The sequence below is a fragment of the Treponema denticola ATCC 35405 genome (genome assembly GCF_000008185.1).
Classification (GTDB): Bacteria; Spirochaetota; Spirochaetia; order Treponematales; family Treponemataceae; genus Treponema_B; species Treponema_B denticola.
In genome coordinates this window covers 576,313-806,998 of the sequence record NC_002967.9, presented here as the reverse complement: position 1 = coordinate 806,998, position 230,686 = coordinate 576,313, and the positions used below count along the sequence as shown (strand labels likewise).

Below are 230,686 nucleotides of genomic sequence, written 5' to 3'. Positions count from 1 at the left end.
GGTAACCTTGTCAAAACCCATCCTTCCGGGCATTGTCGTATTTTTAAAAGACCGACCCGGAGTTGTACAGTGTCCCGTCGAACCTGCTTCACGGTGGAACTTAGAACCATGGCTTGCTCTACCGCCTCCATAGCCCCATCGCTTCATAACACCCTGAAAACCTTTACCTTTTGAAATTGCCGTAATGTCTAAATACGAAACTTTTTCAAAAGCCTCTACACCGAGCTTATCACCTACTGCGACTTCTTTGTCAAAATCACGGAATTCCTTTAAAAGTTTTAAAGGCTTGATATCTCCGCTGAACTGTCCTGCATAGGGTTTGCTGGTGTGCTTTTCTTTGAGTTCACCCAAACCGAGCACTACTGAAGAGTATCCGAACTTTTCCTTGTCCTTTAGTGCAACAACGGTATTGGGTTCTACCTGAATAACCGTAACCGGCATAAGATGGCCGACTTCATTGAAGATTTGGGTCATGCCGATTTTTTTTCCAATCAGTCCAATCATTTAAATTCTCCTAAGGTACGCACCCCTGATTAAAGGCCGTCTACCATTGATTTGATTAAATCTTATTGTTTAATTTCTACATCAACACCGGCTGAAAGCTCCAATGCCAATAACGCATTCATAACTTCTGCCGAAGGTTCAATAATATCGATTAACCTTTTGTGTGTCCGCATTTCAAACTGCTCACGCGACTTTTTATTTACGTGAGGTGAGCGAAGCACCGTAAACTTGTTAATCCGAGTGGGAAGCGGAATAGGACCGCAAACCTTTGCACCTGCTTTTTGAACAGCCTGTACAATAGCCTTTGAACTCTGATCAACCAACTCTACATCGAATCCGCGAAGCTTTACGCGAATCTTTTCCTTTGTCATCATTTCCTCCGAAAAAATGCAAACGGCACTTACAAAAAGCGCAAGCGCCGTTTTTTTGCATCATTTATTCGATAATGTTAGTTACCTGACCCGAAGCAATAGTTCGTCCGCCTTCGCGAATAGCGAGTTTAAGACCTTGATCCATAGCTATAGGGTGAATAAGTTCACCGATAATCTTTGTATTATCACCGGGCTTAACCATGTCTGTTCCTTCAGGAAGGTTTACAGTTCCGGTAATATCGGTTGTTCTAAAATAGAACTGAGGTCTGTAACCTGAGAAGAAGGGACTGTGTCGTCCGCCTTCCTCTTTTGAAAGAACGTAAATCTGAGCTTCAAATTTGGTGTGGGGATGAATTGAACCGGGCTTGGCAAGAACCTGTCCGCGTTCAACTTCTTTCTTTTCAATACCTCGCAAGAGAAGACCTACGTTGTCTCCTGCTTCACCTTCATCAAGAAGCTTGTTGAACATTTCGATACCGGTAACAACGGTTTTCTTTGTGGGCTTAATACCTACAATTTCAACTTCTTCGTTCATCTTGATAACACCGCGTTCGATTCTTCCCGTAACAACGGTACCGCGTCCCTGAATTGTGAAGATATCTTCAATGGGAAGAAGGAAGGGCTTATCCGAATCGCGGACGGGATCCTTAAAGTATTCATCCATTGTTTTAAGAAGCTCCTCAATGCAAGCCGTATCTTCAGCAGTTGCACCCTCTTGAAGAGCCTTAAAAGCAGAACCCTTGATAATGGGTGTGTCTTCGGGGAAACCGTAAGATGTCAAGGTCTCTCTAACTTCTTCTTCTACCAATTCTACAAGTTCGGGATCATCAACAAGGTCAACCTTATTAAGGAAGACGATGATTGAAGGTACACCTACCTGACGGGCAAGAAGCAAGTGTTCTTTTGTCTGGGGCATAACCGAGTCCGGAGCAGAAACTACAAGAATAGCACCGTCCATCTGAGCAGCACCGGTGATCATGTTTTTAACATAGTCAGCGTGGCCGGGGCAGTCGATGTGTGCATAGTGTCTCTTATCGGACTGATATTCCAAGTGTCGGGTATTGATAGTAATACCGCGCTCTTTTTCTTCCGGAGCATTGTCGATCTCGTCATATTTTAGAAGCTTATCACCATACTTCTTTGCACAATACGTAGTGATCGCTGCCGAAAGAGTGGTCTTACCATGGTCAACGTGACCGATGGTACCAACATTCATGTGAACTTTCGTTCTGTTAAATTTTTCCTTTGCCATGAGATCCTCCTAAAAGACGTAGGCAAGTCTAATATTTCCCGCATTAAAAATGACGAGATTAAAAAGTTAACCGGTCTTTCGTAACCGAAAAACAAGCTTAACAAAGAAACAAACCGGAGAAACATAAGACAGTGATTAAAATCAGATAAGATTTAAGCATTTTCTTTATTTAAAGAAAAAAGCTTTTTATCCACCGCCCATAGGTTTTCGGACAGCATTCGGACCCACCTGATCACCTGTAAACCGTAACTCCGATGACTGGTTTGGCATCCTGCGAAGTTTTAAAGATTTCTTTCCTTATTTGCTTAAATAAGGACGGCATCCGCCTGCCTAAAAGGCTTTACGGCAATGCAAAACTTCTAAAGAATACCGATTTAAAGCCCTTTTTAGGCCATAAATCATAATTTCAATATCAGCGTTCCTTATACCATAAAGAATAAAAAATGTCAATAGGAAAATTTGTTTTATTTATCAAAAAAAAGAGCGGCGAACCTAAAAAGTGCGCCGCCCTAATTACCCATATTAACGTTTACGGATATTCTACATAGAACCAATCCAAGTCAACATTATTGCTTCCGATAGGGTGAGCGACGAGATTGCAGCCCTTTGTCTGCCCCCATGCATTGCCTTTTACTTTTGCAAAGGCGGGAGTGTCGTCGTCCTCATGGCTGTCGTTCGTTGAAGCATTGTTGGGACTTCTTGCCGTATCGTCGATATTTACACCGTTAGAATTGAGGGGTGTCCTGTCGATTTTTAAGGCATAGTTGCCGCCTTGGAAAACACCCCCTTTCATAAAGCCGGTAATCAGCACATAGTATTTTGCGCCTGTCTCGGCCTCAAAACAGGTGGTATCAAGCAGATCTTGGTCATAGTCCACAATGGACTGTGCGGTGTTAAGATCCAAATTGCCGCTTGCATCCGCTTTATAAACCATAATTCTAGTATCGGTGTCGTCGTCACCACTGTTATAGTGCAGGTTTGGTACGGTCGAAACCCATACGATTTTTTTGTTAAACTGTATGGTAATAGGATTATCAACGTCTTGTGCCGTAAAGGTTTGGTTTGATGAGGAACCTAAAAAGGCACCGTAAACGGAATAGCTTCTGCCCTTTATTAGACCCTTAAAGGCTGGAGGATTGGACCCAGTACCTGCGACATAGGCCAAAGGAGCATGTGTTTCCTCATCGACAAGCGTAATTTTACAAGGGACAATGTCATTGCTATGCCCGTCATTATTTTTAACGGTAACGGTAACCTCCGCTTCGGTATAAATATCGTTTGGGGCAGGAATATTACCGTCCTTTATAGCCTTTGCAGCCTTGTACACGTTTACTCGGCCGTGGCCTAAGCTGTCCGTAAAGTCTGTAGCCCCATCAACTTTATCAGCCGTTTTTTCAAGCAGAGCCTTCATTTGATAGGGCGTTATCTTGTGAGCATTGTCAAACGAAAGAAGATAGGCGATTGTGCCGGTTACAAATGGGGTTGCCATTGAAGTCCCGCTCATCGTTTCGTAATCGTCCTCGCCGTGTATGCCGCAAGACTTAATTCCGTCGCCGGGAGCGGAAACGCTTATCCATGCACCGGAATTGCTGAAATGCACTTTTTTGTCTTTACCGTTGGTAGCTCCAACCGCCAATACACCCGGGAAGGCTGCAGGATAGGCTGCCGTGTAACGGCCTTCGTTACCCATAGCAATTACCGGGAGTATATTGTGTTTTACTGCATTGGTTAAAACCGCAAATGCAAATTCGGAGCCGTAAGAGCCGCCCAAGCTCATGTTTACGGGAACCGTTTCTTGGGTAATTTGAAAGTCGGTATTCTGCAAATAGCTCGGAAGTGCATTATTTTCGGCAACGGATCTATTTGCTTTCGGCTTGCGCAAAATTTTAACTATCTTTGTAAGGTCGGCCATTGCGCCGTAAACAGACCAAGTCCTACCGCTGCCTTCAACTCCCAGTGATTGATATGAAATGAGTTTTGTGTTTTTCCATGCAACGCCGGCGATACCGATATTATTATTGCCGCGGGCGGCGATAGTGCCCGAACAGTGCGTGCCGTGCGCTCCCTTATCCCAATTTAGTCCGATAGGAATTTCGGTAAAGGGGTTTCCATCACCGATATATGTACCACCGGTACCATCGGTAGCGCAGGATTTTGCATACAGCACTATCGACTCCCCGTTTTCATCTTTAAAATCTTTATGCTTCATATTGATGCCGGTATCGATGATGCCTGCAACAACAGTCTTGTCTCCGTAGCCTATTTCTTTGTAGGCGCGCAAAGCATCGGTTATCGAAAGCCCGTAATCGGCATTATTTGCCTCAGGGTCATCCAAATAATTTCCGTCTGTCAGACCGTAAGTTCCTGCATTGGAAGGGTCTACAGGGCTATCGTTTTGATTCGGAGCCTTGCTTCCGTCCGGTTCTACAACCTTATAATCGTGTTCTGCCGAAAGAACGCCCTCTATTGAAGCAGCGCGCAGTAGATTCTTTTTATTGTCTCCCTTTTTATTAAGATACCAGTAAGTAAAACCCGTATCTGTAAGGGAAATATTTCCTTCGACAATAAAACCTTTTTTTTCAAAAAGAGTCTTGTCAAAGCCGTCTTTTGTCTTAACGATAAAATAGCCGTCAACTATATCCTTATCGTCAGGCTTATAATTTGCACCGTTAGGTAATTCAATCGAAGATGAATTTCCCGATCCTCCCGTATAACCGTTTAAAACCGTTCCATTATCCTTATTACCGATAACGGCAGTATTCATACCGAAATTACAGGAAGAAACAATTAAAGCTATTGCAATTAAAAAGAATAATATTTTTTTCTTCATCTTAAAGACCTCCTTATTCAATTACAAAGGTAAATCTGCCGTTTACCGCGTTGGAGCCGCTTGAGCTGTTGTTTCCCATTGTACGTGACTGGCTTGAGCCGTACATTTTAACAATCCTAAGAGCCCGGTCATCGTTCAAACCGTACGCATTATCTCCCCAGTCCTGAATATCCCACTGATAGCTTACACCAGCTTGGTATTCCATCGGGGTACCCGCAACTACGTTAAATTGTGCTATCTTTAGAAATTTATCTGTAATTGTGATAATGCCTGTGGAAGAGTTAACGGTTATAAGGTCATTAAGGTTGTTGATACCGTGGCTTTGCAAGTATGCCGATATCCGAGGGGTTGCAGCGAGATGCTGTTTATATGAAAAGCGCCTAGGCTTGTTGCCCGGAGCAAACCCTATAGTATCAATCAATAAATCGGGGCCGGTAGTACTACCGCCGCCTATACCGACAGTAACACCATCAAAAACATAGCGTAATTTTGAACCGAAAACCGGCTGTCCCTGTCCATCGAGGATCAATAGGCCTAAGTCGCACCAATCGGCTTGTTCCGTGGTCAGCAACTTTTTATTGCTTATTGTGCACGAGTACGACATATTTGCAGCTTCGGCCGCCGAAATCTTTTTACGGTTTTCGGGGGCTTTAAGGGAATAGGTAAAAGCTTCCATAACCTTGCCAGTCAATACGGGAGACTTAAGCGTATCCGTTGCGGTAAATGCTTCAATTTCGTACTCGTACTCTTTACCTTCTTCAAGTTCTGAAGATGTATCAAAACCTTGATGTACACCCCAGCCGGGTCTTGTTTCGGTTTTAGGCCTATCGTAGTGAGTTCTGCTTACAGGTTTAAACTCGCCGATGTCCTTTTCCCTACGTAATAAATTAAAGCCCATAATGGGAATAGGCGTAGAAGCATTGTCTACAACGCTGAAGACGAAGGCTGCCACATATGAAGAATTATGCCCTTCAATGGGGTTTAAAGCCTGCGGCATCACTTCGTGTCCGCTGCCTAACTGCACCAGTCCCTGTCCGGGTTCGGCTGAGAATGTATTGTTTGTAAAGGGAACTCTTTCCATTATCACAAAAACCCTTCCAAATATAGCATTCGAAAGGGGAGCTGCTGCCGAGGTTTTACTGAATTTTACGGGGATGCGTTTTTCGACCCTGTTGTTTGCAACGTCGTAGCCTACTATTATAAGCTCTGTTTTGTCGTCAGGCATTGCCGCATGTTCTATATCAAAAACGTATTTCGATGTAAAAATACCGTCACCGGGAGTATTATCGGGAGTGTACACCCCATCAATACCTTCATAACTTGTCGGCATCATACCGAAACCGAGTTTTGCACCGAAACCGTTCCACGCAACATCTTCCACTGCACCCACTTTAGAGGTGAATTCTACATAAACTTTTTTTTCAGCGTTTCCGATATCATAATTGTCCGTTATATCAACACCGGATGCATTTTCAATTGTTACCTTGTCGATACGGGGAGGGGTAACATCTCTTGTTATTTGCCCGTGCTCAAATTGGAGCATCATAAGGCTCTTATCCCCATTAAGTCCGCCTTCGGGTACATAATAGTCCTGCAGCATCGAACCGGCCCATGAGCCTTTTTTGCCTAAAAGAACAAAGTCATACTTCTTTTTAGGGCTTACCTTTGCAGTAACTTTTCCTTTCCTGACGGGAAGCTGATTAGTAACCTGTTTGCCATCAGCAGAATCAAAAACTACCAGCTTTGTTCCATCCACTAAAGTGCCGCTTACCGAATCCGAAACGGTAATTTCAACACTCACGGCATCAGCCGGAATGGGATACGGATCCTTTTCGGGTTCACTTGCCGACTTTTGCTGCGGACAAGAACCGAATAAAAACGCCAATAAAAGGATACACCATAACGCCGCAGCGTTCCATCTTTTTTTTGACATACTCGTCCTCCTATAAATTTATTAAATTATAGATTTTAAAAATCTAATTTATCATTTTTAGCATCCCCATTGATTTCAATAAAAATCTCGGTATCCGGTTCGGCATCTACCGAAACTATTACATAAGGGCGGGTAAAAGCCTGCGTAACCATATCCTTAGGCCCGGGACTTTTTACCTCAAAAACCAAATTGATGATCTTCCCTGTCTTTATTGCAGAAACAGGCACAATGGAATATCCGCCCGTATTAAAAGGTCCTGCGGCAGCAATAACAACCGCTTTTTTTGAAAAATCTATCAACGGGGCTTTTAAAGAATTTCCATACAAAACGGAATAAAGGGTCTGCAAATCTTCTTGGCTTTTGACAATAGATGGTAAACCGGTTTTTAAATTATTCCCTTGAATCAAAATTTCATAAACGGCCTGCATAGATTCTGACGGCTGACTACTCAAAATTTCAGGATTTTTAAAAGAAGAACCTGGACTTCCGTCCGCCCCTTTATCAGGCACAGTAGGAACTTTGTCATCAGGCACGGAATGGAATTCCCCGGCGGGTTGTTTAGGAAGCGTTTTACAACCTAAAAAAGTTACACAACAGATAAATAATAAAATTACACAAAATCTCATAGTACTTAAGTATATCATATTAATTGGATTTAGCAAGACTTATTTTTATAAATTTTGTAAATTTTCGAAAAAAAACAAAAAAAATGCCGGCTTGACATTAATTTACAAAAGTTTTAGAATTACTTCACAATTTTCAAACCATACAGGTGCCGAGATTCGGTTAAAAGGGAAGCACGGTGTAATTCCGTCACGGTCCCGCCGCTGTAAGAGAATAGTCTTTTTAAAATATGTCACTCGGGAAATCGGGGAAGGCTTAAAAAGATGATGAAGCTCGAAGTCAGAATACCTGCCTGTAAAGGACTAAGCCTTGTGCTTTACGAGCGATAAAGTACGGGACACTTAAGGAACTTATAACATCTTTGTTTTCTCTATAACTTAATAAGATCCCAAAAGTATCTTTGTACCCGCTGCATAAACTTATACCTTTTAGTTTGAAGGCGTAAAATAAACACACTATTTTGGGGGAAGTATGAAAAAGATTTTTTTTCGCTCAATGCTGCTATTATTGGCAGTTTCTGTTTTTTTAGGATGCAGTCCTAAGGAAGATCAATCACAAAATTCGGGCAAAGCAATGTCCAAAATGGAAGGAGCCCATTATCCTGTAACAATTACTACATATAATTATGCGGGGGAACCTGTAGACCTTACATTTGAAAAAGCCCCGGAAAAGGTTGCAGCCTTTTACCAAAGCCCTATCGAAACAATGCTCGCTCTCGGTCTTTCCGATAAGCTTATTCTTGCAGTCGGACTTGATGATCCGGTTAAAGACGAGTTTAAAGAAGCTTTCAGCAAAGTAAATTACCGCGATAAGCGTCCTGAGAAAGAAGAAATTATCGACATGGAACCGGATTTTATTTTTGCATGGTCATCATTATTCGGTGAAAAGCGTTATGGAGATGTAAAATTCTGGCATGACAGAGGTACAAAAACCTACATTTGGCAAAACTCAGGCTTAAAAAAAGAAGATGCTCTCGAAAACGAATATCAGGACATTCTAAATATAGGTAAAATTTTCAATGTAGAAGACAAAGCTCAAGAAATTGTCGATAAGATGAAAACTGAAATTGCCGCAGCAAAAAAACACGTCGAAGGCAAAACAAAGGTAAAGGCCATAATAATTGAAGTAGAAAAAGAAGGCCAGTACCGTGTTTATGGGGAAAGAACTATCGGCGGGCAAATTGCAATGCAGGTCGGTGCCGATCTTGTAGGTAAGGATAAAAAAGGAATAGGCAAGGAAGAATTAATCGAGCTTAATCCCGATGTTATCTTTACGGTTTACTTCGGCGACTATATTGAAAAAGACCAATCTATAGAAATGCTCACAAAAGATAATGCTTTACAAAGCATAGCAGCTCTTCAAAACAAAAAAGTTTTTCCGATTAATTTAAGCGAAGTTTATGCCAGCGGCATAAGAACCTATGACGGAATAAAGACAATTATCTCAGGTTTATATCCTGACCTATAATATGCAAAACAATAAAAACAAAGTGCTGAAAATAGTTTTTCTATCTTCAGCACTTCTTTTTCTTTTGGCGGGACTTTTAATTTCCATAGTTTTATCGGTAGGATTCGGAGCCGTACGCATAGCTCCCGCCGAAATCTTAAAAATCGCTCAATTTAAAATCTTAGGTGCCGGAAGCCTTGAAGGAATTAAAAAGTCGGCTATCGACATAGTTTGGATTGTCCGTATGCCTAGGATACTTTTAGCCTGTCTTACTGGAATGGGCTTAGCCGTAACCGGAGTTGTCATGCAGGCAATAGTACAAAACTCATTGGCAGACCCTTATATATTGGGCATTTCGTCGGGAGCTTCTCTCGGGGCAACCCTTGCAATCGCTTTGGGCGTGGGTGCGAAACTGGGGCCTAATTATGTGGGCCTGTGCGCCTGCTTTTCAGCCTTTGGAACAGCCTTAATCGTAATAAATGCTGCCAACATAAAGGGCAGAGCAAATTCCGCAAAATTACTTATGGCAGGTATTGCCATAAGCACGATTTTTTCAGCCTTTTCTTCGTTTATAGTCTTTACTACAAAAAACAGAGAAGCTATAAGAAGCATTACCTTTTGGCTTATGGGAGGCTTCGGCGGAGCAAAGTGGGAAAACCTAGGACTCCTTGCAGGAGTGATATTTTTAGGAATCTTCTTTTTTATGACGCAATACCGTACCCTTAACCTGATGCTCCTCGGCGATAGCGTATCAATTACATTAGGAAAGGACTTGCATATTTACCGCCAAGTCTATCTTTTGATATGTTCCGCCATTGTAGGTTTTTTAGTATACAACGCAGGCATAATCGGCTTTATAGGCTTAATAATCCCGCACATTTCAAGGATATTTTGGGGAACAAATCATAAAAATATAATTCCGTCATCCGTACTGATAGGAGCCATAATTCTTATATGGGCAGACGTACTTGCACGCTCCGTTTCCAGCCTAGGTGAAATACCCGTAGGGGTTGTAATCTCGCTTATAGGTTCTCCGGTATTTTTATATTTATTGATAAATAAAGAATACGGGTTTGGAGGTAAAGCATAATGGTTCTCGACATCAGCTCTCTTTCATTTAACTTCGGAAGCAAAAATATTTTAGCCGATATTGACCTTTCAATTAAAGATAACGGAATTGTAGGCATAATCGGTCCCAACGGTTCGGGAAAAAGCACCCTGCTCAAATGTATATACCGAGTTCTTAAACCCAAAACCGGAACCATATTTATCGACGGTAAGAACATAAATGACTATCAGTTTAAAGAAACAGCAAAAAAGATGGCTGTAGTTGCCCAGCATAATGACACCCATTTTGACTTTAATGTGCTTGAGATGGTTTTAATCGGCCGCTCGCCCCATAAAAAATTTATGGAGAGGGATTCAGCCGAGGATATCGAACTGGCCTACAAAGCTCTTGAACAAGTGAATATGAAAGATTTTGCCGACCGCAATTTTTCAAGCCTGTCGGGTGGAGAAAAGCAAAGAATTATTTTAGCCCGTGCCTTAGTGCAAAACACGGATTGTTTAATCCTCGACGAGCCTACAAACCATCTGGATATAAAACATCAACTGCACTTTATGAGCCTTGCAAAAGATTTAAAAATAACCGTTATATCGGCAATCCATGATTTAAATATAGCTGCAATGTATTGCGATAAAATATACGCTTTAAAAGAAGGGCAAATTATCGCCGCAGGCAGTGTAAATGAGGTTATCACAGAGGAAGTAATTAAGACCTTATATGATGTGGAGGCTAAAATCATTTATGATGAAGAAAAAAAGCCCCATGTAATATTTAAAAACATTTAACCGGCTTTTTTCTTTAATAACCAAACCTATACACTTTTTTTTACGAATATGATACACTGGCACCCTTATTTTACATAAAAGGAGACTTTATGCGCGCTTTTTTTAAGCTCTCTCCGGTCTTATTACTTGCAGGTTTGATGATGATTTCAAACATAGAATCTTTTTCAAATGCCTTGGGATTTAAGCTGGACATTTTAATCATAGCCCCTATAGCGGTAATCTATGCATCCATAGTCGCTATGATAACCGAAAAATTCAAATTCAACGATATTTTAAACTCCGCCGTAGACAATGTTAAGGAAATGCAGCTGGTATTTTTTATCCTTATGTTTGCCTATGCGATGGCCGATGCCTTTATGTCTACAGGAGTCGGAGCCTCGATTATAACTTTAAGCCTAAACATAGGCATTTCCGCCAGAACAGTAGCTCTTGTTGCCTTTTTGGTTTCCTCCGTATTGTCGGTTGCCACAGGAACCTCATGGGGAACCTTTGCGGCCTGTGCTCCTATCTTTTTGTGGATGACCCATATTTTAAACGGGAACTTGGTTTTAAGCATTGCAGCTATTGCAGGCGGTTCATGTTTCGGCGATAACCTAGGCCTTATCTCGGATACAACGGTCGTAAGCTCAGGCATTCACAGGGTTGAGGTTACTCACCGTATGAAAAATCAGGGGCTTTGGTCTCTGGTGTGCTTGATTATAGCCGGAGGCTTATTTTTAATTGCAGGCTTAAGCCTCCCGGGAGATGCCGTAAGTCCGCAAAAAGCCATCGAAGCCATTCCCCAAGAAGTTTGGACAAAATTAGCTGAAGAAAAGCCGGTCGCAGTTGACCTTCTCAATCAGGTACAGCACGGAGTCCCCGTTTACATGGTAATTCCGCTCATTCTGGTCATAGGAATTGCATTAAAGGGCTACTCTACCCTCCTTTGCCTTGGAGCAGGTATAGTTTCATGCTTTATCTTAGGCCGCTTTGCAGGAACGGTTTCAGGCCTTCTTGCCTTTTTTGACATAGTGTATAACGGCTTTGTAGGGGCCGGCTCGTGGGTTATCATAATGATGATGTGGGTCGCTGCCTTCGGCGGAATCATGTCGAAGATGGATGCCTTTAGACCCTTATCAAACCTTGCCGTAAAACTTTCCCGAAACGTAAGACAGCTGATGTTCTGGAACGGTATTATCTCTTTATTAGGAAACGCAGCCCTTGCCGATGAAATGGCTCAAATAGTTACCGTCGGCCCGATTATCCGAGACATCACGGAAGAAAACGTAGAAGGCGATGAAAAGGACCTTTATTCCTTAAAATTGAGAAACGCAACCTTCTCCTCAGCCCTCGGCATCTTCGGCTCCCAGCTGATTCCTTGGCATGTTTATTTAAGCTTTTTTATCGGTATTGCAGGCACGGTATATCCGCTTTACCAATTCAGTCAGACCCAGATAATAAAGTATAACTTTATGGCACATATCTCGGTCATAACCATTCTATTATTTACCCTGTTCGGTATCGACAGAATCTTCCCCAAATTCGGCATCGCAAGCGAACCGAAAGTAAGGTTAAAGAAAAAATAAGAGCAAAAAAAGCTGCACTGAGGGTAAAACACAGTGCAGCTTTTTTAATTAAAAATTATTTTTTATCAATAGAGGTCATGGCAGCTCGAACGAGTTCCGCATTTTCACCGTACCGTTTTTTTATTATGGGTACTACTACATCATAGTTATCATGTTTTTTTACATCAACAATTTCATACTCCATACCGCCCTTCCTCTTGTACTCCAAGTGCCCCAAATAATAATACTTAAAATCAGGCTGTACTTTTATTTTTACAGCAAAAGGTAAAAAGAACCTAAAAGCAGTTCCCTTAAAAAAGTTATATGTGCAAAAATTTAAAACTATCTCACTGGACCTGGGAACGGGAACTTTTATTGAAATAATTTCCTCAACATCCGATACAGCAGTAGGTTTATCAAGCTTATCGTCTCCTTCACAATATAAGGATATTGAATCACCGGGATCATTGCTGACAGGTCTGCCGGTCTCATTGATTATTAAATCAGACATGGGCATTGAGGGAATACTCAGATACTCCTTAAAAAACTCTCTGTTAACCGAAGGTCTAATCTCCACCGAAAAAACCAAAACGACCTCATTTCTTCCTGGTTTGGAATAATTTTGTGCAAAAGCAGCACAACTCAACAAAAAAATAAATATTATACTAATTGCTTTTTTCATTTTGAAGCTCCTCAATTCTTTTCTCTATAACGGTTTCCCAAGAAGTACCTTTGTAATATGCTTTAATACCCTCTAAAGCAGAAAGTTCATTTTTAGCAGAATCCTTTTCCATATCTTTTTTATATCCCGATTTTGTGCGAATATAAGAACCTATGTATTGCAGTCCCGGCTTTTTACATGAAAACCACAGAGTACTTGATTCGGGCCAGCCTAAAAACGGCCAAAACTGATAGACTGTTGTGTGGGTATAATTTCCATAAAACCTCATTATAGAATATCTTGAAAACATAAGTCTCAAATTTACTCCGGGCTCCATCGGATAAAAGGACATAACCGAACCTTGAAAATAAATAGGTAAAAAGATTAACGGCTCTTTTTCAGGATTCATCTGAATGTACTCCTGATAATCTTTAGCGGTATTATTAACCGGTAAATGCAATGGAGCATCTTCAACATCCATATGACCGAACATCAATGTATGAGTTTCAGGCGGTCCGAATTCTTTTTTGTTCAACGTCTTTCCATTAACATAGCCGCCGATACTGGAGCATGAAGAAAAGAGAACCAAGGATAAAGATAACAACAAAAAAATATATTTTTTGTTTAGTTTAAATTTTATCATAAATACCTCCGTAAAATTTAAAATGAATATCCAATACTTACACCAAATCCGTGTAAAAACATTCTATCTTTGTTAAATTTTGCATATCTTCCGGCATAAGCAGCCCCAATCATAAGTTTTTTACCATTAATATCAAAAACAAATCTTATACCCGGAGAGATTTTTACATGAAGACCAATAAAATCAGAGCTAAACATCGGAGTTCCCAATCCAACTCCTGTTTGTAAATAAGGCATTATAGTAACCTTATTATTTACAGAGATAGGAAGATTCGGTTCAATAAACGCTAAAACTGAACCTGCAATCGAATCAAAGAAACTAAAAAATCCGGAATCTTTAAATTCAGACTCTTTAAATTTTGACCGCTTATTAGGAAATTTATGGCGTTGATTTATATTTAGCATAACGCCAAAACCAAAAAACCTATAATTCCAAATTGACCCAATCGAGCCTCCGGAATATAAACCATAAGGAGAGAAAATACCATTATATTCAATAAAGGGCATACTATTATAAGGCGATGCAAAAAGGATTGCTGAAGAGTTTCCAGATTTTTTTTCTCTATCTTTCTTCTTTTCTTGTTTATTTTTGGAAGCTTCACCAACTTTTTCATCGGTAAGTTCATTATTTAGTGAAAAATCGGATATCCTCCAGTTTTTATTTTCAACTATCCAAAGTGAATATAATTTATCTTCGTTATTATTTTTAAATACTATGTATTTTCCTCCGGCATTTTTTGAATCAGACATGTTTTCTACCGAAGAGAATGTTTTATAATCATTTATATCTTTTTCAAGATTATATGCAACCGCAAATTTTAACGAATCGATAGGAAAAGAAAATATTATTCTTTCTATAAGAGCATCCCGTACATAGGAAGGTCCCCTGAGAAGAGCATCCTTTAGTTTATCCAGTCCATTTTTTTTGGCATAGTCAGTACTTATAAAAGAAGCAAGCGTATAGATGCGCCTTAGTCTATCTTCAACTTCTTTTTCATCGGAAAGTGTTTCTTTGGGATACGAAGCCTGCTCCAAAAAGACGGCTTCAGCTTTTTTTAACATTTTCTCGGTTTCAGCAGCATTTAAATTAGAAAAACCCAATTTAAAAAAAGAATTTACCGTAGAAAAAGGTATTGCAAAGTTTGTAGTTTCCCGTTTGCGGGCTTTTGCTTTATTCACGCCGATTACTTCATATCCTTCTACGGCATTTTTGGATGTTACCAAAAGGGGCCCGCCTGAATTTCCTGCATCTATCGGAGCCGAATGCTGTAAAAAAAAGCTGTCTTTCGGATAGAAAGGATCATCAAATTTGATTTTTTTATTGGTTAATGTTCCTTTCCCCAATTGCCATGAGGGCTTACCGCCTAATCCGGGATAGCCTGCAGACCATACATCTATACCTTCACGCAAATTACCTTGATAAAGACCTAAGCCTTTTTTTATATCTGCATCTGCAGGAATTTCGGCAATAGCAAGGTCATCTTCAGCACTGTTTGCAATAATCTTGCAGTTTTCAACTTTTTTTATGGTTTTACCATCCGCATCCATCATTTCTATAGAAACAGAATCGGCATATGCACAAACATGATTATTTGTAACAACATAACTTTTTCCATTAAAGATATAAATAAAACCGGATCCGAATGAGTTATCTTTTTCAACTCTTAGCTTAAATATTTCTGCGAAATCTGCATAGCCCATATCTTCTAAAATATTTGCAGCTTCGTTTACACAATCAACAACATCTTCTTTGTAGTTAGGCCTTACAATACAAACATAGTCTCGCAAGTCAGCAAAACACAAAAAATTCAAAACAGAAAAACAAAGAAATATAAATATCTTTTTCACACTTAACCTCCTATTTGAACAAAAAAAGCGGTGCAGCGGCAAAAATGCTCCATTTTAAAGAATGGGGTACCATATCGGCCTCTACATGCTTTTTCTGCCTACTATAGTTTTTTTAAGGTTCATAAACATAATTTGTTCTGTATATAAAACCTTAGAGATTTAAGATTATAACCTTTTATCGATAAATTGCCAAGTCAGATGAAGCCGTATTTAAGATAAATTATTTTCCATATCCTATTAACCACCTCCATTTCAAAGAAGAAATTTCCCCTCTCCTTGACTTTCACCTATCGTAATGTTAGTATTCCCTCATATTTTATTTACATACCAGAGTAACATCACGGAGATTCTATGACTGAAAAACAGATTTTTCCATTTGTACAAATTGAAGGACAGGAAGATATAAAGCTTGCAATAATTTTAAATTTAATATGTCCTGCAATTTCGGGTGTTCTAATCCGTGGAGAAAAAGGAACAGGAAAGTCTACAATTGTGAGAGGAATAGGGGAGCTGATGCAAAGACAGGGAGAAAACCTTAAAGTTATAGAGCTTCCTATAAATGCTACTGAAGACAGAGTCGCCGGCTCAATCGATATTGAAAGAGTTTTAAAAACAGGCGAAAAAGTTCTTCAAAAAGGAATCTTAGCAGAAGCTGACGGTAATATTTTGTATGCGGATGAGATAAATCTCTTGGAAGATTATATAGTCGACCTCTTATTGGATGCGGCCGCCATGGGAGTAAACACAATAGAAAGAGACGGAATATCATACAGCCACTCATCCAAATTTATCCTGATAGGAACAATGAATCCTGAAGAAGGGGAACTAAGGCCTCAGCTTTTAGATCGATTCGGTTTATTGGTCGATGTAAAAAGTGAAAAGGATGGACACTTAAGGAAAGAAATTATAAAAAAAAGACTTGCTTTTGAAAATGATCCTGTGGAATTTATAAACGCCTCTCATAAAGAAGAAAAAAAATTAATATCAAAAATAAAAAAAGCTCAAAAACGCCTTCCTCTTATTAAGACAACGGATGAGATTTTAGATTTAGTTGTAAGCCTTTCTATAGGCTTAAATGTGGACGGCCACAGGGGAGACCTAACCTTAGTTAGAGCCGCCAAGGCCTATGCAGCCTTTCAAGAAAGAGATGAGGTTACAAAAGACGATATTATCCGTTTAGCACAAATGGTATATTCTCATAGGCTTAGGAAAAAGCCCTTTGAAGAAATAAATCCATTAAACCAAGCAGATATTGAGAACATCTTAAATGAAAGGCTTTGATTATCCTTTTAGTCTCCTCGTAGGTCAAAAAAAATTAGTAAGGGCTCTCCTTGTTCTTGCCGTCAGCGATAAAATAAACAGCCTGCTTATAGCCGGATGGAAGGGAACAGGAAAGACCATTGCAGCACGGAGCTTAAAAAATATTTCCGATATGTCCATAGTCAATATCCCGCTCAATATTACGGAAGATAATTTATTTGGCGGACTGGATATTAAAGCAAGCCTTGAATCAGGTAAAATCAAATTTCAGCATGGCATCTTAGATGGAGCCGAAAATAAAATTTTATATATTGATGAGATCAACCTCTTTCCTAACGAATATATCAACACAATATTAAATGTAATAGAAACAGGTTTTCTCCAGACAGAGCGTGATGGACATTCCAATAAAAAAATAATAGAGTCTAAGCTCATAGGCACAATGAATCCTGAAGAAGGATTTTTAAATAACTCGATTACCGACAAATTTTCAATCTATGTAGAAACGGATTCAAATCTAAATAAAGAAGAAAGACTAAAAATATTAAAAAGGAATTTAAGCCTTGATAAAGAAGACAAAATTACAATTGAAGCTCTAAAAAAAGAAGATAAAATTTTATCGAATAAAATTCATGATGCAAAAAAAAGAGTGAACGGAATAAAAATATCGGACTCGATAATTACAAAGGCTGAAGCCCTTAGTAAAGAAGCAAACTGTTTAGGCTACAGGGCAAGCACCTATCTTATACACACGGCAAGAGCTCTGGCAGCCATAGACAATCATCAATATATCACAGACGAAAACTTTCAAGAAGCTGCAGAACTTGTTCTTAAACATAGAAAAAACATCTTATCCGAAACCCAAAATAAAAATCAAATAAAATCGGACAAAGATAACAATGATAAAACAAAATCAGATAAAAATAAAACGGCAGAAAAACCTAATGAAAAAGACAATCAAAAAATAGAATCAAAATCCCGAATTTCGAATAATGAAAACGACGCTACGGAACATAACGGCAATAATACCAATAATCAAAATGGAATAAGCTATAAGAATTCGGATACGGAGCTTGCAGATAAAATTTTTAAGATAAAAAATCTTTTAAGCATTAATGAAGATAATTCTTTTAGAAAGGGTATGGGGAAACGAAATAAAACACGCACCAACGAATTAAAGGGAAAATCCTTCGGCTATACAAGGTCAAGTCAAAATCTTCATAACCTTGCTATTATACCCACAATAAAATCGGCAGCCTTACATCAAATAAAACCGAAAAAAGGCATTATTAAAATAAACAAGGATGATTATAAATTCAAAAGAAGAAAAACCCGTATAGGTGCCTCTATTATTTTTTTGGTAGATGCAAGCGGTTCTATGGGTGCTATGAAGAGGATGAAAGAAACAAAAAACACCATTCTATCTTTATTGATGGATTCTTACCAAAAGCATGATGAGGTTTCTATGATCACTTTTGCAGGAACAAGGGTTGAAATAATACTACCCTTTACAAGAAGCGTTTTACTTGCAAAAAGAGAGTTGCAGCTTATCCCTACAATAGGGAAAACGCCTCTAGCTCTAGGCTTAAACAAGGCTTTGGAATATTTTAAAATACATAGACTAAAAAATAAGGATATGATTCCCCTGCTCTTTTTAATTACGGACGGAAGGACTAATCACGGTTCCGTTTTTTTTGATGAACCTATTAAGGATGCTCTTTTTATTTCAAAAAAAATAAAAAATGCAAATATTTACTCTGTTGTTATAGATACCGAATCAGGTTTTGTAAAACTAGCTCTTGCCGAAGAGGTTGCAAAAAACTTAAATGCAAGATATTACCAAATAGAAGATCTAAAACCGGAACTCTTAACCGAGATTGTGCATCAAAACACAGAATACTCTCTATCTCGGATTGATGTTATGGAGGACAAGCGATGAATTTAACAGGAATATTTTACGGAGACTCCAGAATATTTGAATTTAAATCAGCCATAAAAGAGCTGAAAGACTCTGAGAAAATAAATTTAAATATTTTTTGCTTTGATGTCATAAAAGTAAACTCCGATAAAAACATCTTTCAAGAAATGTGCAGCAGGTTAAAAGATTCAGATGCGGTAATTATGCATTTTCACGGTTCATCCGCTCATTTACAAAACCTCGAAACGGTAATCCGAATTATAAAAGGTAAAAAGATTTTCTTTGATTGTTCAATCCCTGAAGAAATCAGATCAATTATGTCTTACAGTTCTATTAAACCGGAAGAATATATAAGACTGCTCACTTATTTTAAGGCAGGCGGAACGGATCAAATTACAGAGTTTATAAAGTTATTTTCAAACATTACAATAGGAACAAATTATATCTTAGCTCCTCCAAAAGAAAGAAAGGCTATAGGAATATATAAGGACGGACATTTACTTAATGTAGATGAAGAACAAAAAGTATTATCCGATATTGCCAATTCAAACAGAAATATCATAGGCCTTGTTGCACACTATCCTTTTTTGCTCAATCAAAACATGAGACATGTTGATGCTATTATTAAAGAATTAGAAAATCAAGGCGCAGACTGCCTTTGTATTATCGGAAGACTAGGCCCTCAAGATAATGATGGTGTGCTGCAAGCAATGGAAAAATATTTTTATTTTAACGGAAAATTAATTATAGACGCAATAATTTTAACAACGGGATATACCATATCTTCATACTATCAAAATGAATTTAAAAATTTTATTCATTCTTGTTTTGAAAATTTTAATCTTTCGGTATTTCAAGCTATTACAAGCTACCTTTCAAAGGAAGAATTTGAAAACTCACCTTCGGGTTTGGATATAGCCTCTGTATCATTAAACATATATCAACCTGAAATTGACGGACAAATTATTACTATTCCGATAGCTGCTTCCGAAGAAATAGAAAAAGATGGGATTGTAGGGAGAGTCTTCGTACCAATAACAGAACGGGTCAAGGTCCTATGTGAACTTGTAAACAGGTTTGCACAACTAAAAAATAAAAAACCTCAAGAAAGAAGAGTCGCCATTATTTTACACAACTATCCTCCAAGAAACGACCTAATAGGTTCGGCCCATGGATTGGATACGCCGAACTCTTTATGGAATATACTTCAATTTTTAAAAGAAGAAAACTATAACTTAGATTTTAACTTTTTAAACGGGCAGGAAATTATAGATGAATTAATACACAGGGGAACAAATGAATGGAAATGGACATCACCTGAAACAATTTGGAAATTTAAAGCCGATAAAGTGAGTTCTAAAACATATGAGGGCTGGTATAAAAACCTGCCGGAATTCAACCGCAGCGACTTAAAACAAAAATGGGGTAATCCTCCCGGCCTCTCAATGCTCATGAACGAGCATATCGTAATTCCGGGAATTATAAACGGAAATATTTATATCGGGCTTCAACCGGCACGAAGCCCCGAAGATGCAGTTGTAGAAACCTATCACGACACTCACAATCCGCCGCCTCATTCATACTTAGCCTTTTACAAATGGATTGACAAAATTTTTAAGGCAGATGCCGTTATCCATGTGGGAACACACGGCACCTTAGAATGGCTTCCAGGAAAGGAGATAGCCTTATCAAAAGAAAGCTATCCGGACATAAATATTTACTCTATCCCGCATCTTTATATTTATAATTTAGGTATCTTGGGAGAAGGAATGCAGGCAAGAAGACGCTCCCACGCTGCAATTTTAAGTCATTTGATTCCAAGCTTTACCGATTCGGATACCTATGACTACCTCCATGAAATGGAAGAGGACTTAGAAAAATATGAGCATGCCAAACAGTCTGCCCCCTCGCAACAAGATACTATAATACAAGATATTTTCAAACTTGCAGATGAACATTCTATTTTAAAGGATCTAAAAATAGAATATGAGGATGCAATTAAAAATCCGGAGCAAAATCTTATTTTGATTCATAATTGGATTCACAAAATAAAAAACTCCGTAGTAAGAGATGGACTTCACATATATGGAAAAGTGCCTGAAAAAAAGCGTCTCTTGCAATTAGTAAGAGGGTTATCCGTAATCGGACAAGAAGATACGGAGGGCTTAGAAGATTCAATTATAATTTCTTTGGGACATAATCCTAAGGATATCAGAAAAAATTTAAGCGATACCGAAAAAAATAATTTTAATGAATATAAAATTTTAGAAGAAGCAAATAGGATTGCAGAACAATTAATCAATGAAATAAACGAAATAGAATTTAATGAATCATTTATTGATAGGCTGCCTTTTTTTCAAAACAATAAATCTAATAATTCAGAATTAAAGAAAACCCTTAAATTTATTTGCAGGGAAGTATATCCTCGTCTTATACAAACTGATGATGAAAAGCGCTTCCTTATCAAAGGTTTAAACGGAGAATTTATTTTGCCCGGCCTTGGTGGAAATCCAAGCCGAGGTAATATCAAACTTCTTCCCACAGGAAGAAATTTTTATTCGATTAATCCTGAAGAAATTCCAAGCAAGGCTGCATATGAAACAGGAAAAAAATTAGCAGAAATTCAATTAAAGGCATATTATAGAGAACATAAGGCTTACCCTAAAAATATAGCCATAATTGTATATTCCACAAATACAATGAAAACCTATGGGGAGGATATTGGAGAAATATTTTTTCTTATGGGAGTTCGTCCCCTATATATTAAAAACACACAAACCGTATGCGGAGTGGAGGTAATTTCTCTTGAAGAACTAGGACGACCACGAATTGATGTTACAATGCGCATTTCAGGTCTTTTTAGAGACTCCTTTCCTAATTTAATTTTTTTAATGGATGAGGCTGTTAATGCGGTAGCATTTCTTGATGAAGATGATGAGATGAATCCGATTAAAAAAAATATTCAGGAAACAATTAAAAAATTTGTAGATGAAGGGATACATCCGGACAAGGCAAGGGATAGGGCATCGGTAAGAGTTTTTAGTGCTCCTTCAGGAACTTATGGAGCAGGAGTTGCAAATTTAATTGAGTCAAAAAAATGGCAAAACTTTGAAGATCTTGCCGAAGCATATATAACATGGAGCAGCCACGCTTATTCCAAAAAATTTCACGGAGAGAAAGATACAAGAGCCTTTGAAAATCTTTTAAGCAAAACCGATATGACTATCAAAAACGAGGTAAGCCGCGAAATAGATCTTTTGGATTGTGATGATTTTTATAATTATCACGGAGGCCTTATAGCTGCCGTAACAGCAAAGTCTGGAAAAAAGCCCTATGTTTCGGTAGGAAACACTGCCGATATCAATATTCCTGAAACCATGACCTTAGATCAAGAAACCGCCCGTATTATGCGCTCCAGAATTCTTAATCCGAAATGGCTTGAAGGTTTAAAAGAGCACAGCTATAAAGGCGCTCAGGAAATATCCAAGGTTATGGACAACATCTTCGGTTGGGATGCTACAGCAGACAATGTAGAGAACTGGATGTATGAAGATTTTGCAAACACTTTTCTATTTGATGAAGACACATTAAATTGGATAAGATCCGTTAATAAAAATGCAGCCTATCAAATAAGCGAGCGTTTACTTGAAGCAAATCAGCGTAAGATGTGGGATGCCAAACCTGAAAGCCTTGAAAAGTTAAAAAGAATATTTCTTGACATGGAAGCAGACTTGGAATCTTACGGAGAATAAAAATTATAACCAAACTATATCTATAGACAAATTATTTGATTTTGAGTATCATAAAAAAAATCTTGACAAAAAACAGAGTCCATTTAATTTATTTCAATACAGATTGAAATACCTTATTCAGCCGCAAAGCGTAGTGCTCCGACGCTTAAAACGGAGTAAAATAAAATTTCATAAGGAGATTATGATGAAAAAGCGAATTATTGTTTGGTTTGCCGCAATACTGATGCTGTCTTTTACATCGGCATGGGCAAAGGGAAGTCAAGAAGCAACAGGTAAAATGGGCCTTAAGAAAATAGGTCAACTGGAATTAAAGTATGCTAAATCTTTTTCTGTAGACTATTATGAACAGGGAATAAAAAAGTATAAGGATGTCGAAGGCCGTGAAGTTTGGTTCGTTCCAAGAGGTAAAACAATAGAGGGAGGAGAAAACCTGAATGTCATTGAAACACCTGTCAAGTCTTTAGTTATCTTATCGACAGTACATGCAACCCTTCTTCGTCCTATCGGAGAGTTGGATAAAGTTACAGGAACATCCGTACAATCCGATACATGGAAAATTCCTGAAATAAAAAAAGGAATGGATGACGGTAAAATAAAATTTGTCGGTAGTAAAAATGCTTTAGACTATGAAATGCTTCATGCATTAAATGCAGACGCCATTTTATTGACTTATGAAAATATGGCAAGAACGCCCGGTATAATTTCCAAGTTTAATGAACTGGGACTTAAATGGATAGGAGTTTCAAATCATCAAGAAGCCGACCCCCGAGCCCGTCTTGAATGGATAAAATTTGCCGGAGAAATAACCGGAAAAGAGAAAGAAGCAAATAAGTATTATGAAAGAGAATTGGCAAAAATAAATGCGGTAGAAGAAATGAACAAAAAATCTGCAAATAAGACTACCTTTGCTTCGGCTTTTATGTCTAAGGATATCTTTTATGTTCGAAATGCAGGAGATTACAATGTAAAAATGTTTGAGATACTTGGAATCAAATATATTTTCAAAGACTTAAATCCCGATAAAAACGGAAACACAAAAATGAATGCTGAAGAATTTTATAAAGTAGCTGAGAAAGCAGACTTCTTCTTTTACGACAGCGTAAACGGAAGTGCTATTAAAAGCACCTCAGATTTAATTGCTTTTGCCGAATATTTAAAAGACCTAAAAGCAGTAAAAGAAAATATGGTTTGGGGAGTTAAGCCTAATTACTATCAAAGTGCAGATCATGTTGCAGATATGATTGAAGAATTAAATAAGATAATTCATTCAAAACCGGGCGAGTTAACCGAAACAGAATATTTCTACTTATTCAGTAAACCGCTTTCTGCAGAAAAAAAATAACACATGAATACCGAAAAGAAAAAGCGGATTATTATAGTTTTTATATTCCTATCAATTTTATTTATATTTGCGGTATTAATAAATATTGTTTCAGGTTCCGTATCTTTTAGTTTAAAAGATATTTTGGATATCTGTATAGGAGAAAGAACTCCAAGCACCTTAGAATATAATGTTTTATTTAAAATACGTTTTCCGAGGATTCTTGCTGCTATTCTTTTCGGTATTGCCTTATCAATATCGGGATTTTTATTACAAACTTTTTTTAGGAACCCTATAGCAGGGCCTTATGTATTAGGGATTTCCTCAGGTGCACGCCTTTTTGTAGGATTTATAATTTTAACTAATTTTACATTTAACATTGCCCTTAATTCCCTCTTCTTAGTATTTTTAGCCTCTGCCATAGGAAGTCTTTTATCAATGCTTTTGGTATTAGTCTTTGCAAAACGGGTAAGAGATATTTCAATATTAATTGTTGTAGGTATTATGATAGGTTACATAGCCTCTGCAGGAACTAATTTTATGATAGCTTTTGCTTCCGATTATAAAATTGCGGGCCTTACTATGTGGTCGATGGGCAGTTTTTCAGGTATCACATGGAAGATGATTCGGATTTCAAGTATAATTATTATTCCTTCCGTAATCGGAGTATTCTGTTTGTCAAAGCCATTACAAGCTTACCTCCTCGGAGAAAACTATGCAAAAAGCATGGGAGTTAATATTAAAAATTTCAGACTGGTCCTTATTTTTCTATCGAGCATTCTTTCTGCCTGCGTTACAGGCTTTGCAGGGCCAATATCCTTTGTAGGTATAGCAGTCCCGCATTTAACCCGCCTTACAGTTTCAACCTCACAGCCTAAAATACTGATACCGGCAGTTACATTGATGGGCGCCAGTTTTTGTCTTTTAAGTGATTATTTTGCCAGAACCTTATTTGCACCAACAGAGCTGAGTCTCAGTACAATTACATCCATGATAGGAGCTCCCATTGTAATTTGGCTAATGGTAGGAAAAAATAAAAAATATGGATCTATTTAAATTAAAACAGCTTGATGTCGGATACGGTAATTCCGTTATCGTCGGGAATGTTGAGATAGAATTACAGCACGGACAAATACTTTGCCTTATGGGGCCTAACGGCTCAGGTAAGTCAACAATAATCAAAACAATTACACAACATATAAAAAAATTGGGCGGAAAAGTTTTTATAGGTGAAGAAGATATTGAAAAACTCAGTAATATAGAACAAGCAAAAAAAATGAGTGTAGTCTTGACCGACAGGATAAATCCTCATCTTATGACTGCCGAAGAAATCGTTGCAACAGGTAGATACCCTCACACAAATAAATTCGGAAAAATGACGGAAGCAGATTACATAGCTGTTGATGATGCAATAAAAATCGTAGACGGAGAGGTATTAAAACACAAAGAATTTCTTTCGTTAAGCGATGGTGAAAAACAGCGAATAATGATTGCACGAGCGATTTGTCAAGAAGCTGACTTAATAATTCTTGACGAACCGACTTCTTTTTTGGATATCAGATATAAAATTGACCTTTTGGGAATCTTACGAACCTTGGCCCGTAAAAAAAACAAGATTATCATTCTTTCCTTACACGAACTTGATTTGATACCTAAGATTGCAGATAAAATCATTTTAATTTTGGACAAGGATAATTACCTATACGGCACACCGGAAGAAATTATAAGCGATACATCAATTCGTAAGGCCTTTGATATCAAAAACGGTTCATATAATACCCTCTTAGGAAATATAGAACTGGCACGCCGAGATACCTCCTCTAAAATTTTTGTTGTCGGAGGTGAAGGCAAAGGAATTCCTGTATATCGGCTGCTCAATAAGTATGAAATCAATTTTAACTCAGGTATACTCTTTGAAAATGATTTGGATACGCCAATAGCAAAAGCACTAAGTACAAACCATCTGACTCAAAATTCTTTTGAAACTATAAACGATAAAATATTTGATGAAGCAAAACTCGTGATCGAAAAATCAGAAATTATTATAGATTGCGGTGCATCTTTTAACGGTATAAATAGTAGAAATTTAGATTTAATAAAATATGCAGAAGAATTAAACAAAAAAATTCTCTCCTTAAAAGAAAGACAAGAGTATGCTGATTATACTTATTGTAATACCTTTTCACAATTATTAAAGACCATTAAATGTTTAAGCAAATAAAAAAAGCGGTACAGCGGCAAAAATGCTCCATTTTAAAGAATGGGGTCATTCTTGTACTACTGCACCGCCGACTAACACGAAAGAAGCCTACGGTATAAAACGCATAAGCTCCGAAAGGCATTACAGGAATTTGCAGCCTTTATTTCGGTATTCCGAAATTTCCGCGATAATAGCATTGACGTCCATAACCATTTCCATCATGCTTACCTGCTCTTCATAGACCGCAGGGTCTATTTGGCTCTTAATTTCCGGTTCTGCCACGTGATAGCACAAGAGTCCCAACGAGACTCCAGCCAATGGACCTGCAAAAGTCGGGTCGCCTACTGTAACAGTTTCGCAGGCTAAACCTGAAGATTCGGCTTCTGCACCGCCCAAAAGAACGATTACGTTCTCAGGACCGTATTTTTCAGCTAAATCCTTGACTCGCTTTTGGTTTTCCAAGTCCATTGCTCCTGCGCTTGTTCAGACAAAGCATTCGGTTGCAGCATATACAACCTCAGCACCTGCCGATTCTGCACAGAGCTTAATAGCCTCCCCGGGAACGCCGTCTCGGTCACCAATGATGATGACTTTTTTGGTTTTCAAATCAACCATAGCATCCTCCTAGGATAAATTTTTTAAGGCAGGATAACCTGCCCCACGGTCTATTAAACCGTATCTTTAAAAAGCCGTTAAAAAACTTATCGTCTTTTTCCGGCTTAAAAGATTAAAACTTAAGATTAGATGTATTTTTTTACCATCTCTTCGATTTGATTAATGGTCAAATCGCTTCCGGTAACGCTGTCTTTTCTCTCACCGTCAATATAGATGAGCATTGTGGGAAGACCTAAAACCTGCTCTTTCATAGCAACGCGTCTTGCACCGTCAATATTGAATGAGCAAAACTTTGCCTTTCCGGCATGGCGTTCTGCCATTGCGTGAACATCCGGCATTAATTGTTTACAGGGAACGCATCCGTCCGACCAAAAATCTACAAAGGTTACACCCTTTGACTGATGAACTTCTTGTTCAAAATTTTCTTTTGTCAATTCAATCATTTTTTTTCTCCTATAAAGACTTTTTGCAGGAAACCTCAGTTTCCGAAAAAAGTTTTTTCAAGCGGTTTGTTTACAAACCGCATATAATAATGCGATGTTTTGTACCTTTGGTACAAAACTCGATAGATAAACAGTGAGGCTGAATTCCTGCCGAACCGTTTATCGTATCTCCTTATTTTTTCATAGCCATTTTGGCTTTGATATCGTCGATATAGTGGCCTGCCCAAATACCGGCAAGCGCACCGTCGGCAGCTGCTGTAACAACCTGCCGTGATTCTTTTTGAATAACATCGCCTACGCCGTAAATACCGGGTACGTTTGTTTCCATTTTTCCGTTTGTGAGGATGTAGCCGTTTTCATCAAGGTCTACCAAGCCCTGAATAAAGGCGGTTTGAGGATTGTGTCCGATAAATACGAATACGCCTTCTGTATCGAATTTGGAGGTTTCGCCTGTTTTTGTATCCTTTAAGATAACGCTGTCTACAAGGCCTTCTCCGCAAACTTCTTCAACAACGGCATTCCACTTAAAGGCCATTTTGGGGTTGGCAAAAGCCTTTTCCTGAATGGATTTTGCAGCTCTAAGTTCATCCCTTCGGTGAATGATAGTTACCTTGTCGGCAAATTTTGTAAGATACATAGCTTCTTCAACAGCAGAGTCTCCGCCGCCGATAACTACGATTTCGCACTCTTCAAAGAAGGCACCGTCGCATGTTGCGCAGTATGAAACACCCTTGCCCCAGTGCTCTTTTTCGCCCTTACAGCCGAGCTCTCTGGCACTTGCACCTGTTGCAACAACAACAGCCAAGCATTCATACTTTACGCCGTCACTTCCGTGAACAATGCGCGTAGGTGAATTGGGAACAAGCTCGATTTTTTCGGCTCTTGCTCTTTTGAATTCAACACCGAATTTTTCGGCATGTTTTTTAAAGGCTTCGGTCAGAGCAGGACCTGAAGATTCAGGGAAACCGGGGTAGTTTTCGATTTCTTCAGTGATATAGCACTGTCCGCCTTGATTGGGCTTTTCTTCAAGAATAACCGTCTTTAATTTTGAACGGGCTGCATAAATTCCTGCGGCCATACCGCCGGGACCGCCTCCAATTATAACCAAATCATATTTTTCTGACATAAAGTCCTCCTAAATATCTCCTTAAATATATCAGTTTTTCGCATTTTAATCAAGATGTACATCTAAACCGAGATATTTTCTAAAAAAATCTTAAAAACCTTGAAATAGGTCTAGAAACGGTCTATACTGTATATGATGATAGAAAAATACGCCGAGTGCAGTTACAAAAGTTCTCAGCAAAAAAATGCAAAAAGTTGTGAAAACTACTTGACACAACTGTGTGTATCGGGCAAAATTCGCAGCCTCGCAGCCTCGCAGCCTCGCAGCCTCGCAGCCTCGCAGCCTCGCAGCCTCGCAGCCTCGCAGCCTCGCAGCTGAGGCCTTCCCATGCCTAAATAAGTTTACAATCAAACACAAACAAATTTACTCACATAAAAAACCGCAACGCCTGCCAAGCCTTGAGCTTCGCTCAACTTTGCAAAGGAATAATCGGAATGTTCTTATGGATTGGGACAATTCAATCCAAAACAAATTCCCCCGAAACCTTAAACCCGCGGGGTTTCCAAAGGGGTGTCCCCTTTGGCAGACGGAAAAGGAAGGAGGGGTTTGGGGAGGAAGGAAAACCTGTTCTGTCGGGGTGTCCTTCCTCCCCTAAACATGGAGGATTTTATGACAAAGTTTAGAACACACAACAAAAAGAAGGGAGCCGCGGCGCTCATCACAGCCGCAGTTTTAACGCTGGCACTGCTTTTTACCGCCTGCCCGAATAATGCGGGCGGGAGCAAGCCGGAGCCCACACCGCCGCCGGTAACAAAGTACAAGGTAGAGCTTGACCGCAATATATGCGGCAATGTAAGGGTAACGCCTGCACTGAGCGAAAACGGCATGGTAGCCGAAAACACCGTGCTCACTTTTACGGCAGAACCGCTTCAAGGCTATGATCTTGAAAAGTGGGAGCTTGACGGCACGGCGGTAAACGGCACAGCGCTTACCTACACGCTCAAAGTTACGGCAAACGCAAAGGTTTTTGTATTCTTTAAACGGAACGGCGGAACGCCTCCTGCCATGCACACGGTAACGCTTACCGAGCCGGAGCACGGCAGTGTAGATACTGTTCCGGTAATCCCGCCCGGCCATCACAAAGTGCCCGAAGGCACCGAACTTATCTTTAGGGCAGAACCGGATGCAGGCTATGCGGTAGATAAGTGGACGGTTTCGTCGGGCTCATTTTTACTAGGCGGCACCGACGGAAGCACGAGCGCAACGCTTAAAATCACCGAAGCCGTTACCGTAACCGTAACCTTTAAGCAGGTACTATGTAAAATCGATTTCGGCGTGGACGGTACGGACGGCACGCTTACGGCAAAAGTTGACGGCAGCGAAATCCATTCGGGCGATATGGTGGAACATGGCAAAACCATCGTCTTTAGGGCAACGCCGGCATATTCGAGTTATGCGGTCGAACAATGGACGAACAACGGAACGGTCATATCGGGAGGAGCAAACACAACCTACAACCACACCGTAACGGCAGCGGCAAATATCAAAGTAAAGTTTAAATATACCGGTCCCGCGCTCACGGTAGATACAACAGAGCTTACCGGAACGGTAGGACGTACCTTTAGACACCGGTTCGTAACGGGAGGATCCGGCAGCTACACGGCGGAAGCTGAAACACCGGACATCCTCACACTTTTCACAGCCGACCTGAACAGTCAGGGTGAAATCGGGATGCGGTGCGAACAAGTCGGTTCAACGCGCATAAAGATAACCGACACGGTAAGCGGGCAAACCGCTTTTTCAGGCCTCATTACCGTAAAACCGGACGAAGACTACTTTGAAGAAGGCGGCATGCGCTACCGCATAACGGACAAAACCGCCCGAGAGGTGAGCGTAACCGCAGAGACAGCTCATTATATCTACGCGCCGTATACGGTACCATCGCTTACCATACCCAAAGAAGTTGCCCACGGCGGCATAACCTACACGGTAACGAGCGTAGAGAGAGTCGGTGGGTGGGGAACTACGCTGCAAAGCGTAACGGTCGCATCCGATAACGCCTACCTTTTGGCCGAAAACGGCGTTATCTTTAACAAAGATAAAACCGTACTGTTAGGTTATCTGCCGGATAAACCGGATGTTTTTTACACCGTTCCTGCAAGCGTAATAAGATTGGGAGATGGCTCTTTTTCAAACGTTCCCGCACTGACATCCCTTACATTGCCAAACGGCTTAAAGACTATTGGAGATAAGGCGCTTTGGAACTGCGAAAACCTTGTTGTGCTTAACCTGCCGTCTTCGCTGGAATCTATCGGCTGGCGTTCGCTGGGGTATATAAAGGTTAGCTCGATAGTTGTGCCGGAAAACATAACGCAGCTTTGGGACTTATTTCTTTCCTATTGTCCTGAATTGACGTCGGTCGAGCTCCCCTCAACGCTTACCGAAATGAGGGGGGATGTCCTTGTGTACGATCCTAAACTGAAGACGGTAAAGTGCAAAGCGGCAAATCCGCCGGTCATTGACGGCAACGCATTTAAAAGCACGCCCATCGCATCCGCAAGGCTCATCGTACCCGCCGGTTCCAAAGCACTCTACCAAGCCGCAGAAGGCTGGAAAGACTTCGGCACGATTGTGGAGTATTGATGGTGCCGTTCTAATCGGCATACGGCGAGTGTTTGAAAATCGTATATCCGTGTACGATTTTTAACACGAGTTTCGGCAGGCTTACGCCTGCCGAAACATCGCCGGACTTACAGCGTTTCCGGCATCGTGTGTCCTGCACGGCTTTCAATCGTTGAAATCACCCCCTCCGCACGGATCATCAAATTTTTAACAGACAGGATACTTGATTTTTGGAAGCTTATGTATTACATTGTAGTAAGAGGTATTATAAATGACTACAATATCAGCAAAAATTACACAGAACGATAAAATAAGTTTTGAACGAATCTGTGATTCTATGGGAATCAATATTTCTTCGGCTATCAATTCTTTTGTAAAGGCCACGATTCGGGAAAATGGCCTGCCCTTTGCACTGAAAGCATCCGAGGATCCGTATATTTATTCGGAAGAAAATATGAAATATTTGCGTAAAAGTATACATCAGATTGAAACCGGAAAATGTCAAATTCATGAACTGAAGGAAACTGACTGATGGTAAAAGTTTGGTCTGATATTGCATGGAAAGATTATTGCCGCCTTTTTGATAAACATCAGCAAAAATTGATAAAAAGTACACATGATTTAATTAAAGATATTGAAAGAAATGGCATTGATAAGGGAAAAGGACAACCTGAACCATTAAAGCATGAATTATCAGGGTATTGGAGCAGAAGAATAGATGCGGCAAATCGACTTGTATATAAAGTTGAAGATAATAAATTATATATTGTTCAGTGCGGTACACATTATCATCAATAAAAAATGCGTGCGTTCTGCACGGTTTACATCACTCCCTTTTAAAGTCATTTAATCTGTGATATAATGAAAAACAGGGGGACGGTTGAAGCTCACGGCTCAAATAGTGCCTCTCGCTTCAACTTCGAGTTTCATCAGGCTGTCGCCTGATGAAACATCGTTTATTTTTAGGAGGAAGCTATGCCTACAATGACCATGACAAATAAACTGTATCAAGAATTGGAACAAGCAGCCCAAATGACCAGAGTGGCAAAAGATACCATCTTAGAAAATGCCCTCAGCCGCTACCTTGCCGAATTGAAGGAAGATGCCGAAGACGCAGTGTGTGCCGAAAAAGCGTGGAATGACTTTGAAAAAAGCGGGAAAAAAACATACACCATCGCCGAAATGCGGCACGAGTTAGGTCTATGAAAGTCGTCTTGACGGAAACATTTAAAAAGCAACTAAAAAAATTGGATGCGACAATCTCAAAGCGTGTTTTGGATTATCTTGAACAAATTGAGCTTCTTGATAATCCGCGTTCCCGCGGAAAAGCGCTTACTTCAAATCTTTCAGGGCTATGGCGGTACCGCGTCGGCGATTACCGCATTTTATGCCGCATCTGTGACGATAAGCTAATTATCACCGTCATCGAAATCGGGCACCGCTCAACGGTGTACCGATGAACAGAGGATAACTATCCCTTTTAAAGTCATTTAATCTGTGATATAATACAAAACAGGAGGTATGCTATGCAAAAACGCTTTGATGATTTAACGATTACCGATATAACTTATCAAAAAACAGTCGACCAAGCAGGCTATGCAAAAAGCATACGTCTTGATGTGTGGGTTACCGGCAGCGATGGTAGCATGTATGACGTTGAGATGCAAACTACAAATAAACAAGACCTTGATAAACGCTTACGCTACTATCAATCGGTTATTGATGTGAGCAGCCTTGAAAAGGGCGGGCATTATACCGACTTACCCGATTCATTCATCATCTTTTGCTTTTTTGGAATACATGAACGGCATAACAAGCGACAGCCCCTTTATCCGCAAGGTAGATCGGTATATCAAAGAACTAAAAGAAAATGAGGAGAGGAGGAAAGAATACATGTTAATACAAGCATTTGAAATGGATGCACGAAAAGACGGCATACAACAAGGTTTGCGGCAAGGTATACAACAGGGTAAATCCATCGGTCTTGCTGAAGGTTCCCGTCAAGCAAAGCTCGAAACGGCTCGGATTTTAAAACAGCTTGGGGATTCCGTAAAAAAGATAATGCAAGCTACCGGCCTCACCCAAGAAGAAGTCGAATCGATTAGCTAATTGGTAGTCTGGTTTATCCCCTTAAAAGAAATGAATAAAAAACTTTTTTTTGTCATTTTAATCGTATTTTTTTTCTCAAGGCCTTTTTATGCTCAAAAAGTCAGCGAAAAAAAGGATATTGCCGTCTTTGCAACTTCCTATTATGGCCGGCATATTCCAAACGAATTCATTGAGATGATTGATGAAGCTATTATGAATGTCTTTTTTAATCTTGAACGTTTTAATATAATAGGCTTGGAATACAGGCTTGCCTCAACAGATGTAGACATATTTATTGAGCTTATAAACCGCTCGCGAGAAGAAAACACAGAACTGCCCGAATCCGTTTTAATGGGCCTGGAAGCCTTTACAAAAGCAGACTGGGAAAAAACAGTCAATTCTTATTATGTAGTGATGCCTATAATTAAAGATTATTCAATTTCGATGGAACGATATGATGATTTGTTTTTGGGAGAAACGGACGGATATAGGGTAGAAATTGCTTTGGAATTCTACATATATTCTTCAAAAGAAGATTTAAGAGAAAAAATTGATATAAAAATAAGCTCTATTGACAAAACCTATGAGAAAGCATACAACACGGCACTTAAAAGTCTATCGAAAAAATTAGATCTTGAGCTGCGTAAGATCGAAGCATTTACCATAAAAACAGGAATAATCAAGGCAGAAAAAGGAACCGTTCACTTTGAACTCGGTAAAAAAATGGGAGTAAAACTTGGAGATGAATATGTTGTTTTAAGTGAAGACGGAAGAAGAGAAATAGGCTTAATTGTTGTTACCGAAACGGAAAGTGATTTTTCGAAAGGATTAATACTTTATTCGAAAAAGCCATTAAATTTAGGGGATGCTATTAAAGAGGTCCCTCACGGGCCTTTCGAATACAGGGCCTATGCCCTGGGTGAGTTCGGCCTTTTCTTTGCCGAAAGAGGTTTATATGACGGAGGCGGAACATTCGGCATTAATGTTTCGGGAACAAGAGGCTTTTACCGCTTTAGACCCTGCTTCGGAGTCGAGATGACATTTGACTCTCAAAGTCCTAAAATCCTTTCTATAGGAGCACCTATAACCATATTCGGAGGTGCAGAAATAGGAAATACATATCTTAGGCGTTTACAAATCTTGCCTACAATTCAATTTTATTATACAATGATTGTAACCGATTCTAAAAAAAGTATTCCGATTCCTGCAGGAGCCGGGCTTAAAGCCTTTGTACATACAAGTTTTCTTGTAACAAAGAATTTTAAAATAGGAGGCGACGTGGGCATAAAAACGGGAGCAACCTTTTATAACGGGATAGGAGGAATCCTAAGATTTATCGCCGGAATCGGCTTTACAATAAAATTATAATTTTTATGGGAGAAATACAATGAAAAAAAATTTACTTTTTTTGTTTTTAACTGCATCTTTCTTCTTTTTTTCCTGTGCAAGCCTTGAAGATGCCTTAGACGTAAAGAAACCTGCTTATAAGGAAACAAAAGAATATACTTCAATGGGAGAGGCTTCTTCCTTTTTGCAGGCTATAAATAAGGCAAAAGTTGGAGCGATCAGGCAAGGAGTCATAGATATCATCGGTTCAGAAGCTGAAAAAAACAACTATGAACGAATTGAAGAAGAACTTTACAATACCGAATATCCGAATAAGTATGTAGTAAACGAAAAAATGGACGTACTACAAAAATCAAAAAACGGAGGAGTATACATAATTAAAATTAAAATCCCCGTAAAAATGAATGAGGTTTCAGCAGTTCTTTCTAAAGCAGGTATTTTTTATCAAAAAAATTCAAGCAATAAAACTATGGATGATATAGTTTTCGGAAACGGACAATCACAAGGAAATCCTCAAGTTTCACAAAAACCTAAGGATGCAGACCTTATTTTAAAAGAAGCCCAAGCTTCTGCCGAAGGCAAAAAAAATCTTCAATTTTTAAATAATTATATCGAAAACATGACCTACATGGTTTTTGATGCCGAAGAATCAGATGCCGATAGATTTTTACTTAAAGCCGCAGTAGAAACGGGAAATGCCTTTCTTTTAAAACAGGGATATAGAGCAATAGACTCAAAAGAGGTCGAAAAGCTAAAAAAAGATAATGCCCTCATTTACCAAGAAAGCACCGATGAAGGAATGTCGGCTATTCAGTTGATAGCCCAAAAGTTAAACGCCGATGTATATATGGAAATTGATGCGGTAACCGAAGGCGGTTATGAAACAAGCGGCTATTACGGTTCGGCAAAGATAACCTTAAAGATATTCAATCCGTCTACAGGAGAGTTACTCGGTTCTGTTCCGTACACAAGCCAAAAAACGTTTAGCCGAGTAAGCAGCTATGATGCTCAGTCGAACGCTATTCAATCCGCAGTAAACAAGGCTCTGCCGATGGCTGTCGATCAGGCAAAGATTCTTTTAGCCAAAGCCTATTCCCGCGGAATACGCTATGAAATTATTATAAACGAAACACCTGACAGCAAGAGCATGGCTCGTTTTAGAAAAGCTTTAAGCGGAAATGTAAACGATATAAAAACCTTATATCAATCCTCGGCACAAACAAAATATGCAGTTTCATTTTTCGGAACTATTGATGACCTTGAAGCTGTCATATATGATACTGCAGATTCGGTTCCGGGTTTTGAAAACATAAAATTGGTAATGCTAAGGGGTAAGACCTTAACATTTAAATCGGGCTTTTAAATTGGACGTAGATTACGCCTAATTTTAAAAATATATTTGCATTATTTTAGGAGGCAAGATATGAAAAAAGCAATTAAGATTATGTTCCTTGCAGGATTTGCAGTTATAGCCTTAGCAGGCTGTGCAAACAAATTAAAACCGCTTGGAACCGTATCGAGCAAGATTAAGAAACCGGAAATGCTCGACCACAAAAACTTTAAATGGGATAAGCCTGTTCCCGGATGGGTTGCAGAAGAACCCAATGTCATCGAAAAAACGTCTGACTATAAGGGTAAGGATGTTTATCTTTTTAAATTTGAATCGCCCAGATCAAAGAGCTTGGAAGGAGCCGAACTATGGACAAGAGATTTTTCGGTCCCTTCCGAAATGGCCAGAATGGTTAAGGTAAGAGTAGAAAGCAAGGCAGCTGCTGCCGCTGCAGGCGATAAGGATAAGATTGAAGGCTATCTTGAAGATATAGTCAAAACAATTACCTCCACAAAACTTTCCGGCTTTAAAAAGGAAACCGATTATTGGGTTCAGATGAGATACTTTGATGCCGATGGAAATCCTGATGGAGATGACTATACCTATTTAGTCTTATACAGCATCTCCAAAAAAACTTTGGATAAACTCATCCAGAATGCAATCAACGGAGCAGATGAAGATAAGCCCAAGAGCGAAGAAGAAAAGGCTGTCCGCCAAAGAGTAAAGGAAGCTCTTTCAGAAGGCTTATAAATCTTTTTAATCTACGGAAGAAAGAAAAGCCTTTATCAAAAGCTATAAAATTTTCTTTCTTCCGTTATCGTTTAAAAATCATCTATAATAAAAAACAAAGACTATGCTGAAAAAACAACTATTAAAAAAATTACTTTTACTGATTTTAACTTTAATCTTATTCTCATGTGCAAGTTATAAAAACAAACCTGAAGACGAGGTACCTGTTTGGATAGAAAAGGTGCCGGCCGGCAATGCAGATTATGAATACTTTACAGCCTCAGGAACAAATAAAAATTTTACTCTTGCAGAGGCGGACGCAAAAAATAATCTTATAAACGAAATCATACGCTATTTAGGAGTTTCAATAAAAACCGAAACAACAACAACCGCTTTAGGCTCCATCGAAAACCTTGAAAAAATATTAAAATCGGAAATTTCTCAGTCTTCGGCTGCTAATATAAAAAAATTAAAAATCAAAAACCGCTATACCAAAAAAAACAAAGACAGCCTTACCGTCTATCTTTTGGCCGAATACGATAAAAATGAACTCCGCAAAGAAAGAGACCGCTTATTAAAAATTGCAGAAGAAAAAATTTTATCGGTAAGTGAGCCCCAAAAAAAGGCAGATGAATTTGTTGAAAGTAAAAAATATTATTCTGCTGCCCTTTATTACACTAAGGCAGCCTCTGCCGCATTGAGCTCCGGCATAGAAAACGGGGATATAAAATTTAGGCAAAATATTTCAAATGCAAAAGAAAGTTTAAAAAAGATTAAACTTAATTTGCAAAAAGACAACCTTGAAAATACATCAAACGAATTTTTAATTCCTATCAATATAGGAACCTTTGAGGAGAGAGTTCCCTTATTAGTCAGCTATAAAACAAAGGTAAAAAATACTACCTCCATCATAATCGAAGGCATTGAAACGGATCAAAACGGAACTGCAAATTTTATTTTACATGATGAAAAAATTGAACCCAAAGCCCGCATAAGGATAGAGTTGGATATTTCCGAAATCAAGCAAATACTCGGATCAAAAGATTTTGATGAATATCAAGAAGCCGTTAAGGAGCTTCAGCAAATAGTTTTTAAGCAAATAATAAATTTTGAATTTAAAAAGCCGGAAAATAAAATAAAAAAAGAACAAAAAGGGACAGTTTCACTTTTTATTGAACAGGCTGACAGTAAAAACTCAATCATTGAAGAAAAAATTTTGGATATTTTAAAAGATATGAATTTTAAAACCATATCCGCAAAAAATGAAAATCCGGCTGCAGATTTTTTTATTTATGCAAAGATAGAAACAGATGAAGCTTCAAAAGCTGCTGACGGATTTTTAGTGCGGCTTAATGCAGATATAGAAATAAAAAATCCGAACACACAAGAAATTTTTTATAAAAAAAATATAAGCAAAAGGGGCGCCGGTTTTACCGAAAAAGAAGCCCACAGATCGGCCTCAATTGCTATAGCAAAGGCAATAGTCTTAGCCTTTAGCAAAATCGTCAACGAATAATAGAGCAGCTGACAAAGTTCTATATTTATTGTATACTGATATTTGTGAACATGTTTTTTAAGGAGAAACAATTGGCAAATCCTGTTTGGCTTTTTATGGGGCCTGAAATCGGAGAAAGAAATACAGCTGTTGATACAGTATTAAAAACTCTTTCAAAACAATACGGTGATATTGAAACGCATACCGTCTATGCAGGAGATGCGGGCATGGGAGATGTAATTTCTCTTTTACAAAATGCATCTCTTTTTTCTTCTGCAAAACTCATTATATTAAAATCCGCAGAGCTTATCAAAAAGAAAGAGGACATCGATTTACTTACCGACTGGATTCAATCCGTTTCAAAAAAAGAAAACACAAGCGATTCTTTTTTAATTTTAATTTCCGATGAAACGTCAATTGCGAAAAAAATAAGCGATACCGTTCCTAAAACTCAGCAAAAAATATTTTGGGAGCTTTTTGAAAATAAAAAACAGGAATGGGTGCGTTCATTTCTTTTTAGAGAGGGCATTGAGATTGAAGATGAAGCAGTCGATGAGCTTTTGGAATTAGTAGAAAACAATACCGATGCTTTAAAAATGGCCTGCTCTCATTTGGTGCTCTATTTTCAAAAAGGCTCACATATCGATCAAGAGAATATCGAAAAACTTTTTGCACACAATAAAGAAGAAACTCCATTCAGCCTTTTTAATGCCTTAACAATGGGAAGCCTTGAAACAGCCTTGTCCATAAGCCAAAAGATAATACTTTCAAAAAATTCTTCGCCGGTTCAAATTATTGCAGGCTTAAGCTATTGTTTTAGACGCTTACAAGACTGGCACAAAATACATAGAGATAATGAATACTTGGATGATTTTGCTTTGAAGCGTTTCGGGTTTTTGGGAAAAACCGCATTAGCACAATACAAAAGAGCTGCAAAGCTTTGGAATGAGGTCCAGTGCGTAAAAATAATCGCTCTTTTATCGGAAACGGATTTAGAGTTACGGTCTTTAGGCACAAGTCTTCAAAACATAGTTATGGATATGTGCTTATATGAAATAGCTTGCAAGTCCGGAAATAAAATAGAAAAATATACCGCAGATAATATTTAAAACGCTTTAAGTCAGATTGTATAAATTATCTTCAAGTAAATTATAAAAACAAGAATTGTGAAACTCCGAAGAAAATTGTTCAGGAGTAAAAATCTGTTTTGCTTTTTGCATAATCACAGGAACTTCAGATTGAGAAAGAGGCAAAGATCTTCCTAAAAGCAAGTTATCGAATTCCTTATTTCTTATAAGTTTATCCGATGCAAAAAACAACCTCATATCGGATAATATATTTTTTTGAATGAGAATTAAAAATAAAAATGAAGCCGTATCACTTCCTATATATCCCGGAGTACCAATCCTTGTATAAAAACTTTTTGTCCATGTTTCATTGGGAATTCTAATTCGGCTGATAATATATTTTTCTTCTCTCTTTTCGGCATAGCTTTTATCAATGTATTTTGCAAATGGTACCCATTCAATATTTTCAGCTGTTCTGATTTCCAATTTTGCATCAAGAGCTAGCATAGGCAAAAAGGTTCCTGAAAGCGGATTCGCCGTTGCTATGTTGCCGCCTATTGTTGCAAGAGAGCGTATGGCATTGTTTGCTATCTTTTCGATAGAATAATATAAGGAAGGAGGAATATTTTTTTTACCCAAATCCAAAATTTCATTTAATGTAACGGCAGCACCGAATTCGAAATAGCGCTCGGTTTTTGAAATAACTTTTAATTCAGGTAAAAAATTTAAATCCAAAATATGTTCAGGTAAATAGATCATCTCATCAGTCTGATGATTTAAAAAACCTGTTGCGCCGGCAATAGGTTTTATATTTGAAATATTTTTTAAAATAGTCTGCATTTCCTGCATGTAGCGAGCTCTATAGACAATGCTATTTTTAGTTAATTCAGTCATAAGTTCTATTTTCTCCGTTGATTTTTACTTATTTTTTCAATAGCCGAAAATAAATCTTCAAAGCTTGTACACCGGCACATTGTACTCGAATAATATTTTCTTATACTGTCTTCGGCATCAGGAGCATCAATATCTATATTGGAATTTAAAATTGCATATGTAAAAAATATTTTTCCTGCATCACAAAAGCCGCACATTTCAACACCGGCTTGATCAAAGCCTGCTGCAATTATTTTATATTCTTCGGTTGTTTTAAAATACTCCAAGGTTATTATATTTTTCCCTTCAACATTAAAAACGGGAATAAAACATGCAGGCACGGGTTTATCGTTCATTAAAACAGTACACGACCCGCACTGACCGCTTAAGCATGAACTTTTTAAGCTTAAAAGATTAAACTCTCTTCTTAGAACCGATAAAAGTCTTTCATTTGCAGGAGCATCAATCTGAACTGCGGTTTTATTTAAATTAAAACTAATCTTCATCTACAGCCTCACTTTTTGTAACGGCATTAAAAATATCTTCAGTAAAAACAGGTAAAAAATCGATACGCTTGTGGTTAATCATAATTTGGTTCAGTGCAGAAATATACGCTGCAGGTACAAGACTCTCAGCCAACTCTCCCAAACCTCGAGTTTTTAATTCGCTGTCTAAAACAAAATCTCTTATGGGCGGAATAGCTCCTGTTGCAATTATTTTATAATTGGAAGGGAGCAAATTATTTTCTCTAATGTCTTCTACGGAAATATTTGAAACTGCATTTGCAATTGTCTTATGAATATTTCTATGTACCATTTTTTTTGAATATATTTTTCCGGGATCACAAGCAAACCAAATACCCCTTACAATAATTTGATAAGTACTAGGATCAAGTTCAAGCTCAATAACACAGGCACCGGGAGTTTCAGAAATAAAAGGATTGCCCATTAAAGTTTCGTTATCCCAATCTTTAGAACGCGGCAGTTTGTAGGTTTTACTTACGGTAATTGGAAGAGGTTTTCTAAATCTTTGATTTTTTATTCCCGTACAGCATTTTTCAATAAGGTCGGGTAAGATACTTATACCGCAAGAAGCAGTTGCAGCACCGGTAGGAATCATCTCATCGGTTGAAGCGCCTAAAAAAATAATTTGGTTGTCTTCAACTTCCAATTCTTTTGCAATCTGTTTTTTTAAAATGCGCTTTAATCCCTCCGAGGTAGGTTCTGCCTTAACCAATACCTTATCGTCTTTCGTTAAAGTTATTTCTGCACTATAATTCATTCCCGATTTTACAAGAATATGTAGACCGTTATATTGACAACCTACGGAAACTCCTATGCCTCTCCAGTTTCCGTCATAACGGTTTTTACGTCCCTTATTCATCAACCTATAAGCATAAAATTTTCTATAAAAATCGCTGGTGTTACAAACAGCCTTTAAGATATTTTCAAAAACAAAATCTTCTTCTTTTTTTATTCCCGTAATTGTTTTTTGACCTACTTTCAAATTATTTTGAAGTCTAAATTGAATCGGACATAAATCCAGTTGCTCTACTATTTCGCTTATATGTTTTTCCAGCGCAGAGCTTACATAAGAATCGCCCCAACCGGAAAATAGACCCGTCAAACCTTTTTCAGTCTTTATTGCAACAGCACTAATCATATAAACAGGCAAATGATAAATACCGGCAGCAGTTACCACCATTTGCTTAAGCATTTGAGTTATAAAAGGATTAAATGAACCGGCGTCCACAATTATCGAAACATCCATAGCCGTAATTTTTCCCAATTCGGAAACGGATGTTTTATGTTGAATCATAACAATGGGAGTCTTTATTGTATATAAAAAATCTTCTTGACGTGAAAATTCAATTACTATATTTTTTTTTGTCAAAAAAGATGCGACAGAAACTTGTGCAGCAAGTAGAGCAGGAAACCAAATTCTTCCGTCAAGGGATTCGGCTTCTGCATGTGAAACTACATTTATCTTTTCTTTCGGAACATCTAAAACATTACAAACAGAAGTTAAAACCTGATAAGGCCATTGAGTTGCAAGATGAATTTCAAGTCTGTCATCAGCCCAGTTTGTTTTAACACAAGCTGTTTCCGCATGATAATGATATCTTTGCTTAAAAGAAAAAGTAGAATAAACTACTTGTGAACTTTTTTCAAAAACTTCTTCAGCGTTTCCCGAACTTAAACTTTCCCGAGAGACTATAGGATAGTCAAAATAATTTTTTTCTTCTTCTTCAAAAGTAAATTGAGCTTTGGGGCGTGAAAGATACTGGGTTTTGATTTGAAAAAGGCTTGAAAGCTCTAAAAGCTTTTTTTTATCGGGACCCGTCAAAATCCCTACAGCTTGGCCTGCATATTCTATTTTTTCATCGGCAAAAACAGGCACTTCTGTTTTTAAAAAACCGATTGAATTTTTTCCCACAATATCCTTTGCAGAAAAAAAAGAAAAGCCTTCGGGCAAATCGGGAATTTCTATATCTATAATTTTAGCATCTACATCAGAAGAACGTATAAGACATGCCCATTCCTGATTTTCAAATTCCAAATCTGAAACAAAAGTTTTATCCATAAATTAACGCCTATTCAATTTTGCAAGTTTAATTACCGTTTCGATAACATAATCGGAATCGTCTTCACTCATTGAAGGATAAAAGGGCAAACTCAAACTTTGCAAATATTTTTTATTCGATTCCGGAAAATCGAAACTATTTAAACCGTATCTTTCTTTTATATAAGACATTTCAAAATGAGGTATAAAGTGCATCGAAATACCCAAACCTCTTTCTTGTAAGGCTTGACCAAACTCATCTCTTCCTATTTTTAAAGCTTCAAGGTTAAGCCGCAAAATATAAAGATGCCAAGCATTTCCTTCTCCATCGGGAGGAAGAATAAAAGAATCGTTCCCTGCAAATGCTGCATTATATTTTTGGGCAATTTTTTTACGCTGCTCAAAAAAAGTTTTAGCCTTTTTAAGCTGCACTCTTCCTATTGCAGAAAGAATATCGGGCAGGTTACACTTCCAGCCCTCAGCCGTAACATCGTACTTCCATGAAGCCTTTGTGTCGGTGTACCTGTCCCAGATTGTGCGGTTTATACCGTGAGAACGCATAAGTTTTATACGCTCTGCAATTTTTTCATCGTTAGTACAAATCATTCCGCCCTCGCCTGTCGTAATCGTCTTTGTCGCATAAAAAGAAAAAACGCCGCAGGTACCGAGAGTTCCGGCATAACCTTCTTTAGTCTTTGAAGGAAAAGCATGAGCCGCATCTTCTATCACGGCAACGGAATATTTTTTTGCAAGGTCATTTATCGCCTTCATATTACAAACATTTCCCGCAATATGAATCGGAACAATGGCCTTTACGTTCTTATCTTTTTTTAATGTAGTTTCGATTTTTTCAGGGTCTATACTGTAAGAATCTTTTTCGATATCGGCATAAACTACATCGCCGCCTAAGTGCAGGGCAGAGGTTGCAGTCGAAATAAAGGTATAGGGACTTGTCAAGATTTTGGTTCCGCTCTTTATACCGCAGGCATCCATTGCAAGCATGAGCCCGCTTGAAGCCGAGTTTACGGCAAGGGCAGTCTTACTTCCCGTAAAGGAAGCAAATTCTTTTTCAAACTCAAGGGTTTCCTTCCCCGTAGTAAGCCACCCTGAGCGGAGTACCCTCATCAAAGCTTTTTCTTCTTCTTCAGAAAAGGAAGGAGTAAAAAAAGGAATTGTTTTTTTAGCCTGAACATCTTGCATACATTTTAGTCCTTTGCCGTATAAAATCAACAATAAAGTATACTAAAATTTTAAGAATTATGCAATAAGACGAATTTCTTGCGGTTAAATTAATCATCGATCAAATAAACCGCAGTAAACGCCAAGCGAAAAGATTATTAAGAAAAACCGCAGGTTTGTCTTAATGACAATCCATACCTCTAACTTAGGGGAGATTTTTAAGAGGGGGGGCTAAAAAATGTTCCCCCTCTTAAATGGCGTTTTGAAAAGATGAGGGGTTATAGGGGAGAAGAAAAACTTTTGCTCCATCAAAAGTTTGTCCTCTCCCCTAATTTGTCTTTTCCCCTAATTTTCTTATTTCTTCCAAGCAAGTTCCAAGGGCACTTTTGCCGGGCAAATTATAAATATTGGGGGCAGTACCTGCTTCGGAATTACATGAACCATCGGAATTAAGACCGTATAAAATATCGCTTTGCATAAGAAGAGAACTATTGGGTAGTTTTAAATAAAACCGGCTGCTATTAAGGCCATTTCCTGAGGTGTTTTCTCCAATCACATTTGCGAACTTTGTCTGCTTTGAAAATGATGCAAATTCATCAGCCGCAGATTCGGTAACCCCGCCTATCAATAACCAAATCTTTCCGGAAAAATTAACAGAAGGCTGCAAGGGTTTAATAATTTTTGTATAGCCGCATATGGAATCAAAATTTTCTTTATCGGGTTTATTTTTACTACTAAAACTAAAAGAATCGAAATTTCTATTGGGTTCAAGTTTAATGGAATGAAAATCTTTTATAAAAATCTTTGTAAATTTATTATTACTATTATAAGCAACCTCCCAGCAAAACTCCTGCTCTTTTTTAATTAAGGGAGAAACAATACACTCTTGCCAAAGGCGTCTAACACCTCCTCTATTTTCCCGCAGGTCTATGATTAAATTTTCGTAATCTTTAAATGAAGTTAAAATTGAATTCAGTCTTTTTTTATATGCTTTTTTAATTTCATCATTATACGTATAAAAACTTTTTATATTTAAATATGCAATTTTTTTATCTTCAATAATTTTTGTTTCAAAATAAGATTCAAGTCCATCTTCCGTTTCCAAATCAATAGGAGGGTTTAAGTTTAAATCATATTTTTTTAATATCTCTTCCGAAAGGTTTTGTTCTATTGCAGAGTTCATCCTCATAAGAAGTAAATAATAAAACGAATTTACTTTTACATCATTATCATATACATTAGTATTTTGTACTCTATATGTATCTGAATTTAATGAATATACATCATATACATCAAAATGCCCAATATGTTTATTATTTTGTATTTTAGAAAGCAAACTCATATAAAATAAATAATATTCCAATTCATCTTTTATATCCGGTAATTTTTTAAAATAATCTTTTTTTATTTTTTCTAAATCAGCTCCGGCTCTTATACAAACATTTTTAAAAGGATAGCCGTTTTCTATAAAATCCCAAACAAAAGCATAATCTTCTTCCAATCTTTCTTTAGACATATAAGAATTTTTATATTTTTGCTCATCTTCTTCAGAATATTTTGAAAATAAAATAAAAAAAGCGGCAGTTCCGATAATCAAAACAGCAATAACAATTCGAATGATATTTTTTTTCATCTTAAGCTCCTCTTTTCCAAAACCATACTAAAATTTTAAGAATTATGCAATAATACGAATTTCTTGCGGTTAAATTAATCATCGATCAAATAAACCGCAGCGAGCGCCAAGGGAAAAGATTATTAAGAAAAACCGTAGGTTTGTCTTAATGATAATCCACACCTTAACTTAGGGGAGATTTTTAAGAGGGGGAGCTAAAAAATGTTTCCCCTCTTAAATGGCGTTTTGAAAAGATGAGGGGTTATAGGGGAGAAGAAAAACTTTTGCTCCATCAAAAGTTTTTCTTTTCCCCTAACTTTCGTATTTCTTCCAAGCAGGCCTCTAAGGCATCCTTACCGGGAAGATTATAAATATCTGGAGCAGTGCCGAATTCGTCTGTGCAATATCCTTCAGAATTTAATCCATACAAGGGATCGAATTTTATAAGTAGTCCGCTTTTCGGAAGCATCATATAAATCGGTGAATGTCGGCCGTTATGTCCTAAGCCTCCTGTATTAGAGCCTACAAGGGTCGCAAACCCCGAAGCCTTACACAAACCCGCAAGGCTATCAGCGGCCGAGGCTGTTTTTCCGCTTATCAATAACCAATATCTCCTATCTTTGGGCGGAGCATAGCCGGGAGCCAGCTCTTGAAAACTGGCAGCATCTTCTTCATAAAGAGCTATAGTATTTTTTTTAGTGTTTGCATTTTTTATATTGGGCACTTCTTTTATATCTATTTGATTGTTTTTAAATGAGGGATTAAGCTCGGTATATTTATTTTTAGAGCATAAAAAATATATTCTTTGTTGGATATTTCTGCCAATATTATTATAACTCAAAATATCACTGTCATAACATTTCACATCTCCTCCGCCATTATTAGAAACATCTATTATTATATGTTTATATTTTTCGGTATCTAAGAAAAACTTTTTCATATCCTTTTTATACTGTATATACTCTTTTGCATAGCCTCTTTTCCTAAAAGAGTCAATTCTTACATAAGCAATCTTTCCTTCTTCTATTATTTTTGTATCGGCTTTAACGACACCTCTATCACCGATAAGTGAATTAACGGAATATGAAGGCTTAACTCTATAAAAAGAGTTCATTAAATCTACATCGTATAGCTTAAAATAGGAATCGGAAACAGTCATAGCATATTCATAATCACTTATAGATGCAGGATAAAGATGACCTGTAAAATAGCGGGAAGTGATATCTTCACAAAGTTTTGCATAAAAAGATATATATGAGTTTTGACTATCGATGGGGGCTGAATATTCAATTTTTTTATAACCATCTTCTTTTATTTTTTTTAAATCGGCTCCCTTCCTTTCACATACTTCGGTAAAAGGATATTCGTTGTAGATAAAATCCCAAAAAGCTTCGTAATCGGCAATACAATCTTCAAAAGAAATAAAACCCGACTTAAATGAATTAAAGTTGAACTCTCCATTTTCCTCTTTTTTTGATAAATATATAGAAAATGCAAAAAAAGAAATCACTAAAACAACTAAAGCACAAATAAAAAAAAATTCTACTTTCTTTTTAGCATCAGGTTTCATAAAAATTCTCCTTAAATATAATAATTTTTAATCGTTGAGACAGAACCCCATCTCAACGATTAGCTATGCTACCCTATATTAAGGACTAGGACTTTCTGGATCTTTCTTTCCTGAACCAGGCCTAGGAGGTCGTATTATTTTACCCCCACCTCCTTCATCAGGCAATGGACATGAAGGATCTTTACCTTTTTGCGGCCCATTATCACCTGCTCCTCCCTCAACCATCAGCATCTCTCTTTCAGACACTATATTTAATCTTAACATACTTTTGTAATCTGTCAAGTGTTTCTTTTGGAAATTTGCAATTTGTATTTTTTTAATAACCGCAAGGAACGCAAAGGGAAAAGATTATTAAGAAAAACCGTAGGTTTGTCTTAATGACAATCCATACCTCTAACTTAGGGGAGATTTTTAAGAGGGGAGCTAAAAAATGTTCCCCTCTTAAATGGCGTTTTGAAAAGATGAGGGGTTATAGGGGAGAAGAAAAACTTTTGCTCCATCAAAAGTTTGTCCTCTCCCCTAATTTGTCTTTTCCCCTAACTTTCGTATCTCTTCCAAACAGGTCTCTAAAGCATCCTTACCGGGAAGATTATAAATATCGGGGGCAGTGCCGAATTCATCCGTGCAATAACCGTCATCGGTTAGACCATATATAAAATCAAACTTTATCAATAAACCGCTGTTGGGAAGAACGATGTACATAGGCCATAAACCGTTATTTCCGGCTCCTTTTGTATTAGTACCAATAACTGTAGCAAAACCCGTTTTTTTACACACATAAGTAAAACGATCTGCTGCTGAATATACATCACCGCTTACTAAAAGCCAAAACTTTTTATCTTCACAAGGTTTATAATCTAAAATATAAGAAGGTTCAATCATATCTTCCAATTTATAAGCCTTATCATTTTTTACAGTGCCGCAATTTTCTATATTCGGAACTTCATGTTTTTCTATCTTTTTTATATCTCTATAACCTTTAAAAAACATTTCCAAATAAGGGTTCGTATATTTATTTTCGTTATAAAGACCATAAGAAACTATTGTCAGATTTTCCTTTATATTTGGAGATATTATTGCTTCATAATTTTCAATATATCCGCCTCCGTTATTTTGTATATCGATAATAATATGCTTGTAATCGGCAGTTTCAATAAAAAAATCTTTTAAATCTCTAAGGTATTGAAGTTCTATCTCCCGACTTACTATCAAAAATGAATCCAATTTTACATAAGCTATTTTACCAGGTTCTATTATCCGTTTTAAAAACCCTGTATAAATATCACAGGAATAACAAGGAAACTCATCATTAAAAAAATCGCAATAGAATATATTTTTCTCAATTTCAGTACTTGATCTTCCACCTATCAGTTTAGAATAAAAGCCGTCTATAAGTAAAATCTTAGTAATAAACGGACCTCCTATCATTGATGTCTTAAATACATATTTGTAATCATATTTATCCACAGCATATAAATGGCCGATTGATTTTCCTATCGTTATTTGTCTGCACAGTCTATCATAAAAGGCAAGATAAGCATTTTCAGAGGCCAGCCCCGATAAGGACTCATAATTTTTTATTTTCATTTTCTTTAAATCGGCACCATTACGCTCACATACTTCACTAAAGGGATAGCCTTTATAAATAAAATCCCAAAAATATTCATAATCGGATAGCATTTTTTTATAAGAAATAAATCTGACTTCATCGCCATTTGTATAATCCGAACATGCAAAAAAAATTATAAAAATAAATATTAAAATAAATAAAAATTGTTTTTTCATATCGATAACTCCTCCTTACAATTAAAATATAGAATTGTAAGGAGGAGGCCTAAAATTAGAGTTACTATCTCATCTCAAGCCAATTTACATCACCACATCCTCCGCCATTAGAAGGAGGTGGTGGAGGTGTCGGTCTTTGAGCTCCAGGATTATCACCATCTATTACCATATCTGAAGCACCTCCTCCCCCCTCAACCATTACCATCTCCGTTTCAGACACAGGCTGAAACCCATTGTTCAATAAATCTTTCATAAAACAACTCCTTTGTTTAGGACGCTAGACCTAAACTTAAATATTTTTAGTCTTTTAAAAAGACCTTACTTTAACTATACCATATTTTTACAATATATCAAGTGTTTTTTGCATAAAATTTACAATTTTTTAAAAGATTTCAAAAATCAAATCTTTAAGTTTTTTCAATTTTAAAAGTCTTTGTCGAGAAGGGTTTACAGTGTATTCCAACAAACTAAGGTTTGTTATAACTCCATCTTTATAAAGTTTTTTATATTCTTCATTTAATTCAAGATAAAGATTTAAATTTTCAGAAAGAATATGTAAATCTTCTTTTAGATTTTTTATTCGTAATGTTTTAGCCTTATTTTTAATTTCTTTTTTTTCTTTTAAAGTTTTAAGTTTATTTTTTGCATAAGATATTTTTAAATCGATTAAATCTATTTCTTTTTTTTGTGTAAAAGTATAGTCGGGAGTCCAAGAAAAAGATATAAATAACTCAGGCAGCCATTCGGTTTGTTTAAGATTTTGCCATGATGCAGTGTAAGAAGAAAATCTAGTTTTTAATGTATTAGGGGCATGAGAAAAACCTATATTAAAACGAGGGGCATTTTTAATGTAAGCTTGTTCTTTTTCTGCATTTAGTAAAAATATTTCATATTCAGTATTTTGTATATCAAAAATATATGAGTCTAAAAAAAGATTCTCTAAAAACTCAAGAAGAGAAGACATATCTTCTTCGTTTATTAAAGAATATTCGTAATTATAATTTAAAACAAACTCTTCTTTTAATCTATTTAAAGAATTCAGATTTAAGCCATATTCTTGCTTTGCCTCAATCATTTTTTGTTTTATCTGTAATAAGGCGTCTAGTTTTAATCTTTCTTTTTTAAATTCTATTTCGGCTGTAGAATACTGTTCAGCTGCATAAAGATATTTGTTTTTTAAATATACCGATTCGGCATTTAAAACTTCAATATTTAAAGCCGATTTTAAAAATATTTTAATAAAATCTGCGTAGAGTGCAAATCTTTTTTCTTTAACCGATTTTTTTAAAAAACTTATTTTTTTTGCTTCATTTACAAAACCGAAACTATATTTAGTTATGGGTTGACTAAATTGAATTGTAAAAGATGGAATTTGTTTAAATTCCTTACTTTGTAATAGATATTCATAATTAAAATTAAATGAAAATAAAATATTTCCGGCTGAGGGTAAAGCTTGATTTAGCACTAAAGAATACTTACCGTTAAAAACATCAATATATTTTGTCTTAATTAAAGAATTCGCACCACTAAGCTCTACAGGAATATTTTTCCACGCAAATAGCTTTGGAAAATCAAAAGAAAGTGAGGGTATCCATTTTGTTTTTTCTTTATATTCTAAAAGCTCTATCTTTTTAAATTCTATATCATTTAAGGAAGCAGACAAAGAATATGAAAGCCGCTCGTTAAAAAAAACATCCCAATCACGGCTCTCAGTAAAAATTAAACACGGGAAAATAAAAAAAATTAATATTAAACCAATACGTTTCATTTAATAAAATCCAGTTTTTCTAAAATAAATTTTATAATTGTTTTATGTTTTATTATAATATGGGCTTCGGTACTCATTCCGGGCTTTAACTTAACTTCCTTTTGCTCATTATTTTTTAAAGAAAAAGAAAGGATATCGGCATCTACTAAAAAAAATGAGGAAGTATTTTGATTATTAAAGCTATCATTGGAAATATTTGTAATTACCCCCTTTAAAACACCGTATTCAGAAGGCGGAAGTGCCGTAAATTTTAAATTTACTTCCATACCGATTTTTAATTCGGCTATATCCTTATCGGATATTATCAACTCAGCTTTTAATTCTTCTATCATATCCGGAATGATACGGAGTATTTCCGTACCTGAAAATATATAATCTCCTTCATTTATTCTAATTAATTCTTCTACCGTACCGTTAAGAGGAGATATTATTTTACTTTCGGATATTTCTTTATTAAGGCGGGTTAAAGTTTTTTTAGCAGACTCAAGTTTTTGTGTAAGAAGATTTTTTTCACTTTCTATGTTTATTATTTCTTGAGCACTAAAAGTTTTATAATCCAATTCTGCAATTTTAAATTTATCAAAAAGTGAACTTAACGATTTTTTTGTTTTCATCGAAGAAGGCAATTCTTTTTCATGAGCATATTCTTCTTTTGCTTCTTCATAAAAGATTCTTAACTTTTCTTTTTTTGCAAAATATATTTCGGCTCTGGCCTTAGCTATGGCGTGTTCCAAAGGAACATTATTTTTATCCGAATGAACAGCCTTTTCGTATAAAAGAAGATTATTAATCTCTTTATTTAACCGATGTATTTCGTTTTCGGTATTAGTCTTATCTTCTTCAATATCGGCTGTTTCTAAAATCAAAAGAATATCCCCTTTCTTTATTCTAGAACCGGATTTAAATTTCTTTGATTTTACGGTACCTGAATAAGCAGCCTTACCTATTGAAGTATTTGTTTTTAATCTTAGGATTCCGGATGCTTTTACCGTCTGATCCATTTCTGCAAAACATATCCATAAAAGAGTAATTATAAAGATGAATAAAATTATATAGATAAAGCAGGTATAGACCACCGGGAATCTATACTCAAAAAAAAGGATTCTATTTTTAATCGTTTCCAAATCCTTTATTTTCATAGGATATCTCCATTCCATAACTTATAGTATAAGCCTTTTTTTTCTAAAAGAGATGAGTGATTTCCTTCTTCGGCAATTACGCCGTTTTGCATTACAAAAATTTTATCGCAATTTTTTACGGTTGTAAGCCTATGTGCAATCATAAGAGTTGTTATTTTTTTTGTTTTTATATTTTCGATTATACCGTGAATTTGTTTTTCGGATATTGTATCAAGATTACTTGTAGCTTCATCAAAGATTAAAAGGTCAGGGTCCGATATAAGGGCACGGGCAAGGGCTATACGCTGTCTTTCTCCTCCAGAAAGGCTTATTCCTCTTTCTGCAAGGACCGTATTATATCTTTCAGGCAGGTTTTCGACAAAAGAGTGTACTCCCGTTTCCATAGAGACCCTTATAATATCTTCAATAGAAGCATTGTCATCATGAATAGAAATATTTTCTGCAATAGTTCCGGAAAATAAAAAGATGTCTTGAGGCACATAACCTATTTTTGCACGCAGAGTCTTTGTATCTATATCTTCAATATTATGTCCATCAATTTTTATTGAGCCTGATTCAGGCGAATAAAATTTTAAAAGCAGTTTAATAAGGCTTGTTTTTCCCGAGCCTGATGCTCCGACAAAGCCTATACTTTCTCCTGCATTTATATTTAAAGATATCTTATTTAAAACAGGCTTACGTGTTCCATATCTAAAAATCAGGTCTTTGATTTCGATATTGCCTAAAATTTTTTCAGGTTTTATCCAATACCCTTCATCTGCTATTTCCTTTTTTAAATCGAAAATCTCTCCCAAACGGCTTCCTGCAACGAAGGCTTCCTGCAAGCTAGGCTGCAGCGTCAAAAGCCTCTGTAAAGGACCTGTAAAAAAGCCCAAAAGAGCATTGAATGAGATAAGCTGTCCTACAGTAAATTGATCTTTTAAAATTAAATAAGTCCCCACCCAAAAAATAATGTTGGAACTCCAACCCGTCAAAATAGAATTTAAAAAAGACTGAATATTGCTTAAAACTCCAAGCCTATAGTTTATTTTTACGGCTTTCACCTCTCTTTTTTCATATTCATCATAAACTGAATCTTCTGCATTAAGGGCCTTTAATGAGGCAGCCCCTGAAACGGCTTCAACCAAGTATGACTGTACTTCTGATAATTGTCCCATAAGCTCACGGTAGGCCTTTGCAAATTTTTTTGAAAAAAGCCATATTATAATGGAAGATAAAGGCACGGTAATAAGACCTATCCAAAAAAGAAAGGGAGATTTAAAATAAAGTACCACGCCTGCAATAATTACCATACAAGAATCAATGACAACCGAAACCGCCGTTCCGGAAAGGGCGGAACGGACCTTTTGAGCATCATTTATGCGGGAAAGAATTTCGCCCGTTTTTCTTGTATCAAAAAATTTTATAGGTAGAGAAAACACATGCTTAAAATATGAAAAGATAAGATGATAATCCATCTTTAATGAAAAAAACAAAATAATATGAGAACGCACCGCAGAAAGCCCTGACGAAAAAAGAGTTAAAACAATTATTCCTATAGAAAGACTTGTAAGAGATGTAAAAGCTTTTGAGTAAACTACATCATCTATTATGTATCTAAAATAAAGGGAACTTATAATACCCAAAAAGGTCAATAAAAAAGATGCTATTATAACTTGAATTATTTCGTGAATATAGGGTTTTAAAAGCGGAACAAAGCGTTCAAAAAATCCTTTGGTATTATCCTGTATTTTAAACTCTGCTGAGGGACTAAGAAAAACAGTATACCCCGTCCATGTTTTTGCAAACTCTTCAATATCAATTTTTTTCTTTTCCCCTGCTGGATCGTATATTGTAAGTTTTTTGTTTTTTATTTTTTTGACAACAACAAAATGAAAAAATTCTCTTTTTTCTTCACATTTTTTTATATGGACAATAAAGGGAAGCGGCAGGTCTTGGCTTAGGGCTTCTTTATCGCCTTTTAAAACTTGCACCGAAAAGCCCATAGCTTCGCCAGCTTTTACAAGACCCGCAAGATTTGTACCGTGCGTATCGGTTTCGGCAATTTCACGGATCGATGTTACAGAGTATTTTGCTTTGTAATGGGATGCAACCATAGCAAGACAAGCCGCCCCGCAATCCGTCCCGTCAAATTGTCTAATTAAACGCATATCTAATATAAAAACATTATGGTAGTTTTAACCGAATCCATATTTAGTGTTTTTTTGCAGTATTTATCTTTTCAACTGCAGCTACATACAACGGACCGCCGAGTAGTATAAATATGGGAATTGCAAGAGCAAACCAACTCCAGTCATACCAAGAATTCACGAATAAATAATGTATGAACGGAATTAGGGCAACAGTTAGCATCGACCATATTAATCCTTTTTTTAGATATAAAAAATATTTTTTCATGATCTCTCCTCAAAATACATTATAACACTATTTGCATCTTATGTTAAGCTTAATTTTTATAAAAAGAAAAAACTATCCCAGATTTGTTATCAGGAGTAATTTTATAATATTTTCCGCTACACATTATTTCAGCAGGTTGCTCCTCTGCAACAACTTTAGCTATAATAGAGTCATAAAATACCAATGATTGATCAAACATCTCACCCGCCGTAAAAAACATTATTCTTTTTTCAAATAGTGAATCATTATTTACACCTCGCCTATGAATTTTAATTATAGAATCATTTTGATGATGATATATAGAATGTTGACATATAAGTTCTATCCGCACTTTTCCTGATAATACATAAATCGGTAGTTTATTTTTAGCTGCATGCTTACTATTCATTGTTGAGCAAGAAAATATAAATACACACAACAACATTATTAGAAATTTATTTTTCATTTAAACTCCCATTGTCGAATTAAATCAAAATATTTAAAGCGGTATTGTAACTTTTATTCCGGCTCGACCACCTCCAATTCCACCAATATCTAAATCAAAGTTTGAAAAATCAAAATGAACCCCTTCCCAATCTATTGTTACATCATCCCTTTTAATCTTAAAATTCTTTAACAGTTCAAGTAATGAATTATCATTCGAACTGTCTGTACCAGCGGCTGTACAATCAGTAAAACAAAAAGGATGGGAACAACCACCCTCAACCATTACCATCTCTGTTTCAGACACAGGCTGAAACCCTTTGTTCAATAAATCTTTCATAAAACAACTCCTTTGTTTAGGCTCCTACACCTAAACTTAAATATTTTTAGGCTTTTCAAAAGACCTTACTTTAAGTGTACCATACTTTTGCAATATGTCAAGTGCTTTTTTACAGAAATTTGTAATTTTTTCATTTTAATTTTCTCCTATATTAGGAATTTTTATTAGCACTTTGACTTAAGCCATACAAGGGGAGTGAAAGTGTTATGCCTGCACTACAAAAAAAAGAGGGTTTAGCCGGATAGTCTAATCTGAAACCTGTCTTAGCTGAAAAAACCTTAAAAATAAGTGGAAATTTCCAATCGCAAAATGGAGACATCTCTGCCATTATTGAAAATTCAAGACCGGACATAAATCTATATTTATAAATATTAGATTCTGTAAGCCAATTTATCCTGGCAAACACTGCTAAGCGAAATATTTTATATAGATTATTAAATGTGTTATATGAAAATTCAGCATTTATAAAAAACAGATTGGTTTTCCCTAATTGTTGATTTGATTCTATTTCTAAAGGCGAGAAAGAAAATGCTACCCCTGTGTCAGCATCTGAAAGATTTATATCGGATAAAGTTCCAGAACCATATAGAATTTGTGAATCTTTTGAAAAACTTCCTGCAATGTTGATGTGTCCAAAATCCCACGAGGGAGCAAAATCGAAAGCAAAAAGCAAATCAGCACAGCTAAAATATAAATCAATACACTCATAGCTAATATTTTTTTTGTGATAATTTTTTTAGATTGAATAACTTTCATTATTTTCCTATTTTTGTTATATGGCATAAAATCATTCCTTTATAATGAGTGCCTTTCTTCTGCCGAAATACCTAATCCCTTCGGCAATAAGCATAATTATACAGGCAGGCGTAAAAATAAGGATAAGTATAACATATGTTTGCCAATTTAATAATCTACGCATAACAACGGCTATAAAATTGTGTAAAGAATGGAGAAAGATACATGCATAAAGCGATTTTGTTTTTTCATAACAATAAGCTGATAGTAAACCGCTTACAATGGTTCCAATCACTTGGGCATAGCCTCCATATAAATGTATTAAGCCGAATAGTATTGAAGAAACAAGAGCGGCAATTTTTGCATTAAATAATTTTTTTGTATCATCATAGATTACTCCCCTAAATATAAGTTCTTCATATATCGGTGCTATGATAAGAGCCGCTACAAATTCATAAATAATTAATGGCTTGTATATAAAATTAGTATTAAATATGGTACGGACGGTAAAGCTTTCTTTTCCCGTAAATCTGTTTAAAAAATAAATAACCGAACTTTCTATCATATTTTTAAAATTACCGAAACCACGAAAAATCCATGCTATAAGTGTAGTTATAATGATACCAATAAAGTATATCTTTATAACCGTAGAAAACTTAAAAGGTTTAAATTGTAAAAGATTTTTGTTTTCTTTAAACCGTTTAAATGTTATGATTGCAATGCCCAGTTCCGTATACCCAATAGCCAGAATTATATACCAGTATTCTTCTTTATACATAAAAACATATACATATATAAGATCAAGAATAAAAAATGCAATAAAGGCTTCAATTATAATCGATATAAACCAATAAAAAACAGCTAAAACCTTCTTTTTGTTATATGGCATAAAACAGTACTCCTAATAAGTGATGACACTGTTACGGCTTCACTTATAAGTATAGAGCAGCCCTGCTTATTTGTCAAGGAAGATTTATAGTATTTTCTTTACATAAATTTACAATTTTATTTATTTTTAATAACCGTAGCGAACGCCAAGCATTGAGCTAACGCTCAACTTCGCAAAGGGAAAAGATTATTAAGAAAAACCGTAGGTTTGTCTTAATGACAATCCATACCTCTAAATCAGGGGAGATTTTTAAGAGGGGAGCTAAAAAATGTTCCCCTCTTAAATGGCGTTTTGAAAAGATGAGGGGTTATAGGGGAGAAGAAAAACTTTTGCTCCATCAAAAGTTTGTCTTTTCCCCTAATTTGTCTTTTCCCTTAATTTTCTTATCTCTTCTAAACAGGTTCCAAGGGCACTTTTGCCGGGAAGATTATAAATATCAGGAGCAGTACCTGTTTCATCAGTACAGTATCCGTCTTCGGTTAGGCCGTACATAAAATCAAACTTTATCAGTAAGCCGCTGTTGGGAAGAACGATGTACATAGGCGATTTACCGTTTGTTCCGGAACCTCCCGTATTAGTCCCGACAACTGTTGCAAAGCCGATTTTTTTACAGATATAAGTAAAACGATCGGCTTCAGAATATACGCCGCTATCTACAAGAAGCCAAAATTTTTTATCTTCACAAGGCTTGTATCCGTTAATAGGACGAGCTTGAATTATCTCTTCCAATCTATAGGCCTTATCGTTTTTTACAGTACTGCAATTTTCTATATAAGGAACTTCATGCCGATTTATTTTTTCTGATTTATAATTTTTAAAAAACATATCCAAATAAGTATTCGTATATTTATTTTCGTTATAAAGTCCGTAAGAAATTATATTTATCTCTTTATTTATATTGGGAGATATTATTGCTTCGTAATTTTCAGGATGTCCGCCTCCGTTATTTTGTATATCTATTATTATGTGTTTATAATTTGCAGTCTCAATAAAAAAATCTTCCAAGGCTTTTAGATACTCTTGTTTTTCTTCTGCTTTCGTTGTAAGAAAAGATTTGATTTCTATATATGCAATATGATCGGTCTCAATAATCTGTATAAACGGCTTTGAATATTTACGAGTTCCTATTAATGAAGAATTTCTATTATTAAAACTACCGATATTTTTATCACTAAGAACCTCTACTTGATATATATGAAAATAAAAGTTATCTATCAAAGCCCGCTTCTTAATTAATGAAGTCTGAGGGGCACCATTTTTAAATATCTTTTCATAATTAAAATAATAATCAAAATAATCGGAAGGATAAAGATGACCTATATATCTATTTCCCGTAATTTTTCTGCATAAGTCTTTATAAAAAAAATAATACCCATACTGCATCATGGGATCCGTTAAATATCTATATCCGGACTGTTTTATTTGTTCTAAATCCGCTCCTTTTCGTTCACATACTTCAGTAAAAGGGTAGCCCTTATAAATAAAATCCCAAAAATATTCATAGTCGGCTTTCATTTTTTCGGCAGAAATAAAACCTGATATTATATCATTTTTTTTCGATACATTAAGAGCTATTACAACAAACACGGAAACAAAAATAAATATTATAAGGCTGATTATTAATTTTTTCATATTAATTTTTTTAATCATTCGACGAAATTTTATTTTTATTATATCATAGATGAACAATAAATTATTCAATTTTTATTACTCCTTTTTATAAATTAATAATTTATTTTCTTCCAAAAAATTGCGCATCTTTTCTTTATTGCGGAAATCGTCTTTGTGTTCTTCACTATAAAAACAAAACGGATATAGGGTATTTAAAATTTCATTTAAGTTTTTAGAATCGAATTCTTTTTTATCACGTAAGCGCATGATTTTTTCGTAATCCGTTTTTTCAAGATACTCGGTTGATGACCAAAGAGGCTCTTCCAAACGCTCGCCTTCTCTGGGGCCGATTATTTCTATCTTAATATCCTTCTCAGGTTCAAAACCCATGTAACTTATCAACTGCTTTGCCGTCTCATAAATATTTACAGGTTCTCCCATGTCGAGAAGATAGGACTCACCCGATTTTCCAACACCGCCTGTCTGCAATACTAATGAACAAGCTTCCGGAATTGTCATAAAAAAGCGGATCATCTTTTTATCGGTTACGGTTACGGGTCCCCCGTTTTGTATCTGCTCTACAAAAAGCGGAAAGATAGATCCCCTCGATCCCAAAACATTTCCGAAGCGGACAAACATGTAGGCTGAATCTTTTTTTTCTTTTACGGTTTCGGCAGCCTGCAATACCAATTTTTCGCTTAATAGTTTTGAAACGCCGTAAACCGAAACAGGCTCAACAGCCTTATCCGTCGAAATTAAAACAAATCGTTTTACTCCGAATTCGATGCAGGCATCCAAAAGATTCTTTGTTCCGAAAACATTGTTTTCGATAACCGCAACAGGATTTTCTTCCATCAAAGGAACATGTTTATAAGCCGCCGTATGAAAAACCGCATCACATTTTAATTGCTTAATGATGTAGCGCATGTACTCGCGGTCTTTTAACTCTCCTATAACCGGAACAATTGTAGCCTTGTCGCCGACACCGCCTGCTTGCAATATTTTAAGTTCTTTATAAATTTGATAAATGGAATTTTCTCCATGACCGAAAAGATAGAGGCGTTCGGCACCGCCCGATAAAAGCTGCCGGCAGAGTTCGCTTCCGATAGAACCTCCGGCGCCGGTAATTAGAACTCGCTTTCCGCGTAGATAAGCCAAACTCTTTTTTAAAGAAATGGTAACGGGGGTTCGGGTAAGTAAATCCTGCGGATCTATTTCGCGGGCTTGTACCAAATGAGCTGAACCGTCAATGATTTGCGAAATTGCGGGCAGAAGTTTTATTTTTGAAAAACCTGCCGATTTTAAAAGCTCATATATTTCACGCAAACGCTCGGAGCGCATGCTGGGAATTGCAATCAGAGCCTCATCCCCTGCATCTATCCTTATCAGATGAACCGTTTCACTTATAGGCCCGAATACCGGAATCCCGTCAATCTTAGTTCCGATTTTTTTAGGGTCATCGTCTAAGAATGCGGCAACCTTACCGAATATGTTTTTTTCAGAAATTTCATGTGCAATCATAGTTCCGGCCAGACCTGCGCCTACTATATATATAGAAGTTTTTTGTTTAATAGGACGGTTCATTTTTTTTCTTCCTTATTTAGTATTTCAAATCCTAAGTCTATAGAAAAAGCTGTTTGACACATATCCAGACAAACGGTAGCCCTTCCCTTCCTCTTATTTACTCTTACAATATAACCTTCAAGACCGCTCAAAGGTCCTTCGATAACTTTTATTCTATCATTTTCATCAAATACAACTTGTGAAATTTTTGCAAGGCCTCCGAAGGAAATAAATTGATTAAGGATTTCAAAATCTCTTCCTTCTAAAAACTTCGGTTCTTGATTATTAGGTAAAAATCTATAAAAGCCCTTACATTTTCTAAGATGTTGATACAAGTCTTTGGAAATTTCATCAGTACCTATAAACAGATATCCTGCAAAAACAGGCAACTGTTTTTCCGTTACCTTACCGGCCTTTCTTATCTTTAAAATCCTCTGAGGAAAAACTATAGAATAAGAAAGCTCATCAAATTTATTTTTAAATTCCGCATCTTCAATAAAATTCTTTTCTTTGCCTGTACTTACCTGAACTACATAATAATCCATACACAAACAATTATATCATAAAACCTTCATTGAATCAACTTACCCAGACGCAAGCGTCGGGGTATTAAAGCCTCCGCACGAATAAAGTACTCGCCTTTAATTTATTTTGCCCTAAAATAAAACCATTAAAAGGATTACTTGTTTTTTTAAATCTCCTGTGCTATATTCTTTTTTAGAATTTAAAATCATTATTAAATGAGGAAAATAATGGAAGAAGAAAAAAACTCGGCATTAATTTTTAGAATAGCCTTGGCGGCAGGAGAGCTTCTAATAAAAAACGGAGCAGAGATGCATAGAACGGAAGAAACTATTTTAAGAATATGCTCTTCACACGGTATTACCGGTCTTGCCGTTTTTATAACTCCGACAGTAATATTAATAGGAAATGACAAGAAGGAAGGCTCAACTTATATTAAAAACATAAAAGTCAGAGGCAGCAATATACACAAAATTTCCTTGGTCAACGAATTTTCAAGAAACTTTACTCAAGGTAAAATTTCTGAAAATGAAGCCCTTGAGATTTTAAAAAATATTGATGCAGAAAAAAATTATCCGTATTGGCTTGTATTAACCACCTCCGGAATAGGCTGCGGTCTTTTTTCTGTTTTGCTCGGCGGAACATTAAATGATTTTATAGTTACTTTTATTGCCACCTTTGCAGCCGTTTTTTTAAATGATAGAATTACGCAGTTTTCCAAAACGGTATTTTTAGGAAACTTTATAGCGGGCTTTTTTGTCGGTATAATAACAATTCTTTTTTATCATATAGGCTTTGTAAAAAATCTTGACATGATAATAGTTGGAGCCGTTTTATCCCTTGTACCGGGGGTAGCCTTTACATCAGGTATACGGGATTTCATTTTGGGAGACTTAGTTTCCGGAATTGCCCGCACCAGTGAGGCCGTACTCATAGCCGTTGCAATAGCCTTCGGTATAGGTTCTGTTCTTTTCAGTTATTCTCTTTTGGGAGGAATATAATGCCGCTTTACATACATACGATCGCATCATTTATCGCAAGTTTTTGTTTTTGTTTTTTGTTTTCGGTTCCGAAAAGGAATACCTATTTAAGTGCTCTATGCGGAAGTGTCTCTTGGACAATCCTCATATTTTTTCAGAGCATCGGCATAAATTATATATTTGCAACCTTGGCAGGAGCATTGGCCGTAGGCCTCCTGGCGGATTTATTTGCGGTACTCCAAAAAACACCGGTTACATGTTTTATAGTTATAGGCACGATTCCTTTAGTTCCCGGATTTAAGGTTTATAAGACCATGCTTTTTTTTGTTACCGACAAATTGGAAAAAGGAGTGAGCGAGGGCGTTCAAGCCGCTTTTATCGCAATAGCGATATCCGTAGGTTTAATTATTTCTGCATCGGTAACCCGCCTTATCAAGGCTCTTAAGAAAAAAACGACGGAGAAAAAAAATCAACAACCCCGACGCAAGCATCGGGGTATGTTGTTCTCATAAGGTGGTTGCAGTCGGCTTTAATACCCTTCGTTACGACGCAAGCGTCGGGGTATTAAACCCTCCGCACGAATAAATAAATTTTATTATCAAATCTCTTGTTTTTTATAAAAAAAAGAAGTACATTTTTTTCGAGAGGAATTAGATATGAAGAATAAAAACATTTTATTCCACTTGAGTTTTTTAATGATGATAGTTTTATTTCTATCATGTACAAAAGCTCAGGCAGAACAAAAATTACCCATTGGAGGAAAAGGAATGATTAAAGAAATATATCTTGCAGGCGGCTGCTTCTGGGGCGTTGAAGGATATTTTCGCCAAATTCCCGGTGTTAAAGAAACGGACACGGGTTATGCAAACGGAAAAAACGATTCTGCAAACTACAAGGGATTACATCAGAGCGATCATGCCGAGACTGTTAAGATAGTTTATGATTCTTCGGTAGTAAGTTTACAGGAATTATTGGCTCATTATTTTAGAATAATAGACCCCACATCTTTAAACAAACAGGGAAACGATGCAGGCCGTCAATACAGAACAGGTATTTATTATGTAGATGATTCTATGATTAAAGAAATAAATAGTTTTGTAAAGTTTATGCAAAAAAAATATTCGAGGCCCATTGTTGTTGAGGTAGAAAAACTTAAGCATTTTATTCTTGCAGAAGACTATCATCAAGACTATCTTCAAAAAAATCCCGGAGGATATTGCCACATAGACTTAACCCTTGCTTTAAAACCTCTTTATGATGAAAGTAAATTTAAAGTACCGTCAAAAGAAGAATTAAAAAAATCCTTAAAACCGATACAGTTTTCGGTTACACAAGAAAAGGCAACGGAAAGACCCTTTACAAGCGAATATGATAAATTCGATGCTGAAGGAATTTATGTTGATATTACCACAGGGAAACCTCTTTTTTCTTCATTAAATAAATATGATGCAGGCTGCGGATGGCCATCATTTACAAAGGCTATTACAACACAGGCCCTTCAATATTTGGAAGACAAAAGCCTCGGCATGAACAGAACTGAAGTCGTATCAAAAACAGGCGGAGCTCACCTAGGCCACGTCTTTGATGACGGCCCTGCCGATGCAGGAGGCTTACGCTATTGCATTAACGGTGCGGCCTTACGCTTTATCCCCTACGATAAAATGGAAAAAGAAGGCTACGGCGATTATCTTCCCTATGTAAAACCTACGGGGAATTTTTAACATCGCCTATAAAACTTAATTTATAAACTCCACAGGTTCGGTACGGGTTTTAGGTTCGGGATGTTCTGCAGGATAACCGATAGCCGATATTCCGCAGACTACGTGATTTTTAGGAATATTAAAAGAATCTAAAACCCGTCTTATCTCCGGTGAATTGCATTTTTCTCTCAACTGATTTATCCAAACGGAACCCAATCCCAAGGCATGAGCCGCAAGATAGATGTTCTCAATTGCAACCGAAGAATCACAGTAACCGAAGCGGTCGTCTTCTTCAAAGCTGATGAGTATCAACGCATCGCAATCATAGATTCTATAATTCGGAATATCGAGTACGGAAGAAACAGCCTTTGCAAGTTCCTGTATCTTTTCCCGATTATGCACAACAGTAAATTTCCTCATCTGTCTGTTTTTTCCTGTCGGAGAAGCCTTAGCACATTCTACAATTGTTTTAAGCTTTTCGTCTTCGACTCTCTCAGCCGTAAACTTACGGACACTCACACGCGTGAGCATGTTCTTAATAACCTCATTCATATCCTACCTCCATAAGAATTTATCTCATAAAAATATCTTTTAAATTTCAGCCAACTTAGGTTCCATAAAAATCGACACAGCCCAATAGCATAAGAAAAATCTAAAGGACTTGTTTGTAACCATATCGACATCCATTATAACACTTAAAAGCAAAGCAGAGTTTACTCCTAAAAATTTTTCTGCCAAATCCAAAAACCATTTTATAAATTCGGTATCATTTGAGGCCTCGCTTATAAATGTTAAAATTATCTTTTTAAATTCAAGATCCGATTTTTTTCTTTTTGCAAAAGCTTCATCAAGCATGTCGGTAAAAATCGACCCCGTATCTCGCGCCTCGTTTTTAAATCTATCATAAGCAAAATAAAAACCGCCTTCAACCTTCATCATTGAAGCCAAACTTAAATAAGCCTCATCTTCTACCAAAGAAGGAAGACCTTCCCTGCGAAGTAAGTCGATTATAAACGGAATGGAATTTACCGACCTGTAAGTTTCCATCGCTTTAATTCCGGAAAGCAATATTTTAGGATTTTTTGTTTCGGATAAAATTTGTGAAATCTTAAATTGCGAAGCTTCATCTTTAAGATGAGCAAGAGCAATCATCGCCTCCCCCGACAAAAGATAATCTTTACTTTCAAGAGCTTTCCGCAAAGGTTCAACAGCTTGATGCACATTAAAATGAGCAAGAGTTTTTGCAGCAAGAGCGGCCGTAGTAAATTCTCCCTTATTCAATTCTTCTAAAAGAGTTTCTCTATTTTTTGCAGAAAGTTTTTCTAAAGAATTCAAAGCATCCATTGCAGAATACCTGATAGAAAAACGCGGAGACCTCATATACTGATTTAACTTATCTGCCGATTCTTGAGAAGCCGTTGCCGTAAGCTCGTGCAAAATTTTTTCTTCGGTCTGGAGGCTCTCACTTGAATCAAGTTTATATAAAAGGTTTAAGGCCTTCATATCACGCGGAGAAAAAATAACTGCAAGAGCATCTTTTACAAGCCGGCCTCCAAGGTTCAAAAGCCTAATCTGAAAAATCATTCCGAAAAGAATACATGCTATAACGCATAAGAAAAATATACGGTACATACTTAAATTCGAAAAGCCTGAAGTTTGAAGCATATCCAAAATACCGCCTCCCAGGATTGAACCGAGAGCGCCAGTAAGCCCCATCACAAAAAAATTGAGCATACTTAAATCCATCAAGGACTTTGACGGCACTATCCCGAAAAAGTAAGCTTGCGATGCATCCATTTGCGCGGAAAAGCCCATATTTGTTATCATTGAAAATACAATCAAAAAGATAAAGGCAATCAAGTATATTTCTCTGGCAGGTGCTATAATTGCAGGGATCAAGGCTGCCGCACTAAGAGCCGTAAAAATAACATACATCGGCTTTGCCCCCATCCTGTCTATCAAGAGGCGCATTAAAAGTCCAACCAAAAGAGAGCCCATAGTTGAGGCAAGAGAAAAAATTATTACCAAATTATCGGGGATAGAATAAACGGCCTTACCGTAAACAATTATAAAGGGACGGGCTAAACTTATTCCGAATTGAATTATAAAAAACGAAAAAATATAGAGCTTAAAATTTTTATCGCCAAAGGCTTCTTTTGAAGCCGAGAAAAAAGAACCCTTTTGAAGATTTTGATTTCCCCTCTTTAGCTTTCTTATTTCCTTTCGGCTTCTTCCTTCTGCCCTAGCTTCTTTCACAGCCTCCATTCTTCTTTCAAAATCGGGATCCGGAAGTTTAAGCAAAAGAGCAGATGCAGCAAATCCCGTAATAATTCCTATAATTGCAGTTATATTATATGTAGAAACTATATCGATTCCAAACCTTGGAGAAAACCATAAAAAGACGGTTAAAAATATTATGGCTGCGAGTGCGGCCGTATTGTTTGTCAATGATATTTTAACTATATAAGAATTCCGGTCCTTGCCGGGAGCCAAAAGACTTATGACAGGATTGTTTGCAACTATGCCGGCTCCTCTAAAAAAATTAAAAAGAGCTACTGCAAGTAAAAGCATAAAGATTGCAGCTTCATTTTCGCCTCTAAAATAAAAGAACGGAATAAACAAGATAGGTAAAAGCGAGGCGTTGCGCAAAAACCAAGTATAGGCAAAGGTCTTTACGATAGTAAAACGACGAGCCATAAGCTTTCCTAAAGGAATTGTAAAATAGCACATGTACATGAAGGCTGTAAGCAAACCTATGACGGTGCTGTTGGCTTTTAAAGCAAGAGCATAAAGAGTAATTGTGTTTCCGGTAACGAGTGCAAACGAAAATGAATTGATTCCATTGTATGCATTAAAAACACTGCGGCCCTGTTTGATTCTAAAGTTTGATAATTGTTCTTCCATCAATGCTATTTTAATCTATTTTTTTAAAACAAACAAGTATTCAGAAACATGAATATTTCTCTTGTTAAGATTTCGGCTCCCCCGAAAAGTATTATATTTTATTTCGACGGTTTTTAATTCTCCGTATTTCTGTAACATATTTGTCATCTCTTCAAAAGAAATAAAACCTTCCGAGTTGTAGGAGATGACGGCATAACATGCATCAAGAGAAGAGATAATTTCTTCCATTGACTTTAGAGCAAGATAAGGTTTATTAAAAACGGAACGATTCCATCCTTGGGTAATTCCGCTGACGGGGCTTATGGGAACATCAAGCCTATTTTTAAGAATTAAATTAAGCATAAAATAATTTGAACCGTAGGGGTGCTGATTATAAGGAGGGTCGATATAAGCAATATCAACATTCTTTATTTCTTTTGAAAGAATAACTGCATCCTTAGTAAAAATTTCAAGTTCGGAATTAAAATTACTAAAGACAGGTTCTTTTAATTCTACTTTGCCCAATATTCTTGTTAAGGCATTTTTTCCGCTGGCACCGAAACAGCCTACCCCCGTATTCTTATCCTTATAAAAGCCCTTAAATACACCGCTCGTATTTACGTGAATTGAAGCTTCGGTAATTAATGGAGCAAAAAAAAACTTTTTTAAATTTTCTTCCCGAACAATTTTATCGATAAGATTTCTATATGTGTCGATTAAAAGAGCATTCTTACGTGTATAAAAAACTCTTTCTCCTTTTTCGATTTTGTTGTCATCCTTGGGAGCATAGTTTTCGGAAATTATGCCGGGTATTTTTTTATTTAAAGAAGAAGATATAATTTCATCTCGTAATTCATTACAAAGTTTTTTAGGGTATTCTTCTTTGTTTGTAAGATAGCAGGAGTTTATCACATATGAATAATTTTCCAAATCATTAACGATTATTTTTGAAGCATATTTTTTTAACATGCGGGCAACTATACCGGAACCAGAAAAAATATCCGCACAGATAAGTTTTTCCTTGTTTAAGTACTTCGAAATAAGTTTTACCTCTTCTTCTATTTTATCTATCAAAGATCTTTTATTTCCGAGGTATGTAATTATCTGTGTGGTAAGAAAGTCCTTATTTTCTTCTCGCTGCTCTTTCATAGATTTAATGCTTCCTTAAACTAAAGAAAGCTCATACTACTATAAAGATAAGAAACTTACAAGAAGATAGAAAAAAATTGATATAAGCAAATTCATCATGTTAAAACTATAGACAAATCTTACAAAACAAGTTACAATCAATTATAAGTTATTAAAATATCAATTTTATTAACCTAAAAATCAAATTAGGAGGTCGCTCTGATGATAGCTTTATATGTTGCTCTGGTCGTAGCGGTTATTATTTTATTTTCGATAGCTGTTGTAGTTCCGGAACAAGAAAGTTATGTTATTGAAAGGCTTGGAAAATATTCGCGGACTCTTACTGCGGGTTTCCATATCTTAACCCCATTTATAGACAGGATTGCTTATAAGCAAAATCTAAAGGAAGAAGCCTTGGACGTAGATCCTCAAGTTTGTATCACGGCCGATAACGTTCAGGTACAGGTTGACGGAATTCTTTATCTAAAAATATTCGATCCGGTTAAGGCAAGCTATGGAATCGATAATTACCGCTATGCAGTCGCCCAGCTTGCAAAAACAACTATGCGAAGCGAAATAGGAAAACTGGAACTTGATAAAACTTTTTGCGGAAGAGAAGGCTTAAACGACAATATAGTAAAGGCCCTCGATGAAGCTTCCGACAACTGGGGCATAAAGGTTACCCGCTACGAAATACGGGATATTACGCCTACCCGCACAATCCTCGAAGCCATGGAAAGGCAGATGAGGGCCGAAAGAGAAAAGCGGGCTAATATTCTTTCGAGTGAAGGAAAACAGCAGTCCCGAATAAATATTTCTTTGGGTAAAAAGAAAGAAGCTATAAACAAGGCTATGGGCGAAAAGCAGCGAAGAATCAATCTTGCCGAAGGCCGCTCAAAGGCTATAGAGATAACGAGTAATGCGACAGCCGAAGGCTTGCGTTTAATTGCAGATGCGCTTTCTCAACCGGGAGGAAGAACGGCTATGGGCATCCGTCTTGCCGAAAACTATATTCAAAGGTTCGAGCATATTATTAAAAAATCAAATGTTTCGGTTTACCCCGAAAACATTGCAGGCCTTGCAGCCTTTAGCGATATCATTAAAAATGCAGGAAAAGAAGTGAAGGTCATACAGGGAGGTCAAAATGCTTAATTTTATAATCCCGATTGTTATTGCGGCAATCATTGCCATAGTTTTTATTGTTGCTCTTTTTAGAAGCATTCGAATTGTTCCGCATAAGGTTGCCCTGATTGTAGAACGCTTAGGCAAGTATCACACAACCTTGGATGCCGGTTTTCATATTCTATTTCCGTTTTTGGATAGAGTAAAGTATAAGCAAAATCTAAAGGAACAGGCCATAGATGTTCCCGCCCAAGACTGTTTTACCAAGGACAACGTTCAGGTACGCATTGACGGAATCCTCTATCTTCAAGTCTTTGATCCGATTAAGGCAAGCTACGGTATACGCGATTACCGCTATGCAACTATTTTGCTTGCACAGACGACCATGCGCTCTGTAGTAGGACAGCTGGATTTGGATGACACCTTTGAAGCAAGGGAACAGATAAATGCTCAGGTTGTAAAAGCCGTAGATGAAGCTTCGGATCCTTGGGGCGTAAAAGTTACCCGTTACGAAATTCAAAACATAAGAGTTTCCGATTCTATTATGGATGCCATGGAAAACCAGATGAAGGCCGAAAGAGAAAAGCGAGCAGAAATAGCCCACTCGGTCGGAGAGATGGAAACGGTTATCAACCTTTCAAGAGCAGCTTATGAAGAAGCCGTAAACATAAGCGAAGGTGAAAAAGAAAGAATGATAAATGAGGCGGAAGGTCAGGCCCGCGAAATTGTTGCCGTTGCCGAAGCCACTGCCGACGGTATTAAAAAAATTGCCGCTTCTACCCAAATTCAAGGCGGTATGGAAGCTGCAAAGCTCACCGTTTCACAAGAATGGATAAACGCTTTAAGCTCTATAGATGAAAATACAAAGATAATTATGTCCGCAGATTTTACAGACATAAAGAAAATGACCATCGACATGGCCGAAGAAATAATCCAATAATTTTTATGCACTGCAAACCTTTTGCAGTGCATTTTTTATTCCAGCTTAATTCCCTTGCCTTTTAAATTCTCGACACACTCAAGATAATAGTTATTCATCGTGTTCGACATAGATGGGTTTCCCTACTTTAACAGCCTTCAAATTATCATAGCCGATAGCTTATTGACATGAAAAGTAAATTATGTTATATTTATACTATAAATCATACAAATCATACTTTATGTTTGGAGGTGAGAAAATGGGTTATCCAAAAGGAAAATATGCTTGGACGGTTAAGGTTGGAGAGAAAGGGCAGTTCGTTATACCTAAAGAAGCCCGTGATGTTTTCAACATTAATCCCGGTGATACCTTGATTGTTTTGGGAGATATAAACCAAGGCATCGCCATTCCGCCTAAAAATATGTTCACAAGTATTATTGACAATATTTTCGGAGGTAATGTACCAAAGGAGGACGAAGAATGAGTGCCATTGTAACTGCACAGCTTACAAAAAAATACGGCGGTATAACTGCTGTAGATAATCTTAATTTAACTGTTGAGCAAGGTGAATTATTTGCCTTACTCGGTGTGAACGGAGCTGGAAAAACCACAACAATTAAAATGCTTTCTTGTCTAATAAAACCCACGAGCGGTGATGCCTTGTTGCTTGGCAACAGTATTATTTCAGCATCCCATGCAATAAAGAAAAAAATAAATATTTCTCCTCAGGAAACGGCGGTAGCCGCTAATTTGTCGGTTTTAGAGAACTTGGAACTTATTGCGGGAATCTACGGGCAAGACAGTAAAACAGCAAAGAAAAACGCTTACGAGATAGCTCAAAAATTCAAATTGGAAAATGAATTGAACAAAAAAGCAAAACACTTATCGGGAGGTATGCAGAGGCGCCTTTCTATTGCAATGGCACTGATTTCAGATCCGCAGATTTTATTTCTCGATGAACCGACCCTAGGACTTGATGTATTGGCTCGCCGTGAGTTATGGGCATCCATTAAAGAGTTAAAAGGAAAAGTGACAATTATACTCACAACTCATTATATGGATGAAGTTGAAACGCTGTCCGATCGTGTCGGAATAATGTCAAAAGGCAAGTTAAAAGCGATGGGTACGGTACAGGAATTAACTATGCAAACAGATACTGTCAAGCTGGAGGACGCTTTTGTTATACTTTCCGGAGGTGTGTTATGAGGATACTTTTATTTGCAAGAAGAAATACAAAAGAAGTTTTGCGTGATCCCATAAATTTCTTTTTCGGTTTGGGATTTCCTATCATATTGTTGATTCTTCTATCCATTATTAATGCTGCCATTCCGCCTGAAGCCGAAAATCCTATGTTTGAAATAAGAAATCTTGCTCCCGGCTTAGCGATGTTTGGGAGTGTATTTATGGCATTATTTTCCGGTATGCTGCTATCAAAAGACCGTACTTCATCTTTCTTAATGCGCCTGTTTACTTCTCCTATGACTTCCGTAGATTTTATTTTGGGCTACACTTTGCCTATGCTGGCTATGACAATAGTACAGGCTGCGATAACCTTATTGGCGGCAGGAGCTTTTGGTCTTGAAATAACTATTCACTTCCTGTTTGCGGTGATTGTGACAGCTTTAACCTCTCTACTGTTCGTGGGAACAGGACTGCTCTTCGGCAGTCTTATGAATGATAAAGCAGTCGGAGGAGTTTGCGGAGCCTTGTTAACAAATGTAGCCGGATGGTTATCCGGAGTATTTATTCCGATTGATTTAATAGGCGGCGCTTTTAAAAAAATAACAAATATCCTGCCATTTTATCATAGTGTGGAAGCAATAAAATCAACCTTAAGCGGTAATTTCGGTCATGCCCTTTCTCATCTGACTGTTGTAATGAGCTATACAATAGTCATCTTCGTTCTTGCTATTTATTGTCTTTCAACGTAGGATGAACGGTGAGAAAGTATAAAATAAAATAGTTTATTGACATGAAAACTAAATTATCTTATATTTGTATTATAAATGGTACAAATTATACTTTAAAGATGGATTATCCAAAAGGAAAATATGTTTAACCTAAAAAAAGCTTGTTTTATTATTTTTACATTAATTTTTATATCTTCTTGTTCAAAACAAAATCGCGAATTTACGGGAAAATATTTAACCTACACAAATACGGAAGAAGGTTATGAAATCGATTACCCTTCAGAAATTTTAAGACCTATAGACAGCTCTCCTGCAGAACAAGTATTTACGAGTAATGACGGAGAGGTAACCTTATCGGTTTCCGTTTCGGACTTAAAAGATTCCGGCCCCGAGTTTATTTTTAAAACTGCTGACCTTTACGAAAAAAAAGAAGCGGAAAAATTTACGGTAAGCGATAAAAATATGGGCCGTGACGGCTTTATTTTAAAAGGCTATTCAAAGGACAAGATGTTTTTTTGTCAGGCCCTTGCTATAAATGAAAAGTTTTATACAATCAGATTTGAATATAACAAAAAAGAGTATGATACATATAGGGATATTTTAACTCATATAATAGATTCTTTTGAGTTGACTTCGGCATCTGTTTCTCAAGAAGGAAGTGAAGATGAAAAATCTTATGATGAAGGAACGCTCATCTCCTTTGCTTTTTCTTTTTTATCGAATGTGTATTGGGAAAATAACTTTAATCTTCTTTTAAAAAATTCAAGCCCAAAATTAGCCGATTTTGTTCACCCTGATTACGGCATAAGGCGTTTTTATAATCCCGGTGCTGCTCCCCTTCTTTTTTCGGCGGAGGATGGTTTCGGCTTTGATGAAAGCGCCGATTTTTCTACCAAACCCTCGGCCAATAAATTCGGAGGCTCCATCCCCTTTTATAATCGAATGCCTGACGGCGGTTTTTGTGAAGAGTCTAACGATAAGGACGGCGTATATTGTGCCATTGTCAAAGAAATACCCACCGCCGTCGATCCTGCAAGTTTTGAAGGCGATGAAATAAAGAACCTAAAAATAAACTTACCAAGAAACTATAAGGCAATCTTAAAAATAGTTGTCTTAGACGGCGGCTTTATAAAAAAGACCTTTTACTTTTTCGATATTGCCGATAATTGGTTTTTGCTCTTTGTAGATGACTGTGATTGTTCGGCTTAAGGGTAGAAAGATTAAAAAAAGGACTGTAAATTTTTCTTTAAAAATGATATAATAATCATGACATGGAGGGGTAAGTATATGCTGGAAACTGTAAAAGGTTATTACAATGGAACTCAAATAGTTTTAGATTCTCCTGTAAAACTCCGGCAAGGTCAGGAGGTGGTTATAACTTATAGAGTTTTTAAGTCTAATTTAAGACAAACATCTAAAATAAATCTTATAAAATCTCTAGTCGGTGCAATTCCCTATACAGGAAAATCCCTTGATGATTACAGGAAAGAGAGATTAAAAAAATATGAAAGTCCTAATTGATACAAATGTCATACTGGATGTGTTATTAAATAGAGCTTCATTTGTACAAGATGCTATTGCTGTATTAGAACTTACATGTGGGAATATTCAGGCATATGTTTCTGCATCGGCGATTACGGATATTTACTATATAGCTTATAAAGAATTGAGGGACAAAATCAGAGTTAAAAACCTTATAAAAACTCTTCTACAGATTATAACAGTGGCAGGTATTTCCGATAAGGAAATTATGTCAGCAATCGACTCAGATTGGGCTGATTTTGAAGATTCTTTACAAAATGCAGTAGCTGAATCGCATGATTGTAGTATGATTATTACCAGAAATATATCTGATTTTAATGGTTCGAATTTACAAATAATTTCTCCAAAAGACTTTATAGTCCAATTTACTCATTAATCATATCAAAAAACTTTCTTAAACGTCTTGACTTTCATTCAAAAAGTTTTTATCTTAGGTTTGTAAGAGCCTTGAAACAATTCATAAAGGTAGATTACAATTATTTTTTGGAGGCCAAAAATGAATATCATAGTTGAAGATTCTGCTAGAGACAAAATTAGAGCGAAAAACGCGGATACGGTTCACTGTATGCTTAATATGTGTGCTTCGTGAGGAGGGACAACTTTAGATCCGGCCGTGTATGTCGGAATGCCGCGAAATATCGATCACTTCAATAAATTTGAAAATAATGGAATTACCGTTTATGTTAAAAAGGGAACTCCCTCCGTTAATGGAACCTTAACGATTACAGTCGGAGCATTTTTATGGTTCGAAAAGCTGATGGTTGAAGGAATGATTTAAACAAGAAAGCCGATAAGATAAAAATCTTACCGGCTTTTTTTATTGCTGAGCAAATTCTATCTTGCTTTGCGACCTTCCTAATTTTGAAAAGTAAGTTCCAACAGTAAAATAAAGAAATAAGAATAAAAAGAGCATTCCGATATTTTTCCAATCAATCGATAAATTAACTTGAGTAAATTCGTTTGCCATTACATAATAATAGGTCGGGAAAAGGCGGGAGATATTTACAATAAAATCCGGAAGCAATTCTTGTTCAACAAAGATACCCGAAATAAAGGCCATAGAAAGAGGCAGCACCGTACCGACTATACCCATAACAGAGCCTTTTTTTAAAAAAGAATTAAGCATAAAAGTTAAACTTAAAATAACAGCCGTGTACATTAAGGCATTAAATGTATATAATAAAAGAGGGATGTTTTCCAATCTCGTTATATTTGTAATAATAGCAAAACCTATCAATATTGAAAGAATAAAAATTACTATCGTTAATTGAGCCAAAAAGTTTTCACAAACAAAGCGAAAAGTCGATACCGGAGAAACATTATTCCGCATTTTTAAGCGTTCATTATTTAACTCGAACATAGCCCAGCCTACAGAATTAAGTACAACAGAAAAAACTATCCATCCTAAAAAGTTAAAAAATATTTTAAACCAAATATTTACCGAAGTGTTCTTCTGAAAACTAATCTTATTAACCTTTGTGTTTACTTGAAGAGCTTTTTCTATTCTCTGAAAATCGAAATATCCTTGAGTCTTTTTTACACTTGAAGCAAATGTTAAATATGTATTAAGCTGTAAATCCATATAAAAGCCCGACTTTTTTCTGTCATCTTTAAAAGTTATAAGGGCCTTTTTACCGCTCATTACATTTTCTTCCATATTTTTATTTATAATAATCCCAGCATGTATTCTTTGCAGAGAAATATCTTTTTTTAACTCGCGTAAAATTTCTTCATCAGTCTTGCCTTTTTCGTCTATAATAATAACATCATGTTTTGACTTCAAATAAGAAATTAAATGCTTCGATAATTCGGAGCCGTCTCTATCGATTATATTTACAGTTAAAGGTGTTTCTGCAAACTCGCTTACCTGAGAATTTTGAGACTTTAATGTCATAAAACTGATGAACAAAAAAATAACAACATAAATAATAGTACTTATTACTTTTGTACAAATTAATCTTAAAAAGTTTTTATAAACTATCATATTGCACCTTCCTTGAGTTAATAAATGAAAGAGATAAAAGAATTACGATACCTATTGTGTAGACAATAAAAAATAACGGTACCGCATTATATTCACCCAAAATATTTATGTTATAAAGGTTGGTAGTAAAAATAGCTATAGGATTTATTGTCCCTAAAATCGGTATTGCTTTTTCAAGAGAGATTTTTACCTCAGGCCCCATCATACCGGATAGAAAGGCTAAAAAAAGACTTGTAAAAACACATATCATATTTTTTGACCGAATATCTCCAATAGATGTTGAGCCTATAAATAAGCCGAGAGCCGCTCCAAAAAAATTCGCATATATCAAGAGCAAAAGAGTAATTTTAAAATCGGTAATAAAGGGTATATTTAAAACAAAGAGCACAAAGGAAATATATATGAGATTGGCTGTAAGATTAAAGATAATATAAAATATAATTCCTGCAAGATAAGAATAAAAGCGTTTAATAGGAGTTGTACAAATTCTTGCTCCGATTTTTGAAATATTACCCTGTATTTTTACAGCTATATCTATCGAACCGAACATTGTATAAATCGAAACCATTGCCAAAAGAGAATAGAACAATATAATGCTCAAACTCATTTTTTCGTTTTTACTTTCGACATAGTTTTTACCGTATTCAAAAGAATTCATTGGAATATTAAGGGCTTTGATTTGCTTTATTTGATCCAGCACGGTTTTTGTTATTGTCTGAGATAATCCGTCTTCGCTCAGCCTCAAAGATTGGTCTGCTTCAATAAAGGCCTTTATTTTTTTTGTACGGAGCATCTCATTTGCCGATGCCTCATCTATTATTTTTGTATCGAACATCCCTGTAAATTTAAGCGGATAATAAACAGGATTGTCTTTTTCAATTCCGATTTCTATTTTACCGGTGTCGGAATTACCTACGGCCGAAAATATCGTAAAGAACAGTCCTGCCATAAGAATAGGATATAAAAGCGTCCAAAACATTCCGTCTAAAGAATAAAACATTCCAATACTATAATATTTTATTTCGCGTAAAAAGAATTTCATCAGTCTCTTAGCTCCTTTCCCGTAAGCTCCAAGAAAATATCGTTTAAGCTGGGTAATTCAGAATATAATTTGGTATAAGCCAAACTATTATTATTGATAAATAAAATAAGTTCGTTTAAGTTGTTAATCGAATTTTCAAAACTGATTAAAAACTCGTTTCCGTTTTTGGTAACTTCCAGAACATGAGGGATTTTTTTCAGTTCGTCTTGCAGGTTATCCTTAGTTTCGACAAATTCAACAACCATTTTTTCGCTTGTGCGGATCAGCTTGTGCAATTCTTCTAATGTGCCGTTTGCTATATCTCTTCCCTCATCCATGATGATGATTCTATCGCAAAGCTCTTCAACTTCTTCAAGATAATGGGTAGTATACACGATGGTACTTCCTCTTTTTGCCAGTTCCTTTATTCCTGAAAGAATGAAGTTTCGGCTTTGGGCATCGACGGCAACTGTGGGCTCATCCAAAAAAATCAGCTCAGGTTTATGTGCTATACCACATGCAATATTGAGCCGGCGGAGAAGACCTCCTGAAAGTTTTTTTGCACGGAATGAAGCATAATTGTTTAAGCCTACAAAATCGATTGCTTCATCTACCAGCTTTTTTCTTTCTTGAGTATTGTTCACATAGAGGCCGCAAAAATAGTCTATGTTTTGTCTTACGGTAAAATCATAGAAAACCGAAACCTCTTGAGGAACAAGGCCTATTCTTTTTTTTATGTGCAGGGCGTTAGGCTTCATTTCTTCGCCGAAAATGATGATTTCGCCCTTGCCGTGTTTTAAAAGGGAAAGCATACAGTTTATGGCTGTAGTTTTTCCGCATCCGTTCGGCCCCAAAAGGCCCAGAATCTCGCCTTCTTTAACTTCCATATTAAAGTGATCAAGTGCCGTTTTTTCATTGTACCGTTTTACAAGATTTTTTACCGTTAAAATCATAACTTCCTCCGATATCTTTTATAGATAATTATACCTTTTTTTTGGAATTTTAAAACTGAAAATTGTCATATTTTTTGGAGTTTAAATATGACATTTGTCATAGGAAAAAAGTTTAAACTTTTTTTAAAGAAGGGTTAAAAATTAAAAATGGGTAATCAACAACCCCGACGCAAGCGTCGGGGTATTAAACCCTCCGCACGAATAAGCGGCTTACTCATTACCTATCAGGAATTACAAATTAATTAAAGCTCTTCCGCCATGCGGCAGGGTTGCCGGGGCCGACCCATTTATTAAGTTGGAATCCGTTTTGAAGGCTTAAAGTGATAAACTTTTTTGATCTTCTTACGGCTTCATATGGTTCAAGGCCTATGCCTAAACCTGCAGCGATGGCAGCAGCTGTTGTGCAGCCTGCTCCATGTGTCCATCTTGTATCGGTGAGCCCGCCTTCCACTTTTAAAAATTGTTCGCCGTCATAAAAAATATCTATAGCCGATTGTTCTCCGTTCAACTTGGGTCCGCCCTTTATAAAGACATAGGGAACACCCATTCCGTGAATAATCTTACAGGCTTCTTTTATTTCTTCGATTGTAGAAGGTGTCGGCATTTTTGCAATCTGCCCAGCTTCAAAAAGGTTCGGCGTAATAAGCTTTGCTAAAGGCAAAAGTTTTTTTATAATGAGATTATTGAGCTCTGGGTTTAAGGCAAGGTCTCCGCCCTTACATACCATTACAGGGTCCAGTACATAATTTTCTACATTATATTTTTTTAAGTATTCGGCAGAAAGCTCAACTGCATAATTTGTTGCAAGCATTCCCGTTTTTGCAGCGTTAACGCCTATGCCCTTAAAAATTGTTTCAAGCTGGGCTCTTATAGCTTGCTCATCAAGCGGAAAAACTTCATGTCCCCACTCTTTATCGGGATTCATCGTTGCAATTACCGTAACGGCAGCCATTCCATATACACCGTACTCCTGAAATGTTTTTAAGTCGGCTTCCAAGCCGGCCCCTCCGGATGCATCCGATCCGGCAATTGTTGCAAGTTTTATCATAAGTAAATCTCCTATAAAAACTTTTTGTAGCAAATATCAGACCCTTGCGGTTCTGTTCTGCAAGGAAATTTTTTATCGTATCCGCTAAAGCGGATAGCGAATCAATTTGCAAAAAAAGTTTTTTCAAGCGGTTTGTTTACAAACCGCATACAATAATACGATGTTTTGTGCAACGCACAAAACTCGATAGATAAACAGTGAGGTTGAATTTCTGCCGAACTGTTTATCATATCTCCTAGTGAGGGGGATTATAACATTTTCTTTGAAGTTTGTCTTGAGGCTAAGAAATTCAATTATCCTTCTTTAAATTCAAAAACCTTATCGCAAAGAGCAAAAGATTTTTTGCGGTGGGTTATAAAAAGGATAATTGAATGAGGGAAAGCCTTACGCAATGCTTCGATAGACTGCGTTTCCCTTACTTCATCAAGGCCCGAAAGGGCTTCATCTAATATGATAATTTTAGGTTCTTCTTTAAGGGCAAAAAACCTTAACAACACCACCCTTTGTTTTTGTCCCAACGAAATATTTGTTCCTTCAGTTTCCAAATTAGTTTCAAGCGAAAGGTTATCGCTTTCATCAAAAATAGAATCAAAGACTTCTTTTGTAATATGAGCATCTTCGGTAAGTTCGGCATTTTCTTTAACCGTACCTTGAAAAATTATAGACTTATCGTTTATGTAAAAAATATTTCCGTTAAGAGAATCGGGGTTTAAGGTCTTGACATCCTTACCTCCGATATAAGCGGCAGCCGTTTCGGAATATAAAAGTCCTGAAAGAATTTTTAAGGCAGTACTTTTACCTAAACCTGATGGGGCGGAAATACCGTAAAGTCCCGCCGATGAAATATCTACATCGGTTTTAATGTTTATGTCCTTACTTTCAAAAGAATGTTTTATATCCTTTAATAAAATGGAATTAAAGTTTTCTGCCTTATTATGCCCTGCCAAATCGGCGGCAAATTCTTTTTTTATTTCATCAACCAGTTTCTTTTTTTCGTTAGAATTTAAAATTGCCATACGCAGGTCGGCAAGATTTTGTACCGGTTCAATAAAATGCCCTACATACATATAAAACGAAATTATAGCACCCAATGTAGTTTTTCCGTATTTCATTAGTATAAAACCGGCGACTAAATTTACAAGAGGTAAAGAGGTGTACAAAAATCCGTTTATGTCCCGATAAAGCCGCTGATAAAATTCTTCCGATTTTTCCACCTTTAACATATCTCTTCTTACCTTTGTTAAGGATGTTTTTATTTTCTTTTCGGCAGAAAAAATTTTTATATCCGAAAAACCTTTTAAGGCTTCACCTAAATGCAAAAGAAATTTTTCGGAGGCTAAAGAACTTTCTTTCGAATACTTCATAATGTTTTTTCTTACAAAGCAGCCTATAAGATATATCAGCGGAATAAAAAGAGAAGTTAAAAGTAAGAGCTGCCAATTTAAATATAAAAGAACACAAACAGCCACTACAAACATCATAATATTATCGACAAGCATTACAGGGCTTACCCCATAAAGAGAACCCAATTTGTAAGGTTCATTGGCTATACGGTTTAAAAGTTTTTCATTATTAAATGTGCCGGCTAAATTAGACTTTGCACTTAAAAACTCGTCAAGAAGAATTTCGGTTTCTGCAGCAGCAACAATATTTTCTGCCGTATTAAAATTATAGTTCCAAACAAAATTAAAAATTTTTTGAACAAATATAATGATAAAACAAATTATTATGGTTCTAAGTACTTCGGGTGAAAACCCCTTGTTTAAGTCATCTATTATTTTCCCTAAAAGCAATGGAATCGCAGCAGAACATGCAAGCGGAATAATTGAAAGTAAGACAATTTTAGCATGTAATTTAAAATAAGATTTTTTATACAACATAGGCAAGCTCCTGTTATATTATATTATATTATATTATATTATATAGTGTTGTCAAGCTCATTTTTAAAGTATTCCCAGCCTCTCAACCGATTCTATTATGCCGCCGCCGATAATATAATCACCGGTATAAAAAACAGCGGCTTGTCCTTCGGCGACGGCTTTTTCAGGCTCTATAAATTCTACCTTAAATTTTCCCGTAGGTTTAAACTCTTCATTTTTAAGCGGAATCAATTTTGCCTTTTTCTTTTGTTGGCGGTATCGTGTTTTTACCTCAATATCGATTTCTTTATCTATTGTTTTTTTTAAGATTATATTTACCCTTGAAGCGATGAGGCTTTCGGCAAAGAGTTCTTCATCCTTGCCTACGGTAACCGTATTCGTCTTCGCATCTTTTTTTACAACATAGACGGGATACCCCATTGCGATTGCAAGGCCCCGCCTTTGACCTATGGTATAATATTGAAGCCCTTTGTGGCGGCCTATTTCATTTCCCATTGTATCAATGAATTTTCCCTCTTTAAAAGAACCCGCAGCAAGGGCGTTTATTACCCTTGTATAATCGTCATCTGGAACAAAACAGATGTCTTGGCTGTCGGGACGGTGAGCATTTATAAGACCGGCATCTTCGGCTATGCTTCTCACTTTTTCTTTGGTAAAATCTCCTAAAGGAAAAATAGAACGGGAAAGCTGTTCTTGAGTAAGAAGGGCTAAAAAATAGCTTTGGTCTTTTTGAGCATCCTCAGCCTGTCTTAATAAAAATCTTTCATCGCCTTCAATTTCGGTTTTTTCTATTTTTGCATAATGGCCTGTTGCAATTTTATCGAAGCCGTCCTTTAAGGCTTGCTCTAAAAAAAGACCGAATTTTATTTTGCTGTTACATATAAAGCATGGATTCGGCGTTCTTCCTTGTTTGTACTCTTCTACAAAGTAGTCTATAATTTCAGTCTTAAAAGTTTCCCTCATATCGTATACGATGTGTTTTATACCGAGCTTGTCTGCAACTTTTTTTGCATCTTCAATATCATCGGTCTGCTCTTTATAAATGCCTGATAGTTTAGGCAAGAGCTGCATTGTAACTCCTGTAACATCATAGCCTTGATCTATCAATAGTTTTGCCGCAACAGCGGAATCAACGCCTCCGCTCAAACCCACAAGCACCTTCATCAAGTTTAAAATCCTCTTAAAATTTCTTCGGGGTTTAAAATCATGGCACATCCCAGTTCGGCTAAATCCCTTTCAAGGGCAATACGGTTTTCGATCTTTTTTATGTTTGTAATTTCGGCTGTTTTTGCAGAACCGATTATCCTTCTGTTTAACTCGGTACCGCAAAAAGAAACGGCATCAATTTTTATTTTTTCGATGTAGTTGTCAATAAAAATTTCGTTTTGATAAACAGGATCCTTTATATTTTTAATAAGAAAATCTTTTGCAAAGATATGGAAGAATTTAAATAGATTGTTTTTTGCATTTTCAAGCCAAGATAAAAAGTCAGTTCTTTGCTTTTCTTCATCAACAAAAAGAGGCGAATATTTTGCATAGCCTTGAGCAAAAATAAAATGAGCAAGGACATTCCCAAGGTCATAGGCTATTGGGCCGTAAAAAGCAAATTCGGGATCGATTATTTTTATCTTTATTTCTTCATTTTTATTTTTTACAAAGATAGAACCCGAATGCAGATCCCCATGAATAAGCCCTTGAGGATAGTTATTGAATTTTTCTTTTAAGGCTGCAACCCTTGCAATGAGATCTGAATCTTCATAGAACTTTTTTTTAAGCCAGTCGGCATTTTCGGGGAGCAAAATATTTCTTTGCCTTACATCCTTATAAGGATGAGTAAAAACCAAGTCTTCAGTAATCTTACAAAGATCGGGATTATAAAATTTGGCTGCTGCTTTAAATTTTTTTTGATAAGCTAAAACCAAATCTGTGGAAGGCAGGCTTGCGTCTACGATAAACCGTGCAATCAGTTCTTCAATTCCGTAAAATATTTTTCCGGCCATTAATTCCGTTCTTAAATTAGAATAAGAACCGATGTCTTCCATTATGATTGCAGCCATAACCGGATCGGCATAAATTATTTTCGGAGAAAAATCGGGAGCACATTCGTTATACAGTTTTAAAACTTCAGCTTCACGGATGCTCCTATCCGGGTTCAAATACCCGTCGGGACGCACCCTTGTTTGAACATCAGCTTGTTTTAAAATAAGAGATTTTTTTGTGTTCGTGTCAAAAATGCGATAGACATAGTTTATATTTCCGTCCCCTATTTCTTCGCAAACTAAATTTTCATTCGAATCAAAAAAATTACTGTGCTCAAAGACGTAATCGATTATATCATCGCCTTCCATCTTGTAATGGGAACTAAACCGCATTCTGCCTCCGTTTTAATAATGCAGCCCTATTCCGATAAAAATTTCGGAAACAGGTTTACCGTCACGTTTTGCATAACCGTCTTTATTTTTTATTTCTCTTAAATCATGTCCGTAACTTATTCGTGCATAAATACTGCGCATTTTTATCGGATACATTATTATTTCAAAGCCGCCCGAATACCAGCCGTGTTTTGGATTGTAATAGGTATCGGTATTTTTATCATGAACCAAGGCCATATCAAAAAACGGTGTTATGTGTAGCTCAAAGCCGAAGAAACGAGTCCATTCAACTCCGGTAATTTCTTCCCATTTAAAAACGCCTATTTTTATAGGTACATCAAAATTAAAACTAAAAGCCGTATCCGTTTCAATTCTCTTATTTAAAATACCCCGCAAAATTTTTCCGGTATGCTCGCTTGATGTTTTTCCGAATAGATTGTAAAAAAAATCGAACCTGCCGTATAAACCTACTCGCTCTAAAAAAGAATAAAAGCCCTTCGTTTGCAAATTAAAAGAAACATCTACATTACCTTTTTTATAAGTGTTATATTTATAGCTATTATCAATATTTACCGTAAAGCCTTGTCTAAAATTATTTATCCAGTTTACCTTGCCCATTCCAAAACTATGTGACCAATTAATATTTAGACCTTTTTTTTCTTCATTGGTCATTTCTTTAAATTTCCAATTACCGTCTATACCAAAATAAGGAGTCCATGTGATTGTGCCCAATGTCTGATCTTTATATATATCAAATACCAGCGATGTATAAAATCCGTTTGTAAGATAATAGTCTTTTTCCGACGGAGAAGCAGAGACCTTTATATCTTGAGTTATCCCCGCCGCTAAAGTGAGCCAATCGACACCTAACTTATATGAAGCACTTAAGCCTGTGCCGAAATCAAAGCCGAATTTTTTATCTTCATCTATACTAATTTCCGCATTAGTGGTCCAAAGAAATTTAACCGGATTAATATGGAAAGGCAATGCAAATCCGGTACCAAATTCGAAAGAAGATTTGCCTTCATTATTTCTGTTATATATTAAATCCATTGTAAGCGGTTCAAGCGAACCTAAAAAATTAAAATCCTTTAATTTAAGCTTAAACTGAAGTCCGCGGTTTGAATCAAAACTCGGATAAGGCAAGGCTATAATATTCCATGTATCTTTAACATATATTTTAAGCTTTACCGGAGTAATATTATTCTGAGGCTCCAAAAAATCGAAAGTAATTTCATAGCTTTCAATTGTTCTCATGTTATGGAATTCGGTATTAAGCTCTGCAATATATGCGTCGAATTCTTCACGTGAAAAAAATATCCGCTTTTTATCTATTGGTATTTTTGATGATAATGGCCGTTCTTTGGTAAAGCCTTTTATGCTGTATTCAACACTTTCAATCTTATAAGCCGGAGAATTTGGATTATCGGCTTCTAACTTTTCATCAGTATTTTGAGTATAAAGATTAATTACAAAAAAGCAGCATAGTGCAGCCATTAAAAAAAATCGTTTGTACATTTTATTCCACCATAAATTCTATCTTTTTAATTTGGAATCGTCTTCAATTATTTTTTGAGCATTTGATTCCATATAAGATTTGACCGAATCCGCTATTTCTTTATCATAAAGTGAAAAAATTCTTGCAGCAAGGAGAGCCGCATTTTTAGGCTCCAGCACCAAGGCCGGCGAAATACCCGAGGGCATCCTAAGAGAAGAATAAATGTCTGCTCCTGCAAAGCTGTCGGATGGAGGAGGACAAGCAATTGTAGCCCCCTTTACAAAACCATCCACAAAGCCGGAAAGAGCATTGCTTCTTCCTGCAATAGTAATATAGAGTTTCGGCCTATCAAGGGCTTCATATTCTTTTAGCATAGAAACAACATGCTCCGCAGTTTTATGAGCCGAGCCTATTCTTATAGCATACTCGATTCCAAAGGTCTTTAACTCCGAAGCTATTTTTTCTGCGTGGCCCATATCCGACGATGAACCCATAAGTATTATTACAAGAGGTCTCACATTAAGCCTGCCTTTTTTAAGTTCTTTACTATGCGTTCTTCAGCCGGATATTCTCCCGGAACAAATTTAGATTTTGTCAATTTTTCGTAAGCAGTAATATAAAGCTGAATAGCCTCATTCCAAACATTTTCATCGAGTTCGGGGATTTCTCCGTCGCCTCGGTAGCCTTTTGCTGCATAGGCCATTCTTACAAATTCTTTATCGAAGTTTTCTGGTTCCTTCCCTTCTTTTAATCTTTGCTCGTAAGTATCGAGTTTCCAATAGCGTGAAGAATCGGGGGTATGGACCTCATCTATTAAAAGAATATTGTTATTTTTGTCTACACCGAATTCGTATTTTGTATCTACTAAAATCAAGCCCGCTTCTTTTGCACTTTTTTGGCCGCGTTCAAAAAGAGCAAGGGCCGCTTTTTGAACAAAGTCCCATTGTTCTTTTGATAGATAGCCTTGCGAAACAACCTCATCGCAGGTAAGCCTTTCGTCATGGCCTGTAGGACCTCCCTTTGTAGTGGGAGTTATAATCGGCTTGGGTAAGGCCTGATTTTTTTTCAAGCCTTCAGGAAAATCATAACCGTATATATTTCTTTCACCTAAAGAATATCTGTACCAAAGGGCCGTGGACGTTACGCCTGTAATATAGCCCCTTACTATGACCTCTATCGGAAGAGGTTTTACTTCAGTTACGATAATGCAGTTAGGATCCGGACAAGATATTATATGATTTTTGATTATATCCTTGGTATTTTCAAACCACCAAAGCGAAAGCTGGTTTAAAACCTGTCCTTTGTATGGAAGGGCTGTAAGAACCCTGTCAAAGGCAGAAATTCTGTCTGTGGTTACAATCAATCTTTTCCCTTCTTCGGGTGAGTACCAATCCCTTACCTTTCCGGTTTGTTTTGAAGGGAGAGGTAAATTAGATTCTCTAAAAGCTGCATTTCGTGAAATCATTTTAAACTCCTCAGGTCAATTTATATCGACCAAGTATATATGAAGATTTAGAAATTTTCAAGTATTCGCATATATTTCTAAATTTCCCGATAGAAGAAAAAAAGAATTTTGTCTATAATAATGAAGACTTCAATTTAGCTGAAACGGGGTATAATTATGGAAAAAATAGCAATAGTGGCGGGAGGCTCAAGCGGTATAGGTCTTGAAATTACAAAGGCCCTGGTTCTAAAAGATTATTTTGTTTACACCATGAGCCGCAGAGAATTTTTAAGTTTGCCTCAAGAAAAGAGTAAGCACATCAGCCTTGATATTACGGATGAAGAAAATCTTACAAAAGCCTTTTCCGATATTTGGGAAAAGGAAGGGCGGATTGATTTAGCCGTATGTGCATCGGGATTCGGTATTTCCGGCGCTGTGGAATTTACAAACCTTGAAGAAGCAAAAAAACAAATGGATGTAAACTTTTTCGGAGCCTTTTTATTTATAAAGACAGCCGCCTCGTATATGCGCCCCCAATCTTTTGGAAAGATATTTGTGATCAGCTCTATAGCCGGAGAAATTGCCATTCCGTTTCAGGGTTTTTATTCGGCATCAAAGGCAGCCCTTGGCAAGCTTTTAGAAGCTTTTAGGGCGGAACTTCAGCCCTTCGGTGTTGACTGTGCCTTAATCATGCCCGGTGATGTTGCCACCCCCTTCACGGCCGCAAGAAATAAATCAAATCTTGGGGATGATGTTTACAATGGAAGAATTTCAAAAAGTGTTTCTAAAATGGAAAAAGACGAGCAAAAGGGGATGAATCCTGAAAAGTTAGGAAAATTCGTCGCCTGCCTCGCTGAAAAGCGAAAAGTCGGATTTTTTTATCCTTACAACTGGACTTACTCCTTCTTGCTGCTTTTATACAGAATTTTACCCCGCAGCCTCGCTCTTTTTATCGTCAAAAAACTATATGCCTAATAAAGATGCTATCAAGGCCCGATGAGTGAATAACCCGTAAAAAAGTTTTTACGTCTTAGGCCTTGACAGCGATTAATTATTTAAAATGCCATTACTTTTTCTTCAATAAGAACCTCCTCCTTTGCCTGTGTTTTTTCGCCTGCATTTTTAAAGATAGGCTTAAACTCTACATGTTCTGCAACAACCTTTACCTTGCTGTAGTTTTTTCCATCGGTACCGACCCATCTATCCTGCTTAATTCTGCCTACAACGCGGACTCCTCTGCCCTTAGCCCCGTTTTGTTCGCATAATTTTGCAAGACTTGCCCATGACTCTACATCAAAATAAGAAGTTTCCTGCACAAAGGCATCGTCTTTTTTGTAGTTTCTATTTGAAGCAATAGAAAAAGTACAGATGTCTGTTCCGTTTGCCGTAGTTTTTAAAACAGGGTCCCTAACCATGTTTCCTTCAATAATGAGTGAATTTAATGATTTCATTTTATACCTCCAAAAATCACAAAAATAACGTCACCTTGAACACTTGTTCAATAAGATTTCGAAAGATTGGGCCGGCGCCGCTCCCTTGCCTTCATCTAATTATAGGCTTGTAAACGCAATTTTTAGTAAAATTTTTAAAAAAAAGTTTATAAAATTTTAAAAAAAAGTTTTTTTTAAAAGCTGACCTCTTATTGACTGAATATGTAAAAATATGATATTGTATTTTCCTATATTTATATTTTAAATTACTTTAAAAAGGATGGGTTTTATGAATTTTATGCCTTTATTGCAAGGAACCGCTCCGGGCGGTTTCGGCTCCTTCGGTTTTTTAATACCGATGCTCTTGGTATTCGTTATTTTTTATTTTTTGCTTATCCGCCCGCAGAAAAAGGAACAGCAAAAAACCGAAAAGATGATTTCTCAGCTTCAAAAGGGAGATAAGATCATCACTATCGGCGGTATTCACGGTGTTGTGAGCTCAACAAAAGAAAAGACAATTATCATAAAAGTTGATGACAACTGCAAGATTGAAATTAACCGTTCTGCAGTAGGGGCCGTTTTAAAAGATGAGCCTCCAAAGCCTGATTTCGGAGGAGAAGGCGAAAAGAAAAAATCTCTATTCGGAAAAAAGGCCGATGACTCCGCAAATGACGATACAGTTTCACAAAACGAGTCAAAATAAAACAATTTGCGGTTTTATTATTAAAACCGCAAAGGGAGATAAATAATGAGCAAAAGATTTAGGTTTATCGTTGTTCTTCTTGTCATCGCCTTGTGCTTTGTTTTCTTACACCCTACCCTTAAATGGTATTTTTGGACAAATCAAGAAGATAAGGCATTAGCCTTGGCATCAAGAGAAAAGATTAAAGATTATTCCGAAAACATGGCAAGAGCTGATGTTGATAAGCTTATAGAAATGGCTGCTTCGAACTCAACAGAGCCTCTTTCGGAAAAATATGCCCCTATTATTAAAGAAGCTAAGAACCGTAGAAAGGCCTTAGGTATGGAAATCCCTTATCAATGGACGGCTCAAGATGTTGCTGCAAGCTTTAAGCTTTCATCAAAAGAAAAGTTTATACCTATAGCCCAGTCTATTTTAGAAACTGCGTATAGGGATTCCATTTTAGGCATAAAAAACTATCAAACAAATGCCGTTAAACTGGGTCTTGACTTATCGGGCGGTATGTTGGTTATTATCAAAGCCGACTTGGATGCTGCAATTTCTGCCGATGGAGCAAGCAGCGATACAATAGCCGACTCAAAGAAGGCTGCCATGACTTTGGCCATGGACACCCTCCGAAGCCGAATAGATAAATTCGGTCTTACAGACCCTGTAATTAGACGCCAAGGCGATGATAGAATCTACATTGAAATGCCGGGCGCTGCCGATGCAGATAAGATAAACTCCATTATCATGGGCCGAGGTATTTTAGCCTTCCATATAGTGGATGATGAGGCGACTCAGGCATTTAGAGAATATTACCGAAACAATCCGGGAAAAACCTTTGATGCCGATTACAATCTTTTAAACCCCGAAATTATTCCTGAAGACTGTATGGTGCTGGGTGTATATCACAAGGATGCCTACGGTATAGATGAAAGAGACGATAGAGAACCCTTCCTTGTCGTAAAAAAGCAGGCAGGCCTTGAAGGAAAACACCTCGTAAGTGTTGACACTTCGACAGATCAAAGATCCAATAACCCCCTCGTAAACTTTTCTCTTGATGCTGAAGGAGCAAAGATATTTGCAGAATTAACTACAAACAATGTCGGAAAAAGGCTTGCCATAGTTTCGGACAACAAGATAAAGTCCGCTCCTAACCTCAAAGAGCCTATCACCGGAGGTTCGGGAAGCATAAGCGGAATGTCTGCAACAGAGGCAAACAACCTTAAAACCGTTTTACGGACTGCATGGCTAAATGTTCCTCTCCAGCTTGAAACACAGCAGGTTGTAGGAGCCAGCTTAGGAGACGAAAAAATTAATGAAGGTATTAAAGCCTTGCAATGGGGCTTAATTGCAGTTTTGGTTTTTATGCTTGTATTCTATAAGGAAGCAGGAATCAATGCCTGTATTGCTCAAATTTTAAACCTTTATATCATGTTCAGTATTCTTTCAGCCTTCAACTTAACTCTTACCTTGCCCAGTATTGCGGGTATGATTTTAACCATAGGTATGGCTGTAGATGCTAACGTTGTTGTCTTTGAAAGAATAAAAGAGGAACTAAGACTTGGTAAAACAAGGGAAGCCTCCATAAACGCAGGCTTTGAACATGCCTTTTCTGCAATTATGGACTCAAACATTACAACATTCATTGCAGCCTTCTTTTTATCAATTCTCGGCACCGGACCGATAAAGGGCTTTGCATACAGTTTAGCCATAGGTGTTGTTTCTTCAGTATTTACCGCTTTGTTTGTTTCAAGATTAATTTTTGACTTTGGAACTCAAACATTAAAATTGGAGAAGATTCATATCAGCTGGAGGAAGTTATAAAATGAAAAAAATAATCAGTTTTTCGAAATTTTTCGTTCCGTGCATTATTTTAAGTATAGGGCTTATAGCCTTCGGAATTATAGGGTATTTTACCAAAGGAATAAATTTCGGTATTGACTTTCAGGCCGGTTTTATCGAAAAGGTAAAAATCGCCCCCACAGCAGTAGAGCTTTCCTATGAAGGACCTTTAACGGTTTCTTTTTCGCAAGGTATATCCGACATTTCGATTACTACCACCTCTCTGGATGGAGAAAACAAATCTTATGTCTTTAAGTTTGCCGATAATCCGACTCTTAAAGATTTCGCTGACGGCCTTGCCTCTATTGATGGTTTAAAGGTAAAAGTTACCGCTTCGGGAAATGTGCTTCTTAAAAACTTGTTTTCCAATTCGGAATCTTCTTCCCGTCTTTCGGCTAATGTGTTTAGACTTCACCATTTGGAAAAAGGTCTTAAACCGATAAATACCGATGAGGTTCGCCATGCGCTTTCTTCAATACCCTCAGTTTCGGTTCAACAACTGGGAACGCCTGAAGACAGGTACTTTCAGATAAGACTTGCCGATGACGGAAAATATGAAGATGCAAACAAAGAATTACGCTCGATTATAAACACTGCCTTAAATGCAGCCTACGGAATCGAAAACATTGCAGTTATAAGTACGGACTTTGTAGGTTCCCGTTTTTCTTCTTCATTGGCACAACAGGCAATATTGCTGGTAGGCGGCGCCTTGGTTTTAATCTTTATTTATGCAATGTTCCGCTTTCAGTGGAATTTTTCGCTCGCAGCAATTATTGCTCTGCTTCACGATACGCTCATAATGATTATGTTTATCTCGTGGACACAGATGGAATTTAATTCTACGACAATAGCGGCCATTCTTACGATTATAGGTTATTCAATAAACGACACAATCGTTATTTTTGACCGTATCCGCGAAAAGATTCATCTTGAACCTAAGCTGGAATGCAAGGAAATTTTAGACAAAGCCCTAACTGAGGTATTTACCCGAACAATTATTACAACCCTTACAACGATGGTTGCGGTTGTAGCTCTTTATTTGTTTACCACCGATTCGATGAAGGATTTTGCCTTAGCCTTAATTGTAGGTCTTATAAGCGGAACCTATTCATCAATCTATGTTGCATCTTATTTTATCGCTCTTACCTCCAAGGGTAAAAAAGCCGGAGAGATGATTACCAGAGGCAAAAAAGCCCCGGGTGAACTTTCAGGAGCGGTTATCTAACAAGATAAAATAAATCTCTGTAGGAATTATTTTAAGTCAAGCGGCCGGTTAAAAAATCGGCCGCTTTTTTTATGCGTTTTGAGCTATTTGTTTTAAGGCCTCGGCAGCCTGTTTGACTTCTTCAAAGGTGTTAAAAGAAGAAAAACTAAAGCGGACTATGCCCTGCTCTTCGGTTCCGAGAGCCTTGTGTACCAAGGGAGCACAGTGGGCTCCCGGCCGGCTTGCGATGCCGAACTCTTCATCGAGGAGGCGGCTTATTTCTCCCGAGGGAATATCTCCTATGTTTATACCTACGACCGCCCCTGTTTTTTCGCTCCAAGGATTTCCGTATATTTTAAGATTAGGAATAGTTTTTATTTCTTCGATAAAAAGCAATTTTAAATCGGCCAATTTCTTTTGAATGGAAGAGATTCCTGTTTTTAAAACGTAGGAAGCCCCTGCATTTAAGCCCATAAAGGACGGAACATTCATGGTGCCCGCTTCAAAGATGTCGGGCATCTCGGAGGGGTGAGTTTTATCGAAAGAGCGAACCCCGCTTCCCCCCGAAAAGACGGGGGCAAACTCGAAGGTTCCGTTTACGATAATACCGCCCGTACCCTGAGGCCCGTAAAGCCCTTTGTGGCCGGTAAAACAAAAAATGCTTTGCCCGTATTTTGATGCGTCTATAGGAATTGTACCCGCACTTTGCGAAGCATCTACAATTAAGATTAGACCATGTTTTTTGCATATGGAATGAACATAGTCCAAGTTACAGATTGAGCCTATCACATTTGAGCAGTGGTTTACGATAATTGCTTTGGTGTTTGATTTGACCTCTTTTTCGATGAGCTCATAACACAAAAAGCCGTCTTGGATAGGAATAATTGAAAGTTCGGCTCCATCTTTTTCGAGCTGATAAAGGGGACGTAAAACAGAGTTATGCTCAAGAACAGTAGTTATGACGTGAGTATTTTCTTTACCAGAAAAAAGGCTTTTTATAACGAGGTTTAAGGCAGATGTAGCATTTTGACAAAGGGCAACATTTAAGGGATTTTTTATATTAAAAAGCTTTGCCAAAGTTTGCCTTGTTTTAAAAAGCTCTGTGAGGGCTGCATGAGCCGTACTATGGGCTCCTCTCCCCGGATTCCCGAATTGATGTGAAGCAATCCCCCTAAATACCTCTTGGGCCACGCTTTCAGGCTTTTGAAGGGTGGTTGCGCTATTATCAAGATAGATCATATTTTTCCACAAACCTTTTATTTGTTTCTATTTTTAAAAGATAAATTCCCGTATAAGGAATTTCGGCCTCGCTTAAAAGGCGTGAAGCCATTTTTATGCCTTCTTCATTTACCCGTAGAACCAAACCGCAGCCCGCAGATATTTCAGGCGGAAGAGGAATAAGCCTCGCCTCAGTCAGGCCCTCACTTGCAGCAGAAGAAAAATCTCCCGAAGTTTCCAATGCTTCAGCATCGGAAACTTCAGCTGAAGCCATAACTTCGCCAGAAGTTATGGCTTCAGCGGCTATAGCATGATGAGAAGACGAAAACGAAAAAACTCCATAGGTTTTCAAATTTTTATTCCGTTACTCTTTTTTTTGCTACACTTTGGTAACCTATGGGCGGACTACAAAGTGGGTACGCATAATTTCGGTAATGCGGTACATATTTGTAGGAGTTCCTACCTTGAGCTTTTCTTTAAGCCCGTAAAAGTCCAGACACAAGCCGCAAGACAGAACCTCACAGCCTTGAGAGGCAAGAGCCTTTAGGTCGTTTACGGTTTTTTCGTTTTCGGTTGTAAGCTTTACACCCGAATTATAGCAGACAACGAACTTGGGAAGCACATCCTGTTCCGTGAGGGCATAGATAAAACCTTCTAAAAGTTTTTTACCGAAGCCTTCATCTCCAGAACCCATCTGATCCGAGTTTATCACAACAGCATATTCTCCGCTTGAAGTTTGAGGAACGGCAACAGGATTTAAATTTACGCCGTCTTTTGCCTTTAAAAGAACGGTAAACTCTTTTTCCGAAATCTTATTTACTTCAACCCCTATACCGAGCTGAGCCGCCATCTTTGAAAGGTTTTGAGTTGCCACCTCATTATCAACCTTGACCGAGATATTTTCTTTACCCGTATTTTCCCTGACAGCCTTTTTCGCCATAATAACGGGAATAGGACAAGCCTGTCCCATCGCATTTACTTCTATCATAACAACCTCACAATATATTAAATTTTTAGATATATTATCATAAATGCTTATAATTAGTCAATGATGAGAATTATTAACATTATTTTATTTTGTGAATGTTAGATATCTTTGCTTAAATCGGCAATAGTTGTTTTGCTAAGCGAATCCTTCATTGCATTTTGGGCATCATCTAATTTATCATCAAGCACAAGATGAATTTTTCTTCCCACAGGACATTTAGGATTGGGCTTAGGGTGAAAATTAAAAATATCCCGTTCTTCATCGCCCTCATTGATTGCGTTGTAAACATCGAGAAGCGTTATTTTATCTGCGGTTTGAGCCAAGTGCGACCCGCCGACCCCTGCGGCAGTTTCCACAAGTCCCGCTTTTTGTAACTGAAGCAAAATTTTTCTTATGATAACGGCATTTACACCTGTGCTTGCAGAAATAAAATCCGAAGTAACGCGCATATCTTTTTCAAAATACCGGATACACAAAAGAGTATGTACTGCTGCCGTAAAACGAACACTTATTTTCATATTTCCAATTATACCATTTTCTTCAAGACTTCGCCAATATCGTCATTGATACAGATAGATTGCTTTTCTATTTTGGGCGGCACAACGGCTTCTCCAAAATTGATGCAGGCATAACGGGCATTCGGATTTTTTTCAGTCATCTGCCAAAACGGATACTTTATTATTCCGGGAGTATTTCCTCCAACGCCGAGCTCAAGGAACAAAACTTTTCCGTCGCCTTCCTGTTCACCGTTTTTTATTATATTCCGAGTTTGCAAAAACTTTTCATATTGTTTTGATGCCTTGTACCAACCTTTATCCGTTACAAAAGTGTGGTCTGCCCTAAGATTCATGCTCATCGGCTTTCCGCAGACAGGACAACGTGGAACAAGTTCTGTCGGAACTTTCATTTCATCACGAAATTCCCACATTGCCCGGATTTGTTTTTCATTGTCATAAGTTTTTTCATGACACGGCTCGCTGCATTGAAACAATCCGTAGTCGCCCTGCGTGTAAAATAGCCGGTTCTTGTCAAAGCCGGCTTTTTGAAAGCAATGGTCTACATTTGTTGTGATTACAAAATAATCCTTGTCCTTCACAAGCGAAAACAAATCTTTATAAACCGGTTTCGGCGGATCCATATAACGGTTTATCATAATATTACGGCTCCAATAAGCCCAAAGCTCTTCGAGGGATTCAAAAGGAGTAAACCCTCCGGAATACATATCATGAAAACCGTATTTTACCTCAAAATCAGAAAAATATTTTTCAAAACGCTCACCGGAATAAGTAAATCCTGCCGAAGTGGAAAGCCCGCTTCCTGCACCGATGACAATTGTTTCCGCTTCGGAAAGAACCTGTTTTAATTTTTCAATCTTCTCTGTCATACAAAAGTCCCCTTATTTTTAGCGCCTGAAAATAAGCCCCTATAAATTTCCTCATCTTTTTCAGTGAACACATTAAACACAACCTTCATTCCGCCGGTAGTTCCTGCCATGTTCGGGCTTGAACCTGATGTCTCATTTTTTTCTTTCCATTCTCTGACGGCAGCAACCGCAATTTGTGCTGCCTCTTCCTGCGGAAAACCGAAAACGCCTGTTGAAATACAGCAAAAGGCTATCGACCTAAGGCCCTTATCATGCGACAAATGAAGACAAGATTTATAGCATGAAGAAAGCAAATCGCAATCAGTTTGGGTAAGCTGTCCTTCCACAATTGGGCCGACAGTGTGAAGCACAAACTTACACGGCAGATTAAATGCCAGAGTGATTTTTGCTTGTCCTGTCGGCTCTTCATGCCCTTGCTTTTTTATAATCGAATCGCAGGCGGCACGGAGCCTTATTCCTGCAAAGGTGTGTATGCAGTTGTCGATACAGTAGTGGCAGGGCTGCCAGCAGCCTGTCATTCCGCTGTTCGCTGCGTTCACGATTGCGTCAACTTTGAGTGTAGTGATGTCGCCTCGCCAAATGTAAAGATCATCACAGGCCGGAACCAAATCCGTTATGTCGGTAATTCCGCGCAATTTAATTTCTTCCTGCAAATACTCATCTTCAATATGCAAAAACTCTTCACTTGCAGGAACGGCATGACGCACATTCACAAGTGAGCGAAGAAGATATTTTTGCTCTGTTTCACTTTCAGGAATCTGCACTCCTCTATATTGTGAATTTTCTGCGAGAAGATATTCAATCAAAAAACGCCTCCGCTCTGTCTGTGTCATAATTCACCTCCTTTCGGGCATCTCTTGCCCGGTGTCTGTGTAAGTTATTCGAACCGTTGTTCTAATTAACTTACAGCTATAATATACAACAAATCGCTTGTAACGTCAATAGAACTTCTGATTTTTTTTATTTTCCTATCTCATTTTTTAATTCATTTTCTAATTCCTCAATGCTGTGATGATGACCATGTTTTGAATCAGAAATAAAGTGATTATGTAAATGAGAATGGGATATTGTATGGGTATGCGTTATGCCGTTATGTGTATGTGTAAATGTATGCCTATGTCCGTGCAAATGTTTTCTAATTAATGTGTCATACACGGCAAAGGCAGTACCTATAATCATTACGAATAATGCCGATATATATTTAGTTGATATTTTTTCTTTTAATAATACAAAAGCCAAAAATGTTCCTATAAATGGTGCAATCGAATAATATGCACTTGTTTTAGCTGCACCCAAGTATTTTTGAGCACGAATGTATGTAAAAATACTTAATCCGTAGGATACAAATCCCAACAATAATGCGAAAGGAATATATTTAAGAGTAAAATCGGTTTCACCGGAAACAAAAGCTACAATTATCGAACCAAATCCTGAACAAAGTCCTTTTATTGTTACAATCTGATATGTACTTTTATCTGACATTCTGCGGGTACAATTATTTTCCAATCCCCAGCAAATTGTTGCTCCAAGAACAAACAAAGAGCCTATGGAAAAATTTAATCCTTCAATATTTTCAAACGAAAGAATTATACTTGAAGCGGTAATAAAAAAAATTGCAATCCATAATCGCCATGTCACTTTTTCCTTGAATATAATCAATGCAATTAATGCTGTAGCTACTATTTCAAAATTTCCAAGCAAAGATGCATTTGATGAAGTTCCGTATTTCACTCCAAGCATTAACAAAATTGGAGCGACAATATCAAGAAAAATCATTCCAATAGTATACGGTAAATAATTTTTATCAAGCCGTTCAGATTTTTGCTCTTTTTTAAAATTGAATAAATACAAAATTCCTACACCAAGCCCTGCTCCAATATAAAGAAGTCCGGCCATAAATACAGGTGAAATATTTTGAAGGAGTATTTTGGAGCAAGGAACATTTAATGCATAAAAAGCTGCTGCAGCAACTGCATAAATAATTGCGATTATATTTTTATTCATTTTCAATTAAAACCTTCCTTAATTATTAGATTTATAATTTTATATACTTCAGTTGATTTCATTTTTTATCCTTATATTCTATCATTTCTTTATTCAAAAATACATTTGCATAATATTCATATTCCCTTATTTCCGGATGTTTTTGAAAATCAATATATGGAGCTTTACAATAAGGACATCTAAAAGGATTGTAAAATTTAAATCTTCCATATCCTTTTTTTTCTAATTGAGAATCAATTCTTTTTACCGATTCTTCTGAAATATTTTTACATAACTGACCAGGCATATCTTTAATTGCATCATAAGGAACCATTAAAGTTTCGCTGCCATCATCTGAATAAAAATACTGGAAATAACCATTTCCTGCATGGTAACTATGAATATTAAAACTTTTTTTGCATTCATCGCAAATGCAGCATAATCTGAAATTTGAAGAAGTTATAAATCCCGAAAAATGTAAGCCTCTGCTGAATAAGCCCATTCCCTTATTTTCCGGATTATTATTATATGCATTTAATAAAACCGGCTGAAATCTTATTCCGTTTATCTGATTGATTTTCTTTTCTGTTTTAAATGGACTATCATCAATTTCGCCATCGATCACCAAACCAAAATTATTTAAGATCCGGATGCATAAATGAAGAAATTTCAGACTTGAAAAATTACTTTTATTTCCGGATTCAATTATATAATTTGCTATACATTCATTATCTTTAAAAATTATTAATTCATTACTTACCGGTTCTATTGTTGTTTTCACATTAACAACTTCAACTAATTCTTTTGACGATATTTTTGAATTATTAATTTCTTTTTCTAATTCAGAGAAATCAATATTTATTTTATTTTTATTTATTGTAATTACTTTTTTTTCTAACATTTTTTCCTGCTACACGCGCCCCAGTGAGGGTTGTCCACATAACATTCGCTTAAGCCGCAACAAAGCTTGTCCTCAATGTCAGGTTGAAGCGGGTGTTAGGTTTATTTTGTTTTACCAAACAGTTTTTACATCATACAACGGAATCTTTGTATCTTTTGTAACAATCGTTAAATTATTTTCTTGCGCCATTGTAATTAGAAGCCTATCAAATGGGTCTCTGTGAATATCAGGCAAGTTTTTTATTAATTCTAAAGATTTACCGGAAACTGAAAGTTCTTCAAATTCTTCTTCCCTGCAGGCATCTATAATATCTTGGATTGAATTTTTATACTGAAGCAGATTACGGGTCTGTTTTATCGCAATTTCCCATAGTGAAACTTTACTGTAGTAGCAAAATTCATTATTGATTATTTCTTTAGCCGTTTTAGATAGATTTTCACTATCAAACAAATACCATAGAAGCGCATGAGTATCTAAAAAATATTTCACATATACTCCTTAAAATCTTCCAATGGTTCGTCAAAAGCCGGCGACATATAGAAATTTGGTTGCTTTAAAATGTCTGGCCGACGATTAGGAAATCTTTTTACAGATTCTTCATGTTGCTTTTTATAGAGTATTTTGTATTGTAAAAGTTCTAAATAATTATACACTTCAACCATGTATTCATCCGGAATTGATTCCAATTTTTCCTGAACAGTAGTTAACAGCATACATAGCCTCCTTAACATTTTTAGTATATCACAAATTGTCAAGTTTTTCTATAATTGATTGAGTATACTTAAAATCCGCTCATCTATCTTTTTTTCTTCGTCAATGCACCCCTAAAGGCTATATCCAAGACTTCTTCAACATGGCTTACGGGATAGAACTTAATGCCCTTTTTAATGTATTCGGGGATTTCGTCCAAGTCCCTTGTGTTAGCCTGAGGAATGATGACTTCCTTTATACCGTTGCGGCGGGCGGCGATTGTTTTTTCTTTTAGGCCGCCTATGGCAAGAACCTGCCCTGTAAGCGAAAGCTCTCCGGTCATTGCAAGTTTAGGCTTGATGGTTTTCCCTGAAAAAAGAGATAAAAGAGCTGTGGCCATAGTGATACCGGCAGACGGTCCGTCTTTGGGGGTAGCTCCCTCCGGCAGGTGAAGGTGAATTATATTTTTTTCGAACCAGTCCGGTTTTTTTATTTTTTGGTCTACGGCAAACATTCGAGTCCATGAAAGGGCTATGCCTGCGGATTCTTTCATAACGTTTCCGGCTTGGCCTGTGAGTTTAAAGCCGCCCTTTCCAAGCATAGATGCAGTTTCTATCAAAAGAGTATCTCCGCCCATAGATGTCCAAGCAAGGCCTATCGAGGTACCGGGAACGTCGGCCTTTTTAATATCGTCATCGCGGAAGATAACCTTGCCAAGCATCTTTTCAATGTCGGCCTTTGTTACGATCAGCTTTTCGTCTTCTTTTCTTTTGCCGTTTACAATTTCGGTTGCAACCTTGCGGTGAATCTTATCCAGCTTCTTTTCAAAGTTGCGCACTCCGGCTTCCCTTGCATAAGAGTTGGCAATGTAAAGGAGCATATCCTGACTGTAGACTACCTGATTCTTTTTAAGACCGTGCTTTTCAAGGCTTTTCGGAATAAGGTGTTTTTTTGCTATCTGCACCTTTTCGGAATCAATGTAGCCGGAAAGCTTTATTACCTCAGCCCTGTCCAAGAGAGGTCGGGGAATAGAATCGAGGGTGTTTGCAGTGAGAATAAAAACTATGTTGGAAAGGTCAAAGGGCAAATCCAAATAGTGGTCCCTAAAGTTTATATTTTGCTCGGGGTCTAAAACTTCGAGAAGGGCACTTGAAGGGTCTCCCTGATAGCTTTGCCCCATCTTATCGACCTCGTCTATCATAAAAACGGGAGAATTGGTTTTTACTATCTTTAAGCCCTGAAGGATTTTACCGGGCATGGCTCCTATGTAGGTTCTTCGGTGCCCCTTTATTTCGGCCTCATCCCTCATGCCTCCGACTGAAAATCTAAAGAAGGGCTTAGACATAGCTCTGGCTATGGACATTCCGACACTCGTTTTACCTACACCGGGCGGGCCCAACAAAAGAACAATCGAACCCTTTGTATCCTTCTTTAATTTACGAACGGAAAGGTATTCTATTATTCGGGTCTTTACGTCTTCAAGTCCGTAGTGATCCTTGTTTAAAATCTTTTGAGCTTTTGCAATATCGTATTCTTCCGGTTCCGAATTTTTCCACGGAAGTGAAAGAATGGTTTCCAAATAATTACGGGTAACTATATATTCGGAAGAATAGGGGTCGAGCATTTTAAATTTTTCAAACTCGGAGTCCACCACTTCTTTTACCTCTCCGGTAAACTGAAACTCTTCTATCCTCTTTGCAAAATTTTCTTCTTCATTGGTCTTAGGATCTGTGGTCAGCCCCAATTCTTCTTTGATGGATTTAAGTTCTTCCCTTAAAAAATAATCGCGTTGATTTTTTTCGACACGCATATTAAGGTCATCCTGAATCTTGCGTTGAACCTGTAAAAGTTCTTGTTCTTTTTTAATGTGAACAAAAACTTCTTCCATTCTCTTTTTTACGTTTAAGGTTTCAAGAATCTTTTGTTGATCTTCTTTTTGAATGTTTAAGATACTTGCAATAAAGTCGGCTATTTTTCCGGGATGGTCAATATTGATCATATTGAGCCTCATCTCTTCGGAGAACAATGGATTGTTTTCAGAAAGCTGCTTCATCTCGCTTATGAGGGCTCTGGTAAGGGCTTCCACCTCGTGGCTTTTTTCTTCTTCATCATCCAGATATTGAACGGCTACGACTATCGGATTTGTATCGTTGACGGTTTTGCGAATCTTAAAGCGTTTTTGAGTGGCTATAAAAACATTGAGCCCGCCATCGGGCAGATTTATCTTACGCACGATTTTTGCAGCACAGCCTACCTTGTACAAGTCCTTGGCTTGAGGGTTTTCTATATTGTTTTTAAGAAGGGTAAGCCCTATAAAGCCGTCGCCGGCATAGGCATCTTCGATTGACTTTATGTCTTCGGGGGCATTAATTAAAAGCGGCGTAAAAATGCCGGGAAAAATCGGCCTGCCGCTCAAAGGAACAATGTTTAACTTTTGAGGTAGCAAGCTTTCTATCGGAACAATTTCTTTTTTATCACTCATTCTTTAAATATCTCAATAATTTAAAAAAAAGTCAATCGGAAAAGCGATTATTAAATGCCAATCTTTTTTTTCAAATTTTGCTATCTATTACAAACAATTTCTATAATAATTATGAAAGGGGGAATTTTTTTTAAAAAAAAATTATTAGCGAGGCTTAGTTATGGAAAAATTATTTAAAATAACTCTCCGCAACGACTACGCTTTTAAAAAAGTATTCGGAGTGGAAGAAAACAAGGACGTACTACAGGATTTACTGGAGTGTATCTTAGACATTCCGCCTGAGGATATCGCAGGTTTGGAACTTCTCGATAAGGAGTTTCATAAAGAGTTTTTAAGTGAAAAGCTAGGTATCTTGGATATCAAGTTAAGACTAAACAACGGAACCTTTGTAGATATAGAAATTCAAAATGTATGGTATTTTGATTTTCCTGAAAGGACCTTATATTATTGGTCTAAGATGTACAATGAGGGTATAAAACAAGGCCAAGACTATACAAAACTGCCAAAGTGTATTACAATAAACTTGATAGGAAAAGGCTTTAATAAAAATAAGCGTTTGCATAACAAATATCTTGTTTTAGAAAAAGATACAAAAGAGCCTTTAGTTTCAAAACTTGAAATTCATATATTGAACCTTGAAAAGGCAAGACTCTTAAAAGAAGGTCAATATAAAGATTATAAAGCTAAACGCTTATTAAATTGGCTTAAATTTATCGAAACTGATGAAAGGGAGGTGAGGGAAGTGTTAGAACAAGAATCGCCGATGATGAGAAAGGCAAATACAACGATAGAATTAATGGAAATGAGTCCTAGGGATAAATGGCTATATGAATCCCGCATGAAATATGAACACGACAAGGCTTCATGTATAAGTGAAGGCTATCGACAAGGTATTGAGCAAGGTATCCAACAAGGTTTTGCCGATGGGGCACACCAAAACAAACTTGAAACTGCTAGAAACTTAACAGAAATGGGTTTTGCCGTGGAAGTTATCGCAAAAGCTACAGGATTAAGTATTGAAGAAATAAAGTCCTTATAAGAAGGCACATTTTTATTCCTTTATCTCATCTAAGCTTATCCTGAACTCCTCTAGGAGCTTTTCTCTTATCGTTTCATCATCAATGCGGTTAAAAACAGGTTTAAAGGCAGCCTCGATTATAAGCTTTTTGGCACTAAGCTCGTCAAAACCGCGGGTCATAAGATAGTAAAGCTTGTCCTTGTTTACCGCCTCAAAGCTCGCAGCGTGCTCTCCTATAACGTCATCCTCATCGCAAAAGATTGTTGGAATTGTAGCACCCACAGTGGTCTTATCGAGCATAATCGTATTGTCCGAAAACCTTGCAATGGACTTTGAGCAGCCTCTGTTTAAAAAGATATTGCCCCGGAACATCTTATGAGCCTTGTTCTTTAAGGCTCCCTTTGCGGTAATTGCACCGAGAGAATTTTTCCCGTTGATGATAAAATTTTGCTCCAAGTCGATGCGTCTGGTCTTATCTGCAAAGTAGAGGGGGTATATTTGAACCTCGGCCCATTCCTCAGGCATATAGGTAGAAGTTGAAGCTCCGTTTATCTTTGCCCCAAGCTGAATATCGTAAAGGGTAACTTGAGCCTTCTCCATAGCAAAGATTTTTACGGTTTCAAAGTTAATGCCGCAATGACTCAAGTTTTGTACCTTTATAAATTCTACTTGAGAGTTTTTTTCGGCAACAATGCTTAGTAGGCCGTTTCTAAAAATATCGGCCTTTGAGCAATCGTAGGCCTTTACATCATGATAAAAAAAGATCTTAGCCCTTGCCCCTTCTTCAATTACAATAAGATTTTGGTCATAAAGAACATTATTGGCCTGATCCATTGTAAAATTGATTAGAACATTCGCAGCCTGTTCATTATCCGCGCACTTTTTTACTTTTAAGTAAATACCGGAATTTCTTTTATCCTTTACTTCTTGAACATAATTGTCTCCGAGGCCGCAATTTTTTTCGCGTTTTGTCTTCGTAAAATCAAAGAATTTTTCTATATCTTTTGAAGGGGCTGTTTTTAAAAATTGCTCAATCGTCATTTGTTCTATATTTTTAGCTTCAGCCCGGCCGCTGGCCTTACAGTTTAAATTGCAAAAAGGCTTTGAAGGGATATCCGTTTTTGTGTAGTCAAGCCGTTTAAAATAAGTTCTGTCACTCATATCTATCCTATAGTTCCTTCCAATTCGATTGTAATAAGATTGTTCAATTCAACGGCATATTCCAGAGGCAGCTCCTTGGAGATAGGTTCGACAAAGCCCTTGATGATAAGGGATTTTGCAGCAGCCTCATCCAAACCTCTTTGCATAAGGTAGAACACCATTGATTCGCTTATCCTTCCGATTTTGGCCTCATGGCCTATATCTACATCATCGATATGGGATTCTATAATCGGAATCGTATCGGAGCGGGATTTATCGTCAAGCATTAGGGATTCGCATTCGGCCGCAGCCTTAGCCCCGGTTGCATTTGCTCCTATGTATAAAAGGCCTCGGTAGTTTGCTTCCCCTCCGTTTTTTGCTATAGAACGGGAGCGCATTTCCGAAACGGTGTTTTTTCCTATGTGGACGGTCTTAGTTCCCGTGTCAAGGCACTGTCCTTCCGAAGCGAAAGTAACCCCTGTAAACTCCGAACGGGAGCGGTCGCCTTTTAAGATGCTCATAGGATAAAGCATTGTAACCCTTGAACCGAACGAACCCGAAACCCATTCAATAGCTCCGTCTTCTTCGACTATGGCCCTTTTGGTGTTTAAGTTATATAGGTTGCGCGACCAGTTTTCGATTGTTGAATAACGCAGGGTTGCTTTTTTTCCTACATAGAGCTCGACAGCCCCTGCATGAAGGGCATTTTTATAGTATTTTGGAGCACTGCATCCTTCAATAAAATGGAGGTAGGCTCCTTCTTCTACAATTATAAGGGTATGCTCAAACTGCCCCGACTGCTGGGCATTTAGTCTAAAATAGGATTGAAGCGGAAGCTCGACCCTTACGCCCTTGGGAACATACACAAAGGAACCTCCCGACCAAACGGCGCCGTGGAGGGCTGCAAATTTATGGTCATTAGGCTTTATAAGCTGCATAAAATGCTTTTTTACTATATCTTCGTACTTGTGGACGGCCGTTTCCATATCCAAGTAGACTACGCCCTGTTTTTCCAAGTCTTCTTTTAGGCTGTGATAAACGACTTCCGAATCGTATTGGGCTCCCACTCCTGCGAGGGAACTGCGTTCCGCTTCCGGTATACCCAGCCTGTCAAAAGTCTTTTTTATTTCTTCCGGAACGTCATCCCAAGTTTCGGCCAAGGGCTTTGTGTCGGAAACAATGTAGTGGATTATCTCTTGAATATCCAAATCGGAAATATCGGCTCCCCAGTCAGGCATGGGTCGCTCATTAAAGTATGCGAGGGATTTTAGGCGCAAGTCCAGCATCCAATCGGGTTCTTTTTTTCGTGCAGATATTTTTTTTACGACTTCTTCGTTTAAACCGAGCCCCGTCGAATACTTATAATCGATGCTGTCCTTTATGTCATAGACTCCGCGTTCTATATCCGAAACAAAGGTGCGCTTTCTTTCTTGAAAGAGAGAGGCATCCTCCGGTGCTTTATCTGTGTTTTGGTTTATGGCTTTACTCATAGGCTTTCTTTTATGTTTTCGTACCCGTTCTTTTCAATATATTCTACCAGTTCCAGACGGCCTGTTTTGACAATAGTGCCGTCAACAAGAATGTGTACAAAATCGGGCTTTATATAGTCTAAAACTTTATTATGATGGGTAATAATTAAAATTCCCATATCGGGGGTGCGTATTTTGGAAACGCCTTCAAAGACTATCTTTGTAGCGTCAATATCCAGCCCCGAATCCGTTTCATCGAGGATTGCAAGCTTCGGGTTTAAAATAGCAAGCTGTAGAATTTCGTTTTTCTTTTTTTCTCCGCCCGAAAAACCGACATTTAGGCTGCGGTTTGCGTATGCAGGATTGATTTTAAGCTGCTTCATTGTGTCCGATAAAAGCTTATGAAATTTTATCGCAGGTGTTTTTTCACCCGTTACGGCTTCTTTTGAAGCGCGCAAAAACTCTTCTACTTTTAAGCCCGGCACCTCTTCAGGTATCTGAAAAGAAAGAAATATACCTTTACGGGCTCTTTCGTAGACGGGAACCTCGTTTATAAGTTCATCTTCAAAATAAATCTTGCCCTTATCGATATTGTATCGAGGATTTCCTACTATGGCAGCCGCCAAGGTGGACTTTCCTGCTCCGTTCGGGCCCATGACCACATGAACCTCGCCCTTGTTTATACTCAAATTAAGGTTTTTAAGAATCTGCTTCTCGTCAACCGACATTTGAAGTCCCTGTATATCTAATAGTTTCATCATGACTCCTATAATCTCCTGTATAATATAACAATTTGAAAATTAATATTCAATAAGAAAGACGTATAAACTTTGCACTCATTTTTCATTTTTCATAATGTGACTTAGTCTCTTGAAAAAATATAAAATTTATGGTAAGCTTGTTTATCGGGACTGTTCATTTCCATTATACGCAGTATGCTTCTAAAATCATATTTTCTTTTTGTAATAGACTTGAATAATCCCTAATACTTTTATAAGGACGGTTTTTATGAGCCAAGAAAAAAAACTTGTAATGATCGACGGTAATACTGCTGCCGGTCACGTTGCCCACGCCTTAAGCGAGGTAATTGCCATTTACCCGATCACACCGTCAAGTCCGATGGGTGAGGTCGCTGATGAATATTCAGCCCGCGGAAGAGAAAATATTTGGGGTACTGTCCCCGATGTTGTTGAGCTTCAATCCGAAGGAGGTGCTGCAGGTGCCGTACACGGAGCCTTGACCACAGGAGCTCTCTCTTCAACTTTTACAGCATCTCAGGGCTTGCTCTTAATGATTCCGAACATGTACAAAATAGCCGGCGAGTTGACCAGCACTGTTTTCCACATTGCTGCCCGAGCCGTAGCTTGCAGTGCTCTTTCAATCTTCGGAGATCATCAGGACGTAATGGCCTGCCGCCAGACAGGTTGGGCTATGTTGGCATCCAACTCGGTTCAGGAAGTTATGGACCTTGCCATTATTTCTCATGCAGCCACATTGGAAGCAAGAGTTCCCTTCCTCCACTTCTTTGACGGATTTAGAACTTCTCACGAAATTCAAAAAATTGAAGAAGTTTCTTATGACATTATGCGCCAAATGGTAAGCGATGAGCTTGTTCGAGCTCACCGAAAACGCGGTTTAACCCCTGAAAAGCCCGAACTCCGCGGAACAGCTCAAAACCCCGATATTTACTTCCAAGGCAGAGAAGCCGTAAATAAATACTATCTTGCTACTCCCGAAATTGTTCAAAAACAAATGGATAAGTATGCAAAACTTACAGGAAGACAATATCATCTTTATGACTACTACGGAGCAAAGGATGCCGAGCAAATCATAATCCTCATGGGTTCAGGTGCGGATACTGTTGAAGAAACGGTAGACGAACTTAATTCCAAGGGCGGAAAATACGGTGTTATTAAAGTAAGGCTTTACAGGCCCTTCAGTGCCGAGCATTTTGTAAAGGCTATTCCTACCACAGTAAAAGGAATTGCAGTTCTCGACAGATGTAAGGAAGCAGGCTCTTTGGGTGAACCCCTCTACGAAGATGTCAGAACAGCCATCGGCGAAATGCAGGCTGCAAAAAAATGCCCCTTTACTCATTATCCCGTTATCATCGGCGGACGCTACGGTCTCGGTTCAAAAGAATTTACACCGGCAATGGTTAAGGGTGTATTCGACAACCTTGAAGGCGAAAAGAAGACCAACTTCTCCGTAGGTATCGAAGATGATGTTACACACACCAGCATCAAATATGACCCCAACTTTAAACTTGAAGATAAGGACATGCATCAGGCTATGTTCTTCGGTTTGGGTTCAGACGGTACTGTAGGTGCCAATAAAAACTCTATTAAGATTATCGGTGAAGCCACAGACAATAAGGCACAAGCCTACTTCTCCTATGACAGTAAAAAGTCGGGTGGTTTTACGATTTCTCACTTGAGATTCGGAAAACACGCAATCCGAAAGCCCTACTTAATTACAAATGCGGACTTCGTTGCATGCCATAAGTTCAGCTATCTTGAAACCTATGATATGCTCCACAGCCTTAAAAAAGGCGGAACCTTCCTTTTGAACGCTCCTTACGGAAAGAACGAAATATGGGATAATATGCCCGTCGAGGTTCAAAAGCAGATTATCGAAAAAGAAGCTAAATTCTATGTAATCGATGCTATTAAGATTGCAGAAAAAGCCGGAATGGGTAACCGAATTAACGTTGTTATGCAGACCGCCTTTTTCAAAATCTTCGGAATCTTGCCTGAAGCCGAAGCCGTAGATCTAATCAAAAAATTCATTGAAAAGTCCTACGGAAAAAAAGGTCCGGAAATCGTTCAAAAGAATATTACGACAATAGATATGGCTCTTGAGGGAGTTGAAAAGGTTGATTATCCCAAGACAGCAACAAGCAAGCTCAAGATGCACCCTGCAATCGCAGGCGATGCTCCCGAATTCGTAAAGAATGTTTTGGGCAAGGTTGCCATCCAAAAAGGTGATGATATAAAGGTCAGCGAAATGCCTGAAGACGGTACCTTCCCGACCGCTACCACTCAATACGAAAAGAGAGCTATCGCAGAACATATTCCGATCTGGAAGAGCGACATCTGTATTCAGTGCGGTCAGTGTGTCATGGTTTGTCCCCATGCCTGTATCCGAATGAAGGCTTATGACAGCTCACTTTTGGCAAAGGCACCCCAGGGCTTTAAATCCTGCGATTATAAGGGCAAGGAATTTGAAGGAGCTAAATTTACAATTCAAGTTTCATCGGAAGATTGTACAGGCTGCGGTCTTTGCGTTCAGCAGTGTCCTGCAAAGTCCAAGGAAAATCCCGAAATTAAAGCCATCAATATGGAAAACTTTGTTGAACACAGAAAGCAGGAAGTTGCAAACTGGAACTTCTTCTTTAACGATATTCCTGAGCCTGATGTAAAGAAGCTTAATTTGAGCGTTCCCAAGGGCATCGGTATGAAGAGACCTCTTTTCGAGTTCTCAGGTGCATGTGCAGGCTGCGGTGAAACACCTTATGTAAAGCTTCTTTCACAGCTTTTCGGAGACAGAGCCGTTATTGCAAACGCAACAGGCTGTTCTTCAATTTATGGAGGAAACCTGCCCACAACACCCTATGCAAAACGATGTGACGGAAGAGGCCCGGCTTGGTCTAACTCCTTGTTTGAAGATGCAGCGGAATTCGGTTACGGTATGAGGTTGACAAGCGATAAGCTCGCCGTTTATGCCCGCGAAGTTGCCGCTAAGGCAAAGGCAAAAGGTATTGCAGCCGGCGTAATCGACAAGATTCTCAATAACGCTCAAGAAGATGATGCAGCTATTGAAGACCAGAGAGCCTTTGTTGCAGAGCTTAAAAAAGAGTTAGCAGGTTCAAAAGACGAATTGGCTAAGGAATTGGATTCTTTAACCGACCACTTTATCAAACGCTCAGTTTGGATCCTCGGAGGAGACGGATGGGCTTACGATATCGGATACGGCGGATTAGATCACGTTCTTGCTTCAGGTAAAAACATCAATGTTCTTGTAATGGATACTGAAGTTTACTCGAATACCGGCGGACAGATGTCAAAAGCTACACCTATCGGTGCAGTTGCAAAATTTGCCGCTTCAGGTAAGGAAGTAAGCAAAAAAGACTTGGGTATGATGGCCATGAGCTACGGCTATGTCTATGTCGCACATATTTCTATGGGTGCAAACATGAGTCAGGTAATTAAGGCCTTCCGCGAAGCCGAAAGCTATGACGGACCTTCGATTATCATCGCTTACAGTCATTGTATCAACCACGGTATCAACATGACAAAGGGTATGACAAACCAAAAAGAAGCCGTTTCTTGCGGTTTATGGCCCTTGTACAGATACGATCCGAGACTTGTCGAGCAGGGTAAAAACCCCTTCCAGCTTGACAGCAAGGAACCGGACTTTAATCTTGCAGACTTTATGTACAAAGAAGTCCGCTTCAAGACCTTAAAGAATGCCGATCCTGCAAGAGCTCAAATGCTCTTGGATAAGGCTGTTGCTAAGGCTAAGAGGCAGTGGCAGGAATACAAGTATTTGGCTGATAGGCCCTTCTAAAACTTAAGGGGGAGAGGAAAACTTTTTCGGATAAAAGTTTTCCTCTCCTCCCCTCTCCTTTCAAAAGAACCGCTTAGGGGCTTTTTTTAAATTTTACTTATCCAAGATAGTTATTTCGACACGTCTGTTTTTAGCCATATTTTCAGGTGAATTATTGGCAGCGACGGGCCGGCGGGCACCGAAACCTCGGGTATATACGTGTTCTCTTTTTTGAACGCCCAACTCTATAAGATAATTAGCTACGGCAGCAGCCCTTTCTTCAGAAAGAGCTTGTCTTTCTTCTTCGGTTCCGGCTAGGGCTGTATGCCCTGAGATCAAAAATTCCCTATCGGGAAATTTTAAAAGAATTTCGCCTATTTTTTTTAATTTTTCTTTTTCACTTTCTCGTAAAATTGCAGAGTTGGGCAAAAACTGGATATTTTCAATGCTGATCGTTAGGCCCTCATCGGTTTTTTCAATGGTAGTATTTTCAAGATTTAGATCTTCAACACTTTTTTTTATTTCTTCTTCAGCGGCTTTATCTATCTTTTTTACTTCAATAACCTTAGCCCTTGCTGTCCCTATAAAATCATAGGTGTAGCCTGAATAAAGGAGCATTTTAATGCTAAATTCTTCATTATAGCAATATAGATTTCCTCTTTCTTCATCCCAATATAGGTTTTGTCTCGATTTTCCTAAAATTTTGACAGGCACGTCTATTTTTCCCTTATAATTTTTAAGAACCTTTTGAGGAACAACGTGGTTTAAGTCATAACTTGCAGTTATGTGGCGGTAGATTTGACCGTCTATTTCTGCAAGTCCTATGTATTGATATTCAACCTTGAACGGAAAGGTAAAAGGCTTTTCAATGCCGAATGCATCCCTAAAATCATGGGCTTCGAAGCCTTCGCCAGTCCAAGTATCGCCGGGTTTAACGGGATGCTTTGGAAATGTCGGCACATTCCGTACCACAGGCATAAAATATTCATCACCTATAGTGTAAAAACCGGCATCATCCCGCCTAAAAATACTCGGGTAATTTCGGGACCAGTCGAAGGTTTTGTTGGAATTTTGCTCGCTGGTCATAAACATACAAGAAAAGAGAGCCGAAGCGTTTTTTTCGCCTTCTCCGGTTTCTATATCCGAGACTTCTACCTCAATTCTGTTGATAATTTGGGCTTTATGATGAAATTTTCCGTTTACATAGACCTTTTCATCTACAACGGAGTGAATCTTATATGCATCATCGTCAATAAATTTAAATTTAAAGAGAAATTCGGCATTTTTCTCACCCTCTTGAGCAAAAAGGAGAGAAAAAAGCAAAACAAACACGAACAAGACAAGTTTTTTTAAAATATTATTCTTAAAAATACGGTATTTCACACTTTCTTATCGGTATTTTTAGAATAAACCTTTAGGAACACTTTTTTACAAAAAAAATGCTCTTTTTACATAAAAATTTAAAAATTTAAGAAAAATTTTTAAATTTTTATGTAACCAAAAGCCCCTAAATAGTTTTGTTTAGTGTATGTTGAACGACAACAAACAATTCAATATACCTCCTTTGCAGTTTCCCGACAGGTTTTTCTCCTCCTTTTGCCTGTCGGGTTTTTTATTTTCTTGATAACTTATTTCAAAAATTACTATATTTTATATATAATTATTGACATTATATATAATTATATATAAAATATAGGTATAAATTAGGAGGTTTTATGGCTCAAATAAATGTCAACATAAGAATGGATTCCGAAGTAAAACAAGAGGCTGAACAGCTTTTTGACAGTTTAGGCATGAATATGACAACTGCATTTAATATTTTCATTCGTCAATCATTGAGAATCGGCGGTATACCATTTAAAATTATAAGTGATGAAAGAGGTTTTTATAATAAATATAATCAAAAAAAACTACATGCTGCTGCTAAACGAATGAATGAAGGGAAATATATAGTGCATGATATAGTGGAATAGGCTAATGATTAAAGCATGGGATGAAGATGCATGGATAGATTATGTCTATTGGCAAACAGAAGATAAAAAAACACTAAAAAGAATCAATATGTTGATTAAAGATATTGAAAGGAATGGTCACAATGGTTTAGGCAGCCCTGAGCCATTAAAGGGAAATCTGTCAGAATTCTGGAGCCGCAGGATAGATAAAAAAAATAGATTGGTTTATAGAATAGCCGATAATGTAATACAAATAATTCAGTGTAGAACTCATTATGGTGAAAAATGATAAAGGAAGTTTCTCTAGTTTATTTTAAATAGGTATGTTGAAACCCAGTGTTTTCTGTGATATGATTAAAACAAGGAGGGTTAATTATGTCTTATGAACAGTATACTCAAATAGAAACTAGTGTTTTAAATATGCCTTACGAGCAAAAAATACAACTTCTCCATAAGATTACAGATAATTTAAAGAATATAAAAGCAATTGAAACAGCTAATTTACAGACTAAAAAAACGAGTCGTTGCTTCGGTATCGCAAAAGGAGAATTTTCTTATCCAAAAAATTTTGATGAAGACAATGAAGAAATTGAAACTAACCTTTATTACACATGACTCACTCATTCCATATTATAACGAGCCATGCATAGTTTATGTATAATAATAGAGTTTAACTATGCGCTCGGAAAGACTTTTTGAAATCGTATTTATCCTTCTCAGTCGGAAGCAGACAACTGCACAAGAACTTGCAAAAAAATTCGGCGTATCGGTTCGTACTATTTATCGCGACATGGATATTTTAAGCAGTGCAGGAATCCCCGTGTATACGATGCAGGGTACCGGCGGAGGTATTTTTATCGATGAAAGCTACACAATCAATAAATCAATTTTGACAAAAGGAGAACAGGAGAAAATACTGCTTGCTCTGCAATGCCTTTCTCCAATAGATGAGATACACACCGAATCTATCTTAAACCGCTTATCTGCAATCTTTCAAAAAAATGCCGATTGGATCAGGATTGATTATTCCCGCTGGGACAACAAAAACGATCATCACCTTTTTAAAACGCTTAAAGATGCAATTTTAGAAAGAAGAGCCGTCAAGCTGGAATATCTCAGCTCATACGGAGAAAAAACGGAACGAACCGTCTACCCCTTACGTCTTTTGTATAAATCGAAGGCTTGGTATGCCGAATGCTATTGTACAGAAAAAAACGCATGTAGACTTTTTAGATTAACCCGTATACTTTCTATTATAAAGACTTTAAAAACATTTAACCGTGCAGACCTGCTCGGCAAAATACCTGACGATAAAAAAGCGGCACCGCCTCCCCTTACAAACATTAAATTAAAATGCACTGCTAAAACCGCCTACAGACTCTACGATGAATTTCCTCCTGAACTTATCGCAAAAAATTCCGACGGCTCATATACCCTGAATGCAGCTCTCCCCTTTGATTCGTGGGTCTGCGGTTTTATCTTGTCGCTCGGCACCGAAGTAGAAATCCTTGAACCGGAAAACTTAAAAACCGAAATCGCCCAACTTGCAGAAGAAATTATGAAAAAGCATAGAAAAGTTTAAATTCTTTTTAAAACCTGACACATTCTGACAGGTTGATGTGCTATAATGAGTTTACATATTTTTATGGGAGAAACCTATGCCGAGACCTACAACAAAAGAAGATTTGATTTTTGCTTCAAATGAGCAGTTTGAAAAACTGTGGAACTTAATTGACGGTATGACCGAAAAAGAAAGAACTGCCGATATAAATCCAAACGAGCGCGATAAAAATGTACGCGATGTGTTGGTTCATCTTTATGAATGGCACTGTCTTTTATTGAATTGGATAAAATCCAACACAAAAGGAAAACCGGCAGCCTTTTTGCCTGAAGCTTACAACTGGAAAACTTATCCTGAAATGAATGTTGAGTTTTGGAAAAAACATCAAGGCACCCCTTATGCCGATGCCGAAAAAATGCTTAAAAAAACTCATAAAGAAGTTATGAAACTAATCGAAACCTTTTCCAATGAGGAACTTTTTTCAAAAGCTGTTTTTAACTGGACAGGTACAACGACCCTCGGAAGTTACTGCGTGTCCGCTACTTCCAGCCATTATGACTGGGCTATAAAGGATATAAAAAAAGCATTGAAAAAATATCGGGGGAAATAGTATCAAACAAGGGCTGTTCCCAAATGGAACAGCCTTTTCCCTATCGGATAATTTTATTATACTTATTTAAAGTAATCTTATAAAAAATCAAATATAAAATCAGGGTAAAGCCTCCGGTTAAAAGCAGGGCAGCAAAAAAGACTGCCGTATTAAAAAGGCCGAAGACCAATAGGAGCCGGCTGAACAAGGGAGAAGCGAAAAAGCAGTGGACTATCGAAACCAAAACAGGCAGCACAAAGAGCCAGACAAGCTGGGCGTGTGAAGCTTTTTTGATTAAAGAAGAGTCCATTCCTATTTTTAGCATTATTTGATAGCGTTTTCTATCTTCTACACCTTCAGCAATCTGTTTGAAGTACATAATTAGGATGAGCCATATTAAAAACATAAGACTTAAAAAGCCTCCTAAAAATAAAAAGCTTCCGTCAAATTCTCTTCTGTCTTTATAAGACTGAAATTTATTATCATAAAAAAAATCTGCCTCCGAAGACTTTGCCAATTTTTTTATGTCTTGAATGTAGTTTGGAGGAATAGTTTTAAGATTATCGACGGAGGTATTCCAAAATAAGGATTCTTCAAGTGCAAGCAGTTTTTTCTTTTTAAACCGAGCCCTTGCATTTTCTTTTAATGCGTTTAATTCATTTTTAATAAGCTCGAGATTTTCAGAATTTTTAGCTATCAGATTTATATAAGGAAATGGCGAATACGGAATATAGGGCGAGTTATTCATTATAGAAACAAATTCGCTTTCAAGTTTTTTTAGTTTAAATTCTTTTTGCCCTATTTGTAAGGGCTTTTTGTAGTTAATCTTCTTATTAGAAAAAATAAAAAACTCATCATCACTCATACTTGCAGCGTCCGTCAATAATTTTTTATAGAGCTCGTCAGGGAAAATATTTTTAATATCTTCAAAGCTGCACAACATAATCTGAACATTGTTGCGGGAAAAATATGAATCATCATTTTCATAAAGAGCATTATCGCTTATATTTGAAATTCCATAAAAATATCTTACATATAAAAAATCATTTGTTTCCATATTATACTTTAAGCCTATCTCCTTTATGTCCGCAATTAAGCTTTCTTTATTTTGTAATTCTACATTGTCTTTTTTAAAGAGCCTGTCCAGTTGATGATTGCGTATAAAGGCCTTTGATATGATTTTCTCGCTTACCATATAAATACTTGTTACTGAAGCTAGGGTAAGCAAGATCATCGTAAGCAAAATACAAATACTTGCCAAACCCTTTGCATGCTGTCCCATCCTATAAATCATTCCAGAAACGGAAATAAATTTTGCAGGCTTGTAATAAGATTTACGGTTCTTTATTTTATTTAAAATAAAAATGGTAATACTTTCAAAAAAGAAAAAGGTTCCTGCAATCACAAGCAGAACGGCAGGCAAAAATGTTTTTAAGGCAGCTATGGGATTAATACTTAAAACTGAAAGAGTATAACCGCCTCCGATAAAAAGAATAGCAAGAAATGTCTTTAAGCGTAAATATTTCGATCTTTTTTCTCCGCTCTTTGATTCGGTTAAAAGCTGAATAGGATTTAAAAGGCTTATCTTCTTTAAATTATAAAGATAATTTATTGTAAAAAAACAAAAAAATACGATACTCGCAGGTTTTAAAAAGCTAAAAGAAAGACTGTAGTTTATTTTTGAAGGAATACCGCTTACCTTAAACAAAATTAAAAAGCATAATTTTCCGAAAAGAACGGAGCCGATTGCTCCAAAGACTAAACTCAAAAAATAACAGGCTAGGAATTCAAAAAATAAAACTCCTGCAATATGCTTTTTTTCGAGTCCCAAAACGGTATACAATCCTATTTCTTTCACTCTGTTTTTAATCAAAAATTTATTTCCGTAAAAGATAAAAATCATTGAAAAGAAGCCTACTATTATCACACCGAAATTCATCAAGGTAATTAAACCGGCTGAATTTTGACTAAAGGCTTCTATTGAAAGCGTATACATGATCGAGAACATCATTATCGAAAGTGAGCAGGCGAAAATGTATGGAATATAGGTTTTTGCTCCCGTCGAAATATTTTTTTTGGCAAGTTGAAAATAAAAATTAAGTTTCATAAAGTCTCCCCCTGTACCTTATTTCTCTTATGAATCCATTCTGTTCATCATAAAAAGCCCTTCGTTGATTCTTTCTCTGAATAGAGCCTGTCCCATATCGCCTTTATATATTTCGTAATAAATATTTCCGTCACGCAAAAACAAAACACGCTTTGCATAACTTGCCGCCCGTGCACTATGGGTTACCATTATGATAGTCTGCCCTGCCTCATTCATTTGAGAAAAAGTTTCTAAAAGCATATCCGATGATTTTGAATCAAGAGCACCTGTAGGTTCATCGGCCAAGATGAGTTGAGGTTTTGTAATAAAAGCCCTTGCAGCCGCAGCCCTTTGACATTGTCCGCCTGAAATTTCATAAGGGTATTTTTCGAGAAGGCTTGAAATCCTCAAGGCTTCAGCAAGAGGAAGAAGTCTTTTATTCATCTCATCAATAGGATAATTTGAGAGCACAAGAGGAAGTAATATATTATCCTTTACGGAAAACTGATCCAAGAGATTGTAATCTTGAAACACAAAGCCTAATTTATTACGCCTAAAAGCCGAAATATCCTTAGTCTTTATTTTGGATATGGGTTCTCCTTTTAAAAATATTTCACCGGAGGATGGCTTATCCAAGGTTGCAAGTAAATTAAGCAAGGTCGTTTTCCCCGAGCCGGACTCTCCCATAATAGCCGTAAATTCATTTTTCTTTACCGAAAAACTTACATCGCGCAAGGCAACCGTTCCCTGTTTTGAAAATCGGGACTTGTAAATTTTTTGAATATTTTTAACATCAAGTAATGTTTCCACAAAACACCTCCATAAAACTCCATACGATTTAAATAATTTTATCAAAAAATTAAAAGTCCTGCATTGACGGAGCCTTACATTTTGTTTTTTTGACTTACATTTTTGTAAGGATTGAGGTTTCCGTTCCGAGTTTAACCTCTGCCCTAGTCCATTCACCTTGAAGAGAGTTTATTGTAAGAGTACAGCCGAGCCTTTCGGATATTTCCCGAGCAAGGTAGAGGCCGAGGCCTGTAGCTTTTTCGCTTAGACGGCCGTTTAAACCGGAATATCCCTTATCGAAGATTTTGGGGAGGTCTGAAGGGCTTATTCCGATTCCGTTGTCTTCAATTACAAGGACTGAAGGATTTTGATTTTCAATATAGATGCTTAAAATTCCTCTTTTGTCGTCTATGCCGCAATATTTTAGGCTGTTGGAAATTATCTGCTCAATCATCAATTCAAAAAGAACTTGATCGCTTATAATGTTTAGATCACAAGGTTTATAATTAAGCTCTATATTTTTATAAATAAAAATACTTCTGTATTTACGGAAGATGTTTTGCAAAACTTCATTTAAATTAAACTTAATAAAATCCAAATCCCTATCAGGACTTTGGAGCTTTAAATAATGCAATGCCATTTGGGTATAATTATCTATACTTAAAAGAGCTCTTTTTATTTCAAATACCTCATCTTTTGAAGAATTCATATTTTGCAATAAAATATTTATAGAAGTGATGGGAGTTTTTATTTGATGAATCCAAAGAGAAAAATAATCGTTTTGATCGATAAGTATTTTCCGGTTATTATAAATAGAAGCTTCTCTTTCCAAGATTATTTTTTTTATCTTTTTTAACGAAATAATTTGCGATAAAGAAAGATCAAGCCTGTTTTCAAACTTTTCATCATCAGAGCTTTCCGAATTTACTTCATATTGCTCCACGAGGTCAAAGTAATTTTTTATTTTACGATAGTAAAAAATAAATTTTAATATAAAGAATATAATCAAAATGGAAATACTTAATAAGCTTATATAAGATACGAGACCCCTTTCGGCATTACTTAAATATAAGATAAGCACTTGTAAGAAGATTAAAAGAAGCGGAACAAATATAAATAAAAAATTATCTTTAAAAAAACTTTTTATAATTATGCTTAATTTTAACTTACCGGTTTCCGTGATGTTCATTTAGTTTATATCCCAAACCTTTTTTGTTTTCGATAAAATTAAAAAGCTCTGCGTTTTCCATCTTTTTACGCAAGCGGGTTATATTTACCGAAAGAGTATTATCGTCCACAAACTGATTATTTTGCCACAGCACATCCATAATTTTTTCTCTCGAAACAAATTCGCCTTGAGCCAAATAAAGACATTTTAAGATTTTAATTTCATTTGCAGTCAGCAAGGTTGTCTTATTATTATACACAAGAGTGAGTGTGCTCAAATTTAAAACGGTCCCGGCAAAGCCGATTTCATTCATCGAAGCGGTAAATTGGTATGTCCGCCTGATAACGGCCTGTATCTTTGCAATGGTTATATCCATATCAAAGGGTTTTTCGATATAATCATCGCCTCCCATTTGCATAGCCATTACAATATCCATCTTATCGTTACGGGAAGATAAAAATATAATAGGGACTTGAGACTTATTCCTGATTTCGGAACACCAATGATAACCGTTAAATGCCGGAAGCCCTATATCCATTATTACCAAAGAGGGTTTATAGTCTTCAAACTCCTCCAAGATATTGCTGAAATTTTTTGCACAGCGTACATTAAAGTTCCATTGCTCCAAATTCTTTTTTAAAACCGAGGCTATAGTATTATCATCTTCTACAATCAAAATTTTTATAAGCTGTTTCATTTTTTATCCCGAATTATAAAAACCAGTATAGCATATTAGGATATTTAATGTAAATATAAAAAGCCGCCCTAAACATTAAAGTTTAAGACGGCTTTAAGAATTTACTTTTTAATAAATTTATAAACCTTAATTCGGTCTAAAATTATTTACCAAGCTCCTGCATTACATAAGCTACAAAAAGAGCAGTACCTTTGTAAAACTGCGATTCATCTAAGGCAAATTTGGGATTGTGGTGGGGCCAGACTTTTCCTTCAATGGGGGATGGAGTCGATAAGAAGATAAATGAACCCGGAACTTTTTCTAAGTACCATGCAAAATCTTCTCCTCCCATGACCGGCCGCTGCATAAGCTTAACGTCATTCGGGAAAAGCTCCTTGGCGGCTCCCATAGCCTTATCCGTAACTTTCGCATCGTTTATAAGAGGAGGCGGCTGTCTAAAGAATTGGTATTCAATTGAACCTCTAAAAGCTTTTGCAATATTGGAGGCAACTTCTTCAATCCGTTTTGCTATCAATTCCCTCGTCTCATTTGTTACGGCCCGTACGGTTCCTTCAAGATAAGCTTCAGGCGGAATTATATTGAATGCCGAGCCTGAATGGAATTGTCCAACCGTTATTACAGCCGGCTCCGTAGGATGTACCTCTCGGCCTAAGATTTCCTGTATGGCGACAACTATGTGAGACCCAATTACAACGGGGTCTACTGAAAGTGATGGATAAGCTCCGTGAGCTCCTACGCCCTTAACCTTAATTGAAAATTTATCCATACAGGCCATCATCGAGCCCTTTGAAAAAAGGAATTCGCCGGGTTTTGCTTCATCGCTTATACAGCCTACATGAAGACCGATGATTTCTTTTACGTCATCAAGAATTCCTTTTTCACAGATGTCTACAGAGCCTGTTCCCAGTTCTTCCGCAGGTTGGAAGATAAGCTTAACGGTTCCTTTAAAACTGCCCTTTAAATCGTTTAGTACCTTTGCAGCCCCAAGCAATATCGAAGTATGAGCATCATGACCGCAAGCGTGCATAAAGGAATTCTTAGAAGCAAAGTCAAGCCCGGTAGCTTCGCAAACAGGAAGGGCATCCATGTCTGCACGCAGAGCAATAACATCTCCTTTTTCTGCACCGTGAATATAACCTATAACGGCACTTTTTGCCGCATTTCTGTCATACTTAATCCCGAACTCATCCAATTTTTTACATACAAAATCTATTGTATTAGGAAGTTCAAAGCCAACCTCAGGATTTTGATGCAAATGGCGGCGCCAAGAAATTATGTCTTTTTCTATTTCTTTTACCTTTTTTAATATATCCACTTTTCCCTCCCTTAAGCTTGTTCTTCAGTCTTAGGTTTTTTGTAAGTTAAAAAACCGAAAGCTACCGTTCCGAATACACAAGCCGGAATCATTACATATACCGGTATTTTAACAAGATTTAATAAGGCCATAGCTAAAATAAAAGCAAATATGCCGTATTTTATATTTTTAACGGCAAACATTCCAAACATAGCACCGAAGATTGCAGGCGAAACATAGGCAAAGGCTTCCAATACTTTTTTGGGGAAGATGTTCATTAAAGCCGCTCCTCCTACAGCGGCAATAGTTACAATTATAAGATTGGTAACTATCGACCCTGCAATACCGAGGGTAGAAACTATTTCGGCTTTCTTTGTACCGGGTTCTACGCTGACAGCTTCTTGCGTAACGGCCGAAGTAGGCAAGCGTACATTTCCGATATTACCGGAAAGAAAAGACATATAAGTTCCGGGTAAGCCGAGTATGGGGAAATAACTGATAGGTTCAACAACGGCATAGATTGCATATACGGATGCTGCCAAGCCCCAACCTGTCAATATATCCTGTGTTGACGGCTTTACTCCATAAACGACCCAAACAAGAATTGAAGGCAGAAAGCAAAGAACCAAGGATAATAGGTTTGTAAACCTTCCATACCTTATTATAGGTTTTGTAAAAGTTTTTTCATATAATTCGTCACTCATTTAGCTTCTCCTTATTTTAAAATTAAGTCTTTAAATACCATTGCAATTACCATTGCAAGAATCATAACTATTCCTAAGCTGTATTCTTTTAATTTAGGATATTTGTTGCCGAGTTTTTCAAATACAACCATTAGAAGAGCTGCAGATACGGCAGCAGCAACAGCCGGATAATTTTTCCCTTTTACCGATCTAAGAGCTTTTGTTATTTCATTACTGCATAAAAAGCCGAAGGCTCCGCTCATTGCCGTAACCATTAAAATAGCCAGCTTGGCAGGATCCCCTTTCGATATTTTTTTTGATAAGCTATTAAGCTTATCGGAAAATAAACCTGTCATAAAAAGCCACGCACTTCCGTTTAGCGCCATAACCCACGTTGCATTTGCAAAATTTATTAAGCCGTAATCGGGGCTTGATAAGTCAATGCCTTGAGCTTGAGCTGCCATCTGTGCCGCTGCGAGTTCCGTTGAGGCTGCACCTATAATCGAAAGGCGCATCCACGCAAGAGGGCCGCCTATTACCGACATTAGGCCCAGCATTACAATAAAAACGCCCAAAACCGGTCCGATAGAAGATGTCATACCGATACGGAAAGACTTCCGCACATCGGCATCACTTAAGCCGACGATTTTAGCAGCGTCCTTTGCTTTTTTGCTAAAAATTATAGCTTGAAACAATACCGTAATCAATAACGGAAAAGCTGAAAGCCATAAAACCCAAGAGTTCGCAACATTCAAATAACTGTCCATAGATTTCCTCCGAAATTTTATTTTTAAGACAACTCTTATAGGGGATATTCTATCATGCTTTTTTAAATTTGTCCAAACAAAAATGTAAAAAAAAATAAAAAAATTTAAAATAATCTTATACAAAATAAAAGTCCGTTTTATTAAATAAATTCCCTACTTGAAAAACTCCCAAAAATATGCTAAGTTTAAAAACATTATGACGGAAAAACCGTATAATCTATTTCAAGTTGTACAACACAACAGGAGGAAAAAATGAGTATTTCACTCGCATTGTATGCCGTGCTCGGAGGCGGGATTGTTGCCCTGGCTTATGCACTTGTAAGAACCTTATGGATTTATAAACAAAAGGTTTCAGATCAGGCTTTAAAAGAAATTGGAGGCCATATAGCTGACGGAGCTATGGCTTTTTTAAGAAGGGAATATATAACTCTTCTTCCTTTCATTGCCATAGTTGCAGTTTTTCTAGCAATAGGAAATAAAGGAGCTCTGAAGTTCCAATCTCTTTCATTCTTGCTTGGTGCTCTTGCTTCAATGTCAGCAGGTTACATAGGTATGCGTGTTGCAACACAGGCCAACTCACGCACAACACAGGCTGCTAAAGATCATGGCCTAAACGGAGCCTTAAAAGTAGCGTTTTCAGGCGGAAGCGTTATGGGAATGAGCGTTGTGGGGCTTGCATTTATAGGTCTTTTTATCGTTCTTATTCTCTCTACTTCAATATTAGGAACTACGGAAAACGTACTTAAAGATATTATTTTACCTCTAGCTACAGCTTTTTCACTCGGAGCCTCGTCTATTGCTCTGTTCTCACGTGTAGGCGGCGGTATTTATACAAAGGCTGCCGACGTAGGAGCCGACCTTGTAGGAAAGGTTGAAGCAGGCATCCCCGAAGATGACCCCCGAAACCCTGCTACTATTGCAGACAACGTAGGAGATAACGTAGGTGACGTTGCAGGTATGGGTGCCGACCTCTTTGAGTCCTTTGTAGGCTCATTGGTAGGAGCCATGATTTTAGGTCTAATAGTAGACACACCGGATTCTTCTTTAAAATTAAGGATGATGCTTTTACCTCTGCTCATTTCGGTTGTAGGTCTTGCAGCTTCCTTAATCGGAACATTCTTTGTAAGGGCAAAACCGGGTTCAAACCCTCAAAAGGCCCTCAATACGGGAACCTTCGGAGCCGCTCTCATTGCAACAATTTTCGTTTTCTTTACCGTAAAATTTGTTATGGGAACCGAAACATTTAACGGAACTCAAGGTTATTTACACGTCTTTGCTTCTACTGTGATAGGTCTTGCTGCAGGCGTTTTAATCGGTATCATTACCGAATTCTACACAGGTACGGGAAAAAAGCCCGTTAAGGGAATCGTAGATGCTTGTGAAACAGGGGCTGCAACCACAATTATTTCAGGTTTAGCCGTAGGTATGAGAAGCGCCTTCCCCGTTATGATTTTAATCGGAGCCTCAATCTTTTCAAGCTTTATGCTTGCAGGCCTTTACGGCGTAGGTATAGCTGCTGTAGGTATGTTGGTAACCCTAGGAATCCAACTTGCAGTTGACGCTTACGGCCCAATAGCCGACAATGCAGGCGGTCTGCCGAGATGGCAAACTTCCCCAAAGATGTCCGCAATATTACCGACAGCCTCGATGCCGTAGGAAATACAACAGCCGCTATCGGTAAAGGTTTTGCTATCGGATCAGCTGCCTTAACAGCCATAATCCTCTTTACCTCATTTAAAGAGCAGGCCGGCGTAGCAAGCGTAGATATCACAAATATTAATGTTCTTGTAGGAGTTCTCTTAGGAGGAGTATTCCCCTTCTTGTTCTCGGCCCTAACAATGTCGGCTGTAGGAAAGGCTGCGCATAAGATGATCGAAGAGGTACGCCGCCAGTTTAAGCAGCACCCCGGCATCTTGGAAAATACCGAAAAGCCGGATTATAAGAGATGTGTAGACATCAGTACTCAGGCCGCTTTAAAAGAAATGGTTATCCCCGGTATTGCCGCAATTATTACACCCATCCTTGTAGGCTTTGCAGGAGGCCCCGCAATGTTAATCGGTCTTTTGACAGGTGTAACGGTATCAGGCGTTGTATTGGCAGTCTTTATGTCCAACGCAGGCGGTGCATGGGATAATGCAAAGAAGATGATTGAAGGCGGAATAGCAGGCGGAAAAGGCTCACCTTCTCACAAGGCCGCTGTTGTAGGCGACACTGTAGGAGACCCCTTTAAAGATACTTCCGGCCCCTCCATCAACATATTGATTAAGCTTATGTCAATGGTTTCATTGGTTATAGCCCCGATGTTAAAAATATACTGGGGATAAGTTATTGAATTTCCGGTAAACGGAAATCCGATAAACACAAAAAAAGACGGCGTAATAATTGCGCCGTCTTTTTTTATCGGTGTTGTTGATTTCTCCCGTAAAATTTATTATAAAAAATGCTTTAAAGATCCAGCTTTAAATCTCCATCCTTAATCCAATTTATCTTTCTTAAAATAAAAGTAAAAAATAATGTTAAAACAGCCGGCAAGATAAAATGTAAAAGAAAAATAGCAAAATATGTGTTCAAACCTCCCCTTCCTATAGATTCCATTGCCGTAATAGTTCCTATTTGACCGACAAGGCCGCAGGTTCCCATTCCTGAACCGAGGGGTATGTTTTCCATTTTAAAAATAATGGTAGCCAAGGGGCCTAAAACAGCCGCTGTCAAGGTAGGGGGAATCCATATCCTAGGATTTTTGATAATATTGGGCATGTGGAGCATACTGGTTCCTATGCCGACAGCAAAACTCCCTCCAAGGCCGTTATCCCGATAGCTCATAACCGCGAAGCCTATCATTTGAGCGGCACAGCCGACTGTTGCGGCTCCTCCTGCAAGCCCCGCAAGGGAAAGCATCATACAGATGGCAGCACTGCTTATAGGCAGGGTAAGAATGACACCGACCAGCACCGAAACCGTAACTCCCATCCAAAACGGCTGGAGGGTAGTAGCGTCCATAATGATTTTTCCGAGCCATGTCATAAAAGAGGACATTCCCGGCCCTACCAGGGCGGCAATTATAGTACCGGAAATAATAGTTACCATTGGGGTAACAATAAGGTCAATCTTTGTTTCGCGGGATACGGCCTTTCCCAGCTCGGTACTGATTATCGTAGCGATAAAGGCGCCTACAGGCCCGCCAAGCTTGTTTCCTGCAAAGCCTACTATCGTTGCCGAAAAAAGCACAAAGGTGTGGGCTTTTAAAGCATGGGCTATGGCTATACCTATTGCAGCTCCCGTCATATCTCGGCAAATCGGCCAGACAGTTTTAGTTAAAAAGGGAATATTAAGTTTAAGCCCTATGCTGTTTAAAATCGTACCTACCAAGAGAGAAGAAAAAAGGCCCATGGCCATCGCACTCATAGCATCAATAAAATAACGCCTAGCCGATATTTCGATATTCTTCTTAGTCAAAAAGTTTTTAAAAGAGTTGTTCATTTAAAATGCTCCCGGAAAATATTTAACGGAAAAAAATAATGGAGAATATGGGAATCGAACCCACGACCTATTGATTGCGAACCAATCGCTCTACCAACTGAGCTAATTCCCCAAAGCTGTAAATAAGATTCTCACAAACAACGTTCTGTGATGTTACATCAAATGAAAAAAAAAAGCAATCAGGTATCTTGCTTTTTTCAAATTTTTTACGTAGAATAATAGTTATGAAAAGAAATCTATATTTTTTATTCCTTATTACGATTTTTCTTACCTTTACCTTGTCATGTGAAACATTTAATGCAGCTGCCGGCAAAAAAACATTAAAAGAACAAGACAGTATTTCGGTTCCTTTCGATGAATACCTGACAGAAAGGGTTTGGCGCTTGGCAGGCTGCTATTTTGAAAACGACCTTTATGTACAGCTTGATGCAAATTTGACAAGCTCCCGTATTAATTTTTTTTATAACGGAAAGTTTCAAGCCACAACAGGTATAACAAACTATGAAGGAACATGGAAGCATAAAAAAAATAGTTCTTTTAAATTTCAAATAACCGGAAAAAAACTTATAGACCCTTCAAATACGATAGGTAAATCCTTTGACTCTTCTTTTGAAAAGAATTTAATAAATACCGACAGGATTGAAATAACTAAAAATGAAATAAAATTTTATGCTAAAGAAGGCGAGCTTTTACTCCGGTTTATAAGACTGTAAGATAGCTTTTGCTAAAGGTTTTACACAAAAAAAACCGTCCTTTCGGACGGCTTTTTTATTAATTTTTAAGCAAATTCTTTACCGTAACGGTTTATAGCAGCAGCCATATTATCAAGACTTACCTGCTCCATAACTCCGCCCATTTCCCATGCAACCCTAGGCATACCGTATACAACTGAAGAGCCTTCATCTTGCCCTATTGTACGGGAACCTTCGGTGTAAAGCTTTGTAATATTCTCGGCACCATCCTTCCCCATACCGGTCATGATTATTCCGAGAGCATGGTTTTGGTATTCCTTTGCAACAGATCCAAACAGAACATCAACGCTGGGCTTATGGCCGCTTTGAGGCTCCGTATCTATAACCTTTGCAACTGCGGCAAGAGATCGTTTTTCTACAACCAGATGTTTTCCGCCGGGAGCGATAAGAATACGGCCGGGCTTTATAAGATCGCCGTCTTCAGCTTCCTTTACCTCAAGAGGGCAGATTTTGTCCAAACTCAAAGCAAATTCCTTTGTAAAACCCGGGGGCATGTGCTGAACCACAACTATCGGTTGTGGAAGATCTTTATCGATGGATGCAAAAACTTGGCGTAAAGCATTCGGCCCGCCGGTTGAAATACCTATAGCAATAATCTGAATATTTCCATGTTCTCGTTGAGGTGTAGGTTTCTCTTCTTTTTGAGGCTCAGCCGCTGTCATAGGCTTAGGGATAGTACTCTTAAACGGCTCAGAGAAAGAGTTCGTTGTATCTGTACTTCTTGTACCTGTCTCAATTTGATGACGGCGGCCGTAGGCAAGCAGCATCTTGGAAAGAGTTTCCGAAACGGTAGTAAGATTGGCAGATTCCGAACCGGAAGGCTTTGTGATAAAATCGCAAGCTCCAAGTTCCAAACAATCCATAGTAACCTTAGCTCCTTCCTTTGCAATACTGGACAAGATTACTACAGGAATCTTTATGTTTTGCTTTTTAAGCTCTCTTAAAAATTCGATACCGTTCATTTCGGGCATTTCCAAGTCCAAAACGATAACATCCGGAGCCACACGCTCAAGTTTTTGAAGGGCAAAGCGGCCGTTCATTGCCTTATCGGCTATTTTTAGGCCGGGAGTAGCATCAACAATCTTCCCTATAAGGTTTCTCATCAATGCAGAATCGTCTACTATTAAGACACGAATATCTTCCATAAAAAAACTCCTTTAGAAGAATTATATAAAACCTTTAAAATCAAAACCCTTTTTGATAAAAACAAGCCCAATCCGTTTTTAAAAACTTAAATTGAGTTTCCATACCAAAGAGAGATTCGGAATGACCTATAAATAAAAAAGATTTAGGCGACATAGCACGCCAAAACCTATCAATAACCTCTTTTTGAACAGGCTCGTCAAAATAGATCAAAACATTTCGGCAAAACACAAGATCAAAGTCGGTATGTTTTGAGTCATGTTTTAAGTTATGATAGTCAAAATTCACCATTTGCATTATATCTTTTTTTACCTGATAACCGTCATTTAGCTTATCAAAATAAAGCTTCAAATAATCTTCAGGTATTCCTGTAACTCTGGATTCCTGGTAAAAGCCGGTCTTACCGACAAGAAGACATTTTAAGGATAAGTCGGAGGCTGTAATTTCGGCAGTAAATCCTATCGGAAGGTGTTTTTTCATAACCATAGCTATGGTATAAGGCTCCTCCCCTGTTGAACATCCGGCGCTCCATATTTTAAGTTTATTCTTTCCTTCAGCTTTTTTTACCTTTACAAGCTCAGGTATAACGTAATTTTCCAATGCATCAAAATGAGGCTGATTTCTAAAAAATCTTGTAAGGTTTGTTGTAACGGAGTCTAAAAGGCTCTTTTGCTCTTCCGAATCCTTCATAAGCATCGCATAATAATCAGACACCTTTTCAAGTTTCTTATCCCTAAGTTTTTCTTTTAACCTGCTTTCCAAAATAGACCTATTAGTATCGGAAAAAGTAATACCGCTTGCGGTATATATTAAATCGCTGAACATACGGAATTCTTGATCAGTTAAAAAATCTGCCATACTCTAGGCTCCTGTAATCCTTAAATTTATTTTTTAAATCTTTCACATAGTCTATGTCTTATACGATATTATGTCAATCGGCGGTCAAAGGCTTTTGACTAAGATTAAAAAAGATAGTATAATAAACTATGAATTTTAAGGAAGCTCAAACTTTTATTATAGCCTCCATTCTTGCTATTATATCATTTTCTTGTAGTTTAAACTATAGTAAAGAGGCACAAAATTTTGAAAAAAAACCGAATTTTGTATTTAAAAATGCAATTTTGGATCAATATGAAGAAAATTCCTTAAATTTGCGTATAAATTTTATGGAATTAGAGATTTATGATTCGGATAGAATATGGGCCGGGAAAAATCTGCGTTTCTTTAAAATAGATAAAAAATCGTTTGAAAAAGGCAATCCGGAGGCAGAACTCAAGGGACGAGCCGGGATTATCAAAATAGACGAAAAAAACAATCAGTACTTTTTGGGGCAAAAGGTTTTTTTTGAAGATTTAAAAGAAGGCCTTATGATTTCCGGAGATGCATTTTTTTGGAACAAAAATGAAAATCTCCTATATGGAGTAGAAGACGGTTCGGTAAAGGTAAAAAGAGGTGATGAGCTTTACATAAGCGGATCGGGGTTTATAGCAAACACTCTTTCTAAAGAATTCGAATTTTTAAATTCGATAGAAGGTAAAATTCAGACTAAAAATGAGGAGAATGAAAATGAAGAAAATTCAAACCGAAATTCGGAATCACAAGAGCCTTAAACTTCTTGCGGCATATCTTCTCATATTCCTTTTTTTAATTGATATTAATGCTCAAACATCAACAATAAGTTTTAAAGCCGATAAGGTAACAGCCTCGGTATCTGAAAATAAAAAATCGACCAATTTAATAGGAAATGCCGAAGTCAAGGTAGACAGCTTAACCATATCGGCAGACCGTATCGAAATTTTCGGAAAAGACTATAGATATGTAAATGCAACAGGTTCGGTCAAGGGCGAGGATGACGAAAAAGGGTACAGCTTTAAGGCCGATTTAATCAATTTTGACAGAAAAACCGATACGGTTACGATGTTCGGAAAACTGGAGCTTAAAGACACAAAAAATGATGTCAGTATTAATGCCGAAAATATTGAATATAAAAAAAAGCAAGAAATAATTATCATGCGCTTTAATGTAAAGATAATAAATAAAGATATAAACTGTAATTCAATGTTTGCTTTTTATAATAGAAAAGAATCAAAGGTAGAATTAACAGGCAGTCCCATCGTAAAAAAAGGAAAGGACGAATTTAGGGCCGGAAAGATTTCCGTTAATTTGGATACGGAAGATATAACCCTTGACGGCCGAGTCAGAGGTTCCGTCGAGCAGGGAAAGGACGAACCCCAAGCTGAAACCAAACAGGAACAAAATCAAGAGGAAAAACCCAATGATTGATAAAAAAAGTATTTTAAAAGTTGAAGGATTAAACAAATTTTTTAGAAAAAAACATGCTGTAAAGGATGTCGGTTTTTCTATGTATCAGGGCGAAATTGTAGGCCTGCTGGGCCCTAATGGAGCCGGAAAAACTACCACATTCTATATGATTGTAGGTTTTTATAAACCGAATTCCGGCAACATATATTTGGACGGGAATAGGATAACAAACCTGCCCATGTACAAAAGAGCCCACGCAGGAATTTCATATTTACCGCAAGAAGCTTCGGTTTTTAGAAAACTCACCGTAGAACAAAATATCTATGCGATTTTAGAAACACGCAAAGACCTCTCCAAAGAGCAAAAAATGGAAAGGCTTGAATTTCTTCTTGAAGAATTCGGAATTACAGCAAACAGAAAACAACAAGCCTATACCCTCTCCGGAGGAGAAAGAAGGCGAACCGAAATAGCCAGAGCCCTAGCCATTGAACCCAAGTTTTTGCTTTTGGATGAACCATTTGCCGGAATCGACCCGATTGCAGTACATGACATTAAAAGCATAGTCCGTATTTTAGCCGATCAGGGCATAGGAATTTTGATAACAGACCACAATGTCAGGGACACCTTGGAGATAACCGACAGGGCATACATAATCGGCAGCGGAGAAATTGTAGAACAAGGCTCACGGGATGAAATTCTAAATTCCGAAATTGCCCGAAAAATATATCTTGGCCAAGAGTTTAGAATGTAATTGGAGATGAGATGATAGATTTAATCGTTTTTTTAGGCAACTACGGAAAAAAATATGAAAATACAAGGCATAATGCAGCTTGGGTTTTATGCGATTCAATAGAGATAGGCTCAAATGCCGTGTGGCAGAGTAAATTTAAGGGACAATATGCAAAGCTGCCTTCTTCTATGACGCCTGGCAGGGCTGTACATCTATTAAAACCCGAAACCTATATGAACCTATCGGGAGAAAGCGTAATAGCAGCCGCATCTTTTTTTAGACTAAAGCCTGAAAATATTTTAATAGTGCATGATGAACTGGAATTAAAACCCGGCATTCTCAGCTTTAAGTGGTCGGGAGGCCTCGGCGGACATAACGGATTACGCTCCATAAAATCGGTTTTAAATACGGCAGATTTTTTCCGCCTAAGGATAGGCATAGGCCGGCCCGATTTTTCTTCTCAAGGAGGAGATGCTTCCCCCGATATTTCAGGCTATGTGCTTTCCCGTTTTGCACAATCCGAATTGGATGTCCTAAAAAGCCAAGTACCTCAAGCCGACTCTTTTTTTAAAGAATTATTGGAAGCTGATGAGCCTCAAACTCTTATAAAAAAATGGGCTAAAGTATTGCCTTCTCAAAGTTAAACTCTTACTTAAGATTTTTTTTATTTTTCCGAAACTAAAATGAGGATGAGTATGAAAAAATCAGTATTCTTATTAATTTTTATTAGTCTTTTTTTGATGACAGCTTTTTCGGAAAAGAGTATTGAGCCCGAAGTTTATCAAAAACTCGTAGAGTCTATTGTGCGCATTGAAGCTCCTAAAATTAAGGACGGACATATAATCTTTACTTCAACCGCTAGGCGCCATGTAGGTATAGCCTTTTCTCATGAAGACTACAAGCATATTCATTCTTTTCGAAAACTACCCCAAAGCGAACTGTATGAAGGCAAGGAGCCCATCTTATTCTATATTCTCCCGATTCCTGATGAGTTAACGGAAATAAAATATAGGCTTGTAATAGACGGACTTTGGTCATCGGATCCGGTAAATATGAACACAGCCTTCGATAACATACACAGCATGAGTGTTTCACGTATTGAAGTTCCTTACAAAAAAGAGTATAAAACCGAGGTAAGCGGTAAAAGTTTAGTAAAATTTACATATTTAGGAGAACCTAAAAAAATTATAAGGCTTGCCGGCTCCTTTAATAATTGGGATCCCTTTATGTACGATCTTATAGAGGTTTCTCCGGGACGATATGAGTTGAATTTAAATTTACCTTCGGGGACATGGCTATATGCTTACTTTTCAGGCGGAAGCCAGCTGCCCGATAATACAAATAAAAATTATGTATATACGGCCGATGGACGGGTCGCTTCGGTTATAACCGTTAATTAAAGTTTTTATAGGAGATATGATAAACAGTTCGGAAGGAATTCAGCCTCACTGTTTATCTGCCAAGTTTGCCTTTCGGCAAACGTCGCATTATTGTATGCAGTTTGTAAACAAACTGCGTGAAAAAACTTTTTTCAGGATTTGATAATCCTTGCAAAAAGTTTTTATAGGAGATTAAGTATGCACGAATATATTATACAAGGCGGATTTCCCGTAAATGGAACAATAAAAGCAAGCGGAAATAAAAATGCTGCTCTGCCATGCATTGCGGCCGCCATCCTTTCGGAAGAACCCATTATCCTCAAAAACATTCCCGAAATTGAGGATGTCTTTGTAATGCTTCAAGTTTTTGAAGCTCTGGGAGGTCACTACGAAAAAATAGAAAAAAACGTATTTAAGCTCCAAATAGAAAAGGTAAAAACAAGCAAGATACCTGAGGATCTTGCGACAAAGATAAGGGCTTCCATTTTATTTGCAGGTCCGCTTTTGGCAAGAACAGGCAAGGCTGTTTTGCCCCCTCCGGGAGGAGACGTTATCGGAAGGCGCCGTCTCGATACACACTTTTTAGCCCTGACGGAATTGGGCGCCAGAGTCGAAACCGATCAAAATTTTTCTTTTATTGCACACAAGCTGATGGGAGAAGACATATTCTTGGATGAGGCCTCCGTTACGGCAACGGAAAATGCCATCATGGCTGCCAGCCTTGCAGAAGGAACTACCATCATTTCAAACGCAGCAAGCGAGCCCCATGTTCAAGAGCTTTGTAAGATGTTAAATAAGATGGGAGCAAAAATCAGCGGAGTAGGCTCCAATATACTGACTATCGAAGGTGTTAAAAAATTGAACGGTACGGAACACCGCATCGGCCCTGACTATATGGAAATAGGTTCTTTTATCGGTCTTGCAGCCGTTACCCGCGGACAGCTTAAAATTACCGATGTAGAACCTAGAGATATGAGACCCCTGCGTGTAGCCTTCGGCAAGTTGGGCATAGGCTGGTCTTTAGAAGGAACCACCCTTACCGTTCCCGACAAGCAAAAGATGCAGGTAAACTGTGACCTCGGAGGAATGATACCCAAGATTGACGATGCCCCATGGCCGGGTTTTCCGCCTGATCTTACGAGTATAATGACCGTAATAGCAACTCAGGTAGAAGGCACGGTTTTAATCCACGAAAAAATGTTTGAATCCAGAATGTTCTTTGTAGATAAGCTAATCGGAATGGGAGCCCGCATTACCCTGTGCGATCCTCACCGTGCAGTCATTTCGGGCCCAAGCTCCCTCCACGGAAGCGAATTGGTTTCTCCCGATGTAAGAGCCGGCATGGCCATGGTAATAGCCGCCTGTTGTGCCCGGGGAGAAAGCATTATCCGGAATGTCTACCAGATAGAAAGAGGTTATGAGCACCTGGTCGAAAGGCTCAAATCCATAGGCGTAAAAATAGAGCTTAAAGAAAAATAGAAAGCATTGTTATTTTCTATATAATTTTATATATAAGAGCTATTGACCATCTTTATTTTTTTTTGTAAATTGTTCCCCGTTTGTTATCTTTAATCGCAGTGTGCTTCTATCTTTTAACAAGATTTTATTCTGTAAGTATATAAAACTTTAGCTTACAGAATAAAATATTTAACCTACACTCAAATTAAGCACATTTCAATTATTGAATCTTTTATAATATTTAGGAGGATAAATTTATGAATGAAATCAATGGTACAACAGTCTCCAAAGTTCAAGGATTACTCAGATATTCAACTTTAACGATAAGAAAAAAAATAATGATTGCCTTAATTTCGGTTTTATCTGGTTTTTTGATTCTTACAAGTATAGTCCTTGTAAAACAACTTAGTGGAACTTCAAAACGAAATGCTGTTATAAAATTATATGACTCCAGTAAAAACCTAGGCTCCTTTGTTGAGACAGTTATCAAGGATGTATACGATACAAATAAAACCTTAGCAAAGACATTTGAATCCTTCCAAGAAATTCCGCCAGAAAACAGAAGATCTTATTTTAATAGTTTACAAAAAGAAATTTTAAGAGATTCGGAAAAATTTATAGACATATGGACTGTTTGGGAGCCTAATGCTCTAGATAAACTTGACTACAAATTTAAAAATACTGAAGGTCATGACAATAGCGGAAGGTTTATTCCATATTGGACAAAGGTGAACGGTAAAATTTCAATGGTACCCTTAACCGAGTATGTAAGCGGTTTTTGGTATGAAAACCCCAAGACCTCGCAGCATGGTATTTTGATTGAGCCTAATAAATATGAACTCCAAGGAAACATGATTTATGTTGCGGGTACTGCAATTCCAATACGTGATAGAACAGGGAAATCATTAGGAGTTGTAGGAATTGACTACTCCCTTGATTATATGCAGGAAAAACTTTCACAAGAAGTTTTCTTTAAGTCCGGCTATGCAATTCTCATTTCAGCTAAAGGCACCGTTCTTGCACATAAAAATAAAAACCTAATATCAAAAACACTTCCCGAATTTGAAAACAAAGAAATAGCAACTTACTTTTTTGATGCAAAGAGATCTCTTACTCCATTTTTAATTGAAACTCAAGTAAATGGAAATAAGCATCTTGAAGTATTTACGCCTGTCAAGATAGGCCGTACGAATGAAGTATGGTTTGTAGGCACTTCAATACCGGAAAAAGAAATCTATGAAGAAAGTACAAATTTAATTAAACTTGTTTCCATAATTTTATTAACAGGGTTTATTGCATCAATAATAATTCTAGCATTTATAATAGATGGGATCACAAAGAGAATCTCAAGCGTAGTTAAGGCTCTCAGAAATATTGCGCAAGGAGATGGAGACTTGACAGCCCGTTTAATAGGAAAGGGTAAGGATGAAATTGCAGACCTATCTCATTCCTTTAATCAAACAATAGAAAAAATAGGATTTACAGTAAGGAATGTTGCAAACAGTACTTTGGATATGCAAAAAACAGGCGAGACTCTTGCAGTAAACGTTTTTGAAACAGCAAGTTCAATAAGCCAAATAAGTAAAAATATTTTAAAGGTAAAAGACCAAGCCGAATCTCAGTCGGCAAGTGTGAGCGAAGCTACTGCAAATGTCGAACAAATTCTTCAAACAATAAAACAGTTAGACGGCCGTATTGAAAGTCAAGCTGCAAATGTTGTGCAATCTTCTTCCGCAATTGAAGAAATGGTTGCGAATATTTCTTCAGTAACAAAAATATTGGATCAAAGCGATTCGACAATTAAAGAGTTGGCTGATGCAACAGTCTACGGTAAGGATGCTCTCCACCTTTCAAATTCGGTTACACAAAAAATTGCAGAAGAATCAGGCAGCTTGATTGAAGCTTCAAATGTAATTCAGCATATTGCAAGTCAAACAAACCTGTTGGCCATGAATGCGGCAATTGAAGCTGCCCATGCAGGGGAAGCAGGAAGAGGCTTTGCAGTAGTTGCGGATGAAATCAGAAAATTAGCCGAAGAATCAAGTCTTCAAGGAAAATCAATATCATCTGCTCTTAAAAAATTCTCAGAGGAAATTTCCATATTAGCATCTTCTTCAAAAACCGTAGAAGAAAAATTTAATGCAATTTTTAGTCTTGCTGAAAATGTAAAATCGATGAGCAGCAGCGTTATGGCTGCAATGAGAGCACAAGAGAGCGGAAGCCATAAAGTTCTATCTGCAATTCATGATATAAACAATATAACCGTAGATGTTCAAACAGGCTCCGGAGAAATGCTTAAGGCCGGAGAAGATGCCGTCAAAGAAATGAACAGGCTTGAGGGTTTGACACAGATCATAAATAACAGCATCCAAGAAATGTCGGCAGGCACAAACCAAATACAAACCTCCTGTTCCGAAGTAAAGGGTATTTCACAAAAAAATAAAATGAATATTGAAGCCTTGGCACAAGAAGTCGGCAAATTCAAAATATAAATTAGAGCTTTAAGTTTTCAGAGCCAAATGCTCTGAAAACTTTTCTCCTTATGATTTTAAAATTTTAACCTCTTCCTATTATACCGAATTTGTGATATTCTGAGCCTTAAGTTTAACAAAAGGCTCGGTTTACAATATGCTTAACTTTATTTTAAAGAGAATTTTATACGGTATTCTTACAATGTTCATAGTTGCAAGTATTACCTTTTTTTTAGTGCATATTATTCCGGGAAATCCCATTGAAACCATAGCAGAAAATTTACCTGAAGAAAGACGGAACGAGCTTTATTCTCAATACGGATACGACAAATCTCTTTTTACTCAATATATGGTTTTTTGGAAAAATCTTTTGATGAAGGGTGATTTGGGAACCTCGCTTTATTACCGAGGAAGGCTTGTTACCGATGTAATAAAAACCCACGCACCTATTTCGGCAAGACTGGGTCTCCAAGCATTATTTTTCGGCGTTTCAGTAGGTTTGAGTTTAGGCATATTATCAGCCGCTAAGCGCGGAAAAAAATTCGATTATGCCGTTATACTAATCGCAGTTATAGGAATATCCATTCCCAATTTTGTTCTGGGACAGATGCTGCAATACTTTTTCGGCATCAAACATAATCTTCTTCCGATTACAGGCTGGGGCAGTTTTAAATATACAGTCCTCCCTTCTTTAGCCTTGGCCATAGGTCCGATTGCAAAATACTCCCGCTATATGCGTTCCAATTATTTGGATATTATAAACCAAGATTATATTTTAACTGCAAGAGCAAAAGGAGCTTCAAAGGTAAGAATTATAAAAAGCCATATTTTACGGAACGCTTTTTTACCGATCATAACTATGCTCGGCCCTCAAATAGCTTTTACCTTCACAGGCACCTTTATAATCGAAAATATTTTTTCGGTTCCCGGACTGGGTTCCTATTTTGTACGTTCAATTTCAGAAAGAGATTATACAATGGTAATGGGTCAAACTATTTTTATTTCTTTTCTATATGTAGCATCTCTAATTATAGTAGACATAGCTTATAACCTGCTCGATCCGAGAATTAAGGTGCAAGTAAAAAATGAGGTTCTTTAAAAATGAGCGAGAAAAAAATTGCAAGCTATGATGAGCCGGCTAAGAAACTAAATTTAAGTCCATCGGATTTTGAGCCCGTTCTAAGAACAAAAAAGACGCTTCAAACAACAAGGGTCAGTATAGGCTTTTGGGAAGATGTAAGGCGGAGGTTTAAAAAAAGCAAGAGAGCTCTTTTTTCTTGTGCAGTTTTAGGGTTAATTATTTTGATATGTTCATTCGGCCCGATTTTAAGCGGCCGGTCAGCCGATGACGGAAATTTAAAAGAAAAAAATTTAAGCCCTTCTTTTTCTCATTTTTTTGGAACGGATGAATTGGGGCGTGATATATTTACAAGAGTCTGTAAGGGCGGACGCGTTTCTCTTATAATTGCAATTATAGGAGCTGCAATCGACATGGGAATAGGTTTAATTTATGGAGGCCTCTCGGCATACACAGGCGGAAGAACCGATACTATAATGATGCGTATAGTCGAAATACTTTCAAGTATTCCTTATTTAATTACGGCTATTTTAATTTCTCTTATTTTCGGTAAAGGAATTTTTTCGATTATCATTGCAATGACAATTACAGGCTGGTGTTTTACTGCACGGCTTGTGCGCGGTCAGGTCTTACAGATAAAAAATCAGGATTTTATTTTGGCAGCACAGGCCTTGGGCACAGGTTCATTTAAAATTATAATAAAGCATCTACTTCCCAACACTGTGAGTATTATGATAATAGCCTTAACCTTTGATATTCCTTCATTTATTTTTGGAGAAGCTTTTTTATCTTATATCGGCTTAGGAATTCAACCCCCATATACCAGCTGGGGAGTGTTGGCATCAGAGGCACAAAAGACAATGCTCTTTTATCCTTATCAATTATTTTTTCCTGCCCTTTTTATAAGTCTGACAATTTTATCGTTGCAGATTATCGGCGATGCTTTACGGGATGCAATGGATCCGCATTTAAGGAAATACAAATGAAACCTATTTTACAAGTTAAAGATTTGGCGGTTACTTTTAAAACTTATGCGGGAACAATCCATGCGGTAAACGGTATCTCTTTTAATCTATACGAGGATGAAACTCTTGTACTTGTCGGAGAGTCCGGCTGCGGAAAAAGCGTTACGGCTCATTCAATTTTAAAACTCCTCCCCGGAAAAAAAACACGCATACACGAAAAATCCCAAATTATTTTTGAAGATAAAAATATCTTGGAATATTCCGAAGAAGAAATGCAGCACATAAGAGGAAATGAAATATCCATGATTTTTCAAGACCCTCTGACATATTTAAACCCTACAATGCCCATAGGCAAGCAGGTTATGGAAAGTATTTTAATTCATCAAAGGTTGAGCAAAAAAGAAGCCTTAGAGCGAACTATAAAAATTTTAGAGCTGGCTCAAATTCCTGACCCCGAAAAAAGGCTCAGGCAATATCCTCACGAATTTTCAGGAGGCATGAGGCAGAGGGTTTTAATCTCAATAGCCCTTGCAAGCAATCCTAAAATTTTAATTGCCGACGAACCTACAACGGCACTGGATGTTACAATTCAAGCCGAGATATTGGAACTTATACAAAAAATTCAAAAAGAAACAAAGACGGCCGTAATGCTCATCACGCATGACCTCGGAGTTGCAGCCGAAATTGCTGACCGCATTCAGGTTATGTATGCCGGAAAAATTATCGAACGCGGAAGGGCCGAAGATATTTTTAAAAATGCACAACACCCGTATACGAAGGCTCTGCTTGCAGCCGTTCCCTCAATAGATCAATTAAAAGAAAATAAGCTTTATTCACTCGAGGGCAATCATCCCGATATGCTTTCTATTTCAGACGGCTGTGCTTTTGCCGACAGATGCGAAAAATGTATGAAAGTTTGCCTTAGGCATAAACCTCCCGAAATGCAGATAAGTGATGAACACTTTACTTCCTGCTGGCTTCAACATGAATTTGCAAAAGGAAAAAACAATGGCTGATACTCTTTTAGAAGTTTACAATTTAAAAAAATATTTTACTCTGGGCCGTAAAGAAATTTTACATGCAGTGGATGATGTAAGCTTCACGATAAACCGAGGAGAAACGGTAGGCATTGTAGGCGAATCGGGCTGCGGCAAAACCACTTTAGGGAGAACCGTCCTCGGTCTTTACCGTCCTACTGCCGGAAAAATAATTTTTGACGGGGCCGAAATCGGCTCGGCCTCAAAAAAAGAACTGCATACTTTTAAAAAGAGGGCGCAAATAATTTTGCAAGATCCTTTTGCTTCTTTTAATCCCCGTATGACAATTTCGCAAATTATTTCGGAGGGAATGGAAGCTCACAATTTATATAAAACAAAAAAAGAAAGGGAGAATAGCGTATACTCTCTTCTTGAAACCGTAGGCCTTGTGCCTGAACATGCCAATAGATTTCCACATGAATTTTCGGGAGGGCAAAGACAAAGAATAGGAATTGCAAGAGCCCTGGCAGTGGAGCCCGACTTCATAGTTTGTGATGAGCCTATTTCTTCCCTCGATGTTTCGATTCAAGCTCAAATAATAAATTTATTGATAAGGCTTCAAAAAGAATTTAAAATGACCTATTTATTTATTGCCCATGATTTATCTATAGTAAAATATATTTCCGATAAGGTCGGCGTTATGTATTCGGGAAAACTTGTGGAATTCGCAAAAAGTGCCGACCTATATAAAAATCCGCTTCATCCTTATTCTCAAGCCTTAATTTCTGCAATCCCAAGTACCGATATAGATTCTCCCATGTCGGCGCGGCGTATTCATATCCATGGAGAAATAAGCAGTGCAATCAATCCTCCGCAAGGCTGCCGTTTTTACAAACGCTGCCCAAAGGCTTTTGAAAAGTGTAAATCGATTCCGCCGGAATTAATCGAAACGGAAGAGGGGCACTTTACGGCCTGCCATTTAATCAATCCTCTATTATAAAACCTAAATTTGTTACAACCTTACGCAAACCGAAATGCGAAATTGAAGGGACTTGAACAAAAAAACTATTTTCTTTTTTTATTATTAAAGAGCTGGAACCTCCTCCGTCTAAATGTATAGCATCTTGGGCACCGAGTTTTTTCATAAAAAAATGAGCTTGATCATAAGTTATACCCCTGCTCTTTTTTTTATTTTCACCTTCTGCAAAAAAAAGATATAAAGTTTTTCCTCCATCTGCAAGACCAACACAGGTTCTTGAATTTTCTTTTTTACTGATATTTGTTATTATAGGCTTTCCGTTTTTTAAGATTATTCTATTACCGCTTACGGCATATTCAATATCAGCTTTAATGTCTTCCGTATTTTGGGACTCTATTATAAAGGCAGAATTATCATCTAAAAAGCATAGCGCCCCATATTTAGGGAAAGGCTTAGATAAATTTATTTTTTTATCGATATGAATTCCAAGCGGCTCTCCTCTTAAAGAAAATGAAAAAGATATTACATTAAAAAATGCGGCATTCAAGGCTATTACAGTATTATGCCTTCGAGCGAAACTTAAAGTTGTTTCTCTTTTTACCATACCTTTGCTGTTAAAGAGTGCAGGTTCCGTTACAACTATTTTTAATTTAGGATTAGTCAGATCTATTTTTACGGCATGTATAATGAGAGGATAGTCTTCATATTTAATATGTGAAAGAAAAATCCCTTCAGTCAATTTTTCCCAAACAAAATTTTTTCCCGAATTTTCTATAAAAGAAAATTCAGGACTGTTTTTGGGGTAAAAAGTTTGACAAGAACAAAATAAAAAAATAATAAAAATAAAATACATTAAAAATTTATTGCATTTAGAATTTGAATACATAAATATCTCCGGTAAACCTCATTCTACAATTAAACTTTATAATATTCAACTCCTTTTTAAGATTGATTTTATTATTTTATTTTGATATAATAAAAAAATGAATAACGGTAATAGAATAAAACTTGTAAGAATTGCCTCCTTAATTTCTCTTATAGGAAACATAATAATATGTATCGCAAAACTTGTAATAGGAATTTATGCAAACAGTCTTTCAGTAATCGGCGACGGAATTGACTCTGCTACAGATGTTGCCATTTCTATTATGACCCTTGCAGTAAGTTTTATAATAGGAAGACCTTCGGATAAGGAACACCCATGGGGCCATCAGCGGGCAGAAACTATGGCTTCTTTAATTTTAGCCTTTATAATTATGATAGCCGGATTTCAGTTATGTATCACGGCAGGGGGAAAACTCATAAATGTTTATAAAGGAACCGTAACTATTCTGATGCCTCATATACTTGCAGTTATCGTTACGGTATCTTCAATTGCAGTAAAACTTCTTTTAGCCCTAAACCAGTATATTATAGGAAAAAAAACCGGCAGCATGATGATTCAAGCCAATGCAAAAAATATGACAAATGACGTAATCCTTTCTGCTTCGGTTTTAGCAGGTCTTGCAATTTCCCGCTTTTTTAAAGCTCCTATTTTCGATGCTGTTACAGCCCTCCTCGTAAGTCTTTGGATTATGAAATCGGGTATAGACCTTTTTATGGAACTGAATGTTGAATTAATGGACGGAAATACAAACGATATTTTATATAAACAATTATTTGAGGCTGTAAATTCCGTTGAAGGGGCTCATAATCCTCACCGCGCAAGAATAAGAAGGATGGCAAATCTTTTAGATATAGATTTGGATATTGAGGTCGATGCCGAAATGAGTATCTGCGAAGGCCACAGCATCGCGGAAAAGGTAACTTCAGCAATTAAAGAAAAAATAGAAAATGTTTATGATGTAATGGTACATATTGAACCATATGGGATTCATAACCATGAAGAGGAAGGCTTCGGTTTATCCGAAAAAGATATAAACAACTAATTAAGTTTTGCTTTCTCTTTTTTCCAAAGATCAATAAATTCCAGCATATATTGCTGAATATCGCCGAACCATTCTTTTTGAAATTTACAAGCTTCAACTCCCAAATACCGATAGTGCCAGCTCTCCCATTTATAGCCTGTAATATGCTCCATATCTTTAGGATAGGATAGGGACCAGCCGTATTTCCACGCATTTTTAAACATCCATTTTCCTTCAGCAGTATCGGCATAAGAATCATCAATACTGCCTAAATCGATTACGGTACCCAGTTGATGCTGACTTGCTCCGGGCGGTGCAGAAAAAAACTGAACATCTTTTTTACCATACACATTTACATATTTTGAAAAAAGATTTGCCTGATAGATATAAGAACGATAGCCCGAACTTATCATTATTTCTATCCCTTCTTTTTTTGCAGCTTCTGCTAATTTTTGCAAGGGACGCTCCGCAATTTTTGCAAGATAGATATCATAGCGCTCTAAAAGATACTTTCTATCTTTTACATCATAAAGCAATATAATATTTTTAGGTTCATAGGACTTATCAAGAAAATTAAGCTTATCTACCAAAATCAATTCATCTTCTTTTTCATTTTTCAAAACAACATTTAAGTCCTTAAAAAAAATCTCACGATTATTGTTTATTTTATTAAAAATTTGCTTAGGAAATCTTTTTGAAATATACGTATATACTTTTTTATATATATCTTCATCAGAGATTTTATCATTTGGATAAATAAAAAACATAAATGCAAAAAAGAGAAACAGAGAAAAAATCTTCTTTGGAGTAAAATACATATTTTAAAACAAATTAAAACTTTTTATATCTCATCAATGGAATGGATAATATTAAACACATCGGAAAACCCTGTTGAATCCAGAGCCATTTTGACATCTTTAGCCGGATTCAATATATACATCTTGTGTCCGTTATCCTCACTATCGTTATGAGCAGACATAAGCACTCCAATTCCCGACGACGACAATGATGTTACCTTTGATAGATCCAAAATTGTATCATGCTCTTTAATTGCCGAATATACTTTTTTTTCAAAATCACCGGATGTATATAAATTAACAGAGCCTTCTATAGACAATAATAAGCATCCGGATACTTCCGATTCATTAATAATTAAATTCTCCATAAAACTTCCTTATATATGTTTAAATGTCATAATAGTAATATCATCTTCAATTTCATGAGCAATATAATCCAAGAATGTTTTATATATTGCATTAGAAATCTCTTTAGCAGACTTAGTTCTATTTACTGCAATTAAACGGCTTACTCTATCATTTCCGAATTTATCGCCTTTTAAGTTCTTGGAATCCAACAAACCGTCAGTCGTAAATACTATAATATCATTACGGTTCATTGTGATTTTTCGGACCTTTAAAAAGGGGCGTATATTTTTTACGAAACCTAATACCCTTCCCTCTCCCTGTATTTCGATAACATTTTTATAAGAATCAATATACATAGACATGAGGGGAATACCACAGTTAAGATAATATATTGTTGTGGTTTTAAAATCTATAATACCGAAAAGCCCCGCAAGGAACGTTCCCTTTGGCAAATTTTCCTTTATAAACGTATTTATTTTTATTACAAGCTCTTTAAAATCAGGTGTTTCTGAAAGGTATGTGTGAAGAACAGACTTCAAAATAACCATTGACATACTTGCACTCAAGCCTTTACCGGAAACGTCTCCTATCAAAAATAAATACCTATCTTCAGACAATCTAATAAAGTCGGTAAAATCGCCTCCCAATTGATGAGCCGAAAAAGCGACCGAATCCACATCAATAACTTTTTTTTCGACAATATCTATGTTTTTTTGAATTGAACCGATAATTTGATCGGACATTTCTATTTCTCTATCAAGAATAAGAACTATATCCTGTTTTGCAATATTTCTTAAATAGTAAACAACTAAAAAGAAGTAAGAATAAAGACTATTTAAAACATCAAAATCATATGTAGTATAAGCCTCTTTTCTTTTTTTAGAAGAAATGGAAATAACACCTATCAATTTTTGCCCCTCACGTACACAAATCAATATTTCTGCATACATCCGGTTCATAAAGCCTATCAATTCACTTCTTACATCGGAAAAAACGGGGTTTGTCAAAACTTGAGATCTCATTATAACCTGAATATTTTCATTCAATAAAAAGTTAAAAATAGGTTGAGCGGCATCAAAAGTAGAAGTTACATTCAGCGTCGAATAAACAGGTTCCAATATTTCATTTTCACCGGCAATCAAAATATTGATAGAGTCGGCATTTAGCTGATCCAATAAAATATTAGAAAAATCTTCCATAACTTTTTCACGGCCTTTCGTATAGTCAACTTGTTGCAATTTTTCTTCTATGGCCTTCGCATATTCGGAAGTATCACCCAAAAGCCATTTAAATCTTTGAGAAACGAAATTCCTAATAGCAAGGAAAATAAGAGCCCCTACGATCAACAAAACAACCTGAAGATAAAAATTACGGACATAGGTAAGAACCCATGAAGCCCAATAACCTGTTACTGCGGCAAACACTAAGATAAAAACCAAAAACCTCAATAAGGCAAGGAACAGCTGTTTTCTATCATATACCATTGAGGTTGAAAATCCGAATGAAGCAAAGAAGAGCAAAAGTAGATATCCAAAAGGTGTTATAGCTATTGCCCATGAAAAAATAGTAGAAAGATAATATACAAAGCTCCAAATAATTACGCTAAAAAGAAGGGCCAGAAAATAAATTATCATCTGCTGCCTGTAAATTATACTTTCTTCCTTAAAAACTTTATATATAGAAATCAACATCGCCAAAACAGGTACAACCAAAAGGACTATCCTTTCAAAAATATCTGAGGCAGGATTTCCCGCTATCATAACCGATGTGAATTTAAAACCTGATAGAGGATTCCAAAAGAAACCTTTTACAAAGAAAATTACAAATGCTGCAATCCCTAAATGTAAAATACCATTAAACACTGTAAAAGAAACATTCTTCTTACGCTCAAAATAAGGCATTTTAACAGTAAACTGCAAGGTAAAGAATGAAATCGAAACCATCCCTATCATGAAAATTTTAGATATAATAAAAACCACACCGGAAAAATTAAAATATAATGCTAATATTAAGGTCAGAAAAAGCAAGGTCGTTATTACCGTCATTCCGGCAACCATAAAAAGGCCTCTTGCATAAGGCTCTTCTTTAAAAATAAGACTTATAGCCAATATAGTTAAAACAACAAGAAAAAAGAATTCAAAAACAATCAGCCCCATACCTTACCCCTTAACCTTAGCACACATTATAGTAATGTCGTCTCTCATGGGCTGATTACCTGCATGAGCATAAGCCATACCGGCAACTTTTTGCACTATATCATCTGCACTATATTGAACAAAGGATTTTATAGATTCCATGTACATATCGGTCTCAGCTAATTCAACACCTTCATTATTCATAGCCTCGGGAACGCCATCAGTCATCATCAAAATAACATCACCTCGATAGAGAGGCCTTTCATGAACTTCTATTTTATCGAAGTCAATAATACCTACAATACTGCAAGTAGATTCAAGAACCTTTACCTTGTAGCCGTCCGGCGATTCCGTAAGAATCATCGGATCTTCCATTGAGGCATTAACATATTTTATAGTCATTTTTTCGGTATCAACTAAACCCAAAAATAAAACCGTATACTTATCCAAAAGGCCCATTCTTTTTATGGCGCTGTCTACCGCCAAAACAAGAGCAGGAAGGTCTTCTTTATTTTTTGCTATTTTGATTGTATTTACAACAATACCCATAACCAATGCAGCCGAAAGGCCCTTACCGGAGACGTCCCCTACAACTAAGAGGGTTTTATGTTCATCAACTTTTATGGCATCATAATAATCCCCTGATACGTTTACAAGAGGTTTAAAATAAGCCGCCAACTCAAGCATAGGCATCTCAGGGAGCTTTTGAGGTAAGAAGGCTTTTTGTGTGTTGGCAACCATGTTCCATTCTTGGCTTAATTCCGAAAAGTATAAAAGCTGTTCAAGAGTAGTAACCCTGTTTTGATAACTCAAAAATTCCGAAAACAGTGTATTAAAAATCTCAGGTTCCACCTCGTTAAAATATCCGCAAATAATAAAAAATTGTATTTTTTCTAAGATTACAGCAGCAATACGGGCATCTTTAAGTTTGCATCCCTGCATATCTGCATTAAAAAAATAAACTCCGGGCTTGTATTCTACTGTAATTTCATGCAGAGAAGAAAAAGTTTCAGGAGAGGAAATAAATCTTGAAGCACTATTATATAATACAATATTTTCTATGGTATCTACAAGCATTACCGAACAGTCACCCGAATACTCAAGCTCATTCTGTACGGTATCTATTAAATTTTCTATAGTGTAACAAAACCGAATTTTTTTCAAAAATTCCGCAAAAACCTTAGTTTTAGGCTTATCATACGCCCTACTTTCTATTTTCTTATAAAAGCTGCGTATAAGAGAGTCTGCAAAGATTGCAACAATAACAAAAACCAAGGATCCTATGATAAAACGGTGAATCTGTGTTATCTCAGGAATTATTTCCAATCGGCTCAAAGCCAGAGTCATATCATTAGCCGAATAAAATTTACCTAAAAACAAAAATCTCGGGCTGACAAATATCAAGAAGAGGGCAAAAACACTCCCCATCCCAACACTTATTAGAATATTTGAAAGTAATTTACGTAATTTTATCATTATGATTTTCTCCAGCTTAAAGGGTATTATATCATAAAATAAAATAAAAATAAAGTGTAAAGTAAAAATTTTTAAGGTAAATCTTTTAAAGGGATAAGATTAGGATTTTCATTTTCACCTTCAATCGCCGAAATTTCTTGCAAAAGTTTTTTTGAATTTGATGACAATTTTGAAGGAATTTGCACTTGAATTTGAATATAAAGATCGCCCTTTCGGCCTATTCCCGTAGGAACACCTTCGCCTCGAATCCTTAAAAGTTTTCCGTTTTGTGTTCCGGCCGGAATTTTTAGTCTCAATGTTTTTTCATCGAGAGATTTGATGTTTATTTCCCCGCCCAAGGCTGCCTGAGTCATTGATATGGGAACAGCACAGTAGAGGTCTATTCCGTTACGTTCAAAATAAGGATGAGCTTGAACAAAGATAAATACAAAGAGGTCGCCGTAGTCTCCGCCGGCCTGACCGGCATTTCCTTGACTGGGAATCGTAATCCGTTTTCCGTTTTCGACACCGGCAGGAATGGTAACGATTATGCGCTGTTTCTTACGCTCTAAGCCGTTTCCTCCGCATTTTTTACATGGTTTTTCGATTATGGAGCCTTCGCCGCCGCAGGTAGGACATGGTCTCGATATGGAAAAGAAACCGGTACTTTGGCGCACTTGTCCCGTACCCTTACAATCGGGACACATTCTTTTTGAGCTTCCGCTTTCGCTGCCTGTTCCATGACATTCGGAACATTTTTCATTGCGGGTATAACTGAGTTCGGCTTTTTTACCGTAAACGGCATCAACAAAAGAAATTTGAAGATCATAGCGCAGGTTAGAACCGCGGACAGGACCTGCATGGCGGCCGCCGAAACCTGATGAGCGGGAAGAAAACCCTCCTCCGAATAGATTTTCAAAAATATCCGAAAAGCTTCCGCCGAAGATATCCTCAAAACCTTGGAAGGCGGAAGGATCATAGCCTCCGCCGCCCGACATTCCGTCTACGCCGGCATGGCCGAATTGGTCATACATGCTGCGCTTTTTTTCGTCGATAAGAATTTCATAAGCTTCGGTTGCTTCTTTAAATTTTTCTTCAGCAGCCTTATCCCCTTGGTTTTTATCGGGATGATATTTGATTGCTAATTTTCGATATGCTTTTTTGATGTCATCGTTTGAGGCTTTTTTATCTACGCCCAAAACCTCATAATAGTCTCTTTTAGATGCCGGCACTAAAAACTCCCAGTGTAAAAATTTCGGAACCTCTAAAAACATCAGCTTCTAGAGGTTCCAGTTTATTAAGTCTTAAAATTTATTTATCATTATCATCATTTACGACTTCATAGTCAACATCATCGGCTGTGCCGGTTTTGGGACCTGAAGTACCGTAATCGGTTCCCGCTTGAGCACCCTGAGAACTGCCGGCATTAGGATCGGCTCCTGCTTGAGCGCCCTGCTGCTTGTACATTTCTTCTGCAATCTTATAGGCTGCCTGCTGGAGGTTTTCGGTCTTTGCCTTAATGTCAGCCGTATTATCTGAATTAAGAGCCTGTCTTAAATCGGCTATTGCAGCTTCAATTTTTTGCTTATCGGCAGCACCGATCTTATCTCCCATTTCTTTGAGAGTTTTTTCCGTTTGATAAATAAGAGAATCGGCATTATTTTTTGCTTCAACCTTTTCTTTTTCAAGCTTATCGTTTTCGGCATTGGCTTCAGCTTCTTTTACCATTCTATCGATTTCGCTCTCGCTTAAACCGCTTGAGCTTTCGATTCGGATATGCTGTTCTTTTCCGGTTCCGAGGTCTTTTGCCGAAACATGAACGATACCGTTGGCGTCAATATCGAAGGTAACTTCAATCTGCGGAACTCCGCGCGGTGCGGGAGGAATACCTACGAGGTCAAAATTACCGAGCGTTCTGTTTTGGCTGGCCATACCGCGTTCTCCCTGCAATACATGGATAGAAACGGCAGTCTGTCCGTCGGCAGCTGTCGAGAAGACCTGACTCTTCCTTGTCGGAATCGTAGTATTTCGGTTGATAAGGGGTGTAAATACGCCTCCCATCGTTTCGATACCCAAAGAAAGAGGAGTAACGTCCAAAAGAAGAACATCTTTAACATCTCCGCCCAAGATACCGCCCTGAATAGCGGCACCCATTGCTACGGCTTCATCGGGGTTTACGCTCTTAGAACCTTCTTTGCCGAAAATTTCTTTTATAATCTGTAAAACTTTAGGCATTCGCGTAGAACCGCCTACCAAAAGAATATCATCAATTTTATCGGGAGTGATACCCGCATCTTTTAAGGCTTTTCGGCAAGGCTCCTTTGTTCTTTCAAAGAGATCTTCCGTCATTTGCTCAAACTTTGCCCTGGATAAGCTCTTTTGTAAGTGCTTAGGCCCGTTTGCATCGGCTGTAATAAAGGGTAAGTTTACCTCCGTATTTGCAACCGAAGAAAGTTCAATCTTTGCCTTTTCAGCGGCTTCGCGTAAACGTTGTAAGGCCATTCTGTCTTTAGATAGGTCAATGCCCGTATCTTTTTTAAACTCGTCAACAAGCCAGTTTACTATTCTGTTATCAAAATCATCACCGCCGAGGTGGGTATCTCCATTTGTGGATTTTACTTCAAAAACGCCGTCACCCAATTCAAGAATAGAAATATCGAAGGTTCCTCCTCCAAGGTCATATACGGCGATTGTTTTTTCTTTTTTAGAATCCTTGTTAAAACCGAAGGCCAAGGAAGCGGCTGTCGGCTCGTTTATGATTCGCTTTACTTCCAAGCCGGCAATCTTTCCGGCATCCTTTGTTGCCTGTCTTTGCGCATCATTAAAATAAGCCGGAACCGTTATAACGGCCTCGGTTACGGTTTCGCCCAGATAGTCCTCGGCTGTTTTTTTCATTTTTTGTAGAATAAAGGCGGAAATTTCCTGTGTGGAATAAAGTTTTCCGTCAATGTCGATTCGTACATCTTCTCCCTGAGGTACGATTTTGTAGGGAACGCGTTTTAATTCGTCTGTGAGCTCGCTGTATCGATGCCCGATAAAGCGCTTTACCGAATAAACGGTTCTTTCAGGGTTGGTAATCATTTGGTTTTTTGCAGGCTGGCCTACAACCCTTTCATCTTTAGAGGTAAAGCCTACAATGGACGGAGTCGTTCTTCCGCCTTCAGAGTTCGGTATAACGACGGGTTCACCGCCTTCCATTACCGATACACAAGAGTTTGTTGTTCCTAAGTCAATTCCAATAATCTTTCCCATTTTCAATATCTCCTATAAACCTAATTTTCGTTTTTTTTATCGGCGGCTTCGCTTTCTTCCGCCTTTTTTTCATCCTGCTTTTCGGCAGGCATTAGTACCATTACCTTGGAGTGACGAATCACTCTTTCTTTTAGTTTGTAGCCTTTTTGAAGCTCTTCCCCTACAACAGCCTCTTTTACATCGGGAGACTGAATCATTGAAACGGCTTCGTGAAGGTTGGGGTCGAAGGCTTCCCCCTTTGCGGGATAATAGCTAAGACCGTACTTTGAGCTTAGCATAGAAACCATCTGGTTCTTTATCATCACAACGCCTTCAACAAAGGCATTGTTTACGGACTCTCCGCCTTGAGTTTTGCCTGCATCAATAGCCCTGTCAAAATCATCGAGCACCTGTACAAGATCCAAAAGCAGATTGCTGTTTGCATAGTCTATAGCTTCCTGCTTTTCCCTAATCATGCGTTTGCGGTAGTTTTCAAAATCCGCAGCCTTGCGCAAATACTGATCCTGCCAGTCCCTGCATTTAGCTTCAAGCTCTTCTATCCGCTTTTCAGGACTTAACACATCATCATTTTTTTCACACTTGCCGCCGGTAGAACTGTTTTGCTCTGCTTTGTCTTCTTGAGGGTTTTCTTTTGAAGTTTCGCAACCGCATCCGGCTCCTTGTTCATCTTTCACCGCAGACTCATCTTTCGGCTGAAGGTCTTTTTCAAGTTCCTCCTTAGCAGCCTCTTTTTTGTCGGCATGTTTTTCATGATTCTTCTTCATTTGAACTCCAACTATAACTTTATCTTATAAGAAGATACTAATAGAAAAAAAAAGGGTCAAGGGGTTTTATAAAATCATAGTGGAAAATTTGCAAAATATTGCGGTATTAGAGGTTACCACATATAAAAAACGCCGGTTATTCCCGCATAAGAATAACCGGCATTAAAAAGTTCAAGGTTTCTTATTTTTGACTGACCCATTTTGCGAATCCGGCTTTTCTAAGTAGACCGAAACCAGACCTTAGCGTCTTTTGTGCATATTATCCCCTACAGAGATCGAATCCATCTTTACGGTAAGCGTTTGGCCGCCGGCTGTTATTTTATAAGTTTCACCTACTTTTAAACCTTTTGAACTTACAACAATGGACTGAAAATCTTTGTCCTGATTCGTCTTTAATATAACAGCACCTGAACTATCGCTTACTATTACTTCGCCTTTTACGGTCTTTGAAAAATTTGCGATAAAGGAAGCTTGAGTCGATTTATCGGAAAAACCTTGTACCATACCACGGCTTCCCGATGCGATAAATTCGCCGCCGCTTATTAAGGCTGTTAGATCATAATCAAGGGCGGCATCACCATCCGATACGGGACCCAATATATTTACCTTTCCGCCGGACACATAAACCGAGCCGTTTGAGTCAATCCCGTCGGCTTGGGAATTTATTGTTACTTCTCCTCCCGTAATATTAACATAAGTACTTGCAGCAGATTCAGATAAAACGGGCGGGCCTTTTTTTTCGGTCTTCTTTGAAGAATTATCAGTCAAAGCAGTTCCCGACAATTTTGCCTCAATCTCTTCTTTGTCGCTGTATGAAGCATTCAGTCCGTCATCGGATGAAACCACCATAATTTTTCCGCCATTTATATTGATTGTAAGAGCCTCCATGCCTTCATCGGCTTTTGCAATATTGATATAGCCTCCGTCGATCGTTATATCGTTTATTGCATCGAGAGCTTCACTTGCAGCATTAATGGTAAATTCTCCGTTTTTAATATAAATATTTCCCGATTCCGCATTTTCTTCGTTTTCACTATGAATGCCATCCTTACCGGCTGTCAAAGTAAATTTTCCGTCTGCAATGCTTACATTGTCGCATCCCTTAAGAGCATGTTTTGATGCTGAAACGGTGAAAGAGCCGCCTGTTACACGTAAATCTTTTTTTGAAACAATTCCGCTTCCATACTTGCTTTCAATATTCAGCTCTCCCGTTCCGTTTAAGGTCAAATCCGTTTGCGAAAAAATTACGGCATTTGTTTTACCGGCATCCGAATCAGCGAATTTTCCGTTTACATTAAGCTTATTTTTACTTCCCTTTGCAAGGGTAATAAGCATTTTTCCGGCTTTTTTTGCATATATTACCGGCATAGAAGAATTCGAGATATCCGCATTATCAAGGATGAGGTGTACTTCATCATTATCGGGGGCATCGACGATTATCTGTCCATCATTTAATGATCCGGAGATGATGTATTGTCCTCCCTCATTTATTGTTACCGTATTTCCGTTTACGGTCAAACCTTTAGCAGAAATACCCGATAATGCCGACAAGTTTACACTTACAACCTTAGAAGATCCGTATTCCGTTTTAAAATCTTTGTCCGAAAACAGTTTTGAAGTATCCCGCTGAACCGGAGTTTTTAGGTTCACCTCCATCCGTCCAATCGGAAATCTATCTTCCGATCGGCAGTTTAAAAGACTTAATGCCAAAAAAAACATACATACCGTTTTTACCAATTTTTTGTTAATTTTCATGTTTCTAACCTCCGAAAATTTGTTTTTCAACTTACGTTGACTAGAGTTTAATTATACATAAACGCACTACAATCTCCTTTCAGGTATAACAACCGGATAGCCCGCAGCGTTAAAGATTTTAGCTTCAATGTTGTAAATATTCAAAATATTTTGAGGATTCAACACCTCTTCGGGACAGCCTTGGGCAAAAATTTTACCCTCTTTCATCGCAAAAAGGTAGTTGCCGTAACGGGCAGCTTGATTTAAGTCGTGAAGAACCAAAACTACCGTAACCCCCGTTTCCTTGTTTAGACGGTTTACAAGCTCCAAGAATTCTATTTGATGAGCCAGATCCAAATAGGTGGTCGGCTCATCAAACAAAAGGATATCAGGCTCTTGGGCAAGGGCCATAGCGATCCAAGCTCTTTGTCTTTCGCCGCCGGACAGAGTTTCCAAGGTTTTGTCCCTCAAAGCAAATGTATTTGTAAGCTTCATAGCTTCTTCTATTATCTTTTGATCGGAAGCTTCAAAGCCCTCAAACCATTTTTTATGGGGATAACGGCCAAAATAGACCAATTCTTCAATACTCATATCGTCAGGGTTTTTATTTTGCTGTAAAAGGATAGAAACTTTTTGGGCGAGTTTTTTGGAATCCATTTTTGAGATGTCTTTTTCTTCGATAAAGATTTTCCCGGAAACGGGTTTTATAATTCCTGCGATGCTTTTTAAAATGGTGGACTTTCCCGAAGCGTTGGGCCCGATTATCGAAACTACCTGCCCCTTTTTTACCTTTAGGTTTAAATTTTGAACAACAGGTTTGTCGCCGTAGGAAAGGCTTAAATCCTCTATCCTAAGCATGTCCATATTTTAAAACCTCTTTTTTAAATTCTTCAAATTCGATAATACCCTCTTCTTTTCCGCGTCCGAGAATTAAGGCTTTTATATTTAGAGCTTCACAGGCGGCGAGTTTTTCCCTTGTGCCTCCGGCATCTCCGCTGTCCTTCATCACAATATAGGAGGCTCCGTATTCTTTAAACATAGCTTCATTTAAATTTTGAGAAAAGGGGCCTGTCATGGCAATTATGTCCTGAGTCGCAACTCCTGCATTTTTACATTTTTCGATACTGTCTGCCGTAGGTAAAATTCTATATACAAAGCGGTTCGAGGAGCGGAAGGCTTCAAAGTCCGAAACGGTTTTGGAACCCGTCGTAAAAAAAACCGTAGAAGATTTTAATTCTTTTAAAAATGAGCAAAGGCCTTCCATATCCTCAAAGATATAAAAATTATTTTGCTCTAAGTCCGTTGAAGATTGTGAAGTTCCTCGGGTAAAGCGTAAATATTTTAAGTTCAAGTTTTGTGCGGTTTTTTTTGCATTTTGAGAAACGATTAGGGCATAAGGATGGCTTAAATCGGCAATGAGGCTTATTTTTTCTTCAATACAAAATTGTTCCATTTGAAGAGCATCCATTCTGCCGATTTTAAGTTTATGATTTTTAAAAAAGTCCCGGCTTTCTTCCGTTGCAACGCTCATTATATAGGGCTCATTTTTTGCTTTTAAAAAATCTGCAAGGCTTCCGGCTTCGGTTGTTCCGCCTATAATCCAGATCATTTAATCTTATATCCTCGCGGGGTGATTATTTTTCCGTTTTGAATGTAGGTGTTGCTGTTGCCTATTATTATCAGGCTGAACATATCGATTTCATCGTAATTTATTTTTTGAAGCTCGGTAACGGTAATTTTTTCGTTATTACGGCAGGCATTTTTTACTATGCCTACGGGCGTTTGGGGAGCCCTGAATTTTAAGATTATATTTACGGCTTCTTCGATATAATCTGAACGGGTTTTGGATTTGGGATTGTAGAGGGCAATTACAAAGTCGCCCTCCGCCGCTAAGCCGACTCTTTTTTTTATAACCTCGTAATCGGTGAGCCTGTCGGAAAGGCTGATAAGGGCCGTATCGTGCATTAAGGGGGCTCCCAGTCTTGAAGCTGCAGCAAAGGCGGCGGAAATACCCGGAATTATTTCGACATTTAAATCGGGAGCAAGCTCCAAGATGGGGCCTGCCATTCCGTAAAGGCCGGCATCTCCGGTGCTTATAATGCTTACGGTTTTTCCTTCTTTCGCTTTTGAAACTGCATACTTACATCTTTCAATTTCGCCGGTCATTCCCGTTTGAAAAACTTCTTTGCCTTCGATAAAGGGTTTTATATATTCAATGTAGCCTGAATAACCTACGATTATTTCGGATTGCTTTAAGGCCTCGACAGCCTGAGCCGACATATATTCCGTCCCGCCGGGGCCTATACCTACAACAAATAGTTTACTCAATTTTATTTCCTCACTTATAATTATATAACAAAAATCCCTTATGTACAAGCCGAGATAAAATTGCTATCTTGAAAGTACGCTATTTTGAATGTATAATATATAAGAGGGTAATTTATGGAATATGAAGGTAGAATTTGCAGGCCTCCTATGGAGCGTTCTTCTTTTATGCTTCCCGTAATGGTAGGCTGCTCATATAATAAGTGTAAGTTTTGTAATTTATTCCGCAACATAAAATATAGAGACTTATCTCTTTCAGAAATCGAAGAGGAGCTTATACGCGTAAAAAATTTGAACGGGAACCTTTCAAAAATTTTTTTAGGGGACGGAAGTGCCTTCAATTTAGAAACGGAACATCTTTTAAAAATATTGAATTTAATTCATAAGTATTTTCCCGATTGTAATTGCATAAACATGGACGCGACAATCACAGGCATTTTAAAAAAAACCGATGCCGAATTGGAAACCCTATATACACAGGGCATTAGAACTCTTTATATAGGAGTAGAAAGCGGTTTAGATGATGTTCTTTTATTTATGAATAAGGATCACACAAGGGCTGAGGCCGAAAGGGCCGTATCTAAAATACAAAAGCACGGCTATTCTTTCGGAGCCCACATTATGACGGGTATCGCCGGAAAAGGCAGAAGCATTGCAAACGCCGAAGCAACGGCAGAATTTTTAAATAAGACAAAACCAATCCGAGTCATAAATTTTTCAATGTTTCTCCACAAAGAAGTTCCGCTTTATAAAGATATAAAGGCGGGAAAATATGAAGCTGCAAGCGAGATGGAAAACCTTAAAGAAGAAAAAAGATTGCTCGAGCTTTTAGGTGATGAGGACAATCCTATTTTTTATGACGGCTTCCACGATTATCTGGAGTTTAGGGTAAGAGGAACTCTTCCAAAAGACAGGGAGAAAATGCTTAAAAGTATTCAAAACAAAATCGAAAGCTATAAACCTCTACAAAACGATTACGCTTTTGTAAACGGAGAATGTACTCCTTCCCTCGAAAAAGCTGACGGCTCAGGCAAAATCTGGAAAACTGCCTAGACAGAACTTTTAACAAAGCTCCTAATTTCCCAACCCTTAATCCGTAACGGAGCGGAGCCATTTACCTGACTTGATACGCCAAAGCCCCAGAAGGGCCTTAAAAGGTTCTTCGCTAAAAAGACAAATATAAATTCCCCATGCCGGAATAGAAGTATAAACCGACAAAGAATATGCCAGAGGAATGGAAACACACCACATAACTGCCGTATCGCAGATTATACCGAAACGGGTATCGCCTCCCGCCCTTATTATGCCCACAAGCATACACATGTTAAACGCTTTTAAGGGATAACAGCAGGCTAAAATTATAAAAAGCTTCATAACGGTCTGCAAAACCACTGTTTCTACATTAAAGAAAATAGGAGTCAAGTACGAAATCGGAATTAACATAGCACCGACAAAAACGGCAACAAAGGGCACAAAGATTGAAACCTTTGCCGCATAAGTTTTTGCCTCATCGTAATTTCTCTCTCCGATTTTTTTTCCTATTAAGACGCTGACTCCGTTTCCGAAGCCTATAAAAATAACCCATGTCAACATCGAAACCGTGTTTGTAATATTGTAGGCGGCATAGGCAAAGGTACCGATTCCTGCAAATATTTTATGATGAAAGGTAATACCTAAAGACCACAAAGATTCGTTTATTAGAACCGGCATAACTATCGCAAAGTATTGTCTGATAAATTTAAAATCAAAGTCAAAATGATTTTTGAGTTTTCCGAGTATGGGATATTTCTTTTTCTTTGTTACCGAAAAAAGAATGATAAGCTCGGCGGCTCTGGAAGCCACCGTTGCAATAGCCGCCCCCTTAACTCCGAGTGCGGGGAAGCCCAACAAACCGAAAATCAAAACGGCATTCAGTATAAGGTTTACAAAAAGTGAAACTAGCGTTGCACCAACCGCTACCCTTACCTTTTCTATAGAACGGAGGGTAATCATAAAAATAAAGTTTACCGCAAAGGGCAAAAAGCAAAATGCCGAAATGCCGAGGTAGTCTACACCCTTTTCGATTACAGCCGCATCTTTTGAATAGAGGGATAAAATTTCTTTCGGGAAAATAGTGCAGGCCAGTGTAAAGATGGCACTGAAAAAAACTGCAACCATGAGAGAAAGGGCAAAAGTTTTTTGTAAGCCGTTAAAATCTTTTTTGCCCCAAAATTGAGCAGTAAAGACCATGCCCCCCGACCCTATGCCGTACAAAATCAAGTTCAATAAAAAAAACAATTGATTTCCCAGCCCTACGGCAGCAAGTTCAATAGTGCCCAAACGGCCTATCATTATCGTGTCTAAAATATTTACAAAGGAGCTTATAAAATTTTGCAATATTATAGGCACGGCAATTATAAATAAGTTTTTTAAAAAAGATTTATCCGAAAATACCGATTTTAAATTTACAACCGGTTTTGAATTTACAGTCATAAGTTTCCAAGCTCCTCGTCTTAAAAATCTAAAATTTCATTTCGATGCTTTATTCCTAAAAGAGATAAATTCTTTTCAAGGCTGAGACTTTGGTCATAATTATCTTTTAGGTCAATCAAAAATCTATTCATCGAAAAGTGCTGATAAAGATAAATTTGCGGTTCTTTTTTATCCGCATATAAATTCTTCATCTCATTTGCATAAGCATAAAATAAGCCGCGGGGCTTAAGCTCGCTGTAGCCCACAAGCCAAATTGGGCAGCCCAGTTTTTTTTGAAGCTCAGCCGTTTTTTGAGCCGTAAAGATTTGAGACTCTTCATAGAATTTTTTAAAAGAACCGTCCGCATCTTTTTTTAAAATATAATCCAGCTGCTTTGTCTTTGCCGTATGAATGGGTGTTTTGTTTAGAATGATAACATTTTTTCTAAAATCGATTCCGAACGAGGGATTTTTTTTAAAGAAGTTATCTGCAATCTTTCCTGCAAGGCCCACAAGATATTTTTGATTTTTATGAAGCTGCTCATTTTTCCCCGGATTATCGCCTATAACGATGAGCTTAATTTCATCATCTTGACTAATCGAATCCCAAGAGTGATTATACACAATCGGAGTTTCTACAGGATAGGGAGGCGTTTTACCCGCTAAAGCCGCCTCTTCTTGCAGCACGGCCAAGCCCTCCTTAAAAAATGAAGCATTCTCTTTTTTAAAAGATTGGGCGGCACAGTTTTCTAAAGAAGGTTCCTTATATTTATACCCTAAAATATCAAGGTAATGCATACACTCGTTTTTATACTCGCTTTTAAATTTACAAAAAGCATTCCATTTATCTTTTTCCATCGGCAGGATATTATATCAGATTATCTATATTTTTGAAAAGAGGAGTTTAAAATGAGAATAACGACCGGTTTACACTTTAAATTTGCTAACTTCTTCCGCAAGTTTTTGAATACTGGCCTTATTCTTTTGGCTTATCTCATTTACTTCCTGTACTGCATTGCTAATCTGCACGGCACCGGAAGCCATCTCATTCATACTGTCGGTAATGATACGTGTCAGACCGTCCAGTTTTTGCATCTCTTGAGCAACATTTTCTCCTCCGCGGAGCATTTCGGCAGAGCCGTCATTTACTTGATTAGTTACCATGTTTATGTCACGGATTGCAGTGAGTACTTCCTTGCTTCCGTTCTCTTGTTCACGCATAGCATCCATAAGGTTTTGGCTCATCATCTTAACTTGTTCCGAAAGCGAGAAAATGGCGTTGAACTTTTCTTCTGCCGTTTTTGAAGATGATGAAAGAGCTTCAATATCACCCGACAACACTTTGAGAGTAGAGGTTATGGTCTTGCCTTGAGTACTGGACTCTTCGGCGAGCTTACGGATCTCATCGGCAACAACGGCAAAGCCCTTCCCTGCTTCACCTGCGTGAGCGGCTTCAATGGCGGCATTCATCGCCAATAGGTTAGTTTGGCTTGCGATGTGCTGGATAACGCTTGAGGCTTCCAATAGACCGCCCGACTCTTCGGCTATTTTTTGAGTAACGCTGTTTGCCCCTGAAATCGTATCTTTACCGTCGGCGGTAGCAGAAGCAAGAGTTTTTATAATATCATCGGTTTTGCCGAGTGTCTGAGTAATGGAAGCTATGTTTCCTACCATCTGCTCGATAGCCGAAGAAGATTCCGCAACAGAAGCAGCCTGATTTTCGATACTGCCATTAAGCTGCTTAATAGTGCGGATAATTTCTTCGACTGTGGCTGCCGTTTCGGTAACGCTTGCAGCTTGGGTAAGAGCCTGCTGTTTTACTCCGTCAATGTTGGCTCTTATTTGGTGCACGGCACTGGCTGTTTCGGTCATATTCGACGCAAGCTCATTCCCGATGTCGGTCATCTCGGTACTGCTTGTTCCGACAGTCTTTATTGAGGAACCTATCTTTTCGATTGTTTGATTAAAGTATTCGGAGAGGTCGGTTATTTCGTCATTGCCGTGGACTGGAAGGCGGACGGTTAAATCTCCTTCACCTTGGGCGATGTTTTGCAGGGATTTTACAACAATATTTATAGGTTTAACTATCCCGCGGGCGACAAAGAAAACAATAACCAAACTGGTCGCTAAAATAATAAAACCGATAAGAATCATCTCAAGCCGCAGCTCGTTGACCGTTCCCATAAATTCATCGGATGGAGCGGAGATTATGACCGACCAGTTGCAGGACTTTATCCGTGCAAAGGCTGCTATATCAAGCCGTTTGTACCAATAAAAATACCCTGTACCTGGTTTTGTTTCCGTCATTGCCCGTTTTTCAAATGCTGCAATACTTGAATATGAAGCATCGGTTTTTGCTTTTTCTGTGCTGTTTTCTTGGTTTTTTACAACTTCGGGGTCGGGATCAGCAATCGTTACGCCGTTCAAATCTATGATATAACATACGCCTGTTTTGCCTACAACAATGTCGTCAATTAAATCGGAAAGCCATAAACCGTCAACATCGGCACCCAAGACTCCGATGATGTTCCTATTGTCATCATACATCGGTAAAGAAAATGTTATAAACATATTATTTTCCGTGTCGAAATAGGGTTCTTCCGTATATTTTTTCCCGTTTATACTTGCCTTAAACCATTGTGTATCATCAAATGATAAATCCGTTCCGTCTAAATTATACATAAGCCCGCTTTTATCTGTTATATATAATTCACTGATAACTGAATTGAATTTTGCTTCTTCTGTAAGTATAGCCATTTTTTCTCTAAATGTAATAGTATTATCACGCAATACTGGCATTCGAGCTATGCCTTCCAAAAATTGAAACATAGTATTAACCCGCCCGTCAATGATTTCAGCCGTATCGGTTGCTTTGTCAATCAGGTGTGTTTCAACCTTTTCGGTTACGGCCTTTCGGGCAGTACGAATTCCTATAAGTGCCAGCGTAAAACCTGCTATCAAAATTAACAGCCCGAAAATAAGAATAAGTTTGTTCTTCATTGAAAAGCGTTTTTTCATATTAATCTCCTGTTGTTTAAGGGGGATACCCCTTTAAAAAGCTCTCCTATAACTCCTAAAAAAGAAAAGTGCGGCTTAGGGACTTACGCCCCTAAGAACCCCGTTTTTTCAAAGTCAAGGGTTTAGTTTATTTTGTTAGATTGATGAGTCCCAATCTGAAAGGACTTGCCTCTATAATCCTTTGCATCCGTTGCGGTCTTATTAAACGGTGTAATATAAAAAAAGCCCAAGGACATAACACCGGTATTTTACTGACGAGCTGTCTTTGGGCGTAGTTTAAGTAATTGGTATTTAAATTTATTTGGGCACAAGCCCCCCTCAGCTGCGAAGCTGCGAAGCTGCGAAGCTGCGAAGCTGCGAAGCTGCGAATTTTTTCAGATACACAAGCTTTATGTCAAGTACTTTTGAAAAACTTTTTTGCATTTTTTTGTAAAGCTGATAAGTTTTTCCATTTCCTCTCTTTAACATAGCAATAGTATACAGGATTAGAACCTAAATTACAAGGGTCTCTTTGTAAGAACTTCTTCAATCATTTTTAGTTTTAAATCATGCTCTCAGCAACCGAAACGGTTACGCCCTCGTGTTTGAACTTATCTAAAATTATTTTGCCGCCGAGGAGAAAGGCGGAAGGGGCCGAAACATTGTAAACTCCGACAGTCTTTTTTACAAACTCGGACTTTTCAAAATTGTCTTCTATTTTTTCTATTCGGCTTTTAGAAAAAAAGACGGGGCTTATTTTTAATTCTTTTGCAAATTCAAGCAAGCCTTTTTCGTTTTGTTTTAAGTCTATCGAAGCTATCTCTTTAACGGCTATTAAATCCTTGTTTATTGAATCGAGGGCTTTTTTTACCGCCTCGGCAACGGTTTCTTTATCCACTCCTTTTTTTAAGCCTATCCCTAAGTTTAAATTTTTAGGAACCAAGTGAACGATGGGCAAAAACCGGCTTAAAGCCGATACGGTTTCTCTTTTTTTATTTGAAACGATGATAAGGCCTTCGAGTTTTTTTTCTTCGGTTAAAGCTTTTAAATGCGAATTAAAATCTTTCTCTTGCAAAATAAAAAGATGGGGATAATTTATCGGCGGAGTTTTATCTTCTGAACAAAAGCCGATAGATTTTCCGTCTACCATAAGGGAGGTAATTATCTTTGCATCTTCCATAGATAAAATCGCATAATTGTTTTTTTGAGCGAACAAGTCGACGGCTTCTATATTCCGGCCGTCGGAAGCCGTTGTAATTACACTCACTGCCCCGAGCAGCTTTGCAATTTTTTCGGTAAGAGCATTAGCCCCGCCCAAGTGACCCGACAAAAGCGAAATTACAAAACGCCCCAAATCATCGATTACAAGCACCGCAGGGTCTTGGGTTTTATCCTTTATGTAATCCTTTATCATGCGGACGGCAATACCGGTAGAAGAAATAAAAATAAGGGCATCCCGATTTTTAAAATCATCGGGAATAAGGGAGCGGATTCCTCCGGCTGTTTTTGCGTTATAAAAATGCTCGATTTGTGAATCCAAGCCTGATAATTTTTCTCCCAATAAATTTCCTTTTTCGGTGAAGGAATAAACTGCTATTTTTTTCATTTTTCCGCTTTTCTAAATTCGTGAGAAAATTTAGGATTGTAAAGCTGAGACCTTTTATAATCTCCCGCAATAAAATTCCCTACCAAGATTTGTGCTGTTTTGTTTATACCGGCCTTCTTCACTTTTTGAGCAATATCGCCGAGGGTGCCTGTTATTATTTCTTGATCTTCCCAAGTCGCCTTGTAAATTACGGCAGCGGGGGTAGCTTCATCCTTATAGCCTTTAAGAAGTTCTGCAACTACATTTTCTATATTTTGCACCGACAAAAAAATCGCCATCGAGGCCTTGTGTGCTGCAAGAGCTGCCAGCTTTTCCTCCTGAGGAACGGGTGTGCGGCCTTCCATGCGGGTTAAGATAATTGTCTGGCTTACATCGGGAAGGGTGAACTCTTTTTTGATTGCCGCCGCCGCCGCCGTACAAGAGCTTACGCCCGGGATAACCTCATAGTCTATCCTGAGTTTATCAAGCTCATCCATCTGCTCCCTGACAGCCCCATAAATTGAAGGGTCGCCTGTGTGAAGCCTCACAATCTGAGCATTGCAGTTTTCCTCCATAACTTTGATAACTTCTTCAAGAGTCATTGAAGCCGAATTATAAGTTTTACAGTTAGGCTTTGCAAACGTGATATGCTCCGCTGAAACCAAAGAGCCTGCATAAATAACTATATCGGCTTTTTCAATCAGCTTACGCCCTTTTATCGTAATTAAATCCGGATCCCCCGGACCCGCTCCTACAAAATAAACCATACTATTCCTTATAAAATAAACCTTCCTTTTTTGTTTTTATAAGAATTATTCTACTATTCTTTAAAGCCTTATGTCAACGGCTAAAAATGAATCGCCGCAATTAAAATATACAGGTGTGGAAATTAATTTTGTAATCAACAACCTCGAAGCAGAGCATCGGGTTATTAAACCCTCCGCACGAATAAAAATCCTTAGTATCTACACCTTTCAAACCCTGCCAATCTATAATGCAATTAGTATTGAAACAGCTATGAGTACGGCAAATATAGCTTACCACATAATAATTACTTCAATGTTCAGTTTTATGTTATACATAAAAGAGAATAAAATCACAGATAAGGAAGATTTCTTTAGTAGAAAAACAACTTATTATCAAACGGTAATTTTACCGGGTATATTATCCGAAAAATACTATAAGCAAAAATATTCTAAAAATGCAATAAAAAGTGAGATTATTTTATAAGAGGAACAATAATAGCTCTGTGCAAATGAGTACTTTGCTATTTATCAGCCTGCTCAACATATTATTTTTAGTATAAATTATTGAAAAAAATATGAAAAAAACTTGACAAAACGGGGGGGGGGGGGTAGAATAAAAGAAGAGCGGAAAAACCGTTCTTATAAATTTTTTATATGGAGGCTGTTTGATGAAAAAACAGGCTTTATTTGATGTCGTGCTATTGCTGACTCTGACCGGTTCGGTTATAGGCTGCAATAAGGGTAAAGATGAAAAACTAGGAGGAATCCTGAATGATTGAAAAAGGAAAGAAAATTAAGGTTGCCGTTGTAGGCGACGGAACGATGGGACACGGTATTTCCGAGGTCTTCGCAAAAGCAGGACATACAGTCCAAATAATAGGATTAAACGATGCAAGTCTTAAATCGGCTCTTGACAGAATTAAATTAAGTCTTAACGAATTTGTTGCCGAAGGACTTGTTTCTGCATCCGACATTGATACTATAGTCGGCCGTATAAGCTTCAGCACCGATATCCAAAAAGCCGAAGATGCGGCTATTGTTATTGAAGCCTTGCCGGAAAATATGGATCTAAAAACCGAAACATTCGGAAAACTGGAAAAGATTTGTCCGCAAGACACTATTTTAGCAACTGCCAGCGGACACTCTGTTTCAGAGGTAATTGCACAAGTAAAAAAACGCGATAGAGTAATTGCTACTCACTTTTGGTTCCCGCCGCAATTGCTGCCTCTTGTTGAAGTATGCGGTGCGCCCGAAACTTCAAAAGCAACAATTGACACAACCTGTGAATTGCTGAAAGGTATAGGAAAAAAACCGGTAGTTATTGATAAAGAAATTGACGGTTTTATCGGTAACCGAATCCAATTTGCCGCTTTAAGAGAAGCATGGGCATTATACGATTCCGGTGTTGCAACCGCCGATGCTATAGATTCTATCGTGCGTTACAGCATAGGCCGCCGTTATTCAGTTACCGGTCCTATTGAATCCGCCGATGTTGCAGGACTTCCAGTTATGGTAAACTTTGCTGCTTATCTTCAGCCATCCTTATCAAACGATAAAGACCCGCCTGCAAAACTGTTTGACTTAGCTAAGGTGGATGGAAAAGTTTATAACCGGTCAAAGGCAGAAATTGATAAATTGATTGCAGCCCGCAAAAAAGAACTGTTCCGTTGGCTTGCTGCCGATATGGAAGAAACAAAATAGAGGTTTAAATTAAGCTACTAAAATAGCGTCACTTAATTTAAACTGCAAGTTTGCTTGCGGCGTTAACTGCAAGCAAACTCGCTTCATTGTATGTACGCTGCCAGCGTACTAATTGGATAATCTCCAAAGTTTACACTTTGTTCAATTATTCAATTTTAATGCTAAGAATGTAAAATAAAAAAGGATGCTTATGTTAAAAGATTATATTCTATACATTATTCTGGGAGGAATAATTATTGTTAACGGTCTTTTTGCCGTTAGATTTTTTATTGACTATTGGAAGCATAGACGGGAAGCAAAAGAAGAACCCGGACACCCTATTCTTATTTGCTGCAGTTCGTTTGTGCTTTATTTTTTATCTACTTTCGGCGTTTCCGATTACGCTCTGTCAACGGCGTTTTACCGAGCAACTAAATGGGTTGACGATAAAAAGCTGCCCGGCACACTTAATACACAATGCGTTCTTCCTGTTGCGGTTATGGCTTTAGCATACATAAATTCAATAGAAGTCGATATTTTAACTTTAGTGTTGTGTATTGTGTCACAAACTTTAGGCTCGTATATTTTACCCAGATTTGTAGTAAAATTTCCCATTAAAATTATCAGACGGGTTATCGGTTTCGGTCTTTTAGGGGCTACCGTATTAATTCTTTTAGGAAAAATGAATTTATTACCAATAGGCGGTGAATTGACTGGTTTGACCGGCATAAAATTATGGGTAACCGTAGTTCTCTTTGCCGTTTTCGGTGCAATGAATACTATCGGTATCGGCTCTTATCCGGTTACCATGCTGACCGTCTATGCCATGGGCTTAAATCCCGTTATCGCTTTTCCGATAATGATGGGTGCCTGTACATTTTCCGTACCTGTAGGCAGTATGGAATATGTCAGATTGGGACAGTATGCAAGAAAAATAACATTTATTTCTTCTTTTGTAGGTATATTGGGCGTATTATTGGCCGTTTTTGTGGTTAAATCCATGAACATATCCATGCTGCAATGGCTGGTGGCTGCAATTTTAGTATATAGCGGTGTAACAATGCTGCATCAGGAATACGGCCGTAAAAAACAGCAGGAATAGAATAAACTACCTGCATCTAAAAAAGGAGACTTTAGAATTTGCTTATATCGAAATATCAACACCAATGGCACCAACCCTGACTCTAACGAAATTTTATACAAAAAAGTATTGGAAACATTAAAAACAAATCCCAAAATTACTCAACAAGAAATAAGTAAATCGCTCAATATCTCACTTCGTACCGTTAAGCGTATTTTAGCCCGCTTGCAGGAAGAAAACATTGTAAAACGGGAAGGGTCTTCAAGAGCCGGTACTTGGCTTGTGGTTGATGAAATTAGATAATTCTAACATGATATTATAAAATTTTCAATTCATTATTTATTCTAATACCTAAAAAATTGTTAAGCTTAAAAACCCCTTACATAAATATTAAAAATCATGTATAATGAAGCATTATGGGAAAAACATTTGTTTTTGTAAACCAAAAGGGCGGGGTCGGGAAGACGACTTCCGTAATTAATTTGGGTGCTTACATCGCACTGGCAGGAAAAAAGACTCTTCTAATAGACTTTGACCCTCAAGGGAATATGTCTTCCGGCGTCGGTATTCAAAAAAAGAGACCGACCATTTATGATGCCCTTGCCCAAAAGACTTCAATAAAAAATACCATCTACCCTACTACGGTAAAAAACTTATCGGCAATCCCGGCTTCGATAGACCTTTCAGGTGCAACGGTAGAGCTTGTAGACGAAGCCGACAGGGAATTCTATCTTAAAAATATTATCGAAAGCGTAAAAAACGAATACGACTATATTTTAATCGACTGCCCCCCGTCTTTGGGTATCTTAACATTAAACGGACTCACGGCAGCCGATCAAGTGTACATACCGCTTCAATGCGAATACTTTGCCCTTGAAGGTTTAACCCTTCTTTTGCAGACAGTTCAAAGGGTACAACAAAATCTTAATCCGGCCCTTGAAATAGGCGGAATATTTTTTACCATGTTCGACTCAAGAACCAATCTTGCTCAAGAGGTTGTACAGCAGGTGTCCTCATATTTTAAAGATAAGGTTTTTTCGACTATTATTCCGCGGAATGTAAGATTATCCGAAGCCCCCTCACATGGAGTTCCGATCTGCAATTATGATGCAAAATGTACGGGAGCAAGGAGTTACGAAAAACTTGCAGATGAGGTACTAAACCGTGGCTAAAAAATCGGCATTAGGAAGGGGGCTCAATGCCCTCTTGGAAGAGCAACCGGCAAATCAGATAGTGGAATCACTGAATATTTCCGAAGACTCAATTATCAATATTGACCCTAAACTGCTGCAACCCAATCCTTATCAGCCTCGAAAAACATTTGATGAAGAAAAAATAAGCGAACTTGCAGAATCAATAAAAGAACACGGAATAATTCAGCCGATTGTAGCCGAAAAACATGAGGACAAGGGTTACTTTATAATAGCCGGAGAAAGGCGCACAAGAGCGGCCATCAGCTTAGGCTTGGAAACGGTTCCGGTAATCCTACGCAGCTTTGAAGAAAAAAAGAAACTGGAAGTAGCCCTTATCGAAAACATTCAGAGGGAAGACCTAAACGCAATCGATGAAGCCCTTGCCTACCAAGAGATTATGGAACTGGCCGCCATAAACCAAGAGGAACTTGCAAAGAGGGTCGGCAAAAGCCGGTCGGCAATTACAAACAGTTTAAGAATATTAAAGCTGCCGGAAGAAATGAAAGATGCTTTGCGGGTAAATAAAATAACGGCAGGTCATGCACGTTCTCTACTATCAATAGTAAATCCTGCCGATCAAAAAATTCTTTTTTCGAGAATTTTAGAATCGGAACTATCGGTACGCGAAGCCGAGTCAATGGCAGCCGATCTTAATTCTGGAATCGGCCGCATAACAAAAAAACAAAAAAAAGAAACGCAATCACTTTCTACCGATGATTTTGAATTAAGAGATATTGAACAGCAGTTTATAAACTCCTTAGGAACAAAGGTTCAAATAAAAGGAAACTTAAAAAAAGGAGTTGTCGAAATATCATACTTTTCAAAAGATGATTTGGACATGCTATATAAAAAGATAAACTCTTAAACCGGAAAAAATTGGAGGATGATATGGCAAAAAAAGCAAGTGAAACAAAAACTACAAAAAAGGCTAAGACACCGGCAAAAGCCGCTGCAAAAAAAACGGCAAAGACCTCGGCTAAAAAAACTATTTCCGCCTATAAACAATCGGCTGCCGAAAAAAAACTCGTTACCGAATTAGCGGAGCTCACAAAGCAAATGGATGCTGAAGGCCTCTTATTTTTGATAGAACAGGCTCGCGTTCACTTATATAATATGCAGGTAGAAGCTCTTGAAGAAGACTTGCAGGCAATAGAAGAAAAAAGGGCAAAAACCGTCAGCGTAAAAAAAGCTCAGCCCAAAAAAGATTTTAGGATTGAAAGAGCAAGCGACGGTTCCGTTTATCACATAATAAGCGGCGGGAAATGGAAGCTGATAAATGCCGATGAGCTTTTCAGTATTTTAAAAATCGTAAATGCAAAACTGGATGACAATGAGATAAGGCTCAACCTTATTCACTGGTTCTTCAAAGAGAGAGGAGATTTTGTAGGCGATTTAGGACTTGCCGACACCCACGATCCCCGCTGGCTGGAACTTATAAAACTTTTAAAAACAAATTTTAAGATAAAGATATAATGAGCTCTCAATTTAAAGACCTAAAAAAGACTCTTGACAAGCTGGTAGTAAAATACGAAAAGCCGGCCTTTATACCTGCCGATCCTATAAGTATTCCGCACCGTTTTTCTAAAAAAGAAGACATAGAAATTGCGGGCTTTTTTGTTTCTATTTTTGCATGGGGAAATAGAACCTCCATCTTAAAAAGTGCGGATAAACTAATGGACATTTTACAAAATCAGCCTCATGCATTTTTAACTCAAAGCACACCGGCTCAGCTAAAAATAATAAACACTTTTTATCACCGCACCCTAAACGGAAAAGACAGTCTCGCCATAGCAAAGGCTATAAGACGCATTTATTTATCGGGCTCAAATTTTGAAGAATTATTTAAAGCTAAAAATCAAGATGAGCCTTTGATAAGCAGGATGAGCCGATTTAGAAAAGAATTTATCAAAAACATGGATCCGCATAATACAAAGCATATAGCCGATATGGAAGGCGGGTCTGCAGCAAAAAGGCTAAATATGTTTTTACGCTGGATGGTAAGGTCTAAGGATAAGGGGGTCGATTTCGGTTTATGGAAAAGCGTTAAACCGTCTGAGCTCTACCTCCCCTTGGATGTTCACTGTGCCCGAAGGGGAAGAGCTCTAGGCCTTTTAACCCGAAAACAAAACGACCGCAAAGCCGTAGAAGAAATAACGGAACGTCTTAGAGAATTTTGTCCCGAAGATCCCGCAAAATACGACTTTGCTCTTTTTGCCCCCGAAGTCGAAAAGGCCTTAGCAGAAAGAAATTACCTCCACAGGAATTCGGGATAGTAGCCTTCTTTTACCTTATTTTCAAGTTCTTTTTTAACAATTTCTCTGTCTTCGGGATAGGTCATTCCGAACCATCTTTCGGTGGTAGTATAAACCTTAACCTTACCTAAGCCCTTTTTCATCATTGCACCTACACCTTCAGGCAAAAGACATTCGGCTTTTTCGCTTTCTGCATATTTGTGGATAAAGTCTTTAAAATACTCATTCATAAAATCGAAAATTTTAGGAGAGAAGCCGAATAGATTCATCGAAACAGTTTCCTTGCCTGAAAATTCGACGGTCTTTCCCTCATGCTCGGAAACAATCTTTTCGACTGAACCTTCTTTTTTGTACGCAATATCCTTATGCTCGGTTATTCCGATAAGGTAACCGTTCCCTACTTGGCAGACCCCTCTCGAAACGGAACCGGAGCGGCTCAAGGTTTTATCCAAGATATAACCGACCATAGCGTGTTCCGTAGAATCATTTGACAGGGTTGAAAGATGGGTTGCTATCGTTTTATAAGCCGAGCGGCCGTAGTAGTCATCGGCATTTATAACCGCAAAAGGCTCATTTATCTTTAACTCCGCAGACAAAATAGCATGAGCAGTTCCCCAAGGTTTTTTCCGATTAACGGCCCTTTTTATTTGCTCATCGGTTAAAAACCCGTCCATAGATTGGAATACATAATCGGCATTGCAATTGCGTGCAATCCTATTAAAAAAGCGCTCTCTAAAATCGTTTTCAATATCTTCCCTAATTATAAAGACAACCTTTCCAAAGCCGTTATTCATCGCGTCATAAACGGCATAGTCTAATAAGGTTTCATCATGCCTTCCGACAGCAGCTATTTGTTTTACTCCTCCATATCGGCTGCCCATCCCGGCAGCTAGAACTAAAAGAGTTGGTTTCATAAATACACCTCCCATAAAAAATTAAAGTTAGGTTAAAATCCAATTTGCACTATCATATCACATAATTACAATAAATAAAAGACATTTCCAAATTTTCCCCGACGGTTGACATTATTATCAAAAAAATACTAAAATATTCCTTATAAAATTATAAAGCGAGAAAACTATGGCTATTATAATAAAGACAACAGGGAAGTCTATCCCAAAAAAGATAATGCACAACAGCGATTTTCCCGCTTCTTTAGATACTTCGGATGAATGGATCAGAAGCCACACAGGGATAGGAAGCCGCTATATAGCTTCCCAAGAAGACACAAGTGCATCCCTCGGTGCCGAGGCCTGTAAGCAGGTCTTGGCAAATGAAAATCTAAATCCTCAGGATATAGACTTAATTATCTGCGCCACAGCCACGGCAGAATACCAAGGCTTTCCGTCGAATGCCTGTCTTATCCAAAAAGAACTGGGTGCAAAAAATGCGGCATGTTTTGACCTGTCGGCAGCATGCTCAGGCTTTTTATACGCAATAGATACGGCAGCAGCCCTCATGGAAAGGCACGGCCGGCGTTATGCCCTTGTCTGCGGCACCGAAGTTTTAAGCAAAATAATCGATTGGCAAGACCGTTCTACCTGCGTACTATTCGGAGACGGAGCCGGGGCAGCCCTCCTTGAAAACACCTTTGATAATTCAAAGCGGGGCATAGGCTCGGTAATTTTAGGTTCTGACGGAACAGGTTATGAAGCTCTTTATATGGCAGACCATCTAAAAATGAACGGAAGAACCGTCTACAATTTTGCAGTCGGCGTTATAACCGAAACCGTAAAAAGCCTTCTTCAAAAAGAAAACATCAATATGGAAGATGTAGACTTGGTTGTATGCCACCAAGCCAATAAGCGTATTTTAGAAGCCGCCGCAAAAAGACTTAACACCGATATGAGCAAATTCGCATGCAATATGGAAAACTACGGAAACACTTCGGCAGCTTCCATTCCGATAACCCTCGATGATTTAAGGCTTCAAGGAAAATTAACTGAAGGAACAACAATAATTACGGCAGGCTTTGGGGCCGGGCTCACTTGGGGCGGTGCCGTTATAAGATTTTAGAATAAATATAGTAAAGAGAGGATTATGATGAACAGTATATTTTTATTTTCGGGGCAGGGTGCCCAATTTAAGGGTATGGCTCAAGATATTGTTGACGAATATGGAGCCGCAAAGGACCTAATCAAAAAAATCGGCGATATAACCGGAGAGGATATCGATGCCCTTTTACGGCACACCGAAAACGAAGAACTTTCAAGAAGCGATAAGAGCCAGTTGGCTATAATTGCGGTTGAGACGGCTATTCTTGCCGTTTTAAAAGAAAAAGGAATCAGCCCTAAGGCCGTTGCAGGTTTCAGTCTGGGCGAATTTTCGGCCCTCTATGCTTCCGGTATTTTAAGCTTTGACGATATGATTCGCATCGTACAAAAACGAGGAACTATTATGCAGGCAGCCTGCGATAAGATTGCAGCCAGAGCAACAGAAGGCTCCGGTGCCCTAGGCATGTCGGCTATTTTAAAACTTGAGCCCGAAAAAGTTCTGGAGCTATTAAAGCCCTATTCCGACCCCAAAAGCGGCATAGTATTTGCTGCCAATATGAATAGTCCCGTTCAAACCGTTATCTCGGGAACGGCGGAGGGCTTAAGCCTTGCAGAAGACTTGTGCAAGGAAGCCGGAGCAAAAAGATGCGTCCGCCTTGCGGTTGCGGGCCCCTTCCACTCCCCCCTAATGGAAGAAGCGGCAAAAGAATTTGAAGAGGTCTTAAAAAGCTTTGACTTTAAAGCCCCTCAAATCCCTGTATTTTCAAACGTTACGGGCAAGCAAGTAAAATCGGGAGAAGAAGCAAAAGCAAACGCAGTCCTTCACCTTACCCATCCCGTCCTATGGACGAGCGAAGAAAAGGAAATCGCTTCTTTGAGCGGAAGTTTAAAACCTTTCCGCCTCTTGGAAGTAGGCCCGGGAAACACCCTGTGCAATCTTTGGAGAGACAGCGGTTTTGCATCGGATGAACTCGCATGTTCCCCGACAGGTACATTGGAACAGCTAAATAAGATTATCGAATAGAAACGGAATATGCGGTTTATAAACAAACAGCTTGAAAAAATTTAAAGGAGATGTCTATGTCGGAACTTGCTTTTGAACAACTTTCAGCACAAGTTGATATGCTTTCCTATACGGAAAGACTTAGGCTGCTTGATAAAATAGTTAAGACTTTACACAAACCTGTAAAAACTCATAAAAGGGAAGATTCAGACTTTAACGCTGCCTTTGGATTATGGAAGGACAGAAACATTTCAGTTGAAGAGATAAGAAATAAAGCATGGGGACGTTCTTAATGCTTTACCTTTGTGATACTTGTATTCTGATAGACTACCTTCGAGGGAAACTTGAGGCTCAGCAAAAACTTCAACAAGACAGAGAGCAAGGTTTGGGCATGTCTTCCGTTACTTATATGGAGTTAATGGTTGGGGCTTTGAACAAGCGTGAAGCCGGTATTATAAAAAAGGCTTTTTCTGATTTTGAGATTGTGGAAATTTCTGAAACAATTTCTATAAAGGCAAAGCACCTGATTGAAAAGTATACTAAAAGTCATGGACTTTTGATTCCTGATGCTTTGATTGCCTCTACGGCATTAGAGTTGGGATTGCCGTTGTATACTACAAATATCAAAGACTTTCGGTTTATTACCGATTTAATTTTGGCATAGATTAAAATGTAAAACAATTTTATCTATAGAGTTTTGTGAGAAAGAATTTTTTGCTAAAGCACAAAACATCGTAATTAATGGAGGTATGAATGTTATTAAAAGGAAAAAAAGCATTGGTAACAGGCTCTTCGCGAGGAATCGGAAAAGAGGTTGTTAGAAGATTTATTGAAGAGGGAGCCGAAGTTTGGGGCTTATGTACAAAACCTTCTGCAAGCAAGGCGGAAATGGAAGCTTTTGCAAAAGAAAAAGGAAGCACATTTCATGAAATATACGCTGACTGCGGCAATGCGGAAGGCCTTACCGAAACGGTAAAAAAAGCCCTCGAAGAATCCGGCGGCTTTGACATACTTGTAAACAACGCAGGTATTACAAGAGACGGCCTTTCATTTAGGATGAAGCTTTCCGACTGGGAAGACGTTTTACGCGTAAACTTAACAGGCGTTTTTGTCGCCTCGCAAATTGTTTCTTCCGATATGATTAGAAAAAGAGCCGGCTCGATTATCAATATGACAAGTATCGTAGGCCTTCACGGTCAAGGCGGACAGGTCAACTATTCCGCAAGCAAGGCTGGCCTTATAGGTTTTACAAAGAGCCTTGCAAAAGAAACGGCAGGAAGAGGAGTACGCGTAAACGCCATCGCCCCCGGCTATATCGAAACCGATATGACAGCCGCCGTAAACGAAGAAATGCGGAAGGCATGGATCGAGGGCATTCCCTTAAAAAGAGCAGGGCTGCCCCTAGACATAGCAAACGCCGCAGTCTTTTTGGCTTCGGACTTATCGCTTTATATAACCGCCCAAGTCCTAGGAGTCGACGGCGGACTGGGAGCATAACAGGCAATGAAGCTAAGAAACCGCTAAGAACGCCGAGAGCACAAAGAAATTTAAAGAATGAGTTATAAAGACTCCCTAAATATTCTTTGCGGTCATTGCGATCTCTGCGGTTAAATTAAACAAGAAACAGTTCTGGAGGTATGATATGATTGTAAAACCAATGGTTAGGAACAATATTTGTCTAAACGCTCATCCGCAAGGATGCAAAAAAGGCGTTGAGGATCAAATAGAGTACACAAAAAAGAGAATTACCGCTGAGGTAAAAGCCGGAGCAAAAGCCCCTAAAAACGTGCTGGTTCTCGGCTGCTCGAACGGTTACGGACTTGCAAGCCGGATAACGGCAGCATTCGGCTATGGGGCCGCCACTATCGGCGTTTCCTTTGAAAAAGCCGGAAGCGAAACAAAGTACGGCACACCCGGCTGGTACAACAACCTGGCCTTTGACGAGGCTGCCAAAAGGGAAGGCCTTTATTCCGTAACTATAGACGGAGACGCCTTTTCCGATGAAATCAAGGCACAAGTAATCGAAGAAGCCAAAAAGAAAGGAATTAAATTCGATCTTATAGTTTACAGCTTGGCAAGCCCTGTAAGAACCGATCCCGACACAGGCATAATGCACAAGTCCGTCTTAAAACCCTTCGGTAAAACATTTACAGGCAAGACAGTCGATCCCTTTACGGGAGAACTAAAAGAAATCTCCGCCGAACCTGCAAACGATGAAGAAGCCGCTGCAACCGTTAAGGTTATGGGAGGAGAAGACTGGGAACGCTGGATAAAGCAGCTTTCAAAAGAAGGTCTTTTAGAAGAAGGCTGCATTACCCTAGCCTATTCCTATATCGGCCCTGAGGCCACTCAAGCCCTCTACCGAAAGGGCACCATAGGAAAGGCAAAAGAACACCTTGAAGCAACTGCCCACCGCCTAAACAAAGAAAACCCGTCAATACGGGCCTTCGTTTCGGTGAACAAGGGCTTGGTAACAAGGGCAAGTGCGGTAATCCCCGTAATTCCCCTATACCTCGCTTCCTTGTTTAAGGTTATGAAAGAAAAAGGAAACCACGAGGGCTGTATCGAGCAGATTACCCGCCTTTATGCCGAAAGACTCTACCGTAAAGACGGCACCATCCCCGTCGATGAAGAAAACAGAATCCGTATCGACGACTGGGAGCTTGAAGAAGACGTTCAAAAGGCGGTTTCGGCTTTAATGGAAAAAGTAACCGGCGAAAATGCCGAAAGCCTAACCGACCTTGCAGGCTACCGCCACGACTTTTTAGCCTCAAACGGCTTTGATGTAGAAGGCATCAACTACGAAGCCGAGGTAGAAAGGTTCGACAGGATTTAATTGAGGTAATGGCAAAAGATATTCAGGTGCGGAACAGTGTCAGCGATTTTCTCATTTTTACTAAGCAAACGGGCGGAGATGGTATACAGGTTCGATTGCATGACGAGAATATTTGGCTGACACAAAAGTCGATGGCTCAATTATTTGATTGTTCAATCGATAACATTGCTCTACACTTAAAAAACATATTTCAAACAGGAGAGCTTGATGAAATGGCAACTACCGAGGATTCCTCGGTAGTTCAAAAAGAGGGTGAAAGAAATGTGAGTAGGAACATGAAGTTTTACAATCTTGATGCCGTTATTTCCGTAGGATACCGTATTAACTCCGTTCGAGCAACTCAGTTCCGTAAATGGGCAACGGATGTATTAAAACAATTTACCATTAAAGGCTATGTACTTGATAAAACCCGCTTGGAAAACGGACAAATTTTCGATGAAAACTATTTTGACCATCTGCTTGATGAAATAAGAGAAATCCGTGCAAGTGAGCGCAAGTTCTATCAAAAAATAACGGATATTTATGCGACAGCCTCAGATTATTCTCCCAACTCCATAATCTCAAAGACATTTTTTGCAACCGTACAAAATAAACTGCACTATGCAATTCACGGCTCTACTGCTGCAGAAGTTATTTATACACGAGCTGATTATCAAAAGAAAAACATGGGGCTTACTTCATGGAAAAATTCACCTAAGGGTAAAATATTAAAGAGCGATGTCAGCATTGCAAAAAATTACTTATCTGAAACGGAATTGCAGGATTTAAATCAATTTGTTTCCATGTATTTGGACTATGCTGAACGGCAGGCAAAAAAGAAAATACCAATGACAATGGAAGACTGGGCTAAAAAGCTGGATGTTTTTTTGGAGTTCAACGAAGAAGCTATTTTAACAGACAAGGGTAAGGTATCGACAGCGATTGCAAAAAGTTTTGCCGAATCAGAATTTGAAAAATACCGTATCATTCAGGATAAGACCTTTGTTTCCGATTTTGACAAATACTTAGCGGAATTGGAAAATACCATTAGCGGATAATTATAAAATATGGAAGATTATAATAAAGAGTTTAAAATCGATATTCCTAAAAAACAACCCGAATATTATATTTCCGATAACGGGGCAATTGAATATGTCGGCAGTGCCAAGGACGGCCGGTGGATTGTAAAAACAAAGAATTAGACATTTATATATGGGGGATTTTAATAACACTTATGAAAAAATTTTTAATGATAACGATTACAGTATGTTTATTAGCAGGCGGTGTAAATGCCTTTGCCTATGGAATCAATAGCTTTACGGTTTATGATGCACAAGATAATATTGTACACAAGATAACCGCCAAGAGCAAAGTCAATGCGTTATATCTGCTTTTTCAAGAATCTTTGCAGATAGCAGCTGACGAAGCTTTTTTTATGGAATTACCTAAAGACGCACAAGTGTTATATCGTTATGTTCTTTCATATAATTACGGTGATGATGAGCAGTATTTCAGTTTTATAGTATATAAAAATTATCCTCTTTGCCGGATTCCCCAATTACAGGAAAAGGAGGATATCCCAAAAGAATTAACATGGAAACTTTTTAAATACGCATACGAAATCGCCAGCAGGCCTGCTGAGGTGAAAAAACAGCTTTCTTATTCTGCGAAAAATTCTTATATCCGCATATATGATGATAAGGGCTCTCTTTTACTATTTACTGCAGGGGAAAAAATTCTGGATATGTTCGACACATTGTTTGGAAAAGATATCGCCGAAATCGAAATCGAAGAAAGAAATTTGAAAAGCCTTTTTACCGCCGAAAGCATTCATGATGGCCGAGAAGTCCTTGTGCATTATTCATTTATGGATGATGACAAAATTATGAAGCTGTATATTTACAAAGACACAAAAGAAATGAATATAACAACCGATACCGGAGTTCTAAAAGTAAACCTTTCAGAAGAAGCGTATAGAATTTTAAGCAGCCCTAAAAGCTTTCAAAAAGAATTCGAAAAAAGAAGATGATAAAAAATGAAGTTTATGGATAGTTGGTAATGAATAATGTAATTATACAATACCAATTAAAGGACTGAACATTTATGAAAAAATTTTTGACGGTATTATTTTTAACAGGATTGTTGACAACGCGTATCGCAGCAGCGGAAAATCCTGCAAAAACCGCAGGCTCAGGAAGAGCAATACTCGGTATAAGCGACGACCAAAAAGAGATAGTCGTAACAGCGGTAACGGCAGACGGTTCTGCAGTACATGTTGAAGGTTGCACGGTTACGGAATTACCGAGCGGAGAAGAAACGATCCTCACGGCAACAGGAGCAAAGGTTATCCTTAAAGGCGCTATTACCAAGCTGGACTGTGGAGGCAACCGGCTTACAGAGCTTAACGTACAGGGGTTAACAGCTTTACAAAAATTATTCTGCGATGACAATCTGCTTACTTCGCTTGATGTCAGCGGTGTAACCGCTTTGCAAAGCTTGAGCTGCGGAGAGAATCTACTGACCTCGCTCGACGTATCGGGTTTAACCGGTTTACGGGAACTGTACTGCAACCGCAATCATCTGTCTTCGCTTGATGTACAGAGTTTAACCGCTTTGCAGGATTTGTTCTGCAACGCCAATAAACTTACTTCGCTTAACGTACAAGACCTAAAAGTGTTACAGAGACTGCACTGTAACAGCAACCGGCTTACTTTACTCAATGTTCGGGATTTAAGTGCTTTACAGGAACTGGACTGCGTAGGTAATGAACTTACCTCGCTTGATGTACATGGCGTAACCGCCTTATGGGAACTGGAATGCAGCAAAAACATGCTTACTTTGCTCGATGTACAAAGTTTAACTTCCTTATCGAAGCTGGACTGTTCCGCAAATCAACTTACCTCACTAGACGTACGGAACTTAGCAGCTTTGGAGGAACTGGATTGTAGTAACAATAAACTTACCGCACTTTATGTGCAGGGATTGAATGCGTTACAGGAACTGAACTGTTCCGAAAATGAGCTCACCTCACTCGAAATACAGGGTTTGACTGCTTTGGAAGTACTGGATTCCGGCCGCAATGACCTTACCTCACTCGATGTACAAGGATTACCGGCTTTAAAGATACTGAGCTGTACTGTCAATGAGCTTACCTCACTCAAAGTACGGGACTTACCGGCCTTGGAAAAACTGGACTGTTCCGTAAATCAACTTACCTCAATCGATATACTAGAGTTAACCGCTTTAAAGGAACTGAACTGTTCCTTAAATCAATTTACCTCAATCAATATACTGAAGTTAACCGCTTTAAAGGAACTGGACTGTTCCACAAATCAACTTACCTCACTAGACGTACGGAACTTAGCAGCTTTGGAGAAACTGGATTGCAGGGACAATAAACTTACCTCGCTTAATGTGCAAGGATTGAATACATTACAGAAATTGTACTGTTCCGAAAATGAGCTTACCTCACTCGAAATACAAGGCTTAAAGACGTTGCAGAAACTGAACTGTTACAAAAACAAGCTTACCTCACTCAATGTACAGGGGCTGACCGCTTTACAGTGGCTGAATTGCGGGTATAATGAACTTACAACACTTAACCTAAAAGGCTTACACGCATTGCGTGACCTGGAGTGCTTTAACAATAATCTTCCTGAACTCGACGTACAGGACATAAACACCTTACAAAGACTGAACTGTTATCATAATAAACTTTCTACTCTTGAACTATCAACATTACACGGTTTACAGGAACTGTGCTGCTATGATAACCTTTTTAACGAAAAAACCCTTATCCGGATACTAACCGCCCTGCCCGATAGGAAGCAAAAAAAAGAAGGCAGAGCTTTGATATATGGTAAAAAAAATGATCTAAGGGAAGGAACTATAACGGATTTTTCTTCTTCCGCCGAATTAAAAGCTGCTTTTGAAGCTGCAAAAGCAAAAAACTGGAGATTCTATAAACGGGATACAGTTGGAAATGAGGAAGAGGTTTAAGATGCTTAAAAATGGATTTTTATAAGGGATAGACACTCTGCCTGTATAAATGATAAAATGTCGGCCTTTACGGTTAAATAAATAAAACTTTAAGGAGATTTTATGAAAGAAGATTTTATTTTGAAAGTGATAGAAAAGTTTGAAAAAGGCGATGCTGTGGTCCTGCAGATAAAGCAGGACGACTGTGAGCTTATCTTAAAAAAAGAAGGAGCCTTTCCTAAAAAAGAAGCTGCCATTCAGTCAGGTGCGTGCGGAGGAGTGCAGACCGCCTATCCTATGCCCTATGCAGCGATACCGGCAGGATTTCAATCCGGCCTTCCGGCGGGCATCCCGACAGCTCCGGCAGGAACAACCGGGCAAGCGGCAGCGCCTCAAGCAGCAAGTCCTGCTGCAGAATCTCCTGCTCAAGCATCACCCGCAGCTTCATCGGCTCAAAACCTACTCGAAGTAAAAAGCCCCATTGTCGGAACCTTTTACAGGGCCCCGTCTCCCGATTCTCCGCCCTATGTTGAAAAAGGCAGCTCGGTAAAAAAAGGCCAACCCCTTTGTGTGCTTGAAGCCATGAAAATGATGAATACCCTCGAATGCGAATATGACGGAGTTATCGAGGAAATCTTAGTTTCAAACGGAGACCTTGTAGAATTCGATCAGGTCTTGTTTAAGATAAAGGCTAAGTAGGAAGGTTCCTATGATTAAAAAAATACTTATCGCCAACAGAGGCGAGATAGCCGTGAGGGTTATCCGCTCCTGCCGCGAAATGGGAATAAAAACCGTCGCCGTTTACTCTACGGCGGACAAGGACTGTCTTCATGTGCTTTTAGCTGATGAAGCAGTCTGCATAGGCCCGCCCCCCTCGGCTAAAAGCTATCTTAACAAAGAAGCTCTTATCACGGCAGCCCTTTGCACTTCCTGTGAGGCAGTGCATCCGGGGGTAGGCTTTTTATCGGAAAATGCAGGTTTCGCCCGCGAGGTAGAAAATGCAGGGCTCTTTTGGATAGGGCCAAAACCCGACACAATCGAAATGCTCGGCGATAAGGTCCGCGCTCGCGAAACAGCCGTAAAAAGCGGACTTCCCGTGACACCCGGTTCGGATGGAGCTATAAAGGAGTTGGCTGAAGCCAAAAAAACGGCCGAAAAATGCGGCTATCCCGTAATCATTAAAGCTGCCTCAGGCGGCGGCGGAAAAGGGATGCGCATCGTTTATAAAGAATCGGAATTAGCCGAAAACCTAAAAATCGCTTCCGCCGAAGCCGAAGCCAATTTTGCCGACGGCACGGTTTATATCGAAAAATATCTGGTAGATCCGCGCCATGTAGAGCTTCAAATTCTGGGCAATGGTAAAGGAGCCGTTTCCGTTTTGGGTGAAAGGGATTGCTCGGTTCAAAAAAATCATCAGAAGTTGATAGAAGAAAGCCCCTCTCCGGCCGTAAGCGAGGAAATGCGGGAAGCCATGTGTAAGGGGGCTGTCAGCCTTTTTTCTTCCCTTAAATACCGCGGGGCGGGAACAATCGAGTTCCTAGTATCAGGCAATAATTTCTACTTTATGGAAGTAAACGCCCGAATTCAGGTAGAGCATCCCGTTTCGGAGATGATTACCGGCACCGATATAATTGCAGAACAAATCCGTGTTTGTACAGGGGAAAACATGAAGTTTGCCCAAGGGATTTTGCCTACTAAAGGCTGGGCTATCGAGGCTAGAATAAACGCCCGCTCTCCAGGGCTCATAAAGAATTTAAGGGTTCCCGGAGGAAACGGAGTGCGTTTTGACAGCTTTTTGTACCAAGGCTATTCGGTAGTTCCGTTTTATGACTCGATGACGGCTAAACTCATCGTTCACGGGGCTGACAGGGCCAATGCTATCCAAAAGCTGCTTTGCGCCCTCGATGAGCTTAAAATTGAAGGCATTACCTGCAATATCGAAGAACAAAAGATTATACTTAACTCAAAAAAGTTCAAATCGGGTGTTTTCGGTACAGGGCTCTATGAAGAGCTTTTTGGAAATAAGTAAGGAGAGTTGATAAACAGTTCGGCAGAAATTCAGCCTCACTGTTTATCTGACGAGTTTTGTGCTTTGCACAAAACATCGCATTATTGATTGCCGTTTCTCACAGGTGTTGCGAAACGGCGTAAAAAGTCAAATCGAAAATTGATATTTTTTCATTGACTTTTTATAGGAGACTTAAAATGGATTGTCCTAGTTGTAAAGTATCATACGATGAAGAGGTTTTTACAGATAACCTGATGGTTTGTCCTCATTGCAATTGCCATTTACGCATAGAACCGAGGCAGAGGATTACCTATCTGACCGATGAAAATTCGTTTCAAGAGCTGTATCCGAACCTCAAAACATGTAACCCCATCGAAATGGAAGGTTATGAAGAAAAGATTTCGGCTGCTGAAGAAAAAGCGTCCTTAAACGAAGCCGTTATTACAGGTTCTTGTAAGATTAAAGGAAGAGATGCCCTCTTAGCCCTCATGTCCTTTCACTTTATGGGAGGTTCTATGGGCTCCGTTGTAGGCGAAAAGATTTCGCGGCTTATGCTAAAGGGAGCAACCGAAAGGATACCTGTAATTATCTATGCGACTTCAGGCGGAGCACGAATGCAGGAAGGGCTTTTTTCGCTGATGCAGATGGCCAAAACTTCGAGTGCGGCTGCCGAGTTGGATGAAAAAGGAGTTCCTCTTTTTATAATGCTATGCGACCCTACCACGGGAGGTGTTACGGCAAGTTTTGCAATGCTTGGCGATATAACGGCAGCGGAACCGGGAGCCCTTATTGGATTTGCAGGCCCTAGAGTTATCGAAGGCACCATCCGCCAGCAGCTGCCAGAAGGATTTCAGCGGGCGGAATTTCAGTTGGAAAAAGGCTTTGTGGACTGTATAGTGCCGCGCCAAGAGCAAAGGCAGTTTTTTGCCCGCATGATTGACGCTCACAGCCTCGGCCTTAAAGAAACCCCTAAAAAGAAAAAGGCCTAAAGTTTTTATAGGAGAAATCTATGAGCAATAAGGATCAAACGAATCTATTAAATAACCTAAAGGATATAGCCCAAAAAGCGGGGCTTGATATAAGCGAGGAGCTTGCAAAAATAAACGCAAAACTTGAAAGCTCAACAGCTCTTTCCAAAACATGGGAAAGGGTAGAACTCGCCCGCCACAGCGACAGGCCCAGAACCTTGGACTACATCAACTTGATTTTCGATAATTTTACCGAGCTTCACGGCGATAGATTTTTCGGCGATGACCCTGCCATGATAGGCGGAATAGGCTTTATCGACGGAATGCCGGTTACGGTAATAGGTACCCAAAAGGGAAGAAACTTACGCGAAACCATCGACAGGAACGGAGGTATGGCAAACCCTGAAGGCTACCGCAAAGCCATGCGCCTTGCAAAACAGGCCGAAAAATTTAAACGGCCGATTATTACCTTTATCGACACTCAAGGGGCCTACCCCGGCCTTGGTGCCGAAGAAAGAGGAATCGGAGAAGCCATCGCCTTTAACTTGAGGGAATTCAGCCGCCTAAAAACGCCCATAATCTGCATAATCATAGGCGAAGGAGGTTCCGGCGGAGCCCTCGGCATAGGAGTCGGAGACAAAATTTACATGCTTGAAAACGCCATCTTCTCGGTTATATCCCCGGAAGGATGCGCTTCAATTCTATTGAGGGATTCAAGCAGGGCAAAAGATGCAGCCGCCATGCTTAAAATTACCAGCCAAGAAGTTCTTGATCTAAAGGTAATTAACGGCATCATCCCCGAACCCGAAAAAGGAGCTCACACCGATCCCAAAAAAACCGCCGATGCTATAAAGGAGCAAATCCTAAAGGATTTAGCCGACCTTACAAAACGCGACCCCGCCGTCTTGGTAAAATACCGAAGCAAAAAGATAAGAAGCATAGGAAAGTATTCGGAATAAACCCTATAGTTCATTTTTTTAATTTTATTAAAAAACCCGTATCGGATCTTAGTTTCCAATACGGGTTTTATTGCAAGTAAGCCTGTTTACTTGTTAATATGAATTACTTAGCAGCATTTTCAATCATGTCAATGTTTTCATCATTTGAAATAATCTCAAGAGCCTTCATAATGTCGTTATAAAGAATGCGGTCTTCGGTAACCTTGGAGATATGCTTTCGAATAAGCTTCATCATCTCTCCTGTTCCCTTGCCGTACTTTTTTACTCCCCTTAAATCGCAGGCTTGAGCAGCCGTAAGCCACTCAATAGCAAGAACATGGCGTACGTTTTTAACGATTTCGGTTATTTTTCGGGCAGCGGTTGTTCCCATACTTACGTGGTCTTCCTTATTTCCTGATGAGGTAATGGAGTCAACACTGGCAGGATGAGCCAATACCTTGTTTTCCGAAACAAGGGAGGCCGCCGTATATTGAGGGATCATAAAGCCTGAATTTACTCCGCCGTTTTCTATTAAGAAGGCAGGAAGGCCTCCGTTTAACTGCGGGTTTACAAGGCGTTCGATTCGGCGCTCGCTTATGTTTGCAAGCTCGCTGACGGCAATCCCCAAGAAGTCCATAGTAATAGCTATGGGCTGACCGTGGAAGTTTCCGCCTGAAATAACATCATGATTGTCCGGGAAGACGAGCGGGTTATCGGTTACGGCATTGATTTCTATCTCTAAAACCTTGCGCACATAGGCAATAGCATCGGCACTTGCTCCGTGAACTTGCGGAACGCATCTGAGCGTATAGGGGTCTTGAACGTCATTTTCTCTTGTATTGATAGATGAACTGCCCTTTAACATTTTGAGAATAAAGGCGGCCGTATCAATCTGTCCCTTGTGCGGACGGGATTTATGGATTCTGGGGTCGAGGGCTGCGGTAATTCCCCTAAAGGCTTCAAATACCAAGGAAGCGCCCATGTTTGCAGCCTTGAGAAGCTGTTCTGCATCGTGCAGGGCTAAGGCTCCGATACCGGACATTACGGGTGTACCGTTAATTATACCGAGTCCGTCTTTTCCCGAAAGGACGACAGGCTTTAAACCGGCTTTTGCAAGAGCTGCCTTTCCTTCCATAAGCTTGCCCTCATAATAGGCCTTTCCCTCTCCTATCATTACAAGGGCAATATGAGCAAGGTTTGCCAAGTCACCGCTTGCTCCTAATGAACCTTTTTCGGGTACATAGGGGATTACACCCTTGTTTAACATATCTACAAGAATATCCGGGACAGACGGGGTTACTCCCGAAAAACCGCTCGCATGAGTGTTAAGCCTTAAAAGCATTATAGCCCTAACTATGTCTTCGGGGAAGGGATTGCCTACACCGCAGGCATGGCTTAATATTAAATTCCTCTGCAGAGCACCGTTTTGATCCTTGGTAATGGTTACGGTGGATAATTCTCCAAAGCCGGTCGAAATGCCGTAAGTAGGTTTACCGCTTTTTACGATATCATCTACAATCTTCTTTGAATCTTTGATTCTTTTTTTTGCATCTGCGGACAGCTTTACTTCCGCTCCGTGGCGGGCAACAGCTACAACGTCTTCTATTGTTAAACTGCTGCCGGTTACTGTTACTGGTTTTACTTTCATTTTTTGCTCCTTATATTTTTATTTTGAATAAGCTATTTCATAAGTGTAAATTCTGCAATTACAGGATGATGATCCGAAACTTCAAAATTTAAATCTGTTGTTTTTACTCCGATAATTTCAACATTGGGAGAACATATAAACCCATCTATTATCGTAGTGTAATTTTCTCCTTTAACATAGGGCTTTTCCAAAAGTCGGACTGTAGGCGTAGAGCTATCAAAGCCCCACTTCCATTCCTTGCCTATAAAATCTGCAGGTAAATATTCTATCCATTCAAGAAATTCCTCAGGTGTAGTGTAAGGCATAAAACGATTTTTTTCTACCCCCGGAAAGAGGGAATTCCAATCTCCTCCGGCAATTACCCAATGTCCTTCATTATAAAATTTTAAAGCAAGGTTTCGTAAATATTCCATTTCTTGCTTTCTTAATACGCCGGCAGCATCGTAGGCTGAAAGATGTAAATTTATTATATAAAGATTTTTATCCGGAACATCTGTTTTGATTTCAGAAACCAGAAGGCAACGCTTTAAGTTGACGGTTTTTAATGGCCATGAAAAAGTTCCGGGAAGCTGAAGCCTTTCCGCATTTTCTATTCCATATTTACTTAAAGTAAAAATACCGCTTTTTACTCTTCCCAATGGATTTAAAACGGGAGCCGGCACTAGCAGCGACCGATTCCAGCAACTTTCGTGACAAAACAAATGTCAGGTTGAAGCGGGTGTTATGTGTTAATTTTCAATTTCCCTTTTAAATAAAATTATAAGCAAAACTTTTATATCTTAATAGTTCGATTAAATTCTTGCCCCCACTCTTTTAGCTAAATATCCAAAACTTGATTATCATCATCATACATATTAAAAAAAATTATTTTACATTTTTTTCTAGTTACTCAGCAAATTGAGTAACGGTATAGTAAAGACAATAGTAATGTAATCAATATGCGAACTATAATATGAGACCATTCTAAATTCCCACCCACATAACCGGTAAAAATTACTAATGGAATCATTAACACTAAAGAAAGATATACAAGCCATGGTAGATTCGTAACCGCAGCCGAAATCAACAAAATAGATCCGACAAAATACAGCAAGTGAACAGTTTTGAAACCTGTCCCCTTAATTTCCGCAATCACTGCAATAAGAGTCAGAATTGCATACAATCCGATAAATCCTCTAGAAAAAATATTAAGTATAGTTTTCAATTTTCTCCCCCTTTAAATAAAATTATAAGCAAAATTTTTATATCTTAATAGTTCGATTGTAATTAAACCAAGTTATTTGAGATAATGCACATATAGGTAACATTATCATCATATATCAAGGGTCTTATTTTACACTAATATAATAGTTAAAATTATAATTTTTGTCAAGCCAACGGAAGTTACACATTCAAAAACCTTTTCCCAAAGCAAAGCGGAACTTAAAAAATAAAATTTTTTTAAGAATAAAAACCTTGAACTATTGAGAAATATTGTGTATAATATGGGGATGACTATTTATACGGATTTACTACACTTGTTGCGGATGTTTTCTTTACGTAGAAACAATGCTCAAGTGACCTTACAACCTTTTCAAGATTATCTCCACCGCTACGCACGGCATTTTTTACAGCAAAAACAGGATTTGGCTGTTCTTCTTGAAATTTCTCTCGAAACTCTTTTAAGTGAACTAAAAAAAATACAAGATGAAGGGGATATCGAAATAACAACGGATAAGTCCAATACAACCATTATATTTGTTCCATATTTCCATGTAGACAATATATCCAGACAATATGCACATCTCGAGCAGCACCCCGACATTCCTTTTCCTCTTTTATCCGATCTACCTAGGAATTTTCCGGGAAAACTCTTAAAAACAATAAGCGTTTCAGATGATCTGGCTGAGTTAAACCCCGAATCAAGGGAAAATTCTTTTTTATATGCCTTAAACTACAATGGAGACATCCCTGCCCTCGTTTTCCCCGGCTCTTACACAACCGAAAAACTCTTAAATTTAGCCTTAGGTAAGATTAAACTTTTTCTATCAAAAGATGAAAGCAGGGATTATATGCAAAAAAGGCTCATGGTGGCCAATCCCGGTAAGGAATTTACGGTTAAAACATTTATCACAAAAATTATGGCACATAGTGTTAACAGCTTTCAAAATGTTAAAGAATCCGGCGATAACTATATATTATGGGGACAGTTATGCGCCTTCATAAAACAGGAATTTGCCAAAAAGAATGAAAAGCTGCCTGATGAGATAGCTTTATTACAGGCTGCCGGAATCTTGGAATATTTAAATAACTATTACAGAAATAAGGCTCAAAAAGATGTCCAAACGGACACTGCTTTAAAAAACCTCCTTCTAGCTTTTCAGAAGGCGCCTTATTATTTTACAATGAAGCAGATAACACAATTTACCGATTCCAGAGGGGTTCCACTGCTTGGGCAATACTCTGAGGAAACCTTACAGAATTTTATGAAGGAAAAAGCCAGCTCCTCGGAAAAGTATATAATTCCGGATATTCTTACCTTTACAAATTCTTCAAATGATAGATTCTATTTGCTTACTGAAAAGGTTGTTCCTCTTTTGATATCCCTCATTAATGAAGCAAGAAAACCGGTTAGAGAGCTATGTATAAAAAAATGGCATGAGATGTTAATGAATTTTGAGCAAGATGACTCAATGAAAAATGACACGGCTTTTAATGAATTATTAAAAGAAATAACCGCTCATTCGGCACCGAATCTATACGGACTTTTAAATGCTCCGTTTATTTTATCAATCATCGCAGATCCCCGCTTAAATGAAATTCAAGCCATGGAAATAAACAGAATTTTTCCGGCAGGTAAGCCTGCAGCATATAGCGAAATTTTAATGCTCAACAGGCATGAAATTTTAAGCGATACAAAAATACTTCTTCCATTCTGGTATACGATTCCTATAATTTCTACAATAATTGCATTTTTTAAACGAAAGAAAAAGACGCCTCAGCCTGTACAGCCCGAAAAAAAAGAGACTCCTTATAAAAAGCCGAAGCTAAAATTAAAGGATGCTGCAGAAAAAATAAGCGCCGAATTTATTCCTCAAGGAATGACAATGGAGCAGGCTCTAGAAAAAAACTTGGATGAATGGAATCAAACTTTGGGACATCCTGCAAGAGAGAACCTGACAGAGGACGTAAATGCATTAATCAGAGATTATTTAAGGGGCATAAATAGAACCCTTTCCTTTTCCAGCTTTACTGCCGACAGGGTCAGAAGCCTGGCTAAAACTCTGCTGGAGTCTTCCAGCCTTTTAAAAATAAAGGAGAGAAAGGCTTTACAGAACTATGCAGAACTTTACATCGTAAAATTGGTATCGCAGTATTCTTAATTTATGTTGAGTCTTATAACTACAACCAACACGATTTTTTTAAGCATCCTCCTTCAAGCATTTCCTTTTATGCTTTTGGGGATAGTTATATCTTCAATACTGCATGTTTTTATTTCGGGTAATTTTATCGTTAAAGTTTTTCCGAGCAGACACGGTCTTGGATTTTTAACTGCCGTATTCGGCGGACTTGTTTTTCCGGTATGTGAATGTGCTTCGGTTCCCGTTCTTTCCGGGCTTGTAAAAAAAGGAGTTATCATGCCTATTGCGGTAACCTTTATGCTTGCAGCTCCTATTTTAAATCCTATTTCAATAATGGCTACCCTATATGCCTTCCCTGAATCTCCGATGATTGCGGTATATAGGGTAATCTTAGGTATAGTAACGGCCGCCTCAATCGGGATGTTGCTTTTGTTCTATCCTAAAAACGAATATTTGAAGGAAGGCATAGAGAACGATAATCATTGTTCTTGCGGCTGCAACTGCGGAGACTCCTGCAGCGCATCTCATGGTTCCGGACAAAGATCCTTTATTGAAAATATAAAGGAAATGTTCTTGCACAGCGGAACGGAATTTTTTAATGTCGGTCCTTATTTTATATTGGGAGCCTTATTTACTTCCCTAATACGAGCCGGAGTACCGAGTAATTTTTTTATACAATTTAATGAATCCCATTCTTTGAGCGGAATTTTAATTATGATGCTTTTTGCCTTTATTTTTTCTGCATGTTCAACATCGGATGCCTTTATTGCCCGAAGCTTTTATGGAACTTTTTCACTCTTTTCAATTATGGGCTTCCTCGTATACGGCCCCATGATGGATATAAAAAATATCTTCATGCTTTTATCTATTTTTAAAAAACGGTTTGTAATAGAATTGACCATAATCATAACTATTATGAATATCATTTTTATAAGTACAATGAGTTTTCTAATCAAGATATGAAAAAAATATTTTTAAGTGTTTTTATTGAAAAAATTATACGCTCCTTATTGTTATTGATAGGGTCTTTTATTTTTATCTATGCAGTAGTCTCACAAAAAGCCCTGCTATATGTTCATATCCGGCACATCGGTATAATTATTTTTTCGGCTATTGTATTTTTTATAATAGGGATTCTTACAATGAGGGATGCCTTTTATTTTCCATATCACACACATTCAAAAAGAAAAAGCCCCTTGTACTTAATAATTTTTTTACTGCCAATTTTGTTTGCGCTCCTTATTCCCTACAAAGCTTTAACTTCGGACTCTCTTGCATTTAACGGAGATATTTTTTTATTTCAAAAGCAAAAAGAAGAGGCCGGTTATAATTTCAATTTTAGACCGAGCAGACTTTTAGAATTGGAAGACGGCTTTGTGGTTATGGATGATGAAACCTTCGGACGCTGGCTGCCTGAACTTTATCTGAATTTGGACTCATGGGTAAATAAGAAGATAAAAATCGAAGGCAGTGTTTGGAAAAATCCTGAAGTTTTAAGTGAAAACGAATTCGCTATAGGAAGAATGTTGATGGTTTGCTGTGCAGCCGATATGCAGCCGGCAGGTCTTATAGCTCAATGGTTTAAGGCCAATGAGCTAAAAGAGGACGATTGGGTACGCGTTACAGGAACAATTTCAAAAATAGAATATGAAGGCAGTTTCGAACCTCTAATCATAGTCGATAATATAGAATTTATTCCGCGTCCTGCCTTAGAATATGTCTATCCTTTTTAAAGAATTTTCCGATAATTGTTTTATTTAAATCCCTTTAGACCAGTCCGTTTCTTTATCCATTTTTATTAAAACGGATTTTGTAATTTCTGCAATAGATTCTTTTGCATTAGCCTTTCTATTTTTAAAAATACATTTATGGGCAAGAACATAGGGAGCGATTATTTCAATATCCGTATCTTCAACCCAGTTTCTCCCATTAGAAAGAGCCATAGTTTTTGCGAGATGTAAAAATTGCAAAGAAGCCCTAGGAGAAGCTCCCAATTCAATGTCGGAATGTTCTCTTGTTTTATTGCAAATATCTATTATAGCTTTTTGTAAGGCCTTGTGACAGTAAACTCTTTCTTGCTCTTCACGGGATGTAATTATATTGCCCGTAGTGATGATGGGATAAAGTTTTGAAAGTGCCGACACACCTGGGTTACCGTCAAGGATTTCAAGAGCAGACTCATCATCCGGATAACCTATAGAAATAGAGACCATAAACCTGTCAAGCTGAGCCGGAGGCAATGGATAAGTTCCTAATGTTTCTACAGGGTTTTGAGTAGCAGCCGTAAAAAAAGTCTCGGGCAATTTGTAAGTTTGTTTTCCGACAGTAACCTGTTTTTCTTCCATAACCTCAAGAAGTGCGGCCTGAACTTTGGGGGGAGTTCTATTTAATTCATCAGCCAAAAAAATGTCGCAAAAAACGGGCCCCTTTATAAATTCAAAACTTTGAGTTTGTGCATTAAAAACATCAACGCCGGTAATATCATAGGGAAGCAAGTCCGGGGTACATTGAATCCTTTTAAACTCGGCAGGATCGCCGTAGTCTTTTTTTATTAATTTAGCTAGAGCTTTTACCATTGTTGTTTTTCCGACTCCGGGAACATCATCTATAAGAACATTGCCTCCGGTCAAAAACGCCGCAACAAAAAGGCGAATAACCTCATCCTTTCCTTTTATTACTAAACCGATATTTCTTATAAGCTCATCTATTATATTTTTCGTATTCATATCAAACAGTATAACCGAAAATATAATTTTGTCTATATCAAAAGCCTTATAACTTGAAAGTAAAAATATCCTTTACAAAAATATTAACGGAATTTTTAAATCCGTTTTTATCTAACTTTTCAATCGGAAAATTCTTGCTGTAAAGAGTATATCCGTTTTTATCGGCTAATTTAAAAGTAAGACCTTTATTGGAATATGTCAGCCGAAGAGAAAATTTAGAATTATCGTCTTCTATAAAACGGGATGATAGTATTAATTTTTTCATTTTCTTTGCACTGATTTTTATATTTTCAATTTTGTCTATTTCTATGGTTATTTTTACAGGTAACTTTATATCATATTCCAAAAAGACGGCAGGATTTAAATCAAAAAGAGATTCCAAGTAAAGATAATAGAGCTGTGAAGAATGGTTTTTTGCAATTTTACTTCCTTGGGCATACAAGTCCGCAAGACTATGTTTTTCCCATTCCAAATCCATTTTTGAAATACCTTCATTGAGTAGTTTTAAATCGGCCTCCAGAATTGCCCGGTCGGCAAGATAGGCACCGGCACTTTGCGGAATAAACATAGTTTCTATAGATTCGGCTTTTTTAAGATATTTTAAAGCCTTTTTCCCTTTTCCTTTAAAGGCATTATAATAGTAAGTGTTTGTATAAAGATTATTTGTATTGCCGCTTAAATCTCCTGTACTGTTTTTCTTATATTCCTTTGCAACTTTTAAAGAGTATAATCTAAAAACAGCATCATAATATGTATATTTTAATTTATAATTTATTTTATTGCTGAAATTTTTTATCCAACCTAAAAAGCCTGATTTTAGTTCGGTTTTTTCAAAATTATATTTTCGTATGTATAATGATTTTTTAATTTTATACAGATTGGTTTTAAATTCGTTTACACTCAAACCGTAATTTGAAATCCATGCTTCACTGGTGTTTTGAAGTTGGTTTAAAATATACTGTTCGGCCTTTTCAATATGACCCGTTTTTAAATATAAACTTATAATGTTTAAGGCTGAAAGAGGAGTATCATCATCAGCGGATGCTGAAAGATATGCAGACAGGGCCTGTGAAAAATTATTTCTTCTTTCTTCAAGTTCGCCCAGTATCATATAACTCGAACTACGTTCTTTCATATTTAAAGCAGCCCTTGCATCCTCTATTGCATTATCAAATCGATAAAATTGGCTCTCTAAAATAGACCTATTATAATAATAAACGGAACCCGAATATGTTCTATTAACTTGTTCAGCGCCCTTTATTGCCTTTGTATAAAACTCTTTCGATCTCTCATAATCAAACATTTCATTGTACAATGTGCCCAAAGAATTATAAACCGATAAGTCCTCGCCATAACGCTTTATATTATCCAATAAAAAGCGTATCCCTTCCTCAGGCCTATGACATTTAAAACATAGCCAGCCGTAATTTGAAGCCGCAAAGCGGTCATAAGGGATAAGACGTAAATAATTTTTAATATACATCAAGGCTTCTTCATATTTATTTAAGGAGGATGCACAACCGGAAATATAAAATAAGATACTGCTGTTTTCAGGATTAATTTCCAAACCATTCTTTAATATTTTATATGCAGGTTTATATAATTCCTTATTATGATAAATTTCTCCCAATTTTAAAAATAAACTGTCATTTTGAGGATATTTTTTTATTCCATCCTGTAAAAGAGACAAGGCCAACTCCCAATTTTCAGCTTCCACTGCCTTTTCGGCCTCAACAACAATAGTTTCCGCACTTTCTGCAAATACAAAACACGATATAAGGCAAAAAGCCAGCAAGACAATAATCTTTTTTGTTTTGTTTTTTAAAAGATTTTTGGCAGCCTCTGCATCATCTATTGTACATTCCGGTGCAAATTTTGCTTTTTGAATTAGAGTATTCATTTCTATTTTCTCTTCAGTGCTCCGTTTTCTTTTTTTAAATAACTTACCGGCGGTAAGCACAATTCTTCTGTTATTCTTAGAAAATTTTAATATAAGATGAGGCCGAGCCTTGTAAATTACAAATATTATAATCAAAAGAATAATTATAATAAATCTAAAAAAAGATATGTTATCTTTAAAAAATTGTTTTATATAAGTACCTATGTTTAAAACATCATCTTCCCTTTCGGTAATTTCCGTAATTTTTATTTCACTGCGTTTTTCAAGAATCTCACTTAAAAGAGAATTAAATTCCTCTCCTCCTGCATTCATACCAAAATTAATATTTTCTCCTTCCGCAAGCTGAGAAGTCGTAGGATCGAAACTAACCCAGCCTATGTACGGAAAAAAAACTTCAACCCATGCGTGAGCCATGTTTGCCCGTACCGGATAATAATTCATAATTTCAGATTCGGGCTGAACAAAAAATCCTACCGCCACTCTGGCAGGTATCCCTATGCTTCTAAGCATAAGAGCATAAGAAAAAGCAAAATAAGTACAGTATCCTTTTTTTGTTTCAGTCAAAAAATATTTTAATTGATTACCATCAGGAGCTTTTCCGGGTTTTAGAGAATACCGAAAATCCCCATCCGTAAAATAAAATTGAAGAGCTAAAATTTTATCCAGATAATCGGGAATATCGCCGGTTATATCTTCAGCTGTTTGATGCACAAGTTTAAAACTTTCATCATCAATTTTAGTATAAAAATCCAAATCTACTTTCGACATTCCCTCATCTTCATCTCCTGATGGAAATGCCTCGCCGTAAAGATCCGATGCAAAATCAAATATTGCATCGCTGAAAACCTTATATCCTCCGTTAAATTTTGAACTATCCCAAATCTCATAAGGAATTACCTGTGTCGGATAATCCATAGCTATAAAGGAAGACGGAGATAAATTTACAAAAAAATATTCTTGTGCAACTTTTTCACGCATAGAAAAGGCTCTATGCAAAATATCTTTTCGACCCTTAGGTAGAGAAATAATTTGAGCTTTTTCGGATGGAGCTTTTTTTTCATAAAACCCTTTTGCAGAATCCCAGCCTGAAAGATACATCCTCCTCAACATATTGTGAGAAAAATCATTATCAAAATGAGCAACCAAAATAAGGTCATCGCTCATTTTAATTTCACTTTGCAATTTTAAATAATCGGAAAAATCAAATCTAAAAAGAGTAGGCTGCAATAAACCTCCATGATTAACCGATGAGGATTCATTGTAGGTTTTTAATACAAAGGTCATTATAAAAGTAAAAAACAATAAAAAAAACAAAAAAAATGTAAAAACCTTTTTTTCAAAATTAAAAGATAAAAAAAGACGGATTATTTCGACTGCAGAAAAGCTAAGCGAAAATAAAACCGCATATATCGGGTGTTCAAAAACGGACATCGAAAAATTTCCTTGAGTCCAAAAAAGAAGAGCAAAAATACTAAAAAAAACTATAGGTTCATAACGGCGGTACTTTTCATTTTTATAAAAATTAATAGTAGAAGTAGAAATAAAAACAGTTTGTAATATCAAAAAAGGGAAAATAACACCCAGCCTTAAATATAGTATATCGAAAGGTTCGGCTGAAATAATTTTAAATAAAAATAAAAGCAAAAACAAAAAAATAATCAAACTTAAACATATCAAAATAATAGATGCCGATAGTTTTATCTGTTTTTTTTGGAACTGATAACACAAAAAAATTATAATCACAGCCCAGACAGGAAGAATAAAATGGGGTAAAATTTCAAACAAGTATAATGAAGGAATAATACTTAGCATTAGCAATGAGAGTATACGTAAAAGAAAATTAAACTTATATCGAGTAAGCATAAAATCCTCCGGTCTTCAATTCGTGTTTTAGAATCTCAATTTTTTCGTTCATTTCTTTTGACAAGCGGTTATATTTTTTTTGAGACGAAGTATAAAACAAAAAAGAATGTAAAATATTTTTAGGTTCAATAATTATACTTTCCGGTCCGGTATAAAAAACACATTCTTTTTTATGATCTGAAAAGATTCCAAAAAGTTTATCTAAAATTTTCTTGCTTGATTGTACGGGCATAAAAAAATAGAGCAAACAAGTTTTTTTGTTTTCCCCATCAATAAAAAAATTCCTCTTTAATTTAGGTTCAGCCTCGCTTGATTTTTTTTGAACCCTAATTTGCGGAATGGAAAAAAATCTTTTTATCGATTCTTCCACATCTCTATCATCCGAGTAAACGCTCCCCGTTTCATAAGAGTTTTTTTCGTTATCATAAAAACGAATATTAAAACTTATTCCTTTTTGATGTAAATAAAAAGCTATCGACGTACTCAAATTAATAAACTCATCGAATTTCTTTTTATAAAATTCAATATCGTTATTTACAATCGGACTTTCAACATATATTGTAAAAAAACTTCTTGGCGGAGGAACAAAATCTCCCTGTTTTATACTAAGTTCCTGAGTGTGAGCATACAGCTTCCAATTAAGTTTTCTTATATCATCACCAGGAAAATAAGGGCGGGAATCATAAAGTTCATCAGTCCGTCTCAAGTTTATAGTATGAGCTGATGTTTCATTTAAAATTTCGGGAATCGCAAAGCTTTTTATTTCTGTCAACATCGGATAAATAAAAAGTTGAGGTATGGATTTTTCTTTTTTTAACAATCGAAATGAAAAAAATCCTGCAAGATCGGAAATTTCGATATACTCTTTTTCCAAAAAAAATCTACCTCTTTCTTCTTTTGGCAGAGGAAAATGGGCCGCAAACCTTTTAAGTTTAATATTAAATTTTAAACTTCTGCTTTTTTTATTTTTTAAATCCGATAAAAACTCAAAACCGTAAAATACAATAACCCCCGGTAAAATAATCGAAAAAAGTTTTTTCCCTTTTCGGACTCTTGAGGGTAGAATGGAAATATTTTCATTTTTTAATTCTACCAATAAATCCGTTTTCTTCCATAACAAGACGGAAAGACTAATAAAAATTAAGGAAAGCACAACATAAAGGCATAAGCAAACGCCGCAAACAATTGCAAACAATTCGCCTCGAATAGCGGCTCCCGTCAACAAGAGAATTGAAAATATAATATAAATAGTTCCGGAAACCGTAAACTTAAAAACCTTCATCAACGGCATATTATCATTTTTAAAAGAAAAAATCAATCAACAACCCCGACACGAAGCATCGGGGTATGTTGTTCTCATAAGGTGGTTACAGTCGGCTTTAATACCCTTTGTTACGACGCAGAGCATCAGGGTATTAAAGCCTCCGCACGAATAAAAAAAGCCAGGCAGCATCCTACTTTCCCACTTGATCAGCAGTATCATCGGCGTAAGAGAGCTTGACTTCCGTGTTCGGGATGGGAACGGGTATTACCTCTCCACTATGGCCACCTGGCAATAATAAACAAATTAAGGACTTAAAACTTAAAATAAGTTTTAAGTGTACTAAAAAAGAGAACGAAGAAAAAAATTAATTTTTTTTATTTACTAGAAAAAAGAAACAATAATATGGTCAAGCCTCACGACTTATTAGTATTGGTCGGCTGAACACATTACTGTGCTTAGACCTCCAACCTATCAACCTTGTAGTGTGCAAGGAGTCTTTAGGAGGGTTAAACCCTCAGGGATACGTAGTCTTGAGGCGGGCTTCCCACTTAGATGCCTTCAGCGGTTATCCCTTCCGAACTTAGCTACCCGGCAATTACCCTTGGCAGGATAACCGGTACACCAGAGGTTCGTCCATTTCGGTCCTCTCGTACTAAAAACAGCTCCTCTCACGTATCCAACGCCCATAGCAGATAGGGACCGAACTGTCTCGCGACGTTCTGAACCCAGCTCACGTACCGCTTTAATTGGCGAACAGCCAAACCCTTGGGACCTGCTTCAGCCCCAGGATGCGATGAGCCGACATCGAGGTGCCAAACATTCCCGTCGATGTGAACTCTTGGGGAATATCAGCCTGTTATCCCCGGAGTACCTTTTATCCGTTAAGTGACGGCGCTTCCACTCGCTACCGCCAGATCATTAAGACCTACTTTCGTATCTGCTCGAGCTGTCACTCTCGCAGTTAAGCCTCCTTGTGCCTTTACACTCGCTGCGCCGATTTCCAACCGGCGTGAGGAGACCTTCGCGCACCTCCGTTACTCTTTAGGAGGCGACCGCCCCAGTCAAACCGCCTGCCTATCACTGTCCCGCTTCCGGTTTCACGGACAGCGGTTAGAAACCTGATTTATCAAGGGTGGTATTTCACTTTTCGGCTCCACCCAACCTAACGGTCAAGCTTCATAGCCTCCCACCTATTCTACACATGATAAACCAAGTCCCAATAATAAGTTGCGGTGAAGGTTCACGGGGTCTTTCCGTCTAACTATGGGTAACCGGCTTCTTTACCGGTATATAAATTTCACCGAGTCTCGCGTTGAGACAGTGCCCAGAATCGTTACACCATTCGTGCGGGTCGGAACTTACCCGACAAGGAATTTCGCTACCTTAGGACCGTTATAGTTACGGCCGCCGTTTACCGGGGCTTCAATTCAAAGCTTCACATTGCTGTTAACCTCTCCTCTTAACCTTCCGGCACCGGGCAGGTGTCACCACCTATACGTCCCATTGCTGGTTCGCAGATGGCTGTGTTTTTGATAAACAGTCGCCTGGGCCTGCTTTCTGCCACCCCCTCATCTTTAAAAAAAAGGAGGTCACACTTTTTCCGAAGTTACGTGTGCATTTTGCCGAATTCCTTAACGCGAGTTCTCTCGAGCGCCTTAGATTTCTCATCCCATCTACCTGTGTCGGTTTACGGTACGGTCTTTTATAACCTAACCTTAGACAGTATTTCCCGGCACCTTGATTACGCCCGCTTCGTTCCACCGTAGTTTCACTCGCTGTCGCAGCTTACCTTGAATAGCGGATTTGCCTGCTACTCTTTATAACGGCTCGCTTACTTTGACCGGCATCCGTTAGCCGGCCGGGTTTCACCTCATGCGTCCTGCCATCGAAATTATAAAAGGTATCGGAATATGAACCGATTTCCCATCGACTACGACCTTCGTCCTCGCCTTAGGGGCCGACTTACCCTGGGGAGATTACCTTTACCCAGGAAACCTTAGATTTTCGGCGGGGAGGGATCTCACCTCCCTTTTCGTTACTTATACCTGCATTCTCTCTTCCATCTCCTCCAGAATCCCTCGCGGGTATTCCTTCATCAGTTAATGGAATGCTCCCCTACCGCCTTATGCTCAAAAATGCATAAGACCCGTAGCTTCGGTATACTGCTTAGCCCCGTTACATTATCTGCGCATGGACACTCGACCAGTGAGCTGTTACGCACTCTTTAAAGGAATTGCTGCTTCTAAGCCAACCTCCTGGCTGTCTTTGTATCCACACTTCATTTCACACTCAAGCAGTATTTGGGGACCTTAGCTGACGGTCTGGGCTGTTTCCCTTTTGACTACGAACCTTAGCGCACGCAGTCTCACTCCCATACGTTGATTATCGGCATTCAGAGTTTAACTGGGTTTGGTAGGCTTTGACGCCCCCTAGTCCAACTAGTGCTTTACCTCCGATAATTTTGTATGAGGCTGTCCCTAAAGGCATTTCGGGGAGAACCAGCTATTTCCGGGTTTGATTAGCCTTTCACTCCTAGTCACAAGTCATCCATACCTTTTTTAACAGATTATAGTTCGGTCCTCCACAAGGTTTTACCCTTGCTTCAACCTGCTCATGACTAGATCACTCCGGCTTCGGGTCTACGACATGCAACTATTCGCCCTATTAAGACTCGGTTTCCCTTAGGCTCCGGAACTTCTATTCCTTAACCTCGCTGCATATCGTAACTCGCAGGCTCATTCTACAAAAGGCACGCTACCACCCTTAAAAGGGCTGTAACATCTTGTTGGTTTACGGTTTCAGGTTCTATTTCACTCCCCTTACTGGGGTTCTTTTCACCTTTCCCTCACGGTACTTGTTCACTATCGGTAGCTAAGTAGTATTTAGCCTTGGATCGTGGTCGACCCGGCTTCCGACAGGGTTTCTCGTGCCCCGCCGTACTCAGGTACTGCATCAACAAGTCCGATTTATTTCGCTTACGGGGGTTTCACCCTCTGCGCCAGGCTTTCCCAAAACCTTTCTGCTATAAATCGAATTTGTAACTTGTCGGTCCTACGCCGATGCAGCCCTTCAACTCCCTTTAAAGGGTTTAGGCTCTTCCAATTTCGCTCGCCGCTACTTTCGGAATCTCTTATTTGATTTCTTTTCCTTGAGTTACTTAGATGGTTCAGTTCACTCAGTATCGCTTTACCTCTCTATTTTATTCAAGAGCGTAATGTCAGTATCACTACTAACGGGTTACCCCATTCGGCTATTTCCGTATCACAGGATGTGTGCTCCTACACGGAACTTTTCGCAGCTTACCACGGCCTTCTTCGCCTCTTAGCTCCATAGGCATTCGCCATAAACCTATTCTCGCTTGACCATATTATTGTCCCTTCTTTCTTTACACTTTTCGCTTAAAAAAGAAGTTTTGTATTTTTAGTTTTCTTTTACACTGTTATGTTTCAAACATTCCAGCGTCTTCATTCCCTTCCCTAGTTATGTCAAATATCTGTTCGCCTTTTCTTAGCGATTGGGCGAATAAAAACCTTGTCGTTAAACAAGGTATTTATGGAGATAAGGGGATTCGAACCCCTGACCTACGGCTTGCAAAGCCGCCGCTCTAGCCAGCTGAGCTATATCCCCTCAGTTGCTTTATAAAAAAAGAGTTTCAGGAAAGAACAGAAGGAAGTATCAATTTGTCTTGTGTACTTCAAGACTATTATACAAGTATTATTTGTATATGTTAGAAGGTTGAACAACCTTCAAATTACCCTTTCTCTTAGAAAGGAGGTGATCCAGCCGCACCTTCCGGTACGGCTACCTTGTTACGACTTCACCCTCCTTACCAAACGTACCTTCGGCACCGTCCTCCCTTACGGGTTAGACTAGCGACTTCGGGTACCCTCGACTCGGATGGTGTGACGGGCGGTGTGTACAAGGCCCAGGAACGTATTCACCGCACCGTGCTGATGTGCGATTACTAGCGATTCCAACTTCATGAAGTCGAGTTTCAGACTTCAATCCGGACTACGATTGCTTTTTTGCGTTTTGCTTGACCTCGCGGTGTCGCTTCGATTTGTAGCAACCATTGTAGCACGTGTGTAGCCCTGGACGTAAGGGCCATGATGACTTGACGTCATCCCCACCTTCCTCCGATTTGTCATCGGCAGTTCCGCCAGAGTCCTCAGCTTTACCTGTTAGTAACTGGCAGTAGGGGTTGCGCTCGTTGCGGGACTTAACCCAACACCTCACGGCACGAGCTGACGACAGCCATGCAGCACCTGTCAAGAGCCGTATTGCTACGCTGCCATATCTCTATGTCATTGCTCTTGATGTCAAACCCAGGTAAGGTTTCTCGCGTATCATCGAATTAAACCACATGCTCCACCGCTTGTGTGGGCCCCCGTCAATTCCTTTGAGTTTCACCCTTGCGGGCATACTTCCCAGGCGGTACACTTAATGCGTTTGCGTCGGCACCGAAGCTCTTGCCCCGACACCTAGTGTACATCGTTTACTGTGCGGACTACCAGGGTATCTAATCCTGTTTGCTCCCCGCACCTTCGTATATCAGCGTCAATCATCGGCCAGAAACCCGCCTTCGCCACCGGTGTTCTTCCAAATATCTACAGATTCCACCCCTACACTTGGAATTCCGGTTTCCCCTCCGTGATTCAAGTCAAGCAGTACCCAATGCAGTTTACGAGTTGAGCTCGTAGATTTCACACCAGGCTTACCTAACCGCCTACATACCCTTTACGCCCAATAATTCCGAACAACGCTCGCCCCTTACGTGTTACCGCGGCTGCTGGCACGTAATTAGCCGGGGCTTATTCGCATGACTACCGTCATCAAAGAAGCATTCCCTCTTCTTCTTATTCTTCATCTGCAAAAGAATTTTACAACCTTTCGGCCTTCTTCATTCACACGGCGTCGCTCCGTCAGACTTTCGTCCATTGCGGAAGATTCTTAGCTGCTGCCTCCCGTAGGAGTTTGGGCCGTATCTCAGTCCCAATGTGTCCGTTCACCCTCTCAGGCCGGATACCCATCGTTGCCTTGGTGGGCCTTTACCTCACCAACTAGCTAATGGGACGCGGGCCCATCCTGAAGCGGAGCCGTAGCTCCTTTCCTCATTTACCTTTATGTAAATGAGCACATTCGGTATTATCTAATATTTCTACTAGCTATCCCCATCTTCAGGGCAGGTCACCCACGCGTTACTCACCAGTCCGCCACTCTAGGGGAGAGCAAGCTCTCCCTTACCGTTCGACTTGCATGCTTAAGACGCGCCGCCAGCGTTCGTTCTGAGCCAGGATCAAACTCTCCATCATTATTATTTCAAGCCGCCCTTAAAGAGCGGTTGATTTCTAATTTTAGTTTGTCCCTTACTTATTATTGTTAAGGAATTTGGTAAAGGCTAATCAGCTTAACCCCTACCGGTTTTTGATACTTTCCTTACCAAAAGCTTTACGCTTTGGCTATTTTTGTTCTTTCCCTTCCCTCTTAATTTCAAATATCATCCGCTAAAAACTCGTAAAAGTTATGTAGCGAGCAAAAAGGAGTATACAGTATTTTCTCACTTTTTGTCAAGAGCTTTTTAAAAGTTTTTTTTATTTTTTTTAACCTTTTTTGCAGCTTTTAAACTGCCAAACTTAAGAAGTCTTACCTTCATTGAAAATGCAAGACTTGCAAAACTTTTCTAGTGTTTTCTTTGCTTTTCTAGGCACACCGTCTTAACAGACGGTGTGAGCGAATATACCCCTTTCTCAAACTTTTGTCAAGTACTTTTTGTAAGGTTTTTCCAAGTTTTCTGCCGATAAACTCTCCATTTTCCCGACCTTTTTTTGGTGTATTGCTTACCTTCCTTTGCCCTACTTAACATCCTTTTGTATTTATGATATTATGCCATTTACTTATGGAAAAGAACAATAATAAAATATCAAAAGAAGTCTTCTCGACTCTTTTGTATCTTTCCCGCCTTTCTTTAGGTGAACAGGAAGAAGCCCGCTTATCGGGACAGGTAAATAACTTGGTCGGTTATTTTGAAATCTTGGATAAATTTGCGGACAGCAGTTTGGATTCTTCGATGTATGCCAAACACAGCGAAACAGACTTACGCTCCTCCGAAGTAAAAGAAGGCCTTGCTCAAAGCGACCTTAAAAAAATGACTTCGGAATATATGGATAATTATTTTAGAGTTCCAAAGGTTTTAGGCTCAGGAGCCTAAGGAGATAAAATTTCATGATAACTGATTTGACATTTACACAGCTACGTGACAAATTAAAAAATAAAGAACTTTCTTCCCTTCAAATTCTTAGAGCGTTTAAGGATGAGTATGAAAAAGATTTAAAACATCCTCTCCCATTGAACGGGTTTGTAGAATTTTTTGAAGATGCAGAAGAACATGCAAAAAAGGCAGATGAGCTTATAGCTCAAGGCGTTTCCTTTGATGAAAAACCTCTTTTGGGCCTGCCCATCGCAGTAAAAGACAACATCTCAATGGCAGGAAAGCTTTGCACCTGCTGCAGCCGCTCATTACAAGGCTACTATGCTCCATACAATGCAACGGTAATAGACCGCTTATTGGAAGCGGGAGCCGTTTTAATGGGAAGAATAAATATGGACGAACTCGCTATGGGTTCTTCAACCGAATTTTCATGCTACGGCCCGTCAAGGAATCCCGTTGACAGGGCTAGAACTCCGGGCGGCAGCTCAGGAGGTTCGGCAGCCGTAGTTGCAGGAAATCAAGCCCCCTTTTCTTTAGGAACTGAAACGGGAGGCTCGGTTCGTCTTCCGGCTTCTTATTGCGGAATTTACGGCCTTAAACCGACATACGGTCTTTTTAGCAGGTACGGGGTAGTCGCCTTCAGCTCTTCCCTTGACCAAGTCGGCCTTTTCGGAAAAGAAGCCGCCGACATAGCCCTCGGTCTCGCCGTTATGGCAGGAAAGGACGAAAAGGACGAAACTTCGGAAGAAGCCGATTTTTCTTCGTTATTAAAACTATCTGCCTACTCAAAAGAAGAAATAGCCTCATTAAAGATTGCAATCCCCAAGGAATTCTTAAATACCCAAGGCTTGGATCAGGAAGTAAAACAGGTCTTTGACGAACTCTGCGCTTGGCTTACCAAAAACGGAGCAAAACTTGAAGAAGTTTCCATACCTGTTTTAGAGGCTTCCATTCCGACATATTATACCCTTGCAATCTCGGAAGCAGCAAGCAATCTTTCACGCATAGACGGAATAAGATTCGGCCTCCGCAAAGATACCGGCAAGGGAAATGACGAACTTTATATTCAAACAAGAAGCGAAGGCTTCGGCCCAGAAGTTAAAAGACGGATTATAACCGGCAACTATGTTCTTTCAAAAGAATTTTCAGGAGACTGTTACGAAAAAAGCTTAAACGTAAGGGCAAAAATAGCTCAGGGAGTAAATGAAGTTTTACAAAAATACGACTTTATAATCTGTCCTACGGCTCCGGCTCCGGCCTTTAAGCTTAACGAAAAAGTAGACGATCCTATCGCTATGTACCTTTCTGACCTTTTTACAACCTTTGTAAACCTTGCCCGTATTCCGTCCCTTTCGGTTCCGGCAGGAAAAACAAAGGCAGGTCTTCCGGTAGGCATTCAGTTTTGCGGAAAGAAATTTTCTGAAGACCGTATCTTAAAACTTGCAAAGGCCTGGGAGGAACAAAATGCTTAAACACGGCAATTTAGAATACGAAATAATTATAGGCTGCGAAATACACTGCCAGCTTTTAACAAAGACAAAGGCTTTTTGTTCTTGTGAAAACCGTTACGGCGGAATTCCAAACACGAGGGTCTGTCCCTGCTGTCTCGGTCTGCCCGGAGCTCTTCCCAGAGTAAGCAAGGAATATGTAGAATTCGGAATTAAGGCCGGACACGCCCTCGGCTGCCGGATAAATAATTTTTCCAAATTCGACAGAAAGCATTATTTTTATCCCGACCTTGTAAAGGGCTATCAGATAACTCAATTTTACACACCTCTGTGCGAAGAAGGTGAAGTTGAGGTGAACCTTGCAGCTCAAAATGAAGAGCCGAAATTCAAAAAGATAAGAATTGAGAGAATCCATTTGGAAGAAGACGTAGGCAAAAGTCTTCACATAGAAGGCTCGCATAGTTATATTGACTTTAACCGCTCAGGCGTTCCTCTAATCGAAATTGTTTCAAAGCCCGATATGTCTACCCCCGATGAGGCTGCAAAATATATGCAGACAATCAGAGAGATTTTAAAATTTATCGGCGTTACCGACGGAAACATGGAAGAAGGAGCCCTGCGCTGTGATGCAAATGTCAACCTAAAAATCATCGACAACGGCGTAGAATTTAGAACTCCTATTTCCGAAATAAAAAATATGAACTCCTTTAAGGCTGTAAAGGATGCCTGCACCTATGAGGTTTCCCGTCAACTGGAAGAATACAACAGCAAGGACCGCATCGCTTTTAAGACGGGCTTTAAACGCACCATGGGCTGGGACGAACCTTCGGGGCAGACCGTAGTACAGCGTACAAAAACAATAGCGGAAGATTACCGCTTTATGCCCGAACCGGATTTAAGAGCCTTGGAGCTGAGCGATAAGTTTATCAAAGAGGTAAGTGATTCGGTCGGAGAATTACCGGAAGCAAAACGGCTCCGTTTTAAAAAAGAATATCATTTGTCGGAATTCGATGTTCAAACCCTGACCTCTGAAAGAGAGCTGGCGGAATGGTTTGAAGAGGCGGCTAAAAAATCTTCTTCTCCCAAAAAATGTGCCAACTGGATATTGGCGGAAGTTCTGGCTATTTTAAACGAAACAAACTCTTCTCTTTCGGATTTAAAATTCGGGCCTGAGGCTATAGCCGAGCTTGTAAATGTTATTGAAGAAGGAAAGATAACAAGCAAGCAGGCCAAAGATGTTTTTGCCGAGATGATAGCTTGCGGTAAAAAACCTTCTGCCGTAATAGCCGAAAAAGGCATGGAACAGGTAAGCGATTCTTCCTTTATCGAAAAAATTGTAGAAGAAGTTTTTGCCGAAAATGCCGAAGCCGTCCAAGATTGGAAAAACGGAAAAACCAATGTTGCAGGCTGGCTTATGGGGCAGGTTATGAAAAAATCAGGCGGCAAGGCCAACCCAAAACAAGCGGCTGACCTTGTGAATAAAAGACTGACAGAGTAAACTTACAGCCGTTTTTCTCATAAGTTTGCTTTATTATATTTACGGTGTATGAATACTGTTTTGCAAAGTTTTGAATGGCATCTACCGTACTTCCGCATAGAACAATCGTCATCCTCGGAGATACCGAAACGGTTAGAACCTGAAGCAGCACCCATTTTTGTCCATACTGCCCGAACATTCCGATTGTTCTAATCAACATATCCCTAAAAACCGGTAAATTACCGAAGACCTTTTGCAGGCAATGTAAAATACGGTGCAAAAAAAACCGCCCCGAGCCGGAGCTTTCCCCGGCTTGAGAGCGGTCGATTTAATTTGTAATTTGTAACTCAATTGGTAATTGCTAATGTGTAATTGACTTTTCCACATAATTACCAATTACCAATTATCCATTATCCATTGGAATTAACCATTAGCCGTTACTAATACTCTCTTATCCTGTCTTCAGGATAATCCGAAGCTGTTACAAGGGGCTTTATGGTTGCAGCATGAGAGCGCGGTATGAGCACGTTTTTGCACAAAAAGTCCTCGTCGTTTTCACCGAAAGCCTCGTTTCCTATTGCAGTTATACCGGTCGGCAATTTAACCGTTGCCTCATAACAGCTGTTGAAAGCTTGCTCTCCTATTGTGGTAAGAGCGGTACAGCCGGACAGGTCAACATTCGTTAAGTCAGTGCAGTTGGAAAAAGCACTCTTACCTATTTCGGTAAGCTTGATACAGGCGGACAGATTCACATTCGTTAACTTAGAGTAGGCAAAAGCATTTTCGCCTATTTCGGTAAGAGCGGTACAGGCGGAAAAGTCGACGGCTGCAAGCTTGGAGTATCCAATAATATAAAAAGCGTAATTGCCTATCGTAGTAACGCCTTTTCCGAGAGTCAGCTTTTTTACGTTCTTATTTACCTCATCCTTTTTCGTAAAATTTTCGATAATCGTACCTTTGATATCGCAGTGTATAACCAGCGTTTCAATAGAGCAGCCCTTAAAAGCATCAGTTCCTATCACGGTAAGGTTTTGGGGCAGCTCTACCTCTTTTAATGCCGTACAGCCTTCAAAAGCGAAATGACCTATCGTGGTAAGGCTCTGGGGCAGCTGCACCGCTTTTAAGGATGTACAGCCTTTAAAAGCCGCCAGCTTTATTGCAGTAAGAGAAGTGCAGGCGGACAGGTCTATACTTTCCAAGCGCGTACAGCCCAGAAATGCCCTATCATCTATTTCGGTAACATTTGCAGGCAGTTTAAGGGCAACCCTTTTATCGCTCTCTTTGATTATCTCTCCCAAGCGGCCGGCTTTTCCGTTTGTGGCAGCGGTTCCGGGGACTGTATTCGGTACGCCGGTCAGTTCGATGTAGTTTAAGTCCGTCGCTGAAGCGGTGTTAAGGTAACCGGCAAGTTTTGCGTAGGGTACCCGCACGTAGGCAGGTATCGGCGTGCCCCCTCCGTATAAAAAACCGCCCCGAGCCGGAGCTTTCTCCGCACTCAAGACGGTTTTTTAATTTGTAATTGGTAATTGGAAAATTACCCATTACCCACTAGCCATTACCCATTGAGCTCAAGGGCGCCAAGCCAGGCGGAAGCCAAGATAGTTGTACCTGCTGTCAGGACTGTAGTCCTCCCGTCTGCCTACAGTGCAGCCGCCCGCGCTGCCGCCCCAACTGCCGCCGCGCCTGACGCGGTAAGGGCCTGACGCGGCACCTTGAGGATCGGTAACAATACCGCCTTGCTCATAAGCACTATCGTTTGATGCAGGGTTATTATCATGCCTATCAAAACACCATTCCCAGACATTACCGCTCATATCGTGTAAACCGAGTGCATTTGCTCTCCTTTCTCCTACAGGATGTGTTGTTCCTCCCGCATTTCCGCTATACCATGCAACGGCTTTTGTCTCATCCGCATCATTCCAGTCGGCTTTTGCTCCGCTTGCACTGTTCAGCTTGGTCAACCATACATCGCCGTATTGTGCCGCATTTGTTTTATCGCTTCCCTGCCAGCGGGCAGCATATTCCCACTCAGCTTCAGTCGGAAGTCTAAAGCCTTTTTTATCCATATCGGCATAGGCTGCATCGCAAGCAGCTGTATCAGTTGCATCTTTTAATACGGTAGTATCGGTTTTGCTTTTGCGGTATACGCATTCTCCCTCGCCCATCGTCTTTTCCGTATACGCATTACACCACACAATACAGTCCCGCCAGATTACCATTGTTACAGGATGATTTTTGTTTCCTGTAGGAGGCTTGCCTATGTTTGTATAATTGGGATGACTACCTCCGCCGCCTGTGCCGTCCCAACCTTCAAGCCCTTTGTTTGCAAAGGTATAGCCCTTACCTTCTGCCCACGTACGCACTTGATACCATAACTCGTACGTTACCTCTGTTTTACCGAGCTTGTAGGGACTTAATTTTACCTTTCGGCCTGCACGGAATACGCCTTTCCGATTAGCTTCAGTTCCGGGTAAGGTGTAGTCAGGGTCAACGCCTACAATGCCTGTTGTCGTAGGTATTATTTTTATAAAGCCGTCACCTGTGTCTTCAAAACTACCGGCAGGCGTCCCGCCTCCGCCGGAGTTACCGCTTCCTGAACCGCCCCCGCCCGCGTTGTTCGGACAGCCGGTCATTCCAAATAGCGCAACAAGCGCTAAAACTGCGGCTGTGATGAGCGCCGACCCTCCTCTAAAGGCATAAGCCTTAGTCTTTGCATTACTTGTTTTCATCTTGAAAACCTCCCTACTTTTAATTTGTAATTATCCATTACCCATTATCCAATTGAATTATCAATTACCCATTGAATTAATCCCTGCACACTATACGAAAGCCGGTCTTGTCATTCTGCACTTCAGGTTCCCTGCGCGACCGATATGCGCACTTGCAGCGAGAGTAATGGTCACCATAGCTGCCGCCGCGACGAACGCGCTTGGTGCCAGACGTCGCTCCGGTCGGGTTATCCCCGCCTGTAGGCGTAGTGGAGCTGTACCAATCCCAGCACCATTCGGAAACGTTGCCGCCAATATCATCGAGGGGGAATTTCGGATGACTCTTCTTCTTTAATCCTTGGTGGGTTTTGCTGCCGCTGTTGGATTCATACCATATATAGTCGCCATACTCTGCTGAGGATGTTCCCCACGGCACCGGATATTGGTAATGCTCGATGCCGCCTTGGGCGGCCCATTCCCATTCGGCTTCGGTGGGCAAGCGAAAGCCTTTTTTGCTCCTGTCCATCGAAGGCACTTTTTTTTGCTTTGCGTACCGTACGGTGTAGGGGTTTCCGGCATACGTATATACGCATTCGCTTTCTCCCAACGCAGGACAACAGCGCGTCAGCTCGTTGCAAAAGGCAACCGCTTCATACCAGTTGACTTGTTCTACCGGGCGCCGCTCCTGTATTTCGCCCGAAGCAGGCGGTTTGCTCGGACCTTGGAAGCAGCTCGGGTTTGTGCCCATTACCAGTTCGTACAGTTCTTGCGTTACTTCCCCGTCTGCCATCCAGTAGGCGTCCAAGCTTACCTGATGCTCCTGGTTGTCCGTTTGCTCGCTGCGTCCGAGAGTGCCGTTTGTTGCTCCATAAATTTTATCCAGATAATAGAGGCGCTCGGTAACGATGCCGCTTTCCGGAGCGTAAAACTGCAATCTTCTAGCCGGACCATATTGTCCATACACTATGCGCGGCCTGATAAGCGCATACACGGTCTTCGTCGCCCCGTCGCTCACCTTAAAGGTATGGTTGGCGTTTATCTCCCACCCGTCGGCATCGTTCCACTGCCATTTTAAAATTGTCGCCCCGTGAGCAAGCGCGGATGAGGGCAGTTTATTTTGAGCCTTCGGTTTTACCGTGCTCCACGTATCGCCGTCGTACACGGTTATCGTGCCTGCCGTAGGCGGATTTTCCGTACCTACTTTACCGTATTTGACGGTAACCGTTATGCGCTTGTCGAATACTTTGGCATACACGGTGCGCGGCCCGTCGCTCGCCTTAAATATATGGTTGTCGTTTATCTCCTGCCCGCCGGCATCGTTCCAGTGCCATTTTTGTATGACAACACCGTAGGGAAGGTTCAGCTTAGCTGCGGCCTGCGCTTTTACCTCGCTCCACTTTTTGCCGTCGTACACGGTTATATTTCCTGCCGGTGTCGGGCTGCCGCTTCCCGTACCGTATTTTACGGTAACCGTTATGCGCTTATCGCCCGTTTCGGCATACACGGTGCAGTTCGGTGCGTCGGCCATTGTAAACTCGTAGTCGTCGGTCAGCACGGGGTCGCTTGCGCTCGTTCCCTTGTGCCACGCCGTTACGGCGTAGTTTGCCGGGTCGTTCACCGTTACTTTGGCGGCAACGGTTCCTTTAATGCTCTGCCACTTTACCCCGCTTTTAATGACAATCGTTTCCGTCGGGTTGTTGACGGTAACGTGGCCGTCGCCTTTAACCGTTAGGTAAATGCGTCGGTCTTCCAGCTCGGCAAAGATGTTCGCATCGTCATCAAAGCTGAATGTGTCGTCAAGCAGTGTGCCGTTCTTTTTCCAGCCCGTCAGCTCGTAGCCCGGGCTCACTTTGAGCGCGGCTTTCGCATAGGCTTTGAGCAGGGGGTTCCACGGCGTGTTTTTGTTCACGCTGATAGGGTTCGGCCCCAGTATGGCGCCTCCTCCCGCAGGCGTTACGCCGAAAGTGATTTTGACTTGTGTTCCTGAGCCCTGTATAGGGCTTAAATCGGGTAAGTCCGCCCGCGATTTAACGAACACGGTGGTGTCTTTAACAAACATGTCCGCGTCTTTAAGCTCCGGTGCGTTTTCGTCCTCGCCCAAATGCCACGTGTCGATCAAAAAGTTCGGTTTAGGGCTGATTTTGCCTTGAACCGTCGACTTCGCTTCCGCCCACTTAGCACCCGCCCGTACCGCAACCGGCTCCGACGGCACATTGACGTTCGCATCGCCCGTTACGGTGATGTTGACGGTAGCCGCGCTCCCGCCGCCTCCCGCGTTGTTCGGGCATGCGGTAAACAGCAAAGTAACTGCCAAAACTGCGGCCGTGATGAGCGCCGCCCCTCTAAAGGCGTGAACCTTTTTGTTGTTGTTTGAGTTCATCATAGACTCCTCCTGTCAAAGTCTTTTTAATTTGCAATTCAATTATCAATTACCAATTACCCATTATCCATTGGAATTGGATTGACTTGTCCCAATCCTCAAGGACATTCCGAAGCACAGTAACGGACGCTCCGTCATTAGTTTAACGGTCAGACCGTTATTATGCTGACGGCTAGTCCGTCATTATGCTGATGTACATTCCGTTATCAGCTTAACGGTCTTCCCGTCATTATACTGACGGCAGGAGCGTACATTTTGCTAGACTACCGCTTTTAAGGTTTTACGGTAGTATCCTTTTTTGAGTGTCTTCGATTTTTTGCTGCCATCGCTCGATAACTTTGTCCGTACTTCCAGCGTAAAATCGCCTGCGGGGACGCTTGCGTCCAAAAGAACGATGATGCGGGCCGGTTTGTTTTCGACTACCGAGGCACAGCGGACGGTTTTGGTGCCCGATACGGCGAATACGCCTTGTTCATCGTCTTTAGGGTCAAATTTTAACCGGCTGCCGATTATTTCCATTACAGAGCCGATTTTGACTTCGTCAGACGAGCCGTTCAGTTTGTCTAAAACGCTCGTGATGTACGGGTCGGTGCTTGCCGTTTCAGTCTTTATGGTTTTTACCTTGCCGACTGCGGTTTTAAGTGCCGTTCCCGCATTGATGTTCAGGTTGACCGTGTGCCGTTTTTTATCAAAAGCGTCGTCCGCTCCGTCAAAAACGCCCGATATGCTCATTGAAGTGTTGATAAGCGGCGTGTTAAGTGTGCCGCCTTCTTCGACGATAAATGAACATTCTTGGGTGTACAGCTGCATTATTGCGACCAAGTCGGTGCGTGTAACGGTTGTACCTCGTTTTACCATACGGTCAATTACATCTTCAAGTGTGAATACTTGACTGTCCGTAACTTGCGCCATGTAGTCATCCGGCGCAGGCGTGAGTAGGTTTTCGCGTAAACAATACTTTAACATCTTTTACCTCCTGTAGTTTAAGGGGGTGCCCCCTTAAAAATCCCCCCGATTAGGGGGAGAAAACACCCCGTTCCCTTACGGGCTTTTCAAGTCAGAGCAGTTTTTTCTCCCCCTATAACCCCCTCTTTTGACCTTGAAGCTACGCTGGTTGTACCCGCGCTGCCAAAGGGGACACCCCTTTGGAAACCCCGTTTATAGGTGGGGTTCTTAGGGGCAGAGCCCCTAAGCGGTTTTATTGAATGTGTAATGTAAAAAACGCACAAGGACGGGGATTTGCTCTTGTGCGTGCGGTTTACTGTGAGAAAATTTGTATTTAGCTGTGAATTTGTTTGGGCGGAGCGGAAATTTATGCCGCTTTGTTGCTTGTTGCTTGTTGCTTGTTGCTTGTTGCTTGTTGCTTGTTGCTTGTTGCTTGTTGCTTGTTGCTTGTTGCTAAAAATTGTGTCAGGCACACTGCTGCGTGTCAAGTGCTTTGCTTCACTTTTATACGTTTTTTGGTGAGAATGGTTGTAGCTGCTGTTGGTGCCTTTCAAGCGTTTTTCTATCATTATTTACATTATAGCCCGTTTTTATGCGGATTTCAATGTTTTTTTTTTAAATATACGGGCATCTTGCTGCGTTGCTTCAAAAAAAAACAATCCTCGACGTATCAGTACCGCCAGGATGGCGGTGGCTCCAAGCAGAATCGAGTTCGCACTGCGAACTCGCAGCTAAAGAATGAACACGGACGTTCATTCTTTAGCGTGCCTGCGGGTGTTTTTTTCTTGCGCCTTGAATCTGCTCCGCCTATTTGCAAAAGTGCTCATACTATATAACCGCAAAGATGCTAAGAGCGCAAAGGAATTTTTAATGATGTTTTGATGACATATCCTTTCATTTACCCTTGGCGGGCTTGGCGGTTTTTTTTGAATCTGCGCTGCTGGAAAAGTCCTGTTGTCCCAAGTCAGAAATATCGCTGTTTCTCGGAAAAGTTCTGCATCAGGGGTGTTGATTACATCATAAATTAGTATCTCGTTTTTTCTATCCCTTAAAAAATTCTCCGTATATCATAAGACATATCACAAACAAAAGTATCAGGCTTAAAGCGATAACGGAGTTTTCCAAACGTGCACCTGCAACACTGTGCTTTACTCCGTTTCGGTTTAAAAATCGTGAAAGAAAATAATTTATAGTTGAAAGAATTATGTGGCTTATCAATATCACAATTGTTTGCACCTTACTGCTTTGCGAGCTGATAAAAGACAATTTCGATATCAAAGATATTCCACCTATATAAATTACCATAACATAAAGAAGTCCTAAACCTTGAATCGGTATCATATTTACACCTCCCTAATTCATCCACTTTTTTGCTATTTCGGTAAAATCGGAAATCATTAAATTGAAATCATAATTCGGTGTTTTCTTTTTTTGTTTTTCTGCAATGGTTTTAAGAGCAATTAAAAAATACTCTGCCAGTTTTTCTTTTTGCTGATGATGTGTTAATAGGCTGAATTCTTTTTCAAGATGAATGACTACCTCTATCTTGCCCGTATCTGCTTTAAAAGGCCCGTATTGAAATCGGGGACGCAAGTAATATCCGTTTTCGGAAATTTCTTCTTTTGTGTATAATTTCTGTAATTCTTTTGCGGCTTCTTGACTTGATAATTTGCGTCCCGATTCATCGATGACATAGTTTGTTTTACAATGAGCATTATCATAATAGCTGAAAGCACATTTTAAGAAAATACAATTTACGGCTTTGCCGTATTTTTCGGGACGCATCTTTTTATTCAATTCATCCTGAAGCTTTTCCTCAATACTTTCTATAACCGGTTTGGAATTTTCATAACAGTTGGATATCGTACGCACAATCCAAACAGGATTTTTAGGAATCCAATTGCGTTGACTTTCAATTTTTATGTCTTCTATATTTTCGGTTACGGGGTAATCCCAATACACCGGTTGCTTCTGGTCTTTGCAATCGGGAGCAGGATAATAGGAAGTTCTGCCCTGCTCCATCGTAAAGCCCGTTTTTCTTTTTGACCATATTGCCTCGACAAAACGGAGCTCTCCGAATCTGTTGCAAAAAAAGGTGCGGGGATTACCGTTAAAAAACACACCTCTTGACGCTTCCAAAGGTTCATGATTTCCCCAGCCGATTACGGCAAGACATTCGCAAAGACGCACCGCCTTGTTCCACTCCGATACGCTTTTATAATCCGCATATTTTAAAAATTCCGCAAAAAGTTTTTCACGTATGTTTTCAATGGAGTTTTGAGAATGTAAAAAATCTTCCAGTTCCGATAAGTCGTTAATTGCATAAATTTCGTTCATATACGTTTTCCGTCTAATTTCCAATATCTAATTCTTGTATCGCCGCCGCATTTTTTGCAGCAATAATTTTTAGATACCGAAAAACCGATTCCGCTTTGTTCTGCAAGTTTTATAATCCGCTCTCTTTCTTCAACCAAGTTCGGAATATCCGGTATGAGGCAAGCGGAAATCAATTCTTCCGTTTTGTTTTGTAAAACAGCCTCTTTTACCATTTTAGGTAAAAGAATTGAAGCCAAATATGAATCCGTTTCTCTTTTGTGTATTTGTGAAAAACCGCAAGACTCACACTGAATGCCGGTTAAGATTTTCCGTGTACGGCTTTCTGCGAATATTTTTTCAATATTGATTTTTTTCCCTGCTTTTATTATATTTGCAATTCCGTAAGAAAGGCATTTAAAATATTCCATCAACTCATTTGCCCATGGTTCAGCCTCGTCGTTTATAGTATGATTATTTACCTTGCAAATCCAAATATCATTTATACTGCCCATTCCTCCGTAAGCCCCAAGATGATGCTCAACGCTGCCTGTGCTTAAGTATTCTTCAATATCGGTTTCAATCCATTTTCGCCAAGTACAGGACGTTTCGGTAAACAATTGTTTTAAAGCTTGCAATGCATAAATATAGTATCTATCATTTTCTCTTAGAAAATCCGGAATTTGTTTCATTGTTATACTCCTTTTAGCGACGCTTTTTTCATTTTTATTTAAACACACCATAGACAAAAATTCCGCCGACAACAGCAAAGAAAATACTGCCTGCAAAACCTATTATGCGGGCAACAGGACGGCCCAAATAACGGCTTATCTGCCCCATCCCCATTTACTTTGATAGTGTGCGTCCGGTGCATACAGCCAATCCCAATGTTCAATACGCTCGTCCATAGTTTACCTCCTCCTGTCCCATTTTTCTAAAGATTATTGAATAATTTCTAAACCATGTAAATATGCAAATTTAATTAAACTTGCACCGTAAAAGTCCTCAAAATGCAAATCTATATTTTCTTTTGGAATTTCTTTTAATGAGTTATAAAACGAAATATATTTTTTCTTTAACTTATCTTCTTTGATGACTTTATTAAAATATCTTTCAGCCGGCTCTTTGCCGCCAAAATAGTAGATATAGTAGAGCAAAGCATACCCTTTTAATGAGCCGTTTAAAATTCTTTCGATATTTTTATTTGTATCTTCAAAGTCTGCAAATAAAGGCATAATGTGTTTATGTAATAACCCCGTAATTTGCGTTACGGTATCTTTATAGCTTGCTCCGGCCAACTGCCACCAAGCGCCCGCTTTTCTTCCGGCTAAAGAACTAAGCTCTCCGCCGTAAATAATTCCTTCACCGGTTATGCCTGCTTTTTTCATAGCCTTTGAATAAATGTTGATATGCGGGATAAACTCAACATTAGATTCACAGTTGTATCTATTGGCTTGAAAATATATTTCAAAAATAATGTCTTTGTTATTTGCAATTTTTCGTAAAGTCTTTCCTTTACCTAGCACTTTAAAGTCAGGGAAATTGCGTGCTATTTCTTGCCATGCTTTTTCGCAAAGTTCTCTTGGTTTCATAACGTCCTCCTAAAAACTCATTTGCAAAATTCTAATATTTCAAAATCTTCACATTTTAATAAATGGAAACCAAAACATTTTGACCTGCTTGGGCTGCTTCGTTATAAAAATCTTTAAGTCCGGCAAATGCACATTTAAGTTCATCTATAATTTCTTCTTTTTCATCTTCATAATCCCAGATATTCGGATACAGTTTATTTTTCTTACATTTTTGCATACTGAAGTTTTCCAAAAGAGAATCAATATCGGTTTCATTTAATTTTTTCACGATTAATGGTATGGTTTCCTTTTTTGTATATCCGATAAAATCTTCGCATCCTTCGAAAGAATCTACTCCGACAATTGCTTCACTAAGCGGGTTACCCTCTATCGGCTCTCCTGCTGAAACACCGGTAAGTACAAAATGTAAAACGTCCCACATTTTATCCATGTCGAATAAAATACAGTTTTCGGCTTCTTGCAGTTCTTCCGTAAAATCCGCAATGTCTTTTTCGGTCATAAGTTTTTTTAAGTCCCTATCACTTATGAGTTGATAGTTTGCAATCATTCCCATATCAAATTCTCCTTAGCTGTTATCCAAATTATCATTCTTGTGAATACTCTTGTCTTTTGTACTCCATTATTAAGATAATGTCAATCGAGACTACACGCCAATCCGAATGGGGCTATTTCTATATTACTATCAAATACATACCCATACAGAGTAGGATTACCACCCGCCAATATTCCGCCAAAGGCGGAGAACAGAAAGCAAAAAAACGCCTCGATTGAAGCGTTTGTGAATTATATAATTTCACCCATTTCTAAGAATATCACATTTTCATAATTTTGATTTTTACAAAACTCTTTTACTCGTTCTGTACACAATAAAAAACCAGAGTTTGTAAGGGTAAAGAAGTCAAAGTCGCCGATTACATTGGAACTGAAAAACAATCCTTTGCCTTGCTCTCTTGGGATAATGACATCGCCTCTTAAATCTGCAACTCCTATTATTTCTTCTATCCCCCGTTCACTCCTTATTATCGTACTTTGAGGAAGACAGTCGAAACTTATCGGACTAAAAAAAGCGGTTAAGGGAATAGCTTCCTTGGGTAGCCATTTTAAACGTTTGATGTTTTTTGCGTTTAACTCTTTATCTGTTTTATTGTATCTCAATTCCACACTTTTCAGCTCTTTGAAATTTTCTTTTAGCAATTTAAAAATCGAGTTCTTACAGACATTTATCGCATAGCAAAAAACAAAATCACCAATTTTATCTCCACCGCTACACCAATCGTCCCACCAAACATCCAAAACATCAACTTCTTTAATGTTTTGTTTATTACTTGGTCGAAGAATGGCAAAACTATCTTTTCCCGCATAGCTCGTTATATTATATATTTTCATTTTTTACACTTCTTGGATTATATACTTCTCTTGGAATTGTGTGATGTAAATATGTAGCAGACAATCCAAAATATCAAACCACGTATTGGTATCTTTGACGTAGGCATAAAAATTACTTTCCCCACTTAACAATCTTATCGGGTCTTGACTTATGTATGATCCTGTACTTGGGGCATAGTACCTAACCTATTGTATACTAATTCCGTCTCGGTATCAAGATATTGCCCTTGATATAGAAACGATATGAAAATCTCGTCAACTTTTCTTTTTCAATGATTGTGATACAGAGTCTATTATTTCTTTTATTCTTTGAGATGAAAGTATTCCAATACCTCTTTTCTCTATTTCTTCTAATTCTTCGATAATTGCTTTAAAAGAGTGAAGTATTTGATTCAGCTTGTTAATATCCCCAAAAATTTCAATGTAGACATAAGTTTTAGCAATTATTCTTATTTCGAAATCTATCCAATCTTCATCATTGTCTCTGCCCAAAGGCTCGCTTGCTTTTAAAAAATCGCCATAATTACTTATATCAGCCCTTAAAATCCAGCCAGGATTATCTAACATACCAATAGAAATACCCTGCTCGTGTTCCCAGTCGCCGTCAATTTGAGTTTTTGTCCAGTCTTGTAACCAATCTACTATACTGCGCATATCCTATCCTTTACAACTATTTCTATTTTTAAATCGTTCATTATTTGGAAATTTATCATCAGTAGGTTCTCAAACATCCCCATTTTTTAAATTTACGTGAAGAGTAGGGATTTTTTTCCCTTGCCTAATTTATTATAGGTAGTTTACCCTGTTCCATCAACTCCACACCATCGAAACGCTTGTAATTATATACTAATTCTATTTCGGTATCAAGATATTGCCCTTAACAACACTAGTAAAATCTGAAAATTGAGATACACTTTTAAGAAACATATCCTCATAGTGAACTTTCGTATTTTTGATGCGTATAAATCCAAAACCTGTATCATCATGAGGATAAGCAATAAATCCTAATTCATCAAAAACAAAAAAACAATGCCCGTCAATTCCTTCATCCATCATCATTAACAAAGAGAACATAGATATAATATCATAATCCGTAGTGAGAAATTTTTTGAATCCCAAAGATAAACAATTATCATTATCGTAAATAGAAGCGCTAATTGTTTCTATATATCCAAAATCAATTAAATACTTTTCTATGTATTTTATGTAATTGTTTATGTTGCTGTTATTTAGATTATATTCTTTTACTTTGAAAATATTAGAAATTATGATTATATTATTTGTATATTTTCTAAAAAAATGCATAAAACACCTGACTATTTTATTTGCACGAAAAATAGTGAAAGGTTTATTTCTTCTGCAATATCCCTTCCAGCCTTTACTGTCGGTATAAGAATTCAAATTTACCCATTCTTGAATATTACAATTTGAGTTATCCATTATCGTGTTCATCTATCTACTTTTATACCTCCAGTTTTTGATAATACTTTTCTAATTGTTTTATATTCCATGCTCTTTTTAAAGAATCGGCATCATTTTTATCCGTATAGGTCAGCCATTTATTATATAAGTCATATAAAATTTTCTGTCCGGTTTCGGTTAAATCGAGATTCGTATATAAGAGTTTTATAATTCGGCCTTCTCTGTCTACAGGATTTTCCTTTATCAGCTTTTTTTCATAGGCAAAATTAAGAAATGTAAGATTTTCTTCATATAGTGTATAAATGGTTTCGGGATAGCCTCTATAACTTTGAAATATAAATCCTATATCAATGACAACTTCTTTTAGAAAATATAATTCATGATAGACATAATGTATGATTTTTTCAAGGTTCTCCTTATCTTCAAGATTTGTAACTTCAATAAATTGATAATACTTCCAATTAAATAAATTTACCGGTTTAAAACAAGGCAATATATTTTCAGTTTTTTCAAAAGTTGGTGCATAAAGGACATAAAACTTTTCCTGATACAGCACTCCGATTCGTTTCCCTGACACAAGTACAATATACTCTTCAAAAATGGCTTCCAGTGAAAAATTATTTATTCCCTTGCATTGTTTTTCCATATACTGAGCAAATTTTTTAGCGGTCATTTATTTCCTCTCTCCTAATCCGAACATAAGTAATATCCGGTTTTACTTTATCAAATTATACATGATTTTACGGTATTTTTCTATATAGTAAAAATATAAAAACAACTACTCTAATATATAGAAAAAACAGCTTTAAAATGATATAATATAAACAATATTTAATTGGTGAAGGGCTTTTACATGGCAAAAGAAACAAATACTTTAAAAAAATTTTTAGACAGCGAAATCTATTCGGAGCTGATTCGGCTTACGGACCCGGCAAGTATTGAAGAAAAAATCAAGGATATTGAAATTTCCCGATTACATGATAGATTAAAACAACGTCAATTTCTATTGGAAGGTTTTACTTGTAAATTATCTACCGAAAAAGAACTGGCCGAATGGTATTTGCATCTAATCAAAGAAAATAAAAGCGATATTGTTCTTTGGACAAAAGAATTTTGGAAGTACAGTAATGATACGCCGGATGAATATCCTGACGGCGAATTTGCTCCGGAAGAAGAACTTGATGAAGATGAAAAATCAAAACTTATTTCAGTCGGCAAATATACAAAGTCATGTTTAGCCATGTATATGCTGGAATTCGATATATTAAAAAATCATCCTGAAATTTTAGCAGATTATTATAAAAGACTGCGTATTCCGGATGCGGTCAAATATGCAAGAGAAATGAAAAAACTCTTTTCCCGAATATTCGGGGAAAGTTAAGCTTTTTTCAAGATTTGCTAATCCTTGCAAAAAGTTTTTATGGGAGGTATGAAATGGCACGATACGAACTTGGTGCAATTTACGAAATAGATGCAGGCAAAAAATCCTATTATGCCCGCCTTTTAAATTGCGATTTATACGGAGTATTCGCCCCCCTTTCCGGTGAAATATCAGAAGAAGCGTTTGAAAATACACCGTACCGCCTGTATATTTCTACCGGCAGCTATGCAGTAAAACGAGGCTTTTGGAAAAAGCTTTTTCCTTCGCCCGATAAAACGGATATTGAACGCTGGAGCCGACCTCTGCATTTAGTTGTATTTACACCTTGGGACATTGAGGGTGCACTCAACCGCCGAACTTCATTTGACAAATACGGCCATACTGAAATACTTGATGAAAAAACATATATTCAATTCCTTAAACAGGGCTTTATTTCAATCATTCAACCTATGTACGAAAAAGTCCCTCAGTTCCTCAATAATTATTACGATGATTGGCCTGCAAGTGAAATTTACAGCGACGTTCTAACCGGAGCCGGCACTGCAGAACATCAACAAAAACAAATGAGCAGTTTAAAGAAAATAGGATTTGATGTTTCGAAATATTAAAATAGGAGAAATAAAATGCTTACACTGAAAGAATTGATTAAAAATCAAAAAAATTTTAATGAAAGCTTCTTTGCAGAAGTGTCGGATAAACTATGGAAAATCGGAGAAATAGAAGAAATTAAAAATCAAACCGATGAGGATTTATTTCTTTTTTATATTGCCGTTAACATCATAGGAAATTGGAAGGGTGACGGTTGGTGGGAATTTATCTGTAATTATCCTCAGCTTATCCGTTATGTTCCCGACACATTGGCCGCATTAAAATTACCCGATATGAAAGCGGCCTTTGAAAACGTGATAAAATGTTTTCCTGAAAATACGGTTTTTGAATATTCCAGCACCTATATAGATACGGTCAATTTTCTTCAAAATGTCAGATTCAAAATAAGCGATACATATTTAAATTCGATTCCTGCAGATAAGAGAAAAGAAATGTCCGAGACTTTGCATAAAAGCATTGATGCTCTTGAATCCTTGACGGATAAACGCTGGGCTTATGATGCAAAAGATGACGGTTGGTCGGATGTAATTGATTTTATCGAAGAAAAGAAATAACGGAGGAGATGATAATGCACTATATCGGAGAATTAACAACAGACGGTTACGGAATGGCTATTATACCTATTGATTTGCTTACGGGATATCTTGCTTCAAAAAAATGCAGGGCAAAGAAGCTTTTAAGCTATCTGCAAAAGAACTTCGAGCTTTTTCCGGAGCTTGTAGAAAAAGGCAAGCTTGTCCCATTTTATCGAATCAATTCTTTTGATTATCATATATTCGCCTCTATAAATGAAGAAGCTGTCATACCTGAAGGATTTAAAGAAGTATGCAGATTTGAAAAATTTTATCTTGAAGTGGGGGATTTAAATAAGATATGTTTTTCCTGCTTCGATGATTTGGACTATGATTTTGAAAACATTAAAAAAAATATTACAGAGCACACGGAATATATTAAAACCGGTCCGAAAGATATTATGGAGCCATATAATTACCGTTTAGGTTTTGATATACCCAAAGGAAAATATGAATTCGACCTCATAGGCTTGGAAAAAATCGAGAAAACTGAAAGAGAAAGCAAAAACTACGGCTATGCCTTTGTGTTCAAAAAGAATGAAAATGCAGTAAATAATAATGTGACAAAATGTGATAATGAAGACGGTACTTATAAATTTAATGTGCCGAGGGAGAAAAATATATGAATCAATTTCAGATTAAAAGAGAGGTAATACTATGAAAGAAAAAAAATCAAATGGAGAAGACAAGATTCTCAAACAGGATATGAGTCAAACTGCCGACCATCCGGGTATGATTTTTATGGTTCATTTACTTATGGAAGAAAAATGTGAAATGCCCGAAAAAGAGCATATACATAAAATTATGTGTGAACATTTAGGCGAAACGGATTGCTTTTGTTATGACGGTAATATGGCAGGTTTTGCTCCCCAAAAATATTCCGTGCACTATGAAAAGGAAAAACTAAATGTACCTCCGCAGCTCATTATTATGAACTGTTCTGAAATTGAAAAACCGATTATGGATGATGTTTCAGCGACGCAATTATGGAATTGTCCGAACGGCGGCGAAATTCTGGAAACTTGTAAATATCAAGTAATGGCAACGGATATGTTGGCTGCCGGTTTAGATTATAAAGAAAGAGCGGAGATGCTGGTAAATTATGTTGAAGCATTAGTAAACATATATCCGTCTTGCAAGGCAGTAGTTTTCGAAACATCTAAAAAAATGCTGACGAGAGAAGATATTCTAAACTGCACATTGCCCAAAGAAATGCGCTTCCTCCATTATGCAGTAAACATCCGGTTTTTTAATATTCAAGGGACAAACGATATGCTGGTCGATTCACTCGGTATGAGCACCTTGTTTCTACCTGATGTTCAATATCATTTTCACGACTTAAACCCGAATGATGTTGTAAACCATGCATATAATGTTTTATCCTACATTTATGATAATGATAATCCGATAGAAGACGGAAATACAATAGCGGGTCTTACGGATGGCAATATGAATTCAGATATAAAATGGAAAGTGCAATATGAAAATTCTCTCATACAGCCGATAAGAGAAGTCATAGACATTAATACGGGCGAATACGCTTCGGGAAATAGATAAGCAAGGATTTAAGTATGATAACAATCGGAAACATCGGCAGATTTGAATCTATACCGCAAATTTTAAATGATGTACTAAATGAAAATATTTCTGCATTGGAAGAACATCTATTAAAGGAATGGAAGCTTAATAAAGCAATCAGCGTCGGCAAATACACCGAGCTCTCTCCTTTGGATTTTGCATTGATAATGGAAAAGTTTCAATCTATAAAATGGCTGACGGAAAAAGGAGCAAACCTTAATGCAAAGGAGCATCCAAGTTTTCTTCTCGCAGTGAGATATTGTAATGAAGAGGTAATAAGGTTTCTCGTTTCCCATGGAGCAAAGATAGATGTAACGAACAACGTAGGTTCGGAAGCATTTTTAGAAACGTACTATGGTAAACGTTTTGATAATCTTTCGATTATACAAGAACTTGGGCATACCGCAGCTAAATACGGCGGACAGCTCTTGCGTCACGCAGTCTCTGACCGTAATTATAAAATTCTGGAATTTCTAATTGAGCACGGAGCAGATATTAATTACAATAAGTCCGATATGGTATATTCCGATCAATCGACTCCATTGTGTGTAGCTGCAAGATATGTTGATTTGGAAATGTGTAAATTTTTAGTGAAGCATGGAGCGGACATTAAGATTGCCGAAAAAGACGGAATGCGTCCATATAGTATAGCCTTGGAAAAAGGCGATGAGGAAATGGCGGAATATTTTAAATCATTAGAGCCCTCCGAGTTTCATCAAACACAAAATAAATTGGATGAATTAAAACCGTATAAATTGCCAAAGAAAATAATTGAATTTTTAACCGGTGAAAACCTACACTTTGATTTAGAGGATTCCGACTTTGGATATCTTGAGTTCTTCAAACTGATTGATACTATTCCGTTTAAATTCGGCCGACAAAAATTATTAAGACTTTCCCGCTCTCTCGGAGATTACAGTCATATTTATATTGTATGGAATCCGAAAACAAAAAAAATTGCAAGCTATGATATGGAACATGAAGAGCTCATCGATTTGGCAGGCTTTGATGATTTTATAGAGGATATGACAAAATATATGAACCTGATTTTGGAATAATGACCGATAATGAGATTGATAAAAATATATCTGAAAGGGAGAATATAAGGAGACTATGGACAAAAGAATAATTGATAGAATCACTAAACTGGGCGGCAAATCTGCCTTTGAAAGCGAGAACTTGCTACGAAATATGGAAAGCATTAGCCTATCTAAGAGTTATCTTATGCAGGACTTTAGCGATTACTTAGAAAATGATTTACTCGATAGAATAAAGGCTGAAGGGATATTACCTGAATCGGAAATCCCATATCCAAGGATACAATACAAAACTGAAAAATTTACTCCTTTTACAAAAGGAACAGCCGACTATGATGAATACTCCGGGTTTATTCATAAAGAATATGTAAGCTCAGTAATTCCTTGTAATGATTTAGAGTTTTTAATTATTGGCGAATCCAACTCTTATCCCAATTATTACTTTATATGCCTAAGCGATAAAGATATTAGCAATCCCAAAGTATATACTACGGATCACGAAGTATTCTTTAGAGAGATTGAAGAATTGGGGCGTTTCTCTGACTTTCTTAATTTATTCGTATCTGAAGATGAGTATAAAGTAGAAATGAATAGGCTGAGAGAATAGGAAGGCTATAAGAATAATTATGTGCAAATACTGCGATGATATAGATATAGCTTTTAAAAATGATCAAACGGACCCGCGTAAAAGTTTTATGCAGATTTATGAACTTCTGTTAAATAAGATTGAAAATGCACAGCTGACGATTTATGCAGGCGACTGTAAGTTTAAAGATATGCTTACGATTATAGATGAGGAAATACATTATACAGTATGCTTCTATTTGCAATGTCCGGCTTGCGGAGCATTCTATTTTTTGGGAGCTTGTATTAGAGGAGCTCCGGTATATGAGAAATTAGAAAGCATAACAGAAAAAGAAATAAAAAATAAGCTCTGGGGAAAAGAAGGAACATTTTTTAATAATCCAGCACAAAATTAGATAATGCGATATAATAATTTAAGTTAAGCAAATTAAACTTATTGAGGTACAAATGGCATCAAGTAAAGAATATTTGAATTTTATTTTGAATCAGTTATCCGAATTGGAAGACATAAGCTATAGAGCGATGATGGGGGAATATATTTTATACTACAAAGGTAAGATTGTCGGCGGTATTTATGATGACAGATTACTTGTTAAATCTGTAAAATCGGCGATAGCCTATATGCCGAATGCCGGCTATGAGCTGCCGTATGACGGTGCAAAAGAAATGCTCTTAGTTGATGATGTAGACAGCAAAGATTTTTTGACAGGCTTATTTAAAACTATGTTTGATGAACTGCCTGCCCCAAAACCTAAAAGGAGACGATAGATTGGGAAGATTAATTTTTATTTTACTGCTTTCCGTTTCAGGACTTATTTTTTTAGCGGTTATATTCGGAATGTATATTTATATGAAACGAACGTATCGGGCGGAAAATCACTAATGGAAGAACCTGTAAACAAACAGACCGATACTACAAAAATGAGGTTCAGTGAGTTTTTGGTATATGCATCTGTCATACTTGGGGCGGTATTATTTGCCTTACAGGTGATAAAAAAGGGAGGCTCCGGATTTTCTAATTTGGCAACAGCTATCCTCCTGCCTCCGGTTATGGCTCTTTTTAATGCACGGAAGCGTACCGGAAGAAGTATTTTTATATTTATGGCTGTCGCAATATTTTCACTTTATATGTTTTTGGTATATATCATAATCAGTGTTCCGGTGAGGGCTCCGGTTTTTACGATTAACAACACAAAGATTAAGATGGCATATACAACTGTTGCCGATATAGTAGCGAACGGATTCGATATTTATGTAAAACAGGATAATCCTTCCGGCAGAGATTATAAAAAACTTCTTTCCTCGGGTGCTTTTAAAAAATATCCCGTTGATCGAAGTATTCTCGTTGAAAAGGGATTCCGAAGAAATAATACTGCTATACCTTATGCTAATTATCTTCTTGTAAAAGACGGCTTTGTGATCGGAAGCATCGGTCTTTACGGTCATAAAAAAAAAGATACGGTATTAGAAGACTGTAAAATCATTCATTTAAAACTTGATGAATACTGCATTTCCGATGCAAGAGCAAATTCAATTCGTTATTGTCTTGATGATGTTGAGCTGCTGGTTCCATTGCAACAAGAAACATTGCAAAAAACATTCGATAAAAAACTATGGTTAGTACCGCCGAAAAATACGACAGACATAACTCAGCTGCACTACGGCATTAAATGGTCAACCGGAAGCGATCATCTCTTTTGGAATGAATACTTTGCTTATATTCATTTTAATGAAAGCAATGATATGACCAGCTTTGAGATTTCAACCGAAATAGCACGTGATTGGAATGAATGAAAAGTGTGAAGGACTACTCTTCATTATAATGAAGGATGCACATCCGTGTACACCGCGGCTGATATAGACTATGCTCTACGACTGGCGAAGGTTATAATCTACATCCGGCATAGATTAGGATCTTTGTCTGCCGGTTTATATAAGACAGTTTATATCCCTTTTGAATTGATAGTGAAATAATTTAATATTTTTTACTACTGTCGTAATCGCAAGAGCCGTCGGCGTGGCGGGGCCAGGTGATTTTTGAAAGATCACAAGTATTATTCCTAATTAAAGATTCTATCTCGTTTTTTGTTTTACTATTTGTTTTTACAAATTGTCCTAATTGTTGATTATTACAAAAAAAATTCAAATAATCACCATCAATAGATATTGTTAATAAAACGGAATCACCTTTTGAATAATTCAAAATTGAATCCGGCATAAACCAATCATATACTTCTGCCTCGATTATATAGGTTGCTTCGGATTTTTTTATATTTTTTATCAAAAAACTACTGCGATTGAATAAGTTTGAAATATTGAATACAGAATTAAAAAAATATGTCGGTACAATATTGCTTAAGCTTTCGTACCACTCATCATCAAATTCTGTTTTTTCTTTCTGATATTTTTGAAATCCTTTCGGTTGCTTTTTTATAATAACATCCCGATTTTTTTCTTGCAAAGAATCAAAACAATGAACCGGTAACCATTTGATATCATCAGAATATAGCAAAGATATATTATCGTCTAAACAAAATTGAGTATTTTCAGGTATCAAATTTTCAATATTAATTAGGTATTCTTTATTTCGATATAAGACTTTAACAGAATATTTCCAATTTGATACTCCATAATAAATATTCGGTTTTAAAATTTTAACTATTTCATTTTTTTTGATTTCACAAGCATAATAATCAAGAAGACCGTCCGTTTCGAATAGTTGAGTATTTACCAGAGTCTTATTGTTGATTCCATAAGCATTACATAATAAAAAAAATAGAAAAAGCCTAATTATTTTTCTTTTCATATAAAATCTCCTGTTGTTTTAATAATGTTCCGGCGGCAGTGTTTCTGCAAATTCAATATCGCTCACAAGCCGCGCCGTATATTTTTCTTGCGGTATGATAAGCGATTCGAAAGATGCAAAAATTACAACCTGCATGCCAAACGTAATCCGAGACTACCTGCATGAAAATCGGGAGTATAAAATAGCCTGATCGGCAGCGCTGCGTTATATATATCGATATCTATACCGCCGCCCCGAAAGACACGGCAGGAATCGGGAATATCGTCAATGTCAACGACACCTGCTTCTACAAGCGAGTCAGGCAAAAAATCTTTAAAGCGGTCCCAACACCATTCCCACACGTTGCCGCTCATATCGTAGAGCCCGTATCCGTTCGGTTTCAGTTTTTTTACTTCATGGGTTCGGTTTTCACTATTCCCATCATGCCACATATATCGATCGACTTCTTCTTCGTCATCGGAGCCCGCCCATCGGCTTTCAACGCCGCCTTTTGCGGCCCATTCCCATTCGGCCTCCGACGGCAGCCTAAATCCGTTTTTGCTTATATCCACAGTTACGGCATCCCATGCCTTTATAATTCGATCCTTTTGGGGCATATATTCATCCTCAGAAGGAATTTTATCAAACGGAAGTGAGGCAAAGTCTATCGGTTTTCCTTTAACCGTTACCGTATAACAGGGTTCAAGGCCGAGCTTCAAACTGAGCTTGTTGCAAAAGGCGATTGCCTGATACCAGTTTATCATTTCTATCGGCCGTTTTTTTTGTTCTTCGCCGCCGGCAGGTTTTGTTTCTTCGTCATTACCGTTAAAACCACTCGGGTTGTTGCCCATCACCGCCTGCCACAACTCCTGCGTTACCTCCGTTTCGCCGATCCGGTAGGCTGGTAAGCTGACCGTATGTGCAGGGTTTACGTCGTATTCTCCGTATCCGAGGGTACCGTCCGTTACGGCAGGAATGGCGATCATCGTAAACGATACGCCGTTTACCGTATACGTCTTACCGGTAGGCAGCATGCCTGCATTTTCGGCATTTACACCGGCACTGCCGCCTGTCATTGCAATAAGTGCCGCTCCTAAAAATAATGTTTTATTCAATTTTCTTTCCTCTGAACATATCTATAATTTATATTTCGGTTTTATAATACTGCTTTACCACAGTCTCCTTTCCCAAAATTACCTTCAACATTTTTGTAGAATATTCTGCATTTTTCTTTTGTAAAAGCTTGGATAATTCCGTCGGTTGCCCACAAAAGAGGATGTTGAAAATTCCTTTCTCCAAATTCAATATCACTTCGATAAAATGTATTTGAATTTAATTTTTTCTCATCTTCAACTGTCATTCGATACGGCCATGGATGGTGATGCCCGAAACTTCTTTTGCAAACACTGCAACTTCCATTATCCAAGATGCCGTAAGAAACTTTACCCTGATATTCGATACGCACCGACTTTGACCGTACAATATCAAAGTGCATTGTATACAAAAATTTGCAAACATAGTATCCATACGATTTTTCAAACGGAATAAATTCAATTCCTTGCATATTATATGTATGATATATATCATAAAACCGCTGACTTGCGATAGATACACCATCTAAAGTACTAAAGAAAAATTTCTTTTTTCGTATTTTAACTATCTTTGCCGCTTGTGAAATTGCTTCATCACGGTTTAATACCATCTTACATGCTTCACAATAGTCTATTTTTATTTTATCGCCCATGTCGAAATACAGATTACGCTCGTCACTGTCGCCATATATGCTGCAATAGTTTATTATCAACGTTTTCCTCCATAAGTTTTTTCGCTTAATTCATATAAATACTCGCTTTTCTATCTTTTTATATTATAGCTTTAACGCTGAGATAAGTTCTTCTCCATCCGTATCTCCTGTTTCAACAAAACCGAATGAGCTATATAGTTTACGCGCAACTTGATTTTCAGGTTCATAAGACAACCAACAATATTCAGCTTTTCCGCAAGGAAAAGTCTTAACAAAATCTAGAGCCAATTTAACTGCATCTTTCCCAAATCCATTGTTTTGATACGCTTTATCAATCATCAGCCGCCAAAGATTATAATTCCCTTTTGCTATTTCAGGTGCATCAATCCAATCGTCATGAACATCAAAACCGATCATCAAAAATCCGACCGGTGTTTCATTGTCATATATCCCGAATGGAAATGCATAACCATTTGCGGTGATTGTAATGTAGGCTTCAATGATACTTATATCGTTGGCAGCAACAAAGCTTTTCTGTGCTTCCGATACCTGCAGTTTCAAAATATCCCAAATGTTTTTCCCGTTTACTTTTTCCAAATGAAGCATAATATATCCTTTTTGACTTAAATTTATTCTGCAATATTAATTCCTTTCTCGATAAGTTTTTTCTTTGTTTTTTCGGAAATATAAATAACTGTGCCGTCAATAAGTTTTAAGTTTGGAAACTGTGCCAACTCCTCATCGGAAATAGATTTAATATCAAATAAATTATCTTCGCCGTCCCATTGCGGAATAAGCTGCATATTAATTTCATTTCCGCCATCAAGAAACAGCTGTGTTACCTTTGGGGCCAATTCAGCAGGAATTTCCAATTGCTGAAACCAGCTTTTTACTTCAGGTATCATTTTATCGTAGTAATCATCGGGATCTATTTCTTTTTTTTGCATAATCATTACAAAAATCATATACATCAAATTTCGGTTTAAGCAGTTCTTGTTTGTACATCAGCTCTTGGATAACAGCAAGTTTAAAATTGAAGTTTGTAAATGTCAGTACTTTACTTTCTGCCTTTGGCTGTTTCCATTTACCGCTTGACACCCTCGGCGGTTTATACCAAAAACTTATATCCCGTATAGGTTCAGGTTCGGCTCGCACCAAATCAGCTATCTCATCGGTTTTTGTTTTTTTCAAACGCTCCTGAAAAGATATTGCAGCCAGAACCGAGTTTAATTTACTCGACAATGAGCAATTTATTTCCCAATTTTCCACTTTCATTTTTAAAAATATATAAGCATCTCTTAATGTTTTTTGAGGTATTGCTTCCAAAATAGTTTTACCGTTTATCGTAAAAATGCCGGGAAACACCTGCTTGGGATTTACATCGAAAAACGAAAAATTTGCTTTTTTCTCCCATTCATTATCTTCACATATTCTTATGTCTAGTTCGCTGATATGTCCTTTGGAAACAAAACTCCTTATTCCCATATTATCCCAGATATATATTTCCTCTAAATCATCTTTACTTACTGTTCCATCAGGCGGCTTACGCAATACTTTTCTATATTCACCGAATTTCTCCGCAAGAATATCTATTGATAGGTTTTCAATAAACTCACCATTAATATGCAAACCGTTTTTAGTTAAATTGATATGAAGTTTCTGTTGCGGCATGGCCGGTTGTTTATCCTGTTTGTTCGATTCCTTGCTTTTTATAATACTCATTTTATATCTCCTTACCATATAATATTTCTTTAATAGCTCTTATGTCAAGTTTATACCATGTTTTATTAACATACATAAGTGCATCCCATAATTGGATTTTTACTTCACTGTCATCACTATATCGTATTACTATTCTTAACTGCGGTGCAGTCATCTTAAACATCTTTCCGTCATTACGCTCATCATCATATTTTGCAGTATTTAAAATATCCGTTATTGCTTTTATATCATCATGCTTAATTGTTCGTAAGGCTGTATCCGTATTATCGGAAAACTGCATTGACACAATACCGTCAGGGTTTATAATACATTGTTTTGAAATAGTCATAACTCGATCCTCTTCATCGGCAGATAGTGCAAAAGTAGTTAATATAAATATACAAAATGCAATTACTTGTTTCATTTTTCCCTTTATTACAGAGTGTTCACAATTTCAATCGTATTCTCAGATTGAAGCAGGCTGAACAGTTGTTTATAAGCACTTATGATTTTTTCTCTATTTTCTTTATCTGACAAACCTAAAATATAGCAATCGCTATTTGTGTCGATAAGATATAATACCTTGTCACTCATCGAAGCAAGCCTACGGAAAACTTCCGGCGGTTCAAATTCCGTATCTTTATCCAAGTGAAGCATATTCGCTTTTATCTTTTTTGCTACTAGATTGTAACCGTATACAATATCTCCCACATCCGCCTTCCAATCGAACATTGCCAAATAGTTCAAATCTATAAAATCGTTTATCAAAGAGACACAAATATTTTCTTGCTCCAATGCTGTATGGTATATTTTCTTGGCTTTTTGCGGAGATATGCCGAGTAATTTGCAAAGCGATAAAAAAGTTTGTTCCGTATCGGCAGGTAAGCTTTTGTTCCGGCAAGCAAGTTTTTCTTTTTCCTCCCAAATACGTCTGTCTTCTTCTTCAAGTATTTTTATTTGTAGTTGTTCGTATTGCGTTAAAACCGTTTTTATATTCTCAATGATTTTTTTATCAAAAATAGGCTTGTTCTTTCCTATAAAATTGAACCACTCTTGTCCCGCCTCGCCTGTGATGTCATAATCATAAGAAACAATTTCACAACGATCTCCGATTCTCACAACGGCAAAGATTTCACCTTCACAATAATCAACCATACAGATACTTTCGGGTATAAATGCTTTATGGCCGCTATTTTCGTAAAAGCGATTGGTGTATTTTGAGCTTTTGAGTGAAATACAATCAAAAATATTTTGTTCTTTAATTTGTGTCTCTATCATTTCTTGAGCCTGACTCGAAAACTTTGCGTTGTTTTCCAATATCTGCCGAAAGAGTTGTATATCAAATGCCGGCCCGCCTATGAGTTTTTCGTCTTTGTAGTACACCCACGATACAGTTCGGCCGATATTTTTTCCGTTCATATTCCATTCCTTTTTTTATTCGTGCGGAGGGTTTAATACCCCGACGCTTGCGGCGGGGTATGTTGATTTATGAATTTATATTGCATAATGCTATTTCTTTTAGTCCTCTATCGTAAAACGAGGTAAGGCATATTTCGCCTGAGATGTTTTCGAGTTTGTGTTTGGACATTCCTCTTGGAAAGGTAATATCGGAATATTCACGTGTGTTGAGTGAAAAAACTTTTTGCTTGCCTTTCCAATCATCAGTTTTAAAAAGAGGAGTCATTATCACATATTGAGAATCAGTAAAGCATCCGTTGATGCCGCCTTTTTTACCGTCTTTTTTTAAGTCATCTGATTCGATAAGTTTTTTGATTACTTTCCCATCTTCGGAAATTCTTGCAAGGGCATAATAATTCATTCCCCACTTATTAACCGATGTTTGGCTGTCGCCCGGAATAAAGGCATAGATTTCTTTATCCGATATTTTAATGCTGTCTATTTTAGGTGCGTCTACGCAGCTGTCATCTTGATGTGTAAATGCCTTTTTATCTATTGTAGAAAAACATTTCCATTCGGCAGATTTTGCAGCAACATCAAATTCAAAAAGAGCAAAATATCTTGCGTCCCCGCAATAAAATTCATTTTCAAAGCAAACGGGAATTGTCTTGCTGTCGGATATATTTTGAAAACACCTCTGTTGAGCTTTTTCCGGTACAATGCTTCCTCTTAGCCGTGAATTATTTTTTATCGGAATTATTTCCGGAGAGGAATGAATGCCGGAGTAATACCGCACTTCTTTTGCCGAAATGATGAGTCCGAAACTTGCACCATATCGAAAAAGCACAGGATAATCTCTGCCTGATGTTTCCGCATATTCAATCGGAATCTTTTTTATGCCATCGACAGAAAGCACAAGGAGGTAAAATTTACCCCAATCGCTCTTCTCGCCTTTAGTCAGAATTATAGCAGTTCCATCCGGCAACAAAACAGAGCCATGCACAAACGAAAGCTCACTATCCAATTCCCATTTTTTCAATAAACTTAATTTTAGGTTATTCATATTTTTATCTCCTTATTTGTTTCAATATACTTAATCCTTTCAGCCGATCTTCTTCATCAACTATATTTTTTATATCCTAATTATATCATTTTTCATTATTGTTTTTAAGGGGGAAAGATGAAAAGCTGACAGTAGAAAAAATACCTTAAAAAGGATATAATGGTATCAAATATGTAATGCAATGAGAATTGTGAACGGAGAGATGATAAATGGCAATAGACGGTGTAAAAATTATAGACAGTGATGACGGGTATGACATTTACAATACCATAGTCGAACGATATAAAGACGGTGGAAATATCGATGCAATAATTGAAGACGTTTTAAATGACGAGCATAACTTCTGCATAGATCCATTTTACACGGAAATTTACTGGACTGCATTTGCCTATTCTTTATGGAAGGTAGGGCATTTACCTGAGAAGATAAAGAATAAAGCGTTAGAAATAATTGCAAAAGGTGCTGATGATTTCTGGCTTGAAATTGACGGCAAAGCTCTGAAGCAAAGGCAGAAAGAGCTTGATAAACTGGCTGTTCAGTTACAAAGTGAAAATCCTAAACCGATTAAAGTACCGAAGACAAAAATTAAACGGGACCCATATTTTAAAGTAGGAGAAGTGCTTGCAGTTAAATTTGAAAATGAGTACGGCGCCGTTTTTGTTTCAGATGTTGATCAGAGCCCAAGAAAAATAGAATATCATTTAGCCTGCACGCGTTTGCTGCAAAAAGATAAGCCGACTATGGATGATTTTTTGAACAGCGAAATTGCTTGTAAAAAGCAAAACACAAAATATGCTCTGGATACGGATTGCTGGTTTAATCACAAAGACTTAGGACTTCTATTAGATAAACTTGAAAAGATAGGCGAAGTCGTTTTCGAGGATTATGCTCTGTGGTCATTGTCGCCTGCTCATACGCTGGAAAATATATATGAAGAAATTACCGCCGATAAGGAAGTCTGGCATCTTCGCTTTATGGAAACGTATCATTTGATAAAAGAAATTAAGTAACAGGAACCTGATGTTCATCCGACTGAATATTTCCGTCAAAAAGTTTTATACATCGATCCGCACTTGCTCCGATTCCAGGGTCGTGAGTAACAATAACAATTGTCGTTCCGCTTTCATTTATTTTTTTAAAGAGGTTAAGAACCTGAGCTCCTGTTTTGCTGTCCAAAGCACCGGTCGGCTCATCGGCCAAGATAATGTGCGGTTTTGTTACCATTGCACGTGCAATGGCGACACGCTGCTTTTGACCGCCGGAAAGTTCGTTAGGACCGTGGGAAAGTCTATCGCCCATATCGACATGCTCCAAAGCTTCTTTTGCAAGTGCAATGCGTTTTGTTCTTTCCACACCCTGATAGCGTAACGGAAGCATAACGTTTTCTAAAACCGTCATATTTGGAAGCAAATGATACTGCTGAAACACAAAGCCGATCGTTTTATTACGCAGCACAGCAAGTTCTTTTTCCGTCATCTTTGCCGTTTCTTTTCCGCCGATTTCCAATATACCGCTTGTCGGCCGGTCAAGACAGCCTATCATATTCATACAGGTAGACTTTCCCGAACCTGACGGCCCCATTATCGAAACAAATTCTCCCTGATCTATACTGAAACTTATGCCTCGCAGGGCATGCACGATGCTTTCCCCCATTTCATATAATTTTGTAACGTTTTCCATACGGATAATAGTTTCGCCCATTTTTACATCTCCTTTTATTTAATCCTTACTTAAAAATCTGACAGCAGATTTGCGAGCCTTTTCTATTTTTACCGAATCTTTATTTTCAACAGCTATAGACGATATCCATTTTTTACCGAATAAACTCTGTGCCGACTCTATCATTACACCACATGCAAAAAGGTCTTTTTCCACAGCAATTGCCTGTCTAAAAACATCTTTTACTTCCAGTAATATTGTTTGAGTATTCAATCTGTTAAACGATAATTGCATTAAGCCCGAAGCTGACCATGCACGGCAAAGACTATCCTCGTCGTGGAGCATTCTCTCATTGAAAATACCGATCTCTTGCACTGCTCCAACCCACCCGACAGCTATCAGCACTTTGCGCCTCAGAACACAGTCCTTCGTATTTATATGCGAGACAAGTATCGGCACAAGACGATTGCATGCAGCCGTATAAAAATCTCGATGTTTCGACCTCACAAGAATTTCGGCAATGAGATAGGCGGTGAATACCCGTATTTTTTCGGTTGAAGCTTTGTTTATAGCCGCAAAAAGAAAATCAATCCCCGCTAAATCGTGTTTATCGAAACTGTTATCCAAATGCAACGGATCATCTCGCTCCCAGTCTTTGCAAATCAATTCGTAATGATAAGCGAGCTGATTACTGCCGCCTAAATCGGCTATAAAACCGATACATTCGCTAAGAGGAAAACCGGCTCTTTGTAATTTGGCATACTTTTTTTGCAAATCTTCTTTTGTAAGATTTTGACGGCGTAACCGTTCCGCTTCAAGTTCTTGCAAAATTTTTTCCGTTGAATTCGGCATTAGTCTATTCCTTTTTTAAAACCATGAAGAAAGTATTTTTGCTCTTACTTCAAATTCCGTATCTTTTAATTTAACAAATTCTTCCCGATATATTTTTAATACCTCAAAAGAATAATAATAAAAACTGTAAAAAAGATTATCAGGAAAAACATTCTCATCTTCATACCGGAGACAATCATCATCTTCATTATAAACTTCAGACCATAAATATTTTTCCTTTAACATGTCTTCAAAAAAAGGTAAGGGAGCCGCATGCTCCAATTCATCTCCTTCACAAAAACTTTCAGCTATTACGGCAAAAACTTCCAGTAGTTCTTCTACAATGTAGTGAGCATTCTTA

218 protein-coding genes, 2 tRNA genes, 3 rRNA genes, 4 pseudogenes and 1 riboswitch (2 of these 228 running past the window's edge) are annotated in these 230,686 nt (G+C 38.1%); of the genes and pseudogenes, 100 read left to right on the top strand and 127 right to left on the bottom strand.

Translation table 11 applies throughout. The features are described from left to right. The 3 genes from rplC to tuf all read right to left on the bottom strand — a co-directional run. On the bottom strand, positions 1-504 hold the 5' portion of the coding sequence (gene rplC / locus TDE_RS03710; protein WP_002669995.1) for a 50S ribosomal protein L3. 123 nt of this gene lie to the left of the window's left edge; only the first 504 of its 627 coding nucleotides appear in the window; its start codon is at positions 502-504; its stop codon lies beyond the left edge, outside the window. 62 nt (positions 505-566) lie between these two features. Further along, positions 567-875 carry a 30S ribosomal protein S10 gene (rpsJ, locus tag TDE_RS03705; RefSeq protein ID WP_002669994.1) on the bottom strand — a complete coding sequence of 103 codons (309 nt, stop codon included), beginning with the start codon at positions 873-875 and terminating at the stop codon, positions 567-569. A 64-nt stretch (positions 876-939) separates the two neighbouring features. Beyond that, positions 940-2,127 carry an elongation factor Tu gene (gene tuf / locus TDE_RS03700; protein ID WP_002669993.1) on the bottom strand — a complete coding sequence of 396 codons (1,188 nt, stop codon included), beginning with the start codon at positions 2,125-2,127 and terminating at the stop codon, positions 940-942. Between the two features lie 254 nt (positions 2,128-2,381). On the opposite strand from tuf, the gene TDE_RS03695 reads away from it, so the two are divergent. Beyond that, a complete protein-coding gene (locus TDE_RS03695; RefSeq protein WP_010956814.1) occupies positions 2,382-2,531 on the top strand; it encodes a hypothetical protein in 150 nt (49 codons plus the stop codon). A gap of 125 nt (positions 2,532-2,656) precedes the next feature. Here the strand turns inward: TDE_RS03695 and prtP are convergent, their stop codons facing one another. The 3 genes from prtP to prcB are packed head-to-tail and all read right to left on the bottom strand — an operon-like array spanning position 2,657 to position 7,534. Continuing rightward, a complete protein-coding gene (gene prtP, locus TDE_RS03690) occupies positions 2,657-4,957 on the bottom strand; it encodes a dentilisin complex serine proteinase subunit PrtP (protein WP_002682035.1) in 2,301 nt (766 codons plus the stop codon). A 13-nt stretch (positions 4,958-4,970) separates the two neighbouring features. Then, positions 4,971-6,890 (bottom strand): dentilisin complex subunit PrcA, encoded by a 1,920-nt coding sequence (gene prcA, locus TDE_RS03685; protein WP_010956812.1) that lies wholly within the window; start codon positions 6,888-6,890, stop codon positions 4,971-4,973. A gap of 35 nt (positions 6,891-6,925) precedes the next feature. Next, the gene (prcB, locus tag TDE_RS03680) at positions 6,926-7,534 is read right to left on the bottom strand and encodes a dentilisin complex subunit PrcB (protein WP_164920591.1); all 609 of its coding nucleotides are present in this window, start codon (positions 7,532-7,534) and stop codon (positions 6,926-6,928) included. Between the two features lie 109 nt (positions 7,535-7,643). Next, a riboswitch (cobalamin riboswitch) is annotated at positions 7,644-7,824 on the top strand. 161 nt (positions 7,825-7,985) lie between these two features. On the opposite strand from prcB, the gene TDE_RS03675 reads away from it, so the two are divergent. The 4 genes from TDE_RS03675 (at position 7,986) to TDE_RS03660 (ending at position 12,376) form a co-directional block, all read left to right on the top strand. Further along, a complete protein-coding gene (locus TDE_RS03675) occupies positions 7,986-8,981 on the top strand; it encodes an ABC transporter substrate-binding protein (RefSeq protein ID WP_002682022.1) in 996 nt (331 codons plus the stop codon). Between the two features lies 1 nt (position 8,982). After that, entirely contained in the window at positions 8,983-10,050 is a 1,068-nt protein-coding gene (locus TDE_RS03670; protein WP_002669987.1) for a FecCD family ABC transporter permease, read from the top strand. After that, on the top strand, positions 10,050-10,811 hold the full coding sequence (locus tag TDE_RS03665; protein ID WP_002682019.1) for an ABC transporter ATP-binding protein: 762 nt from the start codon (positions 10,050-10,052) through the stop codon (positions 10,809-10,811). The genes TDE_RS03670 and TDE_RS03665 overlap by 1 nt, the downstream gene beginning before the upstream one ends. Before the next feature lie 89 nt (positions 10,812-10,900). Beyond that, on the top strand, positions 10,901-12,376 hold the full coding sequence (locus tag TDE_RS03660) for a Na+/H+ antiporter NhaC family protein (RefSeq protein WP_002669985.1): 1,476 nt from the start codon (positions 10,901-10,903) through the stop codon (positions 12,374-12,376). Between the two features lie 55 nt (positions 12,377-12,431). Here the strand turns inward: TDE_RS03660 and TDE_RS03655 are convergent, their stop codons facing one another. Genes TDE_RS03655 through TDE_RS03645 form a run of 3 tightly spaced genes read right to left on the bottom strand, consistent with a single transcriptional unit; the run spans position 12,432 to position 15,506 of the window. Next, positions 12,432-13,037: a hypothetical protein gene (locus TDE_RS03655; RefSeq protein ID WP_002682015.1), complete on the bottom strand. Its 606-nt coding sequence runs from the start codon at positions 13,035-13,037 to the stop codon at positions 12,432-12,434. Then, positions 13,021-13,659: a hypothetical protein gene (locus TDE_RS03650; RefSeq protein WP_002672235.1), complete on the bottom strand. Its 639-nt coding sequence runs from the start codon at positions 13,657-13,659 to the stop codon at positions 13,021-13,023. Before TDE_RS03650 ends, TDE_RS03655 begins: the two co-directional genes overlap by 17 nt. A 17-nt stretch (positions 13,660-13,676) precedes the next feature. Next, the gene (locus TDE_RS03645; protein ID WP_002682014.1) at positions 13,677-15,506 is read right to left on the bottom strand and encodes a S1 family peptidase; all 1,830 of its coding nucleotides are present in this window, start codon (positions 15,504-15,506) and stop codon (positions 13,677-13,679) included. Between the two features lie 351 nt (positions 15,507-15,857). Between TDE_RS03645 and TDE_RS03640 the strand changes: the two genes are divergently transcribed. The 6 genes from TDE_RS03640 to TDE_RS03615 all read left to right on the top strand — a co-directional run bounded on the left by TDE_RS03640 (position 15,858) and on the right by TDE_RS03615 (position 25,978). Continuing rightward, positions 15,858-16,787, top strand: a complete 930-nt coding sequence (locus tag TDE_RS03640; RefSeq protein WP_002682012.1) for an ATP-binding protein — start codon at positions 15,858-15,860, stop codon at positions 16,785-16,787. Next, entirely contained in the window at positions 16,774-18,705 is a 1,932-nt protein-coding gene (locus tag TDE_RS03635; protein WP_002682011.1) for a magnesium chelatase subunit D family protein, read from the top strand. Before TDE_RS03640 ends, TDE_RS03635 begins: the two co-directional genes overlap by 14 nt. After that, positions 18,702-22,436, top strand: coding sequence for a cobaltochelatase subunit CobN (gene cobN, locus TDE_RS03630; protein WP_002682010.1), 3,735 nt, complete (start codon positions 18,702-18,704; stop codon positions 22,434-22,436). The genes TDE_RS03635 and cobN overlap by 4 nt, the downstream gene beginning before the upstream one ends. 184 nt (positions 22,437-22,620) lie before the next feature. Then, positions 22,621-23,778: an ABC transporter substrate-binding protein gene (locus tag TDE_RS03625; protein ID WP_002682009.1), complete on the top strand. Its 1,158-nt coding sequence runs from the start codon at positions 22,621-22,623 to the stop codon at positions 23,776-23,778. A gap of 3 nt (positions 23,779-23,781) precedes the next feature. Next, positions 23,782-24,813 (top strand): FecCD family ABC transporter permease, encoded by a 1,032-nt coding sequence (locus TDE_RS03620; RefSeq protein ID WP_002682008.1) that lies wholly within the window; start codon positions 23,782-23,784, stop codon positions 24,811-24,813. Next, positions 24,800-25,978, top strand: coding sequence for an ABC transporter ATP-binding protein (locus tag TDE_RS03615; RefSeq protein ID WP_002682004.1), 1,179 nt, complete (start codon positions 24,800-24,802; stop codon positions 25,976-25,978). The genes TDE_RS03620 and TDE_RS03615 overlap by 14 nt, the downstream gene beginning before the upstream one ends. Before the next feature lie 120 nt (positions 25,979-26,098). Here TDE_RS03615 and grdA read toward each other — a convergent pair whose 3' ends face one another. The 3 genes from grdA to trxB form a co-directional block, all read right to left on the bottom strand. Further along, positions 26,099-26,572, bottom strand: a complete 474-nt coding sequence (gene grdA, locus TDE_RS03610) for a glycine/sarcosine/betaine reductase complex selenoprotein A (RefSeq protein ID WP_010956809.1) — start codon at positions 26,570-26,572, stop codon at positions 26,099-26,101. Between the two features lie 125 nt (positions 26,573-26,697). Beyond that, the gene (gene trxA, locus TDE_RS03605) at positions 26,698-27,015 is read right to left on the bottom strand and encodes a thioredoxin TrxA (RefSeq protein ID WP_002682000.1); all 318 of its coding nucleotides are present in this window, start codon (positions 27,013-27,015) and stop codon (positions 26,698-26,700) included. Between the two features lie 172 nt (positions 27,016-27,187). Next, positions 27,188-28,141, bottom strand: a complete 954-nt coding sequence (trxB, locus tag TDE_RS03600) for a thioredoxin-disulfide reductase (RefSeq protein WP_002681998.1) — start codon at positions 28,139-28,141, stop codon at positions 27,188-27,190. 609 nt (positions 28,142-28,750) lie between these two features. Between trxB and TDE_RS03595 the strand changes: the two genes are divergently transcribed. From TDE_RS03595 to holA, 12 genes are all read left to right on the top strand, one after another. Next, the gene (locus TDE_RS03595; protein WP_010956807.1) at positions 28,751-30,724 is read left to right on the top strand and encodes a leucine-rich repeat domain-containing protein; all 1,974 of its coding nucleotides are present in this window, start codon (positions 28,751-28,753) and stop codon (positions 30,722-30,724) included. 250 nt (positions 30,725-30,974) lie between these two features. Then, entirely contained in the window at positions 30,975-31,235 is a 261-nt protein-coding gene (locus TDE_RS03590; protein ID WP_002681992.1) for a type II toxin-antitoxin system RelB/DinJ family antitoxin, read from the top strand. Then, the gene (locus tag TDE_RS03585; RefSeq protein ID WP_002681991.1) at positions 31,235-31,501 is read left to right on the top strand and encodes a Txe/YoeB family addiction module toxin; all 267 of its coding nucleotides are present in this window, start codon (positions 31,235-31,237) and stop codon (positions 31,499-31,501) included. The genes TDE_RS03590 and TDE_RS03585 overlap by 1 nt, the downstream gene beginning before the upstream one ends. Before the next feature lie 177 nt (positions 31,502-31,678). After that, positions 31,679-31,909 (top strand): ribbon-helix-helix domain-containing protein, encoded by a 231-nt coding sequence (locus TDE_RS03580; protein WP_002681987.1) that lies wholly within the window; start codon positions 31,679-31,681, stop codon positions 31,907-31,909. Next, positions 31,906-32,163: a type II toxin-antitoxin system RelE family toxin gene (locus TDE_RS03575; RefSeq protein ID WP_002681985.1), complete on the top strand. Its 258-nt coding sequence runs from the start codon at positions 31,906-31,908 to the stop codon at positions 32,161-32,163. The genes TDE_RS03580 and TDE_RS03575 overlap by 4 nt, the downstream gene beginning before the upstream one ends. Before the next feature lie 66 nt (positions 32,164-32,229). Then, positions 32,230-32,577 carry an Rpn family recombination-promoting nuclease/putative transposase gene (locus TDE_RS13250; protein ID WP_002681984.1) on the top strand — a complete coding sequence of 116 codons (348 nt, stop codon included), beginning with the start codon at positions 32,230-32,232 and terminating at the stop codon, positions 32,575-32,577. Positions 32,578-32,596: 19 nt separating this feature from the next. Beyond that, a complete protein-coding gene (locus TDE_RS13245; RefSeq protein ID WP_002681981.1) occupies positions 32,597-32,812 on the top strand; it encodes a hypothetical protein in 216 nt (71 codons plus the stop codon). Between the two features lie 30 nt (positions 32,813-32,842). Then, a complete protein-coding gene (locus tag TDE_RS03565; protein ID WP_002681979.1) occupies positions 32,843-34,159 on the top strand; it encodes a hypothetical protein in 1,317 nt (438 codons plus the stop codon). 19 nt (positions 34,160-34,178) lie between these two features. Then, positions 34,179-35,501: a hypothetical protein gene (locus tag TDE_RS03560; RefSeq protein WP_002681975.1), complete on the top strand. Its 1,323-nt coding sequence runs from the start codon at positions 34,179-34,181 to the stop codon at positions 35,499-35,501. A gap of 60 nt (positions 35,502-35,561) precedes the next feature. After that, positions 35,562-36,218 (top strand): hypothetical protein, encoded by a 657-nt coding sequence (locus TDE_RS03555; protein ID WP_002681973.1) that lies wholly within the window; start codon positions 35,562-35,564, stop codon positions 36,216-36,218. A 103-nt stretch (positions 36,219-36,321) separates the two neighbouring features. Further along, positions 36,322-37,713 carry a hypothetical protein gene (locus TDE_RS03550; protein WP_002681971.1) on the top strand — a complete coding sequence of 464 codons (1,392 nt, stop codon included), beginning with the start codon at positions 36,322-36,324 and terminating at the stop codon, positions 37,711-37,713. A 71-nt stretch (positions 37,714-37,784) separates the two neighbouring features. After that, positions 37,785-38,801, top strand: a complete 1,017-nt coding sequence (holA, locus tag TDE_RS03545; protein ID WP_002681969.1) for a DNA polymerase III subunit delta — start codon at positions 37,785-37,787, stop codon at positions 38,799-38,801. A 6-nt stretch (positions 38,802-38,807) separates the two neighbouring features. Here holA and TDE_RS03540 read toward each other — a convergent pair whose 3' ends face one another. The 20 genes from TDE_RS03540 to loaP all read right to left on the bottom strand — a co-directional run bounded on the left by TDE_RS03540 (position 38,808) and on the right by loaP (position 59,750). Next, a complete protein-coding gene (locus TDE_RS03540) occupies positions 38,808-39,653 on the bottom strand; it encodes an FAD binding domain-containing protein (protein ID WP_002681967.1) in 846 nt (281 codons plus the stop codon). Between the two features lie 5 nt (positions 39,654-39,658). Continuing rightward, positions 39,659-40,138: a (2Fe-2S)-binding protein gene (locus TDE_RS03535; protein WP_002669971.1), complete on the bottom strand. Its 480-nt coding sequence runs from the start codon at positions 40,136-40,138 to the stop codon at positions 39,659-39,661. Continuing rightward, positions 40,128-42,215: a xanthine dehydrogenase family protein molybdopterin-binding subunit gene (locus TDE_RS03530; RefSeq protein WP_002681965.1), complete on the bottom strand. Its 2,088-nt coding sequence runs from the start codon at positions 42,213-42,215 to the stop codon at positions 40,128-40,130. Before TDE_RS03530 ends, TDE_RS03535 begins: the two co-directional genes overlap by 11 nt. A 3-nt stretch (positions 42,216-42,218) precedes the next feature. Continuing rightward, a complete protein-coding gene (locus TDE_RS03525; protein ID WP_002681964.1) occupies positions 42,219-43,394 on the bottom strand; it encodes a DegT/DnrJ/EryC1/StrS family aminotransferase in 1,176 nt (391 codons plus the stop codon). Positions 43,395-43,701: 307 nt separating this feature from the next. Then, entirely contained in the window at positions 43,702-45,006 is a 1,305-nt protein-coding gene (locus TDE_RS03520) for a S41 family peptidase (RefSeq protein WP_002681962.1), read from the bottom strand. Between the two features lie 271 nt (positions 45,007-45,277). Further along, on the bottom strand, positions 45,278-46,555 hold the full coding sequence (locus TDE_RS03515; protein WP_002681961.1) for a S41 family peptidase: 1,278 nt from the start codon (positions 46,553-46,555) through the stop codon (positions 45,278-45,280). Positions 46,556-46,633: 78 nt separating this feature from the next. Beyond that, complete coding sequence (locus TDE_RS03510; protein WP_245522445.1) at positions 46,634-46,837, bottom strand: hypothetical protein; 204 nt, start codon at positions 46,835-46,837, stop codon at positions 46,634-46,636. Between the two features lie 237 nt (positions 46,838-47,074). Further along, positions 47,075-48,340: a S41 family peptidase gene (locus TDE_RS03505; protein ID WP_002681959.1), complete on the bottom strand. Its 1,266-nt coding sequence runs from the start codon at positions 48,338-48,340 to the stop codon at positions 47,075-47,077. 64 nt (positions 48,341-48,404) lie between these two features. Then, entirely contained in the window at positions 48,405-48,593 is a 189-nt protein-coding gene (locus TDE_RS03500; RefSeq protein ID WP_002681958.1) for a hypothetical protein, read from the bottom strand. A 129-nt stretch (positions 48,594-48,722) separates the two neighbouring features. After that, complete coding sequence (locus TDE_RS03495; RefSeq protein ID WP_002681957.1) at positions 48,723-50,108, bottom strand: hypothetical protein; 1,386 nt, start codon at positions 50,106-50,108, stop codon at positions 48,723-48,725. Next, on the bottom strand, positions 50,105-51,247 hold the full coding sequence (locus tag TDE_RS03490; protein WP_002681956.1) for an HlyD family secretion protein: 1,143 nt from the start codon (positions 51,245-51,247) through the stop codon (positions 50,105-50,107). Before TDE_RS03490 ends, TDE_RS03495 begins: the two co-directional genes overlap by 4 nt. Beyond that, a complete protein-coding gene (locus TDE_RS03485) occupies positions 51,244-53,397 on the bottom strand; it encodes a peptidase domain-containing ABC transporter (RefSeq protein ID WP_002681955.1) in 2,154 nt (717 codons plus the stop codon). Before TDE_RS03485 ends, TDE_RS03490 begins: the two co-directional genes overlap by 4 nt. A gap of 43 nt (positions 53,398-53,440) precedes the next feature. After that, entirely contained in the window at positions 53,441-53,644 is a 204-nt protein-coding gene (locus TDE_RS03480) for a hypothetical protein (RefSeq protein WP_002681954.1), read from the bottom strand. Positions 53,645-53,693: 49 nt separating this feature from the next. Further along, positions 53,694-54,089: a hypothetical protein gene (locus TDE_RS03475; protein WP_002681947.1), complete on the bottom strand. Its 396-nt coding sequence runs from the start codon at positions 54,087-54,089 to the stop codon at positions 53,694-53,696. Between the two features lie 33 nt (positions 54,090-54,122). Next, positions 54,123-54,407 carry a hypothetical protein gene (locus TDE_RS03470; RefSeq protein ID WP_002681943.1) on the bottom strand — a complete coding sequence of 95 codons (285 nt, stop codon included), beginning with the start codon at positions 54,405-54,407 and terminating at the stop codon, positions 54,123-54,125. Between the two features lie 151 nt (positions 54,408-54,558). Then, a complete protein-coding gene (locus TDE_RS03465) occupies positions 54,559-55,080 on the bottom strand; it encodes a hypothetical protein (RefSeq protein ID WP_010956803.1) in 522 nt (173 codons plus the stop codon). 114 nt (positions 55,081-55,194) lie between these two features. Then, the gene (locus TDE_RS03460; protein ID WP_010956802.1) at positions 55,195-56,031 is read right to left on the bottom strand and encodes a CPBP family intramembrane glutamic endopeptidase; all 837 of its coding nucleotides are present in this window, start codon (positions 56,029-56,031) and stop codon (positions 55,195-55,197) included. A 357-nt stretch (positions 56,032-56,388) separates the two neighbouring features. Then, positions 56,389-57,732, bottom strand: coding sequence for a S41 family peptidase (locus TDE_RS03455; RefSeq protein WP_002681939.1), 1,344 nt, complete (start codon positions 57,730-57,732; stop codon positions 56,389-56,391). 6 nt (positions 57,733-57,738) lie between these two features. Beyond that, a complete protein-coding gene (locus TDE_RS03450) occupies positions 57,739-59,226 on the bottom strand; it encodes a polysaccharide biosynthesis protein (protein ID WP_002681937.1) in 1,488 nt (495 codons plus the stop codon). Next, complete coding sequence (gene loaP, locus TDE_RS03445) at positions 59,223-59,750, bottom strand: antiterminator LoaP (protein WP_002681936.1); 528 nt, start codon at positions 59,748-59,750, stop codon at positions 59,223-59,225. The genes TDE_RS03450 and loaP overlap by 4 nt, the downstream gene beginning before the upstream one ends. A gap of 207 nt (positions 59,751-59,957) precedes the next feature. Here loaP and TDE_RS03440 point away from each other — a divergent pair, with 207 nt between their 5' ends. The 3 genes from TDE_RS03440 to msrB all read left to right on the top strand — a co-directional run bounded on the left by TDE_RS03440 (position 59,958) and on the right by msrB (position 62,428). After that, a complete protein-coding gene (locus TDE_RS03440; RefSeq protein ID WP_002672268.1) occupies positions 59,958-60,728 on the top strand; it encodes a threonine/serine exporter family protein in 771 nt (256 codons plus the stop codon). Then, complete coding sequence (locus TDE_RS03435; protein WP_002681934.1) at positions 60,728-61,219, top strand: threonine/serine exporter family protein; 492 nt, start codon at positions 60,728-60,730, stop codon at positions 61,217-61,219. Before TDE_RS03440 ends, TDE_RS03435 begins: the two co-directional genes overlap by 1 nt. A 144-nt stretch (positions 61,220-61,363) precedes the next feature. Then, positions 61,364-62,428, top strand: a complete 1,065-nt coding sequence (gene msrB, locus TDE_RS03425) for a peptide-methionine (R)-S-oxide reductase MsrB (protein WP_002672271.1) — start codon at positions 61,364-61,366, stop codon at positions 62,426-62,428. Between the two features lie 15 nt (positions 62,429-62,443). On the opposite strand, the gene TDE_RS03420 is transcribed toward msrB, so the two are convergent. Genes TDE_RS03420 through TDE_RS03410 form a run of 3 tightly spaced genes read right to left on the bottom strand, consistent with a single transcriptional unit; the run spans position 62,444 to position 66,439 of the window. After that, positions 62,444-62,959, bottom strand: coding sequence for a nitroreductase family protein (locus TDE_RS03420; RefSeq protein WP_002681932.1), 516 nt, complete (start codon positions 62,957-62,959; stop codon positions 62,444-62,446). A gap of 39 nt (positions 62,960-62,998) precedes the next feature. Continuing rightward, positions 62,999-65,311, bottom strand: coding sequence for an MFS transporter (locus tag TDE_RS03415; RefSeq protein ID WP_002681930.1), 2,313 nt, complete (start codon positions 65,309-65,311; stop codon positions 62,999-63,001). A 15-nt stretch (positions 65,312-65,326) separates the two neighbouring features. Further along, positions 65,327-66,439, bottom strand: a complete 1,113-nt coding sequence (locus tag TDE_RS03410) for a DNA adenine methylase (protein WP_002681927.1) — start codon at positions 66,437-66,439, stop codon at positions 65,327-65,329. A gap of 201 nt (positions 66,440-66,640) precedes the next feature. Between TDE_RS03410 and TDE_RS03405 the strand changes: the two genes are divergently transcribed. The 9 genes and pseudogenes from TDE_RS03405 to TDE_RS13345 all read left to right on the top strand — a co-directional run bounded on the left by TDE_RS03405 (position 66,641) and on the right by TDE_RS13345 (position 72,689). After that, positions 66,641-67,570, top strand: coding sequence for an SPFH domain-containing protein (locus TDE_RS03405; protein ID WP_002669950.1), 930 nt, complete (start codon positions 66,641-66,643; stop codon positions 67,568-67,570). Then, positions 67,563-68,480, top strand: a complete 918-nt coding sequence (locus TDE_RS03400; protein ID WP_002677091.1) for an SPFH domain-containing protein — start codon at positions 67,563-67,565, stop codon at positions 68,478-68,480. The genes TDE_RS03405 and TDE_RS03400 overlap by 8 nt, the downstream gene beginning before the upstream one ends. 238 nt (positions 68,481-68,718) lie before the next feature. After that, positions 68,719-68,943 (top strand): AbrB/MazE/SpoVT family DNA-binding domain-containing protein, encoded by a 225-nt coding sequence (locus TDE_RS03395; protein WP_002672276.1) that lies wholly within the window; start codon positions 68,719-68,721, stop codon positions 68,941-68,943. Further along, the gene (locus TDE_RS03390) at positions 68,940-69,665 is read left to right on the top strand and encodes an ABC transporter ATP-binding protein (RefSeq protein ID WP_002681925.1); all 726 of its coding nucleotides are present in this window, start codon (positions 68,940-68,942) and stop codon (positions 69,663-69,665) included. Before TDE_RS03395 ends, TDE_RS03390 begins: the two co-directional genes overlap by 4 nt. Continuing rightward, positions 69,662-70,412, top strand: a pseudogene (locus tag TDE_RS03385) (ABC transporter permease). The gene TDE_RS03390 and the pseudogene TDE_RS03385 overlap by 4 nt, the downstream one beginning before the upstream one ends. A 98-nt stretch (positions 70,413-70,510) precedes the next feature. After that, entirely contained in the window at positions 70,511-71,578 is a 1,068-nt protein-coding gene (locus tag TDE_RS03380) for a hypothetical protein (RefSeq protein WP_002681921.1), read from the top strand. A gap of 78 nt (positions 71,579-71,656) precedes the next feature. Next, positions 71,657-71,890 carry a hypothetical protein gene (locus TDE_RS03375; protein ID WP_002669944.1) on the top strand — a complete coding sequence of 78 codons (234 nt, stop codon included), beginning with the start codon at positions 71,657-71,659 and terminating at the stop codon, positions 71,888-71,890. Further along, positions 71,874-72,287, top strand: coding sequence for a PIN domain-containing protein (locus TDE_RS03370; RefSeq protein WP_002669943.1), 414 nt, complete (start codon positions 71,874-71,876; stop codon positions 72,285-72,287). Before TDE_RS03375 ends, TDE_RS03370 begins: the two co-directional genes overlap by 17 nt. Before the next feature lie 120 nt (positions 72,288-72,407). Further along, the gene (locus tag TDE_RS13345; protein ID WP_281054487.1) at positions 72,408-72,689 is read left to right on the top strand and encodes a CC/Se motif family (seleno)protein; all 282 of its coding nucleotides are present in this window, start codon (positions 72,408-72,410) and stop codon (positions 72,687-72,689) included. Between the two features lie 39 nt (positions 72,690-72,728). Here TDE_RS13345 and TDE_RS03360 read toward each other — a convergent pair whose 3' ends face one another. The 10 genes from TDE_RS03360 to TDE_RS03315 form a co-directional block, all read right to left on the bottom strand. Continuing rightward, positions 72,729-73,895 (bottom strand): ABC transporter permease, encoded by a 1,167-nt coding sequence (locus tag TDE_RS03360; protein WP_002681920.1) that lies wholly within the window; start codon positions 73,893-73,895, stop codon positions 72,729-72,731. Continuing rightward, positions 73,882-74,937, bottom strand: coding sequence for an ABC transporter permease (locus TDE_RS03355; protein ID WP_002681919.1), 1,056 nt, complete (start codon positions 74,935-74,937; stop codon positions 73,882-73,884). The genes TDE_RS03360 and TDE_RS03355 overlap by 14 nt, the downstream gene beginning before the upstream one ends. Beyond that, complete coding sequence (locus TDE_RS03350) at positions 74,937-75,869, bottom strand: ABC transporter ATP-binding protein (RefSeq protein ID WP_002681918.1); 933 nt, start codon at positions 75,867-75,869, stop codon at positions 74,937-74,939. The genes TDE_RS03355 and TDE_RS03350 overlap by 1 nt, the downstream gene beginning before the upstream one ends. Before the next feature lie 238 nt (positions 75,870-76,107). Next, entirely contained in the window at positions 76,108-76,917 is an 810-nt protein-coding gene (thiD, locus tag TDE_RS03345; protein WP_002681916.1) for a bifunctional hydroxymethylpyrimidine kinase/phosphomethylpyrimidine kinase, read from the bottom strand. Positions 76,918-77,210: 293 nt separating this feature from the next. Further along, positions 77,211-78,797 (bottom strand): ABC transporter transmembrane domain-containing protein, encoded by a 1,587-nt coding sequence (locus TDE_RS03340; RefSeq protein ID WP_002669937.1) that lies wholly within the window; start codon positions 78,795-78,797, stop codon positions 77,211-77,213. Between the two features lie 63 nt (positions 78,798-78,860). Beyond that, a complete protein-coding gene (gene mnmA / locus TDE_RS03335) occupies positions 78,861-79,961 on the bottom strand; it encodes a tRNA 2-thiouridine(34) synthase MnmA (protein ID WP_002681913.1) in 1,101 nt (366 codons plus the stop codon). 5 nt (positions 79,962-79,966) lie between these two features. Beyond that, the gene (gene mtnK / locus TDE_RS03330) at positions 79,967-81,169 is read right to left on the bottom strand and encodes an S-methyl-5-thioribose kinase (protein ID WP_002681910.1); all 1,203 of its coding nucleotides are present in this window, start codon (positions 81,167-81,169) and stop codon (positions 79,967-79,969) included. A 12-nt stretch (positions 81,170-81,181) separates the two neighbouring features. Next, positions 81,182-82,687, bottom strand: a complete 1,506-nt coding sequence (locus tag TDE_RS03325; RefSeq protein WP_002681908.1) for a hypothetical protein — start codon at positions 82,685-82,687, stop codon at positions 81,182-81,184. An 18-nt stretch (positions 82,688-82,705) separates the two neighbouring features. Next, on the bottom strand, positions 82,706-83,185 hold the full coding sequence (purE, locus tag TDE_RS03320; protein WP_002681904.1) for a phosphoribosylaminoimidazole carboxylase: 480 nt from the start codon (positions 83,183-83,185) through the stop codon (positions 82,706-82,708). After that, the gene (locus TDE_RS03315) at positions 83,182-84,132 is read right to left on the bottom strand and encodes a phosphoribosylaminoimidazolesuccinocarboxamide synthase (protein WP_002681898.1); all 951 of its coding nucleotides are present in this window, start codon (positions 84,130-84,132) and stop codon (positions 83,182-83,184) included. The genes purE and TDE_RS03315 overlap by 4 nt, the downstream gene beginning before the upstream one ends. A gap of 156 nt (positions 84,133-84,288) precedes the next feature. On the opposite strand from TDE_RS03315, the gene TDE_RS03310 reads away from it, so the two are divergent. Then, positions 84,289-85,086, top strand: coding sequence for an SDR family NAD(P)-dependent oxidoreductase (locus TDE_RS03310; RefSeq protein WP_002681896.1), 798 nt, complete (start codon positions 84,289-84,291; stop codon positions 85,084-85,086). A gap of 80 nt (positions 85,087-85,166) precedes the next feature. On the opposite strand, the gene TDE_RS03305 is transcribed toward TDE_RS03310, so the two are convergent. Beyond that, the gene (locus TDE_RS03305; protein ID WP_002669930.1) at positions 85,167-85,562 is read right to left on the bottom strand and encodes a single-stranded DNA-binding protein; all 396 of its coding nucleotides are present in this window, start codon (positions 85,560-85,562) and stop codon (positions 85,167-85,169) included. A 268-nt stretch (positions 85,563-85,830) separates the two neighbouring features. Here TDE_RS03305 and yajC point away from each other — a divergent pair, with 268 nt between their 5' ends. From yajC to secF, 3 genes are read left to right on the top strand one after another with little or no spacing between them, the layout of a single operon-like run. Beyond that, positions 85,831-86,244, top strand: a complete 414-nt coding sequence (yajC, locus tag TDE_RS03300) for a preprotein translocase subunit YajC (RefSeq protein WP_002672297.1) — start codon at positions 85,831-85,833, stop codon at positions 86,242-86,244. Positions 86,245-86,289: 45 nt separating this feature from the next. Beyond that, the gene (secD, locus tag TDE_RS03295) at positions 86,290-88,053 is read left to right on the top strand and encodes a protein translocase subunit SecD (protein WP_002681894.1); all 1,764 of its coding nucleotides are present in this window, start codon (positions 86,290-86,292) and stop codon (positions 88,051-88,053) included. A 1-nt stretch (position 88,054) separates the two neighbouring features. After that, a complete protein-coding gene (gene secF / locus TDE_RS03290; protein ID WP_002681892.1) occupies positions 88,055-89,296 on the top strand; it encodes a protein translocase subunit SecF in 1,242 nt (413 codons plus the stop codon). 69 nt (positions 89,297-89,365) lie between these two features. Here secF and TDE_RS03285 read toward each other — a convergent pair whose 3' ends face one another. The 11 genes from TDE_RS03285 to lon form a co-directional block, all read right to left on the bottom strand. Further along, the gene (locus TDE_RS03285; protein ID WP_002681891.1) at positions 89,366-90,514 is read right to left on the bottom strand and encodes an aminotransferase class V-fold PLP-dependent enzyme; all 1,149 of its coding nucleotides are present in this window, start codon (positions 90,512-90,514) and stop codon (positions 89,366-89,368) included. After that, entirely contained in the window at positions 90,501-90,845 is a 345-nt protein-coding gene (locus TDE_RS03280; RefSeq protein ID WP_002681890.1) for a DUF3343 domain-containing protein, read from the bottom strand. Before TDE_RS03280 ends, TDE_RS03285 begins: the two co-directional genes overlap by 14 nt. 42 nt (positions 90,846-90,887) lie before the next feature. Then, entirely contained in the window at positions 90,888-91,481 is a 594-nt protein-coding gene (gene yedF, locus TDE_RS03275) for a sulfurtransferase-like selenium metabolism protein YedF (RefSeq protein ID WP_002681889.1), read from the bottom strand. Between the two features lie 98 nt (positions 91,482-91,579). Continuing rightward, positions 91,580-91,999, bottom strand: a complete 420-nt coding sequence (locus TDE_RS03270) for an Rrf2 family transcriptional regulator (RefSeq protein WP_002681888.1) — start codon at positions 91,997-91,999, stop codon at positions 91,580-91,582. A gap of 8 nt (positions 92,000-92,007) precedes the next feature. After that, entirely contained in the window at positions 92,008-92,865 is an 858-nt protein-coding gene (locus tag TDE_RS03265) for an SIR2 family NAD-dependent protein deacylase (RefSeq protein WP_002681887.1), read from the bottom strand. Continuing rightward, entirely contained in the window at positions 92,862-93,698 is an 837-nt protein-coding gene (locus TDE_RS03260) for a protein-ADP-ribose hydrolase (RefSeq protein WP_002681886.1), read from the bottom strand. Before TDE_RS03260 ends, TDE_RS03265 begins: the two co-directional genes overlap by 4 nt. A gap of 127 nt (positions 93,699-93,825) precedes the next feature. Next, the gene (locus TDE_RS03255) at positions 93,826-94,869 is read right to left on the bottom strand and encodes a DMT family transporter (protein WP_002681885.1); all 1,044 of its coding nucleotides are present in this window, start codon (positions 94,867-94,869) and stop codon (positions 93,826-93,828) included. 58 nt (positions 94,870-94,927) lie between these two features. Beyond that, positions 94,928-95,749: a hypothetical protein gene (locus tag TDE_RS03250; RefSeq protein WP_002681882.1), complete on the bottom strand. Its 822-nt coding sequence runs from the start codon at positions 95,747-95,749 to the stop codon at positions 94,928-94,930. A gap of 111 nt (positions 95,750-95,860) precedes the next feature. After that, positions 95,861-96,238 carry a type II toxin-antitoxin system VapC family toxin gene (locus TDE_RS03245; protein ID WP_002669917.1) on the bottom strand — a complete coding sequence of 126 codons (378 nt, stop codon included), beginning with the start codon at positions 96,236-96,238 and terminating at the stop codon, positions 95,861-95,863. Continuing rightward, a complete protein-coding gene (locus TDE_RS03240; protein WP_002669916.1) occupies positions 96,235-96,462 on the bottom strand; it encodes a DUF2281 domain-containing protein in 228 nt (75 codons plus the stop codon). The genes TDE_RS03245 and TDE_RS03240 overlap by 4 nt, the downstream gene beginning before the upstream one ends. An 83-nt stretch (positions 96,463-96,545) precedes the next feature. Then, positions 96,546-98,921 (bottom strand): endopeptidase La, encoded by a 2,376-nt coding sequence (gene lon / locus TDE_RS03235; RefSeq protein ID WP_002681876.1) that lies wholly within the window; start codon positions 98,919-98,921, stop codon positions 96,546-96,548. A gap of 160 nt (positions 98,922-99,081) precedes the next feature. Here lon and TDE_RS03230 point away from each other — a divergent pair, with 160 nt between their 5' ends. Beyond that, positions 99,082-99,960 (top strand): Rpn family recombination-promoting nuclease/putative transposase, encoded by an 879-nt coding sequence (locus TDE_RS03230; protein WP_002681874.1) that lies wholly within the window; start codon positions 99,082-99,084, stop codon positions 99,958-99,960. Positions 99,961-99,972: 12 nt separating this feature from the next. Here the strand turns inward: TDE_RS03230 and sufD are convergent, their stop codons facing one another. Genes sufD through sufC form a run of 3 tightly spaced genes read right to left on the bottom strand, consistent with a single transcriptional unit; the run spans position 99,973 to position 103,306 of the window. Continuing rightward, positions 99,973-101,100, bottom strand: coding sequence for a Fe-S cluster assembly protein SufD (gene sufD / locus TDE_RS03225; protein ID WP_002681871.1), 1,128 nt, complete (start codon positions 101,098-101,100; stop codon positions 99,973-99,975). Between the two features lie 2 nt (positions 101,101-101,102). Then, positions 101,103-102,569, bottom strand: coding sequence for a Fe-S cluster assembly protein SufB (gene sufB, locus TDE_RS03220; protein WP_002669913.1), 1,467 nt, complete (start codon positions 102,567-102,569; stop codon positions 101,103-101,105). After that, a complete protein-coding gene (sufC, locus tag TDE_RS03215; RefSeq protein ID WP_002672329.1) occupies positions 102,566-103,306 on the bottom strand; it encodes a Fe-S cluster assembly ATPase SufC in 741 nt (246 codons plus the stop codon). Before sufC ends, sufB begins: the two co-directional genes overlap by 4 nt. A gap of 250 nt (positions 103,307-103,556) precedes the next feature. Here sufC and nifJ point away from each other — a divergent pair, with 250 nt between their 5' ends. Then, entirely contained in the window at positions 103,557-107,117 is a 3,561-nt protein-coding gene (gene nifJ / locus TDE_RS03210) for a pyruvate:ferredoxin (flavodoxin) oxidoreductase (RefSeq protein WP_002681868.1), read from the top strand. Positions 107,118-107,210: 93 nt separating this feature from the next. Here nifJ and TDE_RS03205 read toward each other — a convergent pair whose 3' ends face one another. After that, complete coding sequence (locus TDE_RS03205; protein WP_002681866.1) at positions 107,211-108,479, bottom strand: OmpA family protein; 1,269 nt, start codon at positions 108,477-108,479, stop codon at positions 107,211-107,213. Positions 108,480-108,811: 332 nt separating this feature from the next. Here TDE_RS03205 and TDE_RS03200 point away from each other — a divergent pair, with 332 nt between their 5' ends. From TDE_RS03200 to TDE_RS03180, 5 genes are all read left to right on the top strand, one after another. Next, the gene (locus tag TDE_RS03200) at positions 108,812-109,069 is read left to right on the top strand and encodes a type II toxin-antitoxin system RelB/DinJ family antitoxin (protein WP_002677040.1); all 258 of its coding nucleotides are present in this window, start codon (positions 108,812-108,814) and stop codon (positions 109,067-109,069) included. A gap of 4 nt (positions 109,070-109,073) precedes the next feature. After that, positions 109,074-109,337 carry a Txe/YoeB family addiction module toxin gene (locus TDE_RS03195; RefSeq protein ID WP_002681864.1) on the top strand — a complete coding sequence of 88 codons (264 nt, stop codon included), beginning with the start codon at positions 109,074-109,076 and terminating at the stop codon, positions 109,335-109,337. An 86-nt stretch (positions 109,338-109,423) separates the two neighbouring features. Continuing rightward, entirely contained in the window at positions 109,424-109,663 is a 240-nt protein-coding gene (locus tag TDE_RS03190) for a hypothetical protein (RefSeq protein WP_002681862.1), read from the top strand. Positions 109,664-109,724: 61 nt separating this feature from the next. Then, positions 109,725-110,630 (top strand): helix-turn-helix transcriptional regulator, encoded by a 906-nt coding sequence (locus TDE_RS03185; RefSeq protein ID WP_010956794.1) that lies wholly within the window; start codon positions 109,725-109,727, stop codon positions 110,628-110,630. 76 nt (positions 110,631-110,706) lie between these two features. Further along, entirely contained in the window at positions 110,707-111,219 is a 513-nt protein-coding gene (locus TDE_RS03180; RefSeq protein WP_002681855.1) for a ClbS/DfsB family four-helix bundle protein, read from the top strand. A 40-nt stretch (positions 111,220-111,259) separates the two neighbouring features. Here TDE_RS03180 and TDE_RS03175 read toward each other — a convergent pair whose 3' ends face one another. The 7 genes from TDE_RS03175 to TDE_RS03145 form a co-directional block, all read right to left on the bottom strand. Beyond that, positions 111,260-113,305, bottom strand: coding sequence for an FtsX-like permease family protein (locus tag TDE_RS03175; RefSeq protein ID WP_002681853.1), 2,046 nt, complete (start codon positions 113,303-113,305; stop codon positions 111,260-111,262). A 27-nt stretch (positions 113,306-113,332) separates the two neighbouring features. Further along, positions 113,333-114,094 carry an ABC transporter ATP-binding protein gene (locus TDE_RS03170; RefSeq protein WP_002681851.1) on the bottom strand — a complete coding sequence of 254 codons (762 nt, stop codon included), beginning with the start codon at positions 114,092-114,094 and terminating at the stop codon, positions 113,333-113,335. A 94-nt stretch (positions 114,095-114,188) separates the two neighbouring features. Continuing rightward, positions 114,189-115,262, bottom strand: a complete 1,074-nt coding sequence (locus TDE_RS03165; protein WP_002681849.1) for a sensor histidine kinase — start codon at positions 115,260-115,262, stop codon at positions 114,189-114,191. Beyond that, positions 115,240-115,938: a response regulator transcription factor gene (locus TDE_RS03160; protein ID WP_002681847.1), complete on the bottom strand. Its 699-nt coding sequence runs from the start codon at positions 115,936-115,938 to the stop codon at positions 115,240-115,242. The genes TDE_RS03165 and TDE_RS03160 overlap by 23 nt, the downstream gene beginning before the upstream one ends. A 142-nt stretch (positions 115,939-116,080) precedes the next feature. Further along, a complete protein-coding gene (locus TDE_RS03155; RefSeq protein ID WP_002669899.1) occupies positions 116,081-117,253 on the bottom strand; it encodes a M20 metallopeptidase family protein in 1,173 nt (390 codons plus the stop codon). 11 nt (positions 117,254-117,264) lie between these two features. Then, complete coding sequence (locus tag TDE_RS03150) at positions 117,265-117,936, bottom strand: hypothetical protein (RefSeq protein WP_002681846.1); 672 nt, start codon at positions 117,934-117,936, stop codon at positions 117,265-117,267. An 11-nt stretch (positions 117,937-117,947) separates the two neighbouring features. Further along, a complete protein-coding gene (locus tag TDE_RS03145; RefSeq protein WP_002669897.1) occupies positions 117,948-118,682 on the bottom strand; it encodes a DUF5058 family protein in 735 nt (244 codons plus the stop codon). 252 nt (positions 118,683-118,934) lie between these two features. Here TDE_RS03145 and TDE_RS03140 point away from each other — a divergent pair. Next, a pseudogene (locus tag TDE_RS03140) lies at positions 118,935-121,006 on the top strand (sodium-translocating pyrophosphatase). Positions 121,007-121,127: 121 nt separating this feature from the next. On the opposite strand, the gene TDE_RS03135 reads toward TDE_RS03140, so the two are convergent. Both TDE_RS03135 and TDE_RS03130 read right to left on the bottom strand, forming a co-directional pair. After that, complete coding sequence (locus TDE_RS03135; RefSeq protein ID WP_002681843.1) at positions 121,128-122,162, bottom strand: PTS transporter subunit IIC; 1,035 nt, start codon at positions 122,160-122,162, stop codon at positions 121,128-121,130. Between the two features lie 39 nt (positions 122,163-122,201). Further along, positions 122,202-122,274: transfer RNA gene (locus TDE_RS03130), tRNA-Ala, on the bottom strand. Between the two features lie 112 nt (positions 122,275-122,386). Here TDE_RS03130 and TDE_RS03125 point away from each other — a divergent pair. Further along, on the top strand, positions 122,387-122,875 hold the full coding sequence (locus tag TDE_RS03125) for a hypothetical protein (RefSeq protein WP_002681842.1): 489 nt from the start codon (positions 122,387-122,389) through the stop codon (positions 122,873-122,875). A 65-nt stretch (positions 122,876-122,940) separates the two neighbouring features. Here TDE_RS03125 and TDE_RS03120 read toward each other — a convergent pair whose 3' ends face one another. Next, positions 122,941-124,059, bottom strand: a complete 1,119-nt coding sequence (locus TDE_RS03120) for a protein-glutamate methylesterase/protein-glutamine glutaminase (RefSeq protein WP_002677016.1) — start codon at positions 124,057-124,059, stop codon at positions 122,941-122,943. A gap of 40 nt (positions 124,060-124,099) precedes the next feature. After that, positions 124,100-124,915: a CheR family methyltransferase gene (locus TDE_RS03115; protein ID WP_002669892.1), complete on the bottom strand. Its 816-nt coding sequence runs from the start codon at positions 124,913-124,915 to the stop codon at positions 124,100-124,102. Positions 124,916-125,043: 128 nt separating this feature from the next. Here TDE_RS03115 and TDE_RS03110 point away from each other — a divergent pair, with 128 nt between their 5' ends. The 11 genes from TDE_RS03110 to TDE_RS03060 all read left to right on the top strand — a co-directional run bounded on the left by TDE_RS03110 (position 125,044) and on the right by TDE_RS03060 (position 136,377). Beyond that, the gene (locus tag TDE_RS03110) at positions 125,044-125,667 is read left to right on the top strand and encodes a hypothetical protein (protein ID WP_002669891.1); all 624 of its coding nucleotides are present in this window, start codon (positions 125,044-125,046) and stop codon (positions 125,665-125,667) included. Then, positions 125,624-126,340, top strand: a complete 717-nt coding sequence (locus TDE_RS03105; RefSeq protein WP_002669890.1) for an LptA/OstA family protein — start codon at positions 125,624-125,626, stop codon at positions 126,338-126,340. Before TDE_RS03110 ends, TDE_RS03105 begins: the two co-directional genes overlap by 44 nt. Beyond that, the gene (gene lptB, locus TDE_RS03100; RefSeq protein WP_002681841.1) at positions 126,333-127,070 is read left to right on the top strand and encodes an LPS export ABC transporter ATP-binding protein; all 738 of its coding nucleotides are present in this window, start codon (positions 126,333-126,335) and stop codon (positions 127,068-127,070) included. Before TDE_RS03105 ends, lptB begins: the two co-directional genes overlap by 8 nt. Before the next feature lie 11 nt (positions 127,071-127,081). Continuing rightward, on the top strand, positions 127,082-127,693 hold the full coding sequence (gene pth, locus TDE_RS03095) for an aminoacyl-tRNA hydrolase (RefSeq protein WP_002672368.1): 612 nt from the start codon (positions 127,082-127,084) through the stop codon (positions 127,691-127,693). A gap of 51 nt (positions 127,694-127,744) precedes the next feature. Continuing rightward, positions 127,745-128,449: a hypothetical protein gene (locus tag TDE_RS03090; RefSeq protein ID WP_002681839.1), complete on the top strand. Its 705-nt coding sequence runs from the start codon at positions 127,745-127,747 to the stop codon at positions 128,447-128,449. 177 nt (positions 128,450-128,626) lie between these two features. Next, positions 128,627-129,907 (top strand): UDP-N-acetylglucosamine 1-carboxyvinyltransferase, encoded by a 1,281-nt coding sequence (gene murA / locus TDE_RS03085; protein ID WP_002669886.1) that lies wholly within the window; start codon positions 128,627-128,629, stop codon positions 129,905-129,907. 236 nt (positions 129,908-130,143) lie between these two features. Further along, the gene (locus tag TDE_RS03080; protein WP_002681835.1) at positions 130,144-132,378 is read left to right on the top strand and encodes a methyl-accepting chemotaxis protein; all 2,235 of its coding nucleotides are present in this window, start codon (positions 130,144-130,146) and stop codon (positions 132,376-132,378) included. 136 nt (positions 132,379-132,514) lie between these two features. Beyond that, on the top strand, positions 132,515-133,456 hold the full coding sequence (locus TDE_RS03075; RefSeq protein WP_010956792.1) for an ABC transporter permease: 942 nt from the start codon (positions 132,515-132,517) through the stop codon (positions 133,454-133,456). Positions 133,457-133,458: 2 nt separating this feature from the next. Further along, positions 133,459-134,421 (top strand): ABC transporter permease, encoded by a 963-nt coding sequence (locus TDE_RS03070; protein ID WP_002681831.1) that lies wholly within the window; start codon positions 133,459-133,461, stop codon positions 134,419-134,421. Beyond that, positions 134,418-135,416 carry an ABC transporter ATP-binding protein gene (locus TDE_RS03065; protein ID WP_002681829.1) on the top strand — a complete coding sequence of 333 codons (999 nt, stop codon included), beginning with the start codon at positions 134,418-134,420 and terminating at the stop codon, positions 135,414-135,416. Before TDE_RS03070 ends, TDE_RS03065 begins: the two co-directional genes overlap by 4 nt. Further along, positions 135,409-136,377, top strand: a complete 969-nt coding sequence (locus tag TDE_RS03060) for an ABC transporter ATP-binding protein (RefSeq protein ID WP_002681827.1) — start codon at positions 135,409-135,411, stop codon at positions 136,375-136,377. Before TDE_RS03065 ends, TDE_RS03060 begins: the two co-directional genes overlap by 8 nt. Here TDE_RS03060 and TDE_RS03055 read toward each other — a convergent pair. Beyond that, positions 136,361-137,242: a phosphodiester glycosidase family protein gene (locus TDE_RS03055; protein ID WP_002681823.1), complete on the bottom strand. Its 882-nt coding sequence runs from the start codon at positions 137,240-137,242 to the stop codon at positions 136,361-136,363. The genes TDE_RS03060 and TDE_RS03055 overlap by 17 nt on opposite strands. Positions 137,243-137,339: 97 nt before the next feature. Here TDE_RS03055 and TDE_RS03050 point away from each other — a divergent pair, with 97 nt between their 5' ends. Beyond that, positions 137,340-138,284, top strand: a complete 945-nt coding sequence (locus TDE_RS03050; protein WP_002677008.1) for a cation diffusion facilitator family transporter — start codon at positions 137,340-137,342, stop codon at positions 138,282-138,284. Here the strand turns inward: TDE_RS03050 and TDE_RS03045 are convergent. The 11 genes from TDE_RS03045 to cobJ all read right to left on the bottom strand — a co-directional run bounded on the left by TDE_RS03045 (position 138,281) and on the right by cobJ (position 151,076). Beyond that, positions 138,281-139,081 carry a M15 family metallopeptidase gene (locus tag TDE_RS03045; RefSeq protein WP_002681821.1) on the bottom strand — a complete coding sequence of 267 codons (801 nt, stop codon included), beginning with the start codon at positions 139,079-139,081 and terminating at the stop codon, positions 138,281-138,283. The genes TDE_RS03050 and TDE_RS03045 overlap by 4 nt on opposite strands. Before the next feature lie 23 nt (positions 139,082-139,104). Beyond that, positions 139,105-139,428 carry an STAS domain-containing protein gene (locus TDE_RS03040; protein WP_002681819.1) on the bottom strand — a complete coding sequence of 108 codons (324 nt, stop codon included), beginning with the start codon at positions 139,426-139,428 and terminating at the stop codon, positions 139,105-139,107. Positions 139,429-139,437: 9 nt separating this feature from the next. Further along, the gene (locus TDE_RS03035; protein WP_002681817.1) at positions 139,438-141,564 is read right to left on the bottom strand and encodes a PP2C family protein-serine/threonine phosphatase; all 2,127 of its coding nucleotides are present in this window, start codon (positions 141,562-141,564) and stop codon (positions 139,438-139,440) included. A gap of 3 nt (positions 141,565-141,567) precedes the next feature. Next, positions 141,568-143,019, bottom strand: a complete 1,452-nt coding sequence (locus tag TDE_RS03030) for a PP2C family protein-serine/threonine phosphatase (protein WP_002672386.1) — start codon at positions 143,017-143,019, stop codon at positions 141,568-141,570. A 71-nt stretch (positions 143,020-143,090) separates the two neighbouring features. After that, a complete protein-coding gene (gene dnaJ, locus TDE_RS03025; RefSeq protein WP_002669873.1) occupies positions 143,091-144,272 on the bottom strand; it encodes a molecular chaperone DnaJ in 1,182 nt (393 codons plus the stop codon). Between the two features lie 37 nt (positions 144,273-144,309). After that, on the bottom strand, positions 144,310-146,250 hold the full coding sequence (dnaK, locus tag TDE_RS03020; protein WP_002681815.1) for a molecular chaperone DnaK: 1,941 nt from the start codon (positions 146,248-146,250) through the stop codon (positions 144,310-144,312). A 20-nt stretch (positions 146,251-146,270) separates the two neighbouring features. Further along, entirely contained in the window at positions 146,271-147,014 is a 744-nt protein-coding gene (locus tag TDE_RS03015) for a nucleotide exchange factor GrpE (protein WP_002681814.1), read from the bottom strand. Positions 147,015-147,254: 240 nt separating this feature from the next. After that, positions 147,255-148,769 (bottom strand): carbohydrate-binding domain-containing protein, encoded by a 1,515-nt coding sequence (locus TDE_RS03010; RefSeq protein WP_002681812.1) that lies wholly within the window; start codon positions 148,767-148,769, stop codon positions 147,255-147,257. Between the two features lie 66 nt (positions 148,770-148,835). Then, positions 148,836-149,612 carry an ABC transporter ATP-binding protein gene (locus TDE_RS03005; RefSeq protein ID WP_002681811.1) on the bottom strand — a complete coding sequence of 259 codons (777 nt, stop codon included), beginning with the start codon at positions 149,610-149,612 and terminating at the stop codon, positions 148,836-148,838. After that, the gene (gene cobK / locus TDE_RS03000; protein ID WP_002681810.1) at positions 149,599-150,357 is read right to left on the bottom strand and encodes a precorrin-6A reductase; all 759 of its coding nucleotides are present in this window, start codon (positions 150,355-150,357) and stop codon (positions 149,599-149,601) included. The genes TDE_RS03005 and cobK overlap by 14 nt, the downstream gene beginning before the upstream one ends. Next, positions 150,354-151,076 (bottom strand): precorrin-3B C(17)-methyltransferase, encoded by a 723-nt coding sequence (gene cobJ, locus TDE_RS02995; protein WP_002681809.1) that lies wholly within the window; start codon positions 151,074-151,076, stop codon positions 150,354-150,356. Before cobJ ends, cobK begins: the two co-directional genes overlap by 4 nt. A gap of 114 nt (positions 151,077-151,190) precedes the next feature. Here cobJ and TDE_RS02990 point away from each other — a divergent pair, with 114 nt between their 5' ends. Continuing rightward, positions 151,191-152,126 (top strand): radical SAM protein, encoded by a 936-nt coding sequence (locus tag TDE_RS02990; protein ID WP_002681808.1) that lies wholly within the window; start codon positions 151,191-151,193, stop codon positions 152,124-152,126. Positions 152,127-152,162: 36 nt separating this feature from the next. On the opposite strand, the gene TDE_RS02985 is transcribed toward TDE_RS02990, so the two are convergent. The 5 genes from TDE_RS02985 to cobM all read right to left on the bottom strand — a co-directional run bounded on the left by TDE_RS02985 (position 152,163) and on the right by cobM (position 158,872). Further along, positions 152,163-153,545, bottom strand: a complete 1,383-nt coding sequence (locus TDE_RS02985) for an MATE family efflux transporter (RefSeq protein ID WP_002681807.1) — start codon at positions 153,543-153,545, stop codon at positions 152,163-152,165. Positions 153,546-153,565: 20 nt separating this feature from the next. Then, entirely contained in the window at positions 153,566-154,381 is an 816-nt protein-coding gene (locus TDE_RS02980; protein ID WP_002681806.1) for a hypothetical protein, read from the bottom strand. Positions 154,382-154,450: 69 nt separating this feature from the next. Then, entirely contained in the window at positions 154,451-156,541 is a 2,091-nt protein-coding gene (locus TDE_RS02975) for a methyl-accepting chemotaxis protein (protein WP_010956790.1), read from the bottom strand. Positions 156,542-157,082: 541 nt separating this feature from the next. Next, positions 157,083-158,126: a cobalt-precorrin 5A hydrolase gene (gene cbiG, locus TDE_RS02970; RefSeq protein ID WP_002681802.1), complete on the bottom strand. Its 1,044-nt coding sequence runs from the start codon at positions 158,124-158,126 to the stop codon at positions 157,083-157,085. After that, positions 158,123-158,872, bottom strand: coding sequence for a precorrin-4 C(11)-methyltransferase (gene cobM / locus TDE_RS02965; RefSeq protein ID WP_002681800.1), 750 nt, complete (start codon positions 158,870-158,872; stop codon positions 158,123-158,125). Before cobM ends, cbiG begins: the two co-directional genes overlap by 4 nt. Positions 158,873-158,942: 70 nt before the next feature. Here cobM and TDE_RS02960 point away from each other — a divergent pair, with 70 nt between their 5' ends. The 8 genes from TDE_RS02960 (at position 158,943) to TDE_RS02925 (ending at position 165,078) form a co-directional block, all read left to right on the top strand. Continuing rightward, positions 158,943-159,335, top strand: a complete 393-nt coding sequence (locus tag TDE_RS02960) for a hypothetical protein (protein WP_002681798.1) — start codon at positions 158,943-158,945, stop codon at positions 159,333-159,335. Between the two features lie 287 nt (positions 159,336-159,622). Beyond that, positions 159,623-160,552, top strand: coding sequence for a 3-hydroxyacyl-CoA dehydrogenase family protein (locus tag TDE_RS02955; RefSeq protein ID WP_002681794.1), 930 nt, complete (start codon positions 159,623-159,625; stop codon positions 160,550-160,552). Positions 160,553-160,742: 190 nt separating this feature from the next. Beyond that, entirely contained in the window at positions 160,743-161,633 is an 891-nt protein-coding gene (locus tag TDE_RS02950) for a sulfite exporter TauE/SafE family protein (RefSeq protein WP_002681792.1), read from the top strand. 108 nt (positions 161,634-161,741) lie between these two features. After that, the gene (locus TDE_RS02945; protein ID WP_010956785.1) at positions 161,742-161,915 is read left to right on the top strand and encodes a winged helix-turn-helix transcriptional regulator; all 174 of its coding nucleotides are present in this window, start codon (positions 161,742-161,744) and stop codon (positions 161,913-161,915) included. Between the two features lie 113 nt (positions 161,916-162,028). After that, positions 162,029-162,784, top strand: a complete 756-nt coding sequence (locus TDE_RS02940) for a ParA family protein (RefSeq protein WP_002681790.1) — start codon at positions 162,029-162,031, stop codon at positions 162,782-162,784. After that, complete coding sequence (locus TDE_RS02935) at positions 162,777-163,670, top strand: ParB/RepB/Spo0J family partition protein (RefSeq protein ID WP_002681789.1); 894 nt, start codon at positions 162,777-162,779, stop codon at positions 163,668-163,670. The genes TDE_RS02940 and TDE_RS02935 overlap by 8 nt, the downstream gene beginning before the upstream one ends. 23 nt (positions 163,671-163,693) lie before the next feature. After that, complete coding sequence (locus TDE_RS02930) at positions 163,694-164,278, top strand: hypothetical protein (protein ID WP_010956784.1); 585 nt, start codon at positions 163,694-163,696, stop codon at positions 164,276-164,278. Further along, positions 164,278-165,078 carry a TIGR02757 family protein gene (locus TDE_RS02925; RefSeq protein WP_002681784.1) on the top strand — a complete coding sequence of 267 codons (801 nt, stop codon included), beginning with the start codon at positions 164,278-164,280 and terminating at the stop codon, positions 165,076-165,078. Before TDE_RS02930 ends, TDE_RS02925 begins: the two co-directional genes overlap by 1 nt. Here TDE_RS02925 and TDE_RS02920 read toward each other — a convergent pair. Further along, positions 165,054-165,971 (bottom strand): nucleotidyltransferase family protein, encoded by a 918-nt coding sequence (locus TDE_RS02920; protein ID WP_002681782.1) that lies wholly within the window; start codon positions 165,969-165,971, stop codon positions 165,054-165,056. The genes TDE_RS02925 and TDE_RS02920 overlap by 25 nt on opposite strands. A 166-nt stretch (positions 165,972-166,137) precedes the next feature. On the opposite strand from TDE_RS02920, the gene TDE_RS02915 reads away from it, so the two are divergent. From TDE_RS02915 to TDE_RS02855, 14 genes are all read left to right on the top strand, one after another. Beyond that, positions 166,138-167,073 (top strand): beta-ketoacyl-ACP synthase III, encoded by a 936-nt coding sequence (locus tag TDE_RS02915; protein ID WP_002681779.1) that lies wholly within the window; start codon positions 166,138-166,140, stop codon positions 167,071-167,073. Between the two features lie 27 nt (positions 167,074-167,100). Continuing rightward, complete coding sequence (locus TDE_RS02910; RefSeq protein ID WP_002681776.1) at positions 167,101-168,075, top strand: ACP S-malonyltransferase; 975 nt, start codon at positions 167,101-167,103, stop codon at positions 168,073-168,075. A 56-nt stretch (positions 168,076-168,131) separates the two neighbouring features. Next, the gene (locus tag TDE_RS02905) at positions 168,132-168,347 is read left to right on the top strand and encodes a hypothetical protein (RefSeq protein WP_002681774.1); all 216 of its coding nucleotides are present in this window, start codon (positions 168,132-168,134) and stop codon (positions 168,345-168,347) included. After that, entirely contained in the window at positions 168,347-168,718 is a 372-nt protein-coding gene (locus TDE_RS02900) for a type II toxin-antitoxin system VapC family toxin (RefSeq protein WP_002681772.1), read from the top strand. Before TDE_RS02905 ends, TDE_RS02900 begins: the two co-directional genes overlap by 1 nt. An 89-nt stretch (positions 168,719-168,807) precedes the next feature. After that, a complete protein-coding gene (fabG, locus tag TDE_RS02895) occupies positions 168,808-169,551 on the top strand; it encodes a 3-oxoacyl-[acyl-carrier-protein] reductase (protein ID WP_002681771.1) in 744 nt (247 codons plus the stop codon). 145 nt (positions 169,552-169,696) lie between these two features. Next, positions 169,697-170,890 (top strand): enoyl-ACP reductase FabV, encoded by a 1,194-nt coding sequence (fabV, locus tag TDE_RS02890; protein WP_002681770.1) that lies wholly within the window; start codon positions 169,697-169,699, stop codon positions 170,888-170,890. A gap of 8 nt (positions 170,891-170,898) precedes the next feature. Next, the gene (locus TDE_RS02885; protein WP_002681769.1) at positions 170,899-171,927 is read left to right on the top strand and encodes a virulence RhuM family protein; all 1,029 of its coding nucleotides are present in this window, start codon (positions 170,899-170,901) and stop codon (positions 171,925-171,927) included. Between the two features lie 9 nt (positions 171,928-171,936). Beyond that, positions 171,937-172,071 carry a hypothetical protein gene (locus TDE_RS13340; RefSeq protein ID WP_002681768.1) on the top strand — a complete coding sequence of 45 codons (135 nt, stop codon included), beginning with the start codon at positions 171,937-171,939 and terminating at the stop codon, positions 172,069-172,071. Beyond that, positions 172,047-172,898: a hypothetical protein gene (locus tag TDE_RS02880; RefSeq protein WP_002681767.1), complete on the top strand. Its 852-nt coding sequence runs from the start codon at positions 172,047-172,049 to the stop codon at positions 172,896-172,898. Before TDE_RS13340 ends, TDE_RS02880 begins: the two co-directional genes overlap by 25 nt. A 74-nt stretch (positions 172,899-172,972) precedes the next feature. Next, the gene (locus TDE_RS02875; protein WP_002681765.1) at positions 172,973-174,868 is read left to right on the top strand and encodes a leucine-rich repeat domain-containing protein; all 1,896 of its coding nucleotides are present in this window, start codon (positions 172,973-172,975) and stop codon (positions 174,866-174,868) included. A gap of 102 nt (positions 174,869-174,970) precedes the next feature. Beyond that, positions 174,971-175,546, top strand: a complete 576-nt coding sequence (gene accB / locus TDE_RS02870) for an acetyl-CoA carboxylase biotin carboxyl carrier protein (RefSeq protein ID WP_002681763.1) — start codon at positions 174,971-174,973, stop codon at positions 175,544-175,546. Positions 175,547-175,556: 10 nt separating this feature from the next. Next, positions 175,557-176,876: an acetyl-CoA carboxylase biotin carboxylase subunit gene (locus TDE_RS02865; RefSeq protein ID WP_002681761.1), complete on the top strand. Its 1,320-nt coding sequence runs from the start codon at positions 175,557-175,559 to the stop codon at positions 176,874-176,876. A gap of 176 nt (positions 176,877-177,052) precedes the next feature. After that, on the top strand, positions 177,053-177,844 hold the full coding sequence (gene accD, locus TDE_RS02860; RefSeq protein WP_002672437.1) for an acetyl-CoA carboxylase, carboxyltransferase subunit beta: 792 nt from the start codon (positions 177,053-177,055) through the stop codon (positions 177,842-177,844). A 20-nt stretch (positions 177,845-177,864) separates the two neighbouring features. Beyond that, entirely contained in the window at positions 177,865-178,782 is a 918-nt protein-coding gene (locus TDE_RS02855) for an acetyl-CoA carboxylase carboxyltransferase subunit alpha (protein WP_002676956.1), read from the top strand. A gap of 103 nt (positions 178,783-178,885) precedes the next feature. Here the strand turns inward: TDE_RS02855 and hutH are convergent, their stop codons facing one another. From hutH to TDE_RS02840, 3 genes are all read right to left on the bottom strand, one after another. Continuing rightward, positions 178,886-180,409 carry a histidine ammonia-lyase gene (gene hutH / locus TDE_RS02850; RefSeq protein ID WP_002681759.1) on the bottom strand — a complete coding sequence of 508 codons (1,524 nt, stop codon included), beginning with the start codon at positions 180,407-180,409 and terminating at the stop codon, positions 178,886-178,888. A 32-nt stretch (positions 180,410-180,441) separates the two neighbouring features. After that, positions 180,442-181,071, bottom strand: coding sequence for an endonuclease/exonuclease/phosphatase family protein (locus TDE_RS02845; RefSeq protein ID WP_002681757.1), 630 nt, complete (start codon positions 181,069-181,071; stop codon positions 180,442-180,444). A 227-nt stretch (positions 181,072-181,298) separates the two neighbouring features. Beyond that, a complete protein-coding gene (locus tag TDE_RS02840) occupies positions 181,299-181,613 on the bottom strand; it encodes a hypothetical protein (RefSeq protein ID WP_002669840.1) in 315 nt (104 codons plus the stop codon). A 280-nt stretch (positions 181,614-181,893) separates the two neighbouring features. Between TDE_RS02840 and TDE_RS02835 the strand changes: the two genes are divergently transcribed. From TDE_RS02835 to TDE_RS02825, 3 genes are read left to right on the top strand one after another with little or no spacing between them, the layout of a single operon-like run. After that, complete coding sequence (locus tag TDE_RS02835; RefSeq protein ID WP_002681756.1) at positions 181,894-183,771, top strand: hypothetical protein; 1,878 nt, start codon at positions 181,894-181,896, stop codon at positions 183,769-183,771. A 3-nt stretch (positions 183,772-183,774) separates the two neighbouring features. Next, positions 183,775-184,713, top strand: a complete 939-nt coding sequence (locus tag TDE_RS02830) for a permease (RefSeq protein WP_002681755.1) — start codon at positions 183,775-183,777, stop codon at positions 184,711-184,713. Beyond that, a complete protein-coding gene (locus tag TDE_RS02825) occupies positions 184,710-185,483 on the top strand; it encodes a TIGR03943 family putative permease subunit (RefSeq protein WP_002669837.1) in 774 nt (257 codons plus the stop codon). Before TDE_RS02830 ends, TDE_RS02825 begins: the two co-directional genes overlap by 4 nt. A gap of 24 nt (positions 185,484-185,507) precedes the next feature. Here the strand turns inward: TDE_RS02825 and TDE_RS02820 are convergent, their stop codons facing one another. From TDE_RS02820 to TDE_RS02790, 7 genes are all read right to left on the bottom strand, one after another. After that, positions 185,508-186,476, bottom strand: coding sequence for an AAA family ATPase (locus TDE_RS02820; protein WP_002681753.1), 969 nt, complete (start codon positions 186,474-186,476; stop codon positions 185,508-185,510). Between the two features lie 46 nt (positions 186,477-186,522). Then, positions 186,523-190,239, bottom strand: a complete 3,717-nt coding sequence (locus TDE_RS02815) for a transglutaminase domain-containing protein (RefSeq protein ID WP_002681748.1) — start codon at positions 190,237-190,239, stop codon at positions 186,523-186,525. After that, positions 190,223-191,521 (bottom strand): DUF58 domain-containing protein, encoded by a 1,299-nt coding sequence (locus TDE_RS02810; RefSeq protein ID WP_002681746.1) that lies wholly within the window; start codon positions 191,519-191,521, stop codon positions 190,223-190,225. The genes TDE_RS02815 and TDE_RS02810 overlap by 17 nt, the downstream gene beginning before the upstream one ends. Positions 191,522-191,680: 159 nt before the next feature. Next, a 5S ribosomal RNA gene (gene rrf, locus TDE_RS02805) occupies positions 191,681-191,792 on the bottom strand. Positions 191,793-191,905: 113 nt separating this feature from the next. Then, positions 191,906-194,867 (bottom strand): 23S ribosomal RNA (locus tag TDE_RS02800). 189 nt (positions 194,868-195,056) lie between these two features. Further along, positions 195,057-195,130, bottom strand: a tRNA-Ala gene (locus TDE_RS02795). 140 nt (positions 195,131-195,270) lie between these two features. Then, positions 195,271-196,815: ribosomal RNA gene (locus tag TDE_RS02790) — 16S ribosomal RNA — on the bottom strand. Together the 16S, 23S and 5S rRNA genes with 1 tRNA gene alongside form the textbook arrangement of a ribosomal RNA operon. Positions 196,816-197,399: 584 nt before the next feature. On the opposite strand from TDE_RS02790, the gene gatC reads away from it, so the two are divergent. From gatC to gatB, 3 genes are read left to right on the top strand one after another with little or no spacing between them, the layout of a single operon-like run. Beyond that, a complete protein-coding gene (gene gatC, locus TDE_RS02785; protein WP_002665812.1) occupies positions 197,400-197,711 on the top strand; it encodes an Asp-tRNA(Asn)/Glu-tRNA(Gln) amidotransferase subunit GatC in 312 nt (103 codons plus the stop codon). A 14-nt stretch (positions 197,712-197,725) separates the two neighbouring features. Beyond that, on the top strand, positions 197,726-199,183 hold the full coding sequence (gene gatA, locus TDE_RS02780; RefSeq protein ID WP_010956776.1) for an Asp-tRNA(Asn)/Glu-tRNA(Gln) amidotransferase subunit GatA: 1,458 nt from the start codon (positions 197,726-197,728) through the stop codon (positions 199,181-199,183). Further along, on the top strand, positions 199,176-200,657 hold the full coding sequence (gatB, locus tag TDE_RS02775) for an Asp-tRNA(Asn)/Glu-tRNA(Gln) amidotransferase subunit GatB (protein WP_002681743.1): 1,482 nt from the start codon (positions 199,176-199,178) through the stop codon (positions 200,655-200,657). Before gatA ends, gatB begins: the two co-directional genes overlap by 8 nt. Here the strand turns inward: gatB and TDE_RS02770 are convergent. The 16 genes from TDE_RS02770 to TDE_RS02690 all read right to left on the bottom strand — a co-directional run bounded on the left by TDE_RS02770 (position 200,584) and on the right by TDE_RS02690 (position 214,055). Then, complete coding sequence (locus tag TDE_RS02770) at positions 200,584-200,916, bottom strand: hypothetical protein (protein WP_155116696.1); 333 nt, start codon at positions 200,914-200,916, stop codon at positions 200,584-200,586. The genes gatB and TDE_RS02770 overlap by 74 nt on opposite strands. Positions 200,917-201,076: 160 nt before the next feature. After that, complete coding sequence (locus tag TDE_RS02765; RefSeq protein ID WP_002681742.1) at positions 201,077-202,135, bottom strand: leucine-rich repeat domain-containing protein; 1,059 nt, start codon at positions 202,133-202,135, stop codon at positions 201,077-201,079. A gap of 69 nt (positions 202,136-202,204) precedes the next feature. Next, on the bottom strand, positions 202,205-203,365 hold the full coding sequence (locus TDE_RS02760; RefSeq protein ID WP_002681741.1) for a formylglycine-generating enzyme family protein: 1,161 nt from the start codon (positions 203,363-203,365) through the stop codon (positions 202,205-202,207). 76 nt (positions 203,366-203,441) lie between these two features. Continuing rightward, the gene (locus TDE_RS02755; protein WP_002681740.1) at positions 203,442-205,727 is read right to left on the bottom strand and encodes a formylglycine-generating enzyme family protein; all 2,286 of its coding nucleotides are present in this window, start codon (positions 205,725-205,727) and stop codon (positions 203,442-203,444) included. Between the two features lie 255 nt (positions 205,728-205,982). Beyond that, positions 205,983-206,690, bottom strand: a complete 708-nt coding sequence (locus TDE_RS02750) for a DNA-binding domain-containing protein (protein WP_002681739.1) — start codon at positions 206,688-206,690, stop codon at positions 205,983-205,985. 86 nt (positions 206,691-206,776) lie between these two features. Then, the gene (locus TDE_RS02745) at positions 206,777-207,238 is read right to left on the bottom strand and encodes a hypothetical protein (protein WP_164920583.1); all 462 of its coding nucleotides are present in this window, start codon (positions 207,236-207,238) and stop codon (positions 206,777-206,779) included. Positions 207,239-207,710: 472 nt separating this feature from the next. Beyond that, complete coding sequence (locus TDE_RS02740) at positions 207,711-208,010, bottom strand: hypothetical protein (RefSeq protein WP_002681738.1); 300 nt, start codon at positions 208,008-208,010, stop codon at positions 207,711-207,713. A 12-nt stretch (positions 208,011-208,022) separates the two neighbouring features. Continuing rightward, positions 208,023-209,006, bottom strand: coding sequence for a hypothetical protein (locus TDE_RS02735; protein ID WP_002681736.1), 984 nt, complete (start codon positions 209,004-209,006; stop codon positions 208,023-208,025). After that, entirely contained in the window at positions 209,003-209,674 is a 672-nt protein-coding gene (locus TDE_RS02730; protein ID WP_002681735.1) for a DUF6966 domain-containing protein, read from the bottom strand. The genes TDE_RS02735 and TDE_RS02730 overlap by 4 nt, the downstream gene beginning before the upstream one ends. A 249-nt stretch (positions 209,675-209,923) precedes the next feature. Beyond that, positions 209,924-210,574 carry a DUF4304 domain-containing protein gene (locus tag TDE_RS02720; protein WP_002681734.1) on the bottom strand — a complete coding sequence of 217 codons (651 nt, stop codon included), beginning with the start codon at positions 210,572-210,574 and terminating at the stop codon, positions 209,924-209,926. A gap of 55 nt (positions 210,575-210,629) precedes the next feature. After that, entirely contained in the window at positions 210,630-211,127 is a 498-nt protein-coding gene (locus tag TDE_RS02715; protein ID WP_002681732.1) for a YfbM family protein, read from the bottom strand. A gap of 230 nt (positions 211,128-211,357) precedes the next feature. Further along, entirely contained in the window at positions 211,358-211,960 is a 603-nt protein-coding gene (locus TDE_RS02710) for a hypothetical protein (RefSeq protein WP_002681730.1), read from the bottom strand. A gap of 3 nt (positions 211,961-211,963) precedes the next feature. Further along, positions 211,964-212,092, bottom strand: a complete 129-nt coding sequence (locus TDE_RS13450) for a hypothetical protein (RefSeq protein ID WP_366796935.1) — start codon at positions 212,090-212,092, stop codon at positions 211,964-211,966. A gap of 123 nt (positions 212,093-212,215) precedes the next feature. Next, positions 212,216-212,614 carry an immunity 53 family protein gene (locus tag TDE_RS02700; RefSeq protein WP_002672474.1) on the bottom strand — a complete coding sequence of 133 codons (399 nt, stop codon included), beginning with the start codon at positions 212,612-212,614 and terminating at the stop codon, positions 212,216-212,218. A gap of 198 nt (positions 212,615-212,812) precedes the next feature. Further along, on the bottom strand, positions 212,813-213,412 hold the full coding sequence (locus TDE_RS02695; protein ID WP_002681729.1) for a hypothetical protein: 600 nt from the start codon (positions 213,410-213,412) through the stop codon (positions 212,813-212,815). 10 nt (positions 213,413-213,422) lie between these two features. Continuing rightward, positions 213,423-214,055 (bottom strand): hypothetical protein, encoded by a 633-nt coding sequence (locus tag TDE_RS02690; protein WP_002681728.1) that lies wholly within the window; start codon positions 214,053-214,055, stop codon positions 213,423-213,425. A gap of 180 nt (positions 214,056-214,235) precedes the next feature. Here TDE_RS02690 and TDE_RS02685 point away from each other — a divergent pair, with 180 nt between their 5' ends. From TDE_RS02685 to TDE_RS02640, 10 genes and pseudogenes are all read left to right on the top strand, one after another. Further along, a complete protein-coding gene (locus TDE_RS02685; protein ID WP_002681727.1) occupies positions 214,236-214,763 on the top strand; it encodes a hypothetical protein in 528 nt (175 codons plus the stop codon). A gap of 53 nt (positions 214,764-214,816) precedes the next feature. Then, entirely contained in the window at positions 214,817-215,371 is a 555-nt protein-coding gene (locus TDE_RS02680; RefSeq protein WP_002681725.1) for a hypothetical protein, read from the top strand. Positions 215,372-215,386: 15 nt separating this feature from the next. Beyond that, positions 215,387-215,926 carry a hypothetical protein gene (locus tag TDE_RS02675; protein WP_002681722.1) on the top strand — a complete coding sequence of 180 codons (540 nt, stop codon included), beginning with the start codon at positions 215,387-215,389 and terminating at the stop codon, positions 215,924-215,926. Positions 215,927-215,940: 14 nt separating this feature from the next. Continuing rightward, the gene (locus tag TDE_RS02670; protein ID WP_002681720.1) at positions 215,941-216,570 is read left to right on the top strand and encodes a hypothetical protein; all 630 of its coding nucleotides are present in this window, start codon (positions 215,941-215,943) and stop codon (positions 216,568-216,570) included. A 31-nt stretch (positions 216,571-216,601) separates the two neighbouring features. Further along, positions 216,602-217,501 (top strand): DUF4261 domain-containing protein, encoded by a 900-nt coding sequence (locus tag TDE_RS02665; protein WP_002681717.1) that lies wholly within the window; start codon positions 216,602-216,604, stop codon positions 217,499-217,501. Positions 217,502-217,515: 14 nt separating this feature from the next. Then, on the top strand, positions 217,516-218,580 hold the full coding sequence (locus TDE_RS02660) for an ankyrin repeat domain-containing protein (RefSeq protein WP_002681714.1): 1,065 nt from the start codon (positions 217,516-217,518) through the stop codon (positions 218,578-218,580). A gap of 55 nt (positions 218,581-218,635) precedes the next feature. Continuing rightward, positions 218,636-219,166: a hypothetical protein gene (locus TDE_RS02655; protein ID WP_002681712.1), complete on the top strand. Its 531-nt coding sequence runs from the start codon at positions 218,636-218,638 to the stop codon at positions 219,164-219,166. Positions 219,167-219,185: 19 nt separating this feature from the next. Then, positions 219,186-219,539 carry a hypothetical protein gene (locus tag TDE_RS02650; protein WP_002681709.1) on the top strand — a complete coding sequence of 118 codons (354 nt, stop codon included), beginning with the start codon at positions 219,186-219,188 and terminating at the stop codon, positions 219,537-219,539. A 52-nt stretch (positions 219,540-219,591) separates the two neighbouring features. After that, positions 219,592-219,912, top strand: coding sequence for a TfoX/Sxy family protein (locus TDE_RS02645; RefSeq protein ID WP_002681704.1), 321 nt, complete (start codon positions 219,592-219,594; stop codon positions 219,910-219,912). Then, positions 219,875-220,938: pseudogene (locus TDE_RS02640) on the top strand (hypothetical protein). Before TDE_RS02645 ends, TDE_RS02640 begins: the two are co-directional and overlap by 38 nt. Positions 220,939-221,119: 181 nt before the next feature. Here the strand turns inward: TDE_RS02640 and TDE_RS02635 are convergent. The 8 genes and pseudogenes from TDE_RS02635 to TDE_RS02600 form a co-directional block, all read right to left on the bottom strand. Next, positions 221,120-221,950 (bottom strand): hypothetical protein, encoded by an 831-nt coding sequence (locus tag TDE_RS02635; RefSeq protein WP_010698624.1) that lies wholly within the window; start codon positions 221,948-221,950, stop codon positions 221,120-221,122. 122 nt (positions 221,951-222,072) lie between these two features. Further along, positions 222,073-223,044, bottom strand: a complete 972-nt coding sequence (locus TDE_RS02630) for a formylglycine-generating enzyme family protein (protein WP_002681695.1) — start codon at positions 223,042-223,044, stop codon at positions 222,073-222,075. A 41-nt stretch (positions 223,045-223,085) separates the two neighbouring features. Next, positions 223,086-223,733: a hypothetical protein gene (locus TDE_RS02625; RefSeq protein ID WP_002681693.1), complete on the bottom strand. Its 648-nt coding sequence runs from the start codon at positions 223,731-223,733 to the stop codon at positions 223,086-223,088. A 63-nt stretch (positions 223,734-223,796) separates the two neighbouring features. Continuing rightward, a complete protein-coding gene (locus tag TDE_RS02620; RefSeq protein ID WP_002665857.1) occupies positions 223,797-224,279 on the bottom strand; it encodes a GNAT family N-acetyltransferase in 483 nt (160 codons plus the stop codon). A gap of 23 nt (positions 224,280-224,302) precedes the next feature. Further along, positions 224,303-225,395: pseudogene (locus TDE_RS02615) on the bottom strand (DUF6892 domain-containing protein). Position 225,396: 1 nt separating this feature from the next. Then, positions 225,397-225,798: a hypothetical protein gene (locus tag TDE_RS02610; RefSeq protein ID WP_002681689.1), complete on the bottom strand. Its 402-nt coding sequence runs from the start codon at positions 225,796-225,798 to the stop codon at positions 225,397-225,399. 11 nt (positions 225,799-225,809) lie between these two features. Then, positions 225,810-226,793 (bottom strand): DUF6630 family protein, encoded by a 984-nt coding sequence (locus tag TDE_RS02605; protein ID WP_002681688.1) that lies wholly within the window; start codon positions 226,791-226,793, stop codon positions 225,810-225,812. Positions 226,794-226,860: 67 nt separating this feature from the next. Further along, positions 226,861-227,835, bottom strand: coding sequence for a hypothetical protein (locus TDE_RS02600; protein ID WP_002681687.1), 975 nt, complete (start codon positions 227,833-227,835; stop codon positions 226,861-226,863). Positions 227,836-228,044: 209 nt separating this feature from the next. Between TDE_RS02600 and TDE_RS02595 the strand changes: the two genes are divergently transcribed. Further along, a complete protein-coding gene (locus tag TDE_RS02595) occupies positions 228,045-228,845 on the top strand; it encodes a hypothetical protein (RefSeq protein WP_002681682.1) in 801 nt (266 codons plus the stop codon). Here TDE_RS02595 and TDE_RS02590 read toward each other — a convergent pair. The 3 genes in view from TDE_RS02590 to TDE_RS02580 are tightly spaced (at most 18 nt apart) and all read right to left on the bottom strand, a layout consistent with a single transcriptional unit that may run on beyond the window. Next, positions 228,838-229,536: an ABC transporter ATP-binding protein gene (locus TDE_RS02590; protein WP_002681678.1), complete on the bottom strand. Its 699-nt coding sequence runs from the start codon at positions 229,534-229,536 to the stop codon at positions 228,838-228,840. The two genes, TDE_RS02595 and TDE_RS02590, sit on opposite strands and share 8 nt — an antisense overlap. An 18-nt stretch (positions 229,537-229,554) precedes the next feature. Beyond that, positions 229,555-230,346 (bottom strand): HEAT repeat domain-containing protein, encoded by a 792-nt coding sequence (locus TDE_RS02585; protein ID WP_002681676.1) that lies wholly within the window; start codon positions 230,344-230,346, stop codon positions 229,555-229,557. A 15-nt stretch (positions 230,347-230,361) separates the two neighbouring features. Continuing rightward, on the bottom strand, positions 230,362-230,686 hold the 3' portion of the coding sequence (locus TDE_RS02580; RefSeq protein ID WP_002681674.1) for a hypothetical protein. The gene runs 263 nt beyond the window's last position; the window shows 325 of its 588 coding nt (coding positions 264-588); its start codon lies beyond the right edge, outside the window — the gene reads right to left on this strand; its stop codon occupies positions 230,362-230,364.

Bases quoted from the DNA above. Each gene is read 5' to 3' on its own strand.
- rpsJ (WP_002669994.1), bottom strand. From the start codon at position 875: ATGACAAAGGAAAAGATTCGCGTAAAGCTTCGCGGATTCGATGTAGAG.
- tuf (WP_002669993.1), bottom strand. From the start codon at position 2,127: ATGGCAAAGGAAAAATTTAACAGAACGAAAGTTCACATGAATGTTGGT.
- TDE_RS03695 (WP_010956814.1), top strand. From the start codon at position 2,382: ATGACTGGTTTGGCATCCTGCGAAGTTTTAAAGATTTCTTTCCTTATT.
- prtP (WP_002682035.1), bottom strand. From the start codon at position 4,957: ATGAAGAAAAAAATATTATTCTTTTTAATTGCAATAGCTTTAATTGTT.
- prcA (WP_010956812.1), bottom strand. From the start codon at position 6,890: ATGTCAAAAAAAAGATGGAACGCTGCGGCGTTATGGTGTATCCTTTTA.
- prcB (WP_164920591.1), bottom strand. From the start codon at position 7,534: ATGATATACTTAAGTACTATGAGATTTTGTGTAATTTTATTATTTATC.
- TDE_RS03675 (WP_002682022.1), top strand. From the start codon at position 7,986: ATGAAAAAGATTTTTTTTCGCTCAATGCTGCTATTATTGGCAGTTTCT.
- TDE_RS03670 (WP_002669987.1), top strand. From the start codon at position 8,983: ATGCAAAACAATAAAAACAAAGTGCTGAAAATAGTTTTTCTATCTTCA.
- TDE_RS03665 (WP_002682019.1), top strand. From the start codon at position 10,050: ATGGTTCTCGACATCAGCTCTCTTTCATTTAACTTCGGAAGCAAAAAT.
- TDE_RS03660 (WP_002669985.1), top strand. From the start codon at position 10,901: ATGCGCGCTTTTTTTAAGCTCTCTCCGGTCTTATTACTTGCAGGTTTG.
- TDE_RS03655 (WP_002682015.1), bottom strand. From the start codon at position 13,037: ATGAAAAAAGCAATTAGTATAATATTTATTTTTTTGTTGAGTTGTGCT.
- TDE_RS03650 (WP_002672235.1), bottom strand. From the start codon at position 13,659: ATGATAAAATTTAAACTAAACAAAAAATATATTTTTTTGTTGTTATCT.
- TDE_RS03640 (WP_002682012.1), top strand. From the start codon at position 15,858: ATGACTGAAAAACAGATTTTTCCATTTGTACAAATTGAAGGACAGGAA.
- TDE_RS03635 (WP_002682011.1), top strand. From the start codon at position 16,774: ATGAAAGGCTTTGATTATCCTTTTAGTCTCCTCGTAGGTCAAAAAAAA.
- cobN (WP_002682010.1), top strand. From the start codon at position 18,702: ATGAATTTAACAGGAATATTTTACGGAGACTCCAGAATATTTGAATTT.
- TDE_RS03625 (WP_002682009.1), top strand. From the start codon at position 22,621: ATGAAAAAGCGAATTATTGTTTGGTTTGCCGCAATACTGATGCTGTCT.
- TDE_RS03620 (WP_002682008.1), top strand. From the start codon at position 23,782: ATGAATACCGAAAAGAAAAAGCGGATTATTATAGTTTTTATATTCCTA.
- TDE_RS03615 (WP_002682004.1), top strand. From the start codon at position 24,800: ATGGATCTATTTAAATTAAAACAGCTTGATGTCGGATACGGTAATTCC.
- trxA (WP_002682000.1), bottom strand. From the start codon at position 27,015: ATGATTGAATTGACAAAAGAAAATTTTGAACAAGAAGTTCATCAGTCA.
- trxB (WP_002681998.1), bottom strand. From the start codon at position 28,141: ATGTCAGAAAAATATGATTTGGTTATAATTGGAGGCGGTCCCGGCGGT.
- TDE_RS03595 (WP_010956807.1), top strand. From the start codon at position 28,751: ATGACAAAGTTTAGAACACACAACAAAAAGAAGGGAGCCGCGGCGCTC.
- TDE_RS03590 (WP_002681992.1), top strand. From the start codon at position 30,975: ATGACTACAATATCAGCAAAAATTACACAGAACGATAAAATAAGTTTT.
- TDE_RS03585 (WP_002681991.1), top strand. From the start codon at position 31,235: ATGGTAAAAGTTTGGTCTGATATTGCATGGAAAGATTATTGCCGCCTT.
- TDE_RS03580 (WP_002681987.1), top strand. From the start codon at position 31,679: ATGCCTACAATGACCATGACAAATAAACTGTATCAAGAATTGGAACAA.
- TDE_RS03575 (WP_002681985.1), top strand. From the start codon at position 31,906: ATGAAAGTCGTCTTGACGGAAACATTTAAAAAGCAACTAAAAAAATTG.
- TDE_RS13250 (WP_002681984.1), top strand. From the start codon at position 32,230: ATGCAAAAACGCTTTGATGATTTAACGATTACCGATATAACTTATCAA.
- TDE_RS13245 (WP_002681981.1), top strand. From the start codon at position 32,597: ATGTTAATACAAGCATTTGAAATGGATGCACGAAAAGACGGCATACAA.
- TDE_RS03565 (WP_002681979.1), top strand. From the start codon at position 32,843: ATGAATAAAAAACTTTTTTTTGTCATTTTAATCGTATTTTTTTTCTCA.
- TDE_RS03560 (WP_002681975.1), top strand. From the start codon at position 34,179: ATGAAAAAAAATTTACTTTTTTTGTTTTTAACTGCATCTTTCTTCTTT.
- TDE_RS03555 (WP_002681973.1), top strand. From the start codon at position 35,562: ATGAAAAAAGCAATTAAGATTATGTTCCTTGCAGGATTTGCAGTTATA.
- TDE_RS03550 (WP_002681971.1), top strand. From the start codon at position 36,322: ATGCTGAAAAAACAACTATTAAAAAAATTACTTTTACTGATTTTAACT.
- TDE_RS03540 (WP_002681967.1), bottom strand. From the start codon at position 39,653: ATGACTGAATTAACTAAAAATAGCATTGTCTATAGAGCTCGCTACATG.
- TDE_RS03535 (WP_002669971.1), bottom strand. From the start codon at position 40,138: ATGAAGATTAGTTTTAATTTAAATAAAACCGCAGTTCAGATTGATGCT.
- TDE_RS03530 (WP_002681965.1), bottom strand. From the start codon at position 42,215: ATGGATAAAACTTTTGTTTCAGATTTGGAATTTGAAAATCAGGAATGG.
- TDE_RS03525 (WP_002681964.1), bottom strand. From the start codon at position 43,394: ATGCAAGATGTTCAGGCTAAAAAAACAATTCCTTTTTTTACTCCTTCC.
- TDE_RS03520 (WP_002681962.1), bottom strand. From the start codon at position 45,006: ATGAAAAAAAATATCATTCGAATTGTTATTGCTGTTTTGATTATCGGA.
- TDE_RS03515 (WP_002681961.1), bottom strand. From the start codon at position 46,555: ATGAAACCTGATGCTAAAAAGAAAGTAGAATTTTTTTTTATTTGTGCT.
- TDE_RS03505 (WP_002681959.1), bottom strand. From the start codon at position 48,340: ATGAAAAAACAATTTTTATTTATTTTAATATTTATTTTTATAATTTTT.
- TDE_RS03500 (WP_002681958.1), bottom strand. From the start codon at position 48,593: ATGAAAGATTTATTGAACAATGGGTTTCAGCCTGTGTCTGAAACGGAG.
- TDE_RS03495 (WP_002681957.1), bottom strand. From the start codon at position 50,108: ATGAAACGTATTGGTTTAATATTAATTTTTTTTATTTTCCCGTGTTTA.
- TDE_RS03490 (WP_002681956.1), bottom strand. From the start codon at position 51,247: ATGAAAATAAAGGATTTGGAAACGATTAAAAATAGAATCCTTTTTTTT.
- TDE_RS03485 (WP_002681955.1), bottom strand. From the start codon at position 53,397: ATGCGTTTAATTAGACAATTTGACGGGACGGATTGCGGGGCGGCTTGT.
- TDE_RS03480 (WP_002681954.1), bottom strand. From the start codon at position 53,644: ATGAAAAAATATTTTTTATATCTAAAAAAAGGATTAATATGGTCGATG.
- TDE_RS03475 (WP_002681947.1), bottom strand. From the start codon at position 54,089: ATGAAAAATAAATTTCTAATAATGTTGTTGTGTGTATTTATATTTTCT.
- TDE_RS03470 (WP_002681943.1), bottom strand. From the start codon at position 54,407: ATGAAAGATTTATTGAACAAAGGGTTTCAGCCTGTGTCTGAAACAGAG.
- TDE_RS03460 (WP_010956802.1), bottom strand. From the start codon at position 56,031: ATGCCATATAACAAAAAGAAGGTTTTAGCTGTTTTTTATTGGTTTATA.
- TDE_RS03450 (WP_002681937.1), bottom strand. From the start codon at position 59,226: ATGAACCGTCCTATTAAACAAAAAACTTCTATATATATAGTAGGCGCA.
- loaP (WP_002681936.1), bottom strand. From the start codon at position 59,750: ATGGATTATTATGTAGTTCAGGTAAGTACAGGCAAAGAAAAGAATTTT.
- TDE_RS03440 (WP_002672268.1), top strand. From the start codon at position 59,958: ATGGAAGAAGAAAAAAACTCGGCATTAATTTTTAGAATAGCCTTGGCG.
- TDE_RS03435 (WP_002681934.1), top strand. From the start codon at position 60,728: ATGCCGCTTTACATACATACGATCGCATCATTTATCGCAAGTTTTTGT.
- msrB (WP_002672271.1), top strand. From the start codon at position 61,364: ATGAAGAATAAAAACATTTTATTCCACTTGAGTTTTTTAATGATGATA.
- TDE_RS03420 (WP_002681932.1), bottom strand. From the start codon at position 62,959: ATGAATGAGGTTATTAAGAACATGCTCACGCGTGTGAGTGTCCGTAAG.
- TDE_RS03415 (WP_002681930.1), bottom strand. From the start codon at position 65,311: ATGGAAGAACAATTATCAAACTTTAGAATCAAACAGGGCCGCAGTGTT.
- TDE_RS03410 (WP_002681927.1), bottom strand. From the start codon at position 66,439: ATGAAAGAGCAGCGAGAAGAAAATAAGGACTTTCTTACCACACAGATA.
- TDE_RS03405 (WP_002669950.1), top strand. From the start codon at position 66,641: ATGATAGCTTTATATGTTGCTCTGGTCGTAGCGGTTATTATTTTATTT.
- TDE_RS03400 (WP_002677091.1), top strand. From the start codon at position 67,563: ATGCTTAATTTTATAATCCCGATTGTTATTGCGGCAATCATTGCCATA.
- TDE_RS03395 (WP_002672276.1), top strand. From the start codon at position 68,719: ATGGGTTATCCAAAAGGAAAATATGCTTGGACGGTTAAGGTTGGAGAG.
- TDE_RS03390 (WP_002681925.1), top strand. From the start codon at position 68,940: ATGAGTGCCATTGTAACTGCACAGCTTACAAAAAAATACGGCGGTATA.
- TDE_RS03380 (WP_002681921.1), top strand. From the start codon at position 70,511: ATGTTTAACCTAAAAAAAGCTTGTTTTATTATTTTTACATTAATTTTT.
- TDE_RS03375 (WP_002669944.1), top strand. From the start codon at position 71,657: ATGCTGGAAACTGTAAAAGGTTATTACAATGGAACTCAAATAGTTTTA.
- TDE_RS03370 (WP_002669943.1), top strand. From the start codon at position 71,874: ATGAAAGTCCTAATTGATACAAATGTCATACTGGATGTGTTATTAAAT.
- TDE_RS03360 (WP_002681920.1), bottom strand. From the start codon at position 73,895: ATGATAGTTTATAAAAACTTTTTAAGATTAATTTGTACAAAAGTAATA.
- TDE_RS03355 (WP_002681919.1), bottom strand. From the start codon at position 74,937: ATGAAATTCTTTTTACGCGAAATAAAATATTATAGTATTGGAATGTTT.
- TDE_RS03350 (WP_002681918.1), bottom strand. From the start codon at position 75,869: ATGATTTTAACGGTAAAAAATCTTGTAAAACGGTACAATGAAAAAACG.
- thiD (WP_002681916.1), bottom strand. From the start codon at position 76,917: ATGATAAAACTTGCAACAATTGCCGGATCGGATGCATCCGGAGGGGCC.
- TDE_RS03340 (WP_002669937.1), bottom strand. From the start codon at position 78,797: ATGTTGTATAAAAAATCTTATTTTAAATTACATGCTAAAATTGTCTTA.
- mnmA (WP_002681913.1), bottom strand. From the start codon at position 79,961: ATGAAGGTGCTTGTGGGTTTGAGCGGAGGCGTTGATTCCGCTGTTGCG.
- mtnK (WP_002681910.1), bottom strand. From the start codon at position 81,169: ATGCGGTTTAGTTCCCATTACAAGATGGAAGGCGATGATATAATCGAT.
- TDE_RS03325 (WP_002681908.1), bottom strand. From the start codon at position 82,687: ATGTACAAACGATTTTTTTTAATGGCTGCACTATGCTGCTTTTTTGTA.
- TDE_RS03315 (WP_002681898.1), bottom strand. From the start codon at position 84,132: ATGATTTCACGAAATGCAGCTTTTAGAGAATCTAATTTACCTCTCCCT.
- TDE_RS03310 (WP_002681896.1), top strand. From the start codon at position 84,289: ATGGAAAAAATAGCAATAGTGGCGGGAGGCTCAAGCGGTATAGGTCTT.
- TDE_RS03305 (WP_002669930.1), bottom strand. From the start codon at position 85,562: ATGAAATCATTAAATTCACTCATTATTGAAGGAAACATGGTTAGGGAC.
- yajC (WP_002672297.1), top strand. From the start codon at position 85,831: ATGAATTTTATGCCTTTATTGCAAGGAACCGCTCCGGGCGGTTTCGGC.
- secD (WP_002681894.1), top strand. From the start codon at position 86,290: ATGAGCAAAAGATTTAGGTTTATCGTTGTTCTTCTTGTCATCGCCTTG.
- secF (WP_002681892.1), top strand. From the start codon at position 88,055: ATGAAAAAAATAATCAGTTTTTCGAAATTTTTCGTTCCGTGCATTATT.
- TDE_RS03285 (WP_002681891.1), bottom strand. From the start codon at position 90,514: ATGATCTATCTTGATAATAGCGCAACCACCCTTCAAAAGCCTGAAAGC.
- yedF (WP_002681889.1), bottom strand. From the start codon at position 91,481: ATGATAGAAGTAAATGCGATGGGACAGGCTTGTCCTATTCCCGTTATT.
- TDE_RS03270 (WP_002681888.1), bottom strand. From the start codon at position 91,999: ATGAAAATAAGTGTTCGTTTTACGGCAGCAGTACATACTCTTTTGTGT.
- TDE_RS03265 (WP_002681887.1), bottom strand. From the start codon at position 92,865: ATGACAGAGAAGATTGAAAAATTAAAACAGGTTCTTTCCGAAGCGGAA.
- TDE_RS03260 (WP_002681886.1), bottom strand. From the start codon at position 93,698: ATGACACAGACAGAGCGGAGGCGTTTTTTGATTGAATATCTTCTCGCA.
- TDE_RS03255 (WP_002681885.1), bottom strand. From the start codon at position 94,869: ATGAATAAAAATATAATCGCAATTATTTATGCAGTTGCTGCAGCAGCT.
- TDE_RS03250 (WP_002681882.1), bottom strand. From the start codon at position 95,749: ATGTTAGAAAAAAAAGTAATTACAATAAATAAAAATAAAATAAATATT.
- TDE_RS03240 (WP_002669916.1), bottom strand. From the start codon at position 96,462: ATGCTGTTAACTACTGTTCAGGAAAAATTGGAATCAATTCCGGATGAA.
- lon (WP_002681876.1), bottom strand. From the start codon at position 98,921: ATGAGTGATAAAAAAGAAATTGTTCCGATAGAAAGCTTGCTACCTCAA.
- TDE_RS03230 (WP_002681874.1), top strand. From the start codon at position 99,082: ATGGAAAAATTATTTAAAATAACTCTCCGCAACGACTACGCTTTTAAA.
- sufD (WP_002681871.1), bottom strand. From the start codon at position 101,100: ATGAGTGACAGAACTTATTTTAAACGGCTTGACTACACAAAAACGGAT.
- sufB (WP_002669913.1), bottom strand. From the start codon at position 102,569: ATGAGTAAAGCCATAAACCAAAACACAGATAAAGCACCGGAGGATGCC.
- sufC (WP_002672329.1), bottom strand. From the start codon at position 103,306: ATGAAACTATTAGATATACAGGGACTTCAAATGTCGGTTGACGAGAAG.
- nifJ (WP_002681868.1), top strand. From the start codon at position 103,557: ATGAGCCAAGAAAAAAAACTTGTAATGATCGACGGTAATACTGCTGCC.
- TDE_RS03200 (WP_002677040.1), top strand. From the start codon at position 108,812: ATGGCTCAAATAAATGTCAACATAAGAATGGATTCCGAAGTAAAACAA.
- TDE_RS03195 (WP_002681864.1), top strand. From the start codon at position 109,074: ATGATTAAAGCATGGGATGAAGATGCATGGATAGATTATGTCTATTGG.
- TDE_RS03190 (WP_002681862.1), top strand. From the start codon at position 109,424: ATGTCTTATGAACAGTATACTCAAATAGAAACTAGTGTTTTAAATATG.
- TDE_RS03185 (WP_010956794.1), top strand. From the start codon at position 109,725: ATGCGCTCGGAAAGACTTTTTGAAATCGTATTTATCCTTCTCAGTCGG.
- TDE_RS03180 (WP_002681855.1), top strand. From the start codon at position 110,707: ATGCCGAGACCTACAACAAAAGAAGATTTGATTTTTGCTTCAAATGAG.
- TDE_RS03175 (WP_002681853.1), bottom strand. From the start codon at position 113,305: ATGAAACTTAATTTTTATTTTCAACTTGCCAAAAAAAATATTTCGACG.
- TDE_RS03165 (WP_002681849.1), bottom strand. From the start codon at position 115,262: ATGAACATCACGGAAACCGGTAAGTTAAAATTAAGCATAATTATAAAA.
- TDE_RS03160 (WP_002681847.1), bottom strand. From the start codon at position 115,938: ATGAAACAGCTTATAAAAATTTTGATTGTAGAAGATGATAATACTATA.
- TDE_RS03150 (WP_002681846.1), bottom strand. From the start codon at position 117,936: ATGAGTGACGAATTATATGAAAAAACTTTTACAAAACCTATAATAAGG.
- TDE_RS03145 (WP_002669897.1), bottom strand. From the start codon at position 118,682: ATGGACAGTTATTTGAATGTTGCGAACTCTTGGGTTTTATGGCTTTCA.
- TDE_RS03135 (WP_002681843.1), bottom strand. From the start codon at position 122,162: ATGAACAACTCTTTTAAAAACTTTTTGACTAAGAAGAATATCGAAATA.
- TDE_RS03125 (WP_002681842.1), top strand. From the start codon at position 122,387: ATGAAAAGAAATCTATATTTTTTATTCCTTATTACGATTTTTCTTACC.
- TDE_RS03120 (WP_002677016.1), bottom strand. From the start codon at position 124,059: ATGGAAGATATTCGTGTCTTAATAGTAGACGATTCTGCATTGATGAGA.
- TDE_RS03115 (WP_002669892.1), bottom strand. From the start codon at position 124,915: ATGGCAGATTTTTTAACTGATCAAGAATTCCGTATGTTCAGCGATTTA.
- TDE_RS03110 (WP_002669891.1), top strand. From the start codon at position 125,044: ATGAATTTTAAGGAAGCTCAAACTTTTATTATAGCCTCCATTCTTGCT.
- TDE_RS03105 (WP_002669890.1), top strand. From the start codon at position 125,624: ATGAAGAAAATTCAAACCGAAATTCGGAATCACAAGAGCCTTAAACTT.
- lptB (WP_002681841.1), top strand. From the start codon at position 126,333: ATGATTGATAAAAAAAGTATTTTAAAAGTTGAAGGATTAAACAAATTT.
- pth (WP_002672368.1), top strand. From the start codon at position 127,082: ATGATAGATTTAATCGTTTTTTTAGGCAACTACGGAAAAAAATATGAA.
- TDE_RS03090 (WP_002681839.1), top strand. From the start codon at position 127,745: ATGAAAAAATCAGTATTCTTATTAATTTTTATTAGTCTTTTTTTGATG.
- murA (WP_002669886.1), top strand. From the start codon at position 128,627: ATGCACGAATATATTATACAAGGCGGATTTCCCGTAAATGGAACAATA.
- TDE_RS03080 (WP_002681835.1), top strand. From the start codon at position 130,144: ATGAATGAAATCAATGGTACAACAGTCTCCAAAGTTCAAGGATTACTC.
- TDE_RS03075 (WP_010956792.1), top strand. From the start codon at position 132,515: ATGCTTAACTTTATTTTAAAGAGAATTTTATACGGTATTCTTACAATG.
- TDE_RS03070 (WP_002681831.1), top strand. From the start codon at position 133,459: ATGAGCGAGAAAAAAATTGCAAGCTATGATGAGCCGGCTAAGAAACTA.
- TDE_RS03065 (WP_002681829.1), top strand. From the start codon at position 134,418: ATGAAACCTATTTTACAAGTTAAAGATTTGGCGGTTACTTTTAAAACT.
- TDE_RS03060 (WP_002681827.1), top strand. From the start codon at position 135,409: ATGGCTGATACTCTTTTAGAAGTTTACAATTTAAAAAAATATTTTACT.
- TDE_RS03055 (WP_002681823.1), bottom strand. From the start codon at position 137,242: ATGTATTCAAATTCTAAATGCAATAAATTTTTAATGTATTTTATTTTT.
- TDE_RS03050 (WP_002677008.1), top strand. From the start codon at position 137,340: ATGAATAACGGTAATAGAATAAAACTTGTAAGAATTGCCTCCTTAATT.
- TDE_RS03045 (WP_002681821.1), bottom strand. From the start codon at position 139,081: ATGTATTTTACTCCAAAGAAGATTTTTTCTCTGTTTCTCTTTTTTGCA.
- TDE_RS03040 (WP_002681819.1), bottom strand. From the start codon at position 139,428: ATGGAGAATTTAATTATTAATGAATCGGAAGTATCCGGATGCTTATTA.
- TDE_RS03035 (WP_002681817.1), bottom strand. From the start codon at position 141,564: ATGGGGCTGATTGTTTTTGAATTCTTTTTTCTTGTTGTTTTAACTATA.
- TDE_RS03030 (WP_002672386.1), bottom strand. From the start codon at position 143,019: ATGATAAAATTACGTAAATTACTTTCAAATATTCTAATAAGTGTTGGG.
- dnaJ (WP_002669873.1), bottom strand. From the start codon at position 144,272: ATGTTTTTAGAGGTTCCGAAATTTTTACACTGGGAGTTTTTAGTGCCG.
- dnaK (WP_002681815.1), bottom strand. From the start codon at position 146,250: ATGGGAAAGATTATTGGAATTGACTTAGGAACAACAAACTCTTGTGTA.
- TDE_RS03015 (WP_002681814.1), bottom strand. From the start codon at position 147,014: ATGAAGAAGAATCATGAAAAACATGCCGACAAAAAAGAGGCTGCTAAG.
- TDE_RS03010 (WP_002681812.1), bottom strand. From the start codon at position 148,769: ATGAAAATTAACAAAAAATTGGTAAAAACGGTATGTATGTTTTTTTTG.
- TDE_RS03005 (WP_002681811.1), bottom strand. From the start codon at position 149,612: ATGGACATGCTTAGGATAGAGGATTTAAGCCTTTCCTACGGCGACAAA.
- cobK (WP_002681810.1), bottom strand. From the start codon at position 150,357: ATGATCTGGATTATAGGCGGAACAACCGAAGCCGGAAGCCTTGCAGAT.
- TDE_RS02990 (WP_002681808.1), top strand. From the start codon at position 151,191: ATGGAATATGAAGGTAGAATTTGCAGGCCTCCTATGGAGCGTTCTTCT.
- TDE_RS02985 (WP_002681807.1), bottom strand. From the start codon at position 153,545: ATGACTGTAAATTCAAAACCGGTTGTAAATTTAAAATCGGTATTTTCG.
- TDE_RS02980 (WP_002681806.1), bottom strand. From the start codon at position 154,381: ATGGAAAAAGATAAATGGAATGCTTTTTGTAAATTTAAAAGCGAGTAT.
- TDE_RS02975 (WP_010956790.1), bottom strand. From the start codon at position 156,541: ATGAAAAAACGCTTTTCAATGAAGAACAAACTTATTCTTATTTTCGGG.
- cbiG (WP_002681802.1), bottom strand. From the start codon at position 158,126: ATGAAAAAAATAGCAGTTTATTCCTTCACCGAAAAAGGAAATTTATTG.
- cobM (WP_002681800.1), bottom strand. From the start codon at position 158,872: ATGGTTTATTTTGTAGGAGCGGGTCCGGGGGATCCGGATTTAATTACG.
- TDE_RS02960 (WP_002681798.1), top strand. From the start codon at position 158,943: ATGTCAACGGCTAAAAATGAATCGCCGCAATTAAAATATACAGGTGTG.
- TDE_RS02955 (WP_002681794.1), top strand. From the start codon at position 159,623: ATGATTGAAAAAGGAAAGAAAATTAAGGTTGCCGTTGTAGGCGACGGA.
- TDE_RS02950 (WP_002681792.1), top strand. From the start codon at position 160,743: ATGTTAAAAGATTATATTCTATACATTATTCTGGGAGGAATAATTATT.
- TDE_RS02940 (WP_002681790.1), top strand. From the start codon at position 162,029: ATGGGAAAAACATTTGTTTTTGTAAACCAAAAGGGCGGGGTCGGGAAG.
- TDE_RS02930 (WP_010956784.1), top strand. From the start codon at position 163,694: ATGGCAAAAAAAGCAAGTGAAACAAAAACTACAAAAAAGGCTAAGACA.
- TDE_RS02925 (WP_002681784.1), top strand. From the start codon at position 164,278: ATGAGCTCTCAATTTAAAGACCTAAAAAAGACTCTTGACAAGCTGGTA.
- TDE_RS02920 (WP_002681782.1), bottom strand. From the start codon at position 165,971: ATGAAACCAACTCTTTTAGTTCTAGCTGCCGGGATGGGCAGCCGATAT.
- TDE_RS02915 (WP_002681779.1), top strand. From the start codon at position 166,138: ATGGCTATTATAATAAAGACAACAGGGAAGTCTATCCCAAAAAAGATA.
- TDE_RS02910 (WP_002681776.1), top strand. From the start codon at position 167,101: ATGAACAGTATATTTTTATTTTCGGGGCAGGGTGCCCAATTTAAGGGT.
- TDE_RS02905 (WP_002681774.1), top strand. From the start codon at position 168,132: ATGTCGGAACTTGCTTTTGAACAACTTTCAGCACAAGTTGATATGCTT.
- TDE_RS02900 (WP_002681772.1), top strand. From the start codon at position 168,347: ATGCTTTACCTTTGTGATACTTGTATTCTGATAGACTACCTTCGAGGG.
- fabG (WP_002681771.1), top strand. From the start codon at position 168,808: ATGTTATTAAAAGGAAAAAAAGCATTGGTAACAGGCTCTTCGCGAGGA.
- fabV (WP_002681770.1), top strand. From the start codon at position 169,697: ATGATTGTAAAACCAATGGTTAGGAACAATATTTGTCTAAACGCTCAT.
- TDE_RS02885 (WP_002681769.1), top strand. From the start codon at position 170,899: ATGGCAAAAGATATTCAGGTGCGGAACAGTGTCAGCGATTTTCTCATT.
- TDE_RS13340 (WP_002681768.1), top strand. From the start codon at position 171,937: ATGGAAGATTATAATAAAGAGTTTAAAATCGATATTCCTAAAAAACAA.
- TDE_RS02875 (WP_002681765.1), top strand. From the start codon at position 172,973: ATGAAAAAATTTTTGACGGTATTATTTTTAACAGGATTGTTGACAACG.
- accB (WP_002681763.1), top strand. From the start codon at position 174,971: ATGAAAGAAGATTTTATTTTGAAAGTGATAGAAAAGTTTGAAAAAGGC.
- TDE_RS02865 (WP_002681761.1), top strand. From the start codon at position 175,557: ATGATTAAAAAAATACTTATCGCCAACAGAGGCGAGATAGCCGTGAGG.
- accD (WP_002672437.1), top strand. From the start codon at position 177,053: ATGGATTGTCCTAGTTGTAAAGTATCATACGATGAAGAGGTTTTTACA.
- TDE_RS02855 (WP_002676956.1), top strand. From the start codon at position 177,865: ATGAGCAATAAGGATCAAACGAATCTATTAAATAACCTAAAGGATATA.
- hutH (WP_002681759.1), bottom strand. From the start codon at position 180,409: ATGAAAGTAAAACCAGTAACAGTAACCGGCAGCAGTTTAACAATAGAA.
- TDE_RS02835 (WP_002681756.1), top strand. From the start codon at position 181,894: ATGGGGATGACTATTTATACGGATTTACTACACTTGTTGCGGATGTTT.
- TDE_RS02830 (WP_002681755.1), top strand. From the start codon at position 183,775: ATGTTGAGTCTTATAACTACAACCAACACGATTTTTTTAAGCATCCTC.
- TDE_RS02825 (WP_002669837.1), top strand. From the start codon at position 184,710: ATGAAAAAAATATTTTTAAGTGTTTTTATTGAAAAAATTATACGCTCC.
- TDE_RS02820 (WP_002681753.1), bottom strand. From the start codon at position 186,476: ATGAATACGAAAAATATAATAGATGAGCTTATAAGAAATATCGGTTTA.
- TDE_RS02815 (WP_002681748.1), bottom strand. From the start codon at position 190,239: ATGCTTACTCGATATAAGTTTAATTTTCTTTTACGTATACTCTCATTG.
- TDE_RS02810 (WP_002681746.1), bottom strand. From the start codon at position 191,521: ATGAAGGTTTTTAAGTTTACGGTTTCCGGAACTATTTATATTATATTT.
- gatC (WP_002665812.1), top strand. From the start codon at position 197,400: ATGGAAAAGAACAATAATAAAATATCAAAAGAAGTCTTCTCGACTCTT.
- gatA (WP_010956776.1), top strand. From the start codon at position 197,726: ATGATAACTGATTTGACATTTACACAGCTACGTGACAAATTAAAAAAT.
- gatB (WP_002681743.1), top strand. From the start codon at position 199,176: ATGCTTAAACACGGCAATTTAGAATACGAAATAATTATAGGCTGCGAA.
- TDE_RS02760 (WP_002681741.1), bottom strand. From the start codon at position 203,365: ATGAAAACAAGTAATGCAAAGACTAAGGCTTATGCCTTTAGAGGAGGG.
- TDE_RS02755 (WP_002681740.1), bottom strand. From the start codon at position 205,727: ATGATGAACTCAAACAACAACAAAAAGGTTCACGCCTTTAGAGGGGCG.
- TDE_RS02750 (WP_002681739.1), bottom strand. From the start codon at position 206,690: ATGTTAAAGTATTGTTTACGCGAAAACCTACTCACGCCTGCGCCGGAT.
- TDE_RS02745 (WP_164920583.1), bottom strand. From the start codon at position 207,238: ATGATAGAAAAACGCTTGAAAGGCACCAACAGCAGCTACAACCATTCT.
- TDE_RS02740 (WP_002681738.1), bottom strand. From the start codon at position 208,010: ATGATACCGATTCAAGGTTTAGGACTTCTTTATGTTATGGTAATTTAT.
- TDE_RS02735 (WP_002681736.1), bottom strand. From the start codon at position 209,006: ATGAACGAAATTTATGCAATTAACGACTTATCGGAACTGGAAGATTTT.
- TDE_RS02730 (WP_002681735.1), bottom strand. From the start codon at position 209,674: ATGAAACAAATTCCGGATTTTCTAAGAGAAAATGATAGATACTATATT.
- TDE_RS02720 (WP_002681734.1), bottom strand. From the start codon at position 210,574: ATGAAACCAAGAGAACTTTGCGAAAAAGCATGGCAAGAAATAGCACGC.
- TDE_RS02715 (WP_002681732.1), bottom strand. From the start codon at position 211,127: ATGGGAATGATTGCAAACTATCAACTCATAAGTGATAGGGACTTAAAA.
- TDE_RS02710 (WP_002681730.1), bottom strand. From the start codon at position 211,960: ATGAAAATATATAATATAACGAGCTATGCGGGAAAAGATAGTTTTGCC.
- TDE_RS02700 (WP_002672474.1), bottom strand. From the start codon at position 212,614: ATGCGCAGTATAGTAGATTGGTTACAAGACTGGACAAAAACTCAAATT.
- TDE_RS02695 (WP_002681729.1), bottom strand. From the start codon at position 213,412: ATGAACACGATAATGGATAACTCAAATTGTAATATTCAAGAATGGGTA.
- TDE_RS02690 (WP_002681728.1), bottom strand. From the start codon at position 214,055: ATGACCGCTAAAAAATTTGCTCAGTATATGGAAAAACAATGCAAGGGA.
- TDE_RS02685 (WP_002681727.1), top strand. From the start codon at position 214,236: ATGGCAAAAGAAACAAATACTTTAAAAAAATTTTTAGACAGCGAAATC.
- TDE_RS02680 (WP_002681725.1), top strand. From the start codon at position 214,817: ATGGCACGATACGAACTTGGTGCAATTTACGAAATAGATGCAGGCAAA.
- TDE_RS02675 (WP_002681722.1), top strand. From the start codon at position 215,387: ATGCTTACACTGAAAGAATTGATTAAAAATCAAAAAAATTTTAATGAA.
- TDE_RS02670 (WP_002681720.1), top strand. From the start codon at position 215,941: ATGCACTATATCGGAGAATTAACAACAGACGGTTACGGAATGGCTATT.
- TDE_RS02665 (WP_002681717.1), top strand. From the start codon at position 216,602: ATGAAAGAAAAAAAATCAAATGGAGAAGACAAGATTCTCAAACAGGAT.
- TDE_RS02660 (WP_002681714.1), top strand. From the start codon at position 217,516: ATGATAACAATCGGAAACATCGGCAGATTTGAATCTATACCGCAAATT.
- TDE_RS02655 (WP_002681712.1), top strand. From the start codon at position 218,636: ATGGACAAAAGAATAATTGATAGAATCACTAAACTGGGCGGCAAATCT.
- TDE_RS02650 (WP_002681709.1), top strand. From the start codon at position 219,186: ATGTGCAAATACTGCGATGATATAGATATAGCTTTTAAAAATGATCAA.
- TDE_RS02645 (WP_002681704.1), top strand. From the start codon at position 219,592: ATGGCATCAAGTAAAGAATATTTGAATTTTATTTTGAATCAGTTATCC.
- TDE_RS02635 (WP_010698624.1), bottom strand. From the start codon at position 221,950: ATGAAAAGAAAAATAATTAGGCTTTTTCTATTTTTTTTATTATGTAAT.
- TDE_RS02620 (WP_002665857.1), bottom strand. From the start codon at position 224,279: ATGCTTCATTTGGAAAAAGTAAACGGGAAAAACATTTGGGATATTTTG.
- TDE_RS02610 (WP_002681689.1), bottom strand. From the start codon at position 225,798: ATGAAACAAGTAATTGCATTTTGTATATTTATATTAACTACTTTTGCA.
- TDE_RS02605 (WP_002681688.1), bottom strand. From the start codon at position 226,793: ATGAACGGAAAAAATATCGGCCGAACTGTATCGTGGGTGTACTACAAA.
- TDE_RS02600 (WP_002681687.1), bottom strand. From the start codon at position 227,835: ATGAATAACCTAAAATTAAGTTTATTGAAAAAATGGGAATTGGATAGT.
- TDE_RS02595 (WP_002681682.1), top strand. From the start codon at position 228,045: ATGGCAATAGACGGTGTAAAAATTATAGACAGTGATGACGGGTATGAC.
- TDE_RS02590 (WP_002681678.1), bottom strand. From the start codon at position 229,536: ATGGGCGAAACTATTATCCGTATGGAAAACGTTACAAAATTATATGAA.
- TDE_RS02585 (WP_002681676.1), bottom strand. From the start codon at position 230,346: ATGCCGAATTCAACGGAAAAAATTTTGCAAGAACTTGAAGCGGAACGG.